The organism is Streptomyces rubradiris, assembly GCF_016860525.1.
Classification (GTDB): domain Bacteria; phylum Actinomycetota; class Actinomycetes; order Streptomycetales; family Streptomycetaceae; genus Streptomyces; species Streptomyces rubradiris.
In genome coordinates this window covers 456,421-657,182 of record NZ_BNEA01000007.1, presented here as the reverse complement: position 1 = coordinate 657,182, position 200,762 = coordinate 456,421, and the positions used below count along the sequence as shown (strand labels likewise).

The 200,762-nt window shown below is 73.2% G+C and carries 167 protein-coding genes and 9 pseudogenes (1 of these 176 running past the window's edge); 74 read left to right on the top strand and 102 right to left on the bottom strand.

What is annotated here, in order from left to right; genetic code table 11:
- Together Srubr_RS12185 and Srubr_RS12180 are read left to right on the top strand one after the other, a co-directional pair.
- On the top strand, positions 1 to 2,842 hold a 2,842-nt coding region (locus Srubr_RS12185), incomplete at its 5' end, for a type I polyketide synthase (protein WP_203854973.1).
- A 109-nt stretch (positions 2,843 to 2,951) separates the two neighbouring features.
- Positions 2,952 to 13,505 carry a type I polyketide synthase gene (locus Srubr_RS12180; protein WP_189991545.1) on the top strand — a complete coding sequence of 3,518 codons (10,554 nt, stop codon included), beginning with the start codon at positions 2,952 to 2,954 and terminating at the stop codon, positions 13,503 to 13,505.
- A 111-nt stretch (positions 13,506 to 13,616) separates the two neighbouring features.
- Here the strand turns inward: Srubr_RS12180 and Srubr_RS12175 are convergent, their stop codons facing one another.
- Together Srubr_RS12175 and Srubr_RS12170 are read right to left on the bottom strand one after the other, a co-directional pair.
- A complete protein-coding gene (locus Srubr_RS12175) occupies positions 13,617 to 16,403 on the bottom strand; it encodes an AAA family ATPase (protein WP_189991543.1) in 2,787 nt (928 codons plus the stop codon).
- A 536-nt stretch (positions 16,404 to 16,939) separates the two neighbouring features.
- Positions 16,940 to 17,734, bottom strand: a complete 795-nt coding sequence (locus tag Srubr_RS12170; protein WP_189991541.1) for an SDR family NAD(P)-dependent oxidoreductase — start codon at positions 17,732 to 17,734, stop codon at positions 16,940 to 16,942.
- Between the two features lie 243 nt (positions 17,735 to 17,977).
- On the opposite strand from Srubr_RS12170, the gene Srubr_RS12165 reads away from it, so the two are divergent.
- The 6 genes from Srubr_RS12165 (at position 17,978) to Srubr_RS12140 (ending at position 25,384) form a co-directional block, all read left to right on the top strand.
- The gene (locus Srubr_RS12165; protein ID WP_189991539.1) at positions 17,978 to 19,819 is read left to right on the top strand and encodes an APC family permease; all 1,842 of its coding nucleotides are present in this window, start codon (positions 17,978 to 17,980) and stop codon (positions 19,817 to 19,819) included.
- Positions 19,820 to 20,082: 263 nt separating this feature from the next.
- A complete protein-coding gene (gene kdpF / locus Srubr_RS12160; RefSeq protein WP_189991537.1) occupies positions 20,083 to 20,172 on the top strand; it encodes a K(+)-transporting ATPase subunit F in 90 nt (29 codons plus the stop codon).
- Positions 20,173 to 20,180: 8 nt separating this feature from the next.
- On the top strand, positions 20,181 to 21,842 hold the full coding sequence (kdpA, locus tag Srubr_RS12155) for a potassium-transporting ATPase subunit KdpA (protein WP_189991535.1): 1,662 nt from the start codon (positions 20,181 to 20,183) through the stop codon (positions 21,840 to 21,842).
- Positions 21,842 to 23,971 (top strand): potassium-transporting ATPase subunit KdpB, encoded by a 2,130-nt coding sequence (gene kdpB, locus Srubr_RS12150; protein ID WP_189991533.1) that lies wholly within the window; start codon positions 21,842 to 21,844, stop codon positions 23,969 to 23,971. Before kdpA ends, kdpB begins: the two co-directional genes overlap by 1 nt.
- A 5-nt stretch (positions 23,972 to 23,976) precedes the next feature.
- Positions 23,977 to 24,609 (top strand): potassium-transporting ATPase subunit C, encoded by a 633-nt coding sequence (locus Srubr_RS12145; RefSeq protein WP_189991531.1) that lies wholly within the window; start codon positions 23,977 to 23,979, stop codon positions 24,607 to 24,609.
- 91 nt (positions 24,610 to 24,700) lie between these two features.
- Positions 24,701 to 25,384 (top strand): response regulator, encoded by a 684-nt coding sequence (locus Srubr_RS12140; protein WP_189991529.1) that lies wholly within the window; start codon positions 24,701 to 24,703, stop codon positions 25,382 to 25,384.
- 108 nt (positions 25,385 to 25,492) lie between these two features.
- Here the strand turns inward: Srubr_RS12140 and Srubr_RS12135 are convergent, their stop codons facing one another.
- From Srubr_RS12135 to Srubr_RS12120, 4 genes are all read right to left on the bottom strand, one after another.
- A complete protein-coding gene (locus Srubr_RS12135; RefSeq protein WP_189991527.1) occupies positions 25,493 to 26,005 on the bottom strand; it encodes a GNAT family N-acetyltransferase in 513 nt (170 codons plus the stop codon).
- Positions 26,006 to 26,064: 59 nt separating this feature from the next.
- A complete protein-coding gene (helR, locus tag Srubr_RS12130) occupies positions 26,065 to 28,236 on the bottom strand; it encodes an RNA polymerase recycling motor ATPase HelR (RefSeq protein WP_189991526.1) in 2,172 nt (723 codons plus the stop codon).
- A gap of 108 nt (positions 28,237 to 28,344) precedes the next feature.
- Complete coding sequence (locus tag Srubr_RS12125; protein WP_189991524.1) at positions 28,345 to 29,562, bottom strand: glycosyltransferase; 1,218 nt, start codon at positions 29,560 to 29,562, stop codon at positions 28,345 to 28,347.
- A gap of 174 nt (positions 29,563 to 29,736) precedes the next feature.
- Positions 29,737 to 31,176 carry an FAD-dependent monooxygenase gene (locus tag Srubr_RS12120; protein WP_189991521.1) on the bottom strand — a complete coding sequence of 480 codons (1,440 nt, stop codon included), beginning with the start codon at positions 31,174 to 31,176 and terminating at the stop codon, positions 29,737 to 29,739.
- A 55-nt stretch (positions 31,177 to 31,231) separates the two neighbouring features.
- Here Srubr_RS12120 and Srubr_RS12115 point away from each other — a divergent pair, with 55 nt between their 5' ends.
- Positions 31,232 to 31,858 (top strand): TetR/AcrR family transcriptional regulator C-terminal domain-containing protein, encoded by a 627-nt coding sequence (locus Srubr_RS12115; RefSeq protein WP_189991519.1) that lies wholly within the window; start codon positions 31,232 to 31,234, stop codon positions 31,856 to 31,858.
- 2 nt (positions 31,859 to 31,860) lie between these two features.
- On the opposite strand, the gene Srubr_RS41385 is transcribed toward Srubr_RS12115, so the two are convergent.
- The 3 genes and pseudogenes from Srubr_RS41385 to Srubr_RS12105 form a co-directional block, all read right to left on the bottom strand.
- Positions 31,861 to 31,989, bottom strand: coding sequence for a hypothetical protein (locus tag Srubr_RS41385; protein WP_268257563.1), 129 nt, complete (start codon positions 31,987 to 31,989; stop codon positions 31,861 to 31,863).
- A 7-nt stretch (positions 31,990 to 31,996) separates the two neighbouring features.
- Positions 31,997 to 32,567, bottom strand: a pseudogene (locus Srubr_RS12110) (GntR family transcriptional regulator); the annotation flags it as partial.
- A 134-nt stretch (positions 32,568 to 32,701) separates the two neighbouring features.
- Positions 32,702 to 35,488, bottom strand: a complete 2,787-nt coding sequence (locus Srubr_RS12105; RefSeq protein WP_189991518.1) for a SpoIIE family protein phosphatase — start codon at positions 35,486 to 35,488, stop codon at positions 32,702 to 32,704.
- A gap of 387 nt (positions 35,489 to 35,875) precedes the next feature.
- On the opposite strand from Srubr_RS12105, the gene Srubr_RS12100 reads away from it, so the two are divergent.
- The 3 genes and pseudogenes from Srubr_RS12100 to Srubr_RS41955 form a co-directional block, all read left to right on the top strand.
- The gene (locus Srubr_RS12100; protein ID WP_189991852.1) at positions 35,876 to 36,958 is read left to right on the top strand and encodes a PP2C family protein-serine/threonine phosphatase; all 1,083 of its coding nucleotides are present in this window, start codon (positions 35,876 to 35,878) and stop codon (positions 36,956 to 36,958) included.
- Between the two features lie 179 nt (positions 36,959 to 37,137).
- On the top strand, positions 37,138 to 37,740 hold the full coding sequence (locus Srubr_RS12095; protein ID WP_308439890.1) for a ScbR family autoregulator-binding transcription factor: 603 nt from the start codon (positions 37,138 to 37,140) through the stop codon (positions 37,738 to 37,740).
- Positions 37,741 to 38,000: 260 nt separating this feature from the next.
- Positions 38,001 to 38,441, top strand: a pseudogene (locus Srubr_RS41955) (AfsR/SARP family transcriptional regulator); the annotation flags it as partial.
- Between the two features lie 234 nt (positions 38,442 to 38,675).
- Here Srubr_RS41955 and Srubr_RS12085 read toward each other — a convergent pair.
- Together Srubr_RS12085 and Srubr_RS12080 are read right to left on the bottom strand one after the other, a co-directional pair.
- Positions 38,676 to 39,254 (bottom strand): TetR/AcrR family transcriptional regulator, encoded by a 579-nt coding sequence (locus tag Srubr_RS12085; protein WP_189991514.1) that lies wholly within the window; start codon positions 39,252 to 39,254, stop codon positions 38,676 to 38,678.
- A 129-nt stretch (positions 39,255 to 39,383) separates the two neighbouring features.
- The gene (locus tag Srubr_RS12080) at positions 39,384 to 40,574 is read right to left on the bottom strand and encodes an MFS transporter (RefSeq protein ID WP_189991512.1); all 1,191 of its coding nucleotides are present in this window, start codon (positions 40,572 to 40,574) and stop codon (positions 39,384 to 39,386) included.
- A 24-nt stretch (positions 40,575 to 40,598) separates the two neighbouring features.
- Between Srubr_RS12080 and Srubr_RS41950 the strand changes: the two are divergent.
- Positions 40,599 to 41,048 (top strand): annotated as a pseudogene (locus tag Srubr_RS41950) (arylamine N-acetyltransferase); the annotation flags it as partial.
- Between the two features lie 218 nt (positions 41,049 to 41,266).
- On the opposite strand, the gene Srubr_RS12075 reads toward Srubr_RS41950, so the two are convergent.
- On the bottom strand, positions 41,267 to 41,875 hold the full coding sequence (locus tag Srubr_RS12075; RefSeq protein WP_189991510.1) for a TetR/AcrR family transcriptional regulator: 609 nt from the start codon (positions 41,873 to 41,875) through the stop codon (positions 41,267 to 41,269).
- Between the two features lie 70 nt (positions 41,876 to 41,945).
- Between Srubr_RS12075 and Srubr_RS12070 the strand changes: the two genes are divergently transcribed.
- Positions 41,946 to 42,839, top strand: a complete 894-nt coding sequence (locus Srubr_RS12070; protein WP_189991508.1) for an NADP-dependent oxidoreductase — start codon at positions 41,946 to 41,948, stop codon at positions 42,837 to 42,839.
- Positions 42,840 to 42,966: 127 nt separating this feature from the next.
- On the opposite strand, the gene Srubr_RS12065 is transcribed toward Srubr_RS12070, so the two are convergent.
- From Srubr_RS12065 to Srubr_RS12055, 3 genes are all read right to left on the bottom strand, one after another.
- On the bottom strand, positions 42,967 to 43,545 hold the full coding sequence (locus tag Srubr_RS12065; protein WP_189991506.1) for a TetR/AcrR family transcriptional regulator: 579 nt from the start codon (positions 43,543 to 43,545) through the stop codon (positions 42,967 to 42,969).
- A gap of 50 nt (positions 43,546 to 43,595) precedes the next feature.
- The gene (locus Srubr_RS12060) at positions 43,596 to 44,006 is read right to left on the bottom strand and encodes a RidA family protein (RefSeq protein WP_189991504.1); all 411 of its coding nucleotides are present in this window, start codon (positions 44,004 to 44,006) and stop codon (positions 43,596 to 43,598) included.
- Between the two features lie 63 nt (positions 44,007 to 44,069).
- On the bottom strand, positions 44,070 to 44,858 hold the full coding sequence (locus tag Srubr_RS12055) for an alpha/beta hydrolase (RefSeq protein ID WP_268257562.1): 789 nt from the start codon (positions 44,856 to 44,858) through the stop codon (positions 44,070 to 44,072).
- A gap of 75 nt (positions 44,859 to 44,933) precedes the next feature.
- Here Srubr_RS12055 and Srubr_RS12050 point away from each other — a divergent pair, with 75 nt between their 5' ends.
- Positions 44,934 to 45,143 (top strand): helix-turn-helix domain-containing protein, encoded by a 210-nt coding sequence (locus Srubr_RS12050; RefSeq protein ID WP_189991501.1) that lies wholly within the window; start codon positions 44,934 to 44,936, stop codon positions 45,141 to 45,143.
- A gap of 141 nt (positions 45,144 to 45,284) precedes the next feature.
- Positions 45,285 to 46,514 (top strand): Cmx/CmrA family chloramphenicol efflux MFS transporter, encoded by a 1,230-nt coding sequence (locus Srubr_RS12045; protein WP_189991499.1) that lies wholly within the window; start codon positions 45,285 to 45,287, stop codon positions 46,512 to 46,514.
- 351 nt (positions 46,515 to 46,865) lie between these two features.
- Here Srubr_RS12045 and Srubr_RS12040 read toward each other — a convergent pair whose 3' ends face one another.
- A complete protein-coding gene (locus Srubr_RS12040; RefSeq protein ID WP_268257561.1) occupies positions 46,866 to 47,111 on the bottom strand; it encodes an SDR family oxidoreductase in 246 nt (81 codons plus the stop codon).
- 666 nt (positions 47,112 to 47,777) lie between these two features.
- Between Srubr_RS12040 and Srubr_RS12035 the strand changes: the two genes are divergently transcribed.
- Positions 47,778 to 48,524 carry a phosphotransferase family protein gene (locus tag Srubr_RS12035; RefSeq protein WP_189991495.1) on the top strand — a complete coding sequence of 249 codons (747 nt, stop codon included), beginning with the start codon at positions 47,778 to 47,780 and terminating at the stop codon, positions 48,522 to 48,524.
- Positions 48,525 to 48,706: 182 nt separating this feature from the next.
- On the opposite strand, the gene Srubr_RS12030 is transcribed toward Srubr_RS12035, so the two are convergent.
- Positions 48,707 to 48,853: a hypothetical protein gene (locus Srubr_RS12030; protein WP_189991493.1), complete on the bottom strand. Its 147-nt coding sequence runs from the start codon at positions 48,851 to 48,853 to the stop codon at positions 48,707 to 48,709.
- A gap of 148 nt (positions 48,854 to 49,001) precedes the next feature.
- Here Srubr_RS12030 and Srubr_RS12025 point away from each other — a divergent pair, with 148 nt between their 5' ends.
- From Srubr_RS12025 to Srubr_RS12015, 3 genes are all read left to right on the top strand, one after another.
- The gene (locus Srubr_RS12025) at positions 49,002 to 49,601 is read left to right on the top strand and encodes a TetR/AcrR family transcriptional regulator (protein ID WP_189991492.1); all 600 of its coding nucleotides are present in this window, start codon (positions 49,002 to 49,004) and stop codon (positions 49,599 to 49,601) included.
- Between the two features lie 133 nt (positions 49,602 to 49,734).
- Positions 49,735 to 51,123 carry an NB-ARC domain-containing protein gene (locus Srubr_RS12020; RefSeq protein WP_189991489.1) on the top strand — a complete coding sequence of 463 codons (1,389 nt, stop codon included), beginning with the start codon at positions 49,735 to 49,737 and terminating at the stop codon, positions 51,121 to 51,123.
- Positions 51,124 to 51,214: 91 nt separating this feature from the next.
- The gene (locus tag Srubr_RS12015; RefSeq protein WP_189991487.1) at positions 51,215 to 52,015 is read left to right on the top strand and encodes a GNAT family N-acetyltransferase; all 801 of its coding nucleotides are present in this window, start codon (positions 51,215 to 51,217) and stop codon (positions 52,013 to 52,015) included.
- Between the two features lie 51 nt (positions 52,016 to 52,066).
- On the opposite strand, the gene Srubr_RS12010 is transcribed toward Srubr_RS12015, so the two are convergent.
- Entirely contained in the window at positions 52,067 to 52,918 is an 852-nt protein-coding gene (locus tag Srubr_RS12010) for an MBL fold metallo-hydrolase (protein ID WP_189991485.1), read from the bottom strand.
- Between the two features lie 58 nt (positions 52,919 to 52,976).
- Here Srubr_RS12010 and Srubr_RS12005 point away from each other — a divergent pair, with 58 nt between their 5' ends.
- Together Srubr_RS12005 and Srubr_RS12000 are read left to right on the top strand one after the other, a co-directional pair.
- Positions 52,977 to 53,381 (top strand): winged helix-turn-helix transcriptional regulator, encoded by a 405-nt coding sequence (locus Srubr_RS12005; protein ID WP_203854972.1) that lies wholly within the window; start codon positions 52,977 to 52,979, stop codon positions 53,379 to 53,381.
- A gap of 183 nt (positions 53,382 to 53,564) precedes the next feature.
- Positions 53,565 to 53,927, top strand: coding sequence for a hypothetical protein (locus tag Srubr_RS12000; protein ID WP_189991481.1), 363 nt, complete (start codon positions 53,565 to 53,567; stop codon positions 53,925 to 53,927).
- A 381-nt stretch (positions 53,928 to 54,308) separates the two neighbouring features.
- On the opposite strand, the gene Srubr_RS11995 is transcribed toward Srubr_RS12000, so the two are convergent.
- Together Srubr_RS11995 and Srubr_RS11990 are read right to left on the bottom strand one after the other, a co-directional pair.
- On the bottom strand, positions 54,309 to 54,962 hold the full coding sequence (locus Srubr_RS11995; RefSeq protein ID WP_229926519.1) for a 2'-5' RNA ligase family protein: 654 nt from the start codon (positions 54,960 to 54,962) through the stop codon (positions 54,309 to 54,311).
- Between the two features lie 146 nt (positions 54,963 to 55,108).
- On the bottom strand, positions 55,109 to 55,573 hold the full coding sequence (locus tag Srubr_RS11990) for a winged helix-turn-helix transcriptional regulator (RefSeq protein ID WP_189991477.1): 465 nt from the start codon (positions 55,571 to 55,573) through the stop codon (positions 55,109 to 55,111).
- Positions 55,574 to 55,670: 97 nt separating this feature from the next.
- Here Srubr_RS11990 and Srubr_RS11985 point away from each other — a divergent pair, with 97 nt between their 5' ends.
- A complete protein-coding gene (locus tag Srubr_RS11985; protein WP_189991475.1) occupies positions 55,671 to 56,891 on the top strand; it encodes an MFS transporter in 1,221 nt (406 codons plus the stop codon).
- Positions 56,892 to 56,925: 34 nt separating this feature from the next.
- Here the strand turns inward: Srubr_RS11985 and Srubr_RS11980 are convergent, their stop codons facing one another.
- A complete protein-coding gene (locus Srubr_RS11980; RefSeq protein ID WP_189991851.1) occupies positions 56,926 to 57,345 on the bottom strand; it encodes a MerR family transcriptional regulator in 420 nt (139 codons plus the stop codon).
- Positions 57,346 to 57,379: 34 nt separating this feature from the next.
- Complete coding sequence (locus Srubr_RS11975; protein WP_189991473.1) at positions 57,380 to 58,459, bottom strand: MDR family NADP-dependent oxidoreductase; 1,080 nt, start codon at positions 58,457 to 58,459, stop codon at positions 57,380 to 57,382.
- Positions 58,460 to 59,389: 930 nt separating this feature from the next.
- Here Srubr_RS11975 and Srubr_RS11970 point away from each other — a divergent pair.
- On the top strand, positions 59,390 to 60,286 hold the full coding sequence (locus tag Srubr_RS11970; RefSeq protein WP_189991470.1) for a phenylalanine 4-monooxygenase: 897 nt from the start codon (positions 59,390 to 59,392) through the stop codon (positions 60,284 to 60,286).
- Positions 60,287 to 60,309: 23 nt separating this feature from the next.
- Here Srubr_RS11970 and Srubr_RS11965 read toward each other — a convergent pair whose 3' ends face one another.
- Both Srubr_RS11965 and Srubr_RS11960 read right to left on the bottom strand, forming a co-directional pair.
- On the bottom strand, positions 60,310 to 60,930 hold the full coding sequence (locus Srubr_RS11965) for an SRPBCC family protein (protein ID WP_189991469.1): 621 nt from the start codon (positions 60,928 to 60,930) through the stop codon (positions 60,310 to 60,312).
- A gap of 86 nt (positions 60,931 to 61,016) precedes the next feature.
- Entirely contained in the window at positions 61,017 to 62,048 is a 1,032-nt protein-coding gene (locus Srubr_RS11960; RefSeq protein WP_189991467.1) for a medium chain dehydrogenase/reductase family protein, read from the bottom strand.
- 125 nt (positions 62,049 to 62,173) lie between these two features.
- On the opposite strand from Srubr_RS11960, the gene Srubr_RS11955 reads away from it, so the two are divergent.
- Positions 62,174 to 62,824: a TetR/AcrR family transcriptional regulator gene (locus tag Srubr_RS11955; RefSeq protein WP_189991465.1), complete on the top strand. Its 651-nt coding sequence runs from the start codon at positions 62,174 to 62,176 to the stop codon at positions 62,822 to 62,824.
- A gap of 98 nt (positions 62,825 to 62,922) precedes the next feature.
- Entirely contained in the window at positions 62,923 to 63,579 is a 657-nt protein-coding gene (locus Srubr_RS11950; RefSeq protein ID WP_189991463.1) for an HD domain-containing protein, read from the top strand.
- A gap of 156 nt (positions 63,580 to 63,735) precedes the next feature.
- Here Srubr_RS11950 and Srubr_RS11945 read toward each other — a convergent pair whose 3' ends face one another.
- A complete protein-coding gene (locus Srubr_RS11945) occupies positions 63,736 to 64,872 on the bottom strand; it encodes an FAD-dependent oxidoreductase (RefSeq protein WP_189991461.1) in 1,137 nt (378 codons plus the stop codon).
- Between the two features lie 172 nt (positions 64,873 to 65,044).
- Between Srubr_RS11945 and Srubr_RS11940 the strand changes: the two genes are divergently transcribed.
- Complete coding sequence (locus Srubr_RS11940) at positions 65,045 to 65,746, top strand: TetR/AcrR family transcriptional regulator (RefSeq protein WP_189991459.1); 702 nt, start codon at positions 65,045 to 65,047, stop codon at positions 65,744 to 65,746.
- A 209-nt stretch (positions 65,747 to 65,955) separates the two neighbouring features.
- Positions 65,956 to 66,771, top strand: coding sequence for a nucleotidyltransferase domain-containing protein (locus Srubr_RS11935; RefSeq protein ID WP_189991457.1), 816 nt, complete (start codon positions 65,956 to 65,958; stop codon positions 66,769 to 66,771).
- A 46-nt stretch (positions 66,772 to 66,817) separates the two neighbouring features.
- On the opposite strand, the gene Srubr_RS11930 is transcribed toward Srubr_RS11935, so the two are convergent.
- On the bottom strand, positions 66,818 to 68,755 hold the full coding sequence (locus Srubr_RS11930) for a BTAD domain-containing putative transcriptional regulator (protein ID WP_189991455.1): 1,938 nt from the start codon (positions 68,753 to 68,755) through the stop codon (positions 66,818 to 66,820).
- 113 nt (positions 68,756 to 68,868) lie between these two features.
- Here Srubr_RS11930 and Srubr_RS11925 point away from each other — a divergent pair, with 113 nt between their 5' ends.
- Positions 68,869 to 69,747, top strand: coding sequence for an alpha/beta fold hydrolase (locus tag Srubr_RS11925; protein WP_189991453.1), 879 nt, complete (start codon positions 68,869 to 68,871; stop codon positions 69,745 to 69,747).
- Between the two features lie 222 nt (positions 69,748 to 69,969).
- Here the strand turns inward: Srubr_RS11925 and Srubr_RS11920 are convergent, their stop codons facing one another.
- Complete coding sequence (locus Srubr_RS11920) at positions 69,970 to 70,776, bottom strand: DUF1963 domain-containing protein (protein WP_189991451.1); 807 nt, start codon at positions 70,774 to 70,776, stop codon at positions 69,970 to 69,972.
- 125 nt (positions 70,777 to 70,901) lie between these two features.
- On the opposite strand from Srubr_RS11920, the gene Srubr_RS11915 reads away from it, so the two are divergent.
- Together Srubr_RS11915 and Srubr_RS11910 are read left to right on the top strand one after the other, a co-directional pair.
- Positions 70,902 to 71,102: an SCO3870 family protein gene (locus Srubr_RS11915; protein ID WP_189991449.1), complete on the top strand. Its 201-nt coding sequence runs from the start codon at positions 70,902 to 70,904 to the stop codon at positions 71,100 to 71,102.
- 358 nt (positions 71,103 to 71,460) lie between these two features.
- Complete coding sequence (locus Srubr_RS11910; protein ID WP_189991447.1) at positions 71,461 to 73,590, top strand: cellulose binding domain-containing protein; 2,130 nt, start codon at positions 71,461 to 71,463, stop codon at positions 73,588 to 73,590.
- Between the two features lie 53 nt (positions 73,591 to 73,643).
- Here Srubr_RS11910 and Srubr_RS11905 read toward each other — a convergent pair whose 3' ends face one another.
- The 6 genes from Srubr_RS11905 to Srubr_RS11880 all read right to left on the bottom strand — a co-directional run bounded on the left by Srubr_RS11905 (position 73,644) and on the right by Srubr_RS11880 (position 79,593).
- The gene (locus Srubr_RS11905) at positions 73,644 to 74,918 is read right to left on the bottom strand and encodes an NAD(P)/FAD-dependent oxidoreductase (protein ID WP_189991446.1); all 1,275 of its coding nucleotides are present in this window, start codon (positions 74,916 to 74,918) and stop codon (positions 73,644 to 73,646) included.
- On the bottom strand, positions 74,915 to 75,109 hold the full coding sequence (locus tag Srubr_RS11900) for a ferredoxin (protein ID WP_189991444.1): 195 nt from the start codon (positions 75,107 to 75,109) through the stop codon (positions 74,915 to 74,917). Before Srubr_RS11900 ends, Srubr_RS11905 begins: the two co-directional genes overlap by 4 nt.
- A gap of 46 nt (positions 75,110 to 75,155) precedes the next feature.
- Entirely contained in the window at positions 75,156 to 76,379 is a 1,224-nt protein-coding gene (locus Srubr_RS11895) for a cytochrome P450 (protein WP_189991442.1), read from the bottom strand.
- A 211-nt stretch (positions 76,380 to 76,590) separates the two neighbouring features.
- Positions 76,591 to 77,250: a TetR/AcrR family transcriptional regulator gene (locus Srubr_RS11890; RefSeq protein WP_189991440.1), complete on the bottom strand. Its 660-nt coding sequence runs from the start codon at positions 77,248 to 77,250 to the stop codon at positions 76,591 to 76,593.
- Between the two features lie 192 nt (positions 77,251 to 77,442).
- Complete coding sequence (locus Srubr_RS11885; protein WP_189991438.1) at positions 77,443 to 78,228, bottom strand: alpha/beta fold hydrolase; 786 nt, start codon at positions 78,226 to 78,228, stop codon at positions 77,443 to 77,445.
- Positions 78,229 to 78,462: 234 nt separating this feature from the next.
- Entirely contained in the window at positions 78,463 to 79,593 is a 1,131-nt protein-coding gene (locus Srubr_RS11880) for a hypothetical protein (RefSeq protein ID WP_229926518.1), read from the bottom strand.
- A gap of 383 nt (positions 79,594 to 79,976) precedes the next feature.
- Here Srubr_RS11880 and Srubr_RS11875 point away from each other — a divergent pair, with 383 nt between their 5' ends.
- On the top strand, positions 79,977 to 80,969 hold the full coding sequence (locus tag Srubr_RS11875; protein WP_189991436.1) for a GlxA family transcriptional regulator: 993 nt from the start codon (positions 79,977 to 79,979) through the stop codon (positions 80,967 to 80,969).
- Between the two features lie 74 nt (positions 80,970 to 81,043).
- Here the strand turns inward: Srubr_RS11875 and Srubr_RS11870 are convergent, their stop codons facing one another.
- The 5 genes from Srubr_RS11870 to Srubr_RS11850 all read right to left on the bottom strand — a co-directional run bounded on the left by Srubr_RS11870 (position 81,044) and on the right by Srubr_RS11850 (position 86,974).
- Positions 81,044 to 82,660, bottom strand: a complete 1,617-nt coding sequence (locus Srubr_RS11870) for an MDR family MFS transporter (protein WP_189991434.1) — start codon at positions 82,658 to 82,660, stop codon at positions 81,044 to 81,046.
- A gap of 157 nt (positions 82,661 to 82,817) precedes the next feature.
- Positions 82,818 to 84,074, bottom strand: a complete 1,257-nt coding sequence (locus Srubr_RS11865; protein WP_189991432.1) for an MFS transporter — start codon at positions 84,072 to 84,074, stop codon at positions 82,818 to 82,820.
- Positions 84,071 to 85,219 (bottom strand): GNAT family N-acetyltransferase, encoded by a 1,149-nt coding sequence (locus tag Srubr_RS11860; RefSeq protein ID WP_189991430.1) that lies wholly within the window; start codon positions 85,217 to 85,219, stop codon positions 84,071 to 84,073. Before Srubr_RS11860 ends, Srubr_RS11865 begins: the two co-directional genes overlap by 4 nt.
- A gap of 414 nt (positions 85,220 to 85,633) precedes the next feature.
- Positions 85,634 to 85,954, bottom strand: coding sequence for a hypothetical protein (locus tag Srubr_RS11855; protein ID WP_189991428.1), 321 nt, complete (start codon positions 85,952 to 85,954; stop codon positions 85,634 to 85,636).
- 162 nt (positions 85,955 to 86,116) lie between these two features.
- On the bottom strand, positions 86,117 to 86,974 hold the full coding sequence (locus Srubr_RS11850; RefSeq protein WP_189991427.1) for a DMT family transporter: 858 nt from the start codon (positions 86,972 to 86,974) through the stop codon (positions 86,117 to 86,119).
- Between the two features lie 409 nt (positions 86,975 to 87,383).
- On the opposite strand from Srubr_RS11850, the gene Srubr_RS11845 reads away from it, so the two are divergent.
- The 5 genes and pseudogenes from Srubr_RS11845 to Srubr_RS41945 all read left to right on the top strand — a co-directional run.
- Complete coding sequence (locus tag Srubr_RS11845) at positions 87,384 to 89,105, top strand: thiamine pyrophosphate-binding protein (protein ID WP_189991425.1); 1,722 nt, start codon at positions 87,384 to 87,386, stop codon at positions 89,103 to 89,105.
- Between the two features lie 2 nt (positions 89,106 to 89,107).
- On the top strand, positions 89,108 to 90,712 hold the full coding sequence (locus Srubr_RS11840; RefSeq protein ID WP_189991423.1) for an asparagine synthase-related protein: 1,605 nt from the start codon (positions 89,108 to 89,110) through the stop codon (positions 90,710 to 90,712).
- A pseudogene (speB, locus tag Srubr_RS40515) lies at positions 90,709 to 91,671 on the top strand (agmatinase); the annotation flags it as partial. The gene Srubr_RS11840 and the pseudogene speB, both read left to right, overlap by 4 nt.
- A gap of 63 nt (positions 91,672 to 91,734) precedes the next feature.
- Positions 91,735 to 92,724, top strand: coding sequence for a clavaminate synthase Cs1 (cs1, locus tag Srubr_RS40510; RefSeq protein ID WP_373313404.1), 990 nt, complete (start codon positions 91,735 to 91,737; stop codon positions 92,722 to 92,724).
- Positions 92,725 to 92,813: 89 nt separating this feature from the next.
- A pseudogene (locus Srubr_RS41945) lies at positions 92,814 to 93,056 on the top strand (IS5/IS1182 family transposase); the annotation flags it as partial.
- A 128-nt stretch (positions 93,057 to 93,184) separates the two neighbouring features.
- Here Srubr_RS41945 and Srubr_RS11825 read toward each other — a convergent pair.
- From Srubr_RS11825 to argH, 11 genes are all read right to left on the bottom strand, one after another.
- Positions 93,185 to 94,465: an ATP-grasp domain-containing protein gene (locus Srubr_RS11825; RefSeq protein ID WP_189991421.1), complete on the bottom strand. Its 1,281-nt coding sequence runs from the start codon at positions 94,463 to 94,465 to the stop codon at positions 93,185 to 93,187.
- A gap of 76 nt (positions 94,466 to 94,541) precedes the next feature.
- Positions 94,542 to 94,781 carry an acyl carrier protein gene (locus Srubr_RS11820; protein ID WP_189991418.1) on the bottom strand — a complete coding sequence of 80 codons (240 nt, stop codon included), beginning with the start codon at positions 94,779 to 94,781 and terminating at the stop codon, positions 94,542 to 94,544.
- Complete coding sequence (gene acpS / locus Srubr_RS11815; RefSeq protein ID WP_189991416.1) at positions 94,723 to 95,229, bottom strand: holo-ACP synthase; 507 nt, start codon at positions 95,227 to 95,229, stop codon at positions 94,723 to 94,725. Before acpS ends, Srubr_RS11820 begins: the two co-directional genes overlap by 59 nt.
- Positions 95,216 to 96,070, bottom strand: coding sequence for a tRNA ligase subunit PheS family protein (locus tag Srubr_RS11810; protein WP_189991414.1), 855 nt, complete (start codon positions 96,068 to 96,070; stop codon positions 95,216 to 95,218). Before Srubr_RS11810 ends, acpS begins: the two co-directional genes overlap by 14 nt.
- Positions 96,071 to 96,107: 37 nt before the next feature.
- Positions 96,108 to 97,007: a diiron oxygenase gene (locus Srubr_RS11805; protein ID WP_189991412.1), complete on the bottom strand. Its 900-nt coding sequence runs from the start codon at positions 97,005 to 97,007 to the stop codon at positions 96,108 to 96,110.
- A 9-nt stretch (positions 97,008 to 97,016) separates the two neighbouring features.
- A complete protein-coding gene (locus Srubr_RS11800) occupies positions 97,017 to 97,862 on the bottom strand; it encodes a class I SAM-dependent methyltransferase (RefSeq protein ID WP_189991410.1) in 846 nt (281 codons plus the stop codon).
- A gap of 27 nt (positions 97,863 to 97,889) precedes the next feature.
- On the bottom strand, positions 97,890 to 98,345 hold the full coding sequence (locus tag Srubr_RS11795; RefSeq protein ID WP_189991408.1) for a MaoC family dehydratase: 456 nt from the start codon (positions 98,343 to 98,345) through the stop codon (positions 97,890 to 97,892).
- Positions 98,346 to 98,424: 79 nt separating this feature from the next.
- Complete coding sequence (locus tag Srubr_RS11790; RefSeq protein ID WP_189991406.1) at positions 98,425 to 99,189, bottom strand: enoyl-CoA hydratase/isomerase family protein; 765 nt, start codon at positions 99,187 to 99,189, stop codon at positions 98,425 to 98,427.
- A 277-nt stretch (positions 99,190 to 99,466) separates the two neighbouring features.
- Positions 99,467 to 100,414 carry a methionyl-tRNA formyltransferase gene (locus Srubr_RS11785; protein ID WP_189991404.1) on the bottom strand — a complete coding sequence of 316 codons (948 nt, stop codon included), beginning with the start codon at positions 100,412 to 100,414 and terminating at the stop codon, positions 99,467 to 99,469.
- Positions 100,415 to 100,437: 23 nt separating this feature from the next.
- Positions 100,438 to 101,610, bottom strand: a complete 1,173-nt coding sequence (locus Srubr_RS11780; RefSeq protein ID WP_189991402.1) for an argininosuccinate synthase — start codon at positions 101,608 to 101,610, stop codon at positions 100,438 to 100,440.
- Positions 101,611 to 101,650: 40 nt separating this feature from the next.
- The gene (argH, locus tag Srubr_RS11775) at positions 101,651 to 103,192 is read right to left on the bottom strand and encodes an argininosuccinate lyase (RefSeq protein WP_189991400.1); all 1,542 of its coding nucleotides are present in this window, start codon (positions 103,190 to 103,192) and stop codon (positions 101,651 to 101,653) included.
- 450 nt (positions 103,193 to 103,642) lie between these two features.
- Between argH and Srubr_RS11770 the strand changes: the two genes are divergently transcribed.
- The 3 genes and pseudogenes from Srubr_RS11770 to Srubr_RS11760 all read left to right on the top strand — a co-directional run.
- Entirely contained in the window at positions 103,643 to 103,807 is a 165-nt protein-coding gene (locus tag Srubr_RS11770; RefSeq protein WP_189991398.1) for a hypothetical protein, read from the top strand.
- A gap of 222 nt (positions 103,808 to 104,029) precedes the next feature.
- On the top strand, positions 104,030 to 105,034 hold the full coding sequence (locus Srubr_RS11765) for a helix-turn-helix domain-containing protein (protein WP_189991396.1): 1,005 nt from the start codon (positions 104,030 to 104,032) through the stop codon (positions 105,032 to 105,034).
- A 673-nt stretch (positions 105,035 to 105,707) separates the two neighbouring features.
- Positions 105,708 to 105,971, top strand: a pseudogene (locus tag Srubr_RS11760) (rhodanese-like domain-containing protein); the annotation flags it as partial.
- A gap of 50 nt (positions 105,972 to 106,021) precedes the next feature.
- On the opposite strand, the gene argJ reads toward Srubr_RS11760, so the two are convergent.
- The 4 genes from argJ to Srubr_RS11740 all read right to left on the bottom strand — a co-directional run bounded on the left by argJ (position 106,022) and on the right by Srubr_RS11740 (position 110,843).
- Positions 106,022 to 107,176: a bifunctional glutamate N-acetyltransferase/amino-acid acetyltransferase ArgJ gene (gene argJ / locus Srubr_RS11755; protein ID WP_189991394.1), complete on the bottom strand. Its 1,155-nt coding sequence runs from the start codon at positions 107,174 to 107,176 to the stop codon at positions 106,022 to 106,024.
- Between the two features lie 61 nt (positions 107,177 to 107,237).
- Positions 107,238 to 107,582, bottom strand: coding sequence for a hypothetical protein (locus tag Srubr_RS11750; RefSeq protein ID WP_189991393.1), 345 nt, complete (start codon positions 107,580 to 107,582; stop codon positions 107,238 to 107,240).
- Between the two features lie 567 nt (positions 107,583 to 108,149).
- Positions 108,150 to 109,358, bottom strand: a complete 1,209-nt coding sequence (locus Srubr_RS11745; protein ID WP_189991391.1) for a glycosyltransferase — start codon at positions 109,356 to 109,358, stop codon at positions 108,150 to 108,152.
- Positions 109,359 to 109,520: 162 nt separating this feature from the next.
- Positions 109,521 to 110,843 carry a UDP-glucose dehydrogenase family protein gene (locus Srubr_RS11740; RefSeq protein WP_189991389.1) on the bottom strand — a complete coding sequence of 441 codons (1,323 nt, stop codon included), beginning with the start codon at positions 110,841 to 110,843 and terminating at the stop codon, positions 109,521 to 109,523.
- 290 nt (positions 110,844 to 111,133) lie between these two features.
- Between Srubr_RS11740 and Srubr_RS11735 the strand changes: the two genes are divergently transcribed.
- Both Srubr_RS11735 and Srubr_RS11730 read left to right on the top strand, forming a co-directional pair.
- On the top strand, positions 111,134 to 111,835 hold the full coding sequence (locus Srubr_RS11735) for a TetR/AcrR family transcriptional regulator (RefSeq protein WP_189991387.1): 702 nt from the start codon (positions 111,134 to 111,136) through the stop codon (positions 111,833 to 111,835).
- Positions 111,836 to 111,918: 83 nt separating this feature from the next.
- A complete protein-coding gene (locus Srubr_RS11730) occupies positions 111,919 to 113,385 on the top strand; it encodes an MFS transporter (RefSeq protein WP_229926516.1) in 1,467 nt (488 codons plus the stop codon).
- Positions 113,386 to 113,472: 87 nt separating this feature from the next.
- Here Srubr_RS11730 and Srubr_RS11725 read toward each other — a convergent pair whose 3' ends face one another.
- From Srubr_RS11725 to Srubr_RS11700, 6 genes and pseudogenes are all read right to left on the bottom strand, one after another.
- Positions 113,473 to 114,114, bottom strand: a complete 642-nt coding sequence (locus Srubr_RS11725; protein ID WP_189991384.1) for a TetR/AcrR family transcriptional regulator — start codon at positions 114,112 to 114,114, stop codon at positions 113,473 to 113,475.
- Between the two features lie 48 nt (positions 114,115 to 114,162).
- Positions 114,163 to 114,834, bottom strand: coding sequence for an SGNH/GDSL hydrolase family protein (locus Srubr_RS11720; RefSeq protein ID WP_189991382.1), 672 nt, complete (start codon positions 114,832 to 114,834; stop codon positions 114,163 to 114,165).
- A gap of 144 nt (positions 114,835 to 114,978) precedes the next feature.
- Positions 114,979 to 115,545: pseudogene (locus Srubr_RS11715) on the bottom strand (S8 family serine peptidase); the annotation flags it as partial.
- A 955-nt stretch (positions 115,546 to 116,500) separates the two neighbouring features.
- The gene (locus Srubr_RS11710; RefSeq protein WP_189991378.1) at positions 116,501 to 117,394 is read right to left on the bottom strand and encodes a DUF6528 family protein; all 894 of its coding nucleotides are present in this window, start codon (positions 117,392 to 117,394) and stop codon (positions 116,501 to 116,503) included.
- Between the two features lie 134 nt (positions 117,395 to 117,528).
- Complete coding sequence (locus Srubr_RS11705) at positions 117,529 to 118,533, bottom strand: peptidoglycan-binding protein (RefSeq protein ID WP_189991376.1); 1,005 nt, start codon at positions 118,531 to 118,533, stop codon at positions 117,529 to 117,531.
- Between the two features lies 1 nt (position 118,534).
- Entirely contained in the window at positions 118,535 to 118,681 is a 147-nt protein-coding gene (locus Srubr_RS11700; protein ID WP_181794280.1) for a hypothetical protein, read from the bottom strand.
- Positions 118,682 to 118,942: 261 nt separating this feature from the next.
- Between Srubr_RS11700 and Srubr_RS11695 the strand changes: the two genes are divergently transcribed.
- Positions 118,943 to 122,776 (top strand): nSTAND1 domain-containing NTPase, encoded by a 3,834-nt coding sequence (locus Srubr_RS11695; RefSeq protein ID WP_189991375.1) that lies wholly within the window; start codon positions 118,943 to 118,945, stop codon positions 122,774 to 122,776.
- A 117-nt stretch (positions 122,777 to 122,893) separates the two neighbouring features.
- Positions 122,894 to 123,628, top strand: a complete 735-nt coding sequence (locus tag Srubr_RS11690; protein ID WP_189991373.1) for a hypothetical protein — start codon at positions 122,894 to 122,896, stop codon at positions 123,626 to 123,628.
- A gap of 115 nt (positions 123,629 to 123,743) precedes the next feature.
- On the opposite strand, the gene Srubr_RS11685 is transcribed toward Srubr_RS11690, so the two are convergent.
- Together Srubr_RS11685 and Srubr_RS11680 are read right to left on the bottom strand one after the other, a co-directional pair.
- The gene (locus tag Srubr_RS11685; protein WP_189991843.1) at positions 123,744 to 124,649 is read right to left on the bottom strand and encodes an EamA family transporter; all 906 of its coding nucleotides are present in this window, start codon (positions 124,647 to 124,649) and stop codon (positions 123,744 to 123,746) included.
- Positions 124,650 to 124,817: 168 nt separating this feature from the next.
- Positions 124,818 to 125,978: an alpha-hydroxy-acid oxidizing protein gene (locus Srubr_RS11680; protein WP_189991371.1), complete on the bottom strand. Its 1,161-nt coding sequence runs from the start codon at positions 125,976 to 125,978 to the stop codon at positions 124,818 to 124,820.
- A gap of 411 nt (positions 125,979 to 126,389) precedes the next feature.
- Here Srubr_RS11680 and Srubr_RS11675 point away from each other — a divergent pair, with 411 nt between their 5' ends.
- A complete protein-coding gene (locus Srubr_RS11675; RefSeq protein WP_189991369.1) occupies positions 126,390 to 126,773 on the top strand; it encodes an HGxxPAAW family protein in 384 nt (127 codons plus the stop codon).
- A gap of 233 nt (positions 126,774 to 127,006) precedes the next feature.
- Here the strand turns inward: Srubr_RS11675 and Srubr_RS11670 are convergent, their stop codons facing one another.
- Positions 127,007 to 127,621, bottom strand: coding sequence for an acyl-CoA-like ligand-binding transcription factor (locus tag Srubr_RS11670; RefSeq protein ID WP_189991367.1), 615 nt, complete (start codon positions 127,619 to 127,621; stop codon positions 127,007 to 127,009).
- Positions 127,622 to 127,703: 82 nt separating this feature from the next.
- Here Srubr_RS11670 and Srubr_RS11665 point away from each other — a divergent pair, with 82 nt between their 5' ends.
- Together Srubr_RS11665 and Srubr_RS11660 are read left to right on the top strand one after the other, a co-directional pair.
- Positions 127,704 to 128,639 carry an oxidoreductase gene (locus Srubr_RS11665; protein ID WP_189991365.1) on the top strand — a complete coding sequence of 312 codons (936 nt, stop codon included), beginning with the start codon at positions 127,704 to 127,706 and terminating at the stop codon, positions 128,637 to 128,639.
- Between the two features lie 126 nt (positions 128,640 to 128,765).
- On the top strand, positions 128,766 to 129,674 hold the full coding sequence (locus Srubr_RS11660; protein ID WP_189991363.1) for a hypothetical protein: 909 nt from the start codon (positions 128,766 to 128,768) through the stop codon (positions 129,672 to 129,674).
- A 173-nt stretch (positions 129,675 to 129,847) separates the two neighbouring features.
- Here Srubr_RS11660 and Srubr_RS11655 read toward each other — a convergent pair whose 3' ends face one another.
- The 3 genes from Srubr_RS11655 to Srubr_RS11645 all read right to left on the bottom strand — a co-directional run bounded on the left by Srubr_RS11655 (position 129,848) and on the right by Srubr_RS11645 (position 131,451).
- Positions 129,848 to 130,594: a transposase family protein gene (locus tag Srubr_RS11655; RefSeq protein WP_189991361.1), complete on the bottom strand. Its 747-nt coding sequence runs from the start codon at positions 130,592 to 130,594 to the stop codon at positions 129,848 to 129,850.
- Between the two features lie 72 nt (positions 130,595 to 130,666).
- Positions 130,667 to 131,122, bottom strand: coding sequence for a hypothetical protein (locus Srubr_RS11650; protein ID WP_189991359.1), 456 nt, complete (start codon positions 131,120 to 131,122; stop codon positions 130,667 to 130,669).
- 50 nt (positions 131,123 to 131,172) lie between these two features.
- The gene (locus Srubr_RS11645; protein WP_229926515.1) at positions 131,173 to 131,451 is read right to left on the bottom strand and encodes a hypothetical protein; all 279 of its coding nucleotides are present in this window, start codon (positions 131,449 to 131,451) and stop codon (positions 131,173 to 131,175) included.
- A 170-nt stretch (positions 131,452 to 131,621) separates the two neighbouring features.
- Here Srubr_RS11645 and Srubr_RS11640 point away from each other — a divergent pair, with 170 nt between their 5' ends.
- A complete protein-coding gene (locus Srubr_RS11640; protein WP_189991357.1) occupies positions 131,622 to 133,664 on the top strand; it encodes a hypothetical protein in 2,043 nt (680 codons plus the stop codon).
- Positions 133,665 to 133,731: 67 nt separating this feature from the next.
- Here the strand turns inward: Srubr_RS11640 and Srubr_RS11635 are convergent, their stop codons facing one another.
- The 12 genes from Srubr_RS11635 to Srubr_RS11580 all read right to left on the bottom strand — a co-directional run bounded on the left by Srubr_RS11635 (position 133,732) and on the right by Srubr_RS11580 (position 146,394).
- Complete coding sequence (locus Srubr_RS11635) at positions 133,732 to 134,397, bottom strand: hypothetical protein (protein WP_189991355.1); 666 nt, start codon at positions 134,395 to 134,397, stop codon at positions 133,732 to 133,734.
- Between the two features lie 271 nt (positions 134,398 to 134,668).
- A complete protein-coding gene (locus Srubr_RS11630; protein WP_229926514.1) occupies positions 134,669 to 135,043 on the bottom strand; it encodes a DMT family transporter in 375 nt (124 codons plus the stop codon).
- A 131-nt stretch (positions 135,044 to 135,174) separates the two neighbouring features.
- The gene (locus Srubr_RS11625; RefSeq protein ID WP_189991353.1) at positions 135,175 to 136,728 is read right to left on the bottom strand and encodes an ABC transporter ATP-binding protein; all 1,554 of its coding nucleotides are present in this window, start codon (positions 136,726 to 136,728) and stop codon (positions 135,175 to 135,177) included.
- Positions 136,725 to 137,510 carry an ABC transporter permease gene (locus Srubr_RS11620; RefSeq protein ID WP_189991351.1) on the bottom strand — a complete coding sequence of 262 codons (786 nt, stop codon included), beginning with the start codon at positions 137,508 to 137,510 and terminating at the stop codon, positions 136,725 to 136,727. The genes Srubr_RS11625 and Srubr_RS11620 overlap by 4 nt, the downstream gene beginning before the upstream one ends.
- Positions 137,507 to 138,460 (bottom strand): ABC transporter permease, encoded by a 954-nt coding sequence (locus Srubr_RS11615; protein WP_189991349.1) that lies wholly within the window; start codon positions 138,458 to 138,460, stop codon positions 137,507 to 137,509. The genes Srubr_RS11620 and Srubr_RS11615 overlap by 4 nt, the downstream gene beginning before the upstream one ends.
- Positions 138,457 to 140,055, bottom strand: a complete 1,599-nt coding sequence (locus Srubr_RS11610; protein ID WP_189991347.1) for an ABC transporter substrate-binding protein — start codon at positions 140,053 to 140,055, stop codon at positions 138,457 to 138,459. Before Srubr_RS11610 ends, Srubr_RS11615 begins: the two co-directional genes overlap by 4 nt.
- A 46-nt stretch (positions 140,056 to 140,101) precedes the next feature.
- Entirely contained in the window at positions 140,102 to 140,905 is an 804-nt protein-coding gene (locus Srubr_RS11605; RefSeq protein ID WP_189991345.1) for a class I SAM-dependent DNA methyltransferase, read from the bottom strand.
- 10 nt (positions 140,906 to 140,915) lie between these two features.
- Positions 140,916 to 142,175 carry an MFS transporter gene (locus Srubr_RS11600; protein WP_189991343.1) on the bottom strand — a complete coding sequence of 420 codons (1,260 nt, stop codon included), beginning with the start codon at positions 142,173 to 142,175 and terminating at the stop codon, positions 140,916 to 140,918.
- Positions 142,172 to 143,230 (bottom strand): enolase C-terminal domain-like protein, encoded by a 1,059-nt coding sequence (locus tag Srubr_RS11595; RefSeq protein WP_189991342.1) that lies wholly within the window; start codon positions 143,228 to 143,230, stop codon positions 142,172 to 142,174. The genes Srubr_RS11600 and Srubr_RS11595 overlap by 4 nt, the downstream gene beginning before the upstream one ends.
- Positions 143,151 to 144,311 carry a PLP-dependent cysteine synthase family protein gene (locus Srubr_RS11590; RefSeq protein ID WP_308439889.1) on the bottom strand — a complete coding sequence of 387 codons (1,161 nt, stop codon included), beginning with the start codon at positions 144,309 to 144,311 and terminating at the stop codon, positions 143,151 to 143,153. The genes Srubr_RS11595 and Srubr_RS11590 overlap by 80 nt, the downstream gene beginning before the upstream one ends.
- A complete protein-coding gene (locus tag Srubr_RS11585; RefSeq protein WP_189991340.1) occupies positions 144,308 to 145,141 on the bottom strand; it encodes a Rossmann-like domain-containing protein in 834 nt (277 codons plus the stop codon). Before Srubr_RS11585 ends, Srubr_RS11590 begins: the two co-directional genes overlap by 4 nt.
- Positions 145,138 to 146,394: an ATP-grasp domain-containing protein gene (locus Srubr_RS11580; RefSeq protein WP_189991338.1), complete on the bottom strand. Its 1,257-nt coding sequence runs from the start codon at positions 146,392 to 146,394 to the stop codon at positions 145,138 to 145,140. The genes Srubr_RS11585 and Srubr_RS11580 overlap by 4 nt, the downstream gene beginning before the upstream one ends.
- A gap of 325 nt (positions 146,395 to 146,719) precedes the next feature.
- On the opposite strand from Srubr_RS11580, the gene Srubr_RS11575 reads away from it, so the two are divergent.
- The 3 genes from Srubr_RS11575 (at position 146,720) to rpmF (ending at position 148,863) form a co-directional block, all read left to right on the top strand.
- A complete protein-coding gene (locus Srubr_RS11575; RefSeq protein WP_229926513.1) occupies positions 146,720 to 148,051 on the top strand; it encodes an alpha/beta hydrolase in 1,332 nt (443 codons plus the stop codon).
- Positions 148,052 to 148,077: 26 nt separating this feature from the next.
- Entirely contained in the window at positions 148,078 to 148,629 is a 552-nt protein-coding gene (locus tag Srubr_RS11570) for a GNAT family N-acetyltransferase (RefSeq protein ID WP_189991334.1), read from the top strand.
- 63 nt (positions 148,630 to 148,692) lie between these two features.
- Positions 148,693 to 148,863, top strand: coding sequence for a 50S ribosomal protein L32 (gene rpmF / locus Srubr_RS11565; protein ID WP_189991332.1), 171 nt, complete (start codon positions 148,693 to 148,695; stop codon positions 148,861 to 148,863).
- A gap of 126 nt (positions 148,864 to 148,989) precedes the next feature.
- Here rpmF and Srubr_RS11560 read toward each other — a convergent pair whose 3' ends face one another.
- Positions 148,990 to 151,299: a beta-L-arabinofuranosidase domain-containing protein gene (locus tag Srubr_RS11560; protein ID WP_189991330.1), complete on the bottom strand. Its 2,310-nt coding sequence runs from the start codon at positions 151,297 to 151,299 to the stop codon at positions 148,990 to 148,992.
- 765 nt (positions 151,300 to 152,064) lie between these two features.
- Here Srubr_RS11560 and Srubr_RS11555 point away from each other — a divergent pair.
- Positions 152,065 to 152,835 (top strand): class I SAM-dependent methyltransferase, encoded by a 771-nt coding sequence (locus Srubr_RS11555; protein WP_189991328.1) that lies wholly within the window; start codon positions 152,065 to 152,067, stop codon positions 152,833 to 152,835.
- A gap of 220 nt (positions 152,836 to 153,055) precedes the next feature.
- Positions 153,056 to 153,790 carry a dienelactone hydrolase family protein gene (locus Srubr_RS11550; RefSeq protein WP_189991326.1) on the top strand — a complete coding sequence of 245 codons (735 nt, stop codon included), beginning with the start codon at positions 153,056 to 153,058 and terminating at the stop codon, positions 153,788 to 153,790.
- An 87-nt stretch (positions 153,791 to 153,877) separates the two neighbouring features.
- Here the strand turns inward: Srubr_RS11550 and Srubr_RS11545 are convergent, their stop codons facing one another.
- Both Srubr_RS11545 and Srubr_RS11540 read right to left on the bottom strand, forming a co-directional pair.
- On the bottom strand, positions 153,878 to 154,459 hold the full coding sequence (locus Srubr_RS11545; RefSeq protein ID WP_189991324.1) for a hypothetical protein: 582 nt from the start codon (positions 154,457 to 154,459) through the stop codon (positions 153,878 to 153,880).
- A gap of 34 nt (positions 154,460 to 154,493) precedes the next feature.
- Positions 154,494 to 155,693 carry a polyprenyl synthetase family protein gene (locus tag Srubr_RS11540; protein ID WP_189991322.1) on the bottom strand — a complete coding sequence of 400 codons (1,200 nt, stop codon included), beginning with the start codon at positions 155,691 to 155,693 and terminating at the stop codon, positions 154,494 to 154,496.
- Positions 155,694 to 155,871: 178 nt separating this feature from the next.
- On the opposite strand from Srubr_RS11540, the gene Srubr_RS11535 reads away from it, so the two are divergent.
- The 4 genes and pseudogenes from Srubr_RS11535 to Srubr_RS41940 all read left to right on the top strand — a co-directional run.
- A complete protein-coding gene (locus Srubr_RS11535; protein ID WP_189991320.1) occupies positions 155,872 to 156,159 on the top strand; it encodes a hypothetical protein in 288 nt (95 codons plus the stop codon).
- Positions 156,160 to 156,168: 9 nt separating this feature from the next.
- Complete coding sequence (locus tag Srubr_RS11530; protein WP_189991318.1) at positions 156,169 to 157,737, top strand: ABC1 kinase family protein; 1,569 nt, start codon at positions 156,169 to 156,171, stop codon at positions 157,735 to 157,737.
- Positions 157,738 to 157,772: 35 nt separating this feature from the next.
- Positions 157,773 to 158,231, top strand: a complete 459-nt coding sequence (locus Srubr_RS11525) for a hypothetical protein (protein WP_189991316.1) — start codon at positions 157,773 to 157,775, stop codon at positions 158,229 to 158,231.
- A 41-nt stretch (positions 158,232 to 158,272) separates the two neighbouring features.
- Positions 158,273 to 158,500 (top strand): annotated as a pseudogene (locus Srubr_RS41940) (VOC family protein); the annotation flags it as partial.
- A 333-nt stretch (positions 158,501 to 158,833) separates the two neighbouring features.
- Here the strand turns inward: Srubr_RS41940 and Srubr_RS11520 are convergent.
- Positions 158,834 to 159,766, bottom strand: coding sequence for an MBL fold metallo-hydrolase (locus Srubr_RS11520; RefSeq protein ID WP_189991314.1), 933 nt, complete (start codon positions 159,764 to 159,766; stop codon positions 158,834 to 158,836).
- Positions 159,767 to 160,018: 252 nt separating this feature from the next.
- Between Srubr_RS11520 and Srubr_RS11515 the strand changes: the two genes are divergently transcribed.
- From Srubr_RS11515 to Srubr_RS11500, 4 genes are all read left to right on the top strand, one after another.
- Positions 160,019 to 160,228 (top strand): hypothetical protein, encoded by a 210-nt coding sequence (locus Srubr_RS11515; RefSeq protein ID WP_189991312.1) that lies wholly within the window; start codon positions 160,019 to 160,021, stop codon positions 160,226 to 160,228.
- Entirely contained in the window at positions 160,215 to 161,606 is a 1,392-nt protein-coding gene (locus tag Srubr_RS11510; protein ID WP_189991310.1) for an amidase, read from the top strand. The genes Srubr_RS11515 and Srubr_RS11510 overlap by 14 nt, the downstream gene beginning before the upstream one ends.
- 134 nt (positions 161,607 to 161,740) lie before the next feature.
- Positions 161,741 to 162,304 carry a TetR/AcrR family transcriptional regulator gene (locus Srubr_RS11505; protein WP_189991309.1) on the top strand — a complete coding sequence of 188 codons (564 nt, stop codon included), beginning with the start codon at positions 161,741 to 161,743 and terminating at the stop codon, positions 162,302 to 162,304.
- 80 nt (positions 162,305 to 162,384) lie between these two features.
- The gene (locus tag Srubr_RS11500) at positions 162,385 to 163,038 is read left to right on the top strand and encodes a DinB family protein (protein WP_189991307.1); all 654 of its coding nucleotides are present in this window, start codon (positions 162,385 to 162,387) and stop codon (positions 163,036 to 163,038) included.
- On the opposite strand, the gene Srubr_RS11495 is transcribed toward Srubr_RS11500, so the two are convergent.
- From Srubr_RS11495 to Srubr_RS11470, 6 genes are all read right to left on the bottom strand, one after another.
- Positions 163,014 to 163,379, bottom strand: a complete 366-nt coding sequence (locus Srubr_RS11495; RefSeq protein ID WP_189991305.1) for a DUF1330 domain-containing protein — start codon at positions 163,377 to 163,379, stop codon at positions 163,014 to 163,016. The two genes, Srubr_RS11500 and Srubr_RS11495, sit on opposite strands and share 25 nt — an antisense overlap.
- Positions 163,380 to 163,550: 171 nt before the next feature.
- The gene (locus Srubr_RS11490) at positions 163,551 to 164,492 is read right to left on the bottom strand and encodes a hypothetical protein (protein WP_203854969.1); all 942 of its coding nucleotides are present in this window, start codon (positions 164,490 to 164,492) and stop codon (positions 163,551 to 163,553) included.
- A 386-nt stretch (positions 164,493 to 164,878) separates the two neighbouring features.
- On the bottom strand, positions 164,879 to 165,466 hold the full coding sequence (locus tag Srubr_RS11485; protein ID WP_189991301.1) for a L,D-transpeptidase family protein: 588 nt from the start codon (positions 165,464 to 165,466) through the stop codon (positions 164,879 to 164,881).
- Between the two features lie 99 nt (positions 165,467 to 165,565).
- Positions 165,566 to 165,916: a hypothetical protein gene (locus tag Srubr_RS11480; RefSeq protein WP_189991298.1), complete on the bottom strand. Its 351-nt coding sequence runs from the start codon at positions 165,914 to 165,916 to the stop codon at positions 165,566 to 165,568.
- Between the two features lie 268 nt (positions 165,917 to 166,184).
- Positions 166,185 to 167,171, bottom strand: a complete 987-nt coding sequence (locus Srubr_RS11475) for a peptidoglycan-binding protein (RefSeq protein ID WP_189991296.1) — start codon at positions 167,169 to 167,171, stop codon at positions 166,185 to 166,187.
- A 409-nt stretch (positions 167,172 to 167,580) separates the two neighbouring features.
- A complete protein-coding gene (locus tag Srubr_RS11470) occupies positions 167,581 to 169,032 on the bottom strand; it encodes an amidase (RefSeq protein ID WP_189991294.1) in 1,452 nt (483 codons plus the stop codon).
- 127 nt (positions 169,033 to 169,159) lie between these two features.
- Here Srubr_RS11470 and Srubr_RS11465 point away from each other — a divergent pair, with 127 nt between their 5' ends.
- Entirely contained in the window at positions 169,160 to 169,774 is a 615-nt protein-coding gene (locus tag Srubr_RS11465; RefSeq protein ID WP_189991292.1) for a TetR/AcrR family transcriptional regulator, read from the top strand.
- A gap of 206 nt (positions 169,775 to 169,980) precedes the next feature.
- Here the strand turns inward: Srubr_RS11465 and Srubr_RS11460 are convergent, their stop codons facing one another.
- Positions 169,981 to 170,568 (bottom strand): TetR/AcrR family transcriptional regulator, encoded by a 588-nt coding sequence (locus tag Srubr_RS11460; protein WP_189991290.1) that lies wholly within the window; start codon positions 170,566 to 170,568, stop codon positions 169,981 to 169,983.
- Between the two features lie 108 nt (positions 170,569 to 170,676).
- On the opposite strand from Srubr_RS11460, the gene Srubr_RS11455 reads away from it, so the two are divergent.
- Positions 170,677 to 171,366, top strand: a complete 690-nt coding sequence (locus Srubr_RS11455) for a nitroreductase (protein ID WP_189991288.1) — start codon at positions 170,677 to 170,679, stop codon at positions 171,364 to 171,366.
- A gap of 158 nt (positions 171,367 to 171,524) precedes the next feature.
- Here the strand turns inward: Srubr_RS11455 and Srubr_RS11450 are convergent, their stop codons facing one another.
- Both Srubr_RS11450 and Srubr_RS41640 read right to left on the bottom strand, forming a co-directional pair.
- Entirely contained in the window at positions 171,525 to 173,381 is a 1,857-nt protein-coding gene (locus Srubr_RS11450) for a glycoside hydrolase family 9 protein (protein ID WP_229926512.1), read from the bottom strand.
- 64 nt (positions 173,382 to 173,445) lie between these two features.
- Positions 173,446 to 174,036 carry an FCD domain-containing protein gene (locus Srubr_RS41640; RefSeq protein WP_308439888.1) on the bottom strand — a complete coding sequence of 197 codons (591 nt, stop codon included), beginning with the start codon at positions 174,034 to 174,036 and terminating at the stop codon, positions 173,446 to 173,448.
- A gap of 168 nt (positions 174,037 to 174,204) precedes the next feature.
- Here Srubr_RS41640 and Srubr_RS11440 point away from each other — a divergent pair, with 168 nt between their 5' ends.
- On the top strand, positions 174,205 to 175,089 hold the full coding sequence (locus Srubr_RS11440) for an amidohydrolase family protein (RefSeq protein WP_189991284.1): 885 nt from the start codon (positions 174,205 to 174,207) through the stop codon (positions 175,087 to 175,089).
- A 162-nt stretch (positions 175,090 to 175,251) separates the two neighbouring features.
- Here the strand turns inward: Srubr_RS11440 and Srubr_RS11435 are convergent, their stop codons facing one another.
- Positions 175,252 to 175,806, bottom strand: coding sequence for a helix-turn-helix domain-containing protein (locus Srubr_RS11435; RefSeq protein WP_189991283.1), 555 nt, complete (start codon positions 175,804 to 175,806; stop codon positions 175,252 to 175,254).
- Positions 175,807 to 175,998: 192 nt separating this feature from the next.
- Here Srubr_RS11435 and Srubr_RS11430 point away from each other — a divergent pair, with 192 nt between their 5' ends.
- From Srubr_RS11430 to Srubr_RS40475, 4 genes and pseudogenes are all read left to right on the top strand, one after another.
- A complete protein-coding gene (locus Srubr_RS11430; RefSeq protein ID WP_189991281.1) occupies positions 175,999 to 177,123 on the top strand; it encodes an aryl-sulfate sulfotransferase in 1,125 nt (374 codons plus the stop codon).
- Positions 177,120 to 178,472, top strand: a complete 1,353-nt coding sequence (locus tag Srubr_RS11425) for a uracil-xanthine permease family protein (RefSeq protein WP_189991279.1) — start codon at positions 177,120 to 177,122, stop codon at positions 178,470 to 178,472. The genes Srubr_RS11430 and Srubr_RS11425 overlap by 4 nt, the downstream gene beginning before the upstream one ends.
- A 446-nt stretch (positions 178,473 to 178,918) precedes the next feature.
- A pseudogene (locus tag Srubr_RS40480) lies at positions 178,919 to 179,068 on the top strand (TetR family transcriptional regulator); the annotation flags it as partial.
- 163 nt (positions 179,069 to 179,231) lie between these two features.
- The gene (locus Srubr_RS40475) at positions 179,232 to 179,630 is read left to right on the top strand and encodes a hypothetical protein (protein WP_373313402.1); all 399 of its coding nucleotides are present in this window, start codon (positions 179,232 to 179,234) and stop codon (positions 179,628 to 179,630) included.
- A 63-nt stretch (positions 179,631 to 179,693) separates the two neighbouring features.
- Here the strand turns inward: Srubr_RS40475 and Srubr_RS11415 are convergent, their stop codons facing one another.
- Positions 179,694 to 180,650, bottom strand: a complete 957-nt coding sequence (locus Srubr_RS11415) for a helix-turn-helix transcriptional regulator (RefSeq protein ID WP_229926511.1) — start codon at positions 180,648 to 180,650, stop codon at positions 179,694 to 179,696.
- Between the two features lie 209 nt (positions 180,651 to 180,859).
- On the opposite strand from Srubr_RS11415, the gene Srubr_RS11410 reads away from it, so the two are divergent.
- Positions 180,860 to 181,711: an oxidoreductase gene (locus Srubr_RS11410; protein WP_189991277.1), complete on the top strand. Its 852-nt coding sequence runs from the start codon at positions 180,860 to 180,862 to the stop codon at positions 181,709 to 181,711.
- A 493-nt stretch (positions 181,712 to 182,204) separates the two neighbouring features.
- A complete protein-coding gene (locus Srubr_RS11405) occupies positions 182,205 to 183,032 on the top strand; it encodes a helix-turn-helix domain-containing protein (protein ID WP_189991275.1) in 828 nt (275 codons plus the stop codon).
- A gap of 60 nt (positions 183,033 to 183,092) precedes the next feature.
- On the opposite strand, the gene Srubr_RS11400 is transcribed toward Srubr_RS11405, so the two are convergent.
- From Srubr_RS11400 to Srubr_RS11380, 5 genes are all read right to left on the bottom strand, one after another.
- A complete protein-coding gene (locus Srubr_RS11400) occupies positions 183,093 to 186,578 on the bottom strand; it encodes a protein kinase domain-containing protein (RefSeq protein WP_189991273.1) in 3,486 nt (1,161 codons plus the stop codon).
- Positions 186,575 to 187,300 carry a hypothetical protein gene (locus Srubr_RS11395; protein WP_189991271.1) on the bottom strand — a complete coding sequence of 242 codons (726 nt, stop codon included), beginning with the start codon at positions 187,298 to 187,300 and terminating at the stop codon, positions 186,575 to 186,577. The genes Srubr_RS11400 and Srubr_RS11395 overlap by 4 nt, the downstream gene beginning before the upstream one ends.
- Before the next feature lie 8 nt (positions 187,301 to 187,308).
- Positions 187,309 to 188,547: a protein kinase domain-containing protein gene (locus tag Srubr_RS11390; RefSeq protein WP_189991270.1), complete on the bottom strand. Its 1,239-nt coding sequence runs from the start codon at positions 188,545 to 188,547 to the stop codon at positions 187,309 to 187,311.
- A gap of 13 nt (positions 188,548 to 188,560) precedes the next feature.
- Entirely contained in the window at positions 188,561 to 189,229 is a 669-nt protein-coding gene (locus Srubr_RS11385; RefSeq protein ID WP_189991268.1) for a DUF7019 family protein, read from the bottom strand.
- Between the two features lie 150 nt (positions 189,230 to 189,379).
- On the bottom strand, positions 189,380 to 189,892 hold the full coding sequence (locus Srubr_RS11380; protein ID WP_189991266.1) for a DUF1203 domain-containing protein: 513 nt from the start codon (positions 189,890 to 189,892) through the stop codon (positions 189,380 to 189,382).
- A 269-nt stretch (positions 189,893 to 190,161) separates the two neighbouring features.
- Between Srubr_RS11380 and Srubr_RS11375 the strand changes: the two genes are divergently transcribed.
- Positions 190,162 to 190,884, top strand: a complete 723-nt coding sequence (locus Srubr_RS11375; RefSeq protein WP_189991264.1) for a S1 family peptidase — start codon at positions 190,162 to 190,164, stop codon at positions 190,882 to 190,884.
- A 145-nt stretch (positions 190,885 to 191,029) separates the two neighbouring features.
- Here Srubr_RS11375 and Srubr_RS11370 read toward each other — a convergent pair whose 3' ends face one another.
- Complete coding sequence (locus tag Srubr_RS11370) at positions 191,030 to 192,367, bottom strand: APC family permease (protein ID WP_189991262.1); 1,338 nt, start codon at positions 192,365 to 192,367, stop codon at positions 191,030 to 191,032.
- 173 nt (positions 192,368 to 192,540) lie between these two features.
- Here Srubr_RS11370 and Srubr_RS11365 point away from each other — a divergent pair, with 173 nt between their 5' ends.
- Both Srubr_RS11365 and Srubr_RS11360 read left to right on the top strand, forming a co-directional pair.
- Positions 192,541 to 193,608: an L-histidine N(alpha)-methyltransferase gene (locus tag Srubr_RS11365; RefSeq protein ID WP_189991260.1), complete on the top strand. Its 1,068-nt coding sequence runs from the start codon at positions 192,541 to 192,543 to the stop codon at positions 193,606 to 193,608.
- A gap of 44 nt (positions 193,609 to 193,652) precedes the next feature.
- Complete coding sequence (locus Srubr_RS11360) at positions 193,653 to 194,189, top strand: GNAT family N-acetyltransferase (RefSeq protein WP_189991258.1); 537 nt, start codon at positions 193,653 to 193,655, stop codon at positions 194,187 to 194,189.
- Positions 194,190 to 194,575: 386 nt separating this feature from the next.
- On the opposite strand, the gene Srubr_RS11355 is transcribed toward Srubr_RS11360, so the two are convergent.
- Positions 194,576 to 194,956: an ArsR/SmtB family transcription factor gene (locus tag Srubr_RS11355; protein WP_189991256.1), complete on the bottom strand. Its 381-nt coding sequence runs from the start codon at positions 194,954 to 194,956 to the stop codon at positions 194,576 to 194,578.
- Between the two features lie 135 nt (positions 194,957 to 195,091).
- Between Srubr_RS11355 and Srubr_RS11350 the strand changes: the two genes are divergently transcribed.
- A complete protein-coding gene (locus Srubr_RS11350; RefSeq protein WP_189991254.1) occupies positions 195,092 to 197,083 on the top strand; it encodes a heavy metal translocating P-type ATPase in 1,992 nt (663 codons plus the stop codon).
- Between the two features lie 3 nt (positions 197,084 to 197,086).
- Here Srubr_RS11350 and Srubr_RS11345 read toward each other — a convergent pair whose 3' ends face one another.
- The 3 genes from Srubr_RS11345 to Srubr_RS11335 form a co-directional block, all read right to left on the bottom strand.
- Complete coding sequence (locus tag Srubr_RS11345) at positions 197,087 to 198,277, bottom strand: hypothetical protein (RefSeq protein ID WP_230426652.1); 1,191 nt, start codon at positions 198,275 to 198,277, stop codon at positions 197,087 to 197,089.
- Between the two features lie 155 nt (positions 198,278 to 198,432).
- Complete coding sequence (locus tag Srubr_RS11340) at positions 198,433 to 200,121, bottom strand: tetratricopeptide repeat protein (RefSeq protein WP_189991249.1); 1,689 nt, start codon at positions 200,119 to 200,121, stop codon at positions 198,433 to 198,435.
- Between the two features lie 206 nt (positions 200,122 to 200,327).
- Positions 200,328 to 200,762, bottom strand: the 3' end of a protein-coding gene (locus Srubr_RS11335; protein ID WP_189991247.1) for a LysR family transcriptional regulator. Its footprint extends 477 nt past the window's final position; 435 of the gene's 912 nt are visible here — the last part of the coding sequence; the start codon falls outside the window, past its right edge; the stop codon is at positions 200,328 to 200,330.

Below are 200,762 nucleotides of genomic sequence, written 5' to 3'. Positions count from 1 at the left end.
CCCGGCCGCCGTCCACACCCGGGGCTTCGACGTCGACTGGGGTGTGCTGTACGAGAGTTACCCGGGCCGCCCGGTCGACCTGCCCACGTACGCCTTCGAGCACCGCCGGTACTGGCTGCCCACGCCCGCCGTCACCGCCGGCGACGCCGCCGGGCACGGGCTCGCCGCCGCCGGGCACCCGCTGGTCAGCGCCCGCCTGGACCTGCCCGGCGACGCCGGGGTGCTGCTCACCGGCCGGATCTCCACCGCCACCCACCCGGCCCTCGCCGACCACGCCGTCCTGGGCACGGTCCTGGTGCCCGGCGCCGCCCTGGTCGACCTCGCCCTGCACGCCGGACGCCTGACCGGCCGTCCCGTCCTGGAGGAGCTCACCCTGCACGCCCCGCTGGCGCTGCCCGGCGACACCGCCGTACGCCTCCAGGTCGCCGCCCGCGCCGACGGCACCGTGGACATCCACTCCCGCGCCGAGCAGGCCCCCGCCGACGAGGGCTGGACCCACCACGCCACCGGCACCCTCACCGACTCCGGCGCCGCGCCCGTGCCTGCGGCCGGCGCCTGGCCGCCGCCCGGGGCCACCCCGCTCGACGTCGGCGGCCTCTACCCGCGCCTGCACACCGAGGGCTACGACTACGGCCCCGTCTTCCGGGGCGTGCGGGCCGCCTGGCGGGACGGGGACACCCTGCTCGCCGACCTCGAACTGCCCGCCCAGGCGGCCCAGGACGCCGCCCGGCACGTCCTGCACCCCGCGCTGCTGGACTCCGCCCTGCACGTCACCTCCCTGCTCGGCGGCGAACCGGCACCCGACGGGCCGGCCGACGGCATCGCCCTGCCCTTCGCCTGGACCGGTGTCACCGCGCACGCCCAGGCGTCCCTCACCGCCCGGGTCCGGGTCACCCCCGGCCCCGACGGCACCCGCATCGAACTGGCGGACACCGACGGCCGGCCCCTGGCCACCGTCGCCTCCTACGTCACCCGGCCCTACGCCGCCGACCGGCTCACCCGGCGCCACCGCCACCTCTACGCCGTCACCGGCACCCCCCTGCCCGAGACCGCCGGACGCCCCGACCGCCGTAGCTGGGCGGTCCTCGGCGACGACGACCTCGGCCTCGGCGCCCCGGTCCACCCCGGCCTGCACGCACTCGGCGCCACCGTCCCCGACGTGGTGATCCTGCCCGTCACCGCACCCGGCGCCGACGACCTGCCCGGCACCGACGACCTGCCCGGCGCCGACGACGTGCCCGGCGCCGTGCGCGGCGTGCTCGGCCGCACCCTGGAAGTCCTCCAGGCGTGGACCGCCGACGACCGGTACGCCGGTTCGGTGCTCGTGGTCCTCACCGGCGGCTCCCTCGCCGACGCTGCCGTGCACGGGCTGGTACGGGCCGCGCAGGCCGAGGACCCCGGCCGCATCCTGCTCGTCACCCGGGCCGCGCCCGACGCCCCCGTACCCGACCGGGCCGCGCTCGCCGCCCTCCTCGACTCCGGGGAACCCGAGGTCCACTGGCGCGGCGGCACGGCGCACGCGCCCCGGCTGGTCCGCGCCGACGACACCGAGGGCACCGGCCGCCCGTGGGGCACCGTCCTCGTCACCGGCGGCACCGGCGGACTCGGCGCCCTGGTCGCCCGCCACCTGGCCGCCCGGCACGGCGTCACCCGCCTGGTGCTGACCAGCCGCCGCGGGCCCGGGGCACCCGGCGCCGCCGCACTACGCGCCGGCCTCGCGGAGCTCGGCGCCGAAGCCGACATCGTCGCCTGCGACGCGGCCGACCGCACCGCGCTCGCCGCCCTGCTCACCGCGCACCCCGTCGACAGCGTCGTGCACACCGCCGGCGTCCTGGACGACGCCCTGATCGGCTCGCTGACCCCGGCACGGCTGGACACCGTCCTGCGGCCCAAAGCGGACGCCGCCTGGCACCTGCACGAACTGACCCGGGAGCGGGAACTCGCCCACTTCGTGCTGTTCTCCTCGGCCGCCGGCACCCTCGACGCCTCCGGACAGGGCAACTACGCCGCCGCCAACGCCTTCCTGGACGCCCTCGCCGCCCACCGCGCCGCCCTCGGCCTGCCCGCCACCTCCCTCGCCTGGGGCCTGTGGTCCGGCGGCGGCATGGGCGCCGCCCTCGACCGGGCCGACGTCCAGCGCATCGAACGCACCGGCATCGGCGCGCTCGACCCGGACGAGGGACTGGAACTGTTCGACGCCGCCGTGGCCGCGGGCGCCCCCGCCCTGGTCCCGGTACGGCTGGACACCGCCGTCCTGCGCCGCCGCGCCGGTGACGTCCCGGCCGTGCTGCGCGCCCTGGCCGGCGTCACCGCCCGCCCGGACCGCGCCGAGCACGCCCGCACCCTGGGCGAACGCCTGGCCGAACTGCCCGCCGCCGACCACGAACACACCGTGCTGGAAGCGGTCCGCACCGAGGTGGCCGCCGTCCTCGGCCACCCCGGGCCCGCCGCCGTCGAACCCCGCCGCGCCTTCACCGAACTCGGCTTCGACTCGCTCGCCGCCGTGGAACTGCGCAACCGCCTGGGCGCGGCCTGCGGACTGCGCCTGCCCTCCACCCTCGTCTTCGACCACCCCACCCCGGCCGCCCTCGCCGGCCACCTCCTGGAGCGGCTGCGGCCCCGGCCCGAACCGGCCGCGCCCGCCGGCGACGACGACGAGGTGCGTGCCCTGATCTCCCGTATCCCCGTCGACCGCCTCCGCGCCGCCGGTCTGCTCGACAGCCTGCTGAAGCTGTCCGAGCCCGCCGCGGAACCCGCCCCCGCCGAACCGGCCGGGGACATCCGGACCATGGCCGTGGCCGACCTGGTGCGCGCCGCCCTCGACCGCACCACCCCCCAGTGACACCACCCCGGTGCCGGACGACGCGCCGCGTCCGGCACCGGGCCCCCCGTACCGGCGCACCCGCACCGCGTCATCAGCGCCGCCGAGCCAGCAGGGAGCGACACCGACCGTGGACACATCCGTCGAGCAGATCGTCGAGGCGCTGCGCGAGTCGTTGCTAGAGAACGAGCGGCTGCGCCGGCAGAACGACCGGATCACCGAGGCGGCGCACGAGCCCGTGGCCATCGTCGCCATGAGCTGCCGCTACCCCGGCGGCGTCCAGAGCCCCGAACAGCTGTGGCAGCTGGTCGACGCGGGCACGGACGCCGTCGGCGACTTCCCCGACGACCGGGGCTGGGACGTCGAGGCGATCTACGACCCCGACCCGGACGCCCCCGGCCGCACCCACGTCCGCGAAGGCGGGTTCCTGTACGACGCGGCCCGGTTCGACCCCGGCTTCTTCGGCATCAGTCCGCGCGAGGCCCTCGCCATGGACCCGCAGCAGCGGCTGCTGCTGGAGACCGCCTGGGAGGCCTTCGAACGTGCCGGCGTCGACCCGCACACCCTCAAGGGCAGCCGCACCGGCATCTACGCGGGCGTCATGTACCACGACTACGGCAGCTGGCTCACCGAGGTCCCCGAGGGCGTCGAGGGCTACCTCGGCAACGGCAACCTCGGCAGTGTCGCCTCCGGCCGCGTCTCCTACCTCCTCGGCCTGGAAGGGCCCGCCGTCACCGTCGACACCGCCTGCTCCTCCTCCCTGGTCGCCCTCCACCTCGCCGTACAGGCCCTGCGCACCGGCGAGTGCACCCTCGCCCTGGCCGGCGGCGTGACCGTGATGTCCACCCCGGACACCTTCATCGACTTCTCCCGCCAGCGCGGCCTCGCCCTCGACGGCCGCTGCAAGTCCTTCGCCGACGGCGCCGACGGCACCGGCTGGGGCGAGGGCGCCGGACTGCTCCTGCTGGAACGGCTCTCCGACGCCCGCCGCAACGGCCACCGCGTGCTGGCCGTGGTCCGCGGCTCGGCCGTCAACCAGGACGGCGCCTCCAACGGCCTGACCGCCCCCAACGGCCCCTCCCAGCAGCGCGTCATCCGCGCCGCCCTGGCCAACGCCCGCCTGGAGCCCCACCAGGTGCACGCCGTCGAGGCGCACGGCACCGGCACCCCGCTCGGCGACCCCATCGAGGCCCAGGCGCTGCTCGCCACCTACGGCCAGGACCGGGCCGAGCCGCTCTGGCTGGGCTCGGTGAAGTCCAACATCGGGCACACCCAGGCCGCCGCCGGCGTCGCCGGCGTCATCAAGATGGTGATGGCCATGCGGCACGGCCGGCTCCCCAGGACCCTGCACGCCGACCGCCCCACCACCCAGGTCGACTGGGAGGCGGGCGCCGTCGAACTGCTCCGCGAGGCCCGGGACTGGCCCGCCGACGGCGAGCCCCGCCGTGCCGCCGTCTCCTCCTTCGGCATCAGCGGCACCAACGCCCACGTCATCGTCGAGGCCGCCCCCGGGACCGAGCCGCGCGCCGCGGACCCCTCCTGGGCCGGCCCGCTCCCGCTGGTGCTCTCCGGCAACGGCGCCCGGGGGCTGGCCGCCCAGGCCCGCCGCCTCCTCGACCACCTCGCCACCGCCACCGACCCCGTCCCCGACATCGCGTACACCCTCGCCACCGGGCGCGCCGCGCTGGACGAACGGGCCGTCGTCACCGCCGCCGGCCCCGCCGCCCTCACCGCCGGGCTGACCGCCCTCGCCGAAGGCGACGACACCGCGCCGAACGTGGTGCGCGGCCGGCCCGCGGGGGAGTCCCGCGTCGCCTTCGTCTTCCCCGGCCAGGGCTCCCAGTGGGCCGGCATGGCCGCCGACCTCCTCGACGCCTCACCGGTGTTCGCCGCGCGCATGGCCGACTGCGCCGCCGCCCTCGCCCCCGTCACCGACTGGGACCTCGTCGAGACCGTACGGTCCCGGCGGGCACTGGACCGCGTGGACGTCGTCCAGCCCGTCCTGTGGGCGATCATGGTGTCCCTGGCGGAGGTCTGGCGCGCCCACGGGGTCCGGCCCGCCGCCGTCGTCGGCCACTCCCAGGGCGAGATCGCCGCCGCCTGTGTGGCCGGCGCGCTGTCCCTGGCCGACGGCGCCCGCGTCGTGGCCCTGCGCAGCCAGGCCATCGCCCGGGAACTCTCCGGCCGCGGCGGCATGATGTCGGTGGCCCTGCCCGAGGCCCGGGTGCGCGACCTCCTCGCCCCCTACGGCGGCCGGGTCTCGGTGGCCGCCGTCAACGGCGCCTCCTCCGTGGTGCTGTCCGGCGACGCCGACGCCCTGGACGCGCTCCGCGAGACCATCGTGGCCGACGGCCACCGCGCCAAGCGGCTCCCCGTGGACTACGCCTCGCACTCCGCGCACGTCGAGGCGGTCCGGGAGCGGCTGCTCACCGACCTCGCGGACATCCGGCCCCGCCCCGCCGAGGTGCCGTTCTACTCCACCGTCACCGGTGCCCGCCTCGACACCACCGGCCTGGACGCCGGCTACTGGTACACCAACCTCCGGCAGACCGTGCTGTTCGAGCCCGCCACCCGCACCCTGCTCGACGCCGGGTACGGGGTCTTCGTCGAGTGCAGCCCGCACCCCGTGCTGCTGCACAGCGTCGAGGAGACCGCCGACACCGCCGACGCCGGCATCACCGCCCTCGGCTCCCTGCACCGCGACGACGGCGGCGCCGAGCGCCTGCTGACCGCCCTCGGCGAGGCTTTCGTCGCCGGTGTCCCGGTGGACTGGACGCCCGTCTTCGACGGCCTGCCGGTCCGCGCCGCCGACCTGCCGACCTACGCCTTCCAGCGGGAGCGGTACTGGCTCGGCCGGTCCGCCGGCGGCGGTGACGTCACCGCCGCCGGGCTGGAGAGCACCGGCCACCCCCTGCTGGGCGCCGCCGTCCCGGTCGCCGGGGGCGGCACCGTGTTCACCGGCCGGCTCACCACCGCGACCACGCCCTGGCTGGCCGACCACGCCGTCTCCGGCACCCCGCTGCTGCCCGGCACCGCCCTGGTCGAACTCGCCCTCGGCGCGGGCCACCGGCTCGGCTGCGCGCACCTGGCCGAACTCACCCTCCAGGCACCGCTGACCCTGCCCGAGCGGGGCGCCGTCCAGCTCCAGCTGCACGTGGCCGCCGCCGACGACACCGGGCACCGCGCGCTGACCGTCCACTCCCGCCCCGAGGGCGCCGACGACACCGCCTGGATTCGGCACGCCACCGGTCTGCTCGCCCCCCAGGCCGGTGCGCCCGCCTTCGACCTCACGGCCTGGCCGCCCCCGGGCGCCGAGCCCGTACCGGCCGAGGACGCCTACGACCGCCTGGCCGCCCTCGGCTACGACTACGGGCCCGCCTTCCAGGGCCTGCGCGCCCTGTGGCGGCGCGGCGACGAGACCTTCGCCGAGGTCGGACTCCCCGTGGAGGCCGGCGCGTTCGCCCTGCACCCGGCCCTGTTCGACGCCGCGCTGCACGCCGGCGGACTCACCGCCTGCGGCCAGGACACCGCCCTGCTGCCGTTCTCCTGGACCGGGGTCTCGCTGTACGCGGCCGGCGCCACCGCCCTGCGGGTCCGGCTGCACGGCGACGAGACGCTGTCGGTCCGGCTGGCCGACCCCACGGGCGCCCCGGTCGCCGAGGTCGAGGCCCTGGTCTCCCGGCCTGTCGACCCGGCCGCGCTCACCGCCGTCGCCCGCACCGACGCCCTGTACCGGCTGGACTGGCCGGCCCTGTCCGCCCCCGAGGCGCCCGCGCCCGAGTACGCCGTCCTGGACGAACGGGGCCCGGCCGGGCTGGAGACCGTGCCCGCCTGGGCGGTCCTGCCCGCCGGCGGCGACGGCCCGGGCACCGGCGCGCACCGGGCGGCCGAGCGCGTGCTGAGGGCCGTACAGGACTGGCTGGCCGACGAACGCACCGCCTCCGCCCGGCTGCTGGTCCTCACCGAGGGCGCCGTGGCGGCGGGGGAGGAGGACGTCACCGACCTGGCCGGAGCCGCCGTGTGGGGGCTGGTCCGGGCGGCCCAGGGGGAGCACCCGGGGCGGTTCGTCCTCGTCGACGGCGCGGACCCGGACACCGCGGTGGCCGTGGCCGCGGCCACCGGAGAACCCCAACTCGCCCTGCGCGACGACACCGTGCGGGTGCCCCGGCTGGCCCGCGCCACCCCGCGCGGACCGGCACCGGCCCTCGACCCGGAGGGCACCGTGCTGATCACCGGCGGCACCGGTGTGCTCGGCGCCCTGGTCGCCCGGCACCTGGTCGCCGAGCACGGCGTCCGCCACGTGGTGCTGGCCGGCCGCAGCGGCACCGCCGCCGACGACTTCGCCGGCCTGGACGCGGAGATCGCCGTGGCCCGCTGCGACGCCGCCGACCGGGAGCAACTGGCCCGGCTCATCGGCGGGATACCACCGCACCACCCGCTGACCGCCGTCGTCCACCTCGCCGGCGTCCTGGACGACGGCCTGGTGACCGACCAGACCCCCGAGCGGCTGGAGCGGGTGATGCGGCCCAAGGCGGACGCCGCCTGGCACCTGCACGAGCTGACCCGCGACCTCGGCCTCGCCGCGTTCGTGCTGTTCTCCTCCGCCGCCGGCACCCTCGACGGCGCCGGCCAGTCCGGCTACGCCGCCGCCAACGCCTTCCTCGACGCACTGGCCGCCCACCGCCGCCACCACGGACTGCCCGCGCACGCGCTGGCCTGGGGCTTCTGGGCGCAGCGCACCGGCCTGACCGCCCACCTCACCGACGCCGACGTGGTCCGCATGGCCCGCGCCGGGGTCCGCCCGCTGGCCACCGAGGAGGGCCTGCGCCTGCTCGACGCCGCCCTGGGCGCCGCCGAGCCGCTGCTGCTCCCGGTCGGCCTGGACCTGGCCGTGCTGCGCCGCGCCACGGAGGTTCCCGCCGTGCTGCGCGGCCTGGTGCCCGCCCGCGCCCGCCGCGCCGCCGCCACCCACGCCGACTCCGTCCCGCTCGCCGGCCGGCTCGCCGCCCTCGGCCCCGCCGAACGCGACGCGGCCCTGATGGAACTGGTCCGCACCCACGTCGCCGCCGTGCTCGGCCACGACAGCGACATGACACTGGACCCGCGCCGCTCCTTCCGCGAGTCCGGCTTCGACTCGCTGACCGCGGTGGAACTGCGCAACCGCCTGGGCGCCGCGGTGGGCTTGCGCCTGCCCGCCACCCTGGTCTTCGACCACCCGGACGCGGGCGCGCTCGTCGCCCACCTCAGGACGGAACTGTTCGGCGAGCGGGCGGAGCCCGCCGCCGACGTCACCGTGCGGGAGGCGGACGAGCCGGTCGCCATCGTCGCCATGGCCTGCCGCTACCCCGGCGGCGTCGCCACCCCCGAGGAGCTGTGGCGGCTGCTGGCCGACGGTGGCGACGGCATCGGCGCCTTCCCCGCCGACCGCGGCTGGGACCTGGACGGCCTGTACGACCCGGAGCCCGGCAAGGCCGGCCACTCCTCCACCCGGTTCGGCGGATTCCTGTACGACGCCGCCGACTTCGACCCCGACTTCTTCGGCATCGGCCCGCGCGAGGCCCTGGCCATGGACCCGCAGCAGCGGCTGCTGCTGGAGACGTCCTGGGAGGCGCTGGAACGGGCCGGCATCGACCCGCACTCCGTGCGCGGCAGCCGCACCGGCGTGTTCGCGGGCGTCATGTACCACGACTACGGCAGCCGGCTGCGCCGCGTCCCCGAAGCCGTGCGCGACCACCTCGGCAACGGCAGCCTGGGCAGCGTGGCCTCCGGCCGGGTCGCCTACGCCCTCGGCCTGGAGGGCCCGACGCTCACCGTCGACACGGCGTGCTCGTCGTCGCTGGTGGCGCTGCACCTGGCCGCGCAGGCGCTGCGGCAGGGCGAGTGCGCGCTGGCGCTGGCCGGCGGGGTGTCCGTGATGTCGACCGCCGACACGTTCGTGGACTTCAGCAGGCAGCGCAACCTGGCCGCCGACGGTCACGCCAAGTCCTTCGCCGACGCGGCGGACGGCACCGCCCTGTCCGAGGGCGCCGGCATGCTGGTCCTGGAGCGGCTGTCGGACGCCCGGCGCCACGGGCATCCGGTACTGGCCGTCCTGCGTGGTTCGGCGGTGAACCAGGACGGTGCCTCCAACGGGCTGACGGCGCCGAACGGTCCGTCGCAGCAGCGGGTGATCCGGCAGGCGCTGGCCGCCGCCCGGCTGACCACGGCCGATGTGGACGTGGTGGAGGCGCACGGTACGGGGACGACGCTGGGTGACCCGATCGAGGCGCAGGCGCTGCTGGCCACCTACGGGCAGGAGCGGGAGCGGCCGTTGTGGCTGGGGTCGGTGAAGTCGAACATCGGGCACACGCAGGCAGCGGCAGGCGTCGCCGGTGTCATCAAGATGGTGATGGCGATGCGGCACGGGGTGCTGCCCAGGACGCTGCACGTGGACAAGCCGTCCACGAAGGTGGACTGGGACGCGGGGAACGTACGGCTGCTCACCGAGGAACAGCAGTGGCCCGCCCCCGGCCGGCCGCGCCGGGCCGGGGTGTCCTCCTTCGGGATCAGCGGCACCAACGCCCACGCCATCATCGAGGAGGCACCCGCCGAGGCGCCCGCACCGGAGCCGGGCCCGGCCCCGCTGCTGCCGCTCGTCGTCTCCGGCGCCACCCCCGAGGCGCTGGCCGCCCAGGCCGCCCGGCTGCGCGCGGTCGCCGGCCGGCCGCTGCCCGACCTCGCCCGCTCCCTCGCCACGGACCGCGCCGCCCTCACCCACCGGGCCGCCGTCGTCGCCCGCGACGGGGACGAACTCCTCGCCGCGCTCACCGCGCTGGCCGACGGCACCGCCTCCGACGCCGTGGTCCGCGGCCGGCCCGCCGGCGGCAGGACGGCCGTCCTCTTCACCGGCCAGGGCGCACAGCGCCCCGGCATGGGCCGCGGCCTGTACGCCGCCCACCCCGCCTTCCGGGACGCGCTCGACGAGGTCTGCCGGGCGCTCGACACCCACCTCGACCGCCCGCTGCGCGACGTGATGTGGGCCGAACCCGGCACCGAGGACGCCGGCCTGCTCGACCACACGCTCTACACGCAGAGCGCCCTGTTCGCCGTCGAGACCGCGCTGTACCGGCTGCTGGAGTCCCACGGCGTCCGCCCCGACCTGCTGGCCGGCCACTCCATCGGCGAACTGACGGCCGCGCACGTCGCCGGGGTCTGGGACCTGGCGGACGCCGCCCGGCTGGTCGCCGCGCGCGGCCGGCTGATGCAGGCGCTGCCCGCGGGGGGCGCGATGCTCGCCGTCGACGCCACCGAGGACGAGGTGCTGCCCCACCTCGGCCCCGAGGCGTCCGTCGCCGCCGTCAACGGACCCCGCGCCGTCGTCGTCTCCGGCACCGAGGCCGCCGTGGCCGCGGTCGCCGCCGCCTTTCCCGGCCGCCGTACCAAGCGGCTGCGGGTCAGCCACGCCTTCCACTCCCCGCTGATGGAACCGATGCTCGCGGAGTTCGAGAGGACGGCCCGGGAACTGCGGTACGCGCCGCCCGCGATCCCCCTCGTCTCCAACCTGACCGGGGCCCGCGCGGGCGAGGACGAGCTGTGCGACCCCGGCTACTGGGCGCGGCACGTCCGCGAGACGGTCCGCTTCGGCGACGCCGTCCGCGCGCTGGCGGCCGACGGGGTGCGCACCTTCCTCGAACTCGGCCCGGACGCCGTGCTGTCGGCCCTGGGCGCGCCCGCCCTCGCCGGCACCGACGGGGCCGCGTTCGTCCCGGCGCTGCGCCGCGACCGGGACGAGGAGCGGACCTACGCGGCCCTGCTCGGCACCGCCCACGTCCGCGGGGTCCCCGTCGACTGGCCGGGGGTCTTCACCGGCACCGGCGCCCGCCGCACCGACCTGCCCACCTACGCCTTCCAGCGGCGGCGGCTGTGGCTGGACGACGAGCCCGGCGCGGTCACCGACGCGGGCGGCCTCGGCCAGGCCCCGGCCGGGCACCCGCTGCTCGGCGCGGCCCTGGACCTGGCCGACGACGACCGGGTCACGCTGACCGGCCGCCTCTCCCTGACCACCCACCCCTGGCTGGGCGACCACGCCGTGGCGGGCGTGGTCCTCGTCCCGGGCAGCGCGTTCGTCGAACTGGCCGTCCAGGCCGGCGACCGCACCGGCTGCCCGCACCTGGCCGAACTCACCCTGGAACGCCCGCTGGTCCTGCCCGGACACGGCGCCGTCCACCTCCAGGTGTCCGCGGCGGCCCCCGACGCCGACGGGCGCCGACGGCTCACCGTGCACGCCCGCCCCGAGAGCGCCGACGGCGCGTGGACCCGGCACGCCACCGGCGTCCTCGCCCCGCGCACCGCACCGGAACCGGCCGCCGTGACCGACTGGCCGCCCGCCGGCGCCGTACCCGTGGACGTCACCGGCACCTACGACCACCTGGCCGCGCAGGGCTACGCCTACGGCCCGCTGTTCCGCTGCCTGCGCGGCGCGTGGCGGGTCGGCGCGGAGATCTGGGCCGAACTCGCCCTGCCCGACCCGACAGCGGCCGACGGCTTCGCCCTGCACCCGGCGCTGCTCGACTCCACCCTGCACGCCATCGACCTGCTCGACGGCCAGGACCCGACCGTGCTCACCCTGCCCTTCTCCTGGGAGGGCGTCACCCTGTACGCGACCGGCGCCACGGCGGTGCGGCTGCGGCTGACCCCGCACGGCACCGACCAGATGACCCTGCGCCTGTACGACGGCACGGGCGCGCCCGTGGCCGAGGTGGCCGCCCTGCGCATCCGCGAGGTGACCGCCGGCCGGCTGCACGCGGCCACGCCCGAGCCCGGCGACCTGTTCCGCGTACGGTGGACCGAACTGCCGGTCCCCACCGGCGACTTCGCGCCCGCGCCCCGCACCCTCACCGTCCCCGCGCCCCCCGGCCCGGACGCCGAACCGCCCGTCGCGGCCCGCGAGAGTGCCGTACGCGCCCTCGCCGAGCTGCGCCGGCACCTCGCCGAAGGGCCGGGGGACGCGCCGCTGGTGGTGCTGACCCGGTCGGCCGTCGCCGTCCACGCCGACGACGCGCCCGATCCGGCGCAGGCCGTGATCTGGGGCATGGTGCGCTCGGCGGCGGTCGAGCACCCCGGCCGGTTCGTGCTGGCCGACACCGACGGCGACCCCGCCTCGGCCGCCGTCCTCGCGGCCGCCGTGGCCACCGGCGCCCCGGAACTCGCCCTGCGCGCCGGCACGGTGTACGCGCCGGAGCTGGCCCGCGTCACGGACCCGGAGCCGGCGGACACCGCTCCGGTGCCCGCCGCGGCCCCGGCGGGACCCGCCGGGGAGGCCGTTGTGGACCCGGCGGGCACCGTCCTGGTCACCGGCGGTACCGGCAGCCTTGGGCGGCTGCTGGCCCGGCACCTGGTCATCCGGCACGGGGTGCGGCGGCTGCTGCTGGCCGGCCGCGGCGGGCGGCTGCCCGAGCCCGGCCTCCTGGACGACCTGGCCGCCCTGGGCGCGACCGTGACCGTGACCGCCTGCGACGTGACCGACCGGGACGCGCTCGCCGGTCTGCTGGCGTCCGTGCCGGACGAGCACCCGCTGACCGCCGTGGTGCACGCCGCGGGCGTCCTGGACGACGGCCTGGTCACCGACCTCACCCCCGAGCGGCTGGAGCGGGTGATGCGGCCCAAGGCGGACGCCGCCTGGCACCTGCACGAGCTGACCCGCGACCTCGGCCTCGACGCGTTCGTGCTGTTCTCCTCCGCCGCCGGCACCCTGGGCGCGGCGGGCCAGGCCAACTACGCCGCCGCGAACGCCTTCCTGGACGCCCTGGCCGCGCGGCGGCGCGCCGAGGGGCTGCCCGCCCTCTCGCTGGGCTGGGGGCTGTGGGACACGGGGGAGGGCATGGCGGCCGGGCTCGGCGCGACCGAGCTGCGCCGCCTGGCCCGCGACGGCATCCTCCCGCTGCCCGCCGACCGGGCACTGGCCCTGTTCGGCCGCGCGCTTGCCACCGGGGCGGTCCAGGCCGCCGACGGTGCCCCGGCCGCCGACCGGGCCCTGCTGCTGCCGGTCCGCGTGCAGGTCACCGAGGACGCCCCCGCCCTGGTACGGGGTCTCGCCCCCGCGGCCGTGCGGCGTACCGCCCGGCCGGCGGCCGGCCTCGTGGCCGCCGCCACCGTCGAGGCGCTGCCGGACCGGCTGGTCCGCCTCGGCGCCGCCGACGCCCTCAACCTGCTGGTGGAGACGGTCCGCGGCCATGTCGCCGACGTCCTCGGACACGGCTCCGCCGGCGCCGTCGACCCCCAGCGCCCCCTGGGCGACCTGGGCGTGGACTCACTGGCCGCGTTGGAGCTGCGCAACCGGCTCGGCGCGGACACCGGCCTGCGGCTGTCCACCACCCTCACCTTCGACTACCCGACCTCCGACGCCCTCGCCCGGCACCTCTTCGCGGAGCTGGGCGTCGACGGCACCGCCGGCCAGGTCGACGTCGAGGCCGAAGTGGTGCGCCTGGAGAAGCTGTTGGGCGGCGCGCTGGAGTCGTCCGCGCTGGACGAGGAGCAGCGCGCCCGGGTGGCCGCCCGGCTGCGCAGCCTCAGCGCCCGCTGGGACGGCACCGGGGAGTGGCAAGAGAACGGCGGCGCCGGGCAGACCGGCGGGACGGGGCTGGAGACGGCCACGGCCGATGAGCTGTTCGGCATCCTCGACGACGAACTGGGCAGCTTCAGCTGACCGTACGGCGGGCGGCACGCGGCCCCACCGATGACCTTCCGGTGGGGCCGCGTGCCCTTCTCCCCGCGCGCCGGTTTCCACCCGGACGACGACGAGGTACCGCCGTGCCGCTCAGCCCGCCGACGAGTGGGTCCCGGCCCAGCGGTCCGACAGCTTGGGGATGCGATGCTCCAGCATTTTCGACGGCAGCTCCGCACGGCTGGCCACCTGCAACTTGCGGTAGACCCGGGTGAGGTGCTGCTCCACCGTGCTGATCGTGACATGCAGCCGGGTGCTGATCTCGCGGTTGGTGTAACCGAGCGCGGCCAGCCCGGCGACCCGGCACTCGGCGTCGCTGAGCAGGGCCGGGCCGTCCTCGGACTCGGCGGCGTCGGGCCGTACCGGGTCCTCCAGCAGGTGCGCGTCGACCGGGGACTCGATCCGGCAGGCCTCGGCCTCCCGGGCCGCCTGCCGGGCCACCAGCCGGGCCCGGGCGTACTCGCCGAGTTCGTAGTGCGCGGCGGACAGGTCGGCGTACGCCTGGGCCAGCGCGTAGCGGTCGCCGCACGTCTTGAGCAGGTCGATCGCCTCCCGCAGCAGCGAGGCCCGGCGGTGCGGCCGGCAGGTCGCGGCCAGCAGCCTCAGGGCCATGGCCCGGGCCCGGGAGCTGTGCCCGCCGGGCAGCCGAAGCTGCTCCTCCGCGTACTCGCGGGCCGTGCGGGCCTTGCCGATCCGCAGGTTGGCCAGGGCCAGGTCGGACCGCCAGGGGATGCCCTTCTGGAGGTTCGGGTTGCCCTCGCGCAGCAGCCGCCCGCAGGTCTCGAAGTCGCCGAGGGCCGCGAACGGCCGGTCGGTGGCGAGGTGGTGGTGGCCGCGGGCCCGCAGGTACTGGATGCCGAACACGGTACGGAACATGGGTTCCGGAATGTCGTGCTTGAGCAGTTCCTCGGCCTCGGCGTAGCAGCCCAGGGCGGTGTACGCGGAGACGGCCGTCGACAGCGGCAGGCCGATGAGCACCCCCCAGCTCTGGGCGCCCAGGATGCCGAGCGCGTCGAGCGCGCCTCGCGACGCGGTGGTCACGTCCCCCTGGAGCAGGGCTATCTCGGCCCGGATGGAGCCGAGCAGCGCCCGCCAGGTCGTCGCCCGGCGCTCCACGGCGCACTCGAGCAGCCCGTCGCAGGCGTCGGCGGCCAGCGCCGGCCGGTCGGCGTGGGCGATGGCCAGCAGGGACATCGCGACGAGTTCGAGGTTGAGATGGTCCAGCCGGTGCCCTTGCAGGGCCTGGGCGACGGCCGCGGCGGACTCGTCGGTGGCCTCGCCGCCGACCAGGGCCGCCACCCGCGAGGCCAGCCCGCCGGCGTCGGCGCGCACCGGGCGGGGGCGCGCGTCGAGGCCGGCGACCGGGACACTCCTGCCGGGCAGCGCCACGCCGTAGAACCACTGCCGTACGAACTCCACCTCGGCGACGATCTGCGCGTCGGCGGGCGACTGGACGCGCACGAGCGTGGCCACGGCCTTGGCGGCCAGCTCGGTGTCGCCCCGCCAGAGCAGATAGCGCAGGACGGTGGCGGTGTCCCGCATGCTCAGCTCGCCGGCCAGCGCGGCCTCGCGCAGCGGCTCCAGATGGGGGCCGGCCGCCGCCGGGTTGGTATGCCACTGGGCGCGGGCCAGGGCCACCGACAGGGCGTGGGCCTCGCGTGGGTCGGCGCAGTCGCGCAGGACCATGCCGAGATAGGCGGTGCAGCGCTCCACGTCGTCGGCGGCCAGCGCCTGTTCGGCGGCGGCGCGCAGCACCCCCGCCCCCCAGAGCGCGGGCACCAGGTCCGCGGCGTGCAGCTGCCGGGCCACCTCGACGGCGGGGGCGCCGGAACGATACAGCAGATGGGCGATCCGGCCGTGCAGCGCGGTGCGGGCGGCGGCGTCCATGTCCTCCAGGACGGCCGCGGCGGCGGTGGGGTGCCGGAAGGCGTGCCCGTCCAGCAGGCCGGAGGAGTTGAGGGCGGCGACGGCTTCCTGGGCGCCGGCGGGCGTGGTGCCGGCCAGCTCCGCGACGGCGGCGCCCGGCGCCGGGGTGCCGAGCGCGGCCAGGGCCCGGGCCACCCGGACCTGGCCCGCCTCGCCGCGGTGCAGCAGGGACAGTACGGCCTGGCGGTAGGCGGCGCCGGGGACGGGCGGGCCGACCTCGGGGCCGAGGCCGGCGCTGTCGTCCAGCAGGGCGTGCACCAGCAGCGGGCTGCCGGCGGTGGCCCGGTGGTAGGCGTCGCACACGGGTGCCGGCAGGGCGCGTCCGGCCTGGGCGGCGAGCAGTTCGCCGACGCTCGCCTCCGACAGCGGGGCCAGCCGGACCCGCCGGTGCGGCTGGCGCAGCAGCTCGGTGTGCGCGGCTGTGTGGAGCGCGCCGAGATGACCGGAGGTGGCGCACACCACGAACACCCGCCGGCAGCGGCTGCGGCGCAGCAGGTGGACGACGGTCGTCAGGGAGTCCGGGTCCATGGCGTGGGCGTCGTCGAGGGCGATGACCAGGGGCCGTTCGGCGGGGACCAGGTGCAGCAGTGCCTCGGCCGCCCGGGGCGCGGCGGACGCGGGGAGGGGATGGGGCCAGGGGTCCCGGGGGCGGCGGTCCCGCTCCGGGGGGCTCACGGCGAAGGGTTCGTGGGGTGATACGGCGGTCTCCGCCTCGGCGGTGCCGAGTAATTGCCCGACCAGACTCATCGGCTGGTTCCGTTCCCCCGCGGTGGCCGTACCGGTCAGTATCCGGGCGTCGGCTCCGTGCAGTGTGGTGAGGAATTCGTGCATCAACTGGGTCTTGCCGGATCCGGGACCCCCCGTGATGATCACGAGTCGGCCGTTTCCCCGTGCACTGTCGTGGAATGCCTCGGCCAGGGACTGGAGTTCTCTCGAACGGCCGAAGATGTGCATCGTGCCTCTCCCCATGGATTATCAATTCCGGACCGGATCATGCCTCCGCTTTCCGCGTGATGGGTGGCGGCGGGGTGTCACGCGACGGTGCGTGGAGAGTTCACACGGGCGGCAGCGTCGTCGCGAAGGCGGCGCGCCGGAGTGTTCCCTGTCTGCATCGCGAGAGGCGTTGCATCCTCTGGTCTCCCGTTTGCGCCGCGTACTGTGGAAACCCGCATGGATTCCGGCCAATAATTGGCCGGAATCCATGCGGGTGTCCGCGGCTTTGCTGGTCGATCCCCGAATTAAAGTTTAGAAACACATAGCAGATCGAGACGCTATCCGTCCAGGCCAACGTTGTCAACTGTCGTCATGTATCGGTCACTTATGGTCTCGTTATACCTCCTGCCTACTGGCCGGATGGGCCGACGAGGCATCGTTTTACAGACCGTTTATTTACCGGTTGATGAATGAAAGGAACCGGGCACGGGCCGTGGTGAGATCGGTCACGCGACAGCATTTCCGCTGCCCGTTCGGGCACCGAGCCCGGAGCCGGGTCAGGGGAGGATCGAGTCGATGTATCCGCCGTCGACCCGCAGCGCACCGCCGGTCGTCGCCGACGCCTGATCGGAGGCGAGGTAGACGACCATGTGGGCGATCTCCTCCGGCTCGATCAGCCGCTGGAGCAGGGACTGCGGACGGTGCCGGCGCATGAACTCGCGCTGCGCCTCCTGCCAGGGCAGCTCCCGGTCGACCAGCTCGTATACGAAGTCCTCGACCCCGCCGGTGTGGGTGGGCCCCGCGATGACCGAGTTCACCGTCACCCCCGTGCCCGCGGCCTTCTTGGCGAAGCCCCGGCTCACCGCGAGCAGGGCGGTCTTCGACATCCCGTAGTGGATCATCTCCGCGGGGATGACCACCGCCGAGTCGCTCGCCACGTACTGCACGCGGCCCCAGCCGCGCTCGGCCATGCCCGGCAGATACAGCCGGGTCAGTCGCACGGCCGCGAGGACGTTCACCTCGAAGTAGCGCCGCCACTCCGCGTCGGTGATCTCCAGCGGGTCGGCGGCGCCGAAGACACCGAGGTTGTTGACGAGGATGTCCACCCGCGGCAGCAGCTTCGCGACCCGGGCCGCGCCCTCGTCGGTGGAGACGTCGGCGGCCACCGGTACCGGCTCGGCACCGGGCACCTCCCGCGCCAGCGCCTCCACGCTCTCGGTCACCCGCCGCTCGTCCCGGCCGTTGACGCCCACCCGGGCCCCGGCCCGGGCCAGCGCGACGGCGATGGCGGCACCGATGCCCTGCGTCGAGCCGGTGACCAGTGCGGTACGTCCTGTCAGATCGATGCGCATGAGGACACGAGTTCCCCCGGGCCCGCCGGCCTACCGCGGCCCGTGCCCGGCAGGCGCACATGGCGAGGCCGACCGCTTTTCCCGCGCGATCCGCGGGCCGGCGTCAAGATCCCGTCAGCGCGGGGGAGCCGTGCGCCAAGGTCCCGTAAGGAACCGGTCGGGGGCGGCCCGTACCGGACACACCCTGGGTGCACCGCGCACCCGGTCCGTACACGTGACCGAAGAACGAAGGAGCACGCACCCATGTCCGTCCTGACCACCGGGCCCGGCGCCGCCCCCGCCGGCGAGGAGCCGCCCGACACCGGCGAACGGCACCGCCTGACCGCCGTCACCGGCCTGGCCGCGCTGTCGCTGGACGCCATGGCCTCCGTGGCGTACGGCCCGGAGGCCATCGCCCTGGTGCTCGCCGCCGCGGGCGCCCGGGGCCTGGGGTTCACCCTGCCCGTCACCCTGGCCATCGCCGCGCTGCTCGCCGTACTCGTCGCCTCCTACCGGCAGGTGATCGCGGCCTTCCCCGACGGCGGCGGCTCCTACGCCGTGGCCAAGGCGCACCTGGGCACCCGCACCAGCCTGGTGGCCGCCGCCTCGCTGGTCCTGGACTACGTGCTGAACGTGGCCGTCGCCGTCACGGCGGGCGTGGCCGCGCTGACCTCCGCCTTCCCCGCCCTGTACGGCGCCCGGCTGTGGCTGTGCCTCGCCGTGCTCGCCCTGGTCACGGGCGTCAACCTGCGCGGGATCGCGGAGTCGGCGAAGGCGTTCATCGTGCCGACCGTCGTCTTCGTGGGCGCCGTCTTCGCGGTGATCGCCGTGGGGCTGTTCCGGTCCGCCCCGGTCAGTACGGCGACCGCGGCCGGTCATGCCTCGGTGGTCGCGGACAACGCCGGCGGGGTCGGGGCGCTGCTCCTGCTCAAGGCCTTCGCCTCCGGGTGCAGCGCCCTGACCGGTGTCGAGGCCATCGCCAACGCCGTGCCCGCCTTCCGCGTCCCCCGAGTGCGGCGCGCGCAGCGCGCGGAGGCCGCCCTCGGCGCCGTCCTCGGCCTGATGCTGATCGGCCTGGCCGTGCTGATCGGCCGCTTCCACCTCCAGCCGGTCGCGGGCGTGACGGTCCTCGCCCAGCTCGCGGACGCCTCCCTCGGCCACAACGGGGCTTTCTACGTCATCCAGTTCGCCACCATGATCCTGCTGGCGCTGTCCGCGAACACCTCCTTCGGCGGCCTGCCGGTGCTGCTGAAGCTGCTCGCCCGGGACAACTACCTGCCGCACGTCTTCGCGCTCAAGGCCGACCGGCAGGTGCACCGGCACGGGGTCCTCGCCCTCGCCGCGGTCTCGGCGGGCCTGCTGGTCTTCTCGGGCGGTGACACCAACACCCTGGTGCCGCTGTTCGCGATCGGGGTCTTCGTCGGCTTCACCGTCGCCCAGGTGGGCATGGTCCGGCACTGGCGTCTGGAACGGGGACCCGGGTGGCGCGGGAAGGCCCTGCTCAACGGCCTGGGCGCGCTGCTCACCGGCGTCTCGGCCGCCGTGGTCACCGCGAGCAAGTTCACCGCGGGCGCCTGGCTGGTGGTCGTGGCGCTGCCCCTGCTGGTCGCCGCCTTCGTCGCCGTGCGCCGGGCCTACGACCGCATCGGCGAGCGGCTCGGTCTCGGCCGCGTCCCGGAGCCCCCGCACCGCGAGCGCTCGCTGGTGATCGTCCCGGTGTCCTCGCTGTCCCGGCTGACCTCCGAGGCGCTCACGGCCGCCGCCTCCCTGGGCGACGAGGTCCGGGCCGTGACCGTCTGCCACCCCGACCCGGAGGACCGCGCCGCGCTGCACGCCCTGGAGCGGTCCTGGGCCGCGTGGGACCCCGGGGTGCCGCTGGTGCGGCTGAACTGCGCCCGGCGCGGCCTCGGCCGGCCGATCGCCGCCTACGTCCGTCAGACGGCCGCCGCCGAGCCCGGCACCCGGGTCACCGTGCTGATCCCGGAGACCGAGCCGGAGCGGCCGTGGCAGCGGCTGCTGCAGAACCAGCGGGGCGCGGTCGTCGCGCACGCCGTGCGCCGGGAGACGGACGCGGTGATCTGCCGCCTGAGGTTCCGGCCGGTCTGACGGAACCCCCGTCCGCCCGGGAAGGCACGCGTCCGGCCGTCGGAACCGACCGGTAGCCGTAAGAGAACCGTCAAAGACGCGGGCGAGGCCGTAAGAGAGGCGTCAACGAGCGGCCGTATCCGGCCAGAGAGGCGCTTTCCTCGTACTCGTCCGTTTCACCGAACCTCACTCCAGGAGTTCGCGATGGCCGATCTGGCCTTCGTCCTCACCATGCTCGCCGGTTTCGCGCTGGTGGCTCTCGTCGCCAAGGGGGTGACGAAGCTGTGACCGCCGAGAACATCGCCGGCCTGATCGTGGCCGTCGCCCTGCTGGGCTACCTCGTCCTCGCCCTGATCTTCCCGGAGAGGTTCTGAGCGCGCACATGGGTCCCGTACTGGCAGGCGTGCTGCAACTGCTCGCCCTGGTGGGCGTGCTGGCGCTCGTCCACATTCCCTTCGGCAACTACATGGCCCGGGTCTACTCCTCGAAGAAGCACCTGCGGGCGGAGAGGTGGATCTACCGGGGCATCGGCGCCGACCCCGACACCCAGATGACCTGGCCCGCGTATCTGCGCGGTGTGCTGGCCTTCTCGCTCGCCGGTGTCCTCTTCCTCTATCTGCTCCAGCGGCTCCAGGGCGTCCTGCCCGGCTCGTTCGGCTTCGCCTCGGTCAGCCCGGCGCAGTCGTTCAACACGGCCGTCTCGTTCGTGACCAACACCAACTGGCAGTCGTACGCCGGCGAGCAGACCATGGGCCACGTCGTGCAGACCGCCGGCCTGGCCGTGCAGAACTTCGTGTCGGCCGCCGTCGGCATGGCGGTGGCGGTGGCGCTCGTGCGCGGCTTCTCCCGGTCGCGCTCCGGTGAACTCGGCAACTTCTGGGCCGACCTGGTGCGCGGCACCCTGCGCATCCTGCTGCCCATCGCCGCGCTCGCCGCCGTGGTGCTGGTGGCGTGCGGAGCGCTGCAGAACTTCTCCGGCGTCCACGAGGTCGGGCAGTTCATGGGCGGCCGGCAGCAGTGGGGCGGCGGCGCCTACGCCTCGCAGGAGGCCATCAAGGAACTGGGCACCAACGGCGGCGGCGTCGCCAACGCCAACAGCGCCCACCCGTTCGAGAACCCGACCCCGTTCACGAACCTGCTGGAGATCTTCCTCATCCTGGTGATCCCCTTCTCGCTGACCCGCACCTTCGGCGTACTGGTCGGCAACGTCAGGCAGGGCTACGCGATCCTCGGCACCATGGCCGGCATCTGGCTGGGCTTCGTGGCGCTGATGATGTGGACCGAGTTCGCCCACCACGGCCCGGCGCTCCAGGCCGCCGGCGGGGCCATGGAGGGCAAGGAGGTCCGCTTCGGCATCGGCGGCTCCTCGCTCTTCGCGGTGACGACCACACTCACGTCGACCGGTGCGGTGGACTCCTTCCACTCCTCCTTCACCGGCCTGGGCGGCGGCATCACGATGCTCGGCATGATGCTGGGCGAGATCGCGCCCGGCGGTGTCGGCTCCGGCCTGTACGGCATGCTGATCATGGCGGTGATCGCGGTGTTCATCGCCGGCCTGATGGTCGGCCGGACACCCGAGTACCTGGGCAAGAAGATCGGCGCCCGCGAGATGAAGCTGGCCGCCTGCTACATCCTCGTCACCCCGGCGCTGGTCCTGGTCTTCACCGCGGCCTCCCTCGCCCTGCCGACCCCGCCGCACTCGATGCTCAACCCGGGCGCGCACGGGTTCTCCGAGGTCCTCTACGCGTTCACCTCGGCGTCGAACAACAACGGCTCGGCCTTCGCCGGCCTGAACGCGAACACCGACTGGTTCAACACCACGACCGGACTCGCCATGCTGCTCGGCCGTTTCCTGCCGATGGTGTTCGTGCTGGCACTCGCCGGCTCGCTGGCCGGGCAGCGGCCCGTCCCGGTGACGGCGGGCACCCTGCGCACCGAGAAGCCGTTGTTCACCGGCCTGCTGGTGGGCGCCATCCTGATCATCACCGGTCTCACCTACTTCCCGGCCCTGGCACTGGGCCCGCTCGCGGAGGGCCTGGCGTGATGAGCACCGACGTACACAAGCAAGAGGACTCGATGTCCACTCCCACCCTCGCGCCCCACCACGACACACCGACGGGGCACCAGACGGCCGAAGGCCGCGTCCGAGCGGGCCTCTTCGACCCCCGGCAGCTCGTCAAGTCGCTGCCGGACGCCTTCCGCAAGCTCGACCCGCGGGTGATGGTCAAGTCTCCCGTGATGTTCGTGGTGTGGATCGGCTCGGTGCTGACCACGGTCTTCTCCCTCAAGGACCCCGGCGACTGGTTCGGCTGGACCATCAGCGCCTGGCTGTGGCTGACCGTGCTCTTCGCCAATCTGGCGGAGGCGGTCGCCGAGGGCCGGGGCAAGGCCCAGGCCGACACCCTGCGCAAGGCCAAGACCGACACCGTCGCCCGGCGGCTGCTGCCGGACGGCTCCGAGGAGCGGGTCCCCGGGACCGGGCTGACCGTCGGCGACCTGGTGGTCTGCGAGGCCGGGGACGTCATCCCCGGTGACGGGGACGTCGTGGAGGGCGTCGCGTCCGTGGACGAGTCGGCCATCACCGGCGAGTCCGCGCCGGTCATCCGCGAGTCCGGCGGCGACCGCAGCGCCGTCACGGGCGGCACGAAGGTGCTGTCGGACCGGATCGTCGTCAGGATCACCACCCGGCCCGGGGAGACCTTCATCGACCGGATGATCGGCCTCGTGGAGGGTGCGGCCCGGCAGAAGACCCCGAACGAGATCGCGCTGAACATCCTGCTGGCCTCGCTGACCATCGTCTTCCTGCTGGCCTGCGCCACCCTGCCGCCGTTCGCCGACCACGCCGGCACCCATCTGACGATGGTGGTGCTGGTCGCCCTGCTGGTCTGCCTGATCCCGACCACGATCGGCGCCCTGCTCTCCGCCATCGGCATTGCGGGCATGGACCGCCTGGTGCAGCGCAACGTGCTGGCCATGTCGGGGCGTGCGGTCGAGGCCGCCGGTGACGTCTCGACGCTGCTGCTCGACAAGACCGGCACCATCACCCTCGGCAACCGGCAGGCCGCCGAGTTCGTGCCGGTGCGCGGTACGACCGAGGCCGAGGTCGCCGACGCCGCCCAGCTGTCGTCGCTGGCCGACGAGACCCCCGAGGGCCGCTCCGTCGTCGTCCTGGCGAAGGAGAAGTACGGGCTGCGGGAACGGCACCGGGGTGAACTCGTCGGCGCCGAATGGGTCGCCTTCACCGCGCAGACCCGCATGTCGGGCGTGGACGTCGACGGCCGCAGGGTCCGCAAGGGCGCCACCGCCTCGGTCATCGCCTGGGTGGAGGAACGGGGCGGCCAGGTGGCGCGGGACGCGGACCGGATCGCCGACCGGATCTCCGCGGCCGGCGGCACCCCGCTGCTGGTCGCGGTGGAGGACGCCGACGGTGCCCGGGTGCTCGGCGTCATCCACCTCAAGGACGTCGTCAAGGAGGGCATGCGGGAACGGTTCGAGGAACTGCGCCGCATGGGCATCCGAACGGTCATGATCACGGGTGACAACCCGCTGACCGCCAAGGCCATCGCCGAGGAGGCGGGCGTGGACGACTTCCTCGCCGAGGCCACCCCCGAGGACAAGATGGCCCTCATCAAACGGGAGCAGGCGGGCGGCAGGCTGGTCGCGATGACCGGCGACGGCACCAACGACGCGCCGGCCCTCGCGCAGGCGGACGTCGGCGTGGCCATGAACACCGGCACGTCGGCCGCCAAGGAGGCCGGCAACATGGTCGACCTCGACTCCAACCCGACCAAGCTGATCGAGATCGTGGAGATCGGCAAACAACTCCTCATCACCAGGGGCGCGTTGACGACGTTCTCCATCGCCAACGACGTGGCGAAGTACTTCGCGATCATCCCGGCGCTGTTCGCGGCGGTCTACCCGGGCCTGGACAAGCTGAACATCATGCGCCTGTCCTCCCCGGACTCCGCGATCCTGTCGGCGGTCGTCTTCAACGCGCTGATCATCGTCGCGCTGGTGCCGCTGTCCCTGAAGGGCGTGCGGTACCGGCCGATGAGCGCGGACCGGATGCTGCGCCGCAACCTCGGGATCTACGGCGTCGGCGGCCTGATCGCGCCGTTCGCCGGCATCAAGCTCATCGACCTGCTCGTCTCTCTGATCCCCGGGATCGCGTGAAGGACATGAAGAACTCCGTTGTGAACACCGGCCGTCTGCTCGGCGCGGGCCTGCGCGCACTGCTGGTGCTGACCGTGCTCACAGGCGTCCTGTATCCGCTGGCCGTCACAGGTGTGGCCCAGGCGCTCTTCCACAGCGCGGCGAACGGTTCCGAGATCAAGGCGGACGGCAAGGTCGTCGGCTCCTCAGTGATCGGACAACAGGGCTACAGCCTCCGGTACTTCCAGCCCCGCCCGGCACAGGGACTGGCCGAGAACTCGGTCAACACCCAGTACCGGCTGCTGGTGTCCGGGGCGACCAACCTCGCCGCCGACAACAAGGACCTGCTCCGGCAGGTCGAGGACGCCAAGGCCAAGGTCGTCCGGGACAACTCGGTGCCCGGTCACCCGGTCAGCCCCTCGGACGTCCCCGCCGACGCCGTCACCTCCTCCGGCTCCGGCCTGGACCCGGACATCTCCCCGGCCTACGCCGCACTCCAGGTGCGCCGGGTCGCCGAGCGCAACCACCTGCCCGTCGCCGCGGTACGCGAGCTGGTCGCGGACCACACCGAGGGGCGCACGCTGGGATTCATCGGCGAACCGCGCGTGAACGTACTGGAGTTGAACATCGCGCTCAAGGACCTCGCGGCCAGGCGGTGACGGCCTCGCGCGACCGCGCGGGAGCCGGCGGCACCACGGCGCGGCCCGGTGCCGCCGGCTCCCGCGGCCCTGACAGGAAAGGTGCACACCCATGACCCGGGTCCTCGTCGTGGAGGACGACCCGCAGCTCGTACGGGCCCTCGTGATCAACCTCCAGGCCCGCCGGTACGGCGTCGACGCGGCCCCCGACGGAGTCACCGCGCTCCGCCTCGCGGCCGCCCAGCGGCCCGACATCGTGCTGCTGGACCTCGGCCTGCCCGACATGGACGGCGTCGACGTGCTCAGGGCCCTGCGCGGCTGGACCCGCGTCCCCGTCCTGGTCCTGTCCGCCCGGCAGGCATCGGACGAGAAGGTCGCCGCGCTGGACGCCGGCGCCGACGACTACGTCACCAAGCCGTTCAGCATGGACGAGCTGCTCGCCCGGTTACGGGCCGCCGTCCGCCGCACCGGCGAGGCACCGCCGGTTCCGGAGCAGACCGTGGTGGAGACGGAGGCGTTCACCATCGACCTGTCCGCGAAGAAGGCCGTACGCGACGGCCGGGAGGTCCGCCTCACCCCCACCGAATGGCATCTGCTGGAGATCCTCGTCACCCGCCCCGGCCGGCTCGTCACACAGAAGCAGCTTCTCCAGGAGGTCTGGGGGGTCTCGCGCAGCGACAAGAGCAACTACCTGCGCGTCTACATGGCCCAGCTGCGCCGCAAACTGGAGACCGACCCCTCCCACCCCCGCTATCTGATCACCGAACCGGGCATGGGCTACCGCTTCGAAGGCTGAACCCGCCGCCCACGGCACCGGACCTCGGGCATCGCCGGGCCGGCGGATTCCCCGGCCGGCCGGACACCCGCCGGTCCCGTTCCCCGCGGGTGACCGGGCTCGTCGGCGTCATCGGTCCAGGTCCGTCCGCGGATCGATGGCCCGGTGAGGGGTCCGGATCACCCGGCCCGCGAAGTCCACCTCGGTCTCCCCCCGGAACCGGAAGCCGACGGACCGGCAGACGCCGTTCGACGCCGCGTTGCCGATCGCCGGGAAAGCGTGCACCACGCCCCACCGGTCCTGGTCCCTGGCCTGCTCCAGCAGCGCCCGCACGGCACGCCTGCCGAGCCCGCGCCCCTGGAACTCCGGCAGCACCATCCACCCGATCTCCGTGAGCGGCCCGTCGCCGGTGTCGTGGGACCAGATCGTCACCGTGCCCTCCACCACGCCGGGACGGTCCGGGTCCGGGACGATCATCGTGATCCACGCCAGACCGGCCGCCACCTGCCGGACGTCCCGCCCGACCTTGTCCGCCATCCCCTCGCGGGGCAGGGGCCCGCCGAGGCCGGCCGTCATCACGGGATCGCACCGCATCCGGACACAGGCGTCGACATCACCCGGTGACACGTCGCGCAACCGCACAAGCTCCTGCTCCGTCGCGTCAGGGTCGTCGCGTGCCCGGTGGTGGTGCCGGAACGGCGTCACGGGCCGGTGAGGAGGACCAGTTGGCCGGTGGCCCGGGTCATGGCGACGTAGCGGTCCACCGCTCCCTGGACACCCGTGCCGAAGCGGTCCGGGTCGACCAGGACGACCAGGTCGAATTCGAGCCCCTTCGTCAGCTCCGGGGGCAGCGAGCGGACCCGGGGCGTCGCCGGGAACGTGAGGTCGCCGATGACGCAGGCGATCCCGTCCGCGTGTGCGGCGAGCCAGGTGTCCAGGACCCGGCGCAGGTCCGCGACCGACCCGTGGACCACGGGCACACCGCTGCGACGCACGGACACGGGCACGTTGGCGTCCGGCAGGGCGGCCCGGATGACCGGCTCGGCCTCGGCCATGACCTCCTGCGGAGTCCGGTAGTTCACGCTCAGCGAGGCCAGCCGGATCCGGTCGAACCCGACCCGCTCCAGCCGCTCCCGCCACGACTCGGTGAACCCGTGCCTGGCCTGCGCCCGGTCCCCGACGATGGTGAAGCTCCTGGACGGGCACCGCTGGAGCAGCATCTGCCATTCGGCGTCGGTCAGTTCCTGCGCCTCGTCCACCACGACGTGCGCGAACGGCCCGGCGAGCAGGTCGGGGTCGGCGGCGGGCAGTTCGGCCTCGTCCACCAGGCTGACCTGCGCGTCCTCGCCGCGCAGCATCCGCACCAGGCCCTCACCGTCGTCCCCGTCCGCCCCGGAGGACGCCACGGCCTCTATCAGGTTGTCGACGACCTGCGTCATGCGCTCCCGCTGCGCCGCGAGGACCGTCGCGCGCCGGCGCTCGCGCCGCGCCGCGTCCGGGTCGCCGAGCCGCTGCCGTGCCGCGTCCAGCAGCGGCAGGTCCGACACCGTCCAGGCCCGGGCGTCCGCGCGCCGCAACCGGCGGACCTCGTCGCGGTCGAGCCAGGGCGCGCACAGCCGCAGATAGGCGGGCACCGTCCACAGGTCCCCGACCAGGTCGGCCGCCTCCAGCAGCGGCCACGCCCGGTCCAGGGCCGCCAGCAGCTCCCGGTTCGCCCGCAGCGACCTGCGCAGCAACTCGGGCGGGACATCGCCGTCGTGCTTGTCCTGAAGGATCGTCAGCAGCTCCTCCAGCACCTGCTCGCGGGCCTCGTTGTGCGGTGTGCCCGGTTCCGCCGCGTCGAACGCCGCCGCCCAGTCCTCGGCGGTCAGCCTGATGTCGGACCACGGGGTGGTGACCGTCATCCCCTCGGCGGGCGGCTCCTCGTAGAACCTCACGGCCGTCTCGATGGCCCGCACCATCCGCGCGGACGACTTCAGCCGGGCCACCTCCGGGTCGGTCTCGGGCACCGCTTCCGCTCCCTCGGCGACGAGGTCCCGCAGCGTGCAGGTCTGCACGCCCTCCTCGCCGAGGCCGGGCAGCACGTCGGATACGTAGGACAGGTACGGCCGGTGCGGGCCGACGAACAGCACCCTGCCCCGGCGGCGGCCGAGCCGGGGATCGGCGTACAGGAGGTAGGCGGAACGGTGCAGGGCGACGACCGTCTTGCCGGTGCCCGGGCCGCCGTCCACGACGAGCGCGCCCCGGGAGTCCGCCCGGATGACGGCGTCCTGGTCGGCCTGGATGGTGCCGAGCACATCCCGCATCCGCGCCGAACGGCTGCCGCCGAGACCGGCGATGAACGCGGACTGGTCGTCCAGCGCGGCGTGCCCCACCAGGCCCTCGGCGGTGAACACCTCGTCCCAGTAGTCGCCGATCCGGCCGTTCGTCCAGCGGTACCGGCGGCGGCTCGCCAGGCCCATCGGGTTGGCGTGGGTGGCCCCGAAGAACGGCTCGGCCGCGGGGGAGCGCCAGTCGACCAGCAGCCGCCGGCCCGTGCTGTCGGTGAGGCCGAGCCGTCCGACGTACACCGGCTCGGGGTCGTCCGCGGTGACCATGCGCCCCAGGCACAGGTCCAGGCCGAAGCGGCGCAGCGTGCGCAGCCGGGCGGTCAGCCGGTGGATCTCCGCGTCCCGGTCCATCGCCTGCCGGCCGGTGCCGCCGGGCGCCCTGCGTTCGGCGTCGAGACGGCCGGACAGTTCGGCGACGGACTGTTCGAGACACTCCGCGATCGCCGCGAAGTGCCGCTCGTCGTCGGCGATCAGCGCCGGATCGGCCTTGGCGGACAGCCGGTCGGGGAGGTCGAAGGCACTGGTGGTCAGGTGGGGTGTCACGTGGTTGTCTCCGATGAGGCCGCGAGTTGGCCGGGTAGGGGTAGAGGGGCATCGGGGCCGACGGTTCGGCAGCAGGGAGGGGCAGTCGTCCCGGCTGGACCGGTGCTGTCAGCTGGTAGTCGCCGCGTCGAGCAGCAGTCGCGCCGCCACCGACGCGCCGTCCGCGCGGACCCGGCCCGCCACCGAGGTCGCCCGCGCGCGGGTCCCGGGGGCGAGTGCCGTGCGGAGCGCCGCCGACAGCGAGGCGACGGTGGGGGCGGGGCCGTCGTGGGCTGCGCCGATGCCGAGTTCGGCGACCCGGCCCGCCCAGTACGGCTGGTCCGCCGCCTGCGCCACCACCACCTGGGCCGCTCCGGCCCGGGCGGCCGTCGTCGTGGTGCCCGCGCCGCCGTGGTGCACGACGGCGGCCACCCGGGCGAACAGCGCCTGCTGGTTGACCTCCCCGACCTCGAAGCAGTCGTCCCGGTCGCCGCCGGGGGACAGCTCCGCCCAGCCGCGCGCCAGGACCATGCGGCGGCCCTGCGCGCGGACCGCCTCGACGGCGACCCGGGCCATGTCCGCCGCCGCGTGCAGGGGCATGCTGCCGAAGCCCACGTAGACCGGCGGGGCGCCGGCGTCGAGGAACGCCACCAGGTCGGCGGGGAGCGGACGCGTGTCGGGCAGGATCCACGCGCCGGTCTGTACGACGTCGAGGTCCGCGGTCTCATGCCACGGGTCCAGGAAGGGATCGCTCGCCAGCCAGGGCCGCTCGCCGACGACGTAGGCGCGGACGTCGTCCACCGGCGGCAGGCCGAGGGACGCCCGGTTGGTGTTGAGCGCCTCGCGGAACAGGGCGTCGATGTTCTGGGCGTCCAGTTCCCACAGCGCCTTGTGGTCGGTCACCTCCGGCGGGAACGGGCGGCCCGGATACGCCAGCGGCCGGCGGTGCGGCGCGGGCAGGGTGAGCTGCTGGAAGGTGACGGACACCGAGGGGATGCCCAGTTTCTCGGCCACCGACAGCGCGCCCGCGGCGGCGGGCAGCGCACCGGTCGCCACCAGCACGTCGCAGCCCTCGGCCGCCTCGGTGACCGGCCCGAGCTGACCGGCGATCAGCTGGGCCGCGCGCTCGGGCAGGGAGGCGGGGGCCGGCGCCGCCCGGGTCAGCGCGCGGGCCGAGGGGCCGACCGGCACCAACGGCACGCCGGCGTCGGCAAGCCGCCGGGCGAAGTCCTCGTCCGGCGGCGCGCACACCCGTACCTCCGCGCCCTGTTCGCGCAACCGGACCGCGAGCCCGGCCAGCGGTTCCACGTCCCCACGTGACCCATAGGTAGACAACAGCACACGCACTTCGCAGAACTCCCATTTCGGCGGCTTCCCGGCTCAGGCCGACGATTCTGCGGTACGACGGGGGCCTTGCCGCAAGGCCCCCTGTGCGCTATAAGTTGAGAGTGGCAAGGAGCGGGTGACCTCCTTGCCTTTGTCTTTTCTCCCCCGGGTTTCCCCGGCTTCCGTCGACTTCCCTCAGTGGCCGTGCTGTTCAGCCGTGCGGTCCCGTTCCGTCCCGGCCCAGGCGACATGGCCGTCCGGGCGGATCAGCGCGGCACGCACCCCGGCCCAGGCCGCCGGCGGCCGGAGGAGGGCGCCGGTGTGCCGGATGGTGCCCGGCGCCGAGGGCCCGGCGGGTGTCTCCCCGGCGAGGTCGAGCAGGAGCGGGCGGCCCGGGCGCAGCAGGGAGAACAGCCCCTCGGAGCCCTCGACGGCCAGGTCCGGGGCGCGGGTGCCGGTGAGCGGATGGGCGGCCGGGTCTTCGGGCGGGTAGCCGTCGGCGAGCCCGGAGACCCGCTCGGCCAGCGTCGCGTTGAGGGCCGGCTGGACGGCCAGCAGCGCGCCCAGCTCGGCGCGCAGCGCGAGCCCTTCCGGTGAGAAGGCCGTCATCAGGGCGGTCTGGGCGCGGCTGCTCTCCAGCAGGCGGGCGCCCACCGGGTGGCGCTCGTCGTGGTAGGAGTCCAGCAGCGCCTCGCCGGCCCGGCCGGCGAGGACGGCCGCGAGCTTCCAGCCGAGGTTGTGCGCGTCCTGGATGCCCACGTTCATGCCCACCCCGCCGGTGGGGAAGTGCTGGTGGGCGGCGTCCCCGGCGAGCAGTACCCGCCCGGCGCGGTAGCGCTCGGCCTGCCGGGTGGCGTTGCCGAAGCGGGAGAGCCAGACGGGGTCGCGCAGCCCGAAGTCCCGCCCGGTGATCGCCCGTACCTTGGTCCGCAGCTCGTCCAGGGTGAGATCGCCCGGCCAGGTGGCGGTCAGGTCGTCCGGGGTGATGCCGACCAGCCGGGTCGTCCCGCCGGGCAGCGGGACGGCCATCAGCCCGCCGGACGGGCCGCAGACACTGAACCCGGGCGGCGGGGGGCTGTCCAGCCGTACGTCCCCGAGGAAGCCCAGGACGGTGGCGGGCGTGCCGGGGAAGCCGATGCCGGCCGCCGTGCGGACGGTGCTGCGCACTCCGTCGCAGCCGACGACGTACGCGGCCCGCAGGTCGTACGGCCCCTCGGGGCCCTGTATGCGGACGGTCACCGCGTTTGGCGCCTGCGCCAGGCCGGTGACGCGGTGTCCGCGCAGGAGGCGCGCACCGAGCGCGAGCGCACGCTCCTGGAGGAACTCCTCCGTCCTGGCCTGCGGGAGCGCCAGGGTGTACGGGAACGGGGTGTCCAGCGCCCCGAAGTCCAGCCGGGTGTCGAGCCCGCCGAAATGGCCGCTCGGGATGGGGGTCCCCGCCTCCAGGAAGGGGCCGTGGGCGCCCCGGGAAGCCAGGATCTCCAGGGTGCGCGGGTGCACGGTGAGCGCCCTGGACCGCCGGTCGGGCTCCTGGCGTTCCTCCACGACGGTGACCGTGGCCCCGCCCAGCCGCAGTTCGGCGGCGAGCCAGAGCCCGACGGGGCCTCCTCCAGCGATGACGACCTGCTGTTCCACGCCTGCCTCCTTCTTGGTCAGTGACCAATAGTCGTGGGTGCAGTAAACTAGGTCAGTGACCAAGAAGCAAGCGGATGCGGAGCGCGGCCCCCGGCTGGACGCCGGCGCGGTGGTGCGTACGGCCCTGGAACTACTGGACGAGAACGGGCTCGACGCCCTGTCCACCCGGGCGGTCGCCGACCGGCTCGGGGTCCGGATGAACACGGTGCTGTGGCATGTGAAGACCAAGGCGCGGCTGCTGGAGCTGATGGCGGACGCCGTCGTCGGGGAGGCCCCGCTCGACCGCCTGCCCGCCGCCTGGGACGACCGGGTACGCGAACTCGTCCGCCGCTACCGCCGCGCCCTGCTCGCCCGCCGTGACGGCGCCGCCCTGGTGACCGGCACCTACCCGGCCGAGCCGCACACCCTGCGCTTCGCCGAGGCGCTCGTCGGCGCCCTGCTCGACGGCGGCATGGCCGAACGCGAGGCGGCCTGGACCATGTGGGCCCTGGTCTACTTCACGCTCGGCCTGGCCCAGGAGGAGCAGTCGGCCGCCGCCGCCCGGCCCCGGGAGGGGAGCCTGGTCCGGGCGGTCTCCGCGGACACCCACCCCGCCCTGTACCGCACCCTGGCCCACCTGGGCGCCGAATCCTTCGACGCCCGCTTCGAGTTCGGCGTCGACGCGATCCTCACCCGGGGCTGAACTCAGGCGGGCGTCCGCGGCACGGGCGCCACACCGGCGACCGGACGCCGCAGCGGGGACAGCAGGCCGGGCAGCGCGCTCAGCGTCATGCCCGCGGCCCCGGTCCACAGGGTGCCCGTGGCACCGAACACGGACCCCGAGACCCCGCCCAGCACCCACCCCGATGGACCGCATGCGCGCGACCACGCCCTTGCCCGCCAGCGGGCCCGTCTCGGGCAGCACGACCGGTGTGCCGCCCGTCAGGGCCATCGGCTCCCACGACTCGGAGAGCTGCACGGGCTGTCCCCCGGCCAGGAACTCGTCATGGGTGGTGACGCAGAGGTCGCCCACGCCGATGGCCGGCCGCTCGGCGATCTCCTCGGGCGCGGGCACACGCACCACGCTGTGCGCGTCCCAGGCGCCGGCCCGGCCCCGCTCCCCGGTACCGGCGGCATCCCGCCGCTCCCGGTGCCCGGAACGCACCAGCCGCAGGCGTTCGCGCGGTACCCGCACACAGGTGCCCGAACCGGCCCGCCCTTCGAGGAGACCCTCGATGATCAGACGGTCCACCGCCCGCTGAACGACCCCGCTGAACGACCTTGCGCCCGACCCCGTACGCCCGCGCGAACCGCGCCCGGGACGGCAGCCGCTCCCCGACCCCCCACTCTCCCGCGAGAACCCGCGCGCGCAGCACATCGGCCATCGCGAGACAGGGCGCCTGTCGGGGCATGGGTGGTCCTCCGGTCCGTCCGCCGCCCGGCGACTGGCGGCTCCAGCGGGCGTCGCGGGAAAACCAGTGCACCCGGTCAAAGCTGCTGGAGCAGCACTACGCAGCGCACCCGGTCCCCCCGTACCGGGCCCCGGTCACAGGCCCATGACGTCGAACAGGAGGGACGGATCCGGCTCCGCCACCCGGTCCAGGGACTGTTCGGCCCAGATGACCTTCCCCCGCGCCGCGTAACGGGTCCCCCACAGGTCCGCGAACTGGGAGACGAGGAACAGCCCCCGGCCCCCCTCGTCCGTGCTGGCCGCGCGCCGCAGCCGGGGCGAGGTGTTGCTGCCGTCCGACACCTCGCAGACCAGGGTGCGGCCCAGCAGCAGCCTGACCCGCACGGGCGGGGCGCCGTAGCGGATCGCGTTGGTGAGCAGTTCGCTGAGGATGAGTTCGGTCGCGAACGCCGTCTCCTCCAGCCCCCAGTCGGCCAGCCGCCGGCTCACCTCGCCCCGTACCCGGGGCACGGCCGTCACGTCGAACGGCACGTCCCAGGTCGCCACGCAGGAGGGGTTGAGCCGCCGGGTCCGGGCGACCAGCAGGGCCACGTCGTCACTGGGGCGCTCCGGCAGCATCCGCTCCACCAGGGCGCGGCAGGTCTCCTCCGGTGTCCGGTCCGCGTGCGCGACGGTCGAGGAGAGCAGCGCCAGGCCCTCGTCGACGTCCCGGCCCCGGCTCTCGATCAGACCGTCGGTGAACAGGACGAGCCGGCTGCCCTCGGGCAGCTCCAGCTCACCGGTCTCGAAGGGGTGCCCGCCCACCCCCAGGGGCGGCGACAGCGGAAGGTCCGGGAAGGTCACCCGGCCCTCCGGATCCACCACGGCGGGCGCCAGATGCCCGGCGCGGGAGACGGCGCAGCGCCCGCAGACCGGGTCGTAGACGGCGTAGAGGCAGGTGGCACCGGTGAGCGGCACATGGTCGTCGTCGGCGGTCGCGGTCTGCGAGTCCAGCCGGTTCACCATCTCGTCCAGGTGCCCGAGCAGCTCGTCCGGGGTGAGGTCGAGCGACGAGAAGTTCAGCACGGCCGTGCGCAGCCGCCCCATGGTCACCGCGGCCTGCATCCCGTGCCCCACGATGTCCCCGACCACGAGCGCCACCCGGAACCCGGGCAGCGGGATGACGTCGAACCAGTCGCCGCCCACCCCCGCGCGGGCCGGCAGATACCGCGACGCGATCTCCAGCACGTCCTGCTCCGGCAGCCCCACCGGCAGCAGACTGCGTTGCAGCGTCACCGCCATCTCGTGCTCCCGGGCGTACCGGCGGGCGTTGTCGATGGCCACGGCGGCCCGGGCGACCAGCTCCTCGGCCACCGCGACGTCCTCCTCCTCGAACCGGGGAGAACCCGCGCCCCGCCAGAAGTCGGCCATGCCGAGGACCACCCCGCGGGCCCGCAGCGGCACCGTGATCAGCGAGTGGATGCCGTAGTCCAGCGCCCGCTCGGCCCCGCCGGCGTCCCGCGCCCGCCAGTCCTGGGCGGCGCGCAGGTCCTGCACCAGGACGGCCTTGCCCCGGCGCAGCGCCGCCGCCATCGGGGTGTCGGCCATCACGAACCGGATCACCTCGCCCACCGGCTGCAACGGGTGCCCGGTGTGCGTGCCGCGCAGCGCGGTACGGCGCATCTCCCGCACCGCGCTCGTGGGCTCCTCGCCGCGCAGCACCGAGTCCAGCAGCTCCACGGTGACGAAGTCGGCCATCCGCGGCACCGCCACCTCCGACAGCTCCTCGGCCGTGCGCCGCACGTCGAGCGTGGTGCCGATCCGCATGCCCGCCTCGTACAGGAACGACAGCCGGCCCCGCGCCAGCTCGGCCTGCCCGGACAGGGCCAGCAGCTCCGTGGTGTCCCGGAAGGTGGCCACGAGCCCCGGGGCGCCGCCGTACGGGGCGGTGGGCCGGATGTTCACCGCCAGCAGCCGGTCCCCGGCCTGGACGACCTCGTCGGACGCGGCCTCGCCCGCCTCCAGCAGCCGGGTCGGCCCCGGCCCCAGCCCCAGCTCCCGCACCTGCCGCCGGTCGGCGTCCCGGGGGAGGTCCAGCAGCCGGCGCGCCTCGTCGTTGGCGAGCAGCACCCGCCCGTCCCCGCCGAGGATCAGCACCCCCTCCCGCACGGCGTGCAGTACGGCGTCGTGGTGCTCGTACATCCGGGTCATCTCGGCCGGGCCGAGCCCATGGGTCTGCCGCAGCAGCCGGCGGCTGACCAGGGCGGCGCCACCGGTCGCGAGGAGCAGTGCCCCGGCCGCCGTGCCGAGCAGCACCGGCAGCTGGCGGACGAGGACGTCGCCGACGTTCGCGTACTCGATCCCCGCGGTGACGACGCCGACCACGCGCCGGCTGGGGTCGGTCACGGGGACGAGGGCGCGCACCGCGTCGGCAGGCCGGCCGTGGAAGGTCTCGGTGAACGTCTCGCCCAGGAGCGCCCGGCCGACCCCCTGGGCCTTGGTGCCGATCAGGTCGGGGTCCCGGTCGGTCAGCCGGACGCCGTGCTCGTCCAGTACGGCGACGAAGTCGACGCCGGAGCCCTTGCGCACCTGTTCCGCTTCCTGCTGGAGCCGGGCCGTCGGATCCGGCGAGCGCAGTGCCTGTGCCGTGCCGGGGGCGTGGGCGAAGGCCTCGGCCACCGCCAGCGACCGGTCCCTGGCGCTGCGCTCGGCGTCGTACAGCCCCTGCAGCACCAGGGCGGCGGCCCCGACCGCGACCAGCAGCAGCATGATCAGCGCCTGGAACAGGAAGACCTGCGCGGCGAGGGTGCGGACACTCAGGGACGGCGAGATCCGGCGCCCGCGAAACGGCCACGGCAGTCGTCGACGGGGCGGATCGGAGGCCCACCAGGTGCCGGGCGGCGGCGCCGCTTTCGCCCTTGGACGGCGGAAACGTCCGCTCATCTCCCTTTTCTAGCACTGCGGCTCGGTGACCGGCGACCGCTGTGCGCCGGCCGGGCGGGATGTCGTCGCGGCGGCGTCGGCCGGGCGGGTGAAGGGGGCAGCGGGGCCGGGCCCGCCCCGGGCCGCTCGCGGCCGGCGCCCGCCCGCCGCGGGCGGGCCGGGTCCCGGGCGTGCGGGGTTTCGTGCCGGCCGGGGCGGAAACATGCCGCTGAGCGGAGCAATCGCCGGTGTGCCGCGCACGGGCCCACCAGGCTGGGGACCTTGTCGTGCGCTGCTGTGACAGGAGTCCGTGTGCGAAGACCACGTATGCCGAAGCCTGGACATACCGGTCGGGAGCCGGAGGACGGCGCCGGTGCGCGGACGCGGTTGCCGGCGCCTCCCGGATGGCTGCGCTGGCTGCCGGTCCTGTACGTCGCCGCCGTCCTGCTGCTGGAGCCCGCGACCCCCGTCGAGTGGCCGGTGAGCTTCGTGCTGATCGCCCTGCCCCTGGTGACCGCGTTCGCCTACGGTCCGGTGGCCGTCGCCGGTGCCACCGTGTTCGCCGTCCTCCTGGAGGGCGTCCTGGCCGGCACCCCGTGCTGCGCCGGCCGGCCCGTCGGATACCTGTGGGACCGCTACTACGTGGCCTCCTACGTCTGCACGACCCTGGTGGGCGTCCTCGGCACCATCCTGGCCGCGCACCGCACACACCGCGAGCGCACCCTCGCCGACGTGCGCTTCGTGGCCGACATCGCCCAGCGGGTGCTGCTCCGGCCGGTTCCGCACCGGATCGGCGACCTCCTCCTGGACAGTCTCTACCTGTCCGCCGCGGCGGAGGCGCGCATCGGCGGGGACCTCTACGAGGCCGTCCCCACCCGGTACGGCACCCGGCTGCTCATCGGCGACGTACGGGGCAAGGGACTGCTCGCGGTGGAGACCGCCGCGGCCCTGCTCGGCGCGTTCCGCGAGGCGGCGCACGACGAGCCCGCGCTGCCCGCGCTGGCCGACCGCGTGGAGACCAGCATGGACCGCAGGGCGGCCCTGCTGGGCGGGAACGAGGTGGGCGAACGGTTCGTGACCGCCGTCTTCGTGGAGATCCCCGCCGGGGAGCCGGTGCTGCGCGTGGTCAACTGCGGCCATCCGCCGCCCGTCCGCATCCGCTGCGGTGAGGTCCGCGAACTGGACCGCGGACGGTCGGCCCCGCCGCTCAACCTCGGGGTGCTGGCCGGGGAGCCGTACCACGTCGAGGAGTACTCCTTCCGCCCCGGCGACCAGCTGCTGCTGTACACGGACGGCATCACCGAGACCCGCGACCCGGACGGCTCCTTCTACCCGCTCCTGGAGCGCCTGCGCGCCTGGCGTTCCCTCCCGCCCCAGCGGCTCCTGGAACAGCTCCACCACGACCTGCTGGCCTACAGCGGCGACCGCCTCCAGGACGACATCGCGGCGCTCGCGGTCTGCCTCCCCGACGGCGACCCGGCCGGCCCCTGACACGGGCCCTGTGCGGCTGTCGTGGACGTCCTGTGAGGGTTCCCCCTGGAATTCCCCAGACCCGGGCCCCGGTGGGGCGGCATGGTGTCTCTTGGAAGCGAAAGAATGGTATTCGCTTTTTTTCTTGTGGTGGACGGCGATTGCACATGACAGGTCGAGTGGTGAAACAGGAGAGGGCGGTGCGCACCCGTGCCGTCCTCGTTCGCGCGGCGGCCGAGACGTTCGCGGAATACGGCTTCGCCGGTACGACCGTCTCGCGGATCGCCGAGCGGGCCGGGCTGACCCTGGGCGCGATGTACTTCCACTTCAAGTCGAAGGAAGAGCTGGCGCGTCTGATCCTCACCAGTCAGCCGGAACCGGTGGTCCCGCCGCTGGACTCGCGAGGGCTGCAGCACGCCGTCGACCTGACGCTGGCCTGGGCCTACGAACTGCCCGGCAACCCGGTGCTCCAGGCCGGGGCGCGCCTGGTGCTGGAGCAGCGGCTGTTCACCGAGCCGCACGTGAACTCCCACCGGCGGTGGACGGGCCTCCTGCTGGAGGACCTCGAACAGGCCCGGCGCCGCCGCGAACTGCGGGCCGGCGTGGACACCGAGGCCTGTGCCCGGCTGATCGTCAGCTCCTGCACCGGCGCCCAGATCCAGTCCCGGCCGAAGACCTCGTACCGGGACCTGCCCGCGCGCGTCGAGGAGATGTGGCGGTGCCTGCTGCCCGCCCTCGCCGTGCCCAGCGCGGCCAAGAAGGTGCGGTTCGGCGAGGAGCGGGTCAGAGCGGCGTCCTTGTGAGGGGCGGGAGGACGGCGGCTGAAGAGCGGGAGGACAGTGGTCCCGCCGGCACGTGACGCCTCGTCCTCGTCGTCCGGCTACGGTTCGGGAACCGGAACGTCCGGGCAACCTACCGGAGGGGGCGATGGGGTGGACCCGGGGCTCGGACCGTTCGTAGGCGGAACCGTCATGATCACCAGCGACCGTCGAAGAAAAAGGGGGGAGGGGCCGTTACCCGTCTACTCGGCCGAGGCGCCGACCAGGCAGGTGCTCGCCCCTTCATGGCGGCGGCCGACCGCGCCGTACCGGCGTACGCCCTCGCCGACGAACTCTGGCCCCAGGGCCTGCCGGACCGCGCCCACGACGCGCTGGAGCACCACATCGGTCGGCTGCGCGCGGTCATCGGCGCGGCCTCGCAAGCGGCGGGCAGTGAACGGCCGGCCGAGCAGGTGCTGGCCTCGGCGCCCGGCGGCTACCGGCTGGGCACCGGCGGTGGCTGCGGCGACCTCAGGACGTTCGAGCGGCTGACCGGCGCCGGGTACCGGGCCATGGAGGCGGGCGATCCGCGCCTGGCCGGCCGGCGGCTGCGCGAGGCCCTCGCCCTGTGGTCCGGCGCCCCGCTCTCCGGCGTCCCCCACGGACCCCAGCTCCAGGCCCACGCGGCCCGGCTCACCCGCTCCCGGCAGCGTGCCGTGGACCGGTGGATCGACGCGGAACTCAGGCTCGGGCGCCGGCCCGAGCTCTGCGCCGACCTGGCGCGGGCGCTCACCCGTCACCCGCTACTGCCCCGACGCGCCGCCGTACGCCCGGCTGAAGGCGGACCTGGACCGGCGGGGCCAGGACGTAGGCCACCGGAAGACTCTTTCCGGCGGATCCGGGGGCGGCGACGCCGCGACGGTCAGTCCGTCAGGTTCCGGTTCAGGCACCCGGACCGGCGCGCTCCGGGGCACGGCGGGTCACAGCTTGGCCAGCAAGGTCTCCACCACGTTCATCAGGGCCGTACGGTCGGGCTGTACGCGCGCGAGCACGCGCAGGCCGTAGTAGGTGGACAGGACGTGATGGGTCAGCGCGACGGCGTCCTGGTCGCGGGTGATCTCTCCGTCGCGCTGTCCTTCGGCGAGTGCGGAGCACACCGCTTGTTCCACGGTGGTGAAGTGGCGCCGCACCTCCTGGGCCACCTCGGGGTCGGTGTTGGCCCGTTCCATCGAGGCGTTCATGATGAGGCAGCCCGAGGAGGGCGGGTCCGCGAGGTCGATGTCGATCGCCTGCGTCATCAGGGCGCGCACGCGGTCCTTGACCGGGCCGGGCTGTCGCAGCAGCTCTGTCTGCACGGCGGTGTTCGTCTCGTAGTAGCGGCGCAGAGCGCGCAGGTACAGCCGGCGCTTGTCGCCGAAGGCGTTGGACAGGCTCGACAGGCCCATGCCGGTGGATTCGGCCAGGTCACGGGTGGAGGTCGCCTCGTAACCGCGCTGCCAGAAGGTGTGCATGACCGCGGTGAGGGCGCGCGTCTCGTCGAACTTCCTGGGCCTCCCCATGAAAGCAACCTAGCCGTATTGGATCGATCGGGCAAAAACTCGCGGGAGAAGGCCGCCGCGCGACGGCCGGCGCGGCGGAGGTCCGCGGGGTCGTCGCCCGGTCCCTCCGCCGCCGTGGGCGGTACGTGATCAGGCACTCGCCGCGGATTCCAGGTCCGCCGGGGCGGGGCGGCCGCGCTCCGCGTGACGCCGGTCGGTGATCCGCGCGAGCAGGAGGGTGGCCAGAGCGCCGAGCGCGAGCAGCGCGCCGACCCACATCGGGGCGCGGTACCCGAAGGCGTCGACGCCCATTCCGGCCAGCCAGGTGCCGAGGGTGATGCCCGCGCAGACGGCCGCCGTGTTCATGGTGTTGATCAGGGCGCCGCTGTTGGACAGGCTCATGACGCGCGAGGCCATGGCCGGGTTGAGCGGCAGCCCCGTGAAGCCCAGCAGGAACAGTGCGACCAGACTGAGGACTTGGTCGCTCGCCACGAGCGCGTACAGACCCAGGAGCACCGCCAGGACGGCACCGCCCAGCCAGAGGATGCGCAGCGTGTGCGCGTCGGCCAGCCGCCCGAGGACGATGTTGCCGATGACGGTGCCCACGCCGTACAGCACGAACAGCAGCGGGACGATGCCCTCGGTGAAGCCCGCCACCTTGGTCAGCACCGGGGACAGGTAGGCGAAGGTGGCGAACACCCCGCCGATCAGCAGGGCGTTGGTGGTGAAGGCGCCCCAGAGCCGGCCGCTGCGGAAGACCGCCAGCTCCGACCGGACGTCCAGGCCGCGCGGGGCGGGGGCGCGCTTGATGGTGAACAGCACGAGTATCAGGCACAGGGCGACGAGGACGTCCACGGCCCAGAAGGCGGCCCGCCACCCCATGAGCTGGTCGATGAAGGTCGCGAGAGGCAGGCCGAAGACGTTGGCCACCATGAAGCCGCCGAAGACGATGGCCAGCGCGCGGCCGGTCCGGTCCGGGGGGACCAGGTTGGCGCACACCGAGGCGGCGAGCCCGAAGAAGGCCGCGGTGGCCAGGGCCGTGACGACGCGGGCGATCACCATGGTCCAGTAGGCGGTGGCCAGGGCACCGATGGTCTGTCCCGCCAGGAACAGCACCATCATCAGGACCATCGCCGTCTTGCGGGGGGCCCGCATGAGCAGGAGCGTCAGCAGCGGGCCGCCGAAGACCATGCCGAGGGCGAAGACGGTGACCAGGTTGCCCGCGGCGGTGATCGACACGTCGAGTCCGTCCGAGAGGGACGGGAGCAGCCCGGCCACCATGACCTCCGTCGTGTTGAGACAGAAGATCGCGAAGCCGAGGACGAAGACGGCGACGGGCATCAGCGGACCGCCTTCCGGTAGCACATGGCTGACTGCATTGCGGAGCCTTTCAAGTCGGGCGGGTGGCACGGACGTTGGCCACGGAGTGGACGATACACGGTTTTTGATTCACCTGATCTAAAAAATCGCCGGACATCCCGCGGGCACGTGATGAGGAATCCGCCCGCGTCCGCGGGAATGCGCCCCGAACGTGCCGATGTGCCGGCCCTGGCCCATCTGTACGGGCGGTATGTGCTCAGCGTCCCGTTCGAGAACATCGACTTCGCGTACGGCAGGCCCAGCCCGCCCATCGGCCTCGGCGGCCCCGTCCTGGAAAAGACCAGCGGCCGCAACCGCGGCGGCGGCCGCTACGAACTCAACGGCGCCTTCCACGAGTTGCCGCACAGCCCCGGGTTCGACGTCGCGCCCCTGGCCCCCCGGGACATGGAGGACAACGGCTTCACCCCGCCGCTGGGGCACATGGCCCTGCGGGTCCTGACCGAGGAGCCCGCGTCACGGGAGGCACTTGCGGTACCGCGGGCGCACGCCGGCGTACCGGCGGTGGCCGGCCGACGTGCGCATTCTGGTGTGCCCCTGCCCCGGCCCACGGCGCGCGACCTGCGTCCGCCGGGTGAGCACGGAGGGGGTCGCGCCGTAAGACGGCACCGCCGCACTCGGCACGAGGTGCTGCCGGCACGGCGGATGCCTCGGGCTCACGCCCCTGCCGGGCCGGCGGGGGCGTCCCCGGTGGGGCGGGCGACGGCCCAGGCCGCCTCGATCATCCGGAAGATCTCGTCCAGCGCGGCCTCCGGGTCGGCCGCCTCCCGGGCCAGCGAGTAGGCGTCGATCACGAACCTGGCGACGGTCCGGCACGCCGTCGTGGCCGACGGCAGTCCCAGATCGGCGGCGATGGCCGCCGCGAGCGATTCCGCGTGGCGCAGTCGCATCGACTGCTCGTAGTCCAGCAAGGTCCGTGACCCGTCGATCATGCGCCAGATCGGGGCCGCGCCGTCTCCCGTGCAGTGGCGCACCAGGGCCTGGACCTCGCGGCGCAGTGCGGGGATGAGCGGCTCGCCCGCGGCCCGGTCGGTGACCGCCTGGCCGAGGCGCCGCTCGAAGTCCTGGTCCTGGTCGAACACCAGGGCCTCTTTCGAGGGGAAGTGGGCGAAGAGCGTGGTCACGGCCACGTCGGCCTCGGCGGCCACGTCACGGATGCCCACCGCCTCGTACCCGCGCTCCAGGAAGAGCCGCAGGGCGGCCTCGGCGATCTTCTGACGGGTCGCGGCCTTCTTGCGTTCACGGCGTCCGGTCGGCGCGGTCATGGCGCAACGCTAGCAAATTCGAAGGTGTAACCGTTCCAAAAAGCTAACCGTTAGTGTTACGGTCGCCGTCATGAGGAAAGTGAGCTTCGCCGAGTTCGGCGGTCCCGACGTTCTGCACCTCCTGGACGCCGAGGAGCCCCACGCGGGCCCCGGCCGGATACGCGTCGCCGTGCGGGCGGCGGGCGTGAACCCCTTCGACTGGCGGCTCCGCGAAGGCCAGTTTCAGGGGACCCGGCCGATCGACTTGCCTTCCGGGCTCGGGATCGACGCCGCCGGGGTGGTGGACGAGGTCGGCGAGGGCGTCGAAGGGGTCGGGATCGGGGACCACGTGTTCGGCGAAGGCTCCAGCACCTACGCCGAGTTCGCCGTGCTGTCGGCCTGGGCCCGGATGCCCGAGGGCCTGACGTTCGAGGAGGCGGCCGGATACCCCTCCGTGATGGAGACCGCGCTGCGCGTCATCGGCGAAACGGGTGTCCGGACCGGCCAGACGCTGCTGGTCAGCGGCGCGTCCGGGGGAGTCGGATCGGCGGTGCTGCAGATCGCCCGCGACCGGGGCATCACGGTGATCGGCACGGCCGGGGCCGCCAACCAGGACTACCTGCGCGACCTGGGCGCCCGCGCCACGACGTACGGCGCGGGCTGGGTCGAGCGGGTGCGACGGCTCGGCCGCGTCGACGCGGCTCTCGATCTGGCCGGCTCCGGCGTGCTCCGCGAACTCGTCGAGCTGACCGGGGATCCGCGAAAGGTGGTCACCATCGCCGACCCGGGCGCGCGGGAGTTCGGTGTCCGGTTCTCCGGTGTGGCCGGCAGCGTCCCGGACGCGCTCGCCGAGACCGTCCGTCTCCTCACGCTCGGCAGGCTCCGCATCCCGGTCGAGAAGTCGTACCCGCTCGCCGAGGCCGCGGCGGCGCACACCGACAGCCAGACCGGTCACACGCGCGGGCGCCGCGTCCTGGTCGTCTGACGGCCGGCCGGCGCCGTCCGCGAACGGACGCCGCGGCCTTCGTGCGGTCGAGAGCCCCTCCCGAGCGCCGACGTGAGTTCCCGCCCGCGTGCCCCCGCCGGGAGGGCGGTCCGGTGCGGGCGGCCGGTCAGAGGGCGGAGACGGTGCCTTCCACGATGCCGAGCAGGGCGTCCCTGTCCTTCTGGATGCGGGCGAGCACGCGCAGTCCGTAGTACGTGGCCAGGATCTGGCGGGCGAGCGCCCCGGCGCTCCGTTCCGAGGAGATCTCCCCGGAACGCTGCCCCCGCGCGATGGTCTCGGCCAGCGCCTGCTCCACCGTGGCGAAGTGCCGGCGTACCTCCTCGCGGACCTCGTCGTCCGAATCTGCCTTCTCCACCGACGCGTTGATGGTGAAGCACCCGGATGCCTCGGGATCCGCCAGGTCGGTGTCGATGGCACGGACCATCAGGTCCCGCAGCCGCTCCCGGACCGGGCCGGGCCGGTCGAGGAGCGCGGTCTGATCGCCGGTGTGCGTCTCGTAGTAGTGGCGCAGGGACCGCAGGTACAACTCCCGCTTGTCGCCGAAGGTGTTGTACAGGCTCGACTGGCCGAGGCCGGTCGAGTCGGAGAGGTTCCGGGTCGAGGTGGCCTCGTAGCCCCGCCGCCAGAAGGTTTCCATGGCGGCGGTGAGGGCGTGCGTCTCGTCGAACTTCCTTGGCCTGGCCATACCCGCATTCTACGTATTTTGGAGCGCGCGCACGGAAACCCGGGGGCGGATCATCCCGCCACCGCGACGGCCTCGATCTCGATCAGCCAGTCGGGATCGGCGAGGGAGGCGACCTGGACGAAGGACTCGGCGAACGTGTGCGGGACGAAGTACTCGGCCCTGAGCCGCGCGAAGGCCTCCTGGTCCCGGGCGATGTCGGTGACGAACACGGTCGCCTTGACGACCTGGTCGAGACCGGAACCGGCGTTCTTCAGGACGAGGGCGAGGTTGGCCAGCGCCTGCCGGGCCTGGGCCTCGAAGTCGCCCTTGCCGACCGTCGCGCCGTGCTCGTCGATCGGCCCCTGCCCCGAGGTGAACACGAGGTCCCCGACGCGGATGCCGAGCGCGATCCCGGCGGGGGCGTACCAGTCGGGATCGGCGGTGACGCGGACGCGCTGCGGGGCACCGGATGCGTCGGACATGGGACTCCTCCTTGGAGCGAGGAAAGCGGGGCGGCTGACGGAAGGTGAGTCTAGGCGGATCGGTCAGCCGCCCAACGCCTCCCGGACGGCGAGTACTTGCTCGTCGATCCACCGCTGACCGGACTCGGTGCCGAAGGGGTCGAAGATGGGGAAGGCGCCGGCCCACTGGTGGAGCGTGACCGGGACGTCCGCCTCCATCAGCCGCAGGCCGTAACGGATTCCCTCGTCGCGCAGCGGGTCGTACTGGGCCGTCACGATGCGCGCGGCGGGAAGACCGCTGAGGTCGTCGGCGCGGTTCGGCGCCGCGTACGGCGAGGTCTCGCGCCGCTCGCGCCCTTCGCCGAGGCAGTGGCGCCACATCGACTCGGACTGGGGCGTGGACCAGACGGGGGTGCCGTGGAAGCTCCGCGCGGACGGAGTGTCCATGCGGTCGTCGATCACCGGGCAGGTGAGCAACTGGAGGGCGAGCCCGGGGCCCTTGCGGTCGCGTGCCATCAGGGCGACGGAGGCGGCGAGGGCACCGCCCGCGCTGCAGCCCGCGACACCCAGGCGTGCGGGGTCGACCCCCAGCTCGTCGCTGTGGTCGGCGAGCCACCGCAAGGCGGCGTAGCAGTCCTCGGGGCCCGCGGGGAAGGGGTTCTCGGATGCCAGCCGGTACTCGACGCTCACCACGACGACGTTCGCGCGCGAGGCGAACCACACGCACTGGCTGTGCTCGGTCTCCAGGCTGCCCATCACGAAGCCGCCGCCGTGGATCCAGCAGCAGGCCGCCGTGCGGACCGGCCGTCTTGGGAGTGTACCGCGGCCGGCGGACGCGGCGGAGCTCGGGGCCGAAGCTCTTCTGGCCGACATCCCCCGGGCCGTGGCGCTCGCGCACCCGGACGTCGCGGCGCTCGCCCGTCTCGAAGCGAGCCGGACGGGGCGCAATTGCTGGCCACCCCGGAGACCGTCTGCCGCACCCGGTCGCTGCGGGAGGCGGCCGAACTCCTGTGTCTGCGCCACAGTTCCGTCGCCCACCGGGTGGCGCGGGCCGAGCGTGCCCTGGGCACGTCGCTGAGCGACCCCGCGCAGCGGCAGCGGGCCTACACGGCACTGCTGCTGTGGTGGCTGAACGCTCCCGGCAACTGGCGCAACTGAGCCGCTACTTCGGGGCGCGTCTCATCGCTCCCGGGTTTTGAAGCAGTCGCTCCGAAATGTGCTAGCGTCGCTCCCGAGGACGCCCTTCCGCTCATGACCGGACGCAACACCGGTCCGCATCCCCGCATTTGGAGGCATTCCATGCCCCTTGCCGTCTACATCCTCGGCTTGGGAATCTTCACCCAAGGCACATCGGAGTTCATGCTCTCCGGGCTGCTCCCCAATCTGGCCGATGACCTGGATGTCTCCATCCCCGATGCCGGGCTGCTGATCTCGGCGTTCGCCATAGGCATGGTCGTCGGGGCGCCGCTCCTCGCGGTCGCCACGCTCAAGTGGCCCCGCCGCACGGCCCTGGTCGCCCTGCAGGCCGCTTTCATCGCCGCGCACGTCGTCGGCGCTCTCGCCCCGGGCTACGGAGTCCTGTTCGTCACGCGCGTCATCAGCGCCCTCGCCTACGCGGGCTTCTGGGGCGTCGCCGTGGCCACCGCCGTCGCCCTCGTCCCGGCGAACGCCAAGGGCAAGGCGGTCGCGGTCGTCGCCGGCGGACTCACCCTCGCCACCATCATCGGCGTCCCCGCGGGCACGGTGCTCAGCCAGTTCGCCGGATGGCGCGCGGCCTTCTGGGGCGTGGCCCTGCTCACCCTCGTCAGCCTCGCCTGCTCGGTGTTCGCCATTCCCGGCGGGCGGGGGTCCGCGGAGGAGACGCGTACCGTCCGCGCCGAACTGCGGGCGATGGCCCGGCCGCAGCTGTGGCTCTCGTACGCGGTGACGGCGTTCTCCTTCGGCGCCGTCATCGTCACCTTCAGCTACCTCGCCTCCCTGCTCACCGACGTCACCGGACTGGCCGACGGCTGGGTGCCCGTCCTGCTGGCGCTGTTCGGCGTCGGCGGCCTGCTCGGCATGGTCGTCGGCGGCAGGACCGCGGAGGCGTACCCGATCCGCACGCTCGCGCTCGGCACCGGCGTCCTCGCCGTGACCTCGGCACTGCTCGCCGTCCTGGCGGAGAACACCGTCGTCACCGTCGTCCTGGTCTTCGTCCTCGGCATGGCGGGGTACGTCACCAACCCGATCCTGCAGTCCCGGGTCTTCGTCGTCGCGCCCGGCGCACCGACCCTGGTCGGCGCCACCAACACCTCCGCGTTCAACGTCGGCAACACGCTCGCGCCGGCCCTCGGCGGCATGACCATCAACGCCGGGTTCGGCTTCGCCTCGGTGGCCTGGGTGGGAGCCGGGCTCGCCGCCGCCGGTCTCCTCGGGACCCTGTGGGCGGGACACCTCCAGTACCGCTCCGGCCCGGTCAAGGGCAGTGTGGTCGCGGGCGGCGGCAGGCGCCAGGACCAGGACCAGGAGCGGACCGAAACCCCCGTGTGACCCGGAACGGCGGCCCCGGCTCCCGACCGCCCCGGCGCTCGGCCCAAGGCCCCCGGCTCACGCGCCCGAGACCGGCCGTCGCGCCCGAGGCCCAGGCCCTCGCGCCCCCTGCCAGGGAAGCCACGGCCCTGCCAGGGAAGCCACGGCCCTGCTCGGCCCCGCGGTCCTCGGAACCCGCGGCAACCGGAGCCCCAGGCTCTGAAGCCGCTGCCCCTTCCTCGCCCAACGCCCCGTGTCCTCCACGCCACGTGAGCTGACAGCGGGCGTATCCGAAGAGCGCCGAACTCCGGCCCGTTGCCTTCCCCGCCGACGGACCGGGGCACGGTCATGCCCGGAATTTCCCTGTGACGGTCAGGCCGTGACGCCGCCGTCGATCACCAGGTCGTGGCCGAGGGCGAAGGCCGACTCCGGCGAGGCGAGGTACAGCACCGCCGCCGCGCCCTCCTCCAGGGAACCGATCCGGCCGAGCGGGAACATGTCCTTGGCGCGCTCCACGCGCTCCTCCGGCGTCTCGTTCTCCAACAGCGACATGGGAGTGTCCATCGAGGACGGGCTGAGCGTGTTCACCCTGATCCCATCGTCGCTACCTGCGTGCACGCGCACGTCGCGCGCGCAGCGCACGCACCACGATGGGCGCAACCGCCGCCCGCGCCATCACGTGTTCACCTGGTTCTCGCACCTGGCGGAGCCGGCGCGCGCGAACCGTCGCCCTGCCGGTCAGCCGCCTCGCCGGTCGCCGGGAAGGCGGGAAAGGCCGCCGCGAGACCCCGTGAACACGTGATGCCGACGGGGCCCGCCGCCCTGCGGACCTGAGGGAGCACGCGTACACCCGCGGAGAAGGGAAAACCTTGAGCTTCGAGGAATTCGAGGGCATCGTCCACATCCCGCCGAAGGCAGGACCGGCAGGCTGGGTGTTCGGCGACCACTACGCCCGCCGGCTTCGAACGCTTCTTCATCGAACTGGGCGTCCCGGCCGCGGAGGACATGCCCGCCCCCGTGGCGCCCCAGCACGCGGCCGGTGTCGCAAAGGCCCAGAGCATCGTGGCCCGCTACCGGGCGGAGTACGTCTGACGCCGGTGCGGCCCCGATGATGCGGGTGCCGCGGGACCAGTGTGCAGCCGAGCGTGGACAGCGCCGCAACCTTCCGGCGGCGTGGTCGAATGTGTCCGGGAACTCCGGGTGGCCTGGGCCGGGCAGCTGTTCGAGGTCCCTGAACGACAAACCAGGCGACGCCGACGATCACCCCCGGGATACTGGTGGCCCATGGATGAGGTCGAAGTCGTCGTCGCCCATTCCGAGCGTGCGACGCTGCGCGTCGGTGATGTGTTCCTGAAGGTGGACGCCGATCAGGCGCGTATCGACGTCGAAGTCGAGGCGATGTCCCTGGCGCCGGTCCCGACCCCGGAGGTCCTGTGGCGCAAGCCCCCCGTGCTCGCGATCGCAGCGGTTCCGGGGACGACGCTGGGGCGCCTCGGCGGGCCGTCGACCGGGTCGCCTGCGGCGTGGGCCGCGACGGGCGCCGCCATCCGGAAGCTGCACGACGCGCCGCTGCCGTCCTGGCAGGGCCGGGCCGGCCGGAGCACCGTCGCGCTGGCGGCGGAACTCGATCACGAGTGCGAGTCGCTCGTGAGGAACGGCGTCCTGCCCGCGGACCTGGTCACCCGCAACCGCCAGGTCGCCGAGGCCGCGCTGCGGCCGTGGACTCCGGCGTTCACGCACGGCGACCTGCAGATCGCGCACGTCTTCGTCGACGGCGACGAGGTCACGGGCATCATCGACTGGTCCGAGGCGGGCCGGGGTGATGCCTTGTACGACCTCGCCACCTTCACGCTCGGACACGAGGAGCACCTCGACGACCTCATCGCCGGCTACGGCACCGGCATCGACCTCAAGGTGATCCACGGGTGGTGGTCGCTGCGAAGTCTGCTGGCGGTTCGCTGGCTCATCGAGCACGGCTTCGACCCCTTCGCGCCGGGCTGTGAGGTCGACGTGCTGAGATCCCGGATGTGAGGCCGCGCGGGCCCGACGGTCACGTATGCGACGCATCGAGCACGCCAGCCCCAGGGGCGTATCGCCTGCCCGCGCTCTCCACGAAGTGCGGTGCGCAGTCGTCGCCAGATCCGGGAACCTTGTCTCATCAGGAGTCGTCAGCCGCTGCAAGGGGTCCGAACGGCCCCGGCGGCACCGGATGTTCACAGCGTGGTGAACGGGCGGTGGTCCGCGACGGCGAGTGCGCGGACGAAGTCGGTCAGCCGGACGGCCGTACGAGCGAGCAGGCGGGGAAGCGGGCGGACCCGGGGCCCGTAGGCCGCCGGCCACAGTGCGGGTATGCGGTACATGCCCCGCAGAATGTGTCCCGAGCCGCGCCGGCACGGCACATCGTGGACGATCCTGGACGGTGCCAAGTCCCCCCGGGTACGGGTCCGTTCGCTGCACCCGGCCCCCGGAAGTATCCTGGAACCAGGATTCCAGGATGGCGGGTGGGGCATGCCGGACATCAAGCACTTCGACCCGGACGCGGCTCTGGACACCGCGCTGCGGCTGTTCTGGCGCCAGGGCATGGCCACGACCGGGATCCAGGACATCGTCACCGCCACCGGCCTGAACCGCTCCAGTCTGTACGCCACTTTCGGCGGCAAGCGGGAGCTGTACCTCGCCGCGCTGAAGCGCTACGTGGAACTGCGCTCCCGGCCCAAGTACCGCCGGCTGGCGGAGGACGGCCGTGGACTGCCCGCAGTCGCCGACTTCTTCGAGGGCCTGATAGCGGCCCGGTGTTCGGGCGAGTACGCCGGCTGGGGCTGCATGGCCGTCAACGCCCAGGCCGGCGCCGAGTACGGCGACCGCGCGGTGCGCGCCCTGCTCGAACGGCACCACGAGGACCTGCGGGACGCGCTGCGCGCTGCGCTCGTCGCGGCCGAGGAGCGCGGACAACTGGCGCCGGGCGTCGACCCCGGGCCCACCGCCGACGTGCTGGCCCTGCTCGCCTACGGCGTGAATCTGCGCTCCCGCGTCGGAACCGACGCCCGCGCCCTGCGCGCGACCGTGACCTCCGCGCTGGACTCGATCGGACGGGCACCCACCGCCTGAGCCGGTCGCCCGGCCCGGTCATGGACAGTCAATCAGCGGACACCGCTTGACAGTTCGCTTCCCCCGGCCCCTAACTTGAAACGGTCGTTCCAAGTTATTGTTCGTGGCCAGGTGTCCCAGGGGGAGGATGGTCGTGCCGCAGGTACTGGATCCGGGCAAGGCCCGCACGATGGACGAGTTCATCGGCGAGCTGCGGCTGCTGAAGGCATGGGCGGGCGGCCCCTCGATCACCGAGATCACCCGCCGCGTGCACCAGGACTGGCGCCGCGCGGGCCGCCCGCGCACCGAGTGGCCGGCCCGCTCGACCATCGGCAACTGCTTCCTGCCGGGCCGCCGCCGGCCGAATCCCGACCTGCTGCTGGCCGTCGTACGGGCCCTCGCCGGCGGTGACGAGGCGACCGTCGCCCTGTGGCGGCAGGCGCTGCGCACGGTCCTCGGGCAAGCCGAGGCGGCTGCCCGCGTCCGCGCCTGCGACCGGCTGCCCGCCGGGCCGTCCCCGCTGCTCGGCCGGACCCGGGCGGCGTCCGCCGCCGAGGCCGCCCTCATGGTCGGGGGGCGGCCGGGCGTGGTGGTGCTGGAAGGCGCCGCCGGGGTCGGCAAGACCTCGCTGGCCCTGCACGTGGCCCGCCGCGTCGCCGCCGGGAGCTCCGCCGGCGCACCCGTGCTCTTCGCCCGTCTGCGCGGATTCGCGCCGACCGGCCCGGCCGCCGACCCCGCCGCCGTGCTGGAGACCTTCCTGCGGCTGCTCGGCGTCACCGGAGACCGCATCCCCTACGGCGTCACCGCCCGCGCCGCCCTCTACCGGCAACTCCTCGCCGGAACCGGCGCGTTGGTGGTTCTCGACGACGCGGCGGACACCGAGCAGGTACGCCCGCTGCTCCCCGGGGACCCGGCCTGCCGGACCCTGGTCACCAGCCGCCGCACGATGCGCGCGCTGCCCGGCGCCACCCGCCTCACCGTCGACCCCCTGGCCCCCGACGACTCGGTGGCACTCCTGCGGTGGACGGCGGGAGCCGATCCCCTCGCCACGGACACCGCCGCCCTTCAGCGGATCGCCGCCGATCTGGGACACCTCCCGTTGGCCCTGACCCTCATCGGCCGGCACATGCGACAGCACACCGGATGGACCCTCGCCGACTACCACCGCCAGACGGTCGTCCCGCTCGCACTGGAGGAGGGCGTTCGCAGAGCGATCGCGGCATCCGACGCCCAAACGGGCCCAGACGCCCGCAAGTTGCTACGACTCCTGGCCCTCCACCCGCTGGACCGCACGGACACCACCGTGGCCGTGGCACTCGCCGGGGAGTGCGAACAGGCCGTACGGAGTCACCTCGACGCGCTGTGCGCGGCCCACCTGCTGACGGAAACCGAACCCGGCCGGTTCCGCATGTCCGCGCTGGTCCGCGCCTACGCCGGGGAACGCCTCGGCATCGACCTGCCGGCGACGTCCATCCGCCAGGCCCTCCGCCGCGTGCGGGCGCACACCGAGGCCGCCGGCACCGCAGGCGTCCTCGCGGCATGACCGACCCGTGGCCCGGGTGCGCGACGCACACGGCCAAGTGGCGTATTACTGGGTGGGCTCGCCCCTCAACTCCACCACCGGAGGAGCCCGGATGACGGACCGTACGGAGTCGATCGAATCGATGGAGCAACTCGCCCTGGTCTGGCGCGGCATCGTGCTCGACCGTGATCCGGCCGCCGACGTGCGCGACCTGCCGGGCATCGCCGTGCGCTGGGCCGACTCCCGGTTCGCCTTCTGGAACTGCGTCACGCTGACCGAGACCGACGTGGACCCGGCGCTGCTCGGGGAACGTCTGCGCCAGGCGGCGGACATCATGCGCGCCAAGCGCCGTCCCGGGTTCCTGTGGCTCTTCGAGGACCTCCTCGACGACGAAGCCCGCGCCCGGGTCCGGGCGGAGGCGGAGAAGGCGGGGCTGGAGTACGCCTTCCACGGTACCGGCATGGCCGGCGACATCCTCCCCCTCCCCGAACCCGCCCACCCCGAGCTGACCTTCGTCCGGGTGACCACCGACGACCACCTCCGGGCGTACGCCGACCTGAACTCGCGTGCCTACGGCTTCCCGGTGGAGGACGGCCGCGACGGTCTCCTCGGGTCCACCCTGTGGAAGAACCAGGTGCACGCCTATCTCGGCCTGCGTGACGGCGTCCCCGTGAGCTGCGCCGCGACGGTGGAGGCCGACGGGCGGCTGTTCGTCGTGCTCGTCGCCACGGCGCCGGAGTGGGAACGCCGGGGCTACGGCGAGACGGTGACGCGCAAGGCCCTGTACGAGGGCGCCCGCGCCACCGGCCTGACCCGCGCCACCCTGCACGCGACGGCGGCGGGGGCACCGGTGTACCCCAGGATCGGCTTCCGGCCGAACTCGCCGATGGGCTTCTACAGTCTCAAGCAGTGACTTCCGGCCCCGCTGGCGCCTTGTCCCGGTCGCCGGTCCGGCCGCGCGCCCTCATCGGGCGGCGAGGCGGGCGAACTCCCAGGGATCGTGCGCGCTGAAGACCGTGACCTCGTCGGCGTGGTCGCGCTTGAGGGAACGGAGGTGGTCGCGGGTCGCGACGCGCGCCGCCGCATCGGTCTGCGCGCCGTGCTGGACCGGTTCGAGGACGGGGTGGGCGCACGGCGGATCGGCGTCGAGTTCGCCGTGGTACATGTACGCGTCCCCCGCGTGCAGCAGCCACCGTCCGTCGCCGTCGCGCACGGCCACGCCCGCGTGTCCCGCCGAGTGACCGGGCAGCGGCACCAGCAGCAGCTCGCACGACAGCCCCTCCGGTCGCGCCACGCCCGGGAAGCCGAACCACTCCGTGTGCTCCGTCACCGGCGCGGGTGTCAGCAGCGGACCGTGCGCCCGGTGCGTCGGCATGAAGCGGTCCAAACTGTGCCGGTGGTGTGCCGCCGCGGGATCGCTGACGGCCCGGTACTCGCCGGGGTGCACGTGGACGCGCGCGTGCGGGAAGTCCGGCAGCCCTCCCGTGTGGTCGCGGTGCAGGTGCGTGAGCACGATGTGCCGCACGTCCGCCGCCGCGTACCCGAGCCGTACGACCTGGCGCAGCGCGGTCTCCTCCGGGTTGAGCGCGGGCCGCGCGTACGCGACCCAGTCCGCCCCCAACGACCGTTGTGGGGCCGGGAGATCCGCGGTGCCGAGACCGGTCTCCACCAGCACCAGCCCGTCCGCGTCCGTCTCGATGAGCAGGCAATGGCAGACGAGGGGCCGTGCCCGGTCCACGGCACTCGCCCCGGAGGGCCCCTCGTGCAGCGGTGGAATCTCCCGCATGGAACCGCAGTTGAGATGGTGGATACGCATGATGCCCCTACAGCGAGTACGGGTGGGCTGTCCACGACCGACGCTAGGAGGCGCCCTCGTGACTCACCAAACGGTTGGACACCAGCGGACACCGGACCGGGACGGCCCGCTGGCGGACTGCCCGGACGACGCCCTCGTGCCGCCCGGTGACGAGCCGCGCTGCCCCGTCGACATCACCCTCGCCACCCTGGGTGGCCGGTGGACCCCGCTGGTGCTCCGCGAGTTCCTGCGCCGCGGCCAGGCCACCTACACGGAGCTGTCCGCCGCCCTGCCCGCCCTCTCGGACAAGGTCCTCTCCGACCGGCTGGCCCAGCTGACCAGGATGGGCGTCATCGAACGCCACCGGGTCCCCGGGTGGCCGCCCCGGGTCCGCTACGAGCTGACCGGCCTCGGCCGCGCACTGGAACCGGTGTTGCGCGGCATGTGGGAGTGGGGCACGGCCCGACGGGACGCCTCCGCCTGAACGCCGGCCGCGGTGGACGCGTGCACCCGGCCGGTGCGGGGTGGGCGGCGACGACCGGTCGTACCCGGGCCCGGGACCGCCGTGAAACGGAGGGCATCGTTCTGCCCCCGCCGCCCTCACATGCGTTTACGATCAAGCGGTGGCCTCGGGAAACACCCGGCGGCCGGGCAATGAGGGGGAGTTATGAGCAGCATTTCGAGGCGGTCTTTGATCGGGTACTCGGGGACGGCCGCCGCCGGCGCGGTGATCGCCGGTACGGCGTCGGCGTCGCCGGCCCAGGCCGCCCAGGCCGCCCAGACCGAGTCGGCGAGCACGGCGGCCGACTTCCCCGAGGGGACGCTCTTCGGCGGCCGGTCGCAGCGGAACACCGGCAGCGACATGCCCTCCGAGCTGGAGATCAAGTTCAGCATCGCCAACGCCGAGACGCCGGCGGCCTACTCCGTCACCCCGCAGGAGATCGCCGACGCGATCAACGGACTCCTGGCTTCCCGGGGCTGGCCGGCGGTCACCTTCTACGGCACGCCGGCCCCCGCGCCGCTGAACTGACCGAGCCGGCACCGGCCCTCCCTCCTCACCTCCATCACGCGGCCGCGTGACCGGCCACGGAGTCCCACGGGAGGCGGGGGAGGAGCCGGTGCGGCCGATCAGCACCGGGCGGTGCCGGGGAACGAGGCATCCACCGATGTGCGGCCGTCGGCCGGCACCGGCCGGCCTCGTGCGGGACGATCGTGCGGTGGCCCGCGTCCGCGAGGTGAACGCCGTGCCGGATCGCCGCCCCGGGCCGACGGCGGCCGTCCCCGCCACCACCGCCCGCGTCGCCCGGCGCCCGGCCACCGGCGGGCCCACCGGCCCACGCCCGCCGTCCGCGCCGTGGCCGGAAGCCCTGACCCGGCCGTCCGCCCACGCCCGCCGTCCGCGCCCGCACTCTCAGTCGTACCTAGGGCAGTTGGCATCCTCCGCCGGCCACCGGACCTCGCCCGTGCCCAGCGTGATCACGGCCCGGGGCCGCATCGGACCCTCGCCGCGCCGCGACAGGACGACCACCTCCTCCACCGGCGCCGACAGCGCACCGAGCCGCACGGCGCACTCGGCGGCCAGGCGCCGGGGGTCCCGGGTGCGGCCGAGCGACAGATGCGGGGTGAAGCGCCCGCCACGCCCGCGGCACAGCGGGAACCGCAGTTCCAACTCCCGGTACAGGCGCGCCCACGGTGCCGGACCGGCGGCGGCCGGATCGAGCCAGACCGTGGCGTAGTGCCGATGCCGGAAGAAGCGCACACCGGACAGCCGTGCCGTGAACGCCGGGGTGCGCGCCGCCGCGGCGCCGAGCAGCGGCACGGCCCGCGCGAACTCCTCCTCCGGCACGAACCCGAACAGCACGTTCACGTGCGGCGGCCACCGCCGTACCTGCGGATCGTGCTCCCAGCGGATGTCCTGGACCGGCGGCCAGAGCCGCGGCGGCGGCAGCCACGCCACCGCCGTGCGGGGCGTCGACGCCACCGCGAGCACGTCCGGCGGCCCGGTGTCTTCGAGGGCCGCGGGCCGGTCGGCCTCCGTGTCCTCCGCGTCTCGCACCGCCGTCACACGCCCTTCGCTCGTCCGCGCCCGAGGCCGTGCGCGGCCTCGGGACGGCCGGGTCGCGCGGCCGTGGTTCCGCCGCATCGCCGGTACGTTCAGGGAACGCCCTCGACCCGGCCGGTGCAACCCGCCTCGCGGGCGGGGCCGGTCCGCTAACGGGCGCCGTCGGCGGGGTCGAGCTTCTCGACGACCGTCTCCTCCGGGCCGATCGGGCGTCCGTCGCCGGAGCGGATCTCCAGTGGGCTCAGCGGGCGCCGGTCGCGCCGGTCGAGGAGCCGCGAGTGCGCTTCCCCGGGGGCGAAGCAGTGGGACTCGCCCCACTGGCGCAGCGCGACGATCACGGGGAAGAGGGCGCGGCCCTTCTCCGTGAGCACGTACTCCTGGTAGGGGCCGCCGTCGGAGGCCGGCACGGTCTCCATCACCCCGGCCCGCTCCAGCGCGCGCAGCCGAGTGGTGAGGATGTTCTTGGCGATGCCCAGGCTGCGCTGGAACTGGCCGAAGCGGCGGCTGCCGTCGAAGGCGTCACGCACGATCAGCAGCGACCACCAGTCGCCGATGGCGTCGATCGACCGGGCGACGGGGCAGGGGTCGGCGTCGAGCCGGGTGCGGGCGACCATCGGGCTCCCCTCCTTCACTTTCCTGGTTGCAACATGCTACCAGTGCGGCCTAGAGTCCGGCAGGTAGCAACTTGCAACCACCTGGGGAGGGTGCCGTATGCCGAGTGACTGCTCCACGACGAGCGGACGGACGGCCCGCAACACCGCGCTCGCACCGACCGGAGCGCCGCCCGCGCGCCTGGTCCTGCTCTTCGCCATCGCCTGCGGCAGCGCGGTGGCCAACGTCTACTTCGCCCAGCCCCTGCTGGTCACCCTCGGCGAGCGGTTCTCGCTCGGCTCCGGCCTGCTCGGCGCCATCGTCACCGTCACCCAAGTCGGTTACGCGGCGGGCCTGTTCCTGCTCGTCCCGCTCGGTGACCTGGCCGACCGCCGCAAGCTGATCACGCTCCAGCTCGGCCTGCTCGCCGCCGCTCTGCTGGCGGTCGCCCTGGCACCCGGGACCGCCGTGCTGCTCGCCGCCCTCGCGATGGTCGGCGCACTCGCCGTCGTCGCCCAGACGATGGTCGCCGCGGCGGCCCACCTCGCCGCCCCGGCCTTCCGGGGACGGGTCGTCGGAGCGGTCACCAGCGGGGTGATCACCGGCATCCTGCTGGCCCGCACGGTGGCGGGCGTCCTGGCCGACCTGGCCGGATGGCGCTCCGTCTACCTCTTCTCGGCCGCCGTCACCGCCACCCTCGCCGTGCTGCTGCGGCGCGCCCTGCCGGCCGGTCCGCCGCCGGCGGACCGGATTCCGTACCGGCGCCTGCTCGCGTCCACCGTCACCCTGTTCGCCCGCAACCGCCTGCTCCGGGTGCGCGGCGCGCTGGCGCTCCTCGTCTTCGCCGCCTTCAGCACCCTGTGGAGCAGCGTCGTCCAGCCCCTCAGCAGCCCCCCGTGGTCGCTGTCGCACACCGCGATCGGCGCGTTCGGGCTCGCCGGGGCGGCCGGCGCGCTGGCCGCGGGCATCGCCGGCCGCTGGAACGACCGCGGGCTCGCGCAGCGCACCACCGGTACCGCGCTGGTCCTGCTCGCCCTGTCGTGGCTCCCGCTGGCCTTCACCCGGCAGTCGCTGTGGGCGCTCGCCGTCGGGACGGTCCTGCTGGACTTCGCCGTCCAGGCCGTGCACGTCACCAACCAGACCCTCATCCACGCGGTGCGCCCCGACGCGGGAAGCAGGATCATCGGCGGCTACATGATCTTCTACTCGGCCGGCAGCGCCCTCGGCGCCACCGGCTCCTCACTGGCGTACGCGGCGGCGGGATGGACCGGGGTGACCGCCCTGGGAGCGGCCTTCAGCTGCGCGGCCCTGCTGCTGTGGGCGACGACCCGCACGCCGTGATCCGGCCGCCGCAGCATCTCGACGACCGCCCGTCTCACCCGGCCGTCGAGCGCCGCGGCCGGTCACCACCACGCCGTTCGGACAGGCCCGCCCGCAGCCCGTCCCGCAGCCGGGTGAGCCGCTCGATCTCCGTGTCCAGCGCGGCGATCCGCCGCTCCACCACCGCCTCCCCCACGACTCCCGGCCCGCCCCTGTCCGCCGTCGCGGCCCCGCATCGCGGCGCCGGGTGGACGGCGAGCAGGGGGAGCCGGCCGGCCACGCCCCGCAGATCCTCGACGGTGAGCCCGAGGGCGAGCAGTTCCCGGATGACGCGGAGCACGGCGAGTTCCCGGGGGCCGTAGTCCCGCTGCCCCGACCTCGTGCGCGGCGGTGGCGGCAACAGGCCGCGCTGTTCGTAGAAACGCAGCGCCCTGGGCGTCGTCCCCACAGCCGCCGCCGCGTCGCCGATCCGCACGATGCGTACCTCCCGCCGTCCGTGGCAGCGGCCGTCAGCCATGGTCCGGCAACTCCACGACGACCGTGCCGAATCGCTTGCCCTCGATCAGCTCCTGCAACGCCCATGGAGCGCGATCGATGCCCGTGACCCGCGTGAAAGGGAGCCGGATTTGGCCGGACCGCAGCCAGTCGGCGAACCGCGCGGTCCACTCCGCCCGCACACCGGGATGGTCGGCGGCGAGGTACCCCCGCATCGAGACACCCTTGACGATCAGTCGGAAAGTGTCGATCTCGGTCGGGGCGGTGGCGCCGGAGCCCTCCGCCGCCAGCTGCCCGGACAGCGCCCCGACCAGGACGAACCGGGCGCCCTGCCGGGCGGCGTCCACCGCCGCGGTGAGCTGCGGGCCGCCCACGGTGTCGAGGAGTACGTCGATGCCGTCCGGCGCGGCCCCGGCGAGCTGACCGGCGAAGGCCCGGTACGCCTCCCGGGAGATCCCCGAGCCGCGCCCCTCGCGCCAGGACCCGGCGGTCAGTACCGCGTCGTAGCCCAGCTCGGCGACGAGACGCCCGGCCTTCCCGGGTGAGCCGGTGCTGCCGATCACCCGGGAGGCGCCCAGCAGCCGGGCGATCTGCCCCGCCAGCGAACCCACCCCGCCTGCGGCACCGGTGACCAGGACGACATCTCCCTCGCGTACCCGGGCGACCCGGGTCAGGGCTCCGTACGCCGTGGAGCCGGAGGCGAGCTGGGCGACCGGGTCGGGCAGTGCCGGGTCGGCCCTCGCGCACTCCGCCTCGGGCACGAGGGCGTACTCCCGCCAGCCGCGCAGGTGCGTCACCACGTCACCCGGGCGCAGCGGGCTGCCCGGCGGAGCGAGGACCACCTCGCCGACGGCCGGCCCGCTCAGGGTGTCCCCGGGGCGCAGCGTGGGCATCGGAGTGTCCTTCGCCGCCGCGCTGAGCAGGGTGCGCAGTCCGCCGTAGACCAGGAACTGCCGGTTGCGCACGAGGACCTGACCGGGTGCCGGAGCCTGCACCGGGACTTCGGCGAGGGCGAAGTCGGTGGGCGTGGGCAGCCCCGCGGGCAGAGCGGCGAGCCGTACCTCGCGGCTGATCCGCTGGGGGACCGATGTCATGGGTGACCTCCTGGGGGAGTGGCGGGCCGACGGGGGAGGGGTGGGCCGACGGGAGAGAGGGGTGGGACGTCGCGTGGCGGCGTGCCGACGCGTCCGGTGGCCGGGACGCGGTGGCTCCGGCCGGTCGAGCGCGCACACGCTAAACCCTGACCCGCACGTCAAAGGCAAGACCACCCCGAGCGGCGCTCCGGCCGTCCGGCCTGCGGCCTTGGACCGCGCTGTACCGACGCCCGACCCCCGACGCCCGGCCGTCCGGCCTGCGGCCTTGGACCGCGCTGTACCGACGTCCGCCGCCCGCCGCCCGCCGCCCGGCCTGCGGCTTTGGACCGCGTTGTGCCGACGCAGTGGGCCTCCGGCCGGTCCGGCCGCGCCCCGGTCCGCCGGAGCGGTGCGGGCCGGGAGGATACGGCGGCGAGCCGGGGGTGGCGGCCTACGCGGACAGGAGGCACTGAACGGCCCGCCCCCGGTGCGGCCCTCCCGCATGGGCGCACCCCCGTCCCCGTCGGCGTACACCCACGGTGACGGCAGTACCACCACGCCGTACCGCCGGACGGCGCCGGTGGCCGAGCGGGCGTGCTGAGAGGAGACTGTCCACGGAAGGCGTGCGTCACGCTCGATGCACTCGAACGAGTGAGCTAGCTGAACAGTCGGTCCGGGGGACTCGTCGCCGGCCGGCCCGGGCCCGCGGGCCCCGGCCGTCGCGGGAGGCGGCCACGCGCACCGAGACGCCTCAGGCGGCACCCGGGGTGACCGCGCAGGTCCGCACCCGTACCGTCGGCCCGGCGCCGTGCCGTCCGCCGGTGCGGTGCCCCGGCCGCCCCGCCGCTGCCGGGACGTGCTGGGCAAGGGCCGCATGGTGCCTGCCGGGACACGCATCCGCTGCCACGAGTACCGCCCGACCGACCAGGACCGGGAAGGAATGATCGGTTCATGAGCGGCATCCAGGTGCGAACGCCCGTCGCGGCCGACGGCCGGCTGGGCGAGGCCGGCGAGCATCCAGGCCTGAGCGATCCGGGCTATCTGCTCCGGCGCGGGGAGATCGCCGCGCGGGCCCGCGGCCACCGGGTGGGTGACCCGTCCCCGCCCGTGGACTACACCGAGGACGAGGAGAGAACCTGGCGCACCGTCCACCGGGCGCTGTGGTCGGCCCAGGGCGAGCACGCGTGCCGTGCCGCCCTCGACGCCAGGGAGCACGCCCCGATCCCCGCGGACCACATCCCGCAGCACGCCGAGGTCGGCGCCCACCTGCGGCGGCTGACGGGCTTCGACTTCACCCTCGCCGGGGGAGTGGTCGAGAATAAACGGTTCCTGGGATCGATGGCGGACGGCTACTTCCACGCGGTGCAGTTCGTCCGGCACCCCGCCGTACCGCTGTTCACCCCGGAGCCCGACGTCATCCATGACGTCTTCGGCCACGGGATCCACCTCGCCTCGCCCGCGTTCGCCCGGATCTACCGCCTGATCGGGAAGGCGGCGATGCGGGTGCAGCGGGCGGACGTGTTGCAGATGATCAGCGACGTGTACTGGTTCACCCTGGAGTACGGCGTCCTCGACGAGGGCGGGACCCCCAAGGCGTACGGCGCGGCGCTGCTGTCCTCCTACGGCGAGATCGGCCGGCTGCACGCGGCCGACGTCCGGCCGCTGGACATCGGCGCCATGCTCGCCACCCCCTACGACATCCGCGGCTACCAGCCGGTCCTCTTCAGCGCCCGCACCCTGGACGAGGTGACCGACGTCCTGGCCGGCTTCCTGGAGGACCTGGACGACGACGGCGCACCGGGCCGCCGGCCGGCCCCGGGCGCGGCGGGTACCGCCGTCGGCCGCTGAGCGGGCCGGCCCGCCCAGCGGGTTCAGCCGCGGGCCTCGGCGGCGGTCTTCAGATCGCGCAGCCACGCTTCGAGACTCCGGCGCAGCAGCTCGCTCGCGGTGGGAACGTCCGCGTCGACCTGGGCACCGGAATGCGTCTCCTCGGTGCGCACCCGGACACCGTCCTCGGTCGCGGTGAAGTCCCACACGTGGACGCCGTCGATGCGCAGCCCCTCGGCGATCGCGGGGCCCGTCCAGCGGACGCAGGAGTGGTGGCGCAGCTGCCCGACCGTGGAGGTGATCTCCAACTCGGTGGCCGGCGTGGCCGGGCCGGGTGGTACCGGGGTGGTCCAGCGGAACGCCGAGCCCGCCCGCAGGGGGCCGTGGCCGAGGCGGTCCGCGGTAGTGACGGAGGGCTGCCAGGAGGGCCAGCGCTCCACATCGGTCTGCAGCCGCCACACCGTGCGCAACGGCGCGTGGATCAGGGTCTCGGTCCGGTAGCGGACCTGTGCGCGGGGATCGACACCCTTCCCCTCGCAGGTGAGAGGCGTGGCCGGGCCGGGTGAGACGGCTCCGGCCGGCGCGGCGGCGGCCGAGAGGAGGCCGGCGACGAGCGGGAGGGCGCGTAAGGCGGCGCGGACGCCGGTGCCGCGGGTCGCGGTCATGGTCGCTCCTTGGTGGGTTCGGTGTGCGGGACACGGATACGGCGCGTCGACGGAGGCGTCGAACCGCAGGGTTCGGGGGCGCACGTTCACGGGGTCAGGACGACCTTGCCGGTGACGGTGCCGGACTCCGCGAGGCGCAGGGCCTCGGCGGCACGGGTGAGCGGCAACTGGGCCGCGATGAGGGCGCTCACCTCGCCGCGGCGGACGGCGGCGAAGACCTCGGTGAGATCGCCGCGCAGGCGGGCGCGGAAGCGGTCCTTGTTCCGCGCCCGGCCGGCCCAGATGTTGTAGAAGCGGGCACGGCGGCCGTTGGGCAGGGTGTTCCAGAGCCAGGTACGGGCGAGGATCTTCAGTACGGGCCACTGCTTGGAGCCGGTGTCGTCGCGGGTGGAGGCGCTGCCGTAGGCGACGAGGGTGCCGCCTGGTGCGAGCAGCCGCCAGGAGTCGACGACGCTGCGACCGCCGACGTGGTCGAAGACGGCGTCCACGCCACCGGGGACCAGCTCCCGGACGCGGCCCGGCACGTCTTCCGACCGGTAGTCGACCGGGGTGACGTCCAGTTCTCGCAGCGCCTCGTGGTGCCGGGGCGAGGCCGTGCCGATCACCCGTACGCCGGCCGCGCGGGCGAGCTGGGCCAGGACGGAGCCCACGCCGCCGCCCGCGCCGTGCACCAGCACGGTCTGCCCGGCGCGCACCCGGGCCGTCCGGTGCAGCATCTGCCAGGCGGTGATGCCGTTGACCACGACGGTCTCGGCCTGCGCCGGGGTCAGGCCGTCCGGGACCTCCACGGCGTCGTCCGCGTCCAGCAGCACATGGCTGGCCCAGCCGCCGACCTTGACCAGCGCGGCCACCCGCCGGCCGGCGAGGCGCGGGTCGACTCCCGGGCCGGTCGTGTGGACCCGGCCCACCAGGTCGTAGCCGGGCACGAACGGGAACGGCGGCTGGTCGAAGTACCGCCCGCGGCGCATCTGCTGCTCGGCGAACGAGACCCCGGTGGCCTCCATGGCGACCACGACCTGTCCCGGGCCGGGGTCGGGTATCGGCGCGTGCCGGATGCGCAGGCCCTCCGGGGCCACGACCCCGGGCAGTACCACCTGGACGAGGCGTTCGCTGTCCACGACCGCCCTCCTGTCTCTAGAAGCTCTCGTGTTCGTTATAGGTTGTAACTCCTTTCCTTGGTGACGGTCAATAGCGTCGGTGATACCTTCTAACCATCGGTTGCCGAGAGAGCGGGGAGACGGCCGTGAGCAAGCCGGAGGCGAGCACTCCCAGGGAGCGCTACCGCGCCCAGGTGCGGGAGGAGATCAAGAAGCACGCCTGGGATCAGATCGCGACCGCGGGGGCCTCCGCGCTCTCCCTCAACGCCATCGCCAAGCGGATGGGCATGAGCGGACCGGCCCTGTACCGCTACTTCTCCAGCCGCGACGAGCTGATCACCGCCCTCGTCAAGGACGCCTACCGCAGCCTGGCCGACACCTTCCGCGCCCGCGCCGAGGCCGGCGCCGATCTCCGCGACCTCGCACACGCCCTGCGCGAGTGGGCCCTGGCCGACCCCCAGCGCTACTTCCTCGTCTACGGCACCCCGGTGCCCGGCTACCGGGCGCCCGACGACACCACCCGGATCGCCTCGGAGATCATGGCCGTCATCCTCGACGCCTGCGCCGCCGGACAAGGCCCCGACGAGCCGGCGTCACCCCTGGAGGAACACCTGCACACACACCGGGCCTGGGCCGGACAGCACCCGGCGCCCCCGTCGGCCCTCCGGCGCGCCCTCGCCTTCTGGACCCGGCTGCACGGCGTGCTGTCCCTCGAACTCGCCGGGCAGTTCACCGGCATGCGCTTCGACCCGGCCCGCCTGTACACCGCCGAGACCGAGTCCGTCGCGCACCTCTGACAGGGGCCGCACGCCCCTCGCCGTGGTTGTGCCGGGCCTTTCACGCCGGAGCGCGCGAGGGACCGGCAGGGCCGTGCCCCCGCTGCCACGATGAGCGCATGAGCGATGAACGGCGAAGCCTGCTCGCGGAGAAGACTCCCTTCCCCGACGACCTCGACGAAAGACTGCGGGACCAACTCACCTTCCTGGTGGAGGTGGACCAGCTCAAGACCATCCTCCGGCAATCGCCCCTGGCCGCCGCGGACCGTCGCGAGAACGACGCGGAGCATTCGTGGCACCTGGCGATGATGGTGGTGATCCTCGCCGAACACTCCGACCGGCCCATCGACATCGGGCACACCATCCAGCTCGTCCTGCTGCACGACCTGGTGGAGATCTACGCCGGTGACACCCCGCTGTACGACAGTGCCGCGGGCGCCGGTCAGCGGGAGCGCGAAGTCGCCGCGGCCGACGAGCTGTTCGGTCTGCTGACGCCGGACCAGGCCCGGCGGATGCGCTCCCTGTGGGACGAATTCGAGGAACGCCGCACCCCCGAGGCGAAGTTCGCCAAGGCGATGGACCGGCTCCAGCCTCTCCTGCTCAACTGGATGGCCCGTGGCGGCACATGGCGTACCCCGGGCATCACCGCGGACGATGTCCGTGCCCGCAAGGCCGTGATCGGGGAGGCGTCCTCCTCGCTGTGGCGGGCCGGGCGGCGCCTCATCGACGTGGGGGAGTCGCGCGGCTGGTCGAGAAGCGGGGTGCCCCGCCCCTGACGCGGGTGTCCCTCCGCCGGTCCGGAGCCGGGCGTCCGGCAGGTCGGCCCGCTGGGCACGGGGAAGCGCGCCGGCCGTACGCGTCCCGGTGTCGGCGACGGGCCGTCGCGGCACCGGTTCCGCCACCCGTGGCCCTCCGGGTGGAGCGCGGGTGGTTCACTCGGCCCGCTGCCCGTGGCCGGTGAAGAAGTCGACGAGGCTGTACGGGGCGTCGTCGCCGAGGAGCAGGTCCTGGACGCGGGACGCCATGGCCGCGGCGGCGCCGCTGCGGGTGAAGAGGGCCTCCTCGTACGAGGCGAGCGCGGCCTCGGTGTCGTACGGGTGCGCGGCGAGGGCGCTGCCGAGTTCGGCGCCGTCGTACATGGCGAGGTTGGCTCCCTCGCCGGACGGGTGCATCAGGTGGGCGGCGTCGCCGAGCAGCGTGACGCCGGGCACGCGGTCCCAGCGGTGTCCGACCGGCAGGGCGTGGATGGCGCGCGGGACCGGCGGCGTCTCTCCGTCCGTGATCAGGGAGGTGAGTTCCGGGGCCCAGTCGTGGAACTCGGCGGCGATACGGGCGGTGACGCCCGCGGTGTCGCCGAAGTCGAGGGAGTCCATCCACTCCCGCGGCTTGCGCAGCGTCACGTAGGCGTGCAGGACGCCGTCCGGCTCGCGATGGGCGGAGATGCCTCTGCCGGGGGCGAGCGCGAAGAGCGAGCCGTCGCCCACCGCCCGGGCGGCGGCTGGATGGCGGGTGTCGCTGTCGTACAGGCAGGTCTCGATCAGGCAGGTCCCGACGTACTCGGGCCTGGCCTCGGACAGCAGCGGACGGACCCGTGACCACGCTCCGTCCGCGCCGACGAGCAGGCCGGCCGGCACGGTGGCCCCGTCCGCGAACGTCACCTCGTGCCGGCCGCCGCCGAGGGCCCGTACCGAGGCGGCCTTGCGCCCCCACCGGACCGTGCCGGCGGGCAGCGAGTCGAGCAGAATCCGCCGCAGCTCGCCGCGGGGCACCTCCGGCCGCCCGCCGGTGCCGTCGTCCGGCTCGTCCAGCAGGACCTTTCCGTCCTTGTCGAGGACCCGGGAGGCCTGCGCGCCCTTGTGGACGATGCCGAGGAACTCCTCGTACAGCCCGGCGGTCTTGAGCGCGAGCTGCCCGTCCTGCTCGTGGATGTCGAGCAGGCCGCCCTGGGTGCGGGCCGTCGGCGAGGACTCCGCTTCGTAGACCGTCGCCGGGATGCCGTGCAGGTGGAGAACGCGGGCGAGCGTGAGGCCCCCCAGCCCCGCTCCGATGATCGTGACAGGGGTGGTCATGGGTGTGTCCCTTCGGGTCGCGGGCCGTCGGGCGGGCACCCGGCGGACCGGCGGCGCGACTGGGGCGATCTTCCGCCAGCCGCCTGGAACGTCGTTCCAGAGTCTCCAGACTGGAACGGCGTTCCATGCCTTGTCAAGATGGAATGGTGTTCCAGGCGCCTAGACTGCGGACATGGCAAGCAGGAAGAGTCGTCCGGAGCGACGGCAGGAACCACTCTCCCGGGAGCGCATCGTCGCCGCCGCCGTCGAACTCCTCGACACCGTCGGCGAGGGCGGTCTCACCTTCCGCGCGCTGGCCGAGCGCCTCGTGACCGGCCCGGGAGCGATCTACTGGCACGTCACGGGCAAGACCGAACTCCTCGCCGCCGCCATAGACGCCGTCATCACCCCCGTCCTCGCCGGAGACGACACCGGCGCGACGCCGCAGGAGGCGATCCGCGCGCTCGCCCTCGGGGTGTTCGACGCGATCGACGCCCACCCATGGGTCGGCACCACGCTCGCCCAACTCCCCCGCACCCCGGGGAAGTCGCCGATGCTGCGGGTCTTCGAGCGCATCGGACGCCAGGTCCAGGCGCTCCACGTGCCCGAAGCCGCCCAGTTCACCGCGGCCTCCGCGCTGTTGAGCTACATCCTCGGAGTGGCGGGCCAGAACGCCGCCAACACCCGGGCGGCCCGGGCGAACCCGGACCGGACCGCGTTCCTCGACGCCGTGGCGACCGCGTGGCGGGAACTGGACCCCGTCGAGTACGCGTTCACCCGCGACGTCGCCGGACAACTGCGCGCACACGACGACCGGGCGGAGTTCCTCGCCGGTATCGACCTCATCCTCGCGGGCATCACCGCCGGCCGGGCCGACGGCCGGACAGGACCCTGAGGCGGCCCTGAGGTGAGGGCGTGCCGGACGGCCGGCACCGCGTGACCCTGGAGGGCGACGCCGAGTTCCCGGGGCATGGTCGGCGGGCACGTCGAGCCCGGCGAGTCGTCGCCGCATGCCTTCGCCCGTGAGAAGGCCCCGCGAGACCAATCCCCCGGGGCCGGATAATCAGGTCGCGGAGGGTGATCCGCCCCAGCAGACTGGGAAGCGTGGAGCGTTTGACGGAGATCGCGGATCGGCTGGCCGGTGTCGACGGCATCGTCGGGGTGTGCCTGGGCGGTAGCCGGGCGAGCGGAACCCATGGCCCCGACTCCGACTTCGACCTGGGCCTTTACTACCGGCCGCCGCTCGACACCGCCGCCCTGCGCCTGCTCGCGGCCGAGCTGACCGGCGGGCCGGTGGAGGTGACCGAGCCGGGCGGCTGGGGGCCCTGGGTCGACGGCGGCGCCTGGCTGACCATCGACGGCCACCGCGTCGACTGGATCTACCGGGACCTGGACCGGGTGCACCGCGTCTGGCAGCAGTGCCGCGCCGGGCGGTTCGAGATCGGCGCCCAGCCCGGCCACCCCTTGGGTGTGTACTCCCACTCCTACGCCGGTGAGCTGGCCCTCGGCCGCGTCCTCGCCGACCCCGGCGGCGAGCTGCGTACCCTGCGGGAGCAGACGCGGCACTACCCCGAGCCGCTGCGCGAGGCGCTCATCGGCAACGCCCGCTGGGAGGCACCGTTCATCCTGGCGGGCGCCCGCAAGGGAGCGGCCCGAGGTGACGCCTTCTTCGTCGCCGGCTGTCTCTTCCGCGCGGTCGGACTCCTCGTGCACGCCCTCCACGCCCACGCCCGCCGCTGGGTCCTCAACGAGAAGGGAGCGGTCCGCTCCGCCGGCCGACTCGCCATCGCCCCCGAGGACTTCACCGAGCGGGCGCACCACCTGTTCTCCGCCCTCGGCACGACTCCGCGCACCCTCACCACCGCACTCGACGCCGCCGACCGCCTGACCACCGAGGTGTGCGAGAAGCTCGCGGAGTGACCACGGCGCCCCACGGCGCGGGGAGCGGGCGCGTGGGCGCTGCCGGTCACCCCTGGCCGGCGCACGCCTCCGCCTCCGCCAGGTAGCGCGCCACCGGCCCCAGCGTCAGCATGCCGCTCGCGCCGCCCGCGTGCTCGGTGCGGGCGGCCTGCAGGGCCGTCGCGGCGCGGGCGGCGACCGAGGGCTCGCCGAGGCGGGCGGCGGCGTGCGCGGTCAGGCACCAGAGCGCCTCCTGCATGTGATCGAGAGGTGGTTCGGGCGCCGCGAGCAGGGCGGCACGGGCCTGTCCGGCCCGGTTCCGGGCGAGCAGCACCAAGGGCTGCGTCCAGGGACGGTACGGACCCCAGTCGAGGGCGGGATCGGTGGGCGCGGGACGGTCGTGCAGGAGACGCAGGCCCAGCAGGGCGAGGGCGAACAGGCCCCGGTGCAGCCCCGGCATGCTCGCCGTCCCGGCGAGGGCGTCCTCCGCGGCGCGGTACTGCGCCGCTGCCGTGGCGGCGGTCGGCCCGCCGGGTTCCGCGCTGCGGGCGGCCGTGGCCCGGGCCCGGAACCAGCCGGTCAGGACCGGCACGAGAGAGGCCTCGGTGCTGACGGCGATCCGCTCGGCGGCCCCGGCGTGTGCGGTCGCGGCGTCGAGGTCGCCCAGGGCGGAGGCGGACTGCAGGCGGATGAGCCGGCCCAGCACGGCGAAGTTCGGCAGCTCGTGCCGGGTGGCCAGGCCGAGGATCTCGGCGCCGACCGCGTCCCGCGCCGCCGCGAGCCCCGGGCGGGTGAAGGACTGGAGGAACACGCCGTTGAGGGCGAACACCAGCAGGGCCGGATCGCCCAGCTCCCGGGCCAGCGCCTCGGCCGCACGCGCCGCCCGCCCGGCACGCTCCCGTTCGCCGCCGGACAGACCGGCGCTGCGGCTCTCGACCGCGACGGTGGCCAGCAGACGGGCGCGCAGTTCGGCGGGGCCGTCGGCGCCGAGCGCGGCGAGCGTACGCTCGGCCGCCGCGACGACGGCGCGGGACTGCCCGGGGTCGTCGGCCCGGCTCCACAGGGCGGGCACGTCGTAGGCGCCGATGACCCGGGCGGTCAGGGCGGTGTCCCCGGTGCGCTCCGCCGCCTGGACGGCGGCGAGCCGGTCGCGCCGCGAGTGGACGAGGGCGTCACCACCCGCCAGGGCCAGGGTGCGCGCCAGTTCCACGGTGGTGCGCGGGCCGAGCCGTACGCCGGCGGTCCACACGGTACGCGCGGGCTGGAGCGTCGTGGCGCCCTGGAGGATGTCCGCCTCCAGGCGCTTGAGATCGGCACCCGGGTCCAGGCCGAGCTGCTCCACGAGCATCGTGCGGGCCCGGCGCAGCGTGGCCAGCGCGTCCGCCTGGCGGCCCGCCCGGTGCAGCGCTCGGGCCAGCAGCCCCCAGGCCGGCTCGCGCCAGGGGTGCTCGGTGACGTGCGCGCCCAGTTCGGCGACGAGCTCGGCCCCCGAACCGGAGTCGAGGAGGAGGCGGGCGCGCAGTTCCAGCGCCTCCAGCCTCAGTTCCTCCAGCCGGGCCCGCTCGCGCCGCGCCCACCCGGCGTCGGTCACGTCGGCGTAGGCCGGGCCGCGCCAGGCCGCGAGGGCCGCTTCGAGGTCGGGCAGCGCCTCGGGGGCCCGCCGGGCGCGGGCCAGGGCGTCCTCGAACCGGTGGGCGTCCACCTGGGCGCGCGGCAACCGCAGCGCGTAGCCGGGGCCCTCCGTGACGATCACGCGCGGCGGAGTGCGGGGCGGCCGGTCGGGTTCGATGGCACGGCGCAGCGCGGCGACGAACGTGCGCAGCGCACCCACGGCGCGCACCGGTGGCTCGGCCCACAGGTCGTCCACGAGGGTGTCGGTGGCGACCATCCGTCCCCCGGCGGCGACGAGCCGGGCGAGCACCTCGCGATGGCGGGGGCCGCCCAGGTCAACCGGGGTGCCGTCATCGCGGAGGGCCCGCACGGCACCGAGCACGTCGATTCGCATGCCCTCCATCTTCCGTGCCGCGGGTCCGAGGTGCCGAAGCGTACTGATCGGCTGCTGATCGGCGTCGCCCACGCTGGTCCGGTCAGTCCCCCGGCCTCAGGAAAGGGCCTTTCATGACGCTCACCATTCCCGGTTTCGACCACGTCCGGCTGCCCGGTGCGGACGGCGTGGAGCTGGCCGCCGCCGTCGGCGGCAGCGGCAGCCCGGTCGTCCTGCTGCACGGCTTCCCCCAGACCCACCTGATGTGGCGGCACGTCGCCGAGCGGCTCGCCGGCGAGCACACGGTGATCTGCCCCGACCTGCGCGGCTACGGCGCCAGCGACAAGCCGGCGGCCACCGGCCCCGAGGTGTACTCCAAGCGCACCATGGCCGCGGACGTCGTCGCCCTGGCGGCGGCGCTCGGCCACGAGCGCTTCGCCCTGGCCGGCCACGACCGGGGTGCCCTGGTCGCCTTCCGGGCGGGGCTGGACCACCCCGAGACCCTCACCCACCTGGCCATCCTCGACGTCGTGCCGACGCTGGACATGTGGGACGTGCTGCACGGTGTCCGGGCGGCGGTCGGCTACCACCTGTTCCTCATGGCGCAGCCGCCGGGTCTGCCGGAGACGATGATCACCAACAGCGCGGACGCCTACTTCGGCTCCTTCCTCGACACCTGGGCCGCCGACCCGGCCGCCCTGCCGGAACCGGTCCGGGCCGAGTACCTGCGGGCGAGCGCCGCGGCCGTGCCGTCGATCGTCGCGGACTACCGGGCCTCGGCGGGCATCGACGTCACACACGACCAGGCGGACCGGGACGCCGGTTCCCAGCTGGCCATGCCCGTGACGGTCGTCCAGCAGGACTGGGGCGCGCAGCTGGGCTACGACGCCGCTGATGTCTGGCGCGCGTGGGCGCCCGACCTGGACCACCGGCTGACCGGCGCGGGGCACTTCATGGCCGAGGAGGCACCCGACGAGATCGCGGGGGCGCTCCGTGACCTGCTGCTCCGCTGAGCCGGCCGGCACCGGGCCACGAGCGCCCGGTGAGCCCCGCTTCGGCCGACGGCGGCATCCCTCCCGCGGACGGGGTCGCCCGGGTGCCGCAGCCGGCCGGGGGAGCGGGAACGGGGGAGTCCGGCACCCGTACCGGGCGGGCCGTCCGTCCCGATGGCGGTACGGACCGGGCCGGCGAGGACGACTGACCCCTCGGGGAGCGGGTCGTCCTCGCCCGTGCCGTCAGCCCATCTCGACGTAGCGGTGGGCCCGGTCGAAGCGCCGGGCCGCCAGGTCCCGGCGCCGGATCACCCAGTGGGCCACGCCGGAGTCCAGTTCCGGGACGTCGTCGCCGTACCTCCAGGTGGCCAGGAGGGCCCAGTCGCCGGCGCCCTCTCCGTCGGCCGAGGAGCCGGCCTCCCCGGGATCACGGGCGTAGTGGACGGGGTCGTTCTGGGGCGAGACCGGATGGCCGCCGATCTGCAAGGACCAGGGCGGACGGTAGCCGCCCACGTGTGTCCATGCGCCGTCGAGTTCGTCGGCGAGTTCGAACTGCTCGTCGTCGGCGAGGTCGCCCCATCTGTCGAGGGCGAAGCTCTCCGGCATCTGCGGGCTCAACTGGTGCCACACCGTGCGGAGTTCGCGCGGCCGGTACGGCTTGCGCCAGCTGTGTTCGAGGGGGCTCGGGGTCGTCGGGGTCCCGGCGGGGACGTACAGCACCGCGTCGGACACCGGCCCCTCGGCGTAGCGGACATCGGTGTCGGCGAAGAAGAGCAGGTGGCCGTCGGCGGGGAGGGGGAGGCCGGTGGCGCCCGGCGGGAGGGCGGCGAGGTCGACGGAGGCCACGAAGGGGTCGGACGGCTTCGGCACACCGTGCGGCAGCAAAGGGTCGCCGCCGGCCCGGGCCACGAGGGGACCGTCACCGCCCTCGGCCAGGTACACCGCGGGCAGGGCGACACGTATCCACTCCTCCGCCTCCTCCGGCGGCAGGCCCCGGGATTCCGCTTCGGCTCGGAAGCGGTTCGGTCTGTCCATGGTCTCGTCGGTCACGGGGCCACCCTAACGGGCTCGCGGGCGGGTGTCGCAGGCGCCAACTCGCGTGAAGTGCGAGGTGACTTCGTGGTTCGGGTAGTCTCGATTCCGGTCAACAGTCTCGCGGCTTGGAGGAAGTACCCATGACGAAGGGTCCGTTCGTCGCCATGTCCGTCGCCACTGCGGCGCTCGGCACCGCGCTCGGCTCCCTCGCGCTCGAACTGCGCGCACAGGGCTACGAGCAGTACGTCGAATCCGTCAGCACCTTCAGCATCCTGATGTACATCACCGCGGCCCTCGTGGTGACGACCTGGGTGCGGGACGGCCGGCCGCACTCGAACTGAGCCGGACCGGACGCCGGTTCAGCTGCCCTGCCCTGCCTCGGTCGATCCGGTGCAGGGCAGGTGCGCGCCGGGCCCCGCGTACTACGGGCCCCGATCCTCCCTCCTGTTACAGGCGTTGACACGGCGTCACACCCCTCCCATCATGGGAGCGCTCCCATGGTCCCGGAGTCCGGTCGTCCCGTACCGCCCCGCACTCCCACGACCGTCCCCGCACGCGCACGATCGCACCGCCCCCGCCTTGCCCGCCCCGCTTTGCGTGTCACCGGCGCGGAACGTCCTGCTGCCGCGCCGGCACTTCGTCCGTCCGGCGGTCCCGTCAGGCATCCGCCGTGCCGCCGGACCCCTGAGGGAGGACCCCATGCCACCACTGCACAGACCCGGCCGAAGGGCCGGAGCCGGGGGCCCTGGCGCCCTCGCGCGCGGCGCGTTCGTGCTGGCCGCCGCGCTCGCCCTGCTGACCCCGCTGGCCGGTGTCGCACCCGCCGCACCGCGGACGGAGTCCGCCGGGGACGTGGACGTCCGGATCAACGCCCAGGCGGCCCTGGGCCGGCTGTCCGACACCGCCCGGGGCGTCAACGCCGCCATCTGGGACTCGCACATGAACGACCCCGAGGTCTCCCGCCTGATGAAGGCGGCCGACGTCGGGATGATGCGCTACCCCGGCGGCTCGTACGCGGACATCTACCACTGGGAGACGCACACGGCGCCCGGCGGGTACGTCGCCCCCGGCACCGGCTTCGACGCCTTCATGGGCACCGTCCGCGCCACCGGCGCGCAGCCCATCCTGATCGCCAACTACGGCTCGGGAACACCCGAGGAGGCGGCCGGCTGGGTCAGGTACGCGAACATCACCAAGGACTACGGCGCGAAGTACTGGGAGATCGGCAACGAGATCTACGGCAACGGCCATTACGGCAGCGGCTGGGAGCACGACGACCACGCCGACAAGAGCCCCCGGGAGTACGCCCGCCAGGTCCGCGCGTACGCCGCGGCCATGAAGGCCGTCGACCCGACGGTCAAGATCGGCGCGGCCCTCACCGCGCCGGGCGAGTGGCCGGACGGCGTCGTCGGCGAGGGCGACCCCGGCGACTGGAACAACACCGTGCTCGCCGAAGTCACCGACGTGATCGACTTCGTGAGCGTGCACTGGTACGCGGGCGGGTCCGACACCACCGCCCAGGACGCCATGGCCCGGCTGGCCCGGCTGCCCGGTGAACTGCGGGAGGTGCGCGCCCAGCTCGACCGGTACGCGGGCGCGGACTCGCCGCGCATCGGCATCGCCCTCACCGAGATCAACACCAACACCGGCGGCGCCCGGCTCACCGCCCGCCCCAACGGCCTGTTCGCCGCCGACGCCTTCATGACGGCGCTGGAGAACGGCGTGTTCAACGTCGACTGGTGGGACACCCACAACGGCGCCGGCCAGATCACCACCGTCGACGGCGAGACCGACTACGGCGACATGGGGATGCTCTCCAGCGGCGCCTGCACCGGTGACGTCTGCGAGCCGGCGCCGAACACGCCGTTCCACCCCTACTACGGCATGAAGATGACCAGCGAACTGGGCACCGCGGGCGACACCATGGTCGCCGCCCAGTCCTCCGCGCAGGACGTCTCGGCGCACGCCGTGCTCCGCCGCGACGGCCGCCTGAGCGTCCTGCTCGTCAACAAGGACCCGGACGCCGCACACACCGTGGACCTGGACTACGCGGGCTTCACCCCGTCCGCCGGCGCGCCCGTGGTGCACCGCTACGCGCGCGGCGACAGCGACATCACCGAGGCCGGCGCCGGGGCGGCGACCGCGTCCCAGGTCACCGTGCCCCCGTACGCGCTGCTCACGGTCACGCTCGAACCGCGGACCGGCACCGGGCCCGGCGCCTCGGCCGCGGGTACCCCGGGCACCCCGAGGCTGGAGGCGGTGACCGACACCACCGCACGCCTGTCCTGGACGGGGGCGACGGGCGCCGCCCGCTACCTGGTCCAGGAACGCGACGGCACGTACACCCGCCTGGTCGGCGAGACCAACGGGACCTCCGTGACCCTGCGCAACCTGCCCCCGGGCAGCAGCCACACGGTCAACGTGCTCGCGGCCGACGCCTCGGGACGGCTGTCCGCCCCGTCCTCCCCGCTGACGTTCACCACCAGCACCCCATCGAACGCCACCTGCGCGGTGACGTACCACCGTGACACCGGCTGGGGCAACGGCTTCGTCGCCACCGTCACCGTGCGCAACCTGTCGGACACCCCGATCACCGGCTGGACCGTGGACTGGGACTGGCCGACCGTCGGGCAGTCGGTGTCCTCCGGCTGGAACGCCACGTTCCACCAGACCGGCTCCCACGTACGGGTGACCGCCCCCGAGGGCGCCGGGCCGCTGGCCCCGGACGGGGCGTCGACGGCCTCCTTCGGATTCGTCGGCGCCAACGACGGCCCCAACCCGGACCCGACGGTCTTCCGCCTGAACGGCGCGGTCTGCTCCGGCGGTTGAGGGTCCGGCCCGCCCGGGGCAGGGTCTGCCGGCCTGCTCCGGGCGGGCCCGGGTCAGGCCGCCACCGTCTCCGTCAGCCCGGTGATCGCCTCCGGCCAGGGGGCGGGCGTGGCGATCAGGGCGCGCAGGGACCGGGTCTGACGCGGGGTCAGGCCGATCGTCAGGATTCCGGTGGCCCGGTCGGCGGTGCCGTACAGCGCGGCCAGCTTGAGCGGGTCCTCGCCCAGGGTGCGGACCTCGATCCGGTCGGCGCCGGCCAGTACACCGTGGGCCTGGAGCTTCAGGTCGTACTGGTCGGACCAGAAGTACGGCACCGGGGTGAACGGGCGCCGCTCGCCGAAGCGTTCCGGGTCCAGTTCGGCCAGGAGGTTGCGGGCGGCGGCGAGGCCCTGCTCGCTGGCGTTCATCCGGTGCTCGATCCGCAGTTCCCGCCCGAGGCCCGGGTGGTACCAGCGGGCGACGTCACCGGCGCCGTAGAGCCCGGGGGCCGCGGCGCAGAACTCGTCGCAGCGCAGCCCGTCCGACAGGTCCAGGCCCGCCGCCTCGGCGCCGGGGCCGCGCAGCCAGTCGACGGCCGGGACGGAGCCGATGGCCAGCAGCACGTCATCGGCCTCCAGCACGGTGCCGTCGGCGAGCACGGCACCGGTCGCCCGGCCGGCCTCGGCGCGGATGCCGGTGACCGCCTGCCCCGAGCGCAGGGCGACGCCGTGGGCGCGGTGGACGTCGGCGAGGAGCCGGCCGACCTTTGGGCCCAGCACCCGCCCCATCACCGTGTCCTCGGTGCCGACGAGCGTGACCTGGTGGCCGAGGGCACGCGCCACGGCGGCGGCCTCGGCGCCGAGCACGCCACTGCCGACCACGACCAGCCGCCGGCCGGGCGTGGCGAGGCGCCGGTGCAGGGCGAGCGCGTCGTCCAGGGTGCGCAGGACGTGCACCCCCTCGACCGCGTCGCCGCCGGGCAGGGTGCGGGGCGCCACACCGGTGGCGGCGATGACACCGGCGCAGCGCAGCACGGTCTGCCCGGCGTCGCCCAGCGTGAGCGCGCGCCGCCCGGGGTCGTAGGCGACGGCGCGGGTGCCCAGCCGCAGGTCCAGGCCGAGCTCCGACAACTGGCCGGCGTCCCGCAGTGCGGTGCGCTCGGGCTCCCAGCCGCCGGACAGGACGTGCTTGGACAACGGCGGCCGGTCGTAGGGCGGGTGGGGCTCGTCGCCGACGAGGGTTATCTCCCCGTCCCAGCCCAGGCGGCGCAGCCCTTCGGCGGCGGCCAGCCCGGCCGCCGCCGCGCCGACGACGGCGATACGGGGGGCGGGGGTGCGGGCGGCGCTCATTCGCGCACCTGGATGGCCGCGGCGGGGCAGATGGTCGCGGCCTCGCGCACGGCGGCGTGCTGGCCGGCGTCCGGGGCGGCGTCCAGCAGGACGACGATGCCGTCCTCGTCACGCTGGTCGAAGACCTCGGGGGCGACCAGCACGCACTGGCCGGCGCCGCAGCACTTCGCCTCGTCGATGGTGATCTGCATCAGGATTCCTCCAGGGGTGGGATGGGGTCGGTCGGGGGACGGCGGGTCACCAGGTGACCGGGAGGGCGTGGCAGCCGTAGATGACCATGTCCGTGCGGAAGGGGATCTCCTCGACCGGTACGGCGGGGCGCATGCCCGGGAAGCGGCGCAGCAGCGTGGTGATGACCACCTGGAGCTCGGCGCGGGCCAGCGCCTGGCCGAGGCACTGGTGGATGCCGTAGCCGAAGGCCACGTGGTGCTGGGCGTTGGGGCGGCAGATGTCGAGCCGGTCGGCGTCGGGGAAGGTGTCCTCGTCGCGGTTGGCGGCGGGTACGGCGACGATGACGCCCTCTCCCGCGCGGATGAGCTGTCCGCCGACCTCGACGTCCGCCAGGGCCGCGCGCCGGGGGCCGTTGCGGATGATGCTGTGGAAACGCAGCAGTTCCTCCACGGCGCCGCGGACCAGGGACGGGTCCTCGCGCAGCCGGCCGGCGGTCTCCTGGTCGAGCATGAGGGACAGGGCGCTCAGGCCGATCATGTTGGCCGTCGTCTCGTGCCCGGCGACCAGCAGCAGCACGGCGAACGCCACGAGGTCCTCGTGGGTCAGCTCGCCGCGCGCGTACTGCTCGGTGGCGAGCCGGCTGATGATGTCGTCGCCCGGCTCGGCCTTCTTGGCGTTCACCAACTGATCGATGTAGGCGAGGAGTTCGGCGCGGGCGGGCTCGCGCTGCTCTTCGGTGAGGTCACGGGAGAGCAGGGTACCGGTGAGTCGCTGGAAGGTGTCATGGTCCTCGTAGGGCACGCCCAGCAGCAGGCTGATGGCCAGCGAGGGCAGCGGCAGCGCCAGGGCCTGGACCAGGTCGACGGGGTGCTCGGAACGGTCGACGCGCTCCATCGCGTCGCACAGTTCGTCGGTGAGCCGCTGCAGGGTGGGGCGCAGCGCCTCGACCCGCTTGACCATGAAGTCCCGGGTGACCATGCGGCGCAGCCGGGTGTGCTCCGGCGGGTCCATGCGGATGAAGCCCCGGGTGGCGCCGGGACGCGGGCTGCCGCCGGTCATGCCGCTGACCGGGTAGCCGGGGGCGGAGGTGTCGGAGCTGAAGCGCGCGTCGCCGAGGATCGCCCGGACGTCCGCGTACCGGGTGGCGAGCCAGGCCCAGCCGCCGTCCTCCAGGGCGACCTTGGACAGGGGCTCTTCCAGGCGCAGTCGCGCGAGGCCCTCGGGCGGATCGAAGGGGCACCCGGACGGCGGCCGGGCGGGCAGCGGCGGAAGCGGTGCGGTGGTGGTCATGCCACTCCTTGTGGGGGAAGACCTTCGACTAACACCTGTTAGCTTACGACCGTTTCCTTAGGGTGGAGTGCGGTCCGGGACGCAGGAGAAGTGAAGGAAATCGGGTGATGTGATGGAGGGGCGTCCCGGACGCATGCCGACGGCAGCCGCGAGGCAGGGGACCGCGGGAAGGGGAGCAGGAGGAAGGTGACGAAGGGACGCTGACGTCGCGTCAGCGCTCCAGCAGCAGGCCTAGCAGTTCGTCCACGAAGCGGTTCAGCCGGGCGGTGTCCTTGCGGCGCGGCATGACCTGCCACAGCGTGACCCGGCCGTGCAGCGCGCACCACAGCAGGTACGGCGCTTCCGCACGGGTGCCGCGCACCCGCCAGCCGGCCTCCTCGCAGTGGGTGAGCGCCTCGTGCAGCCCGCGCAGGAGCAGCCCGGCCGGGTGGCCGTGCAGCCGCTCCTCGTCCACCGGGGACTGCCACGTCTCGCACATCAGGCGGTACTTGGCCGGGTTGGCCACCGCGAAACCGCAGTACGCCCGCAACTGGTGCCGCAGCCGTTCCAGCGGGTCGGCCGCGGGCGCGCAGGCGTCGGCCTCGGCCATCAGCGCGGCCAGCCGCTCGTAGTGCTCCGCCAGCACCGCCCACACCAGCTCGGTCTTGTCGGCGAAGTGCCGGTAGATGCTCGGGGTGGCGATGCCGACCTCCCGGGCCACCGCCCGCAGCGAGAGGGCGTCCTCGCTGCCCACCTGCTCCAGCAGCCCCCCGGCGGCGCGCAGGATCTCCTCACGCAGCCGTTCCCCCTGCCCGCGGGGGTTGCGCACCCGCGCCGTCCGCTCCGCAGGAGCCCCGGCGGAGTCGTCTCCGCGCCGCTTCGCCTCGTCCACCGCCGTCACCTCCTTCGCACCGGGACGCCCGCACCGCACCGCCGCAGCCGGTGGTCATCCGCCGATCACCGCAGGGCAGCCGCCCCGAACCGTACACGACACCGGCCACCACACCGGCGCACGCGGACCGGGCACCGTGTCGGGGAGCGGATCACCCGCGGCCGGGGGACATGCCGAGCGGAGCGGGAGCGGTCACCCCCACAGCTCTCGCAGGGCGGCGTTCACGGCGGCGGGTTGCTGGGTGTGCGGGTAGTAGCCGGGCACCCGGAGCACACGGGCGCCGACGGCGTCGGCCACCGCCTCGGCACAGGCGATCAGCGGTTCGCCGGCATAGGTGCGGTACGGCTCCGGCGCGTCGTCCCAGGTGCCGCGGATCACCAGCGTCGGCCAGGGGGCGCTCCGCAGCGGTTCCAGCGGCACCACCGCCTCCCACACCGGACGCTCGCGCATCGACGTGGCCACGGCACGCAGCCGCCGCGGGGTGGGGTCGGGCAGGGGCATGCCCAGACCCTCCGTGGAGGCGCGCAGGTACTGCTCCGGCGTGACCGAGTCCGGGATGCCCGCGGTGTCCCGCACCCTGCGCAGCATGGCCTCGACCACCGGGTGACCGGCGGCGGCCGAGAACGCGGACGGCTGGATCAGCGTGAGGGACCGCACGAGGTCGGGGCGGCGGCCGGCGGCGAGCATGGCGGCCAGACCGCCGTTGCCGTGGCCCACCAGGTGAGCGCCTTTCTCCTGGCGCGCCAGCAGTTCCACCAGGTCGTCGGCGTCGGTGTCGAAGTCGCTGCGGTCGGTGTCCGGGCTCCCGCCGTAACCGCGCCGGTCCACGAGCAGCAGGCGGTAGCGGTCGGCCAGCGGGGCCTGCGCCGCGAACCCGTACGCCTCGTCACTGCCCCAGGTGAAGATGCTGTGCGCGAAGACCGCGGGAACGCCCTCCCCGGCAGTTTCGTCCCACACCGTCACATGAAGGGAAGACATCGGCGATCGTCCTCTCGTGTCCGGCACCCCGCTGCTCAACGGCCGCCTGCCGTCCGGCTCTCGTCGGACGGCGGCAAACCCCATCACAGCATGTGCGCGCCCGGAGGGGAACCGACGAGCCGTGCCGCCTCCCGGGGCCGGAGCGCTGTCGCTCGAGCGGGAGGCGGCACGGGTGGGTCACGGTTCGGCTGGTCCCGGGGCCCCGCCGGTCAGGGTCGGCGGGGCGGTGCGGGGTCAGACCGTCGCGGTGTGCCCGGTGATGGGGCAGGTCGCGGCGGCGGCCGCCGCGCCGAAGGCGGCGGTCTTCGCGGCCGGAGCCGTTCCGCCGACCTGCTGGAGGATCTCGTCCGACAGCAGGTCCTCCTTGCCCTTGAGGGCGTCGGCGACCTTGAGGTCGGTGTTGAACACCATCTCGGCCGCGACGTTGTCCTGGACGATGCGCGCCAGGTTGTCCAGGGCCACGGCGATCGGGTCCGAGGGGGTCTCCACGGTGGGCAGGTCGATCAGGTGGGTGTCCACCTTCGCCTGGTTCATGGTGCGGCGGATGATGATGGACGCCTGGTTGAGCTCGGAGGTCGTCCAGATGGAGAGCACCGTGACGTACAGGTCGCTCCACGCGGCCTCGCCGATCAGCGTGCGCCACCGCTTCATCAGGGTCTCGATGCCGGTGATCTGCGCGGTCGCGGCGAAGGTCATGTTGACGCGGATCGACGGGTAGACGGTCGCGGCGAACCGGTTGTACGCCACCATGTCGAAGGACTGCGCCTTGACGATGGTGTCGATGAACTTCATGGCCTCCGACAGGATCTTGGTGCAGGAATTCTCCAGATCCAGCGGGAGGTTGGCGGTGGGCAGCTTCGTGTACGCCGAGTTCAGCGTGGACCGGAAGCTGTTGAGCGGAGTGATCCAGCCCTTGTCGCCCGGGGTCTTGAACGCGACCATGTCCAGGTCGTGCGGGTCGATGCGGTCCGCGTTGGGGATGTTCGGCACCTGGTCGCTGAGATAGGAAGCGATCACCGAGAAGATGCCCAGCGGAACGTGGGCGATGGACTTGGCCAGTTCGAAGTACTCCGGGACCGGGTTGACGGTCTCGACCTGGACTCCGTTGTTGATGAGAGTGAAGCGTCCGCCGACCGCGTTGTTCTCGACGACGATGACCGGGCTGAGGTGCTTGACCAGCTCGGCCTTCAGGGACGCGTAGTTGGCGCGCATGCCGGCGTTGACGCTGCGTATCGCGTCCCGTGCCGCCTTCTCGTCGGTCGCCGCCGGTGCGGCCGACGCGCTGGTGGCTGCCTGTGTCTGGGTGAGGAAGGTGGCTGCCCCGGCTGCCGAAACGGTACCCAGAAATCCTCTACGAGTTGCCATGCCCCGTCTTTCCATTGTGAGTTCGGTGGTGGGGTTGGGGGGAAAGGCGTGGGGGGAGTTCAGGTGGGGGGCGTGGGGGGAGTTCAGGGCGGGGGGAAAGGCGTGGGGGGAAGTCCGATAAGGGGGAAGGTCCAGTGGGGTCAGGTGGTCCGGCAGGCCGTCAGGACAACGGCCGTTCGGCCGAGTTCGCGGACGTCTCGTCGTAGTCGTCGAGCCGACGCGGCGTCGTTCCGGACATGGGATACCACCTGAGGGAAGGGAGTCGAAAAAGCAGCGCATTCGGTGCGTTGACCTGCACCTATGACGCTACGGCCCGGCACACGCGTCGGCAATGTCATCTAGCATGCAGAAACAGACATCGACGTTGCCGGCTGGGGGAGCTAGTGCACACCGTTGAACGACTGATCGTCATCGTCCTGTTCGAAGGCGTTGATCTGCTTGATGTCACAGGGCCACCGGAGGTGTTCGCCCTCGCCCGGCGCGAGACGGAGGACGCGGCGGGCTACCGTGTGGTCCTCGCCGCCGAGACCATGGCCCCGACCGTCACCGCAGCCGGGGTCCGGATCCTGCCCGATGTCACCTTCGACGAGCTGACGGCAGGGAGCATCGACACGCTCGTCGTGCCGGGCGCGGTCGAGGTCGACGGGCACCGGCGCGTGCACGCGCTGGTCGATCCGGCCGTGGTGGAACGGGTCAAGCAGCTCGCTCCCCGGACCCGGAGGGTCACCTCCGTGTGCGTCGGGGCCCATATCCTCGCCGCGTCCGGACTCCTCGACGGCAAGCGGGCCACCACCCACTGGTCGACCGCCCAGCAGCTCGCCGCCGACCATCCCGCGATCGAGGTCGACTCCGATCCGATCTTCATCCGCGAGGGCAACGTGTGGACCGGCGCGGGCATCAGCGCCTGCCTCGATCTGTCCCTCGCGCTGATCGCCGAGGACCTCGGCGAGGCCGTCGCGCTGCGCGTCGCCCGGCAACTGGTGATGTACCTGAAACGGCCGGGCGGGCAGAGCCAGTTCAGCGTCCCGTTGGAACAGGTCGCCGCGACCCGGCGCATCGAGGTGCTCCGCCACTACATCCTGCGCCACATCGCCGAACCGCTCACCGTCGCGCAGCTCGCCGACCACGCCCACGTCAGCGAGCGGCAGCTCACCCGGATCTTCAAGAACGAGCTGGGCACGACACCGCACGCCTACATCGAATCGGTACGCGTCGAACGGGCCCGCAACCAGCTGGAGGCCACCGACGCCACCCTCGAACGCGTCGCGACCGCCTGCGGGTTCGGCACCGTCGACACCCTGGTCAGGGCCTTCCGCCGGCGGCTCGACACCACACCCACCGACTACCGGCGCCGGTTCCGGACCAGCCCCCGCTGAGTGCCGCGGCCTGCCACGGCCCGGCCGGGTGCGACGCCCCGGCACCCACCGGGGCGCCGCACCCGGCCGGCGGGTCACTCGTCGGCGAGCGTCAGGTTCGGCACCCGCCAGGCCGCTATCAGGAAGGCGACCAGGGCCACCGCCGCACCGGTGAGGAAGACGAGCCGCATCGAGGTGATGTAGCCCTCCAGGAACGGCAGCGCCGCGCCCCGGTCGACAGACCGCAGGAAGGCCGAGTCCTCCAGGTCGACACCGCCGCCCGGGCGCAGCACACCCGCCAGGGCGTGGGCGTTGTCGGGCTCGGCCAGCAGACGGCGGTACGCCGGGTCGTGGCGGGCCTCGGCCAGCCGCTCGGCGATGCGGCCGCCCGCCGTGGAGAACAGGATGGACAGGAAGGCCGCGGTGCCCACCGTGCCGCCGTTGGAACGGAAGAAGTTGACCGATGCCGTCGCCGCGCCCATGTCCGTGCGGGGCACCTCGGACTGCGCGAGCGTGGTGAGCGTCTGCATCGACGCGCCGAGCCCCGCGCCCATCAGGGCCATGCCGAGGGCCGCCTGCCACAGCGGGCTGTCCACGCGCAGGGTCGCGAACACGAGCATCGCGGCGGTGAACGAGCCGATGCCGGCGACGAGATGGACCTTGAAGCGGCCGGTGCGCGCGATCAGCCGGCCCACCAGCAGCGTCACGGCGAGGTTCGCGGCGACCGTGGGCAGGGTGGCGAGCCCCGCCTCCATGGGGCTCATGCCGCGCACGAGCTGGAGGTAGAGCGGCAGTGTCGTCATCGCGCCGAACATGCCGATGCCGACGACGAAGTGCAGCCCGACACCCAGGCGGAAGGCCCGGATGCGGAACAGCCGCGGCGGCAGCAGCGCCGCCGCGCCCATCCGGCGCTCCACCACGACGAAGGCGACCAGTCCCAGCGCGCCGACGGCGTACATCAGCAGCGCCGGGGGCGAACCCCAGCCCCAGGTGCGGCCCTGTTCGGCGACGGTCAGCAGCGGCACGATCCCCACGGCCAGCGCGAGGGCGCCGCGGTAGTCGAGCCGGTGCCGCACCCGCCGCTGCGGGAACCGCAGGACGCGGAAGATCGCCACGGCGGCCACGGCCGCGAGCGGCACGTTGAGCAGGAAGATCCAGCGCCAGCCGTCGATGCCCAGCAGCGTCTCCTGGTCCGCGAGGGCCCCGCCCGCCAGCGGGCCGATGATGCTGGCGCCGCCGAACACCGCCATGAAGTAGCCCTGGTAGCGGCCCCGTTCGCGCGGGGTGGTGATGTCGGCGACGATTGTCATGGCGAGCGACATCAGCCCGCCGCCGCCGAGCCCCTGTACGGCCCGGAAGGCCGCCAGCTGGTAGATGGACGTGGCGCATCCGCACAACAGCGAGCCGGCCGTGAACAGGCCGATCGCGGCGAGGTACACGGGCCGTCGGCCGTGGATGTCGGAGAGCTTGCCGTACAGCGGGGTCGCGAGGGTGGCGGTGATGAGGTACGCGGTGGTCGCCCACGCCTGGGCCGTCAGCCCGTGCAGGTCGTCGGCGATGGTCCGCAGCGCGGACGCGACCACCGTCTGGTCCAGCGCCCCCAGGAACATGCCCAGGACCAGTCCGGACATCACCGTGGTGATCTGCCGGTGGCCGAGCCGCACGGGCGCGTCCCCGGCCGCGTTCTGCCGTTGGGTTTCGGAGGAGGTCACACGTCGTCCAAGAGACCTGTCAGCGCGGTGACCTGCCTCGACGGGGGTAAGTTGACCGCTGACCTGCACGCATGGTCTTTCAGTTGTGTCACGCTCATGCCGGTTGATGATGCCGGAAGTCCCGGAGAAATCCCAGAGGACCGAGCCGTGCCGCCGGTCATGCTCGTGGCTCGCCGGGGGCCTCGGGCCCGGCTGGCCGGCCCACCGGGTGGGTGAGCACGGCGGCGACGAGGCTCAGGGCCGCCAGGGTCCACCACAGGGCGGGGGACCGGGCGCCCGGGAGGCTGGTCGCGAGCAGCGGGGCGAGGGCGGTGGCGGCTCCGACGAGGAGCTGGTTGACGGCCAGGTAGGAGCCGCGTTCCGGTTCCGGCGGCAGACCGGTCAGCAGGATGAGCGAGGCCTGGGACACGGCCAGCTCCCCGATGGTGTAGACCGTCATGCCGGCCATGAGGACGGCGACGGCGACCGTGGAGGACACGCTCCGGGCCAACACGGCGCAGGCGTAGAGCCCGAGGTAGCCCAGTCCGCCAAGGGCGAGGACGGCGCCCGGCCGGAACCGGTCCAGCGCGCGGCCGACCGGCAGTTGCAACAAGGTGAGCAGCGCGGTGTTGACGGCGAACAGCGTGCCCACCGTCCAGGAGGGCAGCGTCAGTTCCCGCAGCACGAACACCGGCAGCCCGCTCTCCACGGCGAGGGCGGCAGCCCACAGCAGGGCGTTCGCCGCGGCGACCCGGACGAAGGCCCGGTGCCGCCAGGGCCGGTGCGCGCCGCGCGGCGACCGGGTGCCGCCGGCCGGGTCCCCGGGCGCCGTGGCCGGCAGGCCGAGGCACAGGACGGCGGCCAGCACGAAGCTCGCCGCGTTCACCAGCCCGAGCACAACGAACCCCGAGTGGCTGTCGGCCACGAACACCCCGGCGAGCAGGGCGCCGAGCCCCATGCCCGCGTTGAACGTCACCCGGGTCAGGGCCAGCCACCGGCTGCTCTGCCCCTCGGGGGCCAGCCGGGCCGCGAGCAGAGGAGCGGCGACCTGCTCGGCGCGGTTGCCCAAGGCGAGCGCCGTACCGCCGACGATGAGGGGCCACAGCCCCGGTACGGAGACGAAGAAGACGAACGACGCGGCCCGCAGGGCGGAGGCCGCGGCGAGCATCGCCCGGGGACCACACCGGTCGGTGAGCCGGCCGACCAGGAACAGCCCCGGCAGCGCCAGGAGCGTGGTGACGGTCAGGGTCACGCCCACGGTGCCCAGCGACTCCCGCGACAGCGAGGCGAAGAAGAGCAGGGAGAACGGATAGAAGAAGCCGGTGCCGAGGGCGTTGACAAACCCGGACGCGCCGAACCATACGACCCCGCGCCCGCGGGGCAAGAAGCCGGCGCGCGTGCCGGTGCCCCGGGCCGGGGTGGCGGACGCGGTCATCCGCGCTCCCTCAGACGCAGCACCCGGGCGAGCTGGTCGGCGGCCACGCACCCCCGGGACCGCTTGGTGTCCGTGCTCCCCAGGCCGTAGTGGAGGGTCGACACCCCGGCCGCGGCGGCCTCCTCCAGGAGCCGGTAATACACCAGCTCGAAGTACAGGGGCAGCCCCGAACTCCGCTGGTAGGCGTAGTCGTAGCCGGTCTGGCGCGCGTACCAGTCGGTGCCGTGCCTCAGGACCAGGGTGAAGCCGCGGATCTCCCCGTCCGCACGGGCCACCATGGCGAAGGCGTCGTCACCGAAGAGGTCGCGCACCTGGTGCAGCAGCGGCAGCGACTGGTCCGGCGCCCAGGCGATGCCGTACTTGCGCAGCAGTTCGGCCTCCAGCGCGGCGAACCGGGCGAGGTCCGCGGCGGCGAGGGGTTCCAGGGTCGTACGCACGCCCGCGGCCCGGATCCGGCGCCGCTCGGCGGCCACGGACACCCGGCGCTTGCGCGGCAGCGCGGCGAGATAGCCCTCGTAGCCGTCCTCGGGCACCCGCAGCGTGCTGTACTGGCCGGACGTGAAGCTCTCATAGCCCCGGGCGGTCAGCAGCTTCCCCAGGCACCGGTCGGATTCCGCCGTGTCGCCCAGGTACAGGAAGCACACACTGGCCGCGCCCGCCCGGCGCGCCAGGGTCTCGGCGGCCGCCACCAGCCGGGCCATGTCGTCCTCGGTGGCCGAAAGGCCGCACAGCAGACGGGTGTTGCCGAGGTGGCGGCCGCCCGCCAGTAGCGTGGGCAGGAGCGCGGCCGTCGCATCGGCGCCGAGCCCGGCGCGGAACGCGGCCGCCCCTGGCAGACCGGCCTGCGCGCTGTTGTCCAGTACGACGTCCGGGCGGCCCAGCGCCCAGGGGACCGACGGGGTGGCCAGGGCCGTGGCCAGTGCCGCCACGGGCGCGCCGTCCCGCTCGGTCCACAGGTACGTCATGGGGACGCCCGCCGTGGCCTCCGCGACATGGAGCCACCGGCAGGTGAGGAAGAGGTCGCCGGGGCCGGCCAGGGCGTCCCAGCCCTCGCAGGGAAGGTCCGCGGCGCGGTCGGCCGCGTGGACGCCGTGCGGCAGGCCCCGGTCCCGCTCCTGTGCAGGATCCTGCGGACGGGTGGGCATCAAGGCTCCTCGGAGATGTGATCGGCGTTCGGCCGGGGCGGGCAGTGCGGTGGGGACCGCTCGGGCCGTCAGCCGGCGGCCGGACCGTTCGGTCGCAGGACCGGGTCCGGTCGTCCGGTCCGGTCCGTCGGTCGTCCGGCCAGGCGGGTCCCGTCGCCCGGTCCGGTCCGTCGGTCGTCCGGCCAGGCGGGTCCTGTCGGCCGGTGGCCGTGAAAGGGGTGTCGTCCGGTTGCGCCGGCCGGCCGGGGGCAGGCGGCTCACCGGCGGGCGGTCCGCTCAGGGGAGGGCGGCGGATCGGTCAGGCGGTTGGCCGTGCCCGGCCGGCTTGGTGCCAGTGGTCGGCCAGGCGGTCCCGACCGTAGTGCGGCGTCGGCCGGGCCGACCGGAGTGCGGCACGGCCGCGCGGCCGTGCCGTCAGTCGGCCGGTGCCGGTGAGGCCGGGGCGTGGCGGCGGACCCCGCCGCGGTGCTCCCATTCCTCGACGATGACCTCCAGGTCGCCGAGGGTGAAGCCGGCGGCCGTCATCTCCCGTGTCTTCGCCTCGCCCACCAGCGCCTGAAAGGCCGTCAGCGGATCGGTGCCGTCGTGCAGCCGTTGCCACACGGCCAGGGGCACCGAGCGCGGGGACGGCAGGGTGAAGGTCACGTTCTTCAGCTCGTACCGCAAGGGACGGGACAGCGAGCGGGCGTGCCGGCGCGCGTGCGCGTCCAGGGACAGGGTGCCCTCCCCGGTCACCGTCGTGCGCGGACAACACGTGGCGCAGGGTGCGAACACCGTGCTCGTCTGAGGGGCTATCGGATCGGTGGCGGGCATACGAGCTCCCGAGGGTCACGAGTCGAGTGGGTCTGCCGTGCGGTGCAGGCGCCGTGTGCCGGTGGAAGAACGGGCGGGCCGGGATCAGCCCCAGGCGAGCAGCAGGACGCTGCCGACCGCCAGAACCACCCCGACCTGCTGGATGCCGCGGATGCGTTCCTTGAGCACGAAACGGGCCAGCAGCACCGTGCTGATGGGGTAGAGCGAGGCGAGCAGTCCGACGATGGCGAGGGTGCCGTCCCGGACGGCGACGAGGTAGAGGATGCTCGATCCCATGTCGAGCACCCCGGAGAGCAGGGCGAGCCGCCGCGGCTGACCGGACATGCGCAGGGGGGTGCGCCGGACCAGGTTCAGGCCCAGCAGCAGGGTCAGGGACGCGCAGCGGGCCCACACCAGCGGCCACAGGCTGGTGTGGCTCGGCGTGCGGGCGAGGAAGACGAAGAACAGGCCGAACCCGGCACCGGCCGTCAGTGCCATCCCGAGGCTGCGCAGCGCCTTGCGCCGGTCGGCGGAGACCCCGGTGCCGTCCCCGCCGTCGCCGTTCAGCGACACCAGCAGCACCGACCCCAGAGCGCACAGCGCACCGACCACGGCGAGGGCGGTGAGCCGGTCGCCCAGCAGCACCCCGGCTATCACCGGCAGCGCGGCCGCAGCGGCCGCCGTGGTGGGGGCGACCAGGCTCATCACGCCGTTGGCCAGCGCGTGGTACAGCAGTACGGCGCCGAGGCTGCCGCACAGTCCGGCCAGTCCGCCCCAAGCCACCTCCCACCAACCGGTGCCGCCGCGCGAGAGGAAACCGGCGAACGCGAGCGCGGTCACCAGCCCGGCGGTGTTCGACCAGCAGACCACCACGAAGGCGCGGGCGCGCTTGGTCGCCAGGCCACCGACGAAGTCGGCGGAGCCCAGCACCATCGCCGAGGTGAGGGCCAGGAAGAGATGCATCAGGAACTCCGGGTGACGAACGGCACGGAAGTCTATGAGACTGTACTTGGAAGTCTATTACACAGTACTCCGCTTCATCCTCGCCGTGCAGTCGTCCGACGTCCTCCCAGGACTTCCTACGCCGACGCCGCACCGATCCTCGACGGGCTCCGCGTGGGGTGTCCACCGCCCTCCGGTGGCCGTCACCTGCCGTGTCCGGCATCGGACACGGGGCCGGGGCGCGGGCCGCCGGTGACCGGGTGGGGACGCGTCCCCACCCGGCCACCGGAGCGCGGTGGACGCGATCCCTCCGCGGCCGGTTGAGTCGAAGTCCCGGCCCGTTCCGCCAGTGGACGCAAGGGAGTTCACGAACTCCGGAGGCCGAAGAGATCCGAAGAGATCCGAAGAGATTCGAGGAGAGGGGATTCTCATGTCCCGTGTGTCGACCGGCCCGTCGGAACACACCACCGCGGCCGCGCTGCTGCTTCAGCGGCTGCGCGCCCACGGCGTGGAGAAGGTCTTCGGCGTCGTCGGCCGCGAAGCCGCGTCGGTGCTGTTCGACGAGGTGGACGGGCTCGACTTCGTGCTGACCCGGCACGAGTTCACCGCCGGCGTGATGGCGGACGTCCTGGCCCGGCTCACCGGCCGGCCGCAGGCCTGCTTCGCCACCCTGGGCCCCGGCATGACCAACCTGTCGACCGGCGTGGCGACATCGGCCCTGGACCGCAGCCCCGTGATCGCGCTGGCCGCCCAGTCGGAGTCGTACGACATCTTCCCGGTGGACACCCACCAGTGCCTGGACAGCGCATCGGTCATGCGGCCCATGACCAAGTACGCGACCGAGCTGGCGCGGCCCGCCGACATCACGGACCTGGTCGACTCCGCGGTCACCGCGAGCACCGCCGAGCCGGTCGGGCCGAGCTTCATCAGCCTTCCCGTCGATCTCCTCGGCGCGGGTGTGCCCGGGGCCGAGGAGACCCCGGCGCCGCCCGCCCGCCAGCCCCGCAAGCCGGTGGCCGCCGTGGACGCCGACTGGCGTGACCGCCTCACCGAGGCCGCCGGCCTGCTGGCGAGCGCCGAGCACCCCGTGCTCGTCGTCGGCGCGTCCGCGATCCGCTCCGGCGCCGTGGCCGCCCTGCGCGCCCTGGTGGAGCGGCTGAACATCCCGGTCATCACCACCTACGTCGCCAAGGGGGTGCTGCCGCACGGACACCCACTCGCCTACGGCGCGGTCACCGGCTACATGGACGGAATCCTGGACTTCCCGGCGCTGGAGACCCTGTTCGGGCCGAGCGACCTCATCCTCTGCCTCGGCTACGACTACGCCGAGGACCTGCGTCCCTCCATGTGGGCCCACGGCCGGCAGAAGAAGGTCGTCCGGGTCGCCCCGACCACCAACCCCGTGCCCCGTGTGTTCCGTCCCGACATCGACGTGGTCACCGACGTTCTCGCCTTCACCGAGGCCCTGGACGCCGCCACCGCCGGTCTCGCGCCGAAGACCCCGCACGACATCTCCGCACTGCGCGCGCGCATCGCCGAGTTCCTCGCCGACCCGCGCGAGTACGAGGACGGCATGCGCGTCCACCAGGTCATCGACTCCATGAACAAGGTCATGGCCGAGACCGCGGGCGCCGGCCGCGGCACGATCGTCAGCGACATCGGCTTCTTCCGCCACTACGGCGTCCTGTTCGCCCGCGCCGACCAGCCGTACGGCTTCCTGACCTCCGCCGGGTGCAGCAGTTTCGGCTACGGGCTGCCCGCGGCGATGGGCGCCCAGCTGGCCCGGCCCGACGAGCCGGTCTTCCTGATCGCCGGCGACGGCGGCTTCCACTCCAACAGCGCCGACCTGGAGACCATGGCCCGGCTGAACCTGCCGATCGTCACCGTGGTCGTCAACAACGACACCAACGGCCTGATCGAGCTGTACCAGAACCTGGGCCACCGCCGCTCCCACGACCCGGCGATCCGCTTCGGCTCCGTCGACTTCGTCCAGCTCGCGCAGGCCAACGGCGTCGACGCGGTACGGGCCGACGACCGGGCCGCGCTGATGGCCGCCTTGCGCAAGGGAGCCGGGCTCGGTCGGCCGTTCCTCATCGAGACCCGGATCGCCTACGATTTCCAGCCCGGCGGCTTCGACGCCCTGAGCATCTGATCATGCCCGGACATCTTCCTGACGCGACGGGCTTCGCGCTGACGGCGACCCCGGCCGGCAGCGCCGCCGAGCAGCCCGGCACCGCTTGCTTCGCGACGGCGGGCCCGACCACGGCCGTCACCCTGCGCGCGGGCGACTGGCTCTGGACCGGCTTCCTCGTCTCCCCGGCCGGCTCGACCCCCCTCCCCGGTGTCGCCACCGACGGCCCCACCACCGTCCTGCTCGCCGGAGAGCTGTACAACCAGGACGAGCTGGTCCGGGCCGTCGGCGACCCGAAACTCGCGGACGCGGGCGACGCCTGGCTCCTGCTGGCCTGCCTGCGGCGCTACGGCCCGCACGCCTTCCGGCTGGTCAACGGCCGGTTCGCGGCGCTGGCCGCCGACGGCGGCGTCCTCGTGGCGGCCACCGACCACTGCGGCGGCGTCCCCCTGTACCTGGCCGTGGGCGCGGCCTCGGTGTCCGTGGCCACCGAGGCCAAGGCCCTGCCGACCATGGCCGACGGCCCGCACGGGCAAGCCGTCACCGGTCTGCGCCCCCTGCGCGGAACCGGCGCGGTGCATCAGGTCCCGGCGGGCGGCGGGGTCGTGGTCGAGGCCGCCGCGGGGCGCCCGCGGACCCGGCTGCTGCGCACCTGGACCCCGCCGCTGCACCGTCGGCATCTGCCGGAGGAGGAGGCGCTGCGCGAGGTACGCGAGGCGCTGGACCGGGCCGTGCGCAGCAGGCTGCGCACGGGCCCGGCGCCCACCGCCGTGCTCTCCGGCGGCATCGACTCCAGCGCGGTGGCCGCCCTGACCGCGTCGGCGTGTCCGGGACTGCGCACCGTGTCCATGGGCACGGACCTACGGGACGAGTTCCGCGAGGCCCGGCTGGTAGCGGACCACCTGGCCCGCGCCCACCCCGGACCGGCGGCCACCGGCGGCCACACCGAGATCCGTATCGACACCGCCGACCTGCTGGCCGAACTGCCCTGGACCATCTGGGCGTCCGAGTGCACCGACCCGGACGTCGTCGAGTATCTGCTGCCGCTCGCCGCGCTGTACCGGCGGCTGCCGGCGGACCGGCCGCTGCGCATCCTCACCGGCTACGGCGCGGACATCCCGCTCGGCGGCATGCACCGCGACGCGGACCGGCTGGCCGCGCTGGACGACGCGGTGGCGCACGACATGGAGACCTTCGACGGGCTCAACGAGATGTCCCCGGTGCTGTCCGGGGCGGCCGGCCACTGGACCACCCACCCCTACTGGGACCGCGATCTGCTCGAACGCCTCCTCACCCTGGAGGCGGGCCTGAAACGCCGGCACGGCCGCGACAAATGGGTGCTGCGCGAGGCGGTCGCCGACCTGCTGCCCGCCGAGACCGTAAGGCGGCCCAAGCTCGGCGTGCACGAGGGCTCCGGGACGACCAGCTCGTTCACCCTGCTGCTGCGTGAACACGGCGTTCCGGACGAGCGGATCGGCGCGGCCAAGGGCGCGGTGGTGCGCCGGCTGTACGACCGGCTGGTGGCCGGCGGCGCCCACCCGGACGAGATCGACCTCGGCCAGGAGACGAAGGCCGCGCTCCACAGACCGGACGCACCCGGTATCGAAGGAGGAACACGAGGCACATGAGCAGTCCGCACACCTCCGGATCCCGGTCCGGGCCCGCTGAGCGGGTCCAGACCACCCGCTCGCCCCGGTACGCGCAGCTCGCCACCTTCATGCGGCTGCCCCATGTGCCGGACCCGGTCGGCCGGGACGTCGTCGTCGTCGGCGCGCCGTACGACGGCGGGACCAGCTACCGGCCCGGCGCCCGCTTCGGCCCGCGCGCGATCCGCGCCGAGTCGGGGCTCATCCACGGCACCGGCATCGACCGGGGCCCCGGCACCTTCGAACTGATCGACGCGGTCGACGCCGGCGACATCGATCTGTCGCCGTTCTCCATGGACCTCGCGATGGACACCGCGACGGAGGCGCTCACCCGGCTCCTCCAGGACAACGGCGCGTTCCTGATGCTGGGCGGCGACCACTCGCTGTCCCTCGCGGCACTGCGCGCGGTGCACGCCCGGCACGGCCGGGTGGCGGTCCTCCACCTCGACGCGCACAGCGACACCTTCCCCCCGGTCTACGGCGGCACCTACCACCACGGCACCCCGTTCCGGCACGCCATCGAGGAGGGGCTCATCGACCCGGCCGCCCTGGTCCAGGTCGGCATCCGCGGCCACAACCCGACCCCTGACGCGCTGGAGTACGCACGCGGGCACGGGGTCACGATCGTCACCGCCGACGACTTCGCCGAGCGGGGACCGGCCGCCGTCGCGGCGCTCGTCCGGGAGCGCACCGCCGGCCTGCCGCTGTACGTGTCCGTGGACATCGATGTGGTCGACCCCGCCTTCGCACCGGGCACCGGCACCCCGGCGCCCGGCGGGCCCACCTCCCGCGAGGTGCTCGCCCTGCTGCGAACGGTCGGCGACCTCACTCCCGTCGGCTTCGACATCGTCGAGGTGAGCCCGCCCTTCGACCACGGCGGCATCACCTCCCTGCTCGCCACCGAGATCGGTGCCGAACTGCTTCACCAGTACGCCAGATCCCGCCCCGCCGCCACCCCCGCGAAGGCGGCCGGCCGCGATCGGCCCCGTACGGAAGGACATCCCCTGCCCGCCTCGGCCCCAGCCTCCGCCTCCGCCCCCGTCGTCCGCTGCGACGACTGGGCCGACACCCTGACCGCGCTGCGCGGCACGCTGCCGACTGTGCCGCGGACCGATCTGCCCGCGTTCCTCGCGGCCGCGACCGAGGCCGCCGGGCACCTTCCTGACGCGCTCGGCGCCGTGCTCGACGCCTTCCGCGAGCAGGGCAACGAGCACGGGTATCTGCTGCTGCGCGGACTGCCGTACGACGCGGACGAACTCCCCGACACCCCGACCGGTCGGCCGTCGCCCACCCGCGAACTGCTCGCGATGGAAGCCTGGCTGGCGCTGATCGGCTGCCGGCTGGGCCTGCCCACCGGCTACCGGGAACTGCGCGGGGGAGCCATCTACCACGATGTGCATCCGACGCCCGGGGCGCCCGCCCTGTCCGCCGGAAGCTCGAAGGTCCTGCTGGACTTCCACACGGAGATGGCCTACCACCGCGACCAGCCGCACCATGTGCTGCTCGCCTGCTCCCGCGCCGACCACGAGAACCGCGCCGCCACGCTCGTCGGATCGGTGCGGCGGGCGGTCCCGCTGCTCACGGATGCCGACCGGGCCGAACTCCTCGCCCACCCTGTCCCCTGCCAGGTCGACATCTCCTTCCGTGGCGACGCCGCCGACCCGGGACCGCTCGCTCGGGTGCCGGTGCTGTACGGCGACCCGGACGACCCTTGCCTGGGGTACGACCGCGAGCTGCTCGTGCCGGACACCGCCCGGGCCAAGGAGGCGCTCGCCGCGCTGTCGGGGGCGCTGGACGAGGTCACCGAGGCGGTGCACCTGCGGCCCGGGGAGCTGCTCGTTGTGGACAACTTCCGCAGCACACATGCGCGGACGGCGTTCACGCCGCGCTGGGACGGGCGGGACAGGTGGCTGCACCGCATGTACATCCGCACGCCGGACCAGCTGACCGGGCCGGCGAGGGCGGGGGAGGTGGTGGGGTTCACGCCCAAGTGACACGGTGCCGGGCGACTGCCCGCAACTGAGGCCGGGAACCGCCCTGGGGGGTGTGGTCCGGATCGTCCCGGCGTCGCGACACCCCATGTGCGGCGGCTCGCCAGGCGCTCGGCCGGTCCTGCGACGGGCTGACGACCGAGGTCCATCTCGCCTGTGACGGCCAGGGGCTGCCCCTGGCCGTCGTCGTCACGCCCGGCAGCGTCAACGACTCCACCGAGGTCTGCGACGAGGCCGCCCGGCACCGGTCCGGGGCACCCGCAGCCCGTCCATGGCCGCTTCGAAGACGCGGAAAGGCCGGCGGCGGACCGCCGGCCTTCGACCGCGAGCTCCACTCCGGCGAGCAACGGCCGCACGACCGGCCCCGCCGGCCCCGGACGACACCACACCGCACGACGGCAGCAGTTCGAGACCCGGATGTGCCGGCCGCGCCCGGAACGCAAGTGGCCTCAGGTCCATACACCTAGGGCGCGCCAGGGGGCGTGATGGCCATGGTGATCTGGCCCAGGGCGGTGTCGGCCAGGCGCACCGCTTCGCCCGGGGTAGGGGCCTTGGCGACGAGGTGGCCCACCACGTCGACGTTGTCCGTGGGGACGCGGGCCTCGTCGCCGGGGACGGCGTCGATCTCGACCTCGATGACTCCGGGGACCCGGCGGGCCAGGTCGACCCCGTGCAGCGCTTCGATCCGTCCCGCGGCCGGCGCGGTGACGTAGCGGGACACGGCGGCCGCGCTGGTGCGGAAGGAGAGGTCGGGGGTGCCTCCGGTGTGCATCCGGATGATCTCGCGCGGCATGTTCAACCCCGTGCTCTCCGCCACCAGCCGGGTGATCTGCGCCCCGCCCATCCGCGCGTTGACCTCGATCAGCCGTGGCCCGTCGGCGGTGAGCTTCACTTCGACGTGCGCCGCCCCGAAGTCGTGGCCCAGCGCCTCCAGGGCCGCCCGGGCGACGGCCGCGCACTGCTCGGTCAGGGCGGGCGGCAGCAGCGAGGGGAAGGTCTCGCCGAGTTCGACGAAGTACGGGTGCGGGCCCAGCATCTTGTCGGTCACCCCGAGGACGACCGTCTCCCCGCCCCAGGTGAGCGACTCGACGCTGACCTCGGGGCCGACCAGGTACTCCTCCACCAGGGCACCGGGCTCACGGGGCTGGCCCCGGAAGTCCGTCGGCACATCGGCGATGGCGTGGAAGGCGGCCAGCAGCGCTGCCTCGCTACGGCACAGCCGGACGCCCAGGCTGCCGGCCTCGGTCATCGGCTTCACGATGCAGGGCAGGCCGAACTCCCGGGCGGCGGACAGCACCTCCCGCTCGGTCAGGGCGACGGTCCAGCGGGGGACCGGGACGCCCGCCTTCGCGCACAGCTCCCGGGTACGGCGCTTGTTGCGGGCGTTGAGCGCCGCCTGCGGATCGAGTCCGGGCAGGCCGAGGGCGCGGGCCGCCGCCGCGGCGACCGCCACGCTGTAGTCGGTCGAGGAGAAGACCCCCCGCAGGTCGGCGCCCTCCTGGAGGCGGTGCAGCTCCTCCACCACCCGGTCGGGGTCGGAGGTGTCCGTGAACACGATCGCGCGAGCGTCCCGAACGGCCTCCAGGACGGCCGGGGCGTGTGCGTACAACTCCATGTCCCGGGTGAGGAAGACCGTGTCCAGGTCCAGTTCCCGGGCCGCGTGGAAGGCCACGGCACCGAAGCGGTGCAGACCGGTCTCCACGATCGCGAGCACACCAGCCGTGCCCTCGCTCCGAGTCCGCATGTTCTTGTCCTTTCGTTGATTGCGGCTGGCCTGCCGGTGCCACGACCGGGCCCGGCCAGCCGGCCACGGACGCCTCTCAGCCGACAGGCGTGAAGAACCGCTCCTCGATGACCTCCAGTCGGCGGAAGTCGTCCACGTTGACGGCGTCCATGGGGATGGAACGGCCGCTGAGTTGTTCGATCAGGAAGACGAACTCCACGAAGGACAGCGAGTCGATGAGCCGGTTGTCGATGAGGTCGAGGTCCGCGGGTATGTCCTCACGCTGAGGGTGACGCTTGAGGATCCAATCCTTGACCTGCTGTACCGAAGCGTGCATGGGGCAACTCCTCTTGAGTGGGTGAGTCGGGGTGGGCGACGGCGACGGCCAGGGCGACCGCGTACTCCCCGTCGTGGCTGATGCTGATGCGCACGGAGCCGACGCCGGCGCGGTCGGCCACAGCGCGCGCCGCGGGGCCGAGGCGGAGCACCGGTCGGCCGCCCGGCGCGCTGCGCACCTCCAGGTCGAGCCAGGGCAGGGCCGTCCCGGAGGTGGCCAGCGCCTTGAAGGCCGCTTCCTTGGCCGCCAGCCGGCCCGCGATCCACTGCGGGTCGGTCTCGTCCTGCGCGGGACGGTCCGCGAGTTCCGCCGGTGTGAGCATGCGGGCGAGGATCCGCTCGCCGTGCTCCGCCAGCATGGCGCGCACGCGCGCGGTGAGGACGATGTCGATGCCGACCTCGCCGATGCCGCCCGCGCCGGGGCCCGGCAGCAGATCACTCGGCGGCAAGGGCCCGCTCCACGGCGGCCGACGCCCGCTCCCAGTCGCCGAAGCGGCGGGTCAGAACGGACAGCCAGCGTTCCAGACCGAAGGCCACGCAGCTGGTGAAGACCGGTTCGCCCGTGCCGGCGAGCGTGATGCCCAGGCGGTCGCCGAAGAAGTTCCGGTGCACGTTGACCGAGGCGATGGCGAGATCCTCGTACAGGAACTCGTACTTGACTGGGGCGAGTCGCTGGAGCAGGGCCCGGGGGCCGCCGCGGTCGTAGAAGGGGTCGGCGGCCGGCTCCTTGCGCAGCGGGAGGCCGAGGCGGGCCGCGAACTCCTCGATCCGGCCGGTGAAATGCCGCAGGTGCTCGTCGGTGTACGGGAGCGGGCCGAGGGCGACGATCTCCCGCATGTGGAAGCCGAGCAGCCGTCGCAGGTCCTCGTAGTGGTCCTCGCGGCGGAAGCAACGGCCGAGGACGGTGACGCGCCGGGGCTCGGGGAGGTCCTGTCCGGCCAGGTGCAGGTAGACGCCGTAGCAGGCCGCCGAGGGCAGGGCGAGACGGGCCGGTTCCATGGCGTCGGCCGGGAAGGCGCCGTCGCCGGGGTCGTGCCCGGCGTCGGTCTTGTGCAGGCGCAGCGGCGCCGCGACCATCGCCTGGTGCGGGAAGTTGCGGTAGAAGTCCAGCTCCGCCAGGCGGGCCACGGGCAGCAGCGGCGCGGTGACCATCGGCTCGGCGGCGGCGTCGAGCGCCCAGGACTCGAAGACGCGGTCGAGCCGGTTGAGCAGCGTAGTCGCCTGCGGACCGAGCGCGGTCAGGCCGGTGCCGGCCGCGGCGCCGGGCGGCGGGGTGGTCACGGGGTTCATGGCGTCCCTCCTTCGATGGGGCGGAACACGGGGCCGGTCAGGCGGCCGGGAGTTCGGCGTCGCTGAAGATGCCGGACTTGAGCAGGAAGGACAGCGGCTTGCGGATGACCTTCAGCTCGGCCTCCTTGCGGCGCGGGTGGGCCAGGACACGGCTGCGGACGCCGAGCGGGTCGGCCAGCCCCGCGTCGCGGTAGACCTGCGGATTGCAGAAGGACTGCAGGCTGAAGACGAGATAGCGCTTGAGATAGGATTCCAGCCCGGCGAGCTGCTCTCGGGTCGCGGTGCGGCGCAGCCGGTCCCACAGCAGGGAGACGAGTTCCCGGCCAAAAGCGATGTGCCGGGACTCGTCGTGGTGGTGGATGCGGTTGACCTGGCGGATCGTCTCGTGCAGGGAATCGTCGTTCGCCATGCGCAGGTTGTAGTGGTCGACCATCTCCTCGAAGAGCAGGATGCGCGCGAAGACGAGGAAGTTCTCCACCTCCGGGTCACCGTCGGCGCGCGTCTGGAGCGAGGGCGAGGAGTACAGTTTGCCGTTCCCGTAGCGGCGGCAGAACTCGGCGAAGAACCACATGTGCTCGTTCTCCTCGCCGATGAAGTGGTGGAAGAACTCAGACGGCACCTCGAACCCGGGCATGTGGATCCGTTTGACCACCTCGATGATCAGCTCGCGGATGCCGTGCACGTTGAGGCTGTAGAAGTTGATGCTCTCCCAGCGGGAGAGGCGTTTCATGCCCGCCTCCCCGAGTTCTTCCTCGACCTCGGTGCCATGGGCCGAGATCAGCTCGGGCGTCATCCAGTAGGTGTCCTGCGGAAGTTCGTCGGCCCATGAGAACATCCGGTAGGGGTTGTAGTAGTCCTCCACGGACTTCGCGCCGAGCCTGTCGAGCAGTTCGACGAAGCGGTCCGGCAGATCGGTGGCCAACGGGGTGGTGCTCATCCAGCCTCCTCAGACGGCGGTACGGCGGGGGCGCTCCGTGGCGGGGGCGGCGCTGAACAGGAAGGACCGCGGGACGCCGGGGACGTCGCGGGCGACGACCGGGTAGGGCCAGCGGCCGAAGGCGGCGCCGTCGTCGCCGGGCTGGCGGACCTCCAGCGGTTGCCAGCCGCAGGCCGCGAGGAATTCCTCGGGCTCGTCGCTGCCGAACCGCCACGGGGTGCCGTCCTCGGCCAGCGAGGTCAGGAACCCGCGGGCCAGCGGGTTGGTGAGGGCGGCCCGGCCGGCCATGTCCCCGGCGAGCAGACTGTCCGGGCCGGACAGCCGGAGCAGGGTGGCGAGCAGGCCCCGTACCGCCTCCTCGGGCAGGAAGAACAGCAGCCCCTCCATCACCCAGACGGTGGGCTCCTCGGGGCGGAACCCGGCCGCCGGCAACTGGGCGGCCCAGTCCCCGGCCAGGTCCACGGCGACCGCGCGGCGCTCGCGGCCCGGCGGCAGCGCCGCGTCCGCCAGCATCGCCGACTTGGCCTCGAGCAGCGCCGGACGGTCGAGTTCGTACACGACGGTCCCCTCGGGCCAGGCCAGACGCCAGGCCCGCGTGTCCATGCCCGCGGCCACCAGGACCACCTGCCGGGCGGACCGCTTCGCCACCGCCTCCAAGGCCATGGTGTCGAGGTACTTGGTGCGCACGGCCAGGAAGGGTACGGTGCCGGCGCCCGCGTAGCGCTCCAGCAGGGTGAACCCGGTGGGCCCGGCCAGGGTCCGGGCGTAGGGGTCGGCGAAGATGCGGTCCGGGCGCTCGGTCTCCAGGGCGCGGGCGGCGGCGGTCCACTGCGCGGTGTACGAGACGGCTTCCAAGGTGCCGGTCCTTTCGGTCGGGCCCGCTCAGGCGGTGGTGGCCGACGGGCGGCGCAGGAAGATGCTGTGCAGGATCATGCTGAACACCGGGGCTCCGTCCGCGTCGAGCAGCTCGCAGCGGGGCTGCACGATGCCGCGGTCGGGCTGGGAGAGGGACGGCCGCGAGCCGAGCACCGTCAGCCGGGCGCGGAGCACGTCGCCGGGGCGCACCGGGCGGTGGTAGCGCAGCTCGTCGATGCCGGGGGAGCCGCAGCAGGCGCTGCCGGCGAGCAGGGTGTCGACGTAGCGCCGCATGAACAGGGACGCGGTGAGCCAGCCGCTGGCCACCAGCCCGCCGAACGGCGAGAGTTCGGCTGCGGCCGGATCGGTGTGGAACGGCTGAGGGTCGTACCGTTTCGCGAACTCGACGATCTCCTCGGCCGTGACCGTGACCGTGCCCAGGTCATGGATGTCGCCGGTCCGGAAGTCCTCCAGGTAACGCAACGATCGCACTCCTTGTCACGGGCGGGGGCGCCGCGCGTCCGCGGCGCCGGGGCAGGGGGCAGGAGCCGGCGGAGCCGGGTCAGTCCTCGCCGAGGATCAGCCGCATGCGCCGCTGGGGCCGGCCGGTGGCGAAGCCAGCCCGGTGCGCGGCGCGGGCCGCGTGCCCCACCTTGCGCAGTCCCCGCACGAACGGCAGGTTCAGCTGGCGTTTGGTGGCGCGGAACGCCTCGGCGTCGTATCCGGCGAAGCGTTCGGCGAGCTTCAGGGCGGTGGCGGCCAGGTCCTTGTCGGGGACGACCCGTTGCAGCAGTCCATCGCTCAACGCGTCCTCGGACGACCAGGGCTCGCCCGACATCAGCATCTCCTGCATCAGCGAGCGCCCCAGGGCTTGCTCCAGGACGTATCCGGCGTAGACCCCGGCGATGCCCAGCTGGAGGTGCGGCATGCTCAGCGAGCAGCTCTCGGAGCCGACGCGGTAGTCGCAGGTGAGGGCGAGCATCACGCCGATACCCGCGACATGGCCGTCCAGCGCGGCCACAGTCGGCTTGGTGACCTCCAGCGCGGCGACGCACAGGTCGGCGATGTCGTCGCTCCACGCGTCGACCTCGGCGCCGCCGACGAAGAACTGCATCTCGTGGAAGTCGCCGCCCACCGTGAAGGAGTGCTCGCGGTCGGCGCGCAGGACGACCGCGTGCACGGTCGCGTCGGCGGCCAGCCGCACCAGCAGGGCACGCAGTTCGCGCATGCGCCGCCGGCTCAGGGCGTTGGCGTGGTGCGGGCCCGTGAACACCACGGTCGCCACCGGTCCGCTGCGCTCGCATCTGAAGGTCTCAGCGTCGGACACCGCGGCGGCGCCCTCCGTCCTCGGTGATCACCCGACGATCGCGCGGCGGGCACCGGACGTCCGCGTACCGGTGGCGCGAGGGGCCGGCAGGCGCGGTCGCGGGTCCGGCCGGGAGCCCGGCCCGGCGGTGCGGGTGGCCGGTCGCCGGCAGCCGGCGCCGGCTGCCGGCGGGCAGTGCTGTCGGTTCCCTGACAGGCATGCGATCTCCAGGGCGGTACCTCGGAACGGGAAGAGGTGGTCCCCGGCGGGGACCACCCCGGTGGGGCACGGGCAGCGGCTACGGGCGGCTGGTGAGATATCCGCCCATGGTGCGGAAGAACTCGCGGCCGCTCAGCTCCCGCCCGTCGTCGGTGCGGACCCGCTCGACCACGAGGCCGTGTTCGGTGCCCCGGCGGGCGTCGGGACCGCAGACCACGGCCACGCCCTCGCCCTCGGGGCGGAACACCCGGCCGATGGTGCCGCCGAGGCGCAGCTGGGAGACCGAGGCGGACAGGATGCGGATGCGCTCGCCCTTGTAGTAGGCGAAGGCGTTGGGATACGGATCGACCTGGGCCCGGACCAGGTTGACGATGTCCCGGGCGGGCCATGTCCAGTCGATCCGGCTGTCTTCGACAGACCGCTTGTGGAAGAAGGTGGCCTGCGCCGGATCCTGCTTGATCCAGTCGGTACGGCCGGACCCGATGAGGTCGATGGCCTCCAGGGTGGCCGGCACGAACAGCTCCAGCGTCTTGTGGAACAGGTCGGTGACGGTGTCCTTGTCCTCGACGGGCACCCGCTTCTGCACCACGATGTCGCCGAGGTCGAAGTCCTCGTTCATGAAGTGGACGGTGACGCCGACCTCCGACTCGCCGTTGACGAGTGCCCAGTTGAGCGGGGCGAAGCCGCCGTAGCGGGGCAGCAGAGCGTCGTGGATGTTGATCGCGCCGTGCTTGGCCAGACCGTAGATGTGCGGGGCGACCCAGCTGCGCCAGTCCGAGGAGACCAGCAGGTCGGGCTGCAACTCCCTGAGCAGCTCCGCCACTTCGTCGTCGTTGGCGTACCTGCGCTCCAGGACCGGGATGCCGTGCTCCTCGGCGAGCTGGGCGACGGAGTCGTTCCAGATGGTCTCGTAGACGTGGTCGCTCGTGGGGTGGGTGATCACGAGCGGGACCTCGTGCTCCGACCTCAGCAGGGCTTCCAGGACGCGGTGGCCCCAGGTCTGGTAGCCCATGAAAACGATGCGCATGCGGGTCGCCTCTTTCCTTTCGGTCACGGACGCGTGAGGGGCAGGGACCACACGTAGGCGAAGCCGGCGCCCGCCTTGTGGTCGAAGGTGTCACCGGCCTCGTACGTGGCCAGCCGGCCGCTGTAGCGGGAGTTCTCCGAGCGCCGGGCGAGCACGGTGCACGAGCCCTTGTACAGCTCCATCGTGATCTCGCCGGTCACCTGCGGCTGGAGTGCGGCGACGAGGCCGTCCAGGGCGCGCCGCAGATCCGAGAACCAGTAGCCGTAGTAGGCGAGTTCGGCGTAGCGCAGGGCGAGGGCCTGCTTGTGGTGCAGGGTCTCGCGGTCGAGGACGATCGCCTCCAGCTCCTCGTGCGCGGCCATCAGCACGGTAGCGGCGGGCGCCTCGTAGATGCCGCGCGTCTTGAAGCCGACGATCCGGCTTTCCACGATGTCGATACGGCCCACACCGTGCCGCGCGGCCAGGGAGTTGAGCCGGCGCACCAGCTCCACCAGCTCCAGCTTCTCCCCGTCGAGGGCCACGGGGACGCCGCCCTCGAAGCGGATCGTGACCTGCTCCGCGGTGTCCGGGGCCGACTTGGGGTCGGCGGTGAGCTGCCAGGCGTGGGCCGGCGGCGGCTGCTCGATGTCGTCCAGCTCACCGCACTCGATACTGGTGCCCCAGATGTTGGTGTCGATGCTGTACGGGTTCTCCTTGGTGACCGACACCGCGATGCCGTGCTCGCGGGCGTACGCCAGCTCGCTGTCCCGCGTGGTCAGTTCCCAGTCGATGACCGGCGCGAGCACCTTCAGGCCCGAGTCCAGCGCGGTGACGCTGGTATGGAAGCGGACCTGGTCGTTGCCCTTGCCGGTGGCCCCGTGTGCGACGGCGTCCGCGCCCTCGGCGTGCGCGATCTCCACCATGCGCTGGGCGATCAGTGGACGCGACAGCGGGGCCGCGACCAGGTACTTGTTCTCGTAGCGGGCGTGCGCCTGAAGGGCGGGCAGCGCGAAGTCGGCCAGGAAGCGCTCGGCGAGCGGCTCCATGTAGACCTTGGAGGCGCCGGTGGCCAGGGCGCGCTCCTTGACGGCGTCGAGGGACTCGAGCTGGCCGATGTCCGCGCAGAAGGCGATGACCTCGGCGTCGTAGCGCTCCTTGAGCCAGTGCAAGGCCACGGAGGTGTCCAGGCCTCCGGAATAGGCGAGCACGATCTTCATGGGGTCTCCGGGATGTCGGGTCGGCTGGGGTGCGGGCGGGTCAGCGCTGCTCGAGGGCGGGCAGGTCGGCCGCGACGGTGTCGAGGACCTTGGCGAAGTCGGCGCCGGCGGCGATCTCGCGGGCCGCCCGGAACGTCGCGGCCTGCGCGGTGCCGAGCTTGTCCCGGGTGCGCTCCAGCCACCCGGCGTGCCCCTGGGCCGTCTGCCGCAGTTCGGCGCGGACGGCCTCGACACTCTGCGGGGAGGTGCCGCCGGGACTGGTGTAGCTGGTGACCGCGGTGCGCGGGGCGAAGATGCGGGCGAGCACCGACTCCTCGACGGGGTGGCCGAGTTCGGCCAGGATCTCGGCGCCGGCCTTGGTGTCGCGCAGTGTCGCGCCGCGCTTGATCAGGGCGCCGACGAGGGAGCCGGTGATGTGGTGGGTCTCGCGGAACGGCAGGCCGTGCTCGGCGACCAGGTAGTTGGCGAGTTCGGTGGCCGTGGAGAAGTTGTCCCAGCACAGGTGTTCGCCGCGGGCGCTGTCGAAGCGCAGTTCCTTGGTCTGCCCGGCGACGATGCGCAAGGTGGACAGATAGGTGTCGATGGCGTTCCACAGGTACGGCTTGTCGTCCTGCAGGTCGCAGCTGTAGCCGAGGGTGACGCCCTTGGCCATGGTGAGCAGCTGGACCAGGGTGCCGGCGGTGCGTCCGGCCCGGCCGCGGGTGAGTTCGGCGACGACCGGGTTCTTCTTCTGGGGCATGATCGAGCTGCCGGTGGCGTAGGCGTCGGAGACCTCCACGAGGCTGTACTCGTGGCCGCTCCACATGACGATCTCCTCGGCCATGCGGGAGAGGTTGTTGCCGCCGATCGCGAAGGCCGAGGCCGTCTCGATGAGGTAGTCACGGGCGCTGGTGGCGTCGAGTGCGTGGCTGAGCACACCCCGGAAGCCGAGCAGCCGGGCGGTGAGTTCGCGGTCCAGCGGGAAGGAGGTGCCGGCCAGCGCGCAGGCGCCCAGGGCGGACTCGTCGGTGCGGTCGAAGGCACCGCGCAGCCGCCGTACGTCGCGCAGCAGCATGCTGGCGTGGGCGGTCTTCCAGAAGGCGACGGAGACCGGCTGGGCGGCCTGGCTGTGGGTGTAACCGGGGAGGATGGCGAGGAGTTCCTCCTCCGGGAAGGAGAGCAGGACGTCGACGAGCGCGAGGTTCGCGGCGACGGCGTCGAGCTGGACGCGGCGCAGGTACATCCGGGTGTCGGTGGAGACCTGGTCGTTGCGGGAGCGGGCGGTGTGCATGTGCCCGCCGGTCTCGCGGCCGAGGTCCTCGATCACCATCTGCTCGATGTTGAAGTGGACGTCCTCCAGCTCGGGCCGCAGGGCGAGTTCACCGCGCTCGTGCTTCTCCCACAGCCGCAGAAGAGCGCCGAGGATCGCCCGGGCGTTGTCGGCGGGGATGATCCCGCGCTTGCCGAGCATCAGCACATGGGCGATGTCCTGCCACAGGTCGGCGAAGATGAGTCGGACGTCGATGTCGGTGGTGAGCGTGTAGTCGAGGACCTCGGAGGTGATGTCCTCGTCGAACCGGCCGCCCCACAACTTGTCAGTCACACGTGATCCTTTGCGTACAGGCGTACAGAAGTCCGGCTGTTTCAGGCAGTGCAGGAGGAATGACCCGCACCGGGTCTCCTCGGTGGCAAGCGTCTCTGCCGGCGGATGCCCCGATCCTCGGCGGGGCGGCGACGGGCTGTCCACAGCCGGACGCTGGCCGTGACCTGACGTGTCCGGCTCCGGACAGGAAGGGCGGTCACGGAGCCGGGCCGCAAGATTCCTTGCGGGCGGCGCGGTTGAGTCAATAACTTCTGTGTACGGTGCAGTTTTCTCGGATGATCTCCCAGATAACCCGGCGTCCAAGAGTTTTCTTACCTTCCGTTACGTGGCCGTAATGTGCCATGGCCTTTCCCGGTCGAAGCGTCGTCCTTTTCCTGTCGCGCGTGAGCGGGGAGTATTGAATTGCGGCCGGAGGGAAGCCGGCCCGCAAGAGCTGACAAAGGGGATGGAATGCGCAACGAGAGCATCAAGGCCACGCGAAGCCGAGTCGCCGTGCTTCTGATGGGGGTCGCCATGCTCGCGGTGCTGGTCGGTGCCGCCGGAGAGGGCGAGGAGCGGGCCGCGGCGCACGCCGTGACGGTGAGCGCCGAACCGGGTGATCTCGCCTGGGGCTGATCCGCCGGCCGACGCCGACGCCGACGTCGGCGTGCAGCGGGCCATCGCGCGATGCGATGGCCCGCTTCGGTATGTCCGGGCCCGCCGTGGCGTGGAATCCGGTCTGTCCGCAGCCTGTCGGCGGGTCCGCGGTCCGCCCCGGTGGCGGCCGCGGTCGCGACCTGGGAGTGATCTCAGTGTTTGATCATGCCATAGTGAGCATGATTATGAGGAGGGTTGCCTGTGCGACATACGTTGACTGACCAGGAACATCGCCTGCTGCGGCTGCTGCTCGGCGATCCCTCGGCGGATCCGCGTGCGGCTGGCGAGGCCCTCGGTATGCACGAGGACGAACTGGAGAGGGTGCTCGGTCGGTTGAGCCGGGCCGGGCTGGTGCGCCGGCTGGATGTCCGGGGCGAGGCGGTGGCCCTCACCCCGGACGCGATTCTCGCCCGCCTGGTCGCCCTCCAGGAGGAGGAGTCCCGCGAGCGTCTCGCCGAGCTGGAGCGGTTCCGGGAGACCCTGTCCGTGCTCAGTTCCTCTCTGCTGCGGCTGCGCATGGAGGGCGAATGCATGCCCCAGACCGACCGGTTGGTAGGTCAGCGTGAGATATCGGTCGCGCTGGAGGGCGCGGCCACGCAGGCCCGTACCGAGGTGCTGAGCATGCACCCGGGCTCGCCGCTGCCGCACGCCATGCTGAAGGACAGCATGCAGCGCAACCGCCAGGTCATCGAACGCGGCGTCAGCATGCGCTCCATCCACCTGAGCACGATGCTCAAGGTGCCGCACGGCAGGGCGCACCTGGCGGAGCTCCAGGAGGCGGGCGCCGAGGTGCGGGTGGCCTCGGTGCTGCCCTTCCGGCTCATCGTGATCGACCGGGCCGTGGCCTACGTACCGGCCCGCACCACCGAGTCCGATCCGGAGGCCATGACCGCGCTGGAGGTGCGGGACCCCGACTTGCTGGGCCTGTTCATCTCGGTGTTCGAGTTCTGCTGGGTGCACGGCGCCACTGACTCGTCCGGTGTCGTGCCGAGCGCCGACATCGGGGAGGAGGAACTGGACAGCAGGGAGCTGTCGCTGGTCCGCATGCTTGGCCAGGGCATGAAAGACGATGCCATCGCCAGGTCGCTCGGGATCTCCTCGCGCACCCTGCGCCGCATCATGACCGACCTCATGCGCAAGCTGCGGGCGGACTCCCGTTTCCAGGCCGGCGCGCATGCCGTGGCCCGCGGCTGGCTCGACATCTGACCGGACACCCTCCGCACCCCTCGCCCTCTGTCTCCCCGTCTCCCCGGCGCGTTTCCGTTACCGGCCAGTCTGGCGGCAGTCGGCCCCTGCCGTGACCCGTCCGGGGCCGGCCGCCCGGTGTCACGACCGCACGCGGCCAGTCCCGCAGGGGGCCTCCACGGGATCAACCGGGATATCTTTCCAGCGGTCGCAGGCCGGAAAAACATCATTCGGCCGACCACTTGCCCACGGGATATCACGCCGATCTCGAAATGTGGGACGGGCTTTGCGGGCAGGTGGTCGCCATTCGAGATCCGTTCATCGATGCATCGAATTCCGCGCGTTCCCTGCCCCGAATGGGAGGCGCGCATTCAGCGACCGTCCCCTTGCCAGGGGGAGCCGTTTCAACAGAGCATGGACGAGGTCGCATGACGGACGGCACCGGCACCGCCCCGGCACTGCCCCCGGCGTTCCGCGCGGTGGCGCTCGCCGTCCTCGGGGCCCGGACGGCACCCTCTACGCGGCCGTGCAGACAGGCACGCCGTTCCTGCGGCCGCATCCGGACGAGGTCGGGGAGACGATTCGCTGGGTCAGCGAGCAGGACTACCCGGCGCGGGGCGAGTGGTGAGCGACGCCGTTGCCGTCGCACCGCGGTACCTGAAGCGACTGCTCGACGAGGTCGCCCCGATCCGACCTCATCGACATCCGGGAGCCCCGCGAGTGGGAAATCGTGCGCATCCCCGGCGCCCGCCTGGTGCCGATGGGGGAGTGGCTGGACGGGGCCGCCCTGCCGGCGCTGTGGCAGGACCGTACCCCGGTCTTCTGCTGCCGGACCGGGGTGCGCATGCTCCGGGTCCTGGCCGTGGCGCGGGCGGCCGGGTTCGTCGGCGCGGTACACCTGGAAGGGGGCGTCGTCGGATGGGTGAACGAGATCGATCCCCGGCTCCCGGCGTACTGAGCGTGCCGCTGCGGCACGGTCCGGGCGGACCGCGCCGCAGCGCGGCCGGCTCAGGTGGTGTAGTCGGCGTTGATCTTGACGTAGCCCTCGGTGAGGTCGCAGCCGTAGACGGTGAACGCGCCGTCGCCGATGCCGAGGTCCACCCGGATGACCACCTCCTCGCCGGTCAGATACCGTGCGGCCTGCTCCAGCAGCGCGTCGCTCGGCTCCTCCGGGTGCATGGGGAGGTCGTCGAACCAGACCCGTACCCGGGGCGGTTCGATGTCGGTCTCGTCCTCCAGCTTGCCGATGGCCATCACGACCCGGCCCCAGTTGGGGTCGGCCCCGTGCACGGCCGTCTTCACCAGGGGCGAGTTGACCACGCTCTTGCCGACCCGCTTGGCCTGGGCGTCGTCGCGGGCCCCGGTGACCTGGACCTCGATGAGCTTGCTGGCGCCCTCGCCGTCGGAGGCGATGTCGCGGACGAGGTGCAGGGCGACGGTGTACAGCGCCTGCTCGAACTCGGCGAGGTCGACGGGACCGGCCAGGCCGTTGGCGAAGATTGCGGCGGTGTCGCTGGTGGAGGTGTCGGTGTCGATGCTCAGGGCGTTGAACGTGCGGTCCATCACCCGGCGGAACAGGGCGTCGAGTTCGGCGGCCGGGATGTCCGCGTCGGTGAAGAAGAAGGTCAGCAGGGTGGCCATGTTCGGTTCGATCATGCCCACGCCCTTGGCGATACCGGCGAGCACGGCGTCACCGACCCGCACGCTGAGGTACTTGGGCCGGGTGTCCGTCGTCATGATGGCCGCGGCCGCCGCCGCGTAGTCCGCCTCCGGGAACGGCCAGGACAGCGCGTCGATTCCGGCCCGGATGCTCTCCATGGGGTAGGGCCGGCCGATCACCCCGGTGGAGCCGATGACCAGTTCCTCGGGGTCGATGCCGACGATCTCGGCGACCCTGCGGCGCACCTCGGCCGCGTTGGCCGCGCCCGTGCTGCCGGTCGCGACGTTGGCGTTCCGGGAGAGCACGACCATGCCGCGGCTCTGCTGCCGGGGCGCCGCCTCACGGCTGAGGACGACGCTCGGTCCCGCGAAGCGCGACCGGGTGAACACGGCGGCGGAGCGGGCGGGCACCTCGGAGACGACGGCCGCGAAGTCGTCCTCGACGTCCTTGAGCCCCATGTTCCTGGTCACGCTGCGAAAGCCCTTCGGGCCCATCGTCGGCATGGTGTGCGTTCCTTCCCGAGCGGGTGACTGGGGGTGAATGAAGATTCCATCCACCGTACATTCAATCAACCTGTCCCGGCAACGCATTCTCGACAAATGCCATGTGAAGCGCGGAGTTTGAGTGGCGAATCGCGATCAGGCCCTCCTGCATAACTATCCAACTACCCCTGAGATATGAAGGAGGGTCCGTGTCGGCGATCGACAGCGCGACAGCGACCGTGACGTGCGAGATACGTTCCGGGGGCGTCGCCCTGGTGGAGTTCTCCGGCGGCGACGAGGCCGACGCCTGGATCGACGACATAACCGACGTGTACGGCACCATCGCCGGCATCGACGGCTTCGCGATCGGCGTCGGTCTCCAGATCGCCCTCGGCCACGCCCTGCGCATCGCCTCGTACACCACCACCGCCGTGCAGCCGACCCGGGCCCGGAGTCAACGGCCGCTTCGTGGAGGGCCTGAGCCGGGTCCGCGACGAGGGCAAGCGGTCCCACCGGGCCGCCTTCTCGGCCGGCGAGGCCCAGCAGCGCATGCGCCGCGTCATCGCAAAGGCGAGACCGTGACCTCGCTCAACCACCCCGGCCCCGTCGGCAAGTGGTGCGTGGTCAGCAACGCGCCCGTCCCGGCCCCAGCCCCCTGTCCCGAAGCGCCGACCTCGACGACCCGCACGTGTATTACCGCGGACCCGCCGGCGCCGCACTGCCCTGCAACCGCCGTTCATCCTCGCCATCCGCACCCCGACCGCGTCTCCCGAAGACCCGGAACACACCGCCGCCACTGTCCTGTGCACCGAGGCCGACGCCGCCACCCTGCGCATCTCCGCGTTCGACGAGGACCCGGCCTACTACGCCGTCAACCGGCTGCGCGGTCTTTTCGCGTACTTCACGGACCTGCGGCTTGCGCCCCTCGGGGGGAGATGTACGGGGGCCGCGCCCGTGCCGTGGGCGCGGCCCCCGTGTGCCGTGACCCGGGAAGCTACCCGGCGATCCCCTCGAGGTCGCCGACCGCCTGCTCGATGTCCGGCAGCGTCAGCATCGCCAGCTGGGCCGCCCGCATCCGCGCCCTGGGTGCCGGGTCGGCGAGCAGCGTCCGGCACATGTCGGTGATGCCTCGCGCGCTGCGGTCGGTGATGTGTCCGCCCAGTCCCAGCTCCGCCACGCGCTCCGCGTTGGTGTGCTGATCCCCGAAGTGCGGCAGCACCGCCAGCGGAGTGCCGGTGCGCAGGGCCTCGCGGACGCTGTTGAAGCCGCCGTGGGTGAGGAACAGGTCCACCGACTCCAGCAGCAGCGGCTGCGGCACCCGCTCGGTCACGCGGACGTGCCCGGGCAGCCCTTCGGTGTCCACCGGAATCCCGGAGGTCGACACGACCACCGTGCAGTCGTCCAGCTCGGCCGCGGCCCCCAGGATCGCCTTCAGGCTCTCGGCGACGTCGGGGATCTCCACCGGCAACGGGTTGGCCCCGGCATCCATCTGCTCGCGCACCACCGGCAGGGCGGTGCCGATCGCGGCGTACACCAGGGGCCGGTCCGTGGGCAGTTCGACGACCCACCCGGGCAGCACCTGGTGCCGCTCGACGTCCACCGTCTGCCGGTAGGACAGCGTCGGCGGCAGGTGCCGGCAGAAGGAGTGGGAGGGCGGTACGTAGTCGACACGGCCGTGCGCCACGAGGGACAGCGGATCGTCCCGCTCGGGCAGGCCCAGCTCCCGGCGCCGCTCGTTGAGCCGGGGCAGTACCTCTTCGGGCTCGATGGTGTTGGAGAACCCGGAGGGCGTCGGCAGTTGCGGCACGCCCAGCCGCTCGGCGGTGAGCACCGCGGCCATGTCCATGCCGTCCCGCAGGATCAGATCGGGCCGGAAGTCCCGGGCGATGGGGGCGAGGATGTCCAGGTGCGGCTTGAGGCCCGGACCGGCCAGGGCGCGCATCAGCAGGCGCAGCAGGACCGGGGAGGACAGGGACAGGTCGTCGCTCTCCTGGAGCTCGCCGAGATGCGGGGCGATCAGGGCGGCCGGGTCGAACTGCGGTAAGACGGCGCGGACTTCCACGTCGTCGTCGTGGAACACGGGGGCCAGGGCCTCGGTGGTGACCACTACGACCTGATGCCCGGCTTTGGCGAGGGCGCGCAGCAGGGGCAGTTGAGCACGCCCGTGTGAGGGGCTGCCGAGCGTGGTGCACAGGACTCGCATGGGGGGTTGGCCTTTCTCTCGTGGAGTGTCGGCGGTGGCGGGCGAAAGGGGATGGGGTCGGCCGGAGCACGCGGGAGACCCGGACGGACGACGCAGGACGCCGGTGCGACCGATCGGCGCGTCAGGTGCGGACGGCCGCGGCGCCGGTCGTCCGCACCCGGCTCATGCCACCCGTGCCGGTGTGCTCGCGCGTCCGACGCCCTGCCAGCTCAGTCCGGCCCGGGCGAGCCGGTCCGGGTCCAGCAGGTTGCGGAAGTCGTGGACCTCGCGGCCCGTCATGCGCGCGGCGATCGCCGCCCAGTCGAGGTCGCGCAGCTGCGGCCACTCGGTGAGGACGACACAGGCCGCGGCCCCCTCCGCCGCCCGCACCGGGTCGTCGGCGAGCTCGGCCAGATCGCTCAGGTCGGGCTGCTCGTCGCACAAGGCCGGGTCGTACGCGGTGAGTTCGGCGCCCCGCTCGCGCAGCAGCCGGGCGACGGCGAGCGCGGGCGAGTCGCGCAGGTCGGAGGTGCCTGCCTTGAACGTCAGCCCATACAGGGCGAGTCGTACGCCGTGCAGCGAGCCGTCCGGGCCGCGCCCGCACGCGGCGGCGATCCGCTCGACGAGCCGGCGCTGATGGGCGACGTTGGTGTCGATCGTGGCGCGCAGCAGCGGGAAGTCGACCCCGGCCTGCTCGCACACGGTGAGCAGGGCGTGGGTGTCCTTCGGCAGGCAGGAGCCGCCCCAGCCGGGCCCGGGCAGCAGGAAGGAGGAGCCGATGCGCGGGTCCCGCCCGATGCCCTCCGTGACATCACCGATGTCGGCGCCGAACCGCTCGCAGGCGGTGGCGAGGTTGTTGGCGAAGGAGAGCTTCATCGCGAGGAAGAAGTTCGCCGCGTACTTGGTCAGTTCGGCGCTCGCCGGGTCGGTGAGCACCAGCGGCGCGTCCAGCGCGGCGTACAGATCGGCCACCCGCCGGGCGGCGTCCCGGCGGGCGGCGCCGATCACGATCCGGTCGGGGTGCAGGAAGTCGTGGACGGCGCGGCCCTCGCGCAGGAACTCGGGGTTGCTCACGACGGACACGTCAGCGCGTCCGAGCAGTGCGGCGACGCGCTCGCTGGTGCCCACCGGCACGGTCGACTTGTTGACGACCACGCAGCCGGGCGCCAGTACGTCACGTATCTGCTCCGCGACGGCCTCCACGGCGGCGAGATCGGCGGCGCCGCCCGCGCCCATGGGCGTGGGCAGGCACAGGAAGACCACCTCGGCCTGAGCGACGGCGGCCGCGGTGTCCTCGGTGAACTCCAGCCGGGCCGCCTCCAGGGCGTCCCGGACGGTCTCGGGCAGGCCGGGCTCCAGGATGTCCACCCGGGCCGCGCGCAGCCGTTCCACCTTGCGGGGGTCGGCGTCCGCGCACACCACGGCATGGCCGAGGGAGGCGAGACAGGCACCGGTGGTCAGTCCGACGTAACCGGTACCGACCACGGCGACGCGTTGAGCAGGCACAGAAGATCACCATTTCCGGTCGATGGGGCCCGTGGGACGGTCTCGGTGGCGCGCCGGGAGGGCGCGCGCCGCAGCGTCGTGCGGGCGACCTGGAACGGGCCGACTCCGTCGTACGGCCCTGGGACAGGGAGGAACTGAAGTCATCAATCGTTGACCCGTTCCAGGTATGGCATGTGGAGCGAAGACACGTCAACGTTTGATGACAACGATCGGTGACTTTGAGCCAGCCGCCACAGGCTGGAACATGGGCCGTTGGCGGGCGGGCCGCCTGACGATGGAGGTTTGGTGACGTGACGGGAGTACAGAACGGCGAGGCGTCGGAAGCGGTGGTCGACCGGCCCGCCCGGAGGCGTTCGGCCACGGCCACGCGCGCGGCGCTCAGGACCGCCGCGGCCTTCCGGTTCGGCAAGTACGGATACGAGGGCACCAGTGTGCGCGACATCGCGGGTGACGTGGGCGTGGACGCGGCTCTCGTCTACCGTTACTTCGGCTCGAAGGAAGCACTGTTCAACGACGTGACGGGTGCCGGCAAGATCTTCGAGCCCCTGCTCCAGGAGCCGGTGGAGGCGATACCCGACTGGCTCTGCGCCATGCTCCTGGGGGCGCCGAAGGACGGGGAGTTCACCCACCCGGTGCTCTCGGTGCTGCGGTCCTCCGGCAAGGGCGAGGCGGTGGCGCGGCTGCGGGCGGATTTCAGCGAGGTGTTCTCCACGCGCCTGGCGGCCCGCCTCGGCGGCCCGGACGCGGAGCTGAGGGCGGAGCTCCTGGCGGCCTGGATGCTCGGTACCAGTCTCGTCCTCACGGAAATCCGCCCCCCGGCGCTCCAGTCGGCGCCGGACGCCAAGCTGGAGAAGTATCTCCGGTCGGTCATCGCGACGCTCCTCGGCCCGGCGGCACTTGACGGAGGGACACCCGAGACGGCGGACTGCGGCCGGGCCGCGGGCGACCCCTGCGCCACGATGCCGACCGGGAACGGGGGAGAAGCCGATTGAAGTAAACATGCGGTCGTACGTATTCTTTGTGGGGCTCGGAACCGCTGAGCCAGTTGCGCCTTGCCGTGAAAGGGATGCCCCACGTGTCGAATGCCAGCCCCACCATCAAGGCCGCGCCCGGCGCGCGGCCGAGCCCAGGGGACGCGGTGCCCTGGGCCACGCTGTCGACCGTCATGATCGGTATGTTCATGGCGATCCTGGACTCGTTCATCGTCGTCGTGGCCGGCCCGGCCATCCAGACCGAGCTCAAGGCGACCGCGAGCGAGCTGCAATGGGTCCTCGCCGGTTACCAGTTGAGCTACGCCGTCGTCCTGATCACCGGAGGGCGGCTCGCGGACCTCTACGGACGCAGGCGCATCTTCGTCATCGGGACGGCGGTCTTCACGCTCTCGTCCCTCGCCTGTGCCGTGGCCGGCGGCCCGGGCGTGCTCATCGGCGCCCGCATCGTCCAGGGCCTCGGCGCGGCCCTGATGGTGCCGCAGGTCTTCACCGTCATCACGCTGACCGTCTCGGCGCAAAGCCGGCACCGTGTCTTCGGCGTCCTCGGGGTCGTCATGGGGATGGCCTCGGTCAGCGGTCAGGTGGTCGGCGGCCTCCTGATCGGCGCGGACCTCTTCGGCTCCGGCTGGCGCTCGGTGTTCTGGGTGAACATCCCCATCGGCGTCGCCACCATCCTGCTGGCCCTCGCGCACGTACCGGAGTCGCGGGCGGAGCGGACCCGCAAGCTCGACGTGCCCGGTGTCCTGGTCCTCAGCGCGGCCCTGCTGCTGCTCACCTACCCGCTCATCCAGGGCCGGGACGCCGGCTGGCCCTGGTGGACGTGGGCCTGCTTCGCGGCGAGCGCCGTGGCGTTCGCGCTCTTCGCCGTGCTGGAGCGAGCTGTCGACCGGCGCGGCGGTGAGCCGCTCATCAAGCCGTCACTCTTCGCCCAGCGCTCGTTCTCGCTCGGCATCGTCCTGGTCCTCACCGTGTACGCGCTGCTGACCTCGTACTACCTGGCGCTGTCCGTCTCGATGCAGGAAGGGCTGGGCATGTCGGCCCTCGGCGCGGGGCTGGTCTACGCGCCGGCGGCGGTGACCTTCTTCGTCTGCGGTCTGGTCGCCGGGCGGCTCGTGCCCAAGTACGGCCGCCGCGTACTGGAGACCGGTGCGGTCGTCCTCTCGGCCGGCTATCTGACGACCGCCGTGGTCCTGCTGTCCGGGCCGCGTCTGACGCCCCTGCTCGTCATCCCGACGCTGATGCTGCAGAGCGTAGGAGGCGGACTGCTGATCACCCCGTTGCTCAACACGGTCCTGGCGCGGATCGATCCGCAGACCGCGGGGATGGCCTCCGGATCGCTGTCCACCGCTCAGCAGGTCGGTGCGGCGCTGGGGGTGGCGGTCGTCGGAGCGGTGTTCTTCCACGCCTTCCGCACGGGTGCCGCCTCGGGCGACCGGGTGCACGCGGCGGGACATGCGTTCGCGCTGACGTCCCTGACGGCCTGCGCCATCGCGGCGCTCGCGGCCCTGCTGGTGTTCCTCCTGCCGAAGGCGCCGCCGACGAAGGCGTGAGGGCACGGAGCGGGCGGGCCGGCGCCTTGCGGGGATCGCTCCCCGCAAGGCGCCGGCCCGTTGCCGCGTACGGGGCGCGAGGAACGCTCAGGCCGTCTTCAGAAGAGCTTCCACGGTACGGCGGACCTTGGCGATGACATCCTCGTCGCCCAGCCGCAGGGCCGTGTTGGCCGCGCAGAGCACGGAATCGATCTGGAAGACCGCGAGGTCGATGTCGAGTTCCGCGATCTCCTGGGACCCGACGGCGGTCCGCAGTTCCTTCCCGATCGTGTCGAGCCATTCCCGATGATGGCGCAGGAGGGCGTCACGGACCGGTCCGGGCCTGCTGTCGAAACGGGCCATGTTCGCGACGACGAAACAACCGCCTTCGAACAGCGGTGTCCTCGCGTACGCGATCCAGTGCTCGATCAGCGAGCGCAGCCGGGCGGCTCCGGGCGCCGCGTCCCGTGCCGGGCGGACGACCGCGTCGATGAACATCTCGCGCGCGTACTCGAGGGTCGCGAGCTGGAGCGTCTCCTTGGACCTGAAGAGGGTCTGGATGCCCGCCTTGCTCATGCCCGTATCGGTCGCGAGACGGCCGAAGCTCACGTCGTCCAGTCCGTCGACCGAGGCGATGTCGACCGCGCGACGCAGCGCGGCCTCACGCGTCCGCGCCCCTTTGAGCAGGCGTTTGTCGGTGACCGGCACCGTGTCCGCTCGCGTGGTGAACGTGCGTGCTCCAGTGTCCATACGGTCGATCGTACTCGGGCCCGGGCGAGCGGCGTGTACGGGCCGGTTTCAGCGCGTGCGGTGCGCCAGGACGGCGGCCAGTGCCCGGACCATCTCACCGGCCATGACGGCCTGGCCCGAGGTGGAGAAGTGGACCCGGTCCGCGCTCAGCAGGTTCTCCCGGGAGTTGACGGGGTGATCCCACATGTCGACGACCACGGCGCCGTACTCGCCGGCCAGGGTGCGGATGAGGTCGTTGAGGGTGAGGACGCGCTCCGTCCAGTCGGGGAAGACCGGCACGACGTAGGCGCGCCCCAGGGTGAAGGTCGTCAGCAGCGCGTCCGTGGCCGCCGCCAAGTCGTACATCGCGCGCAGGTCGCGCTCGATCTCCCGGAAGTCCGGTGCGCGGCGCAGGAGGTCGTTGGCGCCGCAGGGGAGATGCAGGAGGTCCGGGGCGAACTCCCGCATCGCGTCGGTCTGATGGGCGAGGGTGTCGACCGTCGTCGCGCCGCTCACCGCCGTGTTCAGGTAGGCCAGCCCGGGTCGCACCTGTCGCAGGACGTGCGCGACGCGATCGCACCAGCCCTGGTCGCCGTAGCCGGCGCTCTTGTCCCCCGTCCCCGCCGAAAGGCTGTCCCCGATCACGGCGTAGCGCTGCCAGGGGGCATCGAACAGCATCGCCGCGGCGTCGAGCGTGGCGAGGCAGAAGGGATCGGTCTCCTCGGTGAAGGTCGTAGCCATAATAAAAGAGTGCGGCCGACCGTATGTATTGTCAATGTGTGTCCCGCACCCGGGAGGCGCGACCATCGAGCACGCGCGGTCCCACGCGACCGCGCGCTCGGCGTCCGCCTGAGCGGCCGGCGGGCCCGGCCGCTCAGGACTGCCTCAGCTCCGCGCGGGCAGTCCGCGTCCGGCGGCCACCGTGTCGCGGTCCGCCGCGGCGGTCAGGGACCGCACGGCGGCGCCGGCGTCGGCCAGGCCCGCGCCGCAGTTGTCACCGCAGCCGGTGATCGGGCGGGCGGTCGCCTTGATTTGGAGTACGAGGCGCGGTTGCCCCGGCGGCGACGGTGATACGCGGTCGCAGTTGGCCGGCGTGTAGGCGTCGGCATGGGCGTCGTCGTTGCCGGCCGCCACGACGACGGTGGTGCCGCGGCGCACGGCGGAGTCGATGGCCTGCTGGTACGCGTCCGAGTAGGGGGCCTTCTCGCCGAGGCCGAGGTTGATGACCTTCGCCGGGGTCTTGTTGGCCGGAACCCCGGGGACGGTGCCGCCGGCTGCCCAGACGATCGCCTCGATGGTGTCGGACTTCCCGCCGCCGCACGCCCCGAGGACGCGTACGGGCTGCACCCCCGCGTCGTGGGCGGTACTGGCGACGCCCAGGCCGTTGCCGGCGCGCGCGGCGACGGTTCCGGCCACGTGGGTGCCGTGCCAGTAGGCCTCGCTGCCGGGCGAGCCGGGTTCGCTCGCACTGGCCGGGCTCGGTCCAGGAGCCGGGGTCGTGGTAGTCGGGGTCGCGGCCGTTTCCGTCCCGCGCCCGGTCCGGGCCGGTGATGAAGTCGTAGCCGGGGATGATCCCGGGTTGGAGGTCGGAGTGGGTGACGTAGCCGGTGTCGAGGACGGCGACGGGCACGCCCTTTCCCGTGGCCGGTTCCCAGGCGGGCGGCACGTTCATGCCGGCGGCTTCGTCCCACAGGTCCCACTGGAAGCGGTAGTAGGGGGCGTTGGGGGTGACCGCGGCCATGGGCCGTACGCGGCTGTCGGGTTCGGCGTAGGCGACGTCGGGCTCGGACTTCACCTGCTCGGCCACGGCGGCCAGGGGCTTCGGCTGGTTACCGGTCGTGCGCTGGGCCACCTTGAGCAGGACGGCACCGGTGGCCAGACGCCGTACGAAGGTCAGGGCGGTGCCGGTCTTCCGGGACTTGAGGGCGTCCCGCACGGCTTGGTCGGAGCGTGCCTTCGGCGAGCCGGGCGCGAAGCCGACGATCAGCCGCTCCGCCCGGGGCGGGTGCCGGGACCCGACCGTGGCGGACGGCTGCGCGGCTGCGTGGGGAGACAGAACCATGGGCACCGTCAGGGCGGCCAGTGCCGCGGCCAGAACGCACGAGCGTCGTCTTGAGGAGATGTGCACGGACTTCAGCCCCCCAGGGGGAGAGGGCGAGTCGGGGCGGCGTCGCTGCCTGGTCGCGGCCCGGAACACGGTGGTTGCCCGGAGTCTCGCCGTAAGGCGCGCGCGGAGTGAACCACCGTGTGGAGGCGCGGAGTACCGCCTCGACCGCCCGCGCACAACCCGCCCGCCCGCGCTGCCGACGCCCCCTCCGTCAGCCGGCCTTACGGCCCCCGGCGACCGGGACGTGGACCTTCCGGGCCCAGGCGACCGGAACGTGGGCTTCCCGGCCCCGGGCTGGTCTCAGTGGAACCGCGTCGTGTACAGCCGGGCCTTGTAGATCTGGGCGCCGGGGCGGGTGCGGTCGCCGCCCGCGGAGAAGTGGACGGTGGGCCCGCCCCACACGGAGTCCTCCGCATCGGGGTCCGTGGTCCACATGGCCTGGCCGTTCGCGTGGCGCACGTAGGACTTGGGGTGGGGCAGCGAGGCGACGGTGGTGAGGGCGCGGGTCGCCTTGTGGAGGGAGTAGACGTGACGGCTGTCGGCGACCAGCAGGGTGCCGGGCCGGCTGTAGTCCGGCTGGAGGTCGTGGCCGTTGCCGGCGATCCTGATGTCCGGTCCGTGCTTGACCAGCCGGGAGTCGCGCATCGATCCGGTCACGCGGTAGCTGCGCACGACGGTGCCACCGGTCACCCACAGCAGTTTGTTCTGGTCGTCCCACAGAACGGCGTGGGCCTTGGTGAACTCGAGGGTCTGCACCTCCTTCAGGGTCGCCGGGTCGCTGCTGGACGGCCCGAAGACGTGCAGCCGGTCCCGTGAGCCGGCGACCACGACCGTGCCGGCGTCCGGCACGCGCTCGATGCAGTGCGGATAGCTGGTGATGCGCGCCGACCACAGCAGGTCGGCCCGGGTCAGATGCGCTTTCGAGGTCACGTTGACGATCGCGGCCCGGCCCTCGCCGGGGCGGCCGAACGTCATCAGCGCGATCATGCCGTAGCGCCGGGTGTCCCGGAACCGGATCTCGAAGGGATGGTCCCAGCCGGGGGCGTTGCCCGTGCTGAAGCTCCAGCGGACATGGGCGTCGGTCCACTGGGCGTCGCGGTCGAAGAGGAGGATGCGGCCGGTGCGCTGTTCGGTGATCGCCACCCGGTAGGCCGCCGCCGCGGCCGTACCGGAGGTGTCCTGGGAGGTGCTCATCAGCGGTTCTCCTGGTCCGTGAGGCAAGAGGTGAGGTGGGGGCAGACGGGTGGGGACGGGCGATGCCCGTCCCCACCGTGCGGGACCGGAAGGCCGCCCCCCGTGGCGGTCCTCCGGTCCCGTGTGCCGGCCGGTCAGAACGAGCCGGCGTTCAGGGCCTTCTGCAGGGCGCGGGTGGTCGCCGCGTCCCACTCGCCGGTCGCCGGCGTGGCCAGGCGGTTCTGCAGGGCGGTGACCGTCTTGGGCCCCACGATGCCGTCCGCCGTGACCTTCAGACAGCGCTGGAGCGCGGTGACGGTGAGCGGGCCGAACGCCCCGTCGACCTCCAGGCCCGCCTTGTCCCGGCTGTTGAGGGCGCGCTGGAGCGCCGCGCAGGTCGCCGGGCCGAAGATCCCGTCGACCTCCAGCACCGCGGGAGCGGCGACGAGGGCCTTCGGGCGGATCGGCGCCTTCTTCCCGGCCAGCGCGGCCTTCATCATCGCCGCCGACTGCGGACCGTACTCGCCGTCCGGCTTGAGACGGTGGTTGGCCTGGAAGGTCTTCACCGCCTTCTGCGTGGCCGGCCCGAACTGGCCGTCCACGGTGAGCCCGGCCTTCTGCACCGTGTTGAGGTTCTTCTGCAGGGTCTTGACGGCCTGCCCCTTCGAGCCCAGCCGCAGGATGCCGTCCCCGGACGGCAACGGCGCGCTGCCGCCCTTGTAGGCGGGACGGCCGTAGCCCACTATGCAGGCGGAGCTGCGCCGCCTGCGGCGGAAGGCGTTGGAGGTGTTGCCCTCCAAGGTGGTGATGGTGCGGTTGGAGTGCACCGCCTCGACGATGCCGACGTGGTCGATGGCACCGATGGAACGGGAGCCGGACCAGTCGAAGAACACGATGTCGCCCGGGCGGATCCCCCCGATGCCGTAGTGCCAGCGGCCCTTCTTCTGGAAGGCGCGGGCGTGGGCGGTGGTGAGGGCGAACTTGCCGCCGACCGCCTGGAGGTTGTCGGAGTGGGCGGCGGCGTAGCTGACGGCCATGTCGCACCACGGGCCGGTGAATCCGTACCACTTGGTGATCAGGTTGCGATTGGAACCGGGCGGGTGCTCGGTGGTGCCCAGCAGCTTGCGGGCGGCGGCGAGCATGCCCTGAACGTTTCCCATGTCAGAACTCCACGTCTTCGGGAAGGGACTGGACGTCTCCGGTCACCGCGTCATCGGGGTCCTGGCTGACGCCGGCCTGGTCGGGGTCGACGTCGAAGATCCCCGCACCGCCCACCGGATAGGGCGGCGTCTCCACGGGCTCGGTCATGAGCGCTCCTTCGTGTGCGAGTCGTACGGATCGATGGCGGCGCGGACGGTCCGGAAGACGGCCGGCCGGCGCTGTGCGGCGTGCCGCAGCGGTGCCGCCGGACACCGAGTTCAGCCGCCGCGGAGTTGGTTAGCAGCCCCCGTTCGCGCAGGTAATCAAAGTGCGCGCGCCGACGCGCCGCCTGGCCGCCGCCGGGGCCGGGCCCTACCGTGGGGGCGCGGCGCGAGGGGACGGCGCCGGTGCGGCAAGGGGGGACAGGGGATGGGACGTCCGGAGAACCCGATCGATCCGGAGGCGGGGCCGGTCCAGCGGTTCGCGGTGGAGTTACGGGCCCTGCGGGCGCAGGCCGGCGGTCCGACGTACCGCTCGATGGCCCAGCGCACCCCGTACTCGGCGGCGGCGCTGTCCCAGGCGGCGGCGGGCGAACGGCTGCCGTCGGCGGAGGTGACCCGGTCGTATGTCACGGCGTGCGGCGGCAACCCGGACGAGTGGGAGAAGCGCCGGCAGGCCGTCGCCGACGAACTGGCCGCCCTGCCCCACGAGGAGCACGACGCCCGGGACTCCCCGTACCGGGGACTGGCCCGGTTCGAGCCGGGCGACGCGGCCGTCTTCTTCGGCCGCGACCAGCTCGTGGCGGACCTGACGGAACTGGTGCGCGGGCACCGGTGCGCGGTGGTGCTCGGGCCGTCGGGCAGCGGCAAGTCCTCCCTGCTGCGCGCCGGGCTGATACCCCGGCTGCGCCGGACGGCCGACGCCGGCACACCACTCGCCGCCATCCGCGTCCTCACCCCCGGCCCGCACCCGGCGCGCTCCCACGCGGACAAGCTGCGGCCCGCCGGGGAAACCGGCGACACCCTGGTCGTGGTCGACCAGTTCGAAGAGGTCTTCACGCTGTGCCCCGACCCGCGGGAACGCGCCCGCTTCATCGAGGCGTTGCTCGCGGCCCGGGAGCCGGGCAGCCGGCTGCGGGTGGTCCTCGGCGTACGCGCCGACTTCTACGGCCGCTGCCTCGAAGACGCCGAACTGGCCGGCGTGTTGCGGGACGCCGCGGTGCCGGTGCCGGCCATGGGCCGCGAGGAACTGCGCGAGGCGGTGGTCAAGCCGGCCATGGCGCGCGGCCTCACCGTCGAACGGGCCCTGACCGCGCAGCTGGTGGAGGAGGCGGCCGGCGAGCCGGGTGGCCTGCCGCTGCTGTCGCACGCGCTGCTGGAGACCTGGCGGCGCCGCTCCGGCCGCACCCTGACCCTGCGCGCCTACGAGGCGGCCGGAGGAGTGCGCGGCGCCATCGCCCAGACGGCGGAGGACCTGTACGCCGGGCTGTCGGACGGTCAGGCCGACCACGTACGACGGGTGCTGCTGCGCCTGATCACGCCCGGCGAGGGCACCGCCGACACCTGCCGGCCGGTGCGGCGCGCCGAACTGCGCACCACCGGCCGGCAGTCGGCCGGCACCGTGGACACCGTGCTCGAACGCCTGGCCCGCGCCCGGCTGATCACCCTGGACGGGGAGACCGTCCACCTCGCGCACGAGGCACTCATCACCGCCTGGCCCCGGCTGTGGGGTTGGATCGAGGACGACCGGCACCGGCTGCGGGTACTGCGCCGGCTCACCGAGGCCGCCGAATCATGGCGGGAACTGGGCCGGGACCCGGGCGCGTTGTACCGGGGCACCCGGCTGGCCGAGGCCGCCGAGGCGTTCGACCCGGCCGACCCGGACCGCGAACTGAGCGCCGTGGAAAGGGAATTCCTCCACGCCAGCACGGCCGCGCACGCCCGTGAACGCAGGCGGCTGCGCGGGCTGACCGGGTCGGTGTCCGTACTGCTGGTGCTCGCCCTGGTGGCCGGTGCCGTGGCCTGGCAGCAGCACCGTACGAACGAACGCCGGCACCTGGCCGCCACCGCCCGCCGCGCGGCCACCGCCGCCGACGGTCTGCGCACCACCGACCCGGGGACGGCGCTGCGGCTCGGGGTCGCGGCCTGGCGGCTCAGCCGGACCCCGGAGACCCGGTCCGCCCTCATCGGCGCACTCGCCCAGCGCGACCTGCCCACGTTCACCGTGCCCGGCCCCACGGACACCCAGCTGCTCAGCCCGGACGGGCGGACCCTCTTCGGGCTGGGCGGCGGCAGGTTCGTCCGCCGGGACCTGGAGACGCGCCGGGTGATCGACAGCAGACGGCTGCCCGCCGGCATGGACGACCTCACCATGGGCGACATGAGCCCCGACGGGCGCTATGTGTCCGTGCCGGCCGAGGAGGAGGGCCTGCGCGTCCGGGTGTGGGACACCCGCACCGGCCGGTACCACGGCCCGGTCCTGGGGCCCGCCGACGACGGTTCCGGCACACCGGCGGAGCCGTTGCCCGAAGGCGACCCGGAAAATGCCGGAGAGGGGGGCACGCTGGTCGCCGCCGAGAGCGGCACGCGGGCGGAGTTCGGCTTCAGCTCCAGCGGGCACGCCTACCTGTTCCTCACCGGCAGCCGCCTGGAGGTGTGGGACACCGGCAGCGGGCACCGCCTGTTCAGCCACACCGCCAAGGAGCTGGAAACGGCCGGCGGCGGCGACATCAGCCCCGACAACCGGCTGGTCGCGACGTGTGTGCAGGGCGGCGTCAGGGTCTGGGACATCCCGGCCCGACGCCGTGTCGACACGGGCTGGAGCAAGCGGTTCGCCTGCGGACCGGAGGCCAGACTTCAGTTCTCGCCCGACAGCCGCACGCTGACGACGACGGACACGACGGGGATACGGCGGGTCACGGTCCGGTCCGGAACCCAACTGGCCCAGCTCTCCCAAGTGGCGCCCCTGAACCACGTGTTCAGCGCGGACGGCACGCTGGTGGCCGGAGTGGGCGGCGACGACCTCCTGCTGTGGCGGCTTGACCATCCCGAAGCGCCCGTGGTCCGGTACCCGCTGACCGACATCCAGCCGGACGACATCCGCATCGACACCACCGCCCGCGTCCTGCGCTACACCGCCGCCGGCTCGGACGGAGTGACCGTCGTCCACGGCGTCGACATCGGCAGCGCGCTGTCGCCGCACTGGAGCACGCGTGCCGCCGCCGCGGCGGCCCTGAGCGCCGACGGCTCGGTGCTGGCCGTCCTGGACGGCGGCGGCGAGGGCCCGGCCCGGCTGCGCATCCACGACGGGCGGACCGGCCGGCCGCGGTACACGATCACCGCTCCCGGGGTGCCCGTGGAGTCCGACGCCCTGAGCGGCGGCGAGACGGTGATGTTCCTCAGTGCCGACGGCCGCCGCCTCGCCTTCGGCTCGGGCCCGGCCGACCCGATGGGGCCGACGCGCGTCACCGTGTGGGACACCGTCCGCAACCGGAAGCTCACCGAGCTCAAGCCCTACGACGACGACATGCCCCTGGCCGGGTGGGTGCTCAGCCCGGACGGCCGGTCGCTGCTGACCACCGGCGTCGACGACGCGACGGTGACCGTGTGGGACGCCGGCAGCGGCCGGAAGACCGGGGACATCCGCTTCCAGGACCCGGCGCGGGGGCAGGACGGTGCCGGCGCCGGGGAGTCCGTCAACTCCATGTCCTACGACGGCGGTGTCCTGTTGATGAGCGACGGAACCCTGCTGACGGCCGACGGCCACGGCAGACGACGGCGGACGGTGGACTGCGCGTGCGTGAGTGTCCTGAGCCCCGACGGCAAGCGCGCCGCCTTCGCGGACATCGACGGCGGCATCACGGTGTGGGACGTCGAGCGGGCCACCTCGCTGGGCCGGCTGCCCGGCGGCTACTTCAGGGGAGCCACGGGTGAACAGGAGGAGACGACCGCGCTGGTGTTCTCCCCGGACGGCAGCGTGCTGGCCGCGGCCGGAGCGCAGGGCACCGTGCGGCTGTGGGACGTCGACTCCCGCCGCCGACTGGGCACCGACCTGCCCACGGCCGGCGACTGCGTCCTCGCCCTCGCCTTCACCGGCGACGGCGGCGGCCTGCACGTCGCGGGCGAACACGTGCCGCTCCAGCGCGTCGTCCTGGACCCGGACCGCGTGGCCGAGGCGGTGTGCCGCCGCGCCGGGGGCGGGCTGTCGCGCGCGCAGTGGCGGGTGTATGTGGCGGACGTTCCTTTCCGGAGGGTCTGTCCCTGAGAAGTCCGATGTGCAACCGAGAAGTTGACGGTTCGGTCCGCGGCGTCGACTCCGGCACAGCCTGATAATCTGCGATCTTCGCCGGTCACCCGGACGGAGTCCCCCTGGCGGGTCGCCATGTCACACCTTCAGCAGCTCATGACCGCCCTCGACGCACTGGACCGCGCCTTCGCCTCTGAAGAGCCGTTTCCCGTCGGAGGTTGCACGTACTGCTACGGCGAGGAGGGACTCGCCGAGCTCTCCGGACCGCTGCACCTCATATCCGACGACATGGTGTCCGCGGCCGCCGGAGAGGTGCCCAGTCACTGGGACGACTACCCGCGTCTCTACCGCCGTCTCGTCCCGCGCATCATCCGCCCCCTTGTCGCCGGCCGGTTCCACGTCTCCGAGCAACTGATCGCCACCCGGCTGGCCGAGGCGGGCTGGAGCACCTGGGACGCCCCCATGGCCGACGCTCTTCGCAACGTCTGGACCACATGGTGGCAGGCCACCTTGCATACTCACCCCAGCCCGGTGTCCGTCAGTGACACCCTCAGCCTCATCACCGTCACCACCGGCAGACTGCGCCCTTGGCTGGACGTCTGGACCGCCACGCGGACGCCGGCCGCCGACGCGCACTTGACGGACCTGCTGGACGACGTGCTGTTCGAGTACCAGATCAGCGACCTGAGACTGGGGTTCTACGACGAGTATCACGCCACCCCGGAGCTGGTGGAATGGCTCCTCACCGATGTGCGCGACCGTGTCACCGACCCCCGCCTGGACGACCCGGACTTCATGCACCACCTCCAGCAGCTGATCGACGCTCCGGCCGACGTCTCGACCGACGCGGTGCACGAGGACTCCCGATGACGGCACACAGGACGTCGACACGCCGGCGGCCCGAGGCAGGCACGGCCTGGCGGTGCCGTTCGCCCTCAGCACGCTCGCGCTCGCGGAAGCGGCGGGACTCCTCGCGGCAACTCGACTAGGCGTCCCCGGGGCGGGTGCCGCGGGTGGCGCCCGCCGATGCGGCGACCACGCACAGCACCGCGATCCACTGCGTCCAGTGCAGCGACTCCTGGAGGACGACCAGGCCGATGAGGGCCGCCATCGCCGGCTCCAGGCTCATCAGGATCCCGAACACGTGCGGTGGGACCTTGCGGAGTGCCTCCAGGTCGAGCGAGTACGGGATCACCGACGACAGCAGTGCCACACCGAGGCCCGCGACCAGGATCCAGGGCCGTGCCAGCGCCGTTCCGCTGTCGGCCACGCCGAACGGCACGGCCACCAGGGCCGCGACGGCCATGCCCAGGGCCAGACCGTGGCCCTCCGTGGTGTGGCGGCCCAGTGCCGCGCCGAGCAGGATGTACAGGCCCCAGCACGTTCCCGCGGCGAGGGCGAACAGCAGACCGACCAGGTCGAGTTCGCCGCCCCCCTCCATCAGCAGGACCACACCGCCCGCCGCGAGCAGGGCCCACAGAGCGTCCAGCCAGCGCCTGGATCCGGCCAGGGCCACCGCGAGCGGTCCGAGGAACTCGGTGGTGACCGCGATCCCCAGCGGAACGCGGGCCAGCGCCAGATAGAAGCACAGGTTCATCAGGCCCAGCGTCACGCCGTAGCCGACCACCACCGCCCACGTGCGGCGAGGCACGCGCAGCGACGGCCGCCACAGCAGCATCAGTACCACCGCCGCGAAGAACAGGCGCAACGCGACCGTCCCGAAGCTGCCCACCGCGTCGAACAGGTGCTTGGCCAGGGCCGATCCCACCTGAACGCTGACAACTCCGAGCAGGACCAGGGCGGTTGGCGGGATCGCGCCGAAGCCGCGTCCGGCCAGCGCGGTCAGGGGGGAACGGGGGGACGGGCCGGGTTCCGTCCGGTCGACGCTCATGGTGGCCACGCGTGGATTATCGATGCCCCGGCTCCGCGCGGCACATGATTTTCGCCCGGGGGGATGTGGCCTTCGGGGATGCTCAAAGGGGTTCCCTCTCCTTGGAGTTCCGTCGGCTCGGAGGCCGGATACGGCAACGGCCCTCGCTTCCGCGGCCCGTGCCGTCGGTCAGCGGACGCGTCGCAGGGCCTCCGGGGTGAGGTCGGCGAGGGTGGGATAGCCGTCGACGGCCATGAGGAGGTCGGTCTCGGCGAGCAAGGCGCGCAGGACGTGGACGATGCCGTCGGTGCCGCCGAGGGCCGCGCCGTAGGCGTAGGGGCGGCCGATGCCCACGGCCGTGGCGCCCAGGGCGATGGCCTTGACGACATCGGCTCCGGTACGCACCCCGGAGTCGAACAGCACGGGCAGGCCGTCGGCGGCCTCGACCACGGCGGGCAGGGCGTCGAGCGCGGGCAGGCCGCCATTGGCCTGTCGGCCGCCGTGGTTGGAACAGTAGACCCCGTCCACACCGCCGTCCTTGGCGCGGCGGACGTCGTCGGGATGGCAGATGCCCTTGAGGATCAGCGGCAGATCGGTCATCGACCGCAGCCAAGGCAGGTCGTTCCAGGTGAGCGGGTTGCCGAAGAGCTGCGCCCAGTGCATCACGGCGGCCGCCGGATCGTCCTCGGGAGACTTGGCGAGCCGGGAGCGGAACACCGGGTCGGAGAAGTAGTTGGCCAGGCAGTGACCGCGAAGCTGGGGGAAGTTGGCGGTCGCCAGATCGCGCGGCCGCCAGCCGGGGATCCAGGTGTCGAGGGTGACCACGATGCCCCGGAACCCGGCGGCCTCCGCCCGGTGCACCAGGCTCTCGGCCACCTCCCGGTCGGTCGGCGTGTAGAGCTGGAAGAAGCCGGGCGTGCCGCCGAACTCCGGGGCCACCTCCTCCAGCGGGTCGACCGTGAGGGTGGAGGCGACCATGGGCACGCCGGTGCGGGCGGCGGCCCGCGCGGCGGCGAGATCGCCGTGGCCGTCCTGGGCGCACAGCCCGATCACCCCGACCGGCGCCATGAACAGCGGCGTGGCCAGCCGCATGCCGAACAGGTCCACGGACAGGTCGCGTCGGGTGGGGCTCACCATCATCCGCGGCACGAGTCCCCATCCCTCGAACGCGGTGACGTTCGCCCGCTGGGTGTACTCGTTACCGGCACCGCCGGCCACGTACGACCGCACCGACGGCGACATGGCCGCCTGGGCCCGTGCTTCGAGGTCCGCGTAGGTCATCGGCAGGCTGGGCAGCGCTCCGCGCAGCCCGTCGAGGTAGATCTCGTACTGGTAGTCGGCGTAGGACATGATCCGGCTCCCCGGTGCTTCGCTGTTTCCGGCACGGCCCGTCGGCACGGGCTTCGAGCCCACAGTGGGAGCAACGGCCCCCACAGACCCACGGAACGCAGAATTCTCGCCCAACATATGCCCGGCACGCGGGAATTCGGCGAAGCCGCTCAGCGAGGACGACCGCACGCTGATCCCCGCCCTCCGGCTCGGCCCCGGAGTTTCCAGGGCGGCTGATCGCGTCGGCCGCGCCTGCCGGGCTCGTGTCTCGTGATCGGCGGTGCCGCGGAGGAATACCCGCGCGGGACTCCATTGCGGTTCCCCGGGCCCCCGGATAGATTCCCTGCTCGCCAAGTCATTCGGGCCGAGTGGTGCCGGGGGCGGCCATGAACCGCATCGGGCCGGTTCCGGCGGTGGGCGAGGAGGGGGCACGTGAGCGGACTCCATGACGAAGGCCACACGGTGGCAGGGTGGACCGGCTGCGCCGTGGCGACCATAGGCACTACGGTCATCGGTGTCGGCATCTGCGGCTGGCGTCCGGGGATCTGGCTGGGGCTGGCCCTCACGGCGGCGGCGGTGGTCGTCACGTGGGTCCTCCACCTCGCCGGCTGGGGCAAGCCGCCCGGGGTACGGCCGGCCGACCAGCATCCCCTGGGCGTGCGGGACCAATCCGCTCGGCAGGGCCACGCGGGCTGCGTCGGCTGCCGGCTCGCCGGACGAGGCGCGGCCTGGGCCCCCGCGAAGGCGGTGCCCGACCCCGCCCCCGAGCCGGCGGGCGCCGGGGCGGCGGGCACCGGGGCGGACATGTCGGCCTGAGCGTCCGATGGGCACCTGCGCCAGGCCCGGAGCACCGCCGCACGCAGCGACCGACCCGGGCCTGACTTCACACGCGCACGCTTCCTCAGCGCGCTCCCCTCTCCCGTACCCGCAGCCCCACCTCGCCCGAGCGCGTACGTCACCTGAGTCCTGACCCGCACCCCACGCGCATCGCCCGCCCCGCCCCGCGACGGGCGCTCGGTGCCCTGCCCGTGCAGCGCGGCCGTGAGGACCTACTCGCCGGCCACGGCGTCCAGCGCCGGCGCGATGACCGCGAAACACCCGTCGGTCAGTGCGGCGGGATCCTCCGTGCCGTCGCTCTCGCTCCACCGTTGCAGCACCGTGTGGAAGGCGGTCAGCGCCATCCCGGCGGCCAGGCGCGGGTACAGCTGTGTCGCCGGATCGAGGCCGAGGCGCCCGGCCACCACGGCCGCCAGCTCCTCGCGCCACTGGGCCTGGCGTTCGAGGAAGCGGGCGAGCAGGGCGGGGGTGCCGAGGATCAACTGCACCACGCGCAGGGTCCGTTCGGTCTGACCCGCGCAGGCGTCGATGGACCGCCACACCGTGTGCCGCAGGGCGGCGGACGGCGCTTCCGACGCCGGGCGGCTCGCCAGTTCCTCCAGCATGGCCGCGCCCAGCCCGGTCAGGAACTGGACGACCACGTCCTCCTTGGAGGCGAAGTACCGGAAGAACGTCCGCTTGGACACCCCCGCGGCGGCGGCGATCTCGTCCACCGTGACCGCGTCGAACCCGCCGCGCGCCAGCAGACCCAGCGCCGCCTGGGTCAACTCGTCGGCGACGAGCTGTCGCTTGCGCTGGGCCAGGGTTTCTGCGGGACGGGACGTCATCCCCCCATCGTATCCGCCGTGCCTTGACTGGCTCGCTGTGTCACGCTTGACACTTGGTGACACCTAGGGCACGGTGAGCCGTATGACGAGTCAGAAGAGCTGGACCGCCGACCGGATTCCGGACCAGGAGGGGCGGGTGTGCGTCGTCACGGGCGCGAACAGCGGCCTCGGTCTGGCGACCACCCGGGCACTCGCGCGCAAGGGCGCCCACGTGATCCTTGCCGTCCGTGACGAGGCCAAGGGGCGGCGAGCGGCCGCGCAGGCGACGGCCGGCGTATCCGGGGCCCGGCTGGAGGTGCGGCGGCTGGACCTGTCCGACCCGGACTCGGTCCGCGCGTTCGCCGACCGGCTGCGCTCCGACGGCGTGCGCCCCGACGTGCTCGTCAACAACGCCGGTGTGATGGCGCCGCCCAGGACGCTCACGGCGCAGGGGCAGGAAGTCCAGTTCGCCGTCAACCACCTCGGTCACTTCGCCCTCACCGGCCTGCTGCTCGACCTGCTGGCCCAGGGCGACGACCCCCGCGTGGTCACGGTGACCTCCGCCAACCACCGCCAGGGCAGGATCTTCTTCGACGATCCGACCGGCGAGCGCAGGTACTCGCCGATGGCGTACTACAACCAGTCCAAGCTCGCCAACGCGGTGTTCGGCCGGGAGCTGCACCGGCGGCTGAGCGCGGCCGGCAGCCCGGTCCGCAGCGTGCTCGCCCACCCCGGCTACGCGGCCACCAATCTGCAGACGGCCGCCCCCGTCGCCATGGTGAGACTCCTCTTCGGCCGCCTGCTGCTGCCGCTTGCCCAGACCCCGGACCAGGGCGCCCTGCCCCAGCTGTACGCGGCCACCGCCGGGGACGTGCGGGGCGGCGAGCTGTACGGGCCGGACGGCGTGGCCGGACTGCGGGGCGCGCCGAAGCGGGTGGAGCTGGCACCGCGCGCCGCCGACCCGGCGACCGCCGCCCGCCTGTGGGAACTGTCGGAGGGACTGACCGGCGTGCACTACGCGCTCCCGGCAGCGGCCTGACCCGTACGCACCGGTGCACCGCCCCGCGGACGCGATGCCAACGCCTGTCCGCGGCAGGCGAGTCGTGCGAGACACTGAGTACGACGACTCATGCCTGCCGCGGCGGACCCTGGCAGGCTCCACGCCATGACGAGTGACGAAGGGGCGCAGACGGCCCTGCATCTCCTCCTGGTCTGGGCGCTCATGACGGTCGCGATACCGGTAGTCGGCTTCGCGCTGATGGCGACGGCCTGGGCCGGCGGGTACGGGGCGCTGGTGCCGGTACTCGCGGTGGGCGTGCCGCTGCTGGTGGCGCTGCTGTCCATGATGGGCGCACCAGCGAAGGCCGTGGTGCCGCTGTGCGCCTCCGCCCCGAAGCGGCTCGGCTGGGCGACCCTGGTCTTCGTCCTCGGCACACTCGGCGTCCTGGCGGGACTGGTGGCCTACGGCCACGGCGTCCACCTGGGGAGCGCGGGCACCCGGGTCGCGCTGACCGGAGCACCGTACGCGGTGGCCGCCGCGTTCTTCGTGCCGAACCGATGGGTACGGCTCGGCGCGACGGCGGCCCTCGCCGCCGCGGTGGCCTACGGAGGTTTCATCGGCCCGGACCAGGCGCGGCAACGCCGGCACACGGCGGAGGTCGCGCGGTACCGGGAGCACCAGGAACTCCTGTACACGATCGACACGCCCCCCGGTATGCGGGTGGTCCGCGCCGAGGCCGGCTCCGCCTCCTTCGGTATCGAATACCACTCCATCCGCCGGGACGGCTACGTCGGCCTCAGCGTCCGGGTGCCGCTCGACCCGCGCCCCTCATGCCCCACGCCCCGGGAGAAGGACGTGACCTGCGCGGTGAACAAGCGCGGCGACATGAGCATGGTGCGGACGTTCCCCGGCGGCGGCCACCACGTCACCCTCACCCGCCGGTACGGCGCCGTGGAGGCCGAGGTCACCAGCCAGACCTTGGACGAACCTGCCCTGCGCCGCCTCCTGGACACGCTGCACCCGCTCTCGGACGCGGAACTGGAGGGTCTGATGAAGGAGAAGGCGCTCGGCTGACGGCGAGACGGTGTGCACGCGCACGCGCCGGGGCGGGCCACCCGCAGCACCTCGTCCAGCGCCCGGTCAGTGAGCCTCCGCCAACTTGAAGTCGCAGGTCAAAGGGCTGGTGTGGCCGATCCTCAGAGCGCTCATGCTGGTCGTGGGCGGGAGCCCACGGCGAAGATCATCCGTCAGCGGTTGACTTCGAGGTTCGTCAGAACAAGCAGGGCTCGCAGGAGCTGGGTGGCGCGGGCGGGGTCGGTGCGGAGCTTGGTGAGGACCGGCCAGTTCTTGAGGTGGGCGAAGCCGTGCTCGACCGGTGCACGTCCGAGGGCGAGGACACGGTTGGCTTCCTTCTCGCCTGGGGTGAGCTTGTGGGTGCGGCTGGCGGTGTAGCCGGTGACGATCACGGGGTCGAGGATGTCGTTGTCCAGGCCGCGGAAGCCGGGGTCGGCCAGCGCCCCGAGGCCGGCGGCGCGCAGGTGGGTAAGAATGCGGTCGTGGCGGGCGGCGGTGTCGTGGGTGCGGCCAGGCCGCGCGACGGATACCCAGATCAGGCGACCGTTCTCGTCGGTCAGGGCGAGGAAGTGGAGGCCATGAGTTCGGTGCTTGCCGGAGTAGTTCCGTCGGTCGGCCTTGCCTGTACGGCGCTGGGTGCGGATGAGAGTGCCGTCGATCAGGACCACCTCCGCGCCCTGCTTGACGACCTTCTTCAGGACGCGGTCCAGGCGCGGGGCCTGGGTGGCGAGCAGTCCGATCAGCTCGTCGCGCCATCGGCGGACCGTGGACTCGGACACGTCGTTGCCGCCGGCCATGTCGGCCAAGCGCTGGTCGTGACGCAGGACGGCCAGGTGGTTGACGGTGCGAGTGAACAGCGGCAGACGGCACTGGTAGACAAGCTGGCAGGTGTCCTCGGTGCGCTCTTCGGTATTCGTCACACAATTCCAACGGCGTCCGGGGGCACCCTGGTTACGCGCGTGCTGAGCCGCTCCGAGTGGCGGTGTTGCTGGTCACAGGCGGGTGGTGAACCGGCCGTCAGGCAGCTTCCGCAGCCAGCCGCGGTCGACGAGTCTGACCAGCTTGCCGCGTAGCGGTTCCAGCTTGGACTTCACGCTGACGTCCACCCCCACCACCTCGCCGACCTCACGGGCCATGACCGGTCCGGCGGCCTGCCGCACGGCGGCGATGATGCGCTGGTAGTCCGGCGGGAGCGAATCCTCCTCCGCGCCCAGTTCGCGGTGCGGGATCAGCACTACCGCCCGGCCACCCACTTGCCCGGGCACCGGACGGGCTGAGGAACGTTCCTCGGCGAGCTGCTCGGTCATCCGTTCAAGGACCCGTTCGGCGACAGCGAGTTCGTCCCGTTCGGCCCGCACTTCCGCCAGCTGTTTGGCCGGCTGGTCTTCGAGTTCGTCCAGTTCCGCACGCCGCGCGGTGATCCGTTCCAGCAGCTCGGGACCCAGCATGCACCGGATCGTAGAGGGCCGACGATCCTCAGCGGGGAAGAACCGGACGCTCAGCTCCCTGCTTGTGCTGCCGAGCGCTTGTTCAAGAACTGCTTCGCTACTTCGACTGCTTCCCTGCTGAGTTCCTCGAAGGAGACGCCCCGGCTCTCCTCCCAGCCGTCCAGGTTGTGTGCGCAGTAGACCAGTTGCTTCAGCTCTTCGGGGTAGCCGAGGTCCTCGGCAATGTCTGCCCGGATGAGGTGGATGCCGCACGCGGGGTGGTCGGGGTCGGTGACGAAGGGGTCCACGGTCGCAGCTTTCCACAACTCCCCCGCAGGGTTCTTACGCATGTGCGTACAACCGTGGTGTGGATCACGTCCGTTAGCGGCGGATAGAGACGAACCGCCTAGGTTGGGCGCGTTGCTGACGGGCCGTCTACCCGCGTAGGAAAGAGGGCGGCGCGACACACCAGCAATGTCCTGCCTCCGGGGTGCGGGGGTGGGGCCAGAAGGGACATGTCTTGTTCGGCACGTCCAGATCCAGAAGGAAAAACGTTCTTTCCCAGGTGGCTATAGGCACGGCGGCGATGCTGCTGTTCAGTGCCGGCGGGGTGGCCGAGGCCGCTGAGGCCCCGGCCGCGGCGGCGAGGCCCGACCCCAATGCGGCACCGCCCAAGGTGCACGGGCCGGAGAAGACGACGCGGGCTGCCACGGCGGGCGCGCGTCCTGCCTCGGGCAAGACTCCCAAGGCTGCGCCGCTGTCGCGGAACGCGGCGCCTGGCGGGTTCCAGCGGGTGACCTCGCAAAAGGTGCAGCTCACGAACACGGTGACCGACCCCGACGGGGATCAGGTCAACCTCACGTTCGAGGTGTGGACGGCGGATGCTGCCGGGAAGCCGGTCACCAAGGTCAAGCTGAACGACTCCACGTATGGGGTCATCGTCTCCCCGTATGTGGCATCGGGGGGCACGGCGAAGGTTGATGTTCCGGCGGGCAAGCTGGCGCTGAACACGAACTACGTGTTCCGCACCAACGCCTACGACGGCTCGCTGTACGAGACGGTGTGGTCTCCGTGGGCAAAGTTCCGTGTGGAGCTGCCCGTGGATCTCACCCTGCCGACACCGAACTATGCGAGCCCGAACCCGAACCACTTCGACGCGCAGCAGCCGCACTACTACCAGACGAAGCCTCTCGGCCAGCCGGGTACGCCGCTGTCGGCGCGGGCCACGGCCGCGGCGAAGGATGCGGTGGAGCAGTGCAGTGAGCCGGATGAGACCGGCCGTCAGGTGTGCTTCGGGAAGTCGACCCCCGCGCCCAAGGGCAAAGCGCCCCACGCGTCCGCGAAGGCGGGTGTGGCTGCGGCGACGGCCGGGGTGGAGTGGTGCAACACCGACTTTGAATCGATCCTCGCGACGCGGTTCATCGAGTGCGATGTGCGGTCGGTGCCGGTGATCATCAGCATGGACGGTGTGCCGCAGGCTGTGGCGAAGTTCATGTTCCTGCGGATGATCGAGCTTGACGGACAGAACACGTTCACCGAGCACCTGACGATCGAGCCCGCGCAGCAGATCCCGCCCGCGTTCCGTGAGATCAACTTTGTGGGCTGGAACCACCTGTGTGAGAACTTCTGCACTCCGCAGGAGCAGCCGGTGACGGCGTGGAAGGGTAAGCCGTGGTGGGTGCCGGGTGAGATGCACTCGGCGACGCTGACGACGCCGTACACGTGGGATACGTCGCTGGCCGGTACGGACTACCGGTTCAAGCCGGACATTCAGATCGACGCGAACATTCTCGCCGCCGATGGGAAGATCCGCCCGTTCAAGACCGGCTACCAGTGGTCGCTTGACTACGACGGCGGCACCGAGGATCTCGACCGTATCCGCTGCGACACCCCTGCCGCGGACGCTCCGGCCGGATCCGTTCCGGGCTGCGTGTTCGTGAATGTCGCTCCGACGTACACGTTCAACGCGAAGGCGTTCCCGCAGGCCGCCGCGCACGCGTGGCTGATCCAGAAGGCCACGCCGAAGCACCCGGGTTCGATGACGGATCAAAAGCCCCTGTACTACATGGGCGACGAGGCGCAGAACAACCGTTCCCGTGGGCGGATCTGCCCCACCGGGTGGGCCACGAACAACGGTGACGCCTCCGCCCTGGTCGACGCGGGCGACACCCTGAACTGTGACGAGTTCGCGTTTGCCTCGTCGTACAACAGCGGCGGCATGTCGTCCACCGAGGGCGGCATCAACCCGGCGATCCCGCCGGGGAAGACCACTCCCAGCGGGGATGCGTGCATTTCGATGTACGCGAAGAAGCACGGCAGCATGATCCACCTGTTCTCGCAGAACGGGGCTGACCCCACGTTCAACGAGGTGTGTGGCCGGGCGGCGATCTCGGGCATGCACAACCAGGAATCCATGGGCGGCCACTTCGCGAACTTCATGAAGCAGATGCGCATCAAGGACAAGGATGCGTACTGGCTGGATACGCGGATCGATGACGGCGGCACCTGCACGTACGGTGTCGGCGGCGGTCAGCCGGTGATCTGCCAGCTCGCTGCGCAGTAACACCCGGCACAACAGCGAGCGGCCCCCACCCGGGTTCTGGGTGGGGGCCGCTTCTGTGCGCGCGCGGTCAGGGCATCAGGAGGTGGACGGCGGGCAGGTCACCGGCCATCACAGCGGCCTGGTCAATGACGACGTCGGTGTACTTGCCGACGGCGGTGAACACCAGCTCCGGCAGGCGCGGCCCGTGCTCCTCGTGGTAGGCCACCACCTCGGCCTCACTGGCATCGGGGATCGAGGGGAACACGGCGCCCTCGGCGGTCAGCGCCAGGTCGAGGAAGCCGCCCCGGCCGGTGGCGGTGCCGAACTCGGCCCGGTAGGCGCGCCCGTCACCGGGGGCGTGAATGAGCGCGGCGGGCGGGCTGTACCGGTTGACGGTCAGGCACAGGATCTCTTCACCCGGGCAGGGGGTCATGGACTTGACCTTGCCTTGGTAGCCGCCTGCCCAGGTGGCCATGTGGTCGTTCTCCAGCACGTACGTCCAATCCCCGCACGTGCCGTACATGGCGTAGCTGAACTGTGCGGTGGGCGGCGCGTCGGGGAGGGGCCGGGTGCGCAGCTCGAACAGGGGAACGCGCTCGCTCAGCTCGTCGAGATCAGCGCCGAGGTTGATGAGGAACTCGTCCTGATCGACACCTCGGGCGAGGGTGAGGGAGATCCCGGCGTACATGCCACGGGTACCGGGCGGGGTGGGGGTGGTCTGCTGTGCGCCTATCCACGCGATGCCGTCGCTCATGGCGGTCACACTATCGGGCTGGTCTGACAGGGGCAGGGCGGGGAGCAGAGTGCCGGCGTCGCCCACCTCAAGAACTGGCGGATCCTCACCAAGCTCCGCACCGACCCCGCCCGCGCCACCCAGCTCCTGCGAGCCCTGCTTGTTCTGACGAACCTCGAAGTCAACCGCTGACGGATGATCTACGCCGTGGGCTCCCGCCCACGACCAGCATGAGCGCCCTGAGGATCGGCCACACCAGCCCTTTGACCTGCGACTTCAAGTTGGCGGAGGCTCAGTGCAGGAATTTCAGACCGACGACCCCGCAGATGATCAGGGCGAGACAGAGCAGCCGGGCGACACCGACCGGATCGTGCTGGAAGACCATGCCGTACAGGGCGGTGCCGACGGCGCCGATGCCGACCCAGATGGCGTAGGAGGTGCCGATCGGGATGGCCCGCATCGCATAGGACAGGCCGGCCATGCTGAGCACGAGCGCGACGACGAACAGCGCGGCGGGCCGGAACCGGGAGAGGTTCTCGGAGGCGTCGAGAGCGGCGGCCCACACCGTCTCCATGATCCCGGACAGGAACAGCACCACCCACGCCATGCCGGCCTCCTCCGCGACGTCCGGGGGCGGCGCCCGTGCCGTACCCGCCCTGTACGGCATCTTCGGCGCGTGCAGCGGGCCCCGCATGCCGTCGGCGCCCGTTCGGCCGCGCCACCGTGGGCACCCGCGGCCGTCACGCCGATCACTCGCCCCGTGGCGGAGCGAGCGGAGAGGGACCGGGCCGAAGACGCTCACCCCGGCCGGGCCCGACGGTAGGGCGGGCCGCCGTCAGGTGTCATCCGTGCCGTCGTCTCCAGCAAGGACACCGTGAACGGATGCCCCGGTGAGGCGAGGATGCGCTGCGCGGGTCCCTCCTCCACGACCTCTCCGTCGTCCAGTACGGCGATCCGGGCCGCCAGGGCGGCGGCCGTGCCGAGGTCGTGGGTGATCAGGACCAGCGACAGCTCCCGCCGGTCGCGCAGCAGGCCGGCGAGCGTGTCGAGGATGCCCCGGCGGGTCACCGTGTCGAGCCCGGAGGTGATCTCGTCGCAGATCAGCACCCGGGGCCGGGCGAGCAGGGCGCGGGCGAGGGCGGCCCGCTGGAGTTCGCCACCGGACAACCGCCCCGGCCCGCGCCGTACTTGCCGCTCGGTGAGCCCGAGACCGGTGACGGTGGCCACCGCCTCGGCCAGGGCCTCCGCCTCCGCCGCCCCCCGCAGCCGCACCGCCGTGCGCGCCACCTGCGCCAGGACCGGGCGGTGCTCGTCGAAGGCGGCCCTGGCGTCCTGGAAGACGTACTGGACGGCGGCCAGTTGGGCGCGCGACCGGTCCCGCAGGCTGCGCGGGAGTGGCGCGCCGTCGAGGAGCAGCTCCCCGTCGTGGCCCCGGTGCAGGCCCGCCAGACAGCGCGCCAGGGTGGTCTTCCCGCTGCCCGAGCGGCCGACCACGGCCAGGCACTCGCCGCTGCGGAGGGTCAGCGCGGGGGTGCGGAGCACCGTGGTCCGGCCGTGCCGGGCGGTCAGGCCGCGGACCCGGAGCACCTCCTCCCCGGCGTCCGGGAGCCCGGTGCGGCCCGCCGGGCCGTCCGCCGCCAGCAGCTCGGCCGTCCAGGCGTGCCGGGGCGCCTGCCACAGGTGGTCCGCCGCGCCCGACTCCACCACGCGGCCGTCGCGCAGCACGAGGACCTCGTCGGCCAGCGCCCGTACCACGTCCAGGTCGTGACTGAGCAGGACGACGGCGATGCCCTCGCGGGCGACGGCCGCGAGCTGGTCCACGATGCGCCGCTTCGTCAGCGCGTCCTGGCCGGTGGTCGGCTCGTCGGCCACCACCACCCGGGCACCGAGCAGCAGCGCCTGGGCCAGGACGACGCGCTGCTGCTGGCCGCCCGACAGCTGATGGGGGTAGCGCCGCAGCACCGCCTCCGGGTCCGGGAGCTGGGCCAGCGACAGGGCCCGCAGGACGTGCCGGCGCGCGGCGGCCCCCCGCTCCCGCCGGGGCAGTGCGCGGACCCGCGTACGGGCGATGTCCCGCAGCAGCGCGCCGACGCGGCGCGCCGGGTTGAGGACGGCGCCCGGGTGCTGGGGCACATAGCCGACCAGCCCGTCCGGGACCCGTACCGCGCCGGTGACGCGGGCACCGGCCGGGTACTCGCCCAGCAGCGCCAGGCCCGTGGTCGTCTTGCCGCTTCCGGAGGCGCCCACCAGCGCGGTGACCTTTCCGGCCGTGACCCGCAGGCTCACCCCGTCGACGATCGCCCGGCCGTCGATCTCCACGCGCAGGTCCCTGATCTCGGCGACCGTGTTCATGCGCGTCTCCTCTTCCCGAGTGCGGCGTCGGCGAGCAGGTTGCCGCCCATGGTGAGGGCGACGATCAGCAGGGCGGGCACCACCACGGCCCAGGGCTGGATGTACAGCCCGGTGCGGTTGCGGTCCACCATCACCGCCCAGTCGGCGGCGTCCGGTTCGACGCCCACGCCGAGGAACGCGGCGGTGGCCACGAGGTAGAGCACCCCGGTGAGCCGTACGCCGGCGTCGGCGGCGAGCGTCCGCGCGACCGACCTGCCGACGTAGCCGACGGCCGTACGCCACCAGGTCTCGCCCTGCATGCGCAGCGCCTCGACCGCGGGACGGGACGCCACCTCCGCCGCGGCGGCCCGTACGATCCGGGCGGCGTCCGGGATGTTGACCAGGGCCACCAGCAGCGCGAGCCCCGCCGTCCCCGGGGTGACGACGGAGGCGACGAGCAGGATCATCAGCAGCGACGGCACGGCGAGCAGCACGTCCAGCGGCCGCATCAGCACCTCTTCCAGCCAGGTGCGGTGGGTGAGCGCGCCGGTCAGCCCGAGCGGCAGGGCGACCAGGTACGCCAGCGCGGTCGCCGCGAGCGACACGAGCACCACGGACCGGCCGCCGAGCAGCACCTGCCGCCACACGTCCCGCCCGACGAAGTCGGTGCCCAGCCAGTGCCCGCCCCCGAGCGTGAAGGACGCGGCGCGCGGCCCCGGATCCCCCGCGACCAGCGGCCCGAGCAGGGCCAGGAGCAACGGTACGGCGACGACGAGCCCCCCGGCGACGAAACGCGACCTCATGCCGCCACCTCCGAACGCGGCGCGAAGCGGCGCGCGACCAGGTCGGCGCCCAGGTTCAAGGCGACGGTCGTCACGCCGAAGACGACGGCGAGACCCTGCACCACCGGGACGTCGCGTTCGGCGACGGCGTTCATCAGGACGGTGCCGAGCCCGGGGATCACGTACAGCGCCTCCACGACGATGACCCCGCACAGCAGCCAGTCGATGGTCCGGGCGAGCTGCTGGGCGGCGGGCGTGATCGCGTTCGGCAGGGCGTGCCCGTACCGGACCCGGGCGCCCGGGACGCCGTAGCGCCGGGCCTGCGCGACGTACGGCGAGGCGAGCGCGTCGATCATCCCGGCCCGTACGAGGCGGGCCAGGGAGCACACCGGCCGGGACAGCAGCACCAGCACGGGCAGCACCAGGGCGGCGGGGTGGGCCGGCAGGTCGGTGCCGTACCCGACGGCGGTCGGCGGCAGCCAGCCCAGGCGCAGCGCGAACACCGTGGTCAGCAGCACGCCGAAGGCGAACTCCGGCACCGCGTACACGCCCAGCGTCACCGAGCTGACGAACCGGTCCACGAACCGCCCCTCGTGGCGGGCCGCGAGCACGCCCAGACCGACACCGGCCGGCACCAGCAGCACCACCGTGAGCGAGGCGAGCAGCAGCGTCGGGCCGAAACCGCCGGTGATGTACGTACTGACGGGCCGCCCCGAGGCCAGCGACGTGCCGAAGTCGCCGTGCGCCAGGCCGCCCGCCCACTCCAGCAGCCGTTCGTGCGCCGGCCGGTCGAGGTGCAGGGCCTCCCGGATGGCCGCGATCCGCTCCGGGTCCGGCTGGTCGCCGGCGAGGGCCACGGCGGCATCGCCCGGCAGCGCCTCGGTGAGCGCGAAGACCAGCAGCACGACGGCCGCCGTCTGCGCGACGCCGAGCAGCAGCCGCCGGGCGATCCAGGACGGGAGTCCCCTCACGCGAGCCACACCTTGTCGAAGCGCGCCCAGTCCAGGGAGTTGGCGGGCGCCTCGGCCGCGACCCCCCGGACGGTGCGGGCGGTGCCGATGATCCAGTCGGCGAACCCCCACACCAGGAAGCCGCCCTCGGCGTACAGGCGGCGCTGCATGCGCTCGTAGACGGCGGCCCGCTCCTGCTTGTCCTTGGTGGACTGGGCCTGCTGGTACAGGGCGTCGAAGTCCTTGTGGCGCCACTTGGTGGCGTTCGTGGTGGAACCGGTCAGCAGCCGCTGGGAGATGTGCGCCTCGATGGGCATGGCGCCGGAGCGGTAGGAGCAGAGGGTGCCGGAGTCGAGGATGTCCTTCCAGTAGCTGTCCTTGCTGCTGGTCCTGATCTCCACGGTGACACCGGCCTTGGCGGCCTGGTCCCGGAAGATCGCGGCGGCCTCGGTGAACCCGGCGGCGACGGGCGAGGTGTCGAGGGTGACCTTCAGCCTCTCCGCGCCGGCCTGCCTCAGCAGCGCCTTGGCCCGGTCCAGGTCCTGCGCGCGCTGCGGGAGGTGCGCGGCGTAGTACTCGTAGCCCTTGCCGAACAAGTCGTTGCCGATCTCGCCCGTGCCGGACAGGGCACCGTCGACCAGTTCCTCGCGGTCGGCGATCAGGAAGAACGCCTCACGCACCCGCTTGTCGTCGAACGGCGGCCGGTCGGTCTTCATCGCGAAGGACTGCATGACGCTGTTGCGCAGCCGCACGATCTCGATGTGCCCCTTGCCCTCGTGGGCGCGGGCGGTCGCGGGGTTCAGCTCGTGGGCGTACTCGACCTGGCCGCCGAGCAGCGCGTTGATCCGTGCCGACTCCTCGTTGGCGACGACGAACTCCACCTCGTCCAGGTACGGGGCGCCGTCCCAGTAGTCCTCGTTGCGCCGCAGGACGGCCGATCTGCCGGGCGCGAAGGAGACGAAGCGGAACGGTCCGCTGCCGACCGGCTCGCCGTCGAAGTCCTGGTGGCCGCGCGGAACGATGTACGCGCCGAACGCGGCCAGCACGTTGGGGAACTCGGCGGTCGGCCGCTTCAGGACGAACTCGACGGTGCGCGGGTCCAGGGCCCGGCTCGCGGCCAGGTCGATGGGCTCCAGGGACGCCTTGGCACGGAACGCCTTGCCCGGGTCGGCGATGCGGCGGTAGCTGTAGAGGACGTCCTCGGCGGTGACGGGCCTGCCGTCGTGGAAGGCGGCCTCGCGCAGGGTGACCTTCCAGCGGTCCAGGCCCGCGTTCGGTTCCCACGCGGAGGCCAGGCGCGGCCGGGCGGACAGGTCGGCGCCGTAGTCCGCGAGCTTGTCGAAGAGGGCCTTGGCGCGGGCCACGTCGGCGAACAGGTTGGCGAGGTGCGGGTCGAGGGTCTCGGAGGCGCCGCCGCCGGCGAACGCGGCACGCAGCCGTCCGCCGCGCCGGGGCTTGCCGTCGCCCTCGCCGGCCGTGCCGGCCGTGCCGGAACCGGCGCAACCGGTGACGGCGAGCGCGCCGAGGCCGGCCATGGCCGCGGCCCCGGCGAGGAAGCCCCGGCGGCGCAGGCCGGGGAAGCGGGAATCGACGAGCGGTGTCTGAGGGGAGTTCATGACGTGTCCTTGGTGTGCCGTGCGAGCGGTTGTCGGCGTGGGGGATTCAGGGGCGGTGTGCCAGGCGGGCGACGAGGTGCAGCCGGTCGGCGTCGGCCGTCTCGCCGGGCGGGTCGCCCTCGCGCCACACGGGCTCGGTGCGCGGGCCCGGCCCGTCGTGCAGCGCGAGCACCTCGAAGCCGTGGGCGGTGAGGAGCCGGCGCAGCTCCTGCGGGAAGAGCAGCCGCCACGCGGAGCGCTGCTCGACGGGCGGGGAGCCGTCGTCGGCGGTCCACACGCGGGTGCGGCGCAGCAGCTGCGCGGTGCGGTCGACGTACAGGCGGGTGGTGGAGCGGTAGCCGACCCCCTGCCACTCGAAGCCGCTCACGGCCGGGGCGTCGAGCAGCTCCGTACGGCCGAGGAAGAACGCGCCGTTGCGCATCTCCGCGACGAGCAGCCCGCCGGGGACCAGCGCGTGCCGGCACGACGTCAGGAAGCCGTCGAGCTGGTCGTTGGTGTGGCAGTACAGCAGGGCGCTGTCCAGGCACACCACCGCGTCGAAGGCGCCCTTGCCGAGGTCGAAGCCGCGCAGGTCGGCCCGGACGTAGGCGGGCCCGGGATGCTGTGCGCGGGCGTACTCCAGCATGGCCCGCGACAGATCGGCGCCCGTGACCGTACGGCCGGACGCGTGCAGGTGGGCGGCGTCCCGGCCGGTGCCGCAGCCCAGGTCCAGCACCCGCGGGCCGGGGGCCGCGTACCGCCGCAGGCAGTCCTCGGTCCAGCGCCCGGCGAGCCGTCCGGGATCGGGGAAACGCGCCTCGTACAGCGCCGGGTTGTCGGTGAGCAGGTTCCTCGAGAGCGGGTCGTCCATGGGTGTCTCCTCACGCGGGCGCCGGTACGGGCGCGGCGACGGCGGGCAGGACGCGGCGGCGGTGCAGCAAGGCGACGCCGGCGGCGGAGGCGAGCCCGAAGGCCAGGCAGCACGCCCAGGGCAGCCAGGGCGCGCCCGCCGGTCCGGCGGTGTCCATGGCCCAGCCGACGACGGTGTTGCCGACGGCGGCGGCGACGCCCGACACCACGTAGAACAGGCCGAAGTAGGTGCCGGTCAGCTCGGCGCGGCCGAAGCCGGGGATCAGCTCCATCACGAACGGCTGGGCCGTCATCACGCCCAGGTAGAGCAGCAGGGCGCCGGCCAGCACGGGCAGGGCGCGCAGCACCGCGTCCGTGGGGCCGCCGGGAGCCGTCGCGTACCCCGTCACCGCCATCGGCGGTACGAAGGACAGCGCCATCAGCGCGAGCCCGGCGCCGATCCAGCGCGCCCTGGGGCCCCGCGCCTTGAGCGCGCGCGTGATCCGCAGCTGGAGCCCGAGGTTGGCGAGGGTGCCGGTGAGGAACACCAGGCCCGCCGCCCCGTCCCAGCCGGTCGCCTTCCGCGCGCCGTCGGGGAGCAGCAGGTAGAGCTGGTTCTCCATGGTGAACATGCCGACCATCGCCAGGGCGAACAGCAGGAAACGGCGGTTGCCGGCCACCTCCCGCCAGTCCCCGAGGAGGCTGCCGCGGGCCGGCGCGACCTCGTGGGCCGGCAGGACGAGTGCCTGCGCCACGGTGAGGACGGCGAAGATTCCCGCCGCGGTGAGCGCGGAGACCCGGAAGTCGGCCAGCAGCAGCGCGCTGCCCAGCAGCGGCCCGATCAGCGCGCCGGCGGTCGCGAACACGTTGAACAGGGCGAACGCCTCCGCCTTGTGGTCACCTGCTGCCAGCGCGAGATAGGCGCGCACCGCCGGGTTGAACAGCGCCCCGGCCAGTCCGCTGAGCACCGAGGCGGCGAGCAGCACGGGGAGCCCGTCGCCGAGCGCGAAGAGCCCGAAGCCGACGGTACGCAGCGCGCACCCGGCGATGATGACCCCCCGCGCGCCCAGCCGGTCCGCGGCCGAGCCGCCGATGAGGAACAGGCCCTGCTGGCTGAGGTTGCGCACGCCGAGGACGATGCCGACGACCGCCGCCGACATCCCCAGGTCCTCGCCCAGGTGGACGGCGAGGTAGGGGACGAGCAGGTAGAAGCCGGTGTTGACGCCGAGCTGGTTGACCAGCAGCAGCCGGATCGCGAGCGGGAAGCGGCGTATCTCGTGCCACGTCCTCATGCCGCCGCCCCCTCGGTGTGCCGGGTGCGGGGCCGCACGCCCAGGCCGGGTTCCCGGCTCGCCCGTACGGTGCCGTCGTGGCCGCCGATGCCGGTCCAGGGGTCGTCGGCGAGAAGCAGGTGCCCGTCGAGGTCGGCCCAGCGGGCGCGGTCGGCGAGGTGCACGGCCGGGGCGATGCCGAGGGTGCTGGCGGTCAGGCAGCCGAGCATCAGCTCGGTGCCGCTGCCCTCGATCAGCTCGGCGATCCGCAGCGCCGCGTGCACGCCGCCGCACTTGGCGAGCTTGACGTTGATGCCCTGCACCCGCCCCGCCAGCCGGCGGGCGTCCGCGACGCCGACCGCGTCCTCGTCGGCGATGACCGGCAGCGGCGACCGCTCGGCGAGCCGGGCGAGCGCCTCCGGGTCGCCCGGCCGCAGGGGCTGCTCCACGGCTTCGACGCCCAGCTCCGCGAAGAGCGGCAGCAGACGTTCGGCGGTGTCCGCGTCCCAGGCCCCGTTGGGGTCCAGCAGCAGCCGGGCGGGCACAGCGGCGGCGCGGACGGCCCGTACGCGCTCCACGTCCTCGGCGGGGTCCGGGGCGCCGGCCTTGATCTTGAGGACGGAGAAGCCCTCCCGGACGAGGCGGGCGGCCTGTGCTGCGGCCCGGCCGGCCGGGATCAGGCCGATGGTGCGGGCGGTCCGGGCGGCGGGTGCCGCCGGGGCCCCGAGGAGTTCGTGCACCGGGGCCCCGGCGCGCTTGCCCACGAGGTCGAGCAGCGCGGACTCGACGGCCGCCACCACGGCGGGCGGAGCGCCGGGACGCTCGCCGTCGCGCAGGGCCTCCAGGGCGCTCTCGGGTGTGGCGAAGCGGGCGAGCCACCGCGTCTCCGCGTGCAGCAGCCGGGTCAGGGCCTCGGTGTCGAGGCCGTAGTAGACGCTGGTGACGGCCTCACCGTGGCCGAGCTGTCCTTCGTGCTCGACGGTCAGCCAGACGGCCTCACGGGCCGTCATCGTGGAGCGTGAGATGCGCAGCGGCTCGGTGAGACGCAGGTGTGCGGTGCGCTGACTGGCCTTCACAGGGGTTCTCTTCCGTAGGGGTGTCGAGTGGATCGCGGACGGTCCGGCACCGTGCCCAGCCGGTCGCCTCCACGGCCCCGGGGTGCGGGATCTCGACGGGGCGGGTGGCGGCGCGGGCCGGGTCGAGCCCGTGGGCGGCGGCGAAGTCGTCGTCGTACACGCTGCCGAGGTAGCGGTGCGGCCCGTCGGGGAAGACGGTGGCGACCACCGCCCCGGGGTGGACCCGGGCGGCCCAGGCGGCGACGAGGGCCACGGCTCCGGTGCTCCAGCCCCCGCTGACGAAGTTGCCGGCGGCCAGCCGCCGGCAGGCGTCCGCGGCCTCGGCCGGGCCGACCCAGTGCACCTCGTCGAAGGCGTCGTAGGCGACATTGCGCGGGTGGATGCTGCTGCCCAGGCCCCGCATGAGCCGGGGCCTGGCCGGCTGGCCGAAGATGGTGGAGCCGGTGGCGTCCACGCCGATCAGCCGCAGTCCCGGCCAGTGCCGGCGCAGCGGGCCGACGGTGCCGGCGCTGTGCCCGCCGGTTCCGACGCTGCACACGAGGACGTCCAGGTGGTCGAGCTGGGTGGCCAGCTCGGCCGCCAGCGACGCGTAACCGGCGCTGTTGTCGGGGTTGTTGTACTGGTCGGGCCAGTACGCGTCGGGCAGCAGCGCCAGCAGTTCGCGCAGCCGGGCGAGCCGGGCGGCCTGCCAGCCGCCCTCGGTGGCCGGGCGGTCCACCAGCTCCAGCCGGACGCCGTAGGAGCGCAGCAACTGGCGCATGGACGGCTCCAGTTCGATGTCGCCGACCAGCACGACGGGATGCCCGAGGGCCTGTCCGGCGAAGGCCAGGCCGACGCCGAGCGTTCCCGAGGTGGACTCCACCACCGGTGCGCCCGGCCGGAGTTCGCCGCGCTCCCGGGCGCCGAGCAGCATGGAGACGGCCGCGCGGGCCTTCATGCCGCCGACGCCGAGCGCTTCCAGCTTCGCCCAGAAGCCGGGGTGCGGACACGGCAGGTCGACGGTGATGCGGGCGAGCGGCGTACCGCCGAGCAGGCCGAGCAGTTCGCGGTTGCCCGCCGGGCGCAGGACGGCCGTGGTCACAGGGCGGCTCCGTAGCGGTGGATGGTTCCGGGGCCGCCGTCCAGCCAGAAGAAGGGGTAGGGCTCGGCGCACACCGCGCTGACCCCGGCGCCGATGAGGCACGGCAGGACGGCGCTGCCGGTCTGGGCGAACATCACCAGCTCCTTGCCGTGCCGCAGGGCGTGCTCCCGCAGTGGCTCGAAGCTGCCGTTGCCGAGCGTCATGCCGGAGGCGAGGATCGCGTCACAGCGCTCCAGCTCCGCCGCCGCGTCGGTCCGCACCGGCTCGCCCCACTCGGTCGTGCCGCCCTTGAGGTCGCACGGGACGTACGCCAGCCCGCGCCGCCGCAGCGCCTCCAGCAGCGAGTTGACGACGCCGACCACGAGCACCGTGCTCCCGGGCGGGGCGTCGAGCAGCTCCACGACCGCGCGGGCCCGGGCCCGTGACTTGTGCAGCGACGTGCCCGCCGGCAACGGGAAGGGCCGTGCGCCGCCTGCGGGGCGGTGCGGCCGGACGTGCATCAGGTACGCGTCGAGGGCGGCCACGCGCACCGGCAGCAGCTCGTGCCGGAGGAGCCGGGCGACATCGGCGCCGACGCAGTCCTCGACGGCCCCGTCCGGCAGCGCGCCGGGCTCGACCGCGCACGAGCCGACGGCTTCGGCCAGGCGCAGACTCAGCACCTCGTTGCGGTACCCGCCGCCGCGCCCGTCGTGGCGTACCGCCTGCCGGGTGGTGAACGCCACGGTGATGCGCTGGGTACCCGGGTCCGGTCCGAGGCGGCCGTCGAGAACGCGCCGGACGAGGTCGTCGTACGAGGAGGCCGTGGTCCGTATGCCGGTGGGGGCGGTCATCGGGCCACCACCCGGGGCCGCAGCCCGGCGAGCAGGGTCTCGACGCGGTCGCGTGCGCCGAGCCCGCCGGTGTCTCCGGCCATGATGTGGCCGAGGTACTCGTTGTTGCTGGCCGCCGCCCGCACCGCGGTGCCGGGCTCGGGGAGCCGGACCTCCAGCACACCGGCCGCGTCGCGCACTTCGCCGACGCCGTCGACCGCCTCCAGCACACCGTCGCCGTCCGGCACGAGGAAGGCGATGGCGGCGCTGGTGAGGCCGGTGTCCGCGGGCCGCAGGTCCGGTGCGCGGCCGAGGGCCACCGCGACACAGGCGGCGGCGAGGTCGATGCCGGTCACGTGGCGTATCAGCTCGGTGATGCGGTTGCCGGCGGGGCGCGGGTTCACCTCCACCAGGCGTGGCCCGCCGGGTGTCAGCTTGATCTCGGTGTGTGCCACGCCCGAGTCGAGTCCGAGGGCCTTCAGCGCGTGCAGCGCCGTCCGCTCGGCCGCCTCGGTGTCGGCGGGCGGGAGCGCGGCGGGGAACATGTGCCCGGTCTCGATGAAGGCGGGTGCGCCTCCGACGCTCTTGTCGGTGACGCCCACGACGTGCGCGGTACCGCCGTGGGCGACGGTCTCGACGCTCACCTCGGGCCCTTCGAGGAGCTCCTCCAGGAGGACGGCGGGGGAGCGGCGCTGTCCCCGGGCGTTGACGGGGAAGCCGGCCAGCGCGCGGTAGGCGTGTGCCAGGGCGGGTTCGTCGTCCACGCGCCGTACGAACATCCCGGCGCACAGGTCCACCGGCTTGAGCACCAGCGGGTAGCCGAGGTCCCGGGCCGCGGCGGCGGTCTCGGCCCAGTCGCCGCAGACCGCGAAGCGGGGGCCGGGCACACCGGCCTCGGCCAGGATCCGGCGGGTGGCGTCCTTGCGGCACGCGTTCTCCACCGCCTCGGGGGCGGGGCCGGGCAGCCCGAGCCGTCCGGCGATCCGCGCGGCGGTCGGGAGGTAGTAGTCGCAGGAGGTGAGCACGCCGTCGAAGCGCAGGCTGTCGTGGGCCCGTTGGACGAAGGGCAGCAGCGTCTCGTCGTCGTTGGTGTCGGCGGTCAGCACATGGCGGGCGGCGAGCAGGGGGTGTGCGGTGCCCTCGGGCGCGGAGCGCAGGTAGTGGTGCAGGTCGCGGGTGAGGAAGGTGAACTCGTGCCCCTCCTCGCGGATCGCCCGTGGCAGGAGTCTGCTCATCGATCCGACCCAGCTCTCGACCATCAGCAGATGAGCCACGGCTTCCCCTTTTCACGGTGTGGACGAAGGTCTGCTGTCGCGCCGACGGCGTGTCGCGCATGCGTCGGCTTGACCGAGGGGGACCTTATCGATATTCGTTTTCATTGTCATCTGATGTCACGTCGGTTCTCTGAATGCGAGACTCGTGCTCCCTGCCGTACGCCCTCTGAGCGCTCTGTGCGCCCTCGTCACCACCGCCACCGCCCCGGCCCCGGCGGCCCCTGACACCACAACTTCCGCACCACCTACCGCCGTTGCCGCTCCCGCCCCGCTGCGGTTCGGTGCCTGCCCCCGGTCCGTACCGTCCCCGCCGCCGCCCGACCGCGTGGAATGCGGTTGGCTGGAGGTCCCGCTCGACCGGGAGAACCCGCACGGCCGGCGGATACGCATAGCCGTCTCCCGGGTGCCCGCCTCCGGCACGCCCGGTGAGCGGCGCGGCGTCCTCCTCGTGAACCCCGGCGGGCCCGGCGGCCCGGGGCTGTCGTACGCCGTCACCAAGCGGGCGAAGCTCCCCGAGAGCGTCCGCCGCGCGTACGACGTCATCGGCTTCGATCCGCGCGGCACCGGACGGAGCGCGCCGGCCGACTGCGGCGCGATGGGCGGCCTCTTCGACAGCCCGGCCCCCGATCCCGTCCCCGTCGGCCGTGCGGCGGAGACGGCGTACCTCGGCTCCTTGCGGCGCATGGCCGACGACTGCGCCGCCGGTGCGGGCGACGCCCTGCCCCATCTGTCGACCGCCGAGACCGCCCGCGACATGGACGCCCTCCGCTCGGCCCTCGGCGAGGAACGGATCGGCTTCCTCGGCGTCTCGTACGGCAGCTACCTCGGCGCCGCCTACGCCGCCCTGTTCCCCCGGCGGGTCGGCCGCATGGTGCTCGACAGCGTGGTGGGCCCATGGAGCTGGTACGACTTCGACCTGCGCCAGAGCCGGGCCCTCCTGCGCCAGCGCGAGGTGTTCTTCGCCTGGGCCGCCCGGCACCGGAGCCGCTTCGGCCTCGGCGGTCGCGCCGACGAGGTGCGCCAGGCCTACGCACGCGCACGCGACGGGCTCGCGGCCCATCCCGTGGACGGCTTCGGCCCCGCCGAGTTCGACCGCGCCGTCTACCGCGCCCTCGGCCGCACCGAACGCTGGACCGGCCTCGCGGACGGCATCCGCGCGTACCTGCGTGACGGCGGCACCGGCGGGCTCCGCCCCGAGGCGCCGTTCGACGGCGCCGCCTCCCGTACGTACGAGTCCGCCAACCGCATCGTGAAGTGTGCCGACGGGCCCGGTCCCGCACCCGCCCGGGTCCTGGCCGACCTGCGGCGCGTACGACGGACCGATCCGCTGCCCGTGCTCACCGGGATGGAAGCCTCCGCCTGCGCCTTCTGGCACCACCGGCCCGGACGGCGCCCCGGCCTCGGCGGCCCGGACGTCCCGCCCGTGCTGCTGGTGGCGTCCGAGGGCGACCCCGTCACCCCGGTGGAGGGGGCCCGGCGACTGGCGCACCGGTTCCCCGGCTCACGCCTCGTCACCCTGTACGACGACTACTCCCACGGGGTCTTCGCCAGCCGGGGCAACCCCTGCGTGGACGGGACGGTCGCCGCGTACCTGGTCGACGGGAGCGTGCCGGCGGCACACGTGCGCTGCGCCGGGCCCGGCCTGCCGACCCCCTGACACCCCCCGCACCCCAGGAGACCGCGATGAGCCACCCCCCGCACCCGCCGTACACCGTCCGCCCCGCCACGAAGGCCGACGTGGAAGGCGCGCGGCGACTGATGCTGGACACCTTCTACCGGGACTTCGGCTACGGCTACGTCCCCGAATGGCACCGCGATGTCATCGACATCGAGGCCACGTATCTGGACCACCCCCGCCACCTCCTGCTCGTCGCCCGCCACGGCGACGAGGTGGTGGCCACGACCGGCGTGCGGTCGGCGGGGCCGGCGCATCCGCCGCACCCCCGCCGGCTCGCCGAACGCTACCCGTCGGGCACCACCGCCCAGCTCGTCCGCGTCTACGTGAGCCCCCGGCACCGCCGTCACGGACTGGCGCGGACGCTGGTGCGGCGGGCGTGCGACTTCGTCGCCGGAACCCCCGGCTACGACAGCATCTACCTCCACACCAACGTCGACGTGGAGGGCGCGGAGGCCTTCTGGCGCGGCATCGGGAAGGAGGTGTTCGACGCGCGCACCACGGGGGAGCACGGTCCGGGCGTGGGCACCGTGCACTTCGAGATTCCCCTGCACCGCTAGAGTGCAAACGGAAATCATTTTCACGTAGGGTGGGTCGAGTCCCGTTTCCGACCTGGAGTTCCCATGGCTGTCCCGAAGCGCAAGATGTCCCGCAGCAACACGCGTCACCGTCGTGCCCAGTGGAAGGCGGACGCACCCCGGCTGGTGCCGGTCATCGTCGACGGCGTGTCGCACCTGGTACCGCGGCGGCTGGCCAGGGCCTACGAGCGCGGCCTGCTGCCGGTCAGGGGATGAGCGGCAGCGGGGTGCCAGGGGCGCGACCCGGATTCGGCGCCGCCTTCATGGGCGCGCCGGCCCTGCCGATCGGCGCGCCCCTCCAAGTGCCCCGCTCCCTGGCCCCCGGCGGTCGTCCGCTGCCCGTCACCGTACGACGCGCCACCGGTTGTCGGCCGTGCCGTCGTCCGGGGCCTGCACCGCGAAGGCGCCCATCGCGGTGGAGTTGTTCTCGATGCCGAGCAGTTTCCCGCTGTGCGCGTTGCGGATCTTGAAGGTGCCGTCGCCCTGGTCGATCAGGAACCACCGGTGGTCGGCGGTGCCGTTGTCCGACCACTGCAGCACGGCGGCTCCGTCGGCCGTGGACATGTCCCGTACGCCGAGCACCTTGCCGCTGTGCACGTTGCGGAAGCGGACGGCGTCACCGTCGGGGACCAGCTCCCAGTCGTGGTCGGCGGTGCCCGAGTCGCTCCATTGCAGGGCACGGCCGCCGTCGGCGGTGGACATGTCCTGGATGCCCAGCACCAGACCGCCGGCCGCGTTGGCGAGCCGGACGGACGCCACACCCCCGGTCTTCCAGTAGACGGTGTAGTTGTGGCCGTGCGCGTCGTGGAACGGACCCAGGGCCACGGGGGAGCCGTTCGCCGTGGCGGTGAAGGCGAGCGCGGTGGAACTGGTCCGCCTGACCGAGGAGACGTCCAGGGCGGGGAGGGCGCCGAGCGCGGTGTCGCCGTAGTCGCCGGCCAGGACGACCGGTCCGTAAGTGACCGCGGCGACACCGGGGTTGTCGTTGGCCGGGCGTACCACGGTGCGCATGGGCAGGCGGACGGTCACGGTGTCGCCGGAGGCCCAGGCGCGGGTCAGGGCCGCGTAACCGCCCGGGGCCGTGGAGATGTTCTGCGTGACGCCGTTGACGCTGACGGTGGCCCCGGTGGTCCAGCCGGGGATGCGGACGCGCATCGTCCAGGTCCCGCCGGCGTCACCGGTGACACGCAGGGTCGTGGTGTCGCTCGCCGGGTACGACGTGGTCTGGGTGACGGTGATGCCGCGCTGCGTCCAGGTGAGCACCGAGGGCACGAACAGGTTCACGGTCAGGGTGGTGCCGGCGTGGAAGTACACGGAGTCCATCAGCCGGGTGTGCATCTCCAGGCCCGTGCCCTGGCAGCACCAGAAGGTGGTGTAGTCGGTGCTCCAGGTGCCGCCGCCCCAGGCCGGCCCCACGCCCCGCCGGCCGCCGGGGTTGAGCGGGGTGAAGTAGGTGACGTGGCCGTGCGGGTCGGCCGGGTTCTGCTGGCCGATCATCTGGTTCAGCCACGCCTGCTCGTAGAAGTCGAACAACTCGGCCCGGTCCGGCGTCAGCGCGAACAACTCCCGGGTCAGGGTCAGCATGTTGACGGTGTTGCAGCTCTCGCAGGTGTCCTGCCGCAGGTAGGCGGCGATGGCGTCCGGGGCCCGGAAGTGCTCCGCCTGGCTGTTGCCGCCGATGGCGTAGGTGTGGGCGTGGACGCAGAAGTCCCAGGCGTTGGTGGCGATGTCCCGGTACCGGGTGGTGCCCGTGGCCTTGTACGCGCGGACGGCCCCGATCCACTTGGGCACCTGGGTGTTGGCGTGCAGCCCGGCCAGCCGGTCCTCGCCGGCCGCCAGCGGGTCGAACACGGCGGCGTGGTCGAACCGCCGGGCGACGGTCAGCCATCGCGCGTCGCCGGTCTGCTGGTACAGGTCGGTCAGGACGGCGTTCATGCCGCCGAACTCCGTGCCCAGCATGGCCTGGAGCTGCGCGGTGGTCAGCCGGCCGGTGCGCCGGTCGACCCAGCCCGCCAGGGCCAGCAGCACGTCACGGGCCTGTGTGCTGCCGATGTACCGCCACACGTCCAGCAGACCGGTCAGCGTCTTGTGGACGGTGTAGTACGGCACGTTCCCGTTGGACAGCGTGCGCGCCTCCAGGGCGGTGAAATCGGACTCGGGATAGCCGGAGAGGTACCCCGCGCCGAACCCCGCGGCGCCGTTGTTGGCCTGGCACTTGGCCAGTTCCGCGACCATGTACAGGGCCTTGTCCCGGCAGACGCCGTCCCCGGTCACCGCGTACGACTGCGCCCACGCGGTGAGGAAATGCCCCTGGACATGGCTGCGGAAGGGGAAGCCGGGGGCCTCCCAGCCCCCGGTGGCGGCCGCGCCGTTGGTGGACAGACGGTGGTTGGCGCGGAAGTTGTACAGCAGCCGGTCGACGTCGACGAACCGCAGATAGCTCTGGGTCCGGTTCTGGTTGTCCAGCCATCGGCTCGCGGTCAGCCTGACCTGGCCGAGCTCGAAGGGGAAGGCCTGGGCGCCGATGTCGGGCCGGGCGGGGGGTACGGCCGCGTGGGCGGCGGAGCCGCCGAGAGCGGGGCCCACGGCGGACGCCGCGGCGCTGGCCCCGGCGAGCTGGAGGAGACGTCGTCTGCTGACGGAGGAGGACATGGACACACCCTTTCGGTGTTCGGAATCTCGAACTCCGTTCGCCAAATCGTCGAGAACATAGTTGGGCGCCCAACTGGCCGTCAATGACATCGACGCCCGCAATCGGCAGCAGCGACCGGGCGGTTGCGAGCCAGGGACTCGCCGAGCCGGCTTCCGAACCCCCGTGACCGCCATGTCCCACGCCCCCACCACGAGCCCGGAGCGCCGATGCCGCCCACCACGCCCGCCCTGCCCGCCGGTGGTCGCCGGGGCACCACAAGCCCGGCAGGTCGCGCTGCCGGCGATACGACGCGAAGGCGCGTACAGGAAGGGTGTGTTCGAACGGTACGGTCGTCGGCGGCCCGGCGGAACCGCCGGGCAGGACCTCTGACGCACGGACCACGTCTGCCCGCGGAACTCGCCCGATCCCCGGCACGTCCCCCATCAGGGGCGCACTCGCAGACGACCGCGAGCCGCGAACCGGAGCGTCCTGCGCGTTGCGGAACGACGGTCTGGACGGTGGCCTGGAGTGGGACGGCGGCCGCGCCGTCCCGCCCACCGGCATCCGCGCCGAGGGCACCGCCGACACGGCGCGTCGAGGCGTCCGTCCCGCGAAGGGGCGTACGCCGCGCCGCTCCGGTCCGCTCCGGTGCGCCCCGTCCACCGCGCACCAGAAGGCGTGTTCCCCGCCGGACGGACACCGCTGTCGTGCCACTGTGGCGTCGCCGGAGGGCACCGGTGGTGTGCCGGGCAGGGCATGCCGCCGCGGTGGAGGGAGCGTGGGAAGTGGAGCTGCGGAAGACCGCGCGGGCGTGCAACGCGGGGACGGACGACGAGGCCTATCTGGAAGCCCTCGACATGTTCCTCTCCGGGACGGACGAGAAGGCCACCACCCACGCGTACCTGCGCCGGGTGGTGGACCGGCTGCCCGCCCGGCGGACGCTCCTGGACATCGGCGCCGCCCAGGGCACGACGACGCGGTATCTCGCCCCGTACTTCGAGCGCGTCGTGTGCGTCGAGCCGAGCGAGCCCATGCGGCGCGCGCTGGCGCGGGCGTGCCCGCAGGCGGAGGTGGTGGCCGAACCGGTCGGCGAGGCCCGGGTGGACGCGCGGGCCGATCTGGCCCTGCTGTCCCACGTGCTGTACTACATCCCCCGTACGCAGTGGGCGGTGACGACGGCACGCGTCATGGAGTGGGTGGCGCCGGGCGGCGTTCTGCTCGTGCTGCTGCAGAATCCCGACAACGCCTGCATGCGCATGGTGCGCCACTTCACCGGCCGCCATTTCGACGTGCGGGAACTCGTCGGCGAACTGGCCGCCCTGGCACCCGGCTTGGTCGGCCGCACCGGGCTGGACGTCGTACCCGCCCGCTACCACGGCCGCAGCCTGGAGGAGACCCTCACGGTCGCCGACTTCCTCCTCAGCGTCCCCGACGCCCCTTCCCCGACCCGCGAGGCGGTCGAGGCTTATGTACGGCGGCACTTCGACAACGAGGACGGCACGTACACCTTCCGCCACGACCAGCACGTCCTGAGCATCGAACGCCCGGCACCCTGAGCAGGCGGCGGCCACTTGAGTCTGTTCGGTGGGCTACGATGCCGGGATGAATACCGGGACGGCATCGCGCCACGCACGGATCGGTGACCCGGTGCTCTCCTGAGCGCCGTGCGGGCCGGTGTGGGCCCACCGTCCGGTCAAAGGTCTCGCGCCGCCGCGCGTGCTCCGCCTCCGTCGTGTTGATCGCAGGTTCGACAGATCGACCACGACAGGAGAGTTCATGCCCACCAAGACGCTGCTGATCCCCACCGGCGACGGTCAGGCCGACGCCTTCGCCGCCTTCCCCGACCACGGGGAGCGGCACCCGGGGGTGCTGATGTACCCGGACGGCTTCGGCATCCGGCCCGCACTGCGGGAACTGGCCCGTGAACTGGCCGGGCACGGGTACTACGTGCTTGTCCCCAACATCTTCTACCGGCACGGCCCGGCACCGGTGACCGAACTTCCCGAGCACATCACAGAGGAGGCCCGGCCCCAGGTCTTCGCCCGGCTGATGCCTCTGATCGAGGCGCACACCACCGAACGCGCCCTGCGCGATGCCGACTCCTACCTGGAATTCCTCACCACCCGGCCGGAGACCGGCACCGGGCCGGTCGCGGTGACCGGTTACTGCATAGGCGGCCTCCTGGCGGTGCGCACCGCCGCGGCCCACACCGGCCAGGTGGCCGCCGTCGCCGCGTTCCACGGCCCCGTGGGCGCCGACGGCCCCCGCCTCCTGTCCAGCCTCACCGCACAGGTCCACTTCGGTCACGCCGAAGGAGACATGACGCCCGAGGCCCTCGGCGAGCTCAACCAGGCCCTGGACGCCGCGGGGGTCGGCTACACCTCCGAGATCTACCCCGGCACCGTCCACGGCTTCACCATGTCCGACACCGACTCCTTCAGTCCCGCCGGACTGCGCCGCCACTGGGACCGCCTGCTTCCCCTGCTGGACCGCGCACTGGTCCGCCGCTGAGGCTCCGGCACCGAGTCCGGTGCACCGGCTGCGGCCTGTGGGGCACCAAGGCCGCAGCCGGGCCCCTTCGGGTACCGTCGCGCCGGCTCAGGGGGCCTTCTTCGCGTTCCCGCCGCCGCTGCCGCCCGACTGCGCCCCGCCACCGGGCTGCGCGCCGCCGCCGGTGGCCTGGCCGCTGCTCTGGCCGGCGGCGGCGGACAGGTTCTGCAGGGACTCGAGGGCCTTGGTGAGCGAGGCGAGGGTCTCCTGGAGCTGGGCGACCTGGCCGGGCAGGCCGGACAGCGCCGTGGCGAGATCCACGGCACCTCCCGCCGCACCGGCCGCGCCGGAGGCCCCGGCCAGGAGACCGCTCAGCCCGGCGAGCGGCGCCCCCGCCGCCCCGCCCGGCGTGCCCAGCCGACTCGCCAGGCCGGTCACGTCGGACACCGGCTCGCCCCTGAGCAGCCGGGCCGCCTCTTCCTCGCCCAGACTCTGCAACGCGGCCAGCTTGCCCAGCAGTTGGAGCGACTCGGCGGGCAGATTGGCCACCGCCTGCAGGCGCAGCTGCCGGGTGAGCAGGTCGGCCCCGGAGGACGCGGACGCGGCCGAGGGGCGGTCGAGGATGTCGTCGAAGGCCTTCTTCGCGTCGTCGGCGAGGTCACCGATCAGGGTGCGGAAGGTGTCCGTCATCAGGTTCTCCTTGTACGGTGCGAGGGGGAGCGGCTCAGGTGTTCCAGGTGCGGTGGATCACGGCCGTGGCGGCCTCGGCCAGGGCCGTCGTACGGGGTGAGTCGGGAAGGTGCGGTGCGAGGCCGGCCCAGGCCTGTTCGAGCAGCCGGGTCGCCTCCTGTTCGCAGACGCGGACCGCCCCGGTGTCCTCGATCGTCCGCGCGGCCCGCTGGACGGCCCGCTCGTCCGGGTCCGCGCGCAGCGACTGCCACAAGGCGGCCGCCTCCGCCCGCGGCAGCAGTGTGACGGCGTGCGCCAGCGGAAAGGCGACCTTGGCGTTGGACAAGTCCTCCGCGACCCGCTTGGTGACCCGCTGCCGGTGGATCACGCCCCGCAAGTCGCAGACGTCGTCCATGATTTGGTAGGCGAGCCCGAGGGCCTCGCCGAACTCCCCGATGGCGGCGCGCTGTTCCGGTGCGGCCCGGCCGATCAGGGAGCCGATCTCGCACAGCGCCCGCACCTGGGCCCCGGTCTTCAGCCGGTGGGTGAGGGTGAGCATCCGCAGCAGCGGCCCGGCGTCCCGCGTGGCCAGCGCCAGCTCCATCTCCTCCGTGTGACCCTGCAGGTCCAGGGCCTGGCCCGCGTGCGTGGCGCGCAGCCCGGCCAGGTACGTCTCGTACACCGCCAGGCGGAGCTCAGCGTCCTCGGGCAAGGTGTGCCGGACGGCGCGGTCTAGGCTGAAGTAGGCCGCGGTGCCGGCGTTGATGGCGGTGCTCTCCCCGAAGAGGACGTGGGCGGCCGGGCCGCCGCGCCGCAGCGGGGAGGCGTCCTCGACGTCGTCCACCATGAGGGAGCCGGCGTGTCCCACTTCGCAGGCGGCGATCACTTCCGCGTACGGGCGGGGGTTGACGCCGAACGTCTCCAGGACCCGGGCCATCAGGTGGGCGCGCCAGCGTTTGCCGCCCGCGTCGAGCAGATGGCGCACCGGGGCGACGAGGGCGGCGTGGAGCCGTCGGTCGCGGCGGTCGTCACCGATCTGCTGGGGACCGGGCCGCCCATCCGTGCCCATGAGTTCCAGGCTGAGGGTGGTCGTGGGGGAGGGCGGGCAGAGATGGGCGAGCCCCTCGTCCAGCGCCGCCGCCACGCGTGCGGTGTCGCTGCCCGTCGTCACGGGGCCGGGCGGAGTCCGCGGCTGCACCACCACCCCGGTGGTACCCACTCCGGGGCCGGGCAGCGGTGACGTTCCGTCAGACATGGGACCACTCGCTTCATTCACGACTGCACTGACCGGCTAAACGTAGCGAACAATCACAGATGACACGAAACATGAAGCTCGGTAGGAAATTATGATAAAAGCCCGGTTTGTCTGAACCGGGTGTCAATCGGTATGTTCCACATTCCGCGAACAACTGCCCCCGAAAGGACGGCCTTTGATGCCACCGCGCAACGTGGTCGAAGAGTTCGTCGACAACGTGGCGGGCGACTACCAGAAGGCATTCGGCGACATCCTCGGCCGGGAAGCCGACGACGAGGACAGGGCCGCCCGGATGCTCGCCGCGCCCGCCCTCGCGCTGGCCCTCTTCCTGCCGGCGACGCTCCGGCAGGCGGGCGGCCTGGGCATGGTCACGGACGGCGTGCTCGGCGGGCTGGATCTCGTCAGGTCACTGCTGGAGCCGGCGGACACGGCACGCCCCTTCGGCGGCCGGGCACACGGCGGGTGAGAGGAACCGATGCGGGGCCGGACAAGCGGGCGACTGCTCACCGTGGTACGGGTGCTCGGCGAGCTGGCCGCCCAGGAGGCGGGACGCGTCCCCGCCCGTACCGGGCAGGCCGGCACGGAGGCCGACGGCTGTTCCTCCGGCGTGGCGGACGGGTTCGTCTCCGCGGGCGCCCTGCGCCGGGCGCGGGCGGCACGCGCGGCACTCGAACGGCTGGGCCCTCTGTACGTCAAGGTGGGACAGGTGCTGGCCACCCGCCCCGACATGGTCCCGGCGCACGTGCGCGCCGAGTTCCAGAAACTCAACGACCGGGTGCCCGCCCAGCCGTTCGCCACCTTCGCCCCCGTGCTGGAGGCCAACCTCGGCCCCCGCTGGGAGCGGATGTTCGATGACGTGGACGTCACCAGCCCGCTCGGCGCGGCCTCCCTCGCCCAGGTGCACCGGGTCACTCTCCGCGGCGGCGCACCGGGCGTCGTCAAGATCCAGCGCCCCGGCATCCGCGGGGTCGTCCGGGCCGACATGGCGTTGCTGCGCCGTGCCGCCTGGCTGACGGCACGCGGCGCCCCCCGGTTCAACGAGGTGGTCGACGTGCGGGCCATCCTCGCCAACGTCTTCGACGCGATGGAGGCGGAACTGGACTTCACCAAAGAGGCCGCCAACATGGAACGCGCCCGGGCGTCGGTCGGCCGGTTTCCGCACCTGGAGATCCCCGAAGTCGTCGCCGCCACCCCGGGCGTCCTGGTGCAGTCCCTGGCCCCCGGTGGCTCGGTGGCCCGCGTCGACCGGGAGGAACTGAGCCCGGAGCACCGCGAGGCCATCGCCCGCGAACTGGCGGCGTTCATGGGGCGGGGCTATTTCATCGACCGCTTCTACCACGCCGATCCGCACCCGGGGAACGTCTTCGTGACGCCCGACGGGCCGGCCACCCTGCTGGACTGGGGCATGGTCGGCCGCGTCGACCAGCAGACCAGCATCCGCATGCTGCTGCTGTTGATGGCGGTCGGTCAGAACGACGGCCACGGCCTGGCCAAGGTGTGGGCCGAGATGGGCCGCAGCACGCCGTGGACCGATCTGCCGGCCTTCTGTGCCGACATGGCCGCGCTGGTCCCGAAACTCGCCTCGGCGTCCATGGCCGAGCTGAACTTCGGTGTCGCGTTCAGCGCCGTACTGGAGAAGGCGGCCCGCCGAGGCATCGCCTCGGCCCCCACCGTGGGCCTGATCGGCAAGTCCCTGGTCAATCTGGAGGGCAGCGTACGGCTGCTGGCACCCCACCTGACCTTCTCCGATCTGTTCGAGTCCGAGGTCCACGGCATCGTGCTGCACGTACTGCGCGAAATGATCTCCCCGCAGCACACGGCCCGCCGGGCCCTGGAATCCCTGCTGGCCTACAGCATGGCCGGGGAACAACTGCGGGCCGACCCGCACGGCCTCGCCGACCGCGCCCTGTTCCCGCCGCCCGGCCCGGCCCACCGGGGGATTCCCGTGCCGCCCGTGCGCCCCGGCGGACGGCAGCACGCCCTGCTGGCCTGCGGGGCGCTCGCGCTGTGGGCCGTCCACCGCCGCGCGAGCAAGCTCCGGTGACGGCACGAAAGCCCAGCTGAGGAATGGACCGAACCATGGACATCACCCATATCGCCAAGGAACTTCTCGGCGCCCTGGCGGACGACTCCAAGAAGGCGCTCGACGACTTGCTGGACCGCCCCGCCCCCACCGGACGACACCATGGCGGAACAGCCGACACCATGCGACAGTGGGCGCTGCTCGCCGAGCTGACCACCCCGCCGGCCACTACGCCTGCCGCGGCCGGGACCATCACCGGTGCCACCGCTCTCGCCGACAGCCTGGCCGCGCTGCCACGCCTGCTGGACCAGCTCACCGCGGTCGCCGACCGGCTCGACCAGACCCTGCGCCACCTCCCCTCCTTGCCGGGCCTTCCCGCCGACACAGCCACTGCCGTCCGCGAGAAGGCGACGACAGCCGCCGCCACCGCGAAGGAAACGACACGCGCCGCGACAGCCGCCCCGCAGGACGCGGTGTCCTCGACGGTCCAGAAACTCCGCCCGCTCGGCTGGTGAGCCCTGGCGGCCGGATCCTTCGGCGGTGCGAACGCGGAGGCATGGCCCGCGCGAGCCGGTGGTTCTCGCAGTACGGGTACGGTCACTCGCCCGAGAGCCGGCACACCTCGTGCGGCAGCTCGTGGCGGAGCGGATGCCCGGGGTTCGAGAATCCGGACGAGCCGGAGCCGGGCCAGTCGCGGCTGCACATCGACGTCAACGTCACGGACCGTGATCAGCACGCCGAACTCGATCACCTTCTGAGGCTCGGGGCGCGTCCGGCCAACCTCGTGCCGGGTCCTTGACGGCCTGTCGGCTCGGGGCGGAGGGGGGACGCCGTGCGCTGGTCGACCCGCGAAGCCGTAGGCTGTCGGGCGAGTGTCAGGTCGCCGGCCGACCACCCCCCTCCATCCGCACGTCGGCCGCCTTGCGCTGACCTGCCAGTCCTACGACGTCCGCCACGCACCGGGCCGGCCACCCGTCCTCTACGCCGCCGCCGAACCGGACAGTCCCAGCGTCCCGTTCCCTCTACGCCACCCGGGGCCGGGCCCGGTCCTCCTCCTCCCGCCGCCGACACGGAAACCGTTGCTCTGCCGGGCGACGGCGCGAAACCTCCTGCCATGTCATCCGCCGACGCGGAGTCGGTGCGAGCCGGCCGGGACCGGCGCGAGCCGGTAGGCGCCTTCATGGGTGACGACACGGCCGGCGGTGGGCGGTGCGAAGTGGGTGCCCAGGACGAGGGTCCCGGTGTCGGCGAGCGCGCCGAGCAGCGAGCGGCGCGTCGCCTCGGACCGTTCGGGGTCGATGTCGACGCAGGCGCCGATGGCGGGGTGGGCGAGCTGGACCGGGTGGTGGACGCAGTCGCCGGTGATCAGTGCCGTCTGTCCGCGGCTGGTCAGCTCGGCGGAGAGATGACCGGGGGTGTGCCCGGGGGTGGGGATCAGACGCAGGCCCGGGACGACGCGGACGCCCTCGGCGGGCACGTCGACGAGGTCGGTCAGCCCCGCTTGCTCCACCGGGATGACGGAGTCGCGGAACATCTGCCTGCGCGGCTCGTCCATGTCGTACCCGGCCCAGAACTCCCGCTCGGCGCGGGAGACGAGGTGGCGTGCGTTGGCGAAGGTGGGGACCCACTCGCCGTTCACCTTGCGCGTGTTCCAGCCGACGTGGTCGGCGTGCAGATGGGTGAGGATCACCAGGTCGACCGAGTCCGGGGGGAACCCGGCGGCGGTAAGGCGTTCGAGGTAGTCGGTGTTCAGGCCGTGCCACGCGGGATTGGCCCGCTCCTTGCCGTTGCCGATGCCGGTGTCCACCAGGACGCGCCGCCCGCCGACCGTGAAGGCGAAGCTGTGGCTGTCCAGGCGCAGGACTCCCGCGTCGTCCGCGAAGTGCGGGCGCAGCCAGTCCTGCCCGGCGACGAGGTCCGCGGTGGCACCGGGCAGCAGCCACGGTCCGGTCGCGGGCGGCAGGGAAACCTCGTCGACGCGGTGGACGACGAGGTCGCCCACGGTCCAGGAGGGGACGGTGGCCGGGCCGGTGGCCGGGGGAGTGCTCATGATCGGGCGTCTTCCTTGTCGGTCGTTTCCCTTGCGGAACGGCGCGCGGGTGTGCGTGGTCGGGCATCGGGTCCGGGATTCCGTGACACCGCTTAACGCAATCCGTTTGCGTTAAGGCACCGTAGGCCCTAGAGTCCGACTAACGCAAACGTTTAGCTTTTGGTGCGGGGGCCTCCTGTCGTTCGAGCCCACTCCGGAGCCCGGATCAGCCCAGACCGCCCAAGCCCACCCCAGCTCCGAGGGAGAACGCCCATGTCCTCCGCCGAACTCACCCCAGCGGAGGCGGCCCGCCGGGCCGCCCACGCCGGACTCCCGCTGCCCGCCGACCGGCACGCCGTGGTGGCGGCCACCGCCGACCACATCCACTCCGTCGTCGCGGTCCTGCGGGAGCTGGACTTCGGGGACACCCCGCCCGCCCTCGCCTACCGCGCGGAACAGGAGACACACGATGCAGCCGTATGAACTCCCGCTGAGTGTCGCGGCCGAGGCCATCCGGACCCGGCGGCTGTCCCCCGTCGAGCTGGCGGACTCCGTCCTCCGGCGCGTGGAGCGGGCGGAGCCGCACCTTCAGGCGTACGTCGCCGTCGCCGCCGAACACGTCCGCCGGGCCGCGCGCGAAGCCGAGGGCGAGATCGCGGCCGGCCGCCACCGCGGTCCGCTGCACGGCATTCCGATGGCCCTGAAGGACCTGATCGACGTCGCGGGCCTGCCGACCTCGGCCAGTTCCCGGGTCAGGGACGGCCACACCGCGCGGACCGACAGCACGGTCGCCGCCCGGCTGTCGGCGGCCGGCGCGCTCCTGGTCGGCAAGACCCACACCCACGAGTTCGCCTACGGCCTGACCACCCCGCAGACCGGCAACGCCTGGGACACCGGGCGGGTCGCCGGCGGCTCCAGCGGAGGGTCCGCCGTGGCCGTCGCCGCGGGCACCGCCACGTTCAGCCTCGGCACCGACACCGGCGGGTCGATCCGGGTGCCGGCCGCGCTGAACGGAGTGGTCGGTCTGAAGCCGACCTACGGCCTCGTCCCCCGCCACGGCGTCACCTCGCTGTCCTGGTCACTGGACCACGTCGGCCCCATCACCCGCACCGTCGAGGACGCCGCCCTGGTCCTCACCGCCCTCACCGGACACGACCCCCGCGACCCCGCCTCCCTGACCGCCCCCGCCACGGACTACCGGCCGGCCGCCGGCACGGACCTCACCGGGCTGCGCGTCGGCGTGCCCCGCAACTACTACTTCGAGCACGTGGACGCGGAGGTCGAAGCCGCCGTCCGGCGCGCCATCGACCAGCTCGCGTCACTCGGCGCACGCCTCGTGGACGTCGAGATCCCCATGACCCGCTACATCCAGGCGACCCAGTGGGGCCTGATGGTGCCCGAGGCCACCGCCTACCACGAGAGCACCCTGCGCACGGTCCCCGAGCTGTACCAGGCCGACGTCCGCGTACTCCTAGAGGCCGGCGCACTGATGCCCGCCGGGGACTACCTGCGCGCCCAGCGCTCCCGCGCCCTCATGCGGCGGGAGTGGGCGCACATGCTGCGGGAGGCCGACCTGATCGCCGCCCCGACCGTCCCGGCGACCGCGGTCAAGGCCGGCCAGGAGACGATCACGTGGGCCGACGGCACCGTGGAGGGCGTCTCCGACGCCTACGTACGCCTGTCGTCCCCCGCCAACATCACCGGAGTGCCCTCCCTCACCCTGCCGGTCGGGCTCGACGCGGCGGGCCTGCCGATCGGCATGCAACTGCTCGGGCGACCGCTCGGGGAGAGCGTGCTCCTGCGGGTCGGCCACGCCTACCAGCAGACCCGGCCCGCACCCGCCCTCGCACCGGCGGCCTGAGAACCCACCCCTCGGCCCGCCCGGCCGGACCCACGCGGGCTGGCCGAGGCGGGCACGGGCGCGCCCAGGACCGTTGCCTGAGGGAGACGGGCGGCCCGCACTAGACGCAATGAATGAGCTTTAAGCTGGTTCCCATGAGCAGGCAGATGGTGCGCCCCGGCGGGCGCAGTGCCCGGATCCAGGCGTCCGTGCACGCCGCCGTACGGGAACTGGCGTCGGAGCTGGGCCGGGACGCCCTGACGGTGCCGCTGGTCGCCCAGCGCGCGGGCGTGACACCTTCGACGATCTACCGCCGCTGGGGAGACCTGCAGGAACTGTTGTCGGACGTCGCGGTGGAGCGGCTACGGCCCGACACCGAGCCCGAGGACCACGGCACCCTGTCGTCCGACCTGACCGCCTGGGCCGAGCAGTTCCTCGACGACATGGCCGCCCCCAGCGGCCGCGCCCACATCCGTGACGCGCTGCTCGGCGACCCGGACGGCGGCAACGCCGGCCGGTGCTCCGACTACGCCGCCGCGCAGATCGACGTCATCCTCGCCCGGGCCGCCGAACGCGGCGAGGACACTCCCGGGACCGAGACGGTCATCGACCACGTCGTGGCCCCCCTGATGTACCGCATCCTCTTCCGCCCGGACGGGCTCGACGCCTCCTACGCCCGGCGACTCGTGGCGGGAGTGCTCGCCCGGAACCGCCGCTGACCAAGGGCCGCCGGCCGTGTCGCAGGTCCGGTTGTCAGTGGCAGGTCCGGTTGTCAGTGGCGGATGGAAGACTGCCCGGCATGATCGAACCGAATCCGAAAGCGGACCTTCTCCGATATCTGCAACAGGCGCGGGACGCGCTGCTGTGGAAGCTCGACGGGCTCTCGGAGTACGACGTCCGCCGTCCGCTGACCCCGACCGGAACCAACCTGCTCGGGCTGGTCAAACACGTCGCCGGCGTGGAACTGGCCTACTTCGGCGACACCTTCGGGCGCCCGTTCTTCGAGGAGGAGCCGCCGCCCTGGTGGTACACACGGGAGGCGGAACCCAACGCGGACATGTGGGCCACCGCGGAGGAGTCCCGCGAAGAGATCGTGGGGCTGTACCGCCAGGCGTGGGAGCACTCGGACCGCACGATCGCGGCGCTGGCACTCGACGCCACCGGTCACGTCCCGTGGTGGCCCGAGGAGCGGCGGGAGGTGACCCTCCACCACGTCCTGGTACGCGTCATCTGCGACACCCAGCGCCATGCCGGCCACGCCGACATCGTGCGCGAACTCATCGACGGGTCCGCGGGGCACGGGCGGGACCAGGACAGCCTGCCGGCCGCGGACCGGGCATGGTGGGAGAGCCACCATCGCCGACTGGAGCGCGTGGCCCGGGCCGCCGACGAGATCCGACCGCGCCCCGCTGCCGCCGACCCCTCGGATCAGACCTCGGTGTCGTCACCGTGACGTCCGGCCTCCGCGCGCAGCTTCGCTGACCGCTCGCGCGGATCGTAATGTGCCCCCACGCCCTCGATCAGCAGCACATCCCCCTCGATGTGGTCGGTTCGCAGCCTCAGGATCTCCTGGTACGCGGGGGAGACGTACCAGGCACGGGCCGTGGCCAGGTCCGGGAACTCGATCAGCACCATGCTGCCGGGCCAGGCACCCTCCACCACCTGGGCCGGCGGACCGTGGATGACGAAGCGTCCGTGGAAGGGGTCGAGGGTGCCTTGGATGCGCTCCAAGTACTCAAGGACGTCGGGGTGATGACGACGGTTGCGGAGATGCGCGAAGCCGTAAGCGGGCACGACGGGTTCCTTTACCGATCGCTCGCGTCCCCCTGTGGGACGACGCCCCGAACGTAACCGCGCGCCTCATCGCGCCGCGATTACCAGGGAGGTAAGGAACACCACGCTGTGCCGCCTCGGTGCGGCCGGACGGCGGGACGGGCGGCAGGCCGGCCGGCTGCCCCGGCTGCCTCAGCGCAGGGGGGCCCGCCAGGCCACCAGCCCCGGTCGGCCCGTCTGTACGAAACCCACCGCGAACGGCTTGTCGTCGTCGTCCGTCACCAGATGGATGCTGCACTCCGTCACGCTGCCGCCCGGCGGGATCACCCGGGCGACCCAGTCGGACGGACAGCCGGGGATCTTCGTGTCGCGGACGAAGGGTGTCTTCCCCGGTATCTGCCGACCGCCCTCGGTGAGCAGGCGCACGCGGTCGGCTTGATCGGTGTAGAGGTCCGTCGGCCCGGTGTTGGTGTAGGTGACCGATACGTAGTAGGGGACGCCGCGCCGCTCGTCGTCGTTGAGGTCGAGGTCCAGGCCCGCGAGGTCGGCCGCGCTGCCCCGGCGTACGGAGACCAGCCTGGCGGGCAGTTCGAGAACGCCGTCCTCGCGGGCCTCCCACCGGACGCGGACGATGTCCCCCGGCTCCGCCAGCCCTGCGGACGCCGTGTCAAGGCCGCCCTCGACGGGCCAGACGGCGACGTCCCCGCCCTCGTCGAGGTAGCCGCCGGCGCTGTACGTCAGCGACAGCACGCCGACGCCCTCGGGCAACGCGTAGGGCACGCAGGTGTGGTACGAGTCACCGGGTGCCAGCGTCTTCGGCGCGGTGTCCGCGCAGGGCAGGTCGACCCCGCCGGGCCTGCCGCCGCTGATGTAGACCTTCTCCGCGTCCGCCCAGTCGGTGCCGTTCAGGGCGAAGCCGCCGTCCACCAGGTAGGCGGCGGGGATCGCCTTCCGGCCGGTGTTGGTGACCTCGAAGGTGAGGTAGTGGGGAACCATGCCCTTCAGTTCCTCGTCCACGCGCGCCCCCCGCATGTCTTCCTTGGAACCCCGGACCAGGCTCTTGACCGTGATCCTGACCTCGTACGACCGGTGGTCGGTGTCCGTGTGGACGACGTTCCGTGCGCCGGTCCGCACCGGTAGGTCCGTCCAGGAGGCAGGCCTCTTCGAAGCTCGCTCCACGGTCCCGCCCGCGCTCTGTTCCCCCGCGCACCCGGCGAGGAGGGGTATCACCGCCGCGCCTATGGTGGCCTTCCTGAGGTAGCTGGACAGGCGCATGGACTCCCTTTACCGCACGATGATCCGGATGTGCCGGAGGACTGACGCATCGTAGGTCATCACAGCGGATACGGAGGCGGCGGGTCCGATGCGGTTGCCGGCCTCGTACTGGCGGCTCTCCGGGACCGTCGCGACATGGGGCTGCCTGAGGACGTGCCTCCGATGGGCCGGCCCTGGGCAGGCGATGACCCCGGGCGAACCCGAGGTCCTCGCGCGGATGGCCGAGGAAGGGGTGAGAGCCGGTGTCAGGAGACCACGCGCAGGTGGGTCGGCCATCCGATGCGGTTCAGCAGGCGGAACATCTTCTTGATGTCCGTCGGACCGAGCTTCACGCAGCCGTTGGACTTGTAGTCCCCGTCGCCGTCCCAGCGGCGGCTCTCGGTGCTCCCCTGGCCGCCGTCACGGTTCATCTCGGAGTGGATGAACATCTGCGTGCGCGTCAGGGTGCCCCGGGAGCACTTCATGTCCTGCAGATAGACGGCGTACCCCTTGATGAGACGGCCGTCATAGAAGGGATCCTTGAGTTTGATCCTCCAATTCCCGTTCGGAATCCAGCCTTTGGCGCGGACGCAGTCGTCCTTGACGCCGGTGCCCGAGCCCGCGCGGTAGGTGGCCAGCAGCTCGTCTCCCTCGTAGACGGAGAGCTTCGAGTGGGTGGGGGAGGCCGGGTTCTTGTCGAACACCAGGGTGGTCGCCGGCCCCGCCGCCGCGGCCACGGTTCCCGCGGGTGCGTGGGCGGTGGCGGCCGGGGCGAGGGCCGGCCCCGCGGTCAGGGCGGCCGCCACCGCCACGGTGGCCGTGATGCCGCGGGCGCGCCGTCCGTTGCTGCTCATGTGTGTACCTGTTTTCTCTCCGTACGGCCTGTTCGGGCCGTGCACGTGCGGGAGTGGTAGCGGGGGCGGGCGCCGTGGCCCGCCCCCTCGGCTGCCGGGTCAGGCGATGGCCAGCCGGACCTGCGCCGACTTCGTTCCGCCGAAGGTGTAGGAGAACTGTTCCCGGACCCCGGAGCCACAGGCGGACTTCGTCTTGTAGCCGCCGTTGCCGGCGTTGATGCGGACCACGGCACACTTCATGTCGGCCCGGGTGTCCTCCACCCAGCCGGACACCGTCACCTTGTCGCCCGAGCAGCGCAGGGACCAGGCGGCCCTCGCCCCGTCGATCACCGGGGCGGACGACGAGGGGCACGTGGCCGCGCTCGCCTGGCCGGCGGCGGCCACGGCCAGGCCGCCGGCCAGAAGGGCAGCCGACAGGGCGGACGTGAGGGTCTTGCGGACAGCGGACATGGTTGCTCCTCCAGGTGAATGAGTCACGGAAGCCGGACCGGAACGCGTCCCGGGGCGCGCCGCCGCCGACGGAGGCGGGCCGGCCGGAGCGCCGGTCGCGGCAGCAGCATGGCCGCAGGAGCCGGACAGCGGAAGCCGATGCCGGCCGCTTGCCCAGGCACATCCATGCCGTGTCCGGGCATCGGCGAACGGGGCGTCTGTGACCTGGTGTTATGCCGTCGGGAGTGCGGGTCGGCACGCCATGCGGGCGGCCCTGTGCCACCGCCTCTCACCCGGACGCGGACGGCGGCGTGCCCGTGGACCTCTGATACGCCGGGGCACTGGCGGGAGGACGCTGCCGCACCAGCAGGGCCAGCCAGGTGTCCGGGTCCGCCCTGCCGGTGACGGGCAGGTGGTGGGTGCGCTGGAAGAACCTCAGGTCGTCGGCGGTCACGGCGGTGTACTGCCCCGACACCACCGTGCCGCCCTGGCCCACGTTGTCCAGGAGTTCCTGCACGGCCAGGACCATGTGCCCCGAGGAACCGGGCCCGACCGTCTTCACCAGCTCCGGCCAGGTGTCCTGGCCCACCTTGCCGTCGGACACCAGATGGTGCTTCCGCTGGAAGTCCATGACGGCGTCCCGGGTCTCCTCACCGAAAAAGCCGTCCGTCCTCACCTTGTAGCCGTGCGCGTGGAGCAGGTGCTGCACTGCCCGGGCACGGGTGTACTGGTCCTCCTTCTTCATCCGCAGCAGCGGCCACTCGTACGGCGACTCACCCACGCGCAACGCACCGGGAACGCCGTCGGCCGGGACACCGCGGTCCGGGGCGACCAGTGCGTGTACGGCGATCCCGGCGGCGAAGGACAGCACGACGGCCGACGCCAGCAGCGCCGGGAGCGGCCGGCGGGAGCGGGGCCGGCCCCACGCGCCGTACCGGCCCGCCCGTACCGCGTCACCGGCACCGGCCGGCCGTTCGCGACCGCTGTCCTCCAGCGTGGCCCGGCACAAGGCCCTCGCCTGCTCCAGTTCCGCCGCCGGGGCCCGCAACCGGGCGTGCAGGGCCTCCACCACCCGCAAGGGGGCGTTCAAGGGGTGCTTCGGATTGAGGTAGCGCGACAACGTGGTCTGGTCGATGCCCAGTTTCGCGGCCAGCGCCTGCTGTGTCGGCCGGGCACCGCCGGGTGCGCTCCCGGCCTCCTCCCACCAGTGGCGCAGCAACAGCGCCAACCGCGCTCCCGGCGCCGGGTCCGGCTCCCGGGCCTCTTGCTCAGGCATGTCCGTGTCCCCCAGTGGTCGTCAGGTGGGTCGGCCGGGCATCCGCACCGGTGCAGGGACGCGGCGCGGCAGGCCGGCCGGGCATGGCTCGGCATGCATGCACGCATCGGCGTACAGCGGCGCAAATCGTAGCGGCACGGCAGGCCGGCTTCCGGCGAGCCCGCCGCGAAGCCGTCGGCGGTTCCTCGCGGCCACGGGCACCGCGCGGCCCGGCGCGGAGGCGGGCCCTCGCCCGTCGGAGGAGGCGCGGAGAGCTGGTGTCGCCATGCGCGTGTTCATCCGGACGAGTGCGCGGTACGACGCCGGCCTGACGTGCGTCGGTCACTCACAGGGAGGATGCGGTCGGGGGGAGACGCCTGCCGAGGTGGGGCATCTGCGGCGGGAGCGGCGGGCCTTTCAGGAGCGCCCCTCAGGGACGGGCGGTACCCGCTGCCCACACCGTGGGGGTCCGGCCCGACCAGGGGCTCGCCTGTTCCAGTTGGCCCGCGAGGCGGAAGAGGCGGCCTTCGCGTCCATGACCGGCGGCGAACTGCATGCCGATCGGGAGCCCCGTCTCGGTGTCGGCCGTCACGGGTACGGACATGGCCGGTGTGCCCGCCACGTTGAACGCCAGGGTGAACGGTGAGCGGTCGTTGAGGCGGTCGATCCAGCCGAGGCCGTCCAGTGCCTCCGCGCCGTCGGCGTAGGTGCCCAGGGGTACGGGCAGTTCCGGCAGGGTGGGGGTGAGCAGTATGTCGTACGTGTCGAAGTGCCGTGCCAGGCTTCGGGCGACCCGGTTCCGGATCGTGAGGGCGGTGACGAACTGGGCGCCGCTGACCCGCTGCCCGTAGTGGTAGCCGGCGAGGGTGGGCGGTTCGAGGGTGGAGGAGTCGACCGGCCGGCCGAAGGCGGTGGCCAGTTCGTCGACCTGGGCCGCCAGATTCGCCGTCATCAGGCGGGCGTTGGCCAGGACGAACTCCTCCCAGCCGGCCCCGAGGCCGACCTCCGCCTCCTCCACCCGGTGGCCGAGGGATTCGAGCAGGCGCACGGTGCGGGAGAGGGCGTCGGTCACGGCGGGGGCGGTGCGGCGCCCGCCCCACGCCTGGGTGAGCACACCGATCCGCAGCGAGCCCGGATGGCGGGTGACTTCCTCCGCGTACGGCCGGGACGGCTCCTGGGCGGAGTAGGGGTCGCCCGGTTCCGGGCCGCGGATCTGGTCGAGCAGTACCGCACTGTCGCGTACGGTGCGGCTGAGGCTGCCGTGCACGGCCAGGCCGTTGAAGACCTCGTCGAAGTCGGGGCCCATGGAGACCCGGCCGCGGGTGGGCTTCAGCCCGAAGAGGCCGTTGCAGGCGGCCGGGATGCGCAGCGAGCCGGCGGCGTCGGTGGCGTGTGCGATCGGGACCACCCCGGCGGCGACGGCCGCGCCCGCGCCCCCGCTGGATCCGCCCGCGCTCCGCTCCGGGTCCCACGGGTTGCGGGTCGCGCCGTACAGCAGTGGTTCCGTCGTGATGCTGTAGGCCATCTCCGGTGTCGCGGTACGCCCGAACGTCACGAGGCCGGCGCGACGGAAGCGTGCCATCAGAAAGGAGTCGGCGCGCGCGACGTGGCCGAGCGCGAGGCGGCTGCCCAGCTCCATCCGCCTCCCGGCCATGGCGGCTCCCATGTCCTTGATCAGGAAGGGCACCCCGGCCAGCGGCGCGCTGCCGGGGTCGGGCGCGTCGTCGGCCGGCCATGTCTCCACGATGGCGTTGATCCGCGGATTGACCGCCTGTGCGGCCTCCCGTGCGGCCGTTTCCACTTCGGCGGGGGTCACCTCGCCGTTGGCCACCAGCTCCGCGAGCCCGACCGCGTCGAAGCTCACGTACTCGGAAATTCTCACTGTCACTCCCAGCAGGCCGGACGATACCGATGAGTCTCGGATGAGACCGAACGGTATCGCATGGAACGGACTGGTACCGTAGCGGTGGGTGTGGGACCCGCACCGGACCGGACATCACGGAGTAGGCATGGAAGCGACCGCCAGAAGGCCGGGCAGGGTGGCCAAACTGCCACCTCGTGAGCGCATCCTCGACGCGGCGGAAGAGCTCTTCCAGAGCGAGGGGATCCGGCGGGTGAGCGTCCAGGCGATCGCGGAGAAGGCCGAGACCACCAAAATGGCGGTCTACCGGCACTTCGAGACCAAGGACGCCCTGGTCGCGGAGTGGCTGCGGATCGTCGCCGCCGACTACCAGGCGGCCTTCGACCGGGCCGAGGCCGAACACCCCGGCCGCCCCAGGGAGCAGATCCTCGGCCTGGCCCGCTTCATCGCCGAAGGACTGCCGGCCATCTCGTACCGGGGCTGCCCGTTCATCAACTCCCTCGCCGAACTGCCCGACCGCTCCCATCCCGCGCGGCAAGTGATCGAGGAGCACAAGGCCCAGCAGACCCGCAGACTGGTCGGCATGTGTGCCGAGGCCGGGCTGCCCGACCCCGGGCAGGCCGCGGCCGAGATCACCTTCGTGCTTGAAGGCGCGCAGGTCAGCACGCAGAACGGGAGCATCGACCAGGCGGGGGACCGGCTGATGAGGATCGTCGAGGGCATCCTGGACCGACACCGCGCTTCGCCCGCCGCGACCGGCTGACCGCCCCGTGAAGACCGGCCGCGAAGGTGATCCGACGCGCCCATGCCCGCTGCGCCTCCAAGCCGGAGGCAGCCCCCGGTGGCCCGGCCTTCTCGCGGCACGGCCCGCCGACGACTCCGGTGCGGGCACGACTGCGTGAAGACGGTTCCGCGAACGGCAGGTCAGCGGCGGGCAAGGGGAAAGGACCGCGGCCGGAGGCCGATGGGTCACCCCGCGAGGGCGTGCGCGAGCAGCGTCTCCGCTGCCGCCCGTGCGTGCCGACCGTAGTCCGCTTCGCCCAGCACCATCGCCCGGCTGGCCGCCCCGTCCGCGAGGGTGACCAGCTGTTCGGCGAGTGCGGCCGGCTCACGGCAGCCCAGTTCCGTCACCAGCGCGGTGACCAGCTCCACCATGCGTAGTTTCTGCTCGCGGGCGTATGCGTGGACGGTGCTGTCCGGGTCGGGGAACTCCGCCGCGGCATCGATGAACGGGCACCCGCGCACCGGTACCGCGTCCGGCGCGGGCTGGTCGAACAGCCCGAGGATCCGCTCCCGCGGCGGGATGTCCTCGCGGGTCAGCACGCTCTCCAGGGTCGCCCCCGACGAGGCGAGGTCCTGGAGGTGGGCGATCACCAGGTCGCTCTTGGTCCGGAAGTGCGCGTAGAGCGTCCGCTTGGACACCGGTGCCGCCTCCGCGACCTGCTCCATGCCGGTCGCATTGATCCCCTGGACCGCGAACAGCCGGGCGGCGGCGGCCAGGATGCGCTCCCGCCCGCCCCGTCCACGCGCCCCAGGGGCGGTAGTCGTCGCACTCATGCCCCAAGTATACGTCCGCGTTTACCTCGCGGGGTGGCGTCTGCTAGGGTCCCGCGATATCCGCAAAGTAAACGGTTCCGTTTACTTCGTGCTGACGAGGAGCGTCCCATGTGCCTGTTGGTCCCCACCGAGCTGAGCGGCTGCGCGGAGAAGCTGATACGCGGCCGTCACGCCACCCGCGCGTTCCGCCCGGACGCCGTACCCGAGGACACGATGCGCGCGATCTTCTCGCTGGCCGGCGCCGCGCCGTCCAACTCCAACGCCCAGCCGTGGCGGGTGGAAGTGGTCAGCGGCGCCGCGCGCGAGCGCCTGGCGGACGCCTTGCAGGCCGCCCACGCCGCACACCGCACCTCGGCCGACTTCCCGTACTCCGAGGACATGTACACAGAGGTGCACCAGGCGCGCCGGGCGGCTTTCGGCGCCCGCCTGTACGGAGCGCTGGGCATCGGCCCCGACGATCACGACGCGCGAGCGGCCTACGACGCGCAGAGCCTGCGCTTCTACGGCGCGCCGCACGCCGCGTTCCTGTTCGTCACCGGGGACGGCGGACCCCGGCTGGCCGCCGACGTCGGCGCCTACATGCAGACGCTGCTCCTGGCGATGACCGCGTACGGCGTGGCCGGCTGCCCGCAGGGACTGCTCAGCTTCTACGCCGGCACGGTCCGCACCGAACTCGCGGTCACCACAGGGCGGTTGCTCGTGGGCATCTCCTTCGGGTACGCCGACGAGGCCGCGCCCGTGAACCACGTCACGACCGAGCGGGCCGCGCTCGAAGAGGTCACGACCTTCCACGGGTAGGGAGCGTCCGCGGTCGCCGCCGAAACCACACCCCCGCGCCGCCGTGCAGCCGACCGCGGCAGTCCGGCCTCCCGTAGCCCCGCCGGACGCGCGGACTGGTCGATCCGGCCGGCCGTGCCGCGCGCACGCCGTACGCGACGCGAACCGCCGCCGCCCGTTCAGGAGTTGCGCCGGTGCTCGGCGGCGAAGGCGGCCAGCCAGGCCAGGGGAGCGTTCCAGTTGATGGCGACCTCGTTGGTCGAGTACGAGCCGATGTCGTCCACGTAGCAGGCCGCCGGCCGGCACCCGGGCAACCGCTCCTCGGCCACGGGGTCCTGAAGGGCGCTGTTGGGCCCGCCCGCCAGGGAGCCCGCGGGCGGGTTGGGCAGCGAGGCGTCGTACGCGTGCGCCCAGAACCGGTGGTGCTGGTTGTGGGAGTACCGGGTGCCGTAGCCGGTGACGTAGGACGTACCCAGCGTATTGCGGCCCAGCAGGTAGTCCATCGTTTCGACGGCGCCGTCACGGTAACGCCGTTGCCGGGTCAGGTCATAGGCGACTCCCATGACGAGGGCGTTGTTGGCGACCTGGCTGTTGGAGCCCCAGACGTACGCCGACGCGGGAATCGGAGCCGGATAGCCCTGGGTGCCCAAGGTGGTGAGGTAGCCGTCGGCGGCGGAGACGACGGAGGTGCGCAGCCGGGCCACGTCCGGGGCCGGCAACCGGTTCGGCACGGTGGCGAGGGTGAGACGGCCGAGGGCCGCGGTCTCGGCCCACCCGAAGCCGAAGGAGGTGAACACGTCCGAGGACGTGTACCAGGGAGAGGAGGTGACGGCGTCGCGGTACGTCTTCTCCCCGGTGGCCGCGTACAGTTCGGCCGCCGCCCAGTAGAACTCGTCGCTCACCTGCCCGTCGCCGTACGCGCCGCCGCCCGTGCTGTCGGAGTCCGGCGCGATCACGCCGGGGTTCGCCTCGGCGGCGGCCCAGGCCTTGCGCGCGGCGGTCAGGCAGCGCGCCGCGAACGCCCGGTCGAACGGGGCGTACACCCGGGCGCACTGCGCGGCCGTCGCCGCGAGGTTGAGGGTGGCCGCCGTGGAGGGCCGGTGCAGTTCGCGCGGCTGCGGGTCCTGCTCGGGACGGGTGGGCAGCCCGGTCCAGTTGGCATCGTGGATCTTGTGGAAGGCCATGCCGGCGTACGGCCGCCCGTCCGGCACCTGCATGCGCAGCAGGAACTCCAGCTCCCAGCGGGCCTCGTCGAGCACATCGGGCACGCGGTTGCCACGCTCGGGGACGCGCAGCGTGGAGTCGCCGAGGGCCTTGGCCGTGCCCGCACGCGCCGCACGGTCGTAGGAGTTGACCAGCAGCCAGGTGGAAATGCCGCCGTTCACCACGTACTTGCCCTGGTCGCCGGCGTCGTACCAGCCGCCGCGGACGTCGAGGGAGTAGTCGCAGACCCCGGCCTGGCAGGGCACCTGTGTGTCGCCCATGTTGGGTGCCACGCCCAGGTGCCCGGCCGGCCGTGCGTAGGCCGCTCCGGCGAGGGAGGCCTCGATCGGCGTGCCGCTGCGCTGCTGGTAGAAGAAGGACATCGAGTCCGAGAACAGAGAACCGTAGAGGCCGGCGCGGATGTCGAACGCCGGACTGCTCTGCCCGTCCACCACCAGGCGGAAGCCCTTGCCAGCGCCCTTGTACGACGTGAAGTCGGCCAGGTGGGTGGAGTCGCCGGACGCCGCGTCGGTGCCGCGCGGAGCGGTGGAGCCGGAGGCGACGGTCCGGCCGGAGGCGTCGACCAGCTGCCATGCCAACGGCTGCGCCGACGAGCTGACGAGGGTGGCGCGTTTCGGGCCGTCCGGGAGATACCCGAGCTGGTTGACCCGGACCGGGGAGTCGGCGAGGGTGGTTGCGGGCGCCGCCGCGGTACGGGTGAGCCCCGCGGCTCCGGTGGCGTCGGTCAGCGTGCCGGCGAGGGCGAGCGCCGTCACCAGGCTGACGGCCGCCGCGCGACAGCGGTGCCGGACGGCTGGGAAGAGAGAGGTCATGGGCTGCTCCTGGGCTGGACGGGACAGGGGTGGGAGCGCTCCCACGCAGCGTTGCATGGTCATGTCACTGCGTCAATCGCTCCTGCGGCATTCGGTGCGGGGCGGGACGCGGTACGGGCAGTCGAAGGTCGGCCGGTTGCCGGAGAGGGGGTCGGCGAGGACGACCACGCGGACAACGTCCCCCGGACGTCCGGGATTTGGGACGCTCGCCCGCTGCCGGCAGGTTCTTGCCGGGCCGCTGACGTGTACACCTGGTGGTGCCCGCCCTCCCGGTATGACGCGCAGGGGCCGGACCCTGCCCGTTGTCCGGTTCCGAGGAGCCGGTCAGCACCGAGCGCGGCCCTACTTCCGAGGTGTCGACGTGAAGCACGCCGCTGGACTGCGCGAGCGACTGGTCGCGGGCGCGCAGGGCGTTGTAGATGGCCTCGTGCTCGGCGAGAGTGATGTGCGAGGCATCGCCTTCGAGCACACCGCGCCACACCCTGGCCCGGATGGTCCGGCTGGACGACCCCTCCAGCAGCGAGGTCAGTGTCTCGTTCCCGGTCGCGGCGACGACGGTGCGATGGAAGGCCGCGTCGCCAGGCGCGTTCGTGCCTTCGGGTACAGCCGGTGCGAGCGGGGGCGTTCCTGGGCGGCCGTCCGGCGCTCGCGGCAACTCTGCAAAACGCGGTACCAGTTACCACTGTCGCCACTCGGACACCGGCCGCCGTGCCCGGACATCGCCGGGGCCGCACGCACACCCACCCGGCCGGTACCGGCATGCCCTGGCCGGCGGCCGCCGGGTGCCGCGCCGCGGGCGGGTCCGTAGGGGAAGGGCTGCTCGATGAACGCGTCTCCGTCTCCCGGTCACCGTCCGCTCCGGATCGACGCCCACCACCATGTGTGGAACCCGGCCACACGGCCCCATGCGTGGCTGGCCGGTGAGGAGATGACGCCGATCCGGCGGCACTTCACCGAAGCCGACCTGCACGCGGTGGCCACGTCGGCCGGAGTGGGGCGCACGGTGCTGGTCCAAGTGCTGCCCGACCTCGATGAGACGGCGGAGTTCCTGGCGCTGGCCGCGAACTCGCCCCTGATCGCCGGTGTCGTCGGCTGGGTGGACCTCACCGCACCGGACGTCGCCGACGTCCTGGCCGGGCTGCGGTCGGGGCCCGGCGGGCGCTTCCTGGTCGGGGTGCGCCATCTGGTGCAGGGCGAACCGGACCCCGGCTGGCTGGTGCGGCCCGATGTCCTCGCCGGGCTGCGCGCGGTGCGCGACGCCGGGCTGGCCTACGACCTGCTCACCCTGCCGCACCAGCTGCCCGCGGCACTGGAGGCGGTGCGAGCCGTCCCCGACCTGCTCTTCGTTCTCGACCACCTCTCCAAACCCGACGTGGTGGGCGGGTCGTTGCGCCCGTGGGCCGACCGGATCGGGGCGCTGGCGGAGCAGCCCAACGTGGTGGCGAAGCTGTCCGGTCTGGTCACCGAGGGCGACTGGGCGACATGGACGGTGGACGACCTGCGGCCCTACGCGGACGTCGCGCTGGAGGTGTTCGGACCCGGCCGGTTGATGGTCGGCTCCGACTGGCCGGTCTGCCTGCTCGCCGCGGACTACGAGCGCGTGTTCGCCACCGCGGAGGAACTGTTGTCCGGCTGCACGGCCGACGAGACGGCGCAGGTGTTCGGCGCCACCGCCGCACGGGTGTACGGCCTGGGACAAGGCGGATGAGGCAGATGTGCCTTGGGCGGGCAGGGCCGGACCGTGCCGGGTCCGAGGCACCCGGCCTACAGGCAACGGTTCCCTGTGGTCGCGACCTCCTGCGCGCACCTCTTTGTCACTGACGCCGCGTTCCGGACCGGCACCGGCCTCCCCGGCGCGCCGTGTCACCCGTCAGGACTCGACCACCTCCACGTGGTCGCCGACCGCGACCACCAGGACCCGTGTGCCCGGCTCGGTGGAGCGCCAGCGGTGCCGGACGCCGCCGGACAGCAGCAGCGTGTCCCCGCGCCCCAGCCGGTGGAGCTGTCCCTCGGCCTCCACCTCCACCGAGCCGTCCGCCACGTACATCAACTCGTCGTTGCGGTGCCGGAACTCGCGGTCCGCCTCGTGCGCGCCGACGAACTCCAGCGCGTGCAGCTGATGGCGGCCGCGCACCACCGGCCGTACCCGTGCCTCCCGGTCGAGGCCGCTGTCGTCGCCCGCGCGCACCACGTCGACCGTACGGGTCTCGTCCGAGGCCGCGAGGAGCTGTACCGCCGTGGTGCCGAGAGCGTCCGCGATCCGCTGCAACGAGCGCATGCTGGGGCGCGCCCGGTCGTTCTCGATCTGGCTCAGGAACGGGGAGGAGAGCCCGCTGCGCCGTGCCACCTCCGCGAGCGTGAGGTCGAGTGCCCGGCGGCGACGGCGTACGGCGGCACCCACCCGAGGTGTGTTCCCGGCCTCCATGGATGACCCGTCCTTTCCCGCCCCGCGGCGCCGTTCTCCCTGGTCGACGGTGCCTGACGGCACCTTACGCGGCGCACGCCGAGCGGCCGCAGGCGGTTTCGTACTGCCGACACACGCCCGTCACACAACACCTCTACCGTCAAAGTCGATTGGTCTCGTCAAAGAAAATTTGAAGAAACGAGGAGTTCCGACATGCCCCCGATCGACCAGAACTCACGCCGCCGGCGTCCCACCGGCCTCATCGCCCTCGACGAGACGGCCGTGTACGACGGCTGCACCCTCTACGCACCGCTCACCGGCACCGGCGAGGTCTACCTCATCGACATCCACGGCCGCACCGTCCACCGCTGGGACCTCCCGTACCGGCCCGGCCGCCACGCCCGCCTCCTGGCCGACGGAACCCTCGCCTACAACGGGGTACTCCCGGGAGAGAAGGCCCTCTTCCCGATGTGGCACAAGTACCGGGGCGGCGTCATGCTCCGCGCCGCACCCGACGGAACGGTACTGCGGGAGCATCGCGACCCCCTCCAGCACCACGACGCCCACCACCTCGACGACGGCCGGATACTCTATACGGCCCTGGAGCCCCTGACCGGCGCTCAGGCTGCGGCCGTACGCGGCGGAGTGCCCGGCTCCGAGGCCGCGGGCGGTGTCGTCTGGGCGGACACCATCAGGGAGGTCGGCCCGGACGGCGAACTCCTGTGGTCCTGGCGCGCCGCCGAGCACCTCGACCGCGCGTCCTTCCCGCTGCACGAGGCGTACGCCCGTGAACACTGGCCCCTCATCAACAGCGTCACACCCCTGCGGGACGGCAACGTCCTCGCCAGCCTGCGCAGTGTCTCGGCCGTCGTCGTCATCAGCCGCGAGACCGGCGAGATCCTCTGGCGCAGCCGTCCCGGCACGGTCAGCCAGCAGCACGCGCCCACCGAACTGGACGACGGCCGGCTGCTGGTCTTCGACAACGGCGTCTTCCGGCCCGGCCACGACGTGCCGTACTCCCGCGTCATCGAGATCGACCGGGCGGACGGAGACATCGTGTGGGAGTACCACGACCCGGCCCGCGAGTTCTTCTTCGCGCCCTTCATGGGCTCCGCGCAGCGCCTGCCGAACGGCAACACGCTCGTGACCGACTCTCCGTCCGGGCGGTTGTTCGAGGTGACGAAGGACGGCTACCTGTGCTGGGAGTACGTCGTCCCGTACTTCGCCGGCTACGAGGAGAGCGAGGTCCGGGGCCTCTTCCCGTCCGAGCCCAACGCCGTCTTCCGCGCCTACCGCTACGCGGCGGCCGACATCCCGTGGCTGGACGCGGCGGCATGACGAGCATCCATGCCCCGGCCGCCACCCGCTCCGCCGAACCCGTCGACGCGCGGGTGCCGTTGCGGCGGCTGGTGCCGCTGGCCGCCCAGCACGTCCTGGTGCTGATCGCCGCCCCCGTCTCCACCGTCTTCCTCGTCGCCGGCACCCTGAGGATGCCGCCCGGTGCGACGGCCTCGCTGCTGAGCGCCGTCCTGCTGCTGTGCGGCGCGGGAGCCCTGCTCCAGTCCCTCGGCGTGTGGCGGATCGGCGGCCGTCTGCCGTTCGTCATGCTGCCCGGCGGTGCCGCGACAGCGCTGTTCCTGCAGATCGCCCAGGATCACGGCGCGCCGACCGCCACCGGTTCCGTCCTCCTGGCGGCGGCACTGCTGCTCGCCGTACTGCCCCTGTACACCCGTGTCGTACGGCTCTTTCCGCCCCTGGTCATGGGCGTGACCGTCCTGCTCATCGGGGTCGCGATGATCCGTGTCGCCGCCCGGCTCGTCACCGGTCCGGACGGCAGGGGCGAGCCGCGCGCGGTGCTCCTGGCCGCGCTCACGGTCGCGGCGACCGTCGCCGCGTACGTGCTGCTGCGCGGCGTCTGGCGGCAGACCTCCGTCCTCATCGGGATGGCGGCCGGAACCGTCGTGGCGGTGACGACGGGCCTCGGCGCCTTCACCCCCGCGGCCGGCGCGGGTTTCGCGCTGCCCGCCCTCCTGCCCTTCGGGCCACCGCGCTTCGACCTCGTGGCCGCTCTGCCGCTGCTCGTGTTCAGCCTCACCACGCTGACCGAGATCACCGGGCAGACCGTGCTCAACAGCGAGACCGTGGGCCGGACCCCCACTCCCGAGCGGGACGTTCCGCGCGTCGCCCGCGCCGACGCCCTCGTCTCGCTGGCCGGCGGACTGTTCGGCACATCCCTCATGGTCACCAGCGCCGAGAACATCGGCATCGGCCGGCTCACCGGAGTCCGCAGCCGTTTCGTGACCGCCGGGGCGGGCGTGCTCCTGGTCGTCGTCGGCCTGGCCACGCCCGTCTCCCGGGCGCTGGCCGGCATACCCGAGGCCGTCGTGGGCGGCTCGGCGCTCGTCGTCTACGCCGTCATCGCCGTCATGGGCGTCGAGATGCTCCGCCGAGCCGACCTGTCCGGCCCGGGTACGGGCAACCTGACGGCCGCGCTCGCGCTCACGATGGGACTGCTGCCGTTGCTCAGCCCGGAGCTGTACGCGGGGTTCCCCGAGTGGGCCCGAACGATCCTCGGCAGCGGTGTCGTGGCCGGAACCCTGACGGCCGTCGTCCTCACCGCGCTGCTCGGCCGGTCCGGCCCCGGGAGGCGGGTCCCCGCCCCGGCGCAGTCGCGGGTACGGGAGTGACCGTCCCCCGGCGCGGGTCGCCGGCCCTGCGTACGAACCCCCGGAATTCAGCCATCCGTCCCGGGAGCCTTCGTGAACCCCGGTGTATCCCCACCGGCACCCGCGGCTTCGGCCTCAATGCCGATGCCGGCACGAAACCCGCACGTACGTGTCGCGGCATCCATCGACGTTGCCGTGCGTCCACGAGGGGTGAACGGGCTTCACTGTTGCCGTCGGTTCGTTGTCGTGCGGCACTGTCTTCGGGGCAATGATCAGCGGATTGACATTCCGTGCCTGACACCCGGAGCGGGCTACGCCTCCGTCGCCGCCGCCGGTTCTATCGACTACATCCTGTACACCTTTCTCGGCCCTCTGGTGGCGGGACGGTCGGGGTGCGCAGCGGGTGCGGTACGAGAGGCACACCCACCATCCGCGAGCAGGCCGGCAGGAAGTTCCGGTCGCGGATCATGTCAGGGAGCGCACGCGGACCCGGGCAGGGTCAGGAAGACGCTCCGCGCCGGCTGTCGGAGGCCGCGGCCATCCTCGATGCCGCCTCCCGCCTCTTCTACGAGGAGGGAATCAGGGCCGTCGGTGTCGAGGTCATCGCCGAAGAGGCCGGGGTCACCAAGAAGAACCTCTACGACCGCTTCGGCTCCAAGGACGAGCTGATCGTCGCCTACCTCCGGGCACGGGACGGGCTCTGGCGGACCACCCTGACCCAGCACGTCAACGAGCGGCTAGGTACCCGCGAGGGAGAAACTCCTCGCCACGTTCGACGCCCTGCACGACTGGCTACGGGAACGCAACCCGCGAGGCTGCGCCTTCATCAACGCCTCCGTGGAACTCCCCGAGGACCACCCCGGGCAGGAGGTGGCCTTCCAGCAGAAGGCGTGGCTGCGCGCGTACCTGGGGCAACTCGCCGCCGAAGCGGGGGCGTCGGACCCGGCCGGGCTCGCCGATCAGCTCCTCATCCTCCACGAGGGCGCCTGCATCGCGAACTCGATGCGTTCGGTGGACAATGCGGCGACCCGCGCCCGGCAGATGGCCGATGTCCTGATCGAATGGGCCGTGAGCGCGTCCTCGACGGCGCCGGGCAAGCCGTCCGGCGAGGACGGGGACGGGGCGGTCGCCACCGAACCGGGCGTACGCACTGCCGTCGTCGGCCGCGGCACGCCGTGAACGATCACTGACTCCCGCTACGGCGTCACACCCCCGCCGGACGCCGCACGGCGGACGGCGACGTCACCTGCCGCGAGGACCGGACCGGCCGGAGCCGACGCCGCCGCCACCCCGGTGCGCCGCCTGCCTCCTCTCGGTCCGGGCTGTCTGATGAGGTGCGTGCTGCTCGTGCGGCGTCTCGGGCCGGCGCATCCACGTGGCCAGGAGCCGGAGGGCCTCTTCGGAGCCGGAACCCGCTTCGGCGGTGTAGACGCTCAGCCGCTGGTCGGGGTCGGCGGGCAGGGTGAGGGACTCGTAGTTGAGGGTGAGCGGGCCGACGACCGGGTGGTGGAAGTGTTTGCTGCCGTGCGTGTGCCGGTACACGTTCTGGTCGGCCCACCAACGGCGGAAGTCCTCGTCCGCGATGGAGAGTTCGCCGACGAGTTCGGCCAGCAGCGGATCGTGGGGATGGCGCCCGGCGTCACGCCGGAGTGAGGCGACGATGTCCTGGGCGTGGGTTTCCCAGTGGGTGTAGAGCGAGCGCGCGGTCTCGTCGCAGAACATGAACCGCACCAGGTTCCGCTCGCGGTGCGGCAGCGCCTCGAAGTCGGTCAGCAGCGCCCGCGCCATCTGGTTGGACGCGAGTACGTCCAGCCGCCGCCCCAGCACGAGGGCGGGGGTGTGCTCAAGGACCCGGAGCAGGTCGCGCAGCCCCGGGCGGACCGTCTGCGGACGCGTCGCCGAGCGGCGCGGCCTGCCCGCGGCGGGCTTGGCGAGCTGGAACAGATGGGCGCGTTCGACGGGATCGAGGCGCAGCGCGCGGGAGATGGCGTCCAGCACGGTCTCGGAGACGTTCAGCCGGCGACCGCGTTCCAGGCGTACGTAGTAGTCGACGCTCACGCCCGCCAGTCGCGCGATCTCTTCGCGGCGCAGTCCCGGTACGCGCCGAGGGCCGCCGTCGTCGGACAGGCCCGCCTGACGCGGGGTGATCCGGGCCCGCCGGGAGCGGAGGAACTCGCCAAGAGCTGTGTTGCGGTCCATACCGTTCACGATAGGGCCCGAGATCGCCCCGACGGCCCGCGAAAGGGGGGACTGGCAGTCCCCCGGTCCGGCTGTCCCCGGGGTGAAGCGGACCCCCCGGAAGCCGCTCGGCGGCCGATTCCGGTGCTGAAGTGGAACGCGTCGCGACCGGCCGGAGGCTCAACCGCCCACGGGCCGGCCGCTGTTCGCATCGCACGAAGGGAACTCCTGTGTCGGATACCAAGACATTCCTGATCACCGGCGTCAGCACCGGCCTGGGCCGCGCACTCGCGCGTGCGGCGTTGGCCGAGGGCCACCGGGTGGTGGGTACGGTGCGTACGCCCGCCGACGCACGGGACTTCGAGGCGCTCGCCGGTGACGCGCACGCCCGCATCCTGGACGTGACCGACCATGACGCGGTGGACACGGTCGTGGACGAGACCGAGCGGGACCTGGGCCCGGTCGACGTACTCGTCGCCAACGCCGGGTACGGCCATGACGGCCTGTTCGAGGAGTCGTCGATGGACGACCTCCGCCGTCAGTTCGAGGTCAACGTCTACGGAACCGTAGCGGTGATCAAGGCGGTGCTGCCGCACATGCGGAAGCGCCGCCGTGGCCACATCATCGCCGTCACCTCGATGGGCGGACTGATCACCATGCCGGGCCTCAGCTTTTACCACGGCAGCAAGTTCGCGGTGGAGGGCATCCTCGAAACGCTCGGCAAGGAGGTCGCCGATTTCGGCATCCATGTCACCGCCGTCGAGCCCGGCAGTTTCCGGACGGACTGGGCCGGCCGCTCGATGATCCGCGCGCCGCGTGCGATCGCGGACTACGACGAGTTGTACGAGCCGCTGCGCACCCGGCGCATCCAGGGCAGCGGGCGCCAGCCGGGCGACCCGGACAAGGCCGCGGCCGCGGTGCTGAGGATCGTGGCGGCCGACCAGCCGCCGACGCGTCTGCTGCTCGGCACCGACGCGCTCCGCCTCGTCCGGTCCGGACGCGACGCCTTCGAGCGGGAGATGCGGGCCTGGGCCGAGCTGTCGGCCTCGACCGACTTCGACGACGTCGGCCAGTCCGCCTGACGTCACTCACCGCCGGGCCCCCGGCACGGGGCCCGGCGGCGGCCGTCGTCACCGAGCGCCTGGGTGCCGAGGAATCGACGGCCGACGGGCTCGCGTCACACGCGTTGTCGGCCATTTGGAGCCGGGCAGGCTGAAGTCGGCCCCCTGGGACACCGGGACACGTTCTGCGCGCTGACCTGCCCGGATGCCCGGGGGAGTACGGCACCCGCGGGAAGCTGGCCCGCCCGGAGCATGGCCGGATCACGTGGTGGGCGCACTCGGGCGGGGGGTTCGCGGACCGCGCAAGGTGTATCAACGGAACGGTACCGGGGCGAAAGCCTCGTAAGGTCCGTGGCGCGTATGGGGGAAGCATGGCGCGTGGGAGGGAACTACCGGGTCCGATCTCGCACAGGGACCGGCAGCTCGTCGACCGCTTACGACGACGTCAGCGCGAGACGGACCCGGGCGTCGTCGACGGCGTCGTGGCCCCGCACACCCGGCGGGGGCCGCGCCGATGAGCGCCCTCGCACCGGAGTGCGCGGCGTTGACCGAAGGCCTCCGTGCCGTCAAGGCACGTACCGGTCTGAGCCTGACGGGGCTGGCCGAGCGTACCCCCTACAGCAGGTCGTCCTGGGAGCGTTACCTCAACGGGAAGAAGCCGGTGCCCCGGCAGGCCGTCGAGGCCCTGTGCGCGATGGCGGGAGAGCCCTCCGCGCGGTTGCTCGCGCTCTGGGAACTGGCGGACGCCGAGTGGAGCGGGCGGGCCCGGTCGACCCGTCCCACCGTACCGTCCGCACCCGCGGCGCCCCCGGCCGCCACGGGCGCCTTCGACGGGGCCCGGCGCGATTACCGGCTCGTCGTGGGTGCGGGCCTGGCGGTGGTGGTCGCGGCCATGACCGGGGTGCTGATCGTGGCGCTGTCGGTGTTGAACCCAGGCACCGCGGATCAGGCGGGCGCGGCGCTTCCCGCGCTGGGCCCCGCTCCCGGATGCCAGGGCGGGACGTGTGCGGGGAAGGACCCCGACCGCATGTTCTGCGGACTGCCCGGCCGGGCGGACTCGCTCGGGCCGCCGCATCGCACCGCCACCGGGGCCTATATGGAGATCCGGTACAGCACGGTGTGCGCCGCCGCGTGGGGCCGGATCTGGCATGCGCGGGTCGGAGACGCGATCGAGCTCTCGGCCCCTGGCGCCCGCTCGCGCCGGACCGTCATCAAGCACGCGACGGACACCGGTGTCTACCGCTTCACCTCGATGATCGGCGCCCCGGCCCGGGACACCCTGCGCCTCTGTTTCCTGCCGGTGTCCGGCGCGGGCCGCAAGGAGTGCGTCTCCCCCCACTGACGGGAGCCGGGCAGGGGCCGGCGGGGGCGGGCTGCGGCGAGGTACGTGGACCCGGTGTGTTCATCGGGTCCACTGCTGCGCGTCGCGCTCCGTCAGCTCCCAGTCGACGTCCCATACGTGCACGTCGCCGTCGGCGCCCGCGGCCAGGACGTGTTGCCAGTCGGCGGTCATGTGCACCGCGGCCACATCGCACCCGTGCCCCTCCAGCCGGCCGGCACAGCTCCCCGTCACCACGTCCCACAGGCGCAGTACGTGGTCCGTGCCGGCGGTGAGGACGAAGTCGCCCACGGGCACGGCGTGCACGGCCCGCAGCATTCCGGCGCCGAACCCCGCGTCGAGCCGGCGCACGAACCGGCCGGAGGCCAGATGCCGTACGCGCACCCCCTGCGACGGCAGCGGGGTTGCCGACACCAGGTGGCCGCCCGGGGTGAGGCACAGCGAACCGGGCCCCTCGGCCGGGTAGGTCTCGGGGACCCGGACGCAGCGGCCGGTACGCAGGTCCCACTGGCGGACGCCCGCGTCGAGGATGCCACCCGAGAGCGCGTACCGGCCGTCGGGCGTCACGCACACCGAGCCGACCGGGCCGCGATGGCCGGTCAGCGCATGGACACACGCGGAGGTCCGCAGGTCCCACACCCGCACCGTGCCGTCGCCGTCCCCGGTGACCGCGAGCCGGCCGTCGGGCGTCGCACACACGGCGAGCACGGCGCCGGTGTGTCCGGTCAGGGCGCGGCTCCGGCCGGCGAGCACGAAGTCCGGGGGCGGCTCCGGTCCGGCGGTCAGCGCGGCGAGGTCCCACACCCGGGCGGTGCCGTCCATGGCGCCGCTCACCGCGTACCGGCCGTCCGGGGTCGCACAGAGCGCCAGCACCTTGCCGGTGTGTCCGACGAGCCGTCGGACGCGGCGGCCGGTGGCCAGGTCCCAGGCCCAGACGGCGTCGTCGGAGTGGCCGCCCGACAGGGCGAACCGGCCGTCGGGGGTGACGCAGACGTCGGTGAGCGAGGTGCCGTCGCCGGCCAGGCGCCGACTGTGCCAGGCGGTGCGGAAACCGCTCGGCCGGGTGACGGGCGCCAGGCGCCGCCAGGCCGCCATCAGCTCCGGCGAGCGCTCGTGCCCGGGCAGGGCCCTCGCCTCGCGCAGCAGCGCGAGCGCGGCGGCGGTGTGCCCGCGCTCCGCCTCCCGGACGGCCCGCGCCGCCAGTTCCCCCGCCCGCGCGTCGGCCGCGGCGGCGGCCAGGGCGGAGCGCGGCCGGCAGACCTGGAGCGGGGCGGGCTCCGGGCGCGGCCACAGGCCGCGCACGACGACCTTCTGGCGCCCGGACTGGATCAGGTACCTTCCGTCCCGGGTGAGCGCGGCCCGCGCCCCCGGCACGTCTTCCTGCTCGTAGGCGTTCAGGCAGCGGCCCGTGGCGCAGTCCCACACGCGTACCGGGCCGCCGAGTTCGGTGGTGAGTGCCAGTCCGGCGAAGTCGTCGGCGAGGGCCGCGCCGTTGACCAGGCCGGTGTGCCCGGCCAGCGTGCGCACGCAGGTACCGGTGTCCAGATCCCACAGGCGGGCCGTCTGGTCGCCGCCGCCGGTCAGCGCCAGCCGTCCGTCGGCGCTCACGGCCAGCGCGCCGATGAGGCCGGTGTGCCCTTCCAGCCGGTGCGCGCAGCGCCCGGTGCCGATGTCCCAGACCCGGACGGCGAGGTCGTCGTGGTCGCCGGAGGCACTGATCACACGGCGCCCGTCCCGGTCGGCGGCCAGCCGGACGACCGCGTGGGTGTGGCCGCGCAAGGTGCCCAGCCGCCGGCCGTCTTGCCAGTCCCACAGGCCGAGGTCACCGCTCTCCTCGGCGATCAGCACCCTGCGGTCGTCCAGGAACAGGGGGTGCGCGGCGGTCATCGCGGTGGCGGTCCGGACGACGCGGGGTCGCCGGCGGCCGTCGAGCCGCCGGATCCGCAGGCGGTCCCGCTCCTCGAGACGGAGCAGCGCGAACACCCGTAGGTCGGGGGCCACGGTGATCCGGGCGGTGGGTCCCCGGCGTTTCCTGCTGCGCAGGCAGGTTCCCGTGGCCAGGTCCCACAGCCGTACGAAGCGGTCCATGCCCGTGCTGACGGCGTACCGCCCGTCCGCGGAGACGTGCACCGCGTTCACCGGGTAGGGCGCGTGGCCGTCGAGGGTGCGCACCGGGCGTCCGGTGGCCGTCTCGTGAAGGGTGAGCCGGCCGTCGTCGTGGCCGGTCACCAGGTGCCGGCCGTCGGGCAGCGGACAGAACACGGCGACCTCGGAGCCGCCGACGACGGGAATGGTGACCGCCGGGCCCGCCGCACCGCGTTCGGCGTCGACGAGTGCCATCAACCGCCGTACGCGCTCGCGGCGTTCGGCGCTCGTCCGGTCCGTGCCGTCGGGCAGCGCGGAGCGCAGTTCGTGCTGTACGTCCTCGGCGGTGATCTCGCCCGCGCGCCAGCGCAGCATCCCGAGGTTGTAGGAAGCCTCGGGATGGCGCGGGTCGGCCGCCAGGGCCCGGCGCAACAGCCGCAGCACCTCGGCGTCGCCGGCGTGCCGGAGGTCGCGGAGCGACAACGCCCGGTTGTTCAGCTCGTCGGCGCGCAGCCGGGCGGCGGCCGGCCGCTCGCGGGGGTAGGGGCGTCCGGTCACCTCCTCGTGTACGGCGGTCAGTTCGGCGGCGACCTCCGCCATGTCCGTCGGCCGGTCCTCGGGCGCGTGGGCCAGACACCGTGCCAGCAGGGCGGCGAGCCGGTCCGGCATGGGCCACAGACGGGCCCAACGCCCGCCCGTGGCACGGAAGTCGGCGAGCGCTTCCCCGGCCGCGGCTCCGTCGAGCCAGGGTCCTCCTCCGGTGAACATCTCCAGTACGGTGGCCGCGAAGCTCCACAGGTCCGTGGCGGGCCCCGTCGTACGCCCGGCGGCCTGTTCCGGTGAGCGGTAGCGCGGGGTGCCGCGGTGGGCGTGCCCCGCCTGTGCCAGGCCGAAGTCGGTGACCCTGACCTGTCCGTCGTCGCCGACCAGGATGTTCCCCGGCTTCACGTCCCGGTGGACCACGTGCCGGGCGTGGGCGTGCTCCAGACCCCAGGCCGTCTGCACCGCGATGTCCAGGATCCGGGCGAGCACCACGGACTCCTCGCCCCGGTACAGGGGCGCTTGCTCGCCCCGCATCCGGTCGTCGAGGCTGCCTCCCGCCACGAACTCGGCGAACACCCGGGGGAACCCGTCCACCGTACGCACGTAGTGGCAGGCGCAGATGTGCGGGTGCAGGCCGAGGTCGACCCAGGTCTGGGCCTCCTGGACGAAGGTTTCCCGGTCGGCCGGGCGGCTCAGCAGGTGCCGCTGGGGGCTCTTGACGGCGACGTCCGCGCCCCACTCCAGGTGCCGGGCCGGGTAGACGACGCCCATGCCGCCGCTTCTGGGGGCGCCGGTGATCTCGTAGGTGCCCAGCAGGCGGGTCCCGGTGGGCCATTCGACCGGCTGGGCTCCCGTGGCGGGGGCCGCGCCGGTGGCGTCGAGCGTGGATTCGGGGTCGTCGTGTCCGCCGTACCGGGTCATGCCCCGTCCTTTGGCGGCCGCGGTCCGTTGACCGCCATGGTGCACGCCTCGGGCAGCAGCGAGGGCAGGTACACCTCCTCCTCCGGCGGGGTCGGCCACGCCAGGAGCCCGTTCTCGATACCGAAGAGCACGGCGTAGGGGTAGCCGGCCAGGTGCATGCCGGGGGCCTCCTCCCAGGGCACGCCCCGGGCCGCGTAGGCGCGCATCCACCGCCCCATCCGCAGCAGCAGGAGTCGCGTCCGGTGCCCGTCCGGCTGGTTCCAGGCGAGGCCGTCCGCCTTGATCCGCCGGCGGACGAACTCGGCGAGCAGGTCCCAGGACCACGCGTCGGTGCGGCCCGCCAGACGGACGCTCTCCTCGTGACCGAAGACGACCGCCAGCAACAGCGCCTCCTCGGGCTCCGTCGGCACGGGAGCGTCCGGATGCCGGGAGACCACCAGGCCCGCCTCCCCCTCGTAGGCGCCTCCGTAGCTGATCCACAGGTGCCGGCGGATCGCCAGGCCGGCCAGTTGGGCGGCCACCATCCGGCCGTAGCGGTGCACCGGCGGCTTCCTCACCGCCGGCCACACCAAGAAGCCCGCCCGCAGCAGTGACATCTCCGCGGTCACCCCCGGGAGCATCAGCGCCAGGCGCGCGGCCAGCGGGAGCTTGTCCAGCGGGACGCCGGTCCCGGGCGGTCCGCCCGTGACACGGGTGTGCAGCCGCGCGTACGATCCCGTCACCGACCGGTTCACAATACCTCCCGCAGGGCTTGCCCCAACTCCCGCGCCGACGGCATGGTACGGCTCCCAGGGTCCTCGTCGGCCAGGACACCGTCGAGCAGCGTGGCAAGCCGGCGCGGGACCGCGCTGGTCCGCCGCAGGACGGGTACCACGGGTTCCCGCAGGACCACGCCCACCGGGTCCGCGCCGTCCGGGAAGTCGCGGGGCGTGGTGCCGGTGAGCATCCAGTACAGGCAGGCCGTCGCGGACCACACGTCCACCGCCGGCCCGGCGTACTTGTAGTTGACGATCTGCGACCGCGGCATGAAGGGAACACTGCCGCCCAGGGCGCCGGTCAGGGTGTGGCCGGACAGTCCCGCCCGCTCGAAGGCCTTGGCCAGACCGAAGTCCGCGATCTTCACCGAGGGGGCGGTCCGGGAGCCGGTCAGAAGGATGTTCTGCGGCTTGAGGTCCCGGTGCACGAGCCGGTCCGGGACCGCCGCCTGAGGCCCGGTGGCGTCGGCGGTGCGACGGTCGTGCAGGTACTCCAGGCCGTCGAGGACCTGGAGGGTCACGGCGACGGCAGTCTCGGGCGTCAGCGGGCCCTCCCGCCCGGCCATCCACTGGGCGAGGCTCCCGCCGTCGCAGTACTCGCCGGCGAGGAAGAACCACGTGCCGACGGCACCGGCCTCGTGGAACGCGACCAGACGGGGATGGCGCAGGGTCCTGGTGGTGCGGATCTCCCGCAGGAAGCCGTGCACCAGCTCCGGGCGGAGGACGGCCTCGGGCCGGAGCACCTTCAGCGCCCGTAACTCCCCGGAGGGTTCGTGCCGTGCCAGGTGGACGACTGCCTGGGTCCCGCGCCCGAGTTCCCGGACGAGGGTGTGGTCGCCGATCCGGGCGGCACCGGCCGGGCGTGGCCGGTCCTGCGCCGTCCGGGCACCGGTACCGGTCGAGAACACCCCTACTACCGCGCCGCCGAGGCGTACCTCGTCCCCGTCGGCCAGTTCGTGCGGCCGGGAAGCGCACGGCGCGAGGCGAACGCCGTTGACATACGTGCCGTTGCGGCTGCCGAGGTCGCGGACCCGTACCGCGGGCGGATCGATGTCGAACACGCAGTGGCGGCGCGAGACCCGCCTGTCGTCGGCCGCCACCCGCAGGCCGCAGTCCTCCGCCCGGCCGGCCGACAGGGCGGCCGGCGCCCGGAAGACGAGCGTGCGCGCCGGCACGATCGTGCCCGCGACCTCCAGCCGCACCGTCGCGCCCACCGGTCCGCCCGCCTCAGTCCACGAGGGCCACGTACAGCGGTGAGCCCAGCAACACGGCCGCTGCGCCGCCCGGTTCGGGGTCCGGGCCGTGCAGCAGCCGCTTGGCGACGAACTCCACCGTCTGCGCCGGCCCGCCCAGCCGGTGCGCGGCCTCCCGCACCGCCCGCAGGGCGAGGCCGTCCGGGTCGGCGGACGGGCCGGAGCCGGCGGCGGTGAACAGGGCCGCGATCCGGGGGTCCAGGCGCAACCCGTCCAGCAGGGACGGGAGCAGCGACCGGGCGAGGGGCGGACCGCCCGCGGCGTCGGCCGAGGAACCGAGCACGTGCCGGGTGGAGCCACCCAGGCCGACGACCGTGTGTCCGGTGAGACCGCCGAAGAACACCAGCGACATGTCGTCCCCGTGCGCCAGCGCCCCCCAGCGCATCGGCAGCCGGCCGCGGAAGAACGGTCCGGGCTCCTCCACCGTCCCGATGGCGTCGTCCTTCTCCAGCCGCTTCAGCACCCTGTCCAGCCGGCTCACGGGGTCGGTGTCGGGGGAAGTCTCCACGCTCCGCCTGCCGTTGACCACCTTCAGGTCGACTCCGACCTCGGTCGTGCGCCTGGCGGCGGACGACGGGTCGAGCTGGGACAGGAGCATGTCGACCTTGACGTCACTGATGTACAGGTAGAAGCGGTATGCCACCGGACAGCCTCCGTTCCCGGCCGGGGCCATCAGTATGGGCAAGAGTGGAAGCCCGTGTCGACCGTGATCGCCGCCGGACGGCACGGCACTTCCGCGCCGTCCGGGCCCGCGCTGACCGCGTTCCGCGTCGCCTGTCGCTCCGTTCCCTGGTCAGGGCCTGCGGACCTCGTAGTGGAAGCAGCCGTACTCCACCGCCCGTACGTGCACGAGGGCGACGTGGGGGTCGCTGAAGGCCGTGTGCAGGGCCTGTTCCACGACGGTCTGCGCCTGGACGGGATCGGCCGGCAGCTGTACGAGCGTGCCTCCGGTGATCCAGCCTTTCGCGTCGTAGCGGCGGAAGACGCGCCGGGCCCCGGTCTCGGCGAACGGATATCCGGACTCCGGATCCGGGCCCTGGCACGGACCGGTGTGGATGAACACCGGGCCCACCTCGTCGTAGGCCCCCGGGTGGGCGCCCACCTCCGCCGCCCAGCGGCGCAACGGAGCGTACGAGACCAGCGAGATCCGCTCACCGGCACGGCTGCGGCGCAGACAGCAGCGCAACGGTGCCCCGTCCATGTCGTTCACATGGGCACGGGAGACCGCGCCGGCGTCGTCGCGTTCGCGGAGCTCGTCGAGGACGTGGGGAGCGATGGCGAGCGGCTGATGAGTCAACGGTGTCATGCGTTCAGACTGCGCGACCGAGGGCCGCCGGTGCCTGCGGGAATCCGACGTCGAGTTGGGCAGCTCGCGACACGGAGCCGCGGGTGTGCCGGGCATAACGCGAGGTTATGGCGAAGTGCTAGTACCCGGGTCACCGCTCCTTACCGAAGCTAGGTCATGTCCATGCCGTAAATGCCGTCTTGTGGCGGCGCGTCTCCATGGACACGGCCCGCGAGGCCGTCCACCCCACACAAGTGCGCTTCTTCAGGCGCCCTCCGGATCGAGGAACCTTGCGTATATCAAGGCTTGCGCCCGCTCTCGCCGCGGCAGCGGTCTCCGCCCTCGCCCTGTTCGCCCCCACCGCCTCCGCCGCACCGGCGACGGCCCCTGTCGCCGCCACGGGGTCCCAGCCCATCATCGGCGGCGGGTACGCCAACAGCGGCCCCTGGGCCGCCCGGCTGTACTCGAACGGCCAGGAGACCTGTTCGGCGACGATCATCGCCCCGACCTGGGTGCTCACCGCGAAACACTGCGTGTCCGGCGGCTCGCTGTCCTTCCGCGTGGGCAGCCTGGACCAGTACAGCGGCGGCACGGTCGCGGGCGGCGTCCAGACCTACACCCACAGCGCGGACCTGGCGCTCGTCCGTCTCGACCGCTCCGTCTCCACGACCTACGCCACCCTCGGACAGCCCGGCACGGTCCGGGTCGGCCAGAGCGTGCAGGTGTACGGCTGGGGCGCCACCTCCCAGTGCGGCTCCGAGATCAACTGCCAGTCCCGCTACCTCAAGGTCGCCAACGTCACCGTGTCCAGCGGCTGCACCGACGCCTACGGCGGCTCCGCGATCTGCGCCTACCGGGGCAACGGGATCACCGCCGGCGGCGACTCCGGCGGCCCGATGATGGCGAACGGCGTCCAGGTCGGTGTCGCCTCGACCAGCGACCGCCAGACGAACACGGCGTACACCAACGTGACGGCGTACCGCTCCTGGATCCAGTCGATCGCGGGCGTCTGAACCGGCCCGCCTGTCCTGTCCCCCAAGGGGGGCGGGGCAGGCGGTACGGCCGGTTCCGCGCGGCCCGCAGCGGTTCCCGTCGCGGAAACGGCCCCCCAGTGCGAAGCGGCCACGGCTTCAGTGCCACGCCTTCCAAACTCGCCGCTCAGGACGAGGCGCGCCGGCGGTGCAGGGCGGCGACGATCCCCAGGGCCACGCCGACCGCGATGACGATCAGCCCGCGCGCCCAGACCTCGGCCTCCACCCGCGTGGCCAGCACCACGCACGAGACCGCTCCCAGGACGGGGACGCCGGTGTACGCCCGGAAGTGGGGGTGCGCCGGGCGGTCGCGCCGCTGGACCAGGACGGCGGTGTTGACGAGGAAGAACACCACGAGAAGCAGCAATACCAAGGTGGAGGCGAGGGTCGCCACGTCTCCGGTGAGAGCCAGCAGGAACGCCAGGGCGGTCGTGACCGCGATCGAGGCCCACGGAGTGCGCCGCCGGGGCAGCACACGGGTCAGGAAGCGGGGGAGGAGGCCGTCCCGCGCCATGCCGTAGGCCAGCCGGGAACTCATGATGCCGGTGAGCAGCGCGCCGTTGGCGACGGCGACGAGCGCGATGGCGCTGAACAGCTTCGGCGGCACCCCGCCCGCCTCCTTCACCACTTCGAGCAGCGGACCACTGGAGCGGGCCAGCGTGCCGGTGGGGACGGCGGCCGAGGCGACGACTCCGACGAGGACGTAGACGGCACCCGCCGTCACCAGGGCGCCGAAGAGGGCGCGAGGGTAGGAGTGACGCGGGTCGCGGGTCTCCTCGGCGACGTTGACGGAGGTCTCGAAGCCGACGAAGGAGTAGTACGAGAGCACCGTTCCGCTCAGGACTCCGGCGGCGGCCCCGGTGTCGGCGGTGCCGAGCTGGAGCAGTCGGCCGGGGTCCCCGTCGCCACGCAGGAACAGCCAGGCCCCGAGGCCGACGACGAGGAGGAGGCCGCCGACCTCGACGACCGTCGCCGCCACGTTGGCGCGGGTGGACTCGCTGATGCCACGGGCGTTCAGCAGTGCCAGGCAGCACAGGAAGACCGCGGCCACCAGCACCACGGGCAGGCTGACGAAGGCGGTCAGATAGTCGCCGGCGAAACCCCGCGCCAGCGCGGCGACGGACACGATACCCGCGGCGAGCATGCAGTACCCGGCGAGGAAGCCGGCGAACGGCCCGTACGCGAGGGTGGCGTAATGCGAGGCACCGCCGGCCCGGGGGTATTTCGTGGCGAGTTCCGCGTACGAGGCGGCGGTCAGAAGCGACAGCAGCAGGGCGAGGAGCAGCGGCAACCACACGGCACCGCCCGACTCCGCGGCGATCTGGCCGACGAGGACGTAGACGCCGGCGCCCAGCACGTCGCCGAGGATGAAGAAGTACAGCAGGGGGGTGGTCAGCGCCTTCTTGAGCGTGGAGGCCCCGTCGTGAGGCGCGCCGTCGGTCGTCTGTGCGGGGGGAGTAGTCACCACCGCCGCCTACCCCCTGTGGCCCGGGTGATAGACGGAACGGAAGTGACGTGCGCTGGATGGCCCATCACCATGGCCGCCCGCATGGACGGCATGATCTCCCTGATGTACTTTCTGTCAGTATTTGTCCTGCTGGCACCCTTCGGCGACGACTCGCCGGCGAGGAGAACGGTATGACCGAGTCACGCGTGGCGGCGCCGGTCACGGACGTCGCGCTGCCATGGGCGGCCGACGGCCTGTCCGGCACCCCGGAGGAGGGACTCCGGGCCGGGCTCGCCGCTCCCGCTCCGGTCCGGCACCGCCGGATTCCGTCGCTCTTCGGCTACGACGAGACCGGTTCGCGGCTCTTCGAGGAGATCACGGGGCTGCCCGAGTACTACCCGCCGCGGGCCGAGCGGCGGCTGCTGACCGAGCACGGCGAAGAGCTGGTCGGCCTGGTGAGGCCGGCCGAACTGGTGGACCTCGGGGCGGGCAGTGCCCACAAGTCCGAGATCCTGCTCGCGGCGATGGACGGACACGGCCTGTTGCGCGCGTACACGGGCGTGGACGTCAGCCTGGAGCCGATGCGGCAAGCCGCCGTCCGCATCCGGCGGCGGTGGCCCAGAGCCCGGGTCACCGCCGTGCACGGCGACTTCCTGGCTGCCCTGGCGTGGCTGAGCCGGGCGGAGCGGGTCGCGCACGGCACCGCGACCGGGGGCGACGGCAACGGCTCGGGCGGCCGCCTGTTGGCCTTGCTCGGCAACACCCTCGGCAACCTGTCCGAACCCGAGCAGACGCGGTTCCTGCGTGCCGTGCGTGCCGGCTGCGCCCCGGACGACCACCTGCTGGTCTGCGTGGACCTGAACGAACCCGTGGAAGTGGTGCGGCGCGCCTACGCGGCCGGATACACCGGGCCGCGTCCCGTGCGCCGGATGTTCGCCCTGAACACCCTCCTCCACCTCAACCGCCGCTACGGCGCGGACTTCGACACCGACGCCTTCGAGCCGGAGCTCACCTACGACGTGGCGCGGCGCGAGGTGCGCGGCGGCCTGCGCAGCCTGCGGCGGCAGCGGGTGACGCTGCCCCGGCTGGGACTCGCGGTGGACTTCGACGCGGGCGAACTCCTCCTCCACGACGTGATCCGCAAGTTCACGGTGGACGACCTCGTGCGCGCGGTCGGCGAGCACGGAATGAGCTGCCGACGGCACTGGGTCGAGGAGGAGTTCGGCTACGGGGCCTTCCTTTTCCGGCCAACCCGCTGACGGTCCGTCCGCCGGGGGAGCGGGCGTGCGATAACTTGCCCGCCATGACCGAGCTCGGACCCGTCGCCTGGCCACCCGCTCCGATCGGCACCGAGCGGCTCGTGCTCCGTGAGTCCGCGGCCCGGGACCGTGGGGCGTTCATCGAGTTGTTCGCCTCGCCGGAGGTGGGCACCTACATCGGTGGCCCCCGGCCGCGCGCCGAACTCCAGCGCGCGGTGCCGGAGGTGCCCGGGCGGCGCCCCGGTCTCTTCGTGGTCGATCTCGACGGCGCGATGATCGGGATGGTCACGCTCGACCGGCGCGACACCGGGCGACCGGGGCAGGAACGTCCGGGAAACGGACAGGTCGAACTCGGCTACCTGTTGCTGCCGGAAGCGTGGGGACACGGGTACGGAGCCGAGGCGTGCGCGGCGGTCCTCGACTGGTTCGCCGGCGCGCTGCCTGGCGAGCCGGTGGTGCTGCGCACCCAGACCGCCAACGACCGCGCGCTGCGCCTCGCGATGAAGCTCGGTTTCACCGAGGTGGAGCGGTTCGAGGAGTACGGCGCGGAGCAGTGGTTCGGCGTCTGGTCCTCCTCGTAAGACACGCGAAGCCAGGGCCGGCCGGTACGACCATCACCCCCGCGAACAATGGCCGGCCGGCCGCAGTCGTAAGGGTGATGCCGTGGCCGTCCACCAGCCGAATCCCGGGAGGGAGACGGTCCCGGACGCGGTGTCGATGTCGCCGACGACCCGGCGGTGACCCATCGCCGTACCCAGGTCGCGGCCCGCGCGCCGGCTGTGCGCCGCACCCTTGGCCACCGGCCCCAGCCCCCGCCCCCGTACCACGGAGCGTGCCGGACCCACGCCCGGCAGCCCGGCCCGCCGTCCGGGCGCTGACCGCGCTGGACACCCGGATGTGCGCCCTGCGGCGGCTGTTCGCACCACCGCCCGCCGGCTGACGGGCGGGGGCGGTCCCGGGCGTTCCTTCAGCGAGCCGTGGCGACCGCCGTCGGTGGGGTGTCGCGGAGGCCGAGGCGGAGGTGTTCGACGTGGTAGAGGGCCTGTTCGAGGAGTTCGGCCACATGGTTGTCGTAGAGCGCGTAGATGACCGAGCGGCCCCGGCGTTCCCCGGCGACCAGGCCGAGGTTGCGCAGCAGGCGTAGCTGGTGGGAGCAGGCGGACTGCTCCATGCCGACGGCCTCGGCCAGCTCGGTCGCCGCGCACGGCCCTTCCTGGAGGCGGGCCAGGATTCGCAGCCGGGAGGGCGTCGCCAGGGCCTGGAGGGTGGCGGCCACATCGGCGGCGCCCACGGTCTCCAGGCGCTGGCGCGCGGTGGCGGTGGTCTTGGCGTCAACTCCGTGGCCCATGCCCCCATCCTACGGAGAGATCCCGGGCCGGACGCGAACACATGAATAGGTCTTCATCTGATCCTGTACGGTGGGGGAGCGGCACCGCCCCGCGCTGCCCGCTGCTCCGTCATGCCTTCGTGAAGGACACCCCCGATGACCTCCGCACTCGCCCCGGCCCCGGCCGACCGCGCGGCACCCCCGCGCGGCGGGGACCCCTCCCGCCGCCGTACCCCCTTCCTGTCCCTGCCCGAGGCCCGCTGGGCGGCCACGGCCACCGTCTGCTTCCTGCTCGCGCTGCCCCTGCACCTGACCGGCGCCCCGGCCTGGACCTGGGGCCCGCTGTACGCGCTCACCTACGCGGCCGGCGGCTGGGAGCCCGGCTGGGCGGGCCTTCGTGCCCTGCGGGACAAGAGCCTCGACGTCGACCTGCTGATGGTCGTGGCCGCGCTCGGCGCGGCGGCGATCGGGCAGGTCATGGACGGCGCGCTGCTGATCGTCATCTTCACCACCTCCGGTGCGCTGGAGGCCCTGGCCACCGCCCGCACCGCCGACTCCGTACGCGGCCTGCTCGACCTCGCGCCCGCCACGGCCACCCGCCTGGGCCCCGGTGAGACGGAGGAGAGCGTCGCCGTCGCGGACCTGGCCGTCGGCGACATCGTCCTCGTACGGCCCGGCGAACGCGTCGGCGCCGACGGCCGGGTGCTCCACGGGCGCAGCGACGTCGACCAGGCCACCATCACCGGCGAGCCGCTCCCGGTGACCAAGGAGCGGGGCGACGAGGTCTTCGCCGGAACCCTCAACGGCACCGGCGCCCTGCGCGTCCGGGTCGAGCGGGACGCGTCCGACTCCGTCATCGCCCGCATCGTGCGCATGGTCGAGGAGGCGTCCGGGACCAAGGCGCCGACGCAGCTGTTCATCGAGAAGGTCGAACAGCGCTACTCGCTCGGCATGGTGGCGGCCACCCTCGCGGTGTTCCTCGCCCCCCTCGCCCTCGGCGACGACCTCACCGGCGCGCTGCTGCGGGCCATGACCTTCATGATCGTCGCCTCGCCCTGCGCGGTGGTACTGGCCACCATGCCGCCGCTGCTGTCGGCCATCGCCAACGCCGGACGGCACGGGGTCCTCGTCAAGTCGGCCGTGGTGATGGAGCGGCTGGGGCAGGTGGACGCGGTGGCGTTCGACAAGACCGGCACCCTCACCGAGGGCACCCCGCGCGTCACCGACGTACGGCCGCTGACCGGCTCCGGCGTCGACGCGGACGGACTGCTGCGCCTCGCGGCGGCCGCCGAGCGCCCGAGCGAGCATCCGCTGGCGCGGGCCGTCGTGGCCGCGGCGCGCGAGCGGGGGACGGCCCTGCCGGCGGCGGACGGCTTCGCCGCCACCCCCGGGGTCGGCGTGACCGCCGTCGTGGACGGGCGGACGGTCGCGGTCGGCGCACCGGCCCGGTTGCCGGCCGCGGGCACCGGGACGCGGGCCGCCCAGGCGGCGGCCGTCGCCGCCGAGCTGGAGGCGGACGGCCGGACGGCCGTGCTGGTCACCGTGGACGGCGGCCCGGCGGGCCTGCTCGGCATCGCCGACCGGCTCCGCCCCGACGCGGCCCGCACCGTCGGCGCCCTGACCACGCTCACCGGTACCGCGCCCGCGCTGCTGACCGGCGACAACCCGCGCGCCGCCGCCCGCCTGGCCGCCGAGGTCGGCATCGAGGAGGTCCGGGCCGGGCTGCTGCCCGAGGACAAGGTGCGCGCGGTCAGGGAGTTGGAGGCCGCCGGCCGCAAGGTGATGGTGGTCGGCGACGGCGTCAACGACGCGCCCGCGCTGGCCGCCGCGCACACCGGCGTCGCCATGGGCCGGGCGGGCTCCGACCTGGCGCTGGAGACCGCCGACGCGATCGTGGTCCGCGACGAGCTCGCGACCGTGCCCGCCGTGGTCTCACTGTCCCGCCGGGCCCGCGCCCTGGTCGTGCAGAACCTCGTCGTCGCCGGTGTCTTCATCGCCGGACTGGTGGTCTGGGACCTGGCCGGCGACCTGCCGTTGCCGCTCGGCGTCGCCGGTCACGAGGGGTCCACCGTCCTGGTCGGCCTCAACGGACTGCGGCTGCTGCGCGAGTCCGCCTGGCGGCGGGCCCGTACGGACGCGCCGGGCTGACCTTCACCGGTCGCCGGAGTCCGCCGCCTGTGGGAACGTCACCTGGGTGCAGCCCCTGCGCTCGGTGATGTCGTCGACGTACGCCCGGAACAGGGCCGACACCGTCCGGGAACCGAGCGCGTCGTCATACTCGTAGCTGGTGCCGAGCGTGTGCAGGGCGGGCTTGCCCCCGCACACGGAGGAGGCCCACCAGACGTTGTTCGTCTGCCCGGCCGTCCCCTGCTTGATGACGACGGCCTCCTCCCCGTCGAGGGTCTCGTACCCCGTCGCGCGGGCCTCGCTGCCGGTGTAGGTGACGGTGCGCAGCCACCAGGGCGACTTCTCCGCGTAGTCGGCGTAGTCGCGCTTGTCCTCGGGCAGGCTGCCGGCGGTGCGGCGCACCTGGCCGGGGCTGACCGCCAGCAGGCAGCCCTCCAGCGGATGCGTGTCCCGGACCGGTACCGACAGGGCCCGGTCGGGCAGCGGACCGCGGTCCGAGTGCCGGAGGTACCCGGCGAACCAGGCGCAGGAACCGCCGGCCGACCGGGCGGGACGCAGGACGGTCGGCACGGGCGCCGGCTCCCCGTCGGGCAGGGCCGGCAGCCTGGCGCGGCAGCCGATCCGCTGGGTGAGGATCTCGGCGGCCGAGCGGGCGATGCGGGCCAGCCGCGCCCGGTCCGCCTTGGAGACGTCGCCGTCGTAGCCGGCGGCCGTGATGTGCAGCAGCGGGGGAGCGGCCGGGCCGCTGCCGGGTCCGCACTCGGCCCGGACGGTGGTGTACCGGTTGCCGTACCAGCCCAGGGCGCCGTCGCCCAGCGGCCGGGGCTCGGGGCGCCGGTCGGCGACGGCGGTGAGGTCCGTCTTGAAGGTGCGGCCGTCGGGGCCGAGCAGGGCGAAGGGCTCCGGGGTGGGGCCGATCCTGTTCAACGGCTCCGCCTTGTCGCTGTTCTGCACCGTGAGCGAGAACAGCATCGTGGTCCTGCCCGCCTCGGACGCCTGGTAGACAGTGCAGAAACTCCGCGGCTTGCGCGTGTCGATCCGGTCGCCGTCGGGCTCCGCCCGGCCCGTGCCGCCGTGCAGGTCCATCACCGCCGCCCCGGACACCAGCCCGTCGCACGCCTCGGCGATGGCGCGTTCGCTCGCGGAACGGTCCCGTACGTCCTCGACCGTCAGCCAGCCCGCGTACAGGCTCAGCCCGATCCCGCCCCATGCCACGCACCGCCACAGTCCGACCCACCCCGCGCGCACCGCACACCTTCCCCTCGCACCCGTCCGGCACGGCCGCCGGCCCGTGGGGCACCGAGCGTAGACGTCCGGTCACGGCCGGCTCGACGCGGCCCCCGGACGGCACCGGCCGCCGGGCCCGGTGCTCAGCCGGCGCAGCAGTCCTGCCGGGGCGCGAAGAGCGCGGCGGTCTCGCGCCGGCAGTAGCAGGACGCCTCGACCGGTACGTCCGCCAGCGCGGCGGCGAGCTTCAGCTGCCGGGCCACGATCCGGGCCTCTCCTTCCTTGCCGAGCCGGACGAGGCACTCGTGCAGGCCGTGCAGCGCCCAGACGTTGTTCGGGTGCTGGAGCGGGCGCGGCACCGTGTCGTCCAGCCCGAGGTCGGCGCGGTAGACGGCCTCGGCCTGTGCGACCCGGTCCTGTTCGAGCAGCAGCGCGCCGTACGCGTGCCGGGCCGGCTGCATCCAGCCCCACGGCTCGTCGTACGCCAGGCCGTCGCTCAGCTCGATCGACCGGCGCAGCGCCGCGAACGCCGTGTCGTACCGGCCCTTGCGGTACTCCAGTTCCCCGTCGAGCATGTACGCGGCGATCGCCAGGATGTCCGTACAGGTGTTGTTGAACAGCGTGCGGGTCTCGGGGACCCGGGCGGCCGCCTCGCGGAACAGCTCGCGTTCCGTGTCGGCCTCGCCGGTGCGGCCCAGCGCGGAGAGCGCGACCCCGCGCGCGTAGCGCAGCATGGCCGTGGTCACGCAGTACAGGCGCGCGTCGGCGGGCAGCGGCAGGCGCAGGATGTCGTCCCAGCGGCCGAAGCGGACGAGCACGTGCACCCGCATCGCCAGGAAGCCCTCCAGCCAGTCCGCCATCGGCGGGCTCTCCACCCGCAACAGCTTCTCGGGCACCGCCGCTTCGAGCCGCTCCGCCGTCTCGACGGCGTCCTGGAAACGGCCGAGGAACATCGCGCCGTAGATCTTGAAGTGAAGGTTGTGGCAGCGGTACAGGGTGTAGAAGTTCAGCTCCCCGGAGCGGGCGAGGAACTTCTCGTCGGCCGCGATCGCCGCCGTGTTGTCGGACACGACCCGGCGGTAGTCGCCGCAGAGCACCTCCAGGTGGGACGGCATGTGCTGGAGATGGCCCGCGTCCGGCATCAGGTCCCGCAGCCGGTCGCCCGCGGGCAGCGCGGCCTCGGGGGTGGGGGACATCTCCATCAGGTGGATGTACAGGTGCAGCAGGCCCGGGTGCCGGGACCCCGCCTCGGTGGCGAGCGCCCGCTCCAGCACCGCCCCGGCCTCAGTGGTGCGCGAACCCGGTGCCGGCTTGCCCGTGCGGATGTCCCACAGCTGCCAGGGCGTCAGGCTCATCAGGGCGTCGGCGTACAGGGCGGCCACGTCGGGGTCGTCGGGCGCCAGCCGGTGCACGGCCCCCATGCTGTCGGCGTAGGCGGCGTTCCACACCGGGCCCTCCTCGGCGTCCGGGGTCCGGGCACGTGGGTAACGGGCTCCCAGCGCCTCGATGAGGGCCTGCTCGACCGGTGTGGCTCCGGCCGCCTTCGCGTGCGCGCGCCGGACGGCCGCGTGCGCGCGTTCCACCGTGCGGCCCAGATCCTGTTCGTCGAAGGCGTCCCAGGGCTTGTTGTAGTTGGGGCCGAGCGCGTAGGCCAGGCCCCAGTCGGCCATCGCGCACCCGGGATCGGCAGCGCCGGCGGCCTCGAAACAGCGCACCGCCTCCTCGTGGTTGAAGGCGTACGTCCAGTTCAGCCCGCGGTCGAACCAGGTCTGCGCCTCGGCGGACGAGGTCGTCACGGGCCGGCCGTGACTGCCGAGGTCGTAGTACTGCATAGGGGCTCCCTCAGGGCTGACGGTCGGCTGCTCCGGACACTGCCCCGTCCGCCCCAGGGAAAACAGGCGAAATCGCCTCCATGGCGATTCAGTTGACGTTGCGTCAACATGTCCGGTCAACCATCACCCGGACGGACGCCGTCGCCTGTCCTGCCGCTCAGCCCGGCCCCCATCCGGTCGGCCGCTCCGCACGTCGGTACGGCCGCTCAGCCGTCGCCTGGGCGGCCGCACGCCAGCACGGCCTCGCGCAGCCAGCGGTGCGCCGGGTCGTCCGCCCGCCGGGTGTGCCACGCCTGCTGATAGGCGAAGCGGGGGAGGTCCAGCGGTGGGGTGAACCTCCGCAGCGTCCGGTGCCGGCGCAGCGGGCCGACGGCCCGGCCGGCCACGGTCAGGACCAGATCGGTGCCCGCGAGCAGGTCCACGGCCGCGCTCCAGTGCGGCAGGGTCACGGCGAGGCGCCGGCGCAGCCCGCGCGCCGCGAGCGCCGTCTCGATCTCGTCGTGCGCGTCGGGCCGCATGGCCAGCATGATGTGCGGCCGCTCCAGCCACTCGGCCAGCGACAGGCCCCCCTTCTCCGGCAGTACGGCCTTGTCCGCGAGGCTGACGAACTCCTCCTGGAACAGGTCCTGGACCTGGATGTC

Coding starts and splice junctions, on each gene's coding strand:
- Srubr_RS12015 (WP_189991487.1), top strand. CDS start 51,215: ATGACGGACCGTACGGAGTCGATCGAATCGATGGAGCAACTCGCCCTG.
- Srubr_RS11425 (WP_189991279.1), top strand. CDS start 177,120: ATGACGAGCATCCATGCCCCGGCCGCCACCCGCTCCGCCGAACCCGTC.
- Srubr_RS11850 (WP_189991427.1), bottom strand. CDS start 86,974: ATGCATCTCTTCCTGGCCCTCACCTCGGCGATGGTGCTGGGCTCCGCC.
- Srubr_RS11440 (WP_189991284.1), top strand. CDS start 174,205: ATGAACGCGTCTCCGTCTCCCGGTCACCGTCCGCTCCGGATCGACGCC.
- Srubr_RS11810 (WP_189991414.1), bottom strand. CDS start 96,070: ATGAACCCCGTGACCACCCCGCCGCCCGGCGCCGCGGCCGGCACCGGC.
- argJ (WP_189991394.1), bottom strand. CDS start 107,176: ATGCCGACGATGGGCCCGAAGGGCTTTCGCAGCGTGACCAGGAACATG.
- Srubr_RS11900 (WP_189991444.1), bottom strand. CDS start 75,109: ATGCAGATCACCATCGACGAGGCGAAGTGCTGCGGCGCCGGCCAGTGC.
- Srubr_RS11910 (WP_189991447.1), top strand. CDS start 71,461: ATGCCACCACTGCACAGACCCGGCCGAAGGGCCGGAGCCGGGGGCCCT.
- Srubr_RS12145 (WP_189991531.1), top strand. CDS start 23,977: ATGAAGAACTCCGTTGTGAACACCGGCCGTCTGCTCGGCGCGGGCCTG.
- Srubr_RS11340 (WP_189991249.1), bottom strand. CDS start 200,121: ATGCAGTACTACGACCTCGGCAGTCACGGCCGGCCCGTGACGACCTCG.
- Srubr_RS11475 (WP_189991296.1), bottom strand. CDS start 167,171: ATGCCTGAGCAAGAGGCCCGGGAGCCGGACCCGGCGCCGGGAGCGCGG.
- Srubr_RS12060 (WP_189991504.1), bottom strand. CDS start 44,006: ATGTCCGACGCATCCGGTGCCCCGCAGCGCGTCCGCGTCACCGCCGAT.
- Srubr_RS11860 (WP_189991430.1), bottom strand. CDS start 85,219: ATGCCCACCCGTCCGCAGGATCCTGCACAGGAGCGGGACCGGGGCCTG.
- Srubr_RS12080 (WP_189991512.1), bottom strand. CDS start 40,574: ATGCCCGTCGCCGTCTTCGTCCTCGGCTTCGCGATCTTCTGTCTCAAC.
- Srubr_RS12105 (WP_189991518.1), bottom strand. CDS start 35,488: ATGAGCGGACGTTTCCGCCGTCCAAGGGCGAAAGCGGCGCCGCCGCCC.
- Srubr_RS11945 (WP_189991461.1), bottom strand. CDS start 64,872: ATGACCACCCCTGTCACGATCATCGGAGCGGGGCTGGGGGGCCTCACG.
- Srubr_RS11570 (WP_189991334.1), top strand. CDS start 148,078: ATGAGCCACCCCCCGCACCCGCCGTACACCGTCCGCCCCGCCACGAAG.
- Srubr_RS11705 (WP_189991376.1), bottom strand. CDS start 118,533: ATGGGAAACGTTCAGGGCATGCTCGCCGCCGCCCGCAAGCTGCTGGGC.
- Srubr_RS11460 (WP_189991290.1), bottom strand. CDS start 170,568: ATGAGTGCGACGACTACCGCCCCTGGGGCGCGTGGACGGGGCGGGCGG.
- Srubr_RS11865 (WP_189991432.1), bottom strand. CDS start 84,074: ATGACCGCGTCCGCCACCCCGGCCCGGGGCACCGGCACGCGCGCCGGC.
- Srubr_RS11825 (WP_189991421.1), bottom strand. CDS start 94,465: ATGCGGACTCGGAGCGAGGGCACGGCTGGTGTGCTCGCGATCGTGGAG.
- Srubr_RS11975 (WP_189991473.1), bottom strand. CDS start 58,459: ATGACATCGGTCCCCCAGCGGATCAGCCGCGAGGTACGGCTCGCCGCT.
- Srubr_RS11625 (WP_189991353.1), bottom strand. CDS start 136,728: ATGAACACGGTCGCCGAGATCAGGGACCTGCGCGTGGAGATCGACGGC.
- Srubr_RS12055 (WP_268257562.1), bottom strand. CDS start 44,858: ATGTCGGCCAGAAGAGCTTCGGCCCCGAGCTCCGCCGCGTCCGCCGGC.
- Srubr_RS11680 (WP_189991371.1), bottom strand. CDS start 125,978: ATGTCCTACGCCGACTACCAGTACGAGATCTACCTCGACGGGCTGCGC.
- Srubr_RS11500 (WP_189991307.1), top strand. CDS start 162,385: ATGATCGAACCGAATCCGAAAGCGGACCTTCTCCGATATCTGCAACAG.
- Srubr_RS11915 (WP_189991449.1), top strand. CDS start 70,902: ATGACGAAGGGTCCGTTCGTCGCCATGTCCGTCGCCACTGCGGCGCTC.
- Srubr_RS11695 (WP_189991375.1), top strand. CDS start 118,943: ATGGGACGTCCGGAGAACCCGATCGATCCGGAGGCGGGGCCGGTCCAG.
- Srubr_RS11620 (WP_189991351.1), bottom strand. CDS start 137,510: ATGAGGTCGCGTTTCGTCGCCGGGGGGCTCGTCGTCGCCGTACCGTTG.
- Srubr_RS11905 (WP_189991446.1), bottom strand. CDS start 74,918: ATGAGCGCCGCCCGCACCCCCGCCCCCCGTATCGCCGTCGTCGGCGCG.
- Srubr_RS11990 (WP_189991477.1), bottom strand. CDS start 55,573: ATGGTCGCCCGCACCCGGCTCGACGCCGACCCCTGCCCCGTCGCCCGG.
- Srubr_RS11700 (WP_181794280.1), bottom strand. CDS start 118,681: ATGACCGAGCCCGTGGAGACGCCGCCCTATCCGGTGGGCGGTGCGGGG.
- Srubr_RS12030 (WP_189991493.1), bottom strand. CDS start 48,853: ATGTACCGCATACCCGCACTGTGGCCGGCGGCCTACGGGCCCCGGGTC.
- Srubr_RS11645 (WP_229926515.1), bottom strand. CDS start 131,451: ATGCGTAAGAACCCTGCGGGGGAGTTGTGGAAAGCTGCGACCGTGGAC.
- Srubr_RS11725 (WP_189991384.1), bottom strand. CDS start 114,114: ATGGACACTGGAGCACGCACGTTCACCACGCGAGCGGACACGGTGCCG.
- Srubr_RS12075 (WP_189991510.1), bottom strand. CDS start 41,875: ATGACCGCGCCGACCGGACGCCGTGAACGCAAGAAGGCCGCGACCCGT.
- Srubr_RS11560 (WP_189991330.1), bottom strand. CDS start 151,299: ATGTCCTCCTCCGTCAGCAGACGACGTCTCCTCCAGCTCGCCGGGGCC.
- Srubr_RS11965 (WP_189991469.1), bottom strand. CDS start 60,930: ATGACCGCGACCCGCGGCACCGGCGTCCGCGCCGCCTTACGCGCCCTC.
- Srubr_RS11885 (WP_189991438.1), bottom strand. CDS start 78,228: ATGTCTTCCCTTCATGTGACGGTGTGGGACGAAACTGCCGGGGAGGGC.
- Srubr_RS11970 (WP_189991470.1), top strand. CDS start 59,390: ATGAGCGGCATCCAGGTGCGAACGCCCGTCGCGGCCGACGGCCGGCTG.
- Srubr_RS12045 (WP_189991499.1), top strand. CDS start 45,285: ATGCCCCTTGCCGTCTACATCCTCGGCTTGGGAATCTTCACCCAAGGC.
- Srubr_RS11785 (WP_189991404.1), bottom strand. CDS start 100,414: ATGCGCATCGTTTTCATGGGCTACCAGACCTGGGGCCACCGCGTCCTG.
- Srubr_RS11665 (WP_189991365.1), top strand. CDS start 127,704: ATGACGAGTCAGAAGAGCTGGACCGCCGACCGGATTCCGGACCAGGAG.
- kdpB (WP_189991533.1), top strand. CDS start 21,842: ATGAGCACCGACGTACACAAGCAAGAGGACTCGATGTCCACTCCCACC.
- Srubr_RS11525 (WP_189991316.1), top strand. CDS start 157,773: ATGGACATCACCCATATCGCCAAGGAACTTCTCGGCGCCCTGGCGGAC.
- Srubr_RS12010 (WP_189991485.1), bottom strand. CDS start 52,918: ATGCGTATCCACCATCTCAACTGCGGTTCCATGCGGGAGATTCCACCG.
- Srubr_RS11690 (WP_189991373.1), top strand. CDS start 122,894: ATGTCACACCTTCAGCAGCTCATGACCGCCCTCGACGCACTGGACCGC.
- Srubr_RS11770 (WP_189991398.1), top strand. CDS start 103,643: ATGCGCAACGAGAGCATCAAGGCCACGCGAAGCCGAGTCGCCGTGCTT.
- Srubr_RS11545 (WP_189991324.1), bottom strand. CDS start 154,459: ATGACGGACACCTTCCGCACCCTGATCGGTGACCTCGCCGACGACGCG.
- Srubr_RS12170 (WP_189991541.1), bottom strand. CDS start 17,734: ATGCGCATCGATCTGACAGGACGTACCGCACTGGTCACCGGCTCGACG.
- Srubr_RS11820 (WP_189991418.1), bottom strand. CDS start 94,781: ATGCACGCTTCGGTACAGCAGGTCAAGGATTGGATCCTCAAGCGTCAC.
- Srubr_RS11630 (WP_229926514.1), bottom strand. CDS start 135,043: ATGCCGTACAGGGCGGGTACGGCACGGGCGCCGCCCCCGGACGTCGCG.
- Srubr_RS11550 (WP_189991326.1), top strand. CDS start 153,056: ATGCCCACCAAGACGCTGCTGATCCCCACCGGCGACGGTCAGGCCGAC.
- Srubr_RS11350 (WP_189991254.1), top strand. CDS start 195,092: ATGACCTCCGCACTCGCCCCGGCCCCGGCCGACCGCGCGGCACCCCCG.
- Srubr_RS11985 (WP_189991475.1), top strand. CDS start 55,671: ATGCCGAGTGACTGCTCCACGACGAGCGGACGGACGGCCCGCAACACC.
- Srubr_RS11365 (WP_189991260.1), top strand. CDS start 192,541: ATGACCGAGTCACGCGTGGCGGCGCCGGTCACGGACGTCGCGCTGCCA.
- Srubr_RS11585 (WP_189991340.1), bottom strand. CDS start 145,141: ATGACCGCCCCCACCGGCATACGGACCACGGCCTCCTCGTACGACGAC.
- Srubr_RS11540 (WP_189991322.1), bottom strand. CDS start 155,693: ATGTCTGACGGAACGTCACCGCTGCCCGGCCCCGGAGTGGGTACCACC.
- Srubr_RS11660 (WP_189991363.1), top strand. CDS start 128,766: ATGACGAGTGACGAAGGGGCGCAGACGGCCCTGCATCTCCTCCTGGTC.
- Srubr_RS11845 (WP_189991425.1), top strand. CDS start 87,384: ATGTCCCGTGTGTCGACCGGCCCGTCGGAACACACCACCGCGGCCGCG.
- Srubr_RS12035 (WP_189991495.1), top strand. CDS start 47,778: ATGGATGAGGTCGAAGTCGTCGTCGCCCATTCCGAGCGTGCGACGCTG.
- Srubr_RS11400 (WP_189991273.1), bottom strand. CDS start 186,578: ATGACCCGGTACGGCGGACACGACGACCCCGAATCCACGCTCGACGCC.
- Srubr_RS11465 (WP_189991292.1), top strand. CDS start 169,160: ATGGAAGCGACCGCCAGAAGGCCGGGCAGGGTGGCCAAACTGCCACCT.
- Srubr_RS11940 (WP_189991459.1), top strand. CDS start 65,045: ATGGCAAGCAGGAAGAGTCGTCCGGAGCGACGGCAGGAACCACTCTCC.
- Srubr_RS12175 (WP_189991543.1), bottom strand. CDS start 16,403: ATGCACATCTTCGGCCGTTCGAGAGAACTCCAGTCCCTGGCCGAGGCA.
- Srubr_RS11480 (WP_189991298.1), bottom strand. CDS start 165,916: ATGTCCGCTGTCCGCAAGACCCTCACGTCCGCCCTGTCGGCTGCCCTT.
- Srubr_RS11455 (WP_189991288.1), top strand. CDS start 170,677: ATGTGCCTGTTGGTCCCCACCGAGCTGAGCGGCTGCGCGGAGAAGCTG.
- Srubr_RS12000 (WP_189991481.1), top strand. CDS start 53,565: ATGAGCAGCATTTCGAGGCGGTCTTTGATCGGGTACTCGGGGACGGCC.
- Srubr_RS11430 (WP_189991281.1), top strand. CDS start 175,999: ATGCCCCCGATCGACCAGAACTCACGCCGCCGGCGTCCCACCGGCCTC.
- Srubr_RS11710 (WP_189991378.1), bottom strand. CDS start 117,394: ATGAGCACCTCCCAGGACACCTCCGGTACGGCCGCGGCGGCGGCCTAC.
- Srubr_RS11930 (WP_189991455.1), bottom strand. CDS start 68,755: ATGCGAATCGACGTGCTCGGTGCCGTGCGGGCCCTCCGCGATGACGGC.
- Srubr_RS11435 (WP_189991283.1), bottom strand. CDS start 175,806: ATGGAGGCCGGGAACACACCTCGGGTGGGTGCCGCCGTACGCCGTCGC.
- Srubr_RS12070 (WP_189991508.1), top strand. CDS start 41,946: ATGAGGAAAGTGAGCTTCGCCGAGTTCGGCGGTCCCGACGTTCTGCAC.
- Srubr_RS11505 (WP_189991309.1), top strand. CDS start 161,741: ATGAGCAGGCAGATGGTGCGCCCCGGCGGGCGCAGTGCCCGGATCCAG.
- Srubr_RS11600 (WP_189991343.1), bottom strand. CDS start 142,175: ATGAGGACGTGGCACGAGATACGCCGCTTCCCGCTCGCGATCCGGCTG.
- rpmF (WP_189991332.1), top strand. CDS start 148,693: ATGGCTGTCCCGAAGCGCAAGATGTCCCGCAGCAACACGCGTCACCGT.
- Srubr_RS12165 (WP_189991539.1), top strand. CDS start 17,978: ATGTCCGTCCTGACCACCGGGCCCGGCGCCGCCCCCGCCGGCGAGGAG.
- Srubr_RS11635 (WP_189991355.1), bottom strand. CDS start 134,397: ATGAGCGACGGCATCGCGTGGATAGGCGCACAGCAGACCACCCCCACC.
- Srubr_RS11780 (WP_189991402.1), bottom strand. CDS start 101,610: ATGAAGATCGTGCTCGCCTATTCCGGAGGCCTGGACACCTCCGTGGCC.
- Srubr_RS11355 (WP_189991256.1), bottom strand. CDS start 194,956: ATGGGCCACGGAGTTGACGCCAAGACCACCGCCACCGCGCGCCAGCGC.
- Srubr_RS12140 (WP_189991529.1), top strand. CDS start 24,701: ATGACCCGGGTCCTCGTCGTGGAGGACGACCCGCAGCTCGTACGGGCC.
- Srubr_RS11415 (WP_229926511.1), bottom strand. CDS start 180,650: ATGGACCGCAACACAGCTCTTGGCGAGTTCCTCCGCTCCCGGCGGGCC.
- Srubr_RS12025 (WP_189991492.1), top strand. CDS start 49,002: ATGCCGGACATCAAGCACTTCGACCCGGACGCGGCTCTGGACACCGCG.
- Srubr_RS11450 (WP_229926512.1), bottom strand. CDS start 173,381: ATGACCTCTCTCTTCCCAGCCGTCCGGCACCGCTGTCGCGCGGCGGCC.
- Srubr_RS11485 (WP_189991301.1), bottom strand. CDS start 165,466: ATGAGCAGCAACGGACGGCGCGCCCGCGGCATCACGGCCACCGTGGCG.
- Srubr_RS11360 (WP_189991258.1), top strand. CDS start 193,653: ATGACCGAGCTCGGACCCGTCGCCTGGCCACCCGCTCCGATCGGCACC.
- Srubr_RS11895 (WP_189991442.1), bottom strand. CDS start 76,379: ATGACCACCACCGCACCGCTTCCGCCGCTGCCCGCCCGGCCGCCGTCC.
- kdpA (WP_189991535.1), top strand. CDS start 20,181: ATGGGTCCCGTACTGGCAGGCGTGCTGCAACTGCTCGCCCTGGTGGGC.
- Srubr_RS11840 (WP_189991423.1), top strand. CDS start 89,108: ATGCCCGGACATCTTCCTGACGCGACGGGCTTCGCGCTGACGGCGACC.
- Srubr_RS11510 (WP_189991310.1), top strand. CDS start 160,215: ATGCAGCCGTATGAACTCCCGCTGAGTGTCGCGGCCGAGGCCATCCGG.
- Srubr_RS12065 (WP_189991506.1), bottom strand. CDS start 43,545: ATGGCCAGGCCAAGGAAGTTCGACGAGACGCACGCCCTCACCGCCGCC.
- Srubr_RS11380 (WP_189991266.1), bottom strand. CDS start 189,892: ATGACACCGTTGACTCATCAGCCGCTCGCCATCGCTCCCCACGTCCTC.
- Srubr_RS11605 (WP_189991345.1), bottom strand. CDS start 140,905: ATGGACGACCCGCTCTCGAGGAACCTGCTCACCGACAACCCGGCGCTG.
- Srubr_RS11670 (WP_189991367.1), bottom strand. CDS start 127,621: ATGACGTCCCGTCCCGCAGAAACCCTGGCCCAGCGCAAGCGACAGCTC.
- Srubr_RS11530 (WP_189991318.1), top strand. CDS start 156,169: ATGCGGGGCCGGACAAGCGGGCGACTGCTCACCGTGGTACGGGTGCTC.
- Srubr_RS11515 (WP_189991312.1), top strand. CDS start 160,019: ATGTCCTCCGCCGAACTCACCCCAGCGGAGGCGGCCCGCCGGGCCGCC.
- Srubr_RS11805 (WP_189991412.1), bottom strand. CDS start 97,007: ATGAGCACCACCCCGTTGGCCACCGATCTGCCGGACCGCTTCGTCGAA.
- Srubr_RS11405 (WP_189991275.1), top strand. CDS start 182,205: ATGAGCGCCCTCGCACCGGAGTGCGCGGCGTTGACCGAAGGCCTCCGT.
- Srubr_RS11880 (WP_229926518.1), bottom strand. CDS start 79,593: ATGGCAACTCGTAGAGGATTTCTGGGTACCGTTTCGGCAGCCGGGGCA.
- Srubr_RS11520 (WP_189991314.1), bottom strand. CDS start 159,766: ATGAGCACTCCCCCGGCCACCGGCCCGGCCACCGTCCCCTCCTGGACC.
- Srubr_RS11925 (WP_189991453.1), top strand. CDS start 68,869: ATGACGCTCACCATTCCCGGTTTCGACCACGTCCGGCTGCCCGGTGCG.
- Srubr_RS11535 (WP_189991320.1), top strand. CDS start 155,872: ATGCCACCGCGCAACGTGGTCGAAGAGTTCGTCGACAACGTGGCGGGC.
- Srubr_RS11685 (WP_189991843.1), bottom strand. CDS start 124,649: ATGAGCGTCGACCGGACGGAACCCGGCCCGTCCCCCCGTTCCCCCCTG.
- Srubr_RS11650 (WP_189991359.1), bottom strand. CDS start 131,122: ATGCTGGGTCCCGAGCTGCTGGAACGGATCACCGCGCGGCGTGCGGAA.
- Srubr_RS11720 (WP_189991382.1), bottom strand. CDS start 114,834: ATGGCTACGACCTTCACCGAGGAGACCGATCCCTTCTGCCTCGCCACG.
- Srubr_RS11950 (WP_189991463.1), top strand. CDS start 62,923: ATGAGCGATGAACGGCGAAGCCTGCTCGCGGAGAAGACTCCCTTCCCC.
- Srubr_RS11610 (WP_189991347.1), bottom strand. CDS start 140,055: ATGAACTCCCCTCAGACACCGCTCGTCGATTCCCGCTTCCCCGGCCTG.
- Srubr_RS11745 (WP_189991391.1), bottom strand. CDS start 109,358: ATGCGAGTCCTGTGCACCACGCTCGGCAGCCCCTCACACGGGCGTGCT.
- Srubr_RS12085 (WP_189991514.1), bottom strand. CDS start 39,254: ATGGGGAGGCCCAGGAAGTTCGACGAGACGCGCGCCCTCACCGCGGTC.